Raw genomic sequence first — 230,686 nt, forward strand, 5'->3', positions numbered from 1 at the left:
TAACTACGGAGGGGCCTTGGCAGTGTTAGCTGCCTTTGATATTGCAGTAAACACGAAGTTTAATCCTATCGTATATACGTACGGCAGTCCTCGCATTGGCGACCCTGACTTTGCACTCCGATACAATCAAGTAGTCAACAACAGTATCCGAATTGTCAATATTCACGACTCCTATCCTACTTTCCCCACGCAAAAGTATCCGCCCCCGTTTACAGAGCAAGGTTTATTCTATCAACATGTAAAAACAAAGTTTCCAATCGCGTTTCAACTAAATAATACGCCCCGTAATGATAGCATCGCCTGCTATTTTAAAAGCATTAGCCATATTGATCCTGACTTTGCTCAATTATTATGCGAAGATAATCCCGGTTTTTGTCCCGATGCCGAAATCTGTTTTCCGTTTCAAGGAGCTTGCAAGTCTTTGTAGCCTTACAAATAAGAAAGGAGCCACCTTTATGGTTAGCTCAGGTCAAGATCGTATTTATAGCAGTGAAGATGCGATAGTGCTTTCGGCCATGATTCATCAGGCATACCAGCTTTTTGAAATGGAATCCCTTGTCTTGCCGAAAGGATTTAGCCTTCGCTATACCATTCGCGCACTTTCTGGCGTTGAAGAACCAGAGCCGGAAGTGTTTGGTTTTATTGTGGAATCAAAGGATAAAATTATTGTTGCTTTTCGAGGAACCCGCACATTTAACGACAATGAGTCGGACCAGGACTTGTATCAGGTACCCTATCCTTTTGTCAAAAATACAGGAAAAACCCATCGCGGATTTACCTGTATTTATCAATCAACAAGAAATGAATTGATTAAAAACGTAAAACTGCTTTCCAGATCAAAAAGATTATTCGTCGCGGGTCACAGTTTAGGAGGAGGTTTAGCCGTACTAGCTGCTTTGGATTTTGCGTTGAACACCAAGTTTAATAATCCTTTCGTTTATACTTATGGCAGCCCGCGTGTTGGAGACCCTGCTTTTGCTTCCCGGTTCAACCAATCGGTAAAGAACAGTATTCGGATTGCCAATGTCCATGACATTATTCCTACTTTACCAGATCAAGCGTACCTTCCACCATTCACCAAAAGAGGGATATACTATCGCCATGTGAACAAGAAGTATCCACTTTCTTTCCAACTGAACAGTTTAGCTGCTCGCAATCATGAGATAGTCTGCTATTTTAATTTTCTCAGTGAGCGAAATCCTGAATTCACCAAATCTTTATGTGCGGCAAACCAAGGTTTTTGTCCAGATACGGAATTATGTGTTCCGTTTATAGGAATATGCAGTGAGAAATAGTTCAATAGCTTTCGCTGTAGAAGCAAAACTGTTCCATTATGAAAACCTCGAGTAGAAACGGAATTCTTTACAGTTCCCTCCCAGGTTACAAATCTTGATCAGATTATTTCTTTTCTCGCTTCACACGAGCAGTCCTTGAAGTACCTAAGATTTGACCAGATGAGTTCAACGCATTTAGCTGGAAATAAGGTCCAACTGAATGTACATGGATATCTGTTTCAAATCCTGTGCGAGGGGTGCTAATTACCACCACTGACAAATTTTTTTGAGTTGGACCAGCCAGCACCTGCCAAGAGACAGTTTCTGTCGAACCATTCCATGATGCATAAACAATTGCAGAATCTTCCCTTACTATATTAACAGCAATACTTGGTGGATAAAGAGGTAAACCTACCCATTCATTCTTAAACGCCCTGTAAGAAAGATTTTGATTAGGAAACTGCATATCATATATCAAATTCGTTGAAGGATCTTTTACAGTATTACCCGCTTTTTTAAATTCAGAAAGATATGGTTCCTGTCCCCATCCAATAAATTGATTTCCATTAGACAGTTTTTGAACATTCCCTTGGCTTGGAACAAAAAGCAATGGATCGTGATAATATGTTCGCCCTACATTCGCAATCTTGTTTTGGAAATCGAGCTGAAGAATTAAGCCACGTGCTGAGCCCTGTGGTGGAGAACTTGATGAAGCGCAGCAAGCATCGTCAAACAGACTGAGCCTATTTCCAGATCTATATCGTGCATCATGTTGCCAAGAAAATGCAGCGTTTGGACCAAATGTAAAATCACTTTGTTTTCCACCAAGCTGCCAAGTAATATTTCCCGATTTTTTATCAATATGATAAATTGCCCACATGTTTCTCATGCTAATCAGGAGTGTATCGTTTGGCCCCTCTTCAACTGAATTTACGTGGAAACAGTCCCAAATATTATTGGAGCTTGTTGCAGTAGACGCGGATACCATCGAGTCGACCGGATCTACATGCGCTAGCACATCCCAAAAGAAAAGAAGCTTGCCTGAAACGAGATCAACTTCTTGAATGGAGTAATTATCAATGTATCCATTTGCTGGACCACCGTACGGGGTTAAATCTGCAGGCACTTGTTTCACAGCAGTAAACAAAGCTGTATTTTGCCTTGTAATAGTAAACTCGTGAACATCAGCATTGAACCCCTTTTTGGCGGTGAGTTTCTTAATCACTTGATAATTCTGATTTATGATGAGATAAAAAGCACCAGGCTCAGGATCACCATCTGGAAGATTTGGATTTGCGGACTGAGTTCCAGATATCGTTCCTTCCCACATGGTAAGAACTGGTTGACCTCTGTAGGATTGTACTCTAAAATCTGTATTTTGTGTAAATATACTAGTAAGCGGCCTAAACCATACTGGGTTTCCAGCCTGATCCATTATAAGTGCCCCTGTTTGCCCAATCATGGTTTCCCCAAATATCGTATATGGTGCAACGAATATGAATCCTGAAGCTGTTCCAGGTTTATCTATATTTATGGTAACCTTCATTGGATGCACCGTGGGGGCAGAAAAAAAGTTCCATACTTGTTGGCTTGAATGGTTTGTGGATGTTTGGGATGACATCCCTGATTGAAACGTATTCATTGGTGTATTGACTTTGGATGAATGCGTTTCCCCAGTGTGCTTTCTCCGCTTTTTTCCCATATTTCTTTCCATGGGTTACCACGCTCCTTCCATTATATTCTTATGATAGGAGAAAAAAATGTGCTCATGCCTTTAAAATCCAGAAAATTTCACACAGCCGCATCTTGAATGAGCGAAGCGATTCTGCCAATCGGTAAGGCTTGTCATTGATATGGAGGTTGACTTACATCCATCCTTCTGATAAAATGAATGATAATCAGTCATTTCGGTTGGAGGTTCTGCAAATGGACAAAAAAGCAAAGATCGTTCAAGCGTCAATCGAAGTTTTTAAAGAAAAAGGCATTGAAAAAACAAAAATCGCAGACATTGCCCAAAAAGCGGGGATTGCCCATGGAACGTTCTATCTTTATTTTCCCTCCAAGCTTTCTGTCATGCCTGCCATAGCGGAGCAGATTGTTTTGCAGTTCATGAACAAAATTGAAGCCACTGTTTCTATCGAAGACCCTCTGCAAAAACAGCTGAATCAATTGGTCGATGCCATCTTTCAGGTGACGGAAGAATTTCGCGATGTTTCCGTACTTATTTACGCAGGGCTTTCAACTACAGCGCATATGAGCCAGTGGGAAACGATTTATACTCCGCTATACGATTTGGTCGCTTCTCTGTTAGAAACGAATAAAAACCGCCAGCTTGTTCGCGAAACAATTGACCCCGCTCATACAGCCAAATTAGTGATTGGACTTATCGAATCTGCTGCGGAGCAAGTGTATTTATATGCTGCGTACAACGTTCAAAATGAAGCGAACCAGAAAGCTGAATTGCTGACGTTCCTAGAACATGCTTTACGTCCGTGAAGTATGTTTTTTCTCGAATGAAAATGACTGATTATCATTCATTAAGGAGTGTGTGAGAAGATGAATAAATATTGGAAATATGTAATCTTCACGTGTTTGCTGGAAATGGTGTGGGTTTTTGGGTTTAGTACGGCTGTAGCTTCATGGCAGTGGGCACTTGTGGTCGCTGTGATTTTCGTCGATTTTTATTTTCTGACAAAGTCCTGTGAAGGGTTGCCGACAGGAACCGTCTATGCCGTATTCGCTGGGGTCGGATCGATCGGGACGGTTGTCATGGATGCCTTTTTATTTGGTGGAACGATGAACTTGCTTACCTTGCTCTTTATTGGGTTGCTTGTAACCGGCGTCGTTGGCTTGAAGCTGGCCGATAATAAAGCCGATAACAAAGTGAAAGAAAGGGTGCAATAATAATGGGTTGGGTATTTGTTATTTTTGCTGCAATAAGTGAAATCGTTGGTGTTGTAGGATTGAAGCTGTTTAGCCAAAAGAAAAATATAAGCAATGGCGGTTTATTCGCTGGCGGGTTTGCCCTGTCATTTACTTTCCTTTATCAGGCATTTGGCTACTTGCAACTGAGTATTGCTTATGCCGTATGGATTGGGATTGGTACAGCAGGTGCCGTACTTATCAACATGATTTTCTTCGGAGAGTCGAGAAACGCCGCTCGCATTTTCAGCTTGCTGCTAATCATTATTGGCGTTACAGGTTTAAAGCTTGTTTCCTAATAGACAGCAAGCAGTACCCTACGATGTCAGCAGTATGACTTGACGCATTACAGTGGCTCAGGGTCCATTGAAAAATCGATTCTCATGATAGAAAGAGAAAGGCAACGGAAACATGTCCGTGTATGCCCTTCTCTTTTCATGTTTCTTGAGAAATTCGAGGTGTATAAGATCCCCCCTCCCTGGAAAACCACCTCAAAGATGGTTTTCTGGAACTGCTGTATTCAGCAATTACCCCCAAGGGTGAAAAAGAAAAAACCTTGCAGCGACAAGGTTTTCAAAGGTTAATCTATGGAGCGGGTGATGGGAATCGAACCCACGCCGCTAGCTTGGGAAGCTAGAGTTCTACCATTAAACTACACCCGCAAAACGGGATTCCTAGCTTATTGATTATGTAAGTAGTGGTGCCGGTGAAGGGACTTGAACCCCCACGGTTTCCCTCACGATTTTGAGTCGCGCGCGTCTGCCATTCCGCCACACCGGCATATTGTATTGCTATTCTAGCACACACTTGATAAAAAATCAATGGTGGGGAGAGACGGATTCGAACCGCCGAACCCGGAGGGAGCAGATTTACAGTCTGCCGTGTTTAGCCACTTCACTATCTCCCCAGCTTATGGTGCTAGATTGTTTTGATTTTCACTTCATGTAATTAGAAGCGACATTTATTAATTTATCATGAACACATATTTGAGTCAATAGATTCTCTCTATTCATTTTCTCTCTTTTTCAGGATTTCTTGTGCCCATTCATGAAAAACAGCGAGAGCTTGCGCTATATCTGGAAAAGTGAGTTCTTCTTCACAGGCGAATTCCGGGAACTCAAGAATCCGGTTCTTGCGTATCCGCACACTCTCTTCCTCACACTTGATCTCCAAAAAATAGGGAACTGATTCATCAATCCCATAGCTATTTTCTAAAAACTCGTATGTGCGCACCCATTCTAAAATGCGAACCTCCGATGCTTTTAGCCGCAATACCTGCTCCAAAGACATGATCGTTTCATTTCCGTAGTAATGCATATGGTTCAGCCTTTCTCCAAGAAAACGGACGGAGTCTAGGCTCCGCCCTTTTCTTTCCATGTTATTCTACGTGTTTCGATGAATTAAATAGACGATAGCAGTTCTCGTAGTTCACTCACAATTACGGCTTGATAACCTGGGCCATCGCCGTACTGCTCAAGCATTTCCGCACGCGCCACTTTGATTTTCTCATCGTAGTCTGGGGCATTTCGATCTGGATTTTGCTGTTTAAATGCAATCATGACCTCTTGCACATGCTTAGGACGTGGTCCCCACTTTGCAAGTACATGTCCGCCAGTATCTGCAAAAATGACAACTGGAATAGCACGACCGCCCATCGTCAGAAACTCATCCATGAAATCCAAATGATCTTCCATGACCAAAATCTCGACAGGCATTTCTGTATCTTTCAAGGCATGCAGTACAACTGGGAGATTGCGCACAACATCCCCGCACCATTCTGCGGAGAGAATTAAGCAGCGAAGATCATCGCGGTGCGCTAGAGAGGCAAAAAACTCCCGATCCTCCTCATTGGTCCAGGAGAACGCTTCAGACCATTTCTGATACTCTTCCTGATTTTTTGTCATCCCCTCAACAAAAGCTTGTGGTTTTAATCCAGTACGAAACTTATGGGCCACATTCGTTGACATGTGTAAACCTCCTATGTATCGTTATGTCCTTTGATATGCCGGCTTACTCTTGTTTGTCAGGCGTATTGTTATCACTTGCTTCTTGCTCTTGCTTGGCAAGTTCCATCATTTTTTGCAACAGGATGTGCTGGGGCATATGCATGAGGCGTTCTAACGGAACGTTCAAAGCTTCAGCTAACTTAACCGCTGTATCAGGTGATATTTGCAAAGGTCGCACAGTAGACCTCCTTCCTCATCCAAAAGTCCGTCTCTTCAGTATAATACAAGGGTCATAAACCTGCCAGAGTACCTAACGTATTATCTTAATGTTATCTGTAGTCCCTTGCTCATAAACTGTCGCGATTTTCTCCCGGTGGTCCATCCGACTGAAATATAATTTGCTCAACCCAGTACGAATGAAAACACCGCCCATGCAAAGCAGCATCAGGTAAGGTTTCCCCGAAGTCAGCAGGCAATGTACGTAACAATCGGATTTGTTCACGCAGGAGGCGGCGCACATGTGTTTCGAAAAAAAGAATAATCTCTCTACATAACGAACGAGAGAGATTATCCAATTTATCGGGGCACTTACCTTATTCTTCCCGATTCTAAAACTATGTTTGCCGTTTCGTGAGGATACAAGGAACTCCGAATCCTATTTTTCCGGGCTGGGACATTTTTTCCAGATATGCCAACCCCCGAGCACACTGCTGCTTGCATACTTGACAAGTAGATGATGTGACGATTTTCAAATTCATTTGATTCGGATGCTGCCGTGTATTTTTCTTCTTCGCCTTCTTCGACTTGGCCATCCGTTCCCCTCCCTTGCCCTAGTTCACTCCAGTCTATGAAGGAGAACAATCTTACTCTTTAGGCGAACGTACAAAACCCGTCTCTGACCAGAAAATGGGCCTTGCACGAACAAGGATGACCAAGAAAAAGCCACTGATTCTGTTCGAATCAGCGGCGAATGACCGACAATGTCTATGAAGGTTTTTCAGTTAACAGCTGTCGTAATTCCAATTCCAGCGTAGAGGCATCTATCATCCCGATAATTTTTTTGCGTACTACGCCATTTGTGTCGATCAAATAAGTGGTAGGAAATGCCTGAATCAGATAGCGGTTCGATACAGTTCCGGCCACGTCCATCGGTACAGGAAATGTAAGTTTGTACGATTGTACAAAAGCGCTCGCTGCTTCAGGACTATCGCTGCTGGTGACATTAATGCCATACAGATCAACCTGTCCACCGTACTTTTCATAGATCTTCTGCAAATCAGGGGCCTCCATACGACAAGGTCCACACCACGAAGCCCAGAAGTTCAGAATGACGGGCTTGCTTCGCTTTCCTTCTACCTTGTACGTCTGGTTGTCTAAGCCGGTCAAAGTGAAATGGGGTGCTAGAAATCCTACTTCCGGTTTTTGTACATCTGCTACAACTGCGGCAGATTCCAGTGGATGATCCCAGACAGCATAGCCCACTCCCACCGCAATCAGTACCGCCAGCAACAGCTTTTTCATCTCGTCACCTCTGCACTACATGCTTAGAATCCCGTAAAGCCGCCGAACAACTGGATCAATACACGGGTAATATCAGTTAATTTGTCTGTGTACAAAAGCACACCAAACAAAATCATGATTCCCCCGCCCACTTTCATAAACTGATCCGAATACTTGACAATTGCACTTACCTTACTAATGAAGAATGTCATCACGAAAAACGGAATGGCAAAACCAAGCGTGTACGCGAGCGTATAAGTCAGTGCACGCGAAGGATCTGTCACACCCATGACTATAATCCCGGAAAGAATAGGGCCAACACACGGCGTCCATCCAGCAGCGTAGGTCATTCCAACCAGTATGGACCCAGTATACCCTAATGGACGTGATTTTAAATCGACCTTGAACGACCGCATCATCCAATCCATTTTGAACACCTGCAGCATAACCAGACCGATGATCACCAATAAAATCCCACCAAGCTGGCGAATGAGGTCCTTTTGATTGACGAACAAGCTGCCAATCCACGAAGTAGAAAGTCCTAAAGCGATGAAGATAATGGAAAAGCCGATAATAAAAAACAACGTATGTAAGAGAGCTTGTTTTTGAAACACAGCTCTTCCCTTTTTCACTTCATCCACGGTAACACCCGTTATGTATGACAAGAAAGAGGGGTACAACGGCAAGCAGCACGGGGAGATAAACGAAAGAAAGCCTGCTGCAAAGGCTAGCAAAACGGAAAGGTTTCCAGTCATAATTACCTCCGAACGTTTTTTTCATCCACTATATTCCTTATTGTAACGAATCTTGCCCTGCTTCAAAAGTAGCCCCGACACTTTGTCTTAAATCCGTGACATTTGAGTTTACGTAATATTTATTATGTATCCTCTTTGGAGTGCAATGTAAAACACCTCATACTCATTCTTACGTGGTCAACCTTATTTTTTTCCTACACATATTAGAAAACTCGGCAAAAAAGAGGCGGAAATGCATCCGCCTCTTTCGCTTCTACACGCAACGGTTCTATTTATTTCTGAATGCTAATCTTGCTGCCATCTTGCAAGAGTGTTTGACCTTTTACAACAATCTGATCGCCTGCTGCCAAACCATTAGTGATTTCGACTAAATCGCTTGACGATTTACCTGTCGCCACCTCAGTCAGCTTGGCGGTCTCACCTTCCAGCTTGAAGACGTATTGTTTACCATCCCGATCGAATACAGCTTTACGTGAAATGACCAACGCGTTTGTTCCTCCAGATGTTGCGGAAGGGAACGTGACATTAACCACCATATCGGACTTCAGCTCATTCGATGGATTTGGAATCGTAATTTCAATCGGATACGCCTTTAATTGTGAATCCATTACCGGACTAACAGCCGTTACTTTTGCCTCGATTGTTTTATCCGTAGAATTAACGTTCACTTTCACGACCGTACCGACTTTCACTTTGGTAATATCCGCTTCGGACAAGTTTGCTTTCACCAACAGTGGATTGGTATTGACGATCACAACAACAGGCTGCTGACCAGACATTTGACCAACTGCTCCATTCACACTAGAGACAAATCCGCTGATCGGTGCGGTGACCGTTGCGTTAGCCAATTGTTCACGGGCATTCTCCAAGCTAACTAACGATTGATTGACTGATGCCTCTGAAACTTGCAGTCCTGTTTTTTGCTGAGCCGCTTGCAGGGACTGCTGCGCATTCTCATAGGAGGTCTGAGCAGTGGTTAGCTGGGAGTTTGCTTGCTCCATCTGTTGAGCAGATATCGCTCCTTGGTTAAACAATTGTTGCATCCGTTGCTGGTTTGTCTTGGCATCTGCCAATGCTTGCTCAGCCTGTTTCAAACTGTTTTTGGCTTGAACCAGCCCTTGGTCCGAGCTGCTTCCTGTTTGTTTGAGATTTGCCTGCGCTACGCGATAAGCAGCCTCAGTCTGTTTCAGGGTGTTCTGTAAATCTGTTTCATCGAGCTTAAACAATAGTTGCCCTTTTTCCACATGTTGTCCAAGCTTCACGGGAAGCGATGTAATCTTTCCGCCCATCTTCGGTGAAATTTGGACTTCTTCACTTGGCGCTAGTTTGGCAGTGATTCCTGATTCTGAACTGACAGAACCGGTATTTACCGTCTCTACTTGTACGGGTGTAACGGACTCCACATTTTCCGTAGGCGGGGCTGCCGCTTGCGGGTTGGAGCACCCTGCCACCAGAGTAACGGCGAGTAACGCCAGTATGACGGGTTTTTTGCTTATGTTCATAAATGTCCCTCCTCATCCCACAAACGTCTTATGATTCCAAAGCGGGAACGGTTTTCTTTTCTTTCTTTTTGCGCTTGCTGCGAAACTTCTTGCCCATATCATCGAACCACGAAGCCACAACAGGTACCAGTACCAGCGTGATCAAGGTAGCAAAGCTCAGACCAAAAATAACAGTGATGGCCATTGGCGCTTGGGTTTCTGTACCTGAACCGCCTGCAAAAGCAAGTGGTCCGATCGCTAAAATCGTAGTCAATGTCGTCATCAGAATCGGACGCAGACGAATAGGTCCAGCATGAAGAATCGCATCATGCAGCTCCCAACCTTTTGCACGTAATTGATTCACGTAGTCGATCAATACAATCGCATTATTCACAACCAACCCGATCAATAGAATGTATCCGATGAATACAGATACACTGATAGTGGTTCCCGTCACGAGCAGGCCCAAAAGAACCCCTGTGACGGTAGGTGGAACAGAGAACATGATGATAAATGGACTGTAAAGAGATTCAAACTGCGCAGCCATTACCATGTAAAGAAGCACGACTGAAAGGATAATCGCCAGGCCAAGGCTGCCAAATGATTCAGCCATATCTTCGCTTTGTCCGCCAAATTCGACCTTGTATCCATCAGGCAGGTTCAATTTATCTACCTTGGCTTGAATGTCCGTTGACACTGAATTCAGGTCTCGACCAGCCAAATCACTCGTCACTTTTACTTCACGAGTCAAGTTGGAGCGATTAATCGTCAGTGGCACGTCAACCTTGCTAATGGTCGCTACCGAACTCAGAGCGATCTGCGCTCCACCAGGCGTGGAGATACGCAAGTTGTTCAAGAAGTTAATATCTTCCTGATAATTCTCAGGCAGTTTCAGTTTAATGTCAATCTCATCGTCCCCTGTGCGGTATTTCGTTACCGTTTGGCCTTGGAACGAAGTACGTACACTAGAGAGAATTTGTCCTGTAGACAATCCATACAGGCTCGCTTTTTCAGCGTTTACCTTCACTTCGAATTCCTGTCTGGATTCTTCCAAACTGGTCGTAACGTTGCTTGTTCCTGGTACGTTTTCTACTTCGCCTTTGATGATGCTGCTGATGTCTTTGAGAACATCCAGATCATCACCACGAACAGTCATCTCAATCGGTGATCCGGTAGACATGCCTTGCGCCGCGCTTACTTTGATTTCAGGACCCGGAATTGGTTTCAATTGCTCCTGCAGGTCCATAACGATCTCATCGGAAGAACGTTTGCGTTCAGTCACATCCACGAGTATCAGGGTAATCGTCGCCTGATTGGAGGACAAGGTGCTCGCAATAGGGGAACCGTTGCTGCCAATCGACGTTGCTACAATATCTTTTTCTGGTACTTTATTTACAATCTCTTCAACTTGCTTTGCTACCTTCTCCGTCTCAGCCAAGACGGTACCATTTGGCATTTTGATGGAGACGCTAATTTGTCCCTGGTCCATGCTCGGGATGAATTCAGCCCCAATCAGCGGTGTTAGCGCGAGTGAGCCGATCATCATGATCACTGTCGAGAACATCACTGTCTTTCTATGTCCCAAAGCCCATTTCAATAGTTTTTGGTATCCTTTTTCTACCTTACTGAAACCGATGTTAAACCAGGTAACAGGGTTGATCCCTCTGTAGTTTTCATGATTCGCATGGCTCGGTACTTTTTTCAGAATGCGTGAGCTGAGCATCGGAACCAGCAAGATCGAGAATACGAGTGCTGCGATATGGGAGTAAACAACTGTCAGCGCCAAAGGCCCGAACAGCTCGGATGCAATACCTTCTGTCAGAGCGATCGGCAAGAACACGCAAATTTGCGCAAGTGCGGAAGCCATAACAGCGGTTCCTACTTCTTTGGAACCAACCAACGCTGCTTCCATCATACCTTTGCCTTGTTCCCGTTGTCGGAAAATGTTTTCCAGCATAACGACAGCAAAGTCAATTAATGAACCCAAGCCGAGCGTCAACCCTGAAAGTGAAATCAGGTTGATCGTCTGTCCTGTCATATACATCAACAGGAATGTAGCTATGACCGATACGGGCAGAACGATGATCGCTATCAGCATCGATTGCAAGCTGCCCAAGAAGAAGAACAGCAAAATCATACCAACCAAACCACCCAACAGGGCATGTTCAGCAGTGGTATAAATCGAATCTTTAATGTAGGTAGAGGTATCAAGCGTCGTTGTGATCTGCATGTTTTCGGGCAGATCCTTCTTGATCTTCTCCAGCTCTTTTTTCACTGAGTCGGCTACTTCGATCGTATTGCCGCCGGATGCTTTTGTGATCGAAATACCCAAGCTAGGTTTACCGTTCACATAACTGAGCTGGCTAATATCTTCAAGCGTATCCTGTACATCTGCCACATCGCTTAAACGAATCGAGTTCCCGCCAACGGAAACAGGGGTCATCGCGATTTGGTCTACACTCGCGAACTCACCTTGCACACGGATATTTAGTTTTCCGTCCCCTTCCCGTACAGCACCAGCAGAGCCTGAAAGGTTGCTGCTAGCCAGTGCCTGCTGCAGCTGATCAAGTGACAGCCCATAAGCCGAAAGCTTGGCTGGATCCACCACTACATTGACTACTCGGTCCTGACCGCCGCTAATGGAAGCAGCCGCAACACCGTCAATCCGTTCCAGACGGGATTGAATCAGATCTTCAGCCATTTCTTTTAATTTGTTAACATCCTGGTCGCCCGTTACAGCAAACTGAATGATCGGTTGGCTATTTGGATCAATGCGTAAAACGCGGGGTGCTCTTGCTGAATCAGGTAATGCTCCTCGAACCTGATCCACTTTTTCGCGGATGTTCAGCGTAGCTTGGTCCAAATCAGTTCCCCAGTTAAACATGAGGATAACCTGAGATGCCCCTTCAATCGAAACCGAGGAAATGCTGTCTAGATCCGCTACCGTACCTAACGCATTTTCTATCGGTTTTGTGACCAGTTTTTCTACTTCACTCGGAGATCCGCCGTCAACGGATGTAACTACGACGGCTACCGGAAAATTAAGCTCCGGCATCAAATCAATCGCCAAGCGAGGGAGAGAAACAAAGCCAAAAATAATCATCGCCAAAGTCAGCATGATCATTGTGACTGGCCGCTTAATCGACAGTTCAGAAAAATTCAATTCCACTCACCTCTTCTTTTTGAAAAACTCGGCTTCGCCTTCGTAAAATGTGGCTGAAACCGCAGCTGCCCCAAATGATCAGCTAGTCAGTTCTTTCTTTTGTGATAACAACTCATGTAACGCCTGAAGAGATGAGATTGCGCGAGCATCATCCAACTCCATCCCCTCCTGGTCGGATATACGCTCAGTCAGCGAAACCCACACGATTCTGCGATCTGTTTGATCCCGAAACCTGCGTACCAGATTTTGCTGCTCCAGCCTGCTGATTAACCCAGAAGTCGTACTGTAAGAAAGATCGGCGGCCTTGCTTATCTCTCCCATTGTTTTTGGACTTTCCCCAATGTGTTCGAGAATGAGAACTTGCTGCCACGTTATTTCATCGGTGTCCAATACTTTCTTTGAAAGCGATGAGAACAAGGCACCTGCTCCCTTCAGAAACTTTGCCAGCTGAATCAGTTCTTTCATGAAAGCCTCCCCTTGCATTCACTCATAAACACAGACTCATCCTTACAAATCTCCCCATTTGACTTCTTCATTTTACCTATAGTCGTACGAGGAAAAGTCTATCAGATGGTTGATTTAAACAAGGACGTCGTCTATCTAGAGATAGATGACATCCCATGCTAAAATGAAACTAAGCGAATACCCGCCGGAGAAAGAAGGATATCTCTTTGCAAAAAATGACTGTAAAAGCGATTCAAAAACGTTTACTCATCATCTGGTTTTCTGTATTGATTGTGTTAGCCCTGCTTCCGGATTCGTTTATGCGCGAGACTCCGTTGCAATTTACTATAACGATTGTACTATTCTTTTTTTATATTGTGGTCTTTTGGATGTCAAAAAGGAATTGGAAGCCTATCCAGTTTGAGCTAGTTACTATCTTCCTCGGTGCTGTCGCCCTCTTGAAAGGTCTATGGGCTGGCAACGATGGTTTTGGGCTCATGCTCCCTCTGGCTGTATTTATCGGTTTTCACATTGAAGGCCGCAGAGCGCTTGCCTACGCTACCTTTTTCTGTACAGCGACAACATTGTTTTTGTATTTGGATCAAACCATAAAATTTACGCACATCATTCCCTTTATCCTGACCTACGTGGGTTGCTATATCGGTGCCAGAGGATATCGGATCCAAAATGAAGCCTACAAGATCAATCAATCTCATCTGGTGGAATTGCAAAAGGCACATACAGAGCTGCAAGAAGCACATGACCAATTGCAAGAGGCTACTATCCATACCCTGCAAGTAGCCGTATTGGAAGAGCGCACGAGAATTGCACGTGACATTCACGATGCATTGGGACATAGTCTTACTTCGCTCATCGTACAGCTCCACGCCCTGAAGTACATGATCCAGGATGGTCCTGAGCATGCGCAGGAAGCGGTCCGTAACATGCTGGGAGTAGCCAAACAAAGCCTGGAGGAAATACGTTCTTCCGTGCATACATTGGCGATGGACAAAACTTCTTTGGGATTGACTCCACTGCGTGCGCTTTTGTCACAGGCAGAGAAACATACAGGAATTAAAATGGAGCTGATTTCATCCGATTTGGATATCCCGCTCTCACAAGAATTGACTATCACTTTTTACCGGATTTTACAGGAAGCGGTTACAAATTCCTTGCGACATTCAGATGCAAAAGAGATTCAGGTTGTCATCGAGCAAAAAGAACAATCTTTGCTCCTTTCCATTCGAGATGACGGGAGCATTTCTTCAAAAACAAAAATTAAACCGGGGTTTGGACTAACTGGCATAGCGGAGAGAATCAAGCAGCTAAATGGAACTCTGAACTATTTTGTTCGTGAGCCACACGGCTTTCAACTCGATATAAAAATTCCACTGCAACCAAGTGAAATCGTAGAAAGGAGCATGCGCTCATGACAGATACACAGAAACCAAATGCCATTCGCGTGGTGCTCGTGGATGACCAAACCATGATACGTCAGGGGCTGGGTTATGTCATTCAAATGCAGCCTGACATGGATGTAATAGGAGAGGCATCGGACGGGGACGAGGCGATCAAGCTCGTCGGATCCCTCACACCGGATGTTGTGTTAATGGACGTACAGATGCCAAATAAATCGGGCATTGACGCTACGAGAGAAATCATGCTTCTACATCCTAGTGTAAAAGTTCTGATCCTCACCACGTTTGACAATCATAATTATGTAGTAGATGGCATTCGCGCCGGTGCTGTCGGCTACATGCTAAAAGATGCGGACTCTCAGGAAATGTTGGATCTTATTCGCCGTGCCTATCAGGGTGAAGCTCTTTTTCATACCGTGACGGCGGCAAGGGCACTGGCAGAAGCACTGCAAGTGCAGCGAACCGTTCCCGAGGTGAAGAACAATCCCCCCATTTTGCTGGACGATTTGACAGATCGTGAACTGGATGTTCTACAACAAATCGCCTACGGATACAGAAACGATCAGATTGCCCAAAATCTTTTCATCTCCGAAGGAACCGTTAAGACCCATGTTCACCGCATTCTGCAAAAAATGGGTGTGGAGGATCGGACCCAAGCGGTCGCAAAAGCTTTACGTCATCAATTGGTAAAATAGCCAGACTAGTAGAAGCCCGACTTATGTATAGTGGAATGCTTTGTCCGTTCTCTTGATCGGAATAAAAGCATACGCCTTCAAGGAATGAGGTCTCTCGGAGGGCTTGAACAACAACTGCGACAGCTTTATCCATCTGGATTACGCGACAAGTAAGTGTCAGGCCTTGCCGGCTGTCATCTCCCCCATTGCAATGCCCATTCCCTGTCCGTCCTAGGCAGTCGTCCAGGAGTTGCTCGATCGTATATCGAAACTCCATGTCCGACTCTTTGAGATTCGGAAATTGCACTGTCAAAGGACGCAAATCAGCGTTCGTTACTTCCATATACCCCTTTTCCTTCATCTCGTCGGCCCATTCTTGCAAAACCTGATGGGTCCTCCCCTCTACTTGATCGGCGAGAACTGCATAATGATCACCTTTTTCCCCTACCTGTCCAAAATGTACGGTATAGAGTTGCTCTTTTTCCTCATACCAACCCTCCCAAAATCTCAACTCCTTTTCTCCCTTTTTCAGTAAGCGGATCACTCCTGTTCAACTCCCGTTCACCTTTTTTGTAAATTATTCCACCAGGCGACACCCTTTGACAAGAACTTACAAAAAGATTGATTCAAAAGACTTGCAACTTTTTTTCATACAGGACCATTAACCTATCTAAAACGGAAAAAAAGACGGCCGCTTGTTCCGTCTTAAGACTTATCTATTTGAATATCGCTATCTATTCAATTTCGAGAAAGAGGTAAGCGAATTTCAAATCGCGCACCATGTAGCTTTGGAGAGTTGTCCGCATAGATCTCTCCTCCGTGATCTACAATGATCCTCTGGGTCGTGGACAAACCCAATCCAGTTCCTTCCTGTTTGGTCGTATAGAACGGAACAAACAGGTTTTGCTTGCAGACTTCGGAGAGCCCCGGTCCATTATCTTCTACCGTAATGACTACTTCATTAATTGACGCAAACACAGTGACCAGTACCAGATTGCCTTTGGTCAGCAATGCTTCGAATGAATTTTTCAAGATATTTAAAATGGCTTGCTTGATGCGTGGACGGTGTCCAAACACATGCCATTCTCCTTGCGCTAGCTGAAGCTCCAGATTAATTCCACGACGATTCGCCTCTGGCTCAAGTAATCGAAATACCCCATAAAGCTCGTCCAACAACAGGAATCGTTCAGAGACAATGTTATCATCTCTGTAACGGGCAAGCACGAGCACATCGTTTAAAAGTCCATCGATCCGTTCAATTTCTGTTAAAATGACTGAAAAATAAGAATCATTACGGCTTGACTCGCCTTGCTCTCTTAACAATTGGATAAAGCCCTTGATGGATGTAAGCGGGTTCCGAATTTCGTGCGCCATTCCCGCTGCTAATTGACCAACGGCTGCCAGAGCTTCGCGTTTACTCAGTTCCTCTTCGTACCGTTTACTTTCCGTAATGTTTCGCAGCACACCAATAGCACCCCACAGTTCCCCTTTGTGATAAATGGGACTGGTACTAACGGTAGTCCACTTTCCATTGTACTCCGCAACATAATGGCCAGATTGCCCTTTTTCCACGACCCATTGGAGAAAACGCTCACTGTCGTGTGGTCGAAATGCTGCGTCAATATTTTTACCGATGACCTGATTGCGTTCAGCACCAACCAGCAGACTAAGTGCATGATTCGCCTCGATTACCGTTAAATCACGATTAATCATCAATACTGCGATATCACTAGACTGCAGAACTAGTTGAACGAGCTCCTGTTCGGCTACTTCGGCAATATTCTCGGCGTGTGACGGGATGAAAAGAGTGTCCTCTACAGCTTGCCCTTGATCCGTTTGGTGGAAAACCTTTTCGATCAGAGCCATCATATGATCAGCTGCTTTGAAGATCAGTAGCTGTGCGATTAAAAATTCTTTCTGCTCCCTTTCCGCATACAACAAGGAGGAGGTATCTTTGTTCATTTCATCCACAATGATATCTCTGCATGTCCGAATACTTTTCAGCACATACGACAACCGTACTGCACAATTCGAACAATAAAAGGCAAATTCCTTACTTTCTCGATCCAAAGAGGATATATCTTCCGTCTCCACAATGTCAGCCAATCTTCGAATGAAATTTACAAGGAAAGCCTCAGTTTTTTCTCGTGTCTCAAAAAATGAAACAGAGATGTCAGTATCATCGTAAAGACAAGAAAACGTTTTAGCTGCTAGTGCAGCCGCCAAATTTGTAAGATTCTTACGTATTCGATTTTTCAAATCGCTCTGGCTCCTTTTCCTTCTTGCTTCAGTGAGGCTTTTTCTTCCAAGTATGTAATCATAATGCTTATATTATGGACGTAAATACCGCAAGAAGTAAAGCAGGGTGATAGCTCCGTTTTGGATTATCACGCCCTTCATTTAATAGGATAAAAAAATCGTAGTCCTGCAAATGGGAGGTGTTTAATCGGAAAGCGCTTACGTCGTATCTCTCTTAATCATATCATGATTGCGCGAAAAAATGTTAAAAAATGTTTATTATTCAATGATTGCAGAAAACGGCACCTGCCCCGTCGAGGGACAAATGCCGCTTTTTTAGGAATGTGCCTTCACTGTGTAATTGCGCAAATCAGATTTTACCGGGCTGTTTTGATTCGTTCCGGCATGTGCTCGTTTAAACGCTTCGCTTTCTGTCCACGCTTTGAAAGCTTCTTCGTCTGTCCACTTGGTAAAGACCACATACTCATCTCCCTCGGATGGAGCCAGGAAAAGAAATTCAAGAAAGCCTGGTACGTCCTTCATTCGCTCGCCGCCCCCACCAAACGCCCGTTCCAAGTGTGATTGATAATCTGCTGGTACTGTCAGTCTATTCATAGATACATACATTTCTTGTCACGTCCCTTCCATTGTTTTACTCTTCCATTATACATCTTCTCTAGCAAAAACCCAAAACCGCAGACGCATTAGTCACGTCTGCGGTTCCTTTGCTGTTCTAGCATGATATCCATGAGAAGCATGTCTTGCAAAGGATCTTTGGGCTCAGTTGTGAGCAGGGCTGCGACGGCTGCCATAGCACATCGGACGGATTGGAAAGAATAGAAGGCATCGCGTTCGGCTTCACTAAATAAGGACAAGTCAGACCTTTCCTGAACCGGGTAAGGAAAATCCGTCTCTACTCCTGCACGATCCAACACGATCAAAGCCTGCTTGATCGCGAGCAGAGCGGCACTTACACTGATTCCGTATTCTTTGCGAAGCTCATCCCAGACTTGAAAAGCGGATTTTTCCACCCGCTCTTGGTTAGGACGTGTAATAATTCCCGTCTTACGCCCCTCTTTTAACAACCAGTCAACAAATATATCATGCCTTGGTGGAAACGCATACACTTGCAGCGTCATTTCCAGCTCGGTCGGATAATCTTTGGCAAATCGAGCATGCGCCAGGGCCATCTCGTAGCGGCGCGAGGGATGACCAGGTACGGTTACAAAAACTGTATCTTGCCGAACAGCCGCTATCTGCAACTTGGTTCGGGCGGGAATTCTGCCCTGCGGTGCTTTTTCCCTGCGAATATTTCCCGGAATGAGCTCCGTACCAAATTGATGGTATTCCAACGGTGAGTCAATCCAAGGTATTGGCTCGCGCGAACGGATTTCGTACAGTCCGTTAAAGGTTACCCACTCACCTGGGCGCCGCTGGCTGCGAATCAGTACAGAGTGAATCTCATCTTCAGGAGGGACATCCGTGTCTTGATCATCTGGTGCGGGATGCAACCGCCTGTGCTCGATAAGTACGCAATCATTCATCAACAGACGTTCTAGCAATTCACGTTTGCTGACCCATTCATATCCAATCCGGTAAATCCGATTTTTCATCGGCTCCACCTCCTTTTGGTCGCCAAATCATACACGGTAGTGTTTTATTAAAACTACCATATGTATTTATCGCCCTGTCCGTGCTAAACAGATCGTACAATCCGCTGCAGAGCTTCTGCCGCTTCTTTTGGAGAAACTGCTCGGCTGATCGCACTGATAATCGCTACCCCATCGGCTCCTGCTTCAATGACGGCTTTAGCATTATCCAGCGTGATTCCCCCGATTCCTACAATCGGCAACTCTCTGCCTACTGCCGCGCGAATCGCTGCCAAGCCCTCTGGACCTATCGGTTCACCCGCATCCGCCTTGGAGGACGTTGCAAACATGGCACCTACACCGATACAGTCTACCCTATCTTTTTGTGCCAGCAAAGCCTCGTCTGCAGTACCTGTCGAAACTCCGATGTACATCTTGGGTCCGACCATTTCTCGTACTTCACGCAGTTGCATATCATCCTGTCCGACATGAACACCGTCCGCTTGCAAACGAACAGCCAATTCAACATCATCATTCACAAAGAACAAGGTATCATGCTTACGGCACAGAGCCTGTAACTGACGACCCAATTCGAAGCGTTCCTTTGCGTTCAGTTTGCTCCCTTTGTCTCGAAGCTGAAGAGTACCCACCCCTCCGCTCAATGCTTCGCGAACAATCTCTACAGTCCGGTCAAGTGAAAAGCCGCAATCCTGCGTTCCAATTACCAAATAGACACCCATTTTTTTCCGTAACAAATCTCTGTCTCTCATCTGTCTCTCATCTCCCAACGATTGAGCGCCTCGCGATAAGCCAAAGCCGCTCGCTTGACATCCAAGGCATCTGTAATTCCTGACAAGACGGCAATTCCGGCGCACCCTGCACTTATTACTTCCCCTGCACGATCCGGGGTAATCCCTCCCAATCCGATGACAGGAACGGATACGAGGTCGGTTAATTTTATAAGTTCATTTGTCCCTCTGGGGGGCACACCTGGCTTGGAGCCGCTCGGAAATATGTGTCCATATAGTAAATAGTCTGCCCCGTTCCTAACGGCTTCTTCGGCTTCAGCTATCGAATGAACCGAACGTCCTATCCATTGATGATCCTTCAATACTTGTCTTGCCTCATTTGGAGCAAGACTATGATAGGCGAGATGAGCACCGCGACAATTGCTGGCTGACGCCACATCCGCGCGATCGTTAACGATTATGCGATCCACAGGAAGCACATGGGAAAGGGCTTTTACCCAATCCATACACTCCCTGGCCGTCCGCTGTTTTTCACGAATATGTAAATAGTCCATTCCACCGGCGAGAGCAGCTTCTGCCATCGCCAATACCTGCTCAAGTGATTGGCGTCCGTTTGTTATGACGTGCAGCTCAGGATAGTGGGGCATTCGATTGAACACCGCCTCCGGATAGTGCAGTCAGACATTCTTGCAGCCATACCGCTGACTTGTCCTCTCCACTCTGTGGTGCGTGTGCTAATAAGTCGACGACAAGTCTACGCAGGAAAAAGGTTTGCTGCAAAGTCAGCGGGAATGTAATGCTTTTCGGCTTAATCTCCTGTTTTTCCAGTGTTTCCACCCCTGCCAGGAGCATGTTCGCAATGGACTCCACAACTTCACGGAGCTGTTCATTCTGCTTTAATTCGTCATAGCATCCATCGTACAGACGGCACAATATTAAAAACGCCTGTGACGACATGGTCACCGGCTGTACATCTTGCATCGGTTCCGTCATACCATTCCCCTCCACTCGCTTAAAAAACAAGACCTATTATATCACAACCATCCCGTAATCGAACGCTTTCCTCATGGAATCAAAGTCAAAAGCAAAAAAGAAAACCGCTGAGGAATCAGCGGTTTTTGCTTGTGCCTTCATTGCGATCATTATGATTGGATTGTCGCAGGTTAGTATTCTGGTCATTCTCATCCAGGGTTTTCCCACGATTTTTCCCAAGATCCTTACTATTGTTATTCTTGCCCAATTGGTCCACCTCCCTCACAGGATAGCGTAACCAATTGATAGCACTTTACTCCTACCTCTTACGCCTTACACAGCTGTGCGACTCCCCCGCTTTTTGATTGCAAAAACAATGGCATACGGCACACGCCAGCCCAATAAAAAAGCGAGTGTAATAAAGTAGGCGACACTGGCAAAAACAAGCGTGATCGGCACTCCAGTCCACCAGGAGCGAAGAACGAGTCCGATTGGCGCTGCAACAGTCCAAGTGAGTAGTGTGGAAACCAGCAAACGTCCTGCTGTTTCATATGCGCGAACACTGTAGCTGCGAAACAGAAATATCGCTATGATCCACCCGAGCAAAAACGGTGCCAAAGTCTCCAGTAATCCGACAAAAGTAACAGGAAGATGATGGGCCAATTTTCCATAGTAAGCGAATAACAGGAAGGCGACCAGATCCCCGACTAACAAAATGCAGCCAGCCGGCAAGATACGCAGTCTCATAAATACCCTCTTTTCTCATGCGTTCCGAAATGGGTGCTACTTTATTCACCCTTATTGTACACATGCTGCCTTCCCAGCTACAATCATTTGGCCCGTTTATTCACCAAACAGCAACAATTGCAGCTTCTCATTTACTGACGGCCATTCCCGATCAACAATGCTAAAGTAAACGGAATCCCGTATGTAACCATCCCTTAAAACCATGTGATTTCGCAAGACGCCCTCATAAATACCGCCAATACGTTTAATGGCTCGTTGCGAATTGAGATTGCGCGAGTCAGTTTTGAGCTGTACTCGGATGCACCCTAATGTTTCGAAGCAGTGGCGGAGCAAAAGCCACTTGCACTCCGTATTAATGGACATTTTCCAGACAGAAGGCGTCAGCCAGGTAAATCCGATTTCCAGTCCGCGATCCCTGCGCGATATCGTTAAAAACCGTGTGCTACCGATGATTTCCCCATTCTCCTGATTCACGATTACAAAGGGCAGCTCGGTTCCTTCTCGCTCATTTTTCAAGGCTTGTTCGACAAAGTCGCGGGCATCCTCTGGCTTTGCCATATCTATAGACATGTAGGTCCAGATTTGCTCAAACCTGCCCGCCTCCCATAAACCTTCAATATGGTGGGAACCCATCGGCTCCAGACGAACCAGCTTTCCTTCCAGTGTAACAGGGGCAATTTGCAACATGGTCATCTCTCCTCTACTGTTCTGTCAAAGTGGTAACCCAGAACAGCTCCCAGAAATTTTTTCAATGATAATGGGTGAAGAGACGTCTGTCAATAATCTTTCTACTATTTTTACTGCACTCTGCCCCTGGCATCAACAGCCCATTCCCCTACAACCTCGCCACCTTGTGCGACCACAACCTTAGAAAAGAGATTCATCACTGTACATGCATAATTGGGAATAATTCGAACACGACTGAGCAGGTCCATCTGCCTTTTGGCGATTTCAATTGATTTGTGTGTTTTCATGTGCGGACGCCAATTAATTCCTGTTCCTTGGCCAACAATTAGCGATCAACAGATGCTTTTCCATAGGTTGTCAAAATTAAGGAATTAGGTCTTCTTTCCTCCAATATAATGTTACAACTTGTATTCGAGACAAACTGGGGGCGGTCGTTTCGAATACGAGATATTTCTCGTCGAAAAGGAGGGAGAGTAATGAAAACGCAGGCTGAAACAAACGGCATCGTCACGCTGACGAGAGAAGGCGAAAGCTTGGTCAAAGACAGTCCGCTATATAATGAGGGTTTGCGTCCTACGACCACCGCCGAGCACACGTGGACATCCTACAACTTTGCCAGTCTATGGATTGGAATGTCGATCTGTCTGCCCACCTATGCGATGGCAGCCGGATTGATATCTCTTGGAATGAACTGGTGGCAAGCCATTTTGACAATCATCCTCGGGAACTGTATTGTCCTTATCCCCATTCTTCTCAATTCGCACGCCGGAACAAAATTCGGTATACCTTATCCGGTTTTTGCTCGCCTGTGGTTTGGTTCCAAAGGTGCTCATATTCCAGCGGTAGCCCGGGGACTCATTGGCTCAGGATGGTTCGGCATCAACTGTTGGTTCGGTGGAGCTGCAATCGACACGCTGCTTATGTCGATGACAGGCTGGGCCAATGTACCTGGTCATCTCTGGATCGCCTTCTTTGGATTCTGGTTATTAAACGTCTGGGTCGCGTATCGCGGACCGGAAGGAATCAGAAAGATGGAAGCTTGGGCAGCGCCTATCTTAATCATCATGAGCCTTGCTTTGCTGGTTTGGGCATTGACGAAAGCAGGTGGTTGGGGTCCGATGCTTTCAGCGCCTTCTAAATTCACATCGACTGCTGATTTTCTGAAGGTGTTTTTCCCTGCCCTCACTGGAGCGATCGCCTTCTGGGCAACCATGGCTTTGAACATTCCTGACTTTTGTCGTTATGCCAAAAGCCAAAAAGCGCAAGTCGTTGGTCAATCTGTTTCTTTGCCAACGACGATGGGATTTTTCTCCTTTATCGGAGTAGCCGTCGCCTCTGCTACCGTTGTGATCTTCGGAGAGGCTCTCTGGGATCCGGCAGCAGTCCTTGCGAAGTTCTCGCCTTTTGCCATTTTCCTCGGAACATTGGGTATCATTCTGGCCACCTTGACTACGAACGTAGCGGCTAACATCGTCGCACCTGCAAGAGCAGTAGAAAACCTGGCGCCGCGCAAACTCACTTATGAAGCAGGCGCAATCATTGCCGGGGTAGTATCCTTATTGATGCAGCCTTGGTATATTCTTGAAAATTTTGGTAATTACATTTTCCTCTGGCTGGGAACCTATGGCGCCCTGCTCGGTCCGATTGATGGCATTGCGATCGCTGACTACTGGTTAGTGCGGAAAAGACGGATACATCTGACAGAGCTATATAAAACGAACGGGATCTATTCGTACAAAACTGGTTTTAACACACGGGCCATTTGGGCTATGCTGATCGGCATCGCCATTCCGTTTATCAGTAAATAAATCCCGGGACTGCATATTATTTGGGATAACGCCTGGACGATCGGACTATTGATCTCTCTTGCCCTCTACACATGGATGATGAGAGGCGACTCCACTATCATGAGTGCAAAGGAATATGAGAGGGTAACACAACATACCAATGCTTCTCGGGCTTCGTAATTGCGTCTTATACTGAGTACCTAAAAAAAAAGACTGGCTACCCGAAATATGGGCTTGCCAGTCTTTCTTTATGCTGATAATTACCACTTAAACTGACTGATTGATTCCTGCAGCTCGTGGGAAAGTTCATTTAGATTGTTGCTAGAATGGGCAATTTCCTGCATAGAGGCTAGCTGTTCTTTTACCCCTGCCGAAACGCCTTGTGTATGACCTGCAGCTTCTCCTGTAAGTCGATTCATTTCATCCATAGCAGATGCTACTTGTTGGACACTTGCAGACATTTGTTCCGTCGCCGCTGAAACTTCTCGAATTTGATCAGCTACATCCTGTGAACCAGCCACGATGCGCTGGAAGGTTTGTCCCGCTTCCTGTACGACGATGGCACCTTTTTTCGCTTCCTCGGTCCCATCCATCATGACACCAACTACCTGTGTCGTTTCGGACTGAATTTCTTCAATCAAGCGAGCAATTTCTCTGGCGGACTCTTCAGACTGCTCGGCCAATTTACGGACCTCATCCGCAACAACGGCGAACCCTCTTCCATGCTCTCCCGCGCGTGCTGCCTCAATCGCCGCATTGAGTGCGAGCAGATTCGTTTGCGAAGCAATCCCCGTAATGACATCAACGATTTGGCCAATCGCTTCCGAGCGCACACCCAGTTGTTGCACCAGATCTGCTGCGTGATTGACCGAGGTAGACATGGAATCCATCTGCGATACAGCCCGTTGTATGTGTACATTCCCTAGCTCAGCATCTTGCGCAGCCCTTGCAGATACCTCAGAAACAGCGCTTGAGGTGTCTGCGATGCGCTGAATAGCGACTGACATTTCTTCCATCACGCGAACACTTTCTTGGGTCCTGTGCATCTGAACCTCGGAAGCGGCTGCGATTTGTTGGACACTGCCGAGGGATTGCTCAGTGGCGTGAGCAGATTGCTCTGCACTTGCGGACAGTTCCTCTGAGGAAGCCGCTACTTGCTCTCCGGCGACCTTTACTTGTTCGATCAACGAACGGAAATTATTTACCAGCTCGTTGAATGCAACACCTAACCTGCCCACTTCATCCCGTGTCACGTACTTGACTGGCTCAACTGCCAAATTTCCTTGGGCAAGCTCTTCCATTTTCTTTTGTACCACACGAAGTGGCTCGGAGATCGTACGAGCAATCAAAAAGCCAAGGGACGCTGCCAAAACAACAGAAACTGCCCCAACAATGACGAGGAACATTATCGCTGCCTGTGAATCTGCCTCATTTTCTAGACGTATTTGCTCTGCCAAGGTAGCCTTGTACGTTGCCCACTCTAACTGTTCTTGATTGATCCAATTGAGCGTCTTGTCCGTGGACCGATAATATGCATATGCCTGGCCGGTTTGCTGCTCCTGGATCAGCTTGATCACTTCCGTTTGATCATTCCGATACTGGTCCAACAACTCTTGCAAAATCTTGACGCTCTCTTGCTCCTTCTCATCCAGCTTCGTTTGCTTTAGCTGCTGAAAGATTTGATCGGCCGAAGCCACCCGCTCATCCAATTCAGACTTGTACTCAGCAAAGATGGCAGGTGTCGGATCCAAGATCATTTTGTACACCAGTCCATCAATGGCACGAATTTCTTGACGCCAGTCGTTAATCCATTTGACTGGAAGGAGCTGATCAGCATACATAGACTGCATTCGATCTCCAGAGACTTTCACATGATAAAAACCAGTGAAGGCAACCCCAATCAAGAAGACAGCCATCATAATAATTAAGCAAAACATTTTTGCCCGGGTACTTAAGTTACGAAAGAGACTCATTGTTGTTTGGCAATCCTCCTGTTTGATGGTGAATATGCGATAATGGTTGAAAATGGTCGAATATTGTTTAATCTTACCAAACAAAGGGGACCGAGTCGATAGTCTTAGGTGATTTCACTTACATCTAGCACGGATAAAATGGATATATGATTAATTTGAGAGTTGGGCTCATAGCAAATATAGTACGTTAGTTCCGGACTGATCCGATATCGAATCCCCCGATATCCACAGGAAAGTAAGAACATCCTTACTTCCTCTCCCGTCCATTCCAGCCATTCCTGATAACCCATCAAACGAGAGCGGTATTCAAGCTCCTCTGAGGAGTGTCTGGTGCGCAAAGCATCTGTGCGCAATTCGTTTTCCCCATACCGCTCGTCCAAACAAAATAAACCCGGCAATAGCAATTCCTGGCGAAGTACCGCTGCCTTATCCCACATGGTCTGCGCATGACAAATGGCATATTCCGCTGCGACTTCGGGATTGCTTACCAGATACACACCAGATCCAAAAACCGCCTTGGCACTTGCGCCGTTGATAAAATGGCGGCGTTCTTCCCTTTCGTAACGCTGCTCATACACGACGCGAACTGCTTCTCCATATTCCACTCCGCGATAAACGATTTGCCTCATTCCTGTACGCTCCTTATGTTCCCGTGATAGGCGTCTGGCTTCTCATGCGAAAAGGAGGAAGGCGCTGTGGCTAGCACCTCCCTCTCACTTCTCAGGGCAGTAATTTTACCATGTCGCCGTAGGTTTCTGGCCGGCGATCACGATAAAACTGCCAAGTGTCCCGTACGTCATGAATCCGGTTTCTATCCATCTCGGCAACGATAACCTCATCCTGATCTCGGCTGCCCACCGCTACGAACTGTCCCCGAGGATCGACGAGATAGGATTGACCATAAAACTCACCCATGTTCCACGGCGCCTCGAATCCCACCCGATTGATCGCGGCCACATAGTAGCCATTGGCTACGGCATGAGCAGGCTGCTCCAGCTTCCACAAATATTCTGACAGCCCCGCCACCGTCGCAGAAGGATTGAATACAATTTCTGCTCCGTTCAATCCAAGCAATCGCGCCCCTTCAGGGAAATGACGATCGTAGCAGATGTACACGCCCACTTTGGCAAAAGCCGTATCAAATACGGGATATCCGAGGTTTCCAGGCTTAAAGTAATACTTCTCCCAGAAGCCGCATCCATTTTGTCCGACCCCTACATGCGGAATATGCTGTTTGCGGTATTTCCCCAAATATGTCCCATCTGCATCAATGACTGCGGCCGTATTGTAATAGGTACCAATCCCTACACGCTCATACACAGGCAGGATAAGAACCGTCCCCAGCTCACATGCCAATGAGGAAAAGAGCTGCACAGTAGGTCCATTTGGCACTTCTTCAGCAGATTCATACCATTTTGTATTTTGTTCCGCGCAAAAGTACGGACCATAAAAAATTTCTTGCAGGCAGATGATTTGAGCGCCCTTGGCTGCCGCTTCTCTGACCATTTTGACGTGTTTTTCGATCGCTTTTTCTTTATGAAGATGAACCGGCTCGTCGCCATTTACATCGTTTTTCGCTTGAATCAAAGCGATACTAACCTTGCTCCTCATTTCGCTCCCCCTCTCCTCTTGTTCATATGCAGGGAAGTTCTACGGTCTGGCAAACGTCGACCGTTTGACATATCGTCCCGCACCCGCTTGACCCACAAACTGTTTATTGCGGATAACAAATGCGCCGCGAGACAAGACTGATACGACTTCTCCGTGAACTTCCTTGCCTTCAAACGGGTTGTAGTCTACGTTCATATGATGGGTTTCTACCGAAATCGTGCGCTGGACGGCAGGATCGAACAAAACGATATCCGCGTCTGATCCGACTGCAATCGTACCTTTCTGCGGGAACATCCCGAACAATTTGGCTACCTTTGTGGAGGTAATGTCTACGAACTGGTTCAGACTGATTTTGCCCTTTCTCACACCTTCGGAGAACAGAATCGTCATGCGGTCCTCAATGATTGGCCCACCGTTTGGTATTTTCGTAAAATTGTCACGCCCCAATTCTTTTTGCCCTGAAAAGTTAAAAGGGCAGTGATCGGAGCCGACCGTTTGCAGGATGCCATTTTTCAATGCGCTCCATAATACATCCTGATTCCATTTCTCCCGAAGAGGAGGAGACCATACATACTTGGCACCTTCAAAATCCGGTTTTTCCAGATCAGAAATGTCCATCACCAAGTATTGCGGGCATGTTTCACCGTATATATTCCAGCCCTTCTCACGCGCCTCAGCAATTCGTCTGACTGCATCCGCACACGAAACATGCACGACATACAGTTGGGCGTCAGCCAAGGCCGTTAAAGCGATCGCACGTCCTGTCGCTTCGCCTTCCGCCTCTGGAGGACGTGTAAGAGCGTGATAAATGGGATCCGTATTCCCTTCGCCCAACGCTTTTTTGGTTAAATAATCGATAACATCGCCATTTTCAGCATGGACTTGAACAAGTGCGCCTAGCTCTCTGGCTCGAATCAATGTTTTAAACAAGGTCTCATCATCTGCCATCAGCACATTTTTATACGCCATGAATACCTTCAGGGAGGTGATCCCTTCTGAAGCCACAACCGATTGCAGCTCTTCAAGAATCTGATCGTTCGCATCGGAAATCATCAAGTGAAACCCATAGTCTACGACAGCCTTTCCACGAGCTTTTTCGTGCCACGTCGTGATAGCCGAATGAAGAGACTCTCCCTTATTTGTCAAGCAAAAGTCTATGATGCTCGTCGTACCGCCAAATGCCGCAGCCTTGGTACCAGTAAAGAAGTTATCGGACGTGACGGTTCCACCGAACGGCATATCGAGGTGAGTATGCGGGTCAATCCCCCCTGGCAGCAGATAGCAGCCTGTTGCGTCGATTACCTCTGCATCTGCCGTAACCAGGTTAGAGCCGATGGCGACTACCTTCTCCCCTTCGACAAGAACGTCCGCCTGATACGTATCGGACGCAGTCACTACGGTACCATTGCGAATCCATTTTTTCATGCCTGCTACCTCCCTTTTCCATCCATAGAAGAGGGCACGAGACAGACGTGCCCTTTCCTAATACACGCTATGCAAAATAAGCCTAAAAGATTACCCCTGCGCTCCTATTTTACGTCTCGCAAGTATCCCCCGCAGCCAGAGCAGCCTGCCGCTGGTTCCAACTGAGCGGCGGAAGATCATTCGGGATTTCTACCATATCGATCGTTCCTTCTACTGGACAAACGATCGAGCAAAGATTGCACCCTACGCAATCTTCTTCTCTAACCACCAGTCGTTCTTTGCCGGTAGCAGCATCCCTAACGATATCGATACACTGATGAGAGGTGTCCTCACATGCGATATGGCACTTGTTGCAATTAATACAGGTTTCCTCGTTGATCCTGGCAACCACTTTGTAATTGAGATTGAGGTGTCCCCAATCCGAGTAAGTGGGCACCGCTTTTCCGACAATATCCATGACAGAGGCGATTCCCCGTTGATCCAGGTAGTTGCTGAGGCCATCAATCATGTCCTCTACGATCCGAAACCCATGATGCATTGCTGCCGTGCATACTTGAACCCCTGACGCCCCCATGAGCAAAAACTCTACAGCATCGCGCCAGTTCGATATTCCCCCGATGCCGGAAATGGGGACACCAACCTGTGCGTCCCGGGCACATTCCGCTACCATATTGAGTGCGATTGGTTTCACTGCAGGACCGCAGTAACCGCCGTGCGCTCCTTTCCCATCCACATGCGGAATCGGCAGCCATTTGTCTAAATCTACACCCATCAAACTATTAATCGTATTGATCATGCTAATCGCATCTGCTCCACCCTGTGTTGCAGCTCGGGCTGTAAAGCGAATATCTGTAATATTGGGAGTGAGCTTGACAATGACGGGTGTTTGCGCCACTTCTTTTACCCATTCCACTTGTTGACGGATGAGGTCAGGGTGCTGTCCAACTGCTGAGCCCATTCCTCGTTCCGCCATGCCATGTGGGCAGCCGAAATTGAGCTCTAGCCCATCTACGCCGATCGCCTCGACCTTTTTCACAATTTCGTGCCATGTTTCCTGCTTATGCTCTACCATCAACGAAGCAATCAATGTATGGTTTGGAAAGCGTTTTTTGGTTTCATCCATTTCTTTGAGGTTGACCTCGAGCGGCTTATCCGTGATCAGCTCGATATTGTTAAACCCAAATACGCGCTGACCCCCATAATTTAAGCCGGCAAAACGGGACGTGACGTTGATTATCGGCTCGCCCAATGTTTTCCACACGGCACCTCCCCAGCCTGCTTCGAATGCACGCTGTACCTGATACCCTGAGTTGGTTGGGGGTGCAGAAGCCAACCAAAATGGATTGGGTGATGTAATACCTGCCAGATTGATACGAAGATCAGCCATGATAGGTCTCCTCCATCTTTGTAGCGATTAATAATCGCCGTACTCCCCAGCGCACGCTTTTACGTTGGGGGCATCGCTTATAAGGCTTTCAAACAGGCTGTTTCTCATCACTCAAGGCGCGATGGATCGCATAAGCAGCACGTTTCCCGTGATTCGCTGCATCAACAACCATTGCATCTGTTTTTCCGCCTCCGAAAATGACGTCTCCCGCTGCGAATATCTTTGCATGGCTCGTGCGATACGTATCGTCCTCTACTTTAACGACACCGTTTTTGTTCTCAATGCCAAATGCTTCAATCAAGGAGTGATGCCGCATTTGACCGATTGCTTTGATGACGTAATCCACTTCAGTGACAAATTCGCTGTCTGGGATCGGGACAGGCCGTTTCCGCCCTTTGGCATCTGGCTCGCCAAGCTCCATCCGGACTAGTTCCAGACCTTTTACCCGCCCATTCTCGCCAATAATCCGAGCGGGTGCCACCAACCAGCGGAATTCCACGCCATCCTGTTTGGCAAACTCGTACTCAAACTGATAACAGGACATCTCCTGTTCGGTGCGCCGATACAGAATCTGCACGTTTTCTGCTCCCATCCGCTTGGAACAGGTGGCAGCGTCTATCGCTGTGTTCCCTGCTCCGATGACGACTACTTTTTTTCCCACCATCTCATCCGTCAGCGGTTTTGTCTTGGTATCCTCCACCAATGTGATGGCATCGAGTACCCCGATTAGATCCTCACCCGCAATTTGCAGATTGGGTACGCTCCCCATACCTATCGCAAGCAGGACAGAATCATATCCAGCGAGCAGCTCCTCTGGCTGCACGTCCACTCCGATACACGTATTTGTCCGAATTTCTACACCCAACGCTTCGATCTGCTCGACCTCCCAGAGCGATATTTCTTGAGGCAAACGGAATGACACGATGCCGTACGTATTCAATCCACCTGCCTTTTCTTTTGCCTCAAAAACAGTCACCTGATATCCGAAGCGTGCCAACTCACGCGCTGCTGACAATCCGGCCGGACCTGCTCCTACGATCGCAACGCGTTTACCGTTGTCCTCTCCTTTTGTAAACAGAGTGGCATTGTTTTTTATCGCCCAATCAGTGGCATGGCGCTGTAGAAGTCCAATTATGATCGGCTTGGAGGCGTGATTCAGTACACAGGCTCCCTCGCATAGTTCTTCCGTCGGACATACGCGCGCGCAGCTTGCCCCTACGGGATTGGAATCCATGATCGTACGTGCAGAACCACGCAGATTGCCAGTCGCAATTTTCTGAATAAATGAGGGGATGTCAATGGAAGTCGGGCACGCCTTGATACAGGGCGCATCGTAGCAATACAAACAGCGATTCGCCTCGTCGATGGCTTCCTTCGACTTTAAAGCAGGTACTACTTCCGTAAAATTTTTCTGCAACTCGTTTGAGACGCCCATCTCTCAACAACCTCCTTACCTGATCTAAAAGTTAGCTTGCTATTAATCAATGTGACGTTTCGCGATTTTATGATTGTTTCATTTCCCTTTTTGATACTGGAACGACGAAATCAATACTTCCGTCATGGAATGAATGATTTCAGAAGCGAATATGCTGGAAGAAACAAAGGGGAGGGGAAGGAAGCGAATGAAGGATTACGAACAGGAAATCGCCCGTTTAAAAAGCTTGATCCTGGAAGCAACTGCACAGCTGGCCGAGCTCGAAGCCGAACAGCAGGCGTACCGCTTACAGCGCGAGCGACGAGCAGCGTATCTTTCTTCGCGAGAAGTTCTTGATCTTTTGGAGGCACGACAAGGCAGAGTCGGAAGCATGGCCACGATCAAACGCTGGGCAGATCAAGGCTATCTCGGCGAAGTCATTGACGAACGAGATGCTTTCCCCCTTCTTTTAGGCAAACAGGGAAACAAACGTTTTCTTTATCCGCGCGAGAGGGTGCTTGCTTTATTGTATGAAAAAGGCTTTCTAAGCCCTCTTTTCGAGGTGCTGGATCGCGTGAAGCTTCGAGTCGAAGAAAGCGACGCGTGGGCGATCGTAACGGCCATCGAACGCCACGATCAGCGCTTCACCTACCAAGTCCAACTGGAAGCATCTGGAGACATCGTATCATCTATTGCCGAAGAAGAATTGTCACTCCCGTAAGGAGGCACTATGGAACTCGCAGTGATCACCTTGAAAAATACACCTGCCAATCAGGAAATATCGCGTCAAATCCGCGATTTTCACAAAAAAAAGGGCCAGCCCCTCGCCATTCGTTTTAGCGAAGAACTGACCCATATCATATTGGAAGCATCTTGCCTTTATTTGCATGACCCAAAGCTGCTCGATTCAACCACCGTCATAGACGGCCACCTCCGAAAAAGTGCGGGACATTATGAAATTCACCCGCGCAGCAAAGGAAAAACGATCAATCTGCATCTGGATTCTGAGCTCGTGGCAGAGCTTGCGCAAATCCGTTCTCTTGTCAGCAGCAAAACGCAGCAGGAAGTCATCCGTGAACTGTTTATACGTGGCATGCGCTCATACCTTGCGGAAAAAGAAGAAGATGCGCTCGCTGCGAAATCAAAAGATCCGCATTCGTAGAATTGCTGCTACTGTTTCCCGAGTGGTCCAGCTGGCGCTTTGGGCTGGCGCATTCGCTTTTGTTCCCACCGGTTCCAAAAAAACTCAAACAGAGTTGTCAATAATTCGCCGGACGCCAGCAATACTCTTCCGGTAAGCTGAACGCTTTTTTTGATCACACTTCCGAGAGCTTCCAGGCCATCTATCCAATCCATCTAAAGCGCCTCCTTTGCCGCAGAAGGTTGTCTGCGCACCTGCATATGATAGAGGATTACTTTTTAAATTGAATTTGATTTCCATTAATCTGGTATGTCAGCTTATACGGCGGTTGATTCTCCCCGGTCAAGTCAAACAGAATGGCGTTGTTCTTCACATCTACTCTGACGCCTTCTACATCGTAGAAATCACTCACAAGCTCTGCTCCTTCCGTGGGAGAGAGAAGCACCCGATGCTCATTAGTCTTAGTATGAAACACGCCGATACCCTGCATCGTCGAGTATAAAATCCAGTTGTTGTCCAACCAAATCACATCATCGACAAAGTATCCTGGGTAAAGCTGGCCAAGTGGCGTAAAGTCCAGGCGATAAAAGCGAATATTGGCAGAGCTGTACAATCCATCTGAATCGATTAACGCAATGGTCTTCTTATCAGGAGAAAGGATCCCATTTTTTTGGGCTGCCTGTATCATCACTTGTTCCCACTCTACTCTGTTCTTCTCTTCTAGGAATATCGAATCCTCTTCAGAAAAGATGACGTTTTTCTCATTTTTGATGGCAGATAGTTCATTGCGGAGAGAAAAATTACTATAAATCGTCAAAGTGGCATCTGCCTCTAATCCATCATACGCAATGCCGCGAGATGGGTATTCCCAAGCAAACGTTCCTATTCCGTGAAGATGGTGGGTAAAATCTGGTGCACCCCACGCCCCGAAGATCGAAAAGTCATTGGCAGTGGAGGGAGAAGAGAGTTTTTCCCCATATTTTTCCAGATTCTTCGCCATGTCGATCATTGTTTTCGTATCGTTGGTTCGATCACGGCGATAGATAGAGATGCCCTTGAGCTTTTCTTGTGCGAATGTCGCGAATAAATAGTACGTATCGTATTGATAGCCAATCAGCCCATTAGATTGGTCCACGAAGCGAGGATTACCAAGTATGCGGGTCAAGTCCGTCTTGGTGGTCTTGACAGTGATTCCTTTGACAATCTCTCCAGAATACGTGGAATCTACAAGAATGCCATAAGCTTTGTTGTTTTCATCCCATCGGATACTGATTCCTTCTGCATAAGATTCATAATCATCAAAGCTCTTGAGCGATTGACCAATTAGCTTCACAAGCGATTCTTTTTTCCATTGGTTTGTCTGAAAAGTTTCAACCAGCAGACTTTTCGATAGTACTTGGGCTGTCTGTACAGGCGACGCAGGTTCGATAATCTGTGTTGCAGGTGTTGTGGTAGTCACACTTTCTGCAGAAGCCCCGGTAGCGAAACAAAAGCAGGAAAGCAGAAGGATCAGATGTTTCTTCGACACGTTTTCCCCTCCCAAGCTCATTGCCATATGTATTGGTAATCTTGGCAAATCATGGTTTATCCCTAAATTATACCAGATTCTTATCTATGAATGCAAAAAAGCGCCTCTTTTCAATCCGGCGGGTTACCCAAAAGGGACAACCCATAGAATCGGTTCAAGAGACGCTCATAAATGATAATAACTGGCTAAAGATGATTACTTGTATTCGCCAATCAGATAGTTATAAAATGGTTGATCTACCCAAAACTTGTATGTCTCGACGTCTGCCTTGCTGTCGAGCTTTTTGAAGCCTTCAACGACTTTAGCAGATTGATCATTTAATGAGAACGACTGGACTACAAAACGACTTTGTTTCAGAACGTTGTTTGTGATGACTGGATATTCGGCAAGCTCTGTACGCGAATGATATAGCGGTTGCCACCAGGAGCCTTTCAACAGGCCTGTCATATCTTCGTTATCTTTTTTTGCATATTGCAAGACGAGCGGCTGGAAGCGTTTCTTCTCCTCTACACTTGCAAACTCAAAGCTAAGATCGTATTCTTTCGCATACGCGATGAAATTTCCATTCTCAATTTGGACAACCTGGTAGTCGTCAGTCTGAACGGGTTCGCCCCACTCTTTCAAATAAATAAAGGCAGAGGTTTTAGGTTCAAATTGGACTTTGGCATCGATGCCTTCACTTTTTAAAAGCCCAATCAGTTGGATCGCGTGAACAATATCGCTATGTCCATACGTAATCGTGCGTTCCGGATCAAAATGTGGATCGAAAGCAGCGTCTTTCAGATTGTAGCCGGTGATCAAATTTTGTTTCAACCCTTTGTCAACCAAGTCCTGCAAGGCTCCAGCTTTGATGATTTGCGATTCGCTCCATGCCTTCGCCAATTTCCTGTAAATGCCATCTTCGGAGATCGTGCCCAGGTAATTCTTGTATTCTCCGTGAAACTCTGCAACCTTAGCCACTAGTTGATAAGCTAGGTCAGCCGTTACCTCTCCCTCAGCTGTTAGCGCTGAAAGTGTGTTGGCATTAACGAGTCCAGTATCGAGTGCAACCGCTAATTCCTGTGCCGATGATAATGGTAGGGCGCCCTCTTTTTTAAAGATGATGCCTGCTTGCTTCAAGGAGGCTGCCACCTTTTCTTCTTTATACGTGTAGGCCAACTCTTTGAGCTCTGCGGCTTTTACGGCTGCCCCGATGGCTTCCCAAGCAACCAACTTGGTTGCTCCCGCTTTTGCTGCCGGCAAGAAAGATTTGGCTGCTGCTTCTTTCTCCGCTATACTAGCAGTAGATTCTCCGACCTTGGCCAACGCTTTGACAAACTCATCGCGAGTCACCGTTTTGGCAAAAGTGATACCATACTGCTGTTTCACATAACTGCTCCACTCGGCCTGTGCTGTAGCCGCTAGCTTGGCTGGTGCCAGTACCGCAATAGGTTGTGTCGTTGGCGCTGCTGCTAATGCTGCAGTCGGGAATACGAGTGCTGTCAGCAATGTTGCCGATGTAGCGAGCTGTACCCATTTTGCTGATTTGTTCATTTTCTGCTCCCCCTTATGTATGAAACAACAACACATTAGCATTATTCCTATTTGTTTACTAGGGAATATTGGTCTACATTACCATTCATGAACGAATGTTGTCAAGGACCAACTCGGACGAAATAGCAAAAAACCCGACCGACTACCATCGTGGGAGCGATCGGGTTTTGACCGGATACAGCCGATTATTCTTCTGTAAGCTCGGACCATTTATTGACCTTAACTGGTGGTGTGTAATCACGTAAACGATCCAGCAATACCGCAGGATCACTTTCACAAATAATCAATTCTCCCTGCATGGCGGGGATGAAGCCTGCCTCTGTGGCATGATTCACCATTTCCATCAGCGGAGTATAGTAGCCCGCTACATTTAAAAGACCAATCGGCTTACTGTGAATACCGATTTGTCCCCAGCTTACTACTTCGAATATTTCCTCGAAAGTGCCGTAACCGCCCGGCAGCGCAATAAATCCATCGGATAGATCGTTCATTTTTGCTTTGCGCTCGTGCATAGTGCCAACCTCATGCAAATCAGACAGTCCTGTATGAACAATTTCTCCACGGAATAATCCTGTTGGCATGACACCAATTGCTTTCCCTCCGCCTGCCAGAACAGCGTTGGCTACGCGCCCCATCAATCCCATGTTGGACCCACCATAAACCAAATCAAGGTCACGTGCGACCAGTTCTCGCCCCAGCTCCTGTGCAACCTGCTCAAAGGCCGGATTTACACCTGGATTTGAACCTGCAAATACACAGATACGTTTCATGTTATCCTCCCAAGACTCGATGAAGTAGAATGGCTTTCGTAACTGTTCGTTAAGAAATTACGTACTGTACCATTATACAAAAATCCAGAAGGGGCAGAAACATGAGAATAGTCATTTTCCATTTTCATCCGATAAATCGTTCAAGCCAAATGGCCGCTACCTAATCGAGCTTATCCTCGAAAAGTAGGTAGCGGCGCATTAAAATCATGTAGATGTGGCTTTTTTATCTATTCCAACGTCTCAAAAGCTTCCTTCATTACATGTGCGATAAAGTCAATATCATCGCTTGTCGTAGTGAATGGCGGAGAAAGGGTCAGTACATTGTTGAAGCTCGGAATGGTATCGCCGTTACGGCCGATAATCAGGCCGCGTTTTTTGCACTCGGCAATCACTTGGGTCAATTTTGCTGGAGCAGCAGGTTCTTTCGTTTTGCGATCCTCGACCATTTCAATCCCCATCATAAAGCCAAAGCTGCGAATGTCTCCCACATATGGATGATCAGCCAGGAATGCCAGCTTTGCCCGCAGTTCTTCCCCCAGCTGCTCAGAGCGCTCGACCAGCTCTTCCTCTTCCATCAGCTCCAGGTTTTTCAGAGCGAGAGCACAGGCTGCCGGATTCCCTCCAAATGTGTTTACATGACGAAAGTGCAGGTTGTTGCCTTGCTCGTTGAATTTTTCTGCGATATCCGCGCGAACAGCCGTTGCTGAGAGGGGAAGATACGCACTCGTAATCCCTTTCGCCATCGTGACGATATCTGGCTTGACTCCGAAATTTTGATGACCAAATTTTTTCCCGGAACGTCCAAACCCGCAGATTACTTCATCCACAATCATCAACACGCCGTATTTATCGCAGATCTCCCGCACTTTTGGCATGTACTCCGGAGCTGGAACAATCACTCCGCCCCCAGTAATTGTCGGCTCCATGATGACGGCAGCCACAGTCTTTTCGCCTTCCCAGTTGATGACTTGGTCAAAGAACTGTGCGCACTCCATATTGCAATTTCCGTAAGTTTTTCCTACTGGACAGCGATAGCAATACGGCGGTGGAACATGCAGGAAACCGGGAGCCAACGGTTCGTACTTCTCTTTGCGGATCGACTGTCCGGTTGCAGCCAGTGCCCCCATTGTATTTCCGTGATACGCACGGTGCCTGGAGATGAATTTGTAACGTCCCGGCTCCCCATTCTGGTGATGGTACTGGCGCGCAATTTTAAATGCTACTTCATTCGCTTCGGAGCCGCTGTTGGAAAAGAAGACGCGATACTCTTCCCCTAGCCACTCACTCACTTTTTCCGAGAGCTTAATGGCAGGCACGTGGCTTTGCGTCAGCGGGAAGTAAGCCAATTGCTTCAATTGCTCATATGCTGCATCTGCCAACTCTTGGCGACCATAGCCGATGTTCACACACCAGAGGCCTGACATTCCATCCAAGTAACGGTTGCCATCGATATCCGTGATCCAGGAACCGCTCGCCTCTGTCACAATCATCGGATTGGGGTTGTACGGTGACATATGGTGCCACATGTGAGATCTGTCGGTTTCGAGTAAGCTTTCCTTGTCAAAGAAATCCGTCAGTTGATCTTGTTCCATCCTGAGCTCCCCCTTATTTTACAAAGATTCGTTGCGAGCCGATGCTTGTATCTCCGTCTTCAAACCATCTGGAGGTAACTGTCTTTTTCTTGGTGAAGAACAACACGCCATCTTTACCGTTTGCATGCAGATCGCCATAGAATGACTGTTTCCAGCCTGAGAAGGCGAAGAAGCCCATCGGTGCGGGTACGCCCACATTCACTCCAACCATGCCAGCTTCAACACGCTGTACGAACTCTCTTCCCCATTTTCCATTGTTGGTATAAATGGTGGCACCATTTCCAAAACGAGAACGACTAATTGTATCCAAGCCATCCTCAAAGTTTTTGACACGCATCACACTCAGTACAGGTGCAAAAATCTCGTCTCGAACGATGACCATTTCTGCGTCCGCCTTGTCAAAAATAGTTGGTCCGAGGAAGTATCCATCCGGCTTATCCTTTGCGTCCTCACGTCCATCACGAACGAGTGACGCACCGGCCGCTACCCCTTTTTCGATATAATCATGCACTTTGGACAAGTGCGTATCACGGATGACGGGGCCAAGATCAATGCCTTCCTCCAGACCGTTGCCCATCGCCAGCGCATTGGATTCTTCGATCAAATACTGAACCAGCTCATCAGCAATCTCTTCGACCGCTACCACCGCACTAGCAGCCATACACCGCTCGCCTGCGCAACCAAATGCAGAGCTAGTGATGATCTTGGCAGCTCGGCGAAGATCAGTGTCTGGCATGACCAGGTGATGATTTTTCGCCCCAGCCAACGCCTGAACACGCTTGCCATTCGCTGCTGCTGTCTTGTACACGTATTCGGCAACAGGCTGCGAGCCTACAAACGAGATCGCCTTTACGTCAGGATGCTCTAACAGGCCGTTTACCACATCATGTGCACCATTGACGACATTGAACACGCCATCAGGCAAGCCTGCTTCTTTCAACAGCTCAGCAATTCGAATAGAGGAAAGCGGCGTACGCTCAGAAGGCTTCAGGATAAAGGTGTTGCCTGCGGCAATCGCAATCGGAAACATCCACATTGGCACCATCGCTGGGAAGTTAAAGGGTGTGATCCCAGCAACTACTCCGAGCGGGAAGCGAATCGTCTGACTGTCAATGCTGTTTGCAATATTCGGCAGCGTCTCTCCCATCAACAACGTCGGCATTCCACATGCAAACTCGACCATTTCAATGCTGCGCAGCATCTCCGCTTGCGCTTCGGGGAGATTTTTGCCATTCTCCAATGTAATCATGTGGGCGAGCTCATCTTGATGCTTCAAGAGCAAGCTCTGAAACCGGAACATAATGCGCGCACGATCTACTACAGGCGTAGCGCTCCAATCGACAAATGCCGCTTTTGCTACCTGCACAGCCTTGTCCACATCGTCCTTTGTAGATAAGGGCACTCTTGACAGCAATTCGCCAGTTGCCGGATTCGGAATATCCTCGTATCGGGTCGTCTGCGACTCTACCCACTGTCCGCCGACATAGTTTTTCAATGGATTTCCTATAGTTGTTGTATTCATCCCTTCAACTCCTCACGATCAATTGATTGACAATTTCATTTTATCCAAAAATATTACTTGTCATCACTAGACAAAGCGATAAACATTCGATAGCATTCATCATACAGAGTGTCAATTGCCATACTTGCAACCCAACCCGACTGAGGGGATGGGGGCAAGGAAGGAGGAACCAGATGAGCAGCGACTGGCGTCTAACCATCGCCGAATCGATCAAGCGCCCTTTGTTCCAGCAAGCCGAAGTCGTTGCTGGGCATCGCGGATTATCACGACCCATCCGCTGGGTACACGTGCTCGAATCAGCTGATACGGGACAATTTTTGAATGGTGGCGAGTTGATCCTCTCTACAGGACTAGGGTTTGGTGAGACACGTGAAAAGAGGCTCGCTTATTTATCGGAGCTGATCCGCAGAAAAGCGGCCGGACTATGTATCGAGCTTGGCAACTATTTCCCGAATATTCCGGATGATTTGCTGGATATGGCAAACCATCACGAGTTTCCGGTCATTGTCTTTCAGAAGCCCGTGAGATTCGTAGATATCACACAGGATTTGCATGAACATCTGATCAACCGCCAGATGCAAGCGCTACGCGATTTAGAAGCCTACTCTCGCAGTTTGCAGCAGCTCAGCCTGCAAGCACAAGGCACTCACAAGCTACTGCAGCACTTTCAAACAGCCGTTCAAACACAAGTATTTATGTACACGCCAGGGAGTGCTCCGCAATTTGTTCCTTCTCCACCTAATACCGTGCAGACTGAACTGGCAGAGCTGATGCGGGCACACTTCCCTGAAGAAGCCGCAGCCAACGCCAGCGCTCATTTCTTGGACTTGACGGATACGAAGAAAATCGTCTATCAGCCAGTCATCGCGATGGGCCATCTGCTCGCTTATGTCGGGATGGTATTGTACGAACGCAGTGCAGACGAATATTTGCTGCTCACCATGGACAATACTGTTAGCGCGATGGCTCAGATTCTGATGCGTAAAATGTTTGTAGAAGAGCAAGCAAGGGCCACAGAACAACGCTTGTTTGACGATCTCATTGCCAATCGGCCGATGCCCGAGGAGCAAATGCGCTCTCTCTTGGGACTTTCAGGTACCGCCAAAACGCCTCTATACCACACCATGATGATGTCATTTGAGCAAAAACAAGAGACCCATTCGGATTCATTGCCTCCCCATGACCTGACAGCTGTTTTTCGGTCGCTGCTGACCAGACTCGGCTTTCGCACGTTTATCCGCTGCAACGGCAATCGCTTTTACTTTCTCTTATTGGAAAAAAACTCCTTATCTGATCCCCGTCGCTTACTAGAAAAAGCGATGAAAGAAATCACTCGTATCACCACACAGATTATGGGATTGGATACGCAAATCTCGTTCGGGGCAGGAAGGGTCGGCAAACGATTGTCCGAAGCTGGAAAGCATCTTGCAGAGGCAGAACAAGCACTTGCTTTCCATCATGAATCTCCCAGTCCGTTTTTTTCTGATTTGGGACTATTTCGCTTACTTTTTCACGTGCCGTACGAGCCTGTATTAAAAAGCTTTATTCACGATTACCTCGGTCCGCTGATTGCCCATGATGTGGAACACGGCTCGCAGCTTGTGCATACGCTCCGGATTTATTTGAATACAAACCTATCAAAGCAAGAGGCTGCAGAAAAGCTCTTTATCCATCGGCAAACACTCTATCATCGGCTTGAGAAGATTTCCGAATGTCTTGGCGAGGATTACTCGACACCCAATCGCCGCATTTGCATTGAAATTGCCCTGCGAGCCCTCGATTGGTTGAGTAAGGAAGGGACGCCTGTCGGAAGTACAGAAAAAGAAAAAACAAAACCTTGGCACATGTGAGCTGCTAAGGTTTTGTCTTCCCGTGATTTCGAATCGGTCATTTACCTGGATAACTCATATGCAACCAATACTCGGCCTCAGTACCTTCATCGAGTGCGACTCGGATGTGGTACACACCTGCTTTGGCCAGCTTGACCACTAGCGTCTCTGGATGGTCCGTCCTTTTTGCTGACGCAATCTGTTTATTCCGGTTGTCGTACACATAAAGATCCACATCGGCTCCCCCCTCCCATTCGGCTGACAGCTTCAGCTTTCCTGGCTTAGTCACACGGATCGTATAATCCACATACTTCTGCTTTTTCGTCAGCTTCCCTATAATCGAGTCTCCATTTTGTTCCTTTTGCTCTATCTCGTTCGCTGCGTCCCTCCATTCTCCTGTCGTAGCAATAGCGTACGGCTGTGGACCCTTCGGGATATTATAGCCCTCCACAGTGACGGTATAAGTACCGACTTCCGGCTTTCCAATCCACACTTGCTCGACATTGTTCAGGTTGTCTACCTCATCATCAAATGGAGCTTCGAAAAAATCATTTCCATTCCGTTTTTCTCCTCCCGGTGTCGTCACTTGGAGATTTAAGTCATTGACTAATGCGCGTTTGGCAACCAAAGAGGCAGGGTAATCTGTCCACACCAGCGTAGTGACAAATGGTTTGGTAGCGTTCGAAACCTCCACCAGATAGGTCACCTTTTCCCGCGTTTCAATGCCTTTCTTTTCATCCTTATAATTCGTTTCGATCGCTTGGAGCAGATTAGCTCTCCCGAAACCTTGTAGGCGCATGTCTTCTCCCAGATCATCAGCACTCGTGAGCAGCATGGACTTGATAAGCGCGCTACTCGGCTGCTTCTGTCCCTGCTCTTGTAAAAATTGTCTAATTTGAGCGACACCACCTGCCAAAACAGGCGCAGCCATGCTCGTTCCACTCATATAGGCATAATGATCATCGAAGCTTTTGTCAAAATGGGTGCTCGGGGCTAGCGAGGATCGGGTAGATAATATGGAAGTACCAGGTGCAACCACATCAGGCTTCAATCTTCCATCGGAGGTCAACCCACGGCTGCTGTATCTCCAGATCTGATCGGGGTCATCAGACCATGAACCCAAATCGGGCCGATCATTCTCCGTCGCCCCAACTGCTATCACGTTTTTGGCTGTCGCTGGACTCCCTACCGTCTGAAGTCCTCTAAATCCTGTGTTCCCTGCCGCCACGACAGATATCATATCGGGATGCTCCCACAAAAATCGGTCAAACAGAAAGGAAGTCAGGCTGTATTCCCCATCATCGTCAGCCCCCCATGAATCGGAATGTATGCGAGCACCATCTGTATACGCTTCTGACAAAATGGTTTCAACATCTATCCTTAGTGCTCCCTCTCGATCTTGGATCGAATGAAACACTAATTTGGCATCGGGAGCCAAACCTTTATAGGTACCATCAGATGCTTCACCTGTGCCTACAATGCTGCCGGCGATATGGGTTCCGTGTCCATGGTGATCGCTCGCATCCGCTTTTCTGCCTTTCGCGTACAAGCTCTTGATCTGCCAGTGAAAATCCGGGTGCATCGACGCTTCTTCCCCGGTATCCAACCCTGTATCCGCCACCCCGATCAACTGTCCTTTGCCCGTGTATCCAGCGGACAGGAGCATATCCGATTGTGTCAGTGCCGCAGCTACATCATTATGCAATTTGTTTTCCGGCAAAGGGATCACGGCAATCACATCCTCAGATTGTATGACCTCCTCCAGACTCTGACCGGTCATAGCAGCGATCGAGAGGTGAGAGGGATCGATGTATACCTGACTATCAAAACCAATTACGGCAACATCAGCGCTCTTCTTTTTGGCTAATGTCGCGTGCAACAAAGGGGCCGCCTTTGTCACAGGCTGAAACGGGATCAGCTTTTCAACATATGGTTGTTTTTCTACTCGCTCCCTCCTTTTTTTGTTTTCAAGCTTTGCGATAAATGCGTAATCGGGTATGTAATCTCCAAGCATTACTCCCCAGTCTTCTAATTCTTCCTTCCAGCTTTCTTGAATCGGACCGGAAAATTGAATGATAACCAAATCTGATTTGCCTTTGGTTAAAAAATCCTTATCAATTGCAAGCTCATTCTTCACTTCAATCTGAATTGAACCCGGGCGTTCGCTCACCCGCTTCGCACTGACAGGAAGAGTTCCTGCTAAAATCATAGGTAACATAATACTAATTATGGTTAATCGAATATGTCCTTTTCCACGCAAAACAAAAACACCCTTTCCCATAGTGGCAAGATGCCTTCATTGTAGGGGAAAGGGTGGGACACAATTCAATCAGGTTGAGAGCAATGGCTCAAAATCCTCCCAGATGAGCCCTGTTAGCAAATCATGATCCCAATCCTGTTTGGGGACAGTCATTAGACGCAGGGCTTGATTTTGAATTGCTTCTTGCAGCAAGTTCCGGCTAAAACGACCGTTGCCATTTACTCTTTGTTGGTTGGCTGCCTCTATGAGACGCTCTTTGATTTGCACAAATGCTGACTCGGCGATTTGATAGCCTGCGGTATGTGCTGCCTTCTCTAAAATCAGTACCAGTTCCTCGCCCGAATAATCCGGAAAGTGAACGTATTTTTTAAAACGTGAAAGCAAGCCTGGATTGCTTGCCAGCAGTTGATTCATCTCAAACGGATAACCCGCCAATACGACAACCAGATTTTCTTCGTGTCTCGTCATTTCTTCTACGAGAGTGTGGATCGCCTCTTGTCCAAAATCCTGCTCACCACTGCCAAAAAGCGCATAAGCTTCATCTATGAACAGAACGCCTCCCAGCGCTTCTCTCATTTTTCTGCGGGTAAGAACTGCTGTCTGTCCGACGAATCCAGCGACAAGATCAGCTCGACTAGCCATGACCAGATGCCCGCGTTTCAGGTAGCCGATTTCTTTCAAAATATGAGCGTATAATTGTGCAACGGTTGTTTTTCCTGTTCCAGGATTCCCAGTGAACACCGCATGCAGCTCGATTGGGCTTGCAGGCATCCCTCTGACAGAGCGCTCTCTTGCAACAGCTACGAACGCCGCTACTTTCTTTAATTCCTCTTTGACCTGTGCAAGTCCAATCAAGTCCTGTAATTTATCCAATGCAGGCTGCTTATTCGCAGTCGATTCTTCTTCCCTCACATCCTCTGGGAGCAGAAGCGTGAAGTCCTCCCATTGCAGTTCTTTTCCAGCCAAAGCTCTCCCTTTGGCAAAAATGGAATCAAGGACAAGATTCGTAACCGTTCTCGCATTCCCGAAGGTATCATCTACCTGAGCATTCTCGATTCGCAATCTCAATGCATTTCTCGCCTCTTCAGTCAGGGCAAAATCGTTGCGAATGGCTACCTCGTCAGCTATTCTGATTAATTCCTCTGAAGTGTAATTCGGCAATAGGAAATGGCCGGTCTCCGGAAAGCGGCTGTATAGTCCCGGATTCGCATACAGAAAATGACGCATTTCCTCCGGATCCCCCGCCAAAATCACCACAAAACGTCCTGCATACTCACCACTGGTCATGGCAGCAACCAACGTGTCTATCGCGACTTGGCCATAATCGCTGCCGGAGCTGTCGGGACGTTTTAGACTGTAGGCTTCATCAATAAACAAGACGCCACCTTCAGCCTGTTTGACTGCCTCCATCACACGCTGCTCCGTCTGACCTACGTACGCACCGATGAGCTGGGAACGATCGACCTCAACCAGTTGCCCTTGGGTAAGCAGCCCAAGCTCATGATACAAACTGGCGAGCAAACGAGCCAAGGTGGTTTTCCCAGTCCCCGGATTGCCCATCAGGACTAAGTGAAGAGGGAGTTGATCATGCATATGCCAGCCTTTTTCCTCGCGCAGACGTCGATACTGCAAAAATTGGGCAAGCTGGCGAACCCGATGCTTAATTTCGCCAAGTCCTATCAATTGTTCCAACTGCTCAAGCGCCGTAAGAGCTCGAGGCAGCTCGGTCTCTTGTTGATCATCCATCTGCACAGCCAAAAGCTGTTCTTTTTGCGCCTGCTGCTGTGTCAACGCACGAATCGTCTCTTGCAGCTGGGATAACATTTCTGTCGAGAAAAATACGCCAGACAAGGATGCAGAGTATGCTTCCAACCTCTCGTGCAATTCATGAAGCAGCCGTTCCCTGTCCACATAGAGCTGTTCGAGTGCGGCTGAGCGGGGAAGCCACTTTTCATCAGACAGCTTTTGCGCGAGTTGATGTGCTTTCAAAGCAATCTGCTGCCACTTCGTAACCTCATTCTTTTCAACCGCCGCCTGTGAAAGTAAAACTTCTACCTTCCTTCTGCGCGTGACGACATTATCTGTCTCTCTAATGGTGGGAAAACCATCTGCGGGCAGGGAGTCACGCAGTTGGGAAAAATAGAGCTGAAGCTGTATGTTCAAAGCATCCTGATAGTTGGGGTCAAGCTGCAGCGCTCGTTTAACCCACTCGCTTGCCAGTGTGTACCCGCCTTTTTTTATCAAACGAAGAGCAGCCATTTTGGTCAGAACGACCGCTTCCGCGCTGTCTAGGGCATGCTCCGGATTGATTTTTCTGCGTTTCTCTATTTTCTGGAGCAAGGTCATACCTGCTCCTTCAGTAATTAGTTGATTGCTTGCAGGGCTGCTCTTCCATTCCTCGATCACTTCCAGGACATCCCGTTCATGCTGTTGATACATCTGTTTATGCTCCTCCCGATCCATTCATTCACTCCAGTTGTAGCATATTTAGCCGAACATGAAAAGATGAAGCGATTCTTTTAAGCAGAAGCACCCATTTTCAGCTCGTGAAGCCAATGCATACAAAATCAGGGCAAGCACCATGACCTTTTTGCGTCCCCACCGGGTAAATATAGTGTCCTTGGAAACAATCACTTCAAAAAAATGGGGAATGAATCTCTCATTTTATTCATTCACCCAATCTTTATCTAGCTCTGCTGTCGCAGCGACCATGACCTCTTCCAAAAACCTCAGCTCTTTTTCATTGTATCGCTCTAAAAACTTGTGCATATGCTTTTCCAGCCGAGCATGAAAAAGCTCATGAAAGCTATAAACGGTCTCACCCCCTGGGGTCAGCCGAAAAAATACTTCTTTTTGGTTGTCCTCCAACTGATAGCGCTCAATTAAGCTCTTTTTTATCAGTCTGCCGGTTATTTTGGAAATGGCACTCTTTGTCACTCCGATTCTCTGGGCAATGGAAGTGACATTCATTGCATCATGGTTTCCAATCGCCTGGATGACATGCAATTCTGTAATCGATAGGCTACCTACTTTTTCATAATCTAGCATGCTTTTTTTAATCTGGTTCAACAACAACATCTCACGGTGTTTGCTTCTCTCCTCCTGTTTATGGAGCATCGTCACCCATTGATTCCAAATCTTTTGTTTTACATCCATATTTTACTGCCACTCCTTTTGTTTCTAGGGAAACAATCATGCATGAGCATAGGATTACTGCATACGCAACCAAAAGAAACCGCAGCCCTACAGTTCCAAGGCTGCGTTCCTCACTTTGTCATTCAAACATTGATGTTACCCAATTCCACATCTGCAGAAAAACGGGCTTGTGCAGCATCGAAGACGTCACTCTCTGATTCTGCGGAAATCTTAAACATCGTAACCACTTTGTTGCCGCTACGTACTTGCACGTTGTACTGCGAATCGCCATCATACGTTGTGGCAAAATTATAGTCCCTGCCGTTTACATTTATATTTCGTTCCATAGTGGTCACACCTCCCATTCTAGTGTGACCCAAGCCCTTTCCCCTCATCCATCATTCGGTGGACAAAGCTCGCTCTATTCAACAGAATAAACTTTTCGACTCGGCAGCTCCAGACAGTTCAGACGACCGCCAAAAACAGCCCCGCCATCAATCCCGATGATTTTGTTCTCACCAAAGTAAACATCGTGCTTCCCATGCAGATTTTCTGTAGGTGTATGCCCGAACACCACTGTTTTCTCTCCACAGTAGCCTCTATGAAATTCTTCTCGGATCCACATCAGCATGTAAGGATCTGTCTTGGCAGGCAAGGTCGTCGGATGGACACCTCCATGGACGAATATGTAATCGTCTGTTTCATAATAGCAGTCCAAATCTGCCAAAAATGCTACATGCTCCTCCAAAATAGCTGTTTTCTCCAAAACTTCAGGAGCCTCAGATTCTGTACCAGCTGCCGCATGACCATAACTGGCTAGTGTTTGTTGTGCGCCATTGCGAAACCAGCGCTCGATGAATACAGGGTCCTGCTCGAACGATTTAACCATCATATGATCATGATTGCCCATCAATACAATCGCACCGTCTTCGTGAAGCTGCTTTACTTTATCGACTACGCCTTTGGAAGCCGGGCCACGGTCCACGTAATCCCCGAGAAGAATTAACTGGTCGTTGTTCGGATCGTAGCTTGCCTCGACCAACAACGTTTCCAACTTCTCCAATTCACCGTGAATGTCGCTGATTGCCAAAATTCGTTTCATCCTGCACCCTTCCTTCACCTTCTACAAATGACTTATCTACTGGCTCTTATTGTACGCTTCTGCCATTTGTGATGCCAGTCCCTCATACATTGCCGTATAAGGAAATGACCTCGGTCTGATTAAAATCAGAGCCGAGGCCTATTCCTGTTTCTTTTACTTATCAGACGTAGATTCTGGCATTTCATTCCAGAAAGTAATATCCTCAATGTCCAATCGAGGAGTTGGATGGCCCGGCTGAGCGGCTCGTCCTACTGCGATCAGCATGATGGTTTCATATCGATCAGAAATCTGGAAAGCTTCTTTAAACGTAGCTACGTTGTATCCACCCATTGGAACGGTGTCGTAGCCTCTCGCTTTGGCGACAAGCATAAATTGCATAGCAACAAGGCCTCCATCAACCAAGGCAATATTTTTAATAATCTCACGCTCTCTGTTTTCGTAGCGAGAGTTAATATTTTGAATGAGAGTAGCCTTCACTTCCTCATTCATGTATCCAGCTATTACTGCTTTTTGATAAATTTGCTCGGCTTGCTTGTAGCCTTCGTAATCCCCCAAGACAGCGATCACAGCAGCAGCATTGACGACCTGCTGTTGATTAAAAGCAATCGGCAAGAGCTTCTCTTTCAAATCCTGATTATCAATGATCAAAAATCTCCACGGCTGCAGATTAGAGCTTGACGGTGCCAATGTGGCTTCTGTCAGCATCTCTTTCAACTCATCGCGAGAAATTTTCACGGTAGGATCATAATGACGAACCGAGCGCCGCTCAGTTATGACATCAATAAATGTAGCTTTTTGTTTGGTAACCTGTTCCATGTTCTCATTCTCCTTCAAATCCATCTGTTTTATTTATCAGTAAATAAAAATAGCGTGACCAAAATGTAACACGATTCTCTTTTAAGTGGCAATCTTTCCATGTGCAAAAAAATCGCTCCAGCTGCTTGAGGCAGCCCTAAAAGCTACCTCTCTTGACTGGAGCGATCCTATTAAAGTCGTTTATACCGGTGAAAACAATGAGAGGTCTGCTGGCTGTCTGACGGAATCTCCCCCGGGCATCCCGACGACAAGAACCCCATTTCCTGCTTGTTCTCCATCTTCCCAGCTTAGCGCAAACGACTTACGGCTAAATGCATCCTGCTCATCCAAGCAGCCTAGCATCACCTTCAGCGTATCTGCTGTGATAGGCACAGGCACGCTGGGTCCTTGCTCTTGCGGGAGGGAAAGCAGTTTGGGTGCATCTTCAAAATACTGCACAGTATCGAGTAAGAGAGATACCTGCTGCCAGCAAAGCGGCGATACAAAAGCTTCAAATGCAGTTGCCATCTAGACATCATTCCTTCTCTTCACCAGGATGATCATTAAACAGAGAGTGTTGTGATTCTGGTAGTTTCTGTGACGAGCCTCCTGTAGAAGCTCCTTCTCCCGATCCTTTTCCGGTTGACTCTTCCTTCGACTCTTCCGTAGGCAAGACGGTTTCAAAAGCGATGGTTTTTACGCCACCTTCGACAACCGTGCGGCCAATGCCACCCTGTTCATTGACAATCACCTGATCGGTGTCAATTTGAACCCACTCATTTTGAGCCGACCATGCGTAGATAGTTTCTTCGATTGTAATGGCAGAGAGCTGGTGCGGATTACTCTTTCTCTTGCGGATTAACGTTACGCCTTTACCAGCACGTCCTTGTAGTGGTATATCCGTAACGGCTGTTCGTTTTAAGACACCATCTGTCGTCAACAAGCTAAATGCTCGCTTGTCCTCTTCTTCAATCGGCAGCATCGCGATGACCTCGTCACCGGCGGCCAGCGATATCGCCTTGACACCACTAGAAGCGCGGCCTGTTGGGCTAATTTCACTGCGCAGGAAGCGAATACCCATGCCATCCCTGGTCGCTCCGAGAATGCCTCCTGCTTCGTCTGCGACGAATACCGACACAAACTCGTCATCCTCTGCTTTTAGCTTGGCAGCCACAAGAGCATTCGAACGGTTCGTTTCGTATTCGGCGAGCGCTGTCTTTTTAATCAACCCACTTTTGCTGACGTGATACACAAACAGCGGTTGCTTGAAGCTTTCCACGATCGTAAAGCCGACGATTCGCTGATGCTTTTCCAGTGGAATGACGTTGACCACAGCAGAACCAATATCCTTCCACTTGTCGTCCGGGAACGCATTGACGAGCGTCGCGAAATACTTTCCGTCCTGCGTAAAGAATAGGGCGGTATGGGATGTATTCGTCTCCACAAAGTGACGAACCCGATCACCCTCCTTTACTCCACAGGTCTCCAGTGTCCCTCCCACAGATTTAAAGGAGCGCGGGCTTGTCCGCTTAATGTAGCCTTCATTCGTGAGAGTCACGATGCAATCTTCTGCATTGATCTGCATCGCAATGTCGATCTTGATTTCTTCGATCTCTCCCTGAATTTCAGTCAGGCGCGGCTCGGCATATTTTTTCTTGATCTCGTTTAGCTCGCCAGTAATAACCTGAATCAGTTTTTTCTCACTGCCCAGGATTGCTTTAAGCTCCTCGATTTCTTTTGCCAGCGTAGCCAGCTCCTTTTCCAGCTTGACGATATCCAATCGGGTCAAGGATGCTAACTGAATGCTGAGAATCGCATCTGCCTGCACATCAGTAAAACCGTACTTTTCCATGATGTTGCGCTTGGCGTCTGCACGATCTTCCGAATCCATGATGGTATCTACGATTTCTCGAAGGATCGACTTCGCTCTGATCAAGCCTTGGACGATATGTTCACGATGCTGCTTTTTGTCCAAATCGTACTGAGAACGGTTCGTGACGACTTCTTTCTGGTGGTCGATGTACGCCCCCAGAAGCGCTTTAAGGCCCATCTGACGGATGGTTCCCTCGTGAATCACGTTCATATTGTAGTTGTAATAGATTTGCAGGTCGGTATTTTTGTACAAGTAATTGAGAATCGCTTTTTCATCCGCTTCCTTGCGAATATCGACAACGATCCGTACCTTTTTGAGCTCGGCTTCCTTACGTCCTGTTTCGTCGCGAACAGCAAGTGCTCCTTCGATTTTGCGCTCCATCAGCAGCTCGTCAATTTGAGCAACCAGCTTTGATTTGACAACCTCGTACGGAATTTCCGAAATGACGATTTTCTTTACCTTCGCACCTTTTGGTTCTTCGACATGGGTATTCCCACGGATAATAAACTGCCCGCGCCCTGTTTCAAACGCCTTGCGGATTCCGGTCACACCTTGCACGATCGCACCCGTCGGAAAATCCGGGCCTTTTACGTACTGCATCAGCTCATCCAAAGAGATATTCGGATTTTTCATCTGCGCCACGGCAGCGTCAATAACCTCACCTAAATTGTGCGTAGGAATATCCGTAGCGAATCCTACCGCGATCCCAGCCGCGCCATTTACGAGGAGGTTCGGAAAGCGTGCAGGCAGGACCGCTGGCTGCATGGCAGAGTTATCATAGTTGGGAATAAACGTGACCGTCTCTTTTTCGATATCGCGCAGCAGCTCATTGGATAGAGCGGACAAGCGCGACTCGGTATAGCGCATCGCTGCAGGTGGATCTGCATCCAGACTACCGAAGTTCCCGTGCCCTTGGATGAGGACCTGGCGCATCTTCCACCATTGCGCCATGCGAACCATCGTCTCGTAAATCGCAGAATCCCCATGAGGATGGTACGTCCCCATTACGTACCCAACCGTCTTGGCTGATTTGCGGTACGGTTTGTCGTTCGTGTTGCCTTCCTGGTACATCGCATAAAGAATCCGGCGCTGTACTGGCTTGAGGCCATCACGAGCATCGGGAATCGCGCGAGAGAGGATGACCAGATTGGCATAGTCCCCGAAGCGTTTTCCCATGATTTCCGCAAAGCTTTGTTTAATGATCTGATTGGACAACATGCTTATTCATCCTCCCCCATTTCAAAGGTGACGTGGCTTTCAATCCACTCGCGTCGTGGGGGAACCTTGTCGCCCATCAAGACCGTAACCAGTTTTTCGCAGTGAGCCAAATCTTCCAGCTCCACCTTGATCAGCTTGCGAGTCTCTGGATCCATGGTCGTCTCCCAAAGCTGGTCCGCGTTCATCTCACCCAAACCTTTGTAGCGCTGAACTTCGGCGCCGCGTCCAACTTTTTTCAGAGCTTGCTCCAGCTCGTAATCAGACCAACAATAGATGGCTTCTTTCTGTTTGCCTTTGCTCTCTCTTTTCACCTGATAAAGCGGAGGCTGTGCAATGTATAAGTGACCCGCTGCGATCATGGGTCGCATGTAACGGAAGAAAAAGGTCAATAGCAGGGTCTGGATATGAGAGCCGTCTACGTCCGCATCGGACATGATGATGACTTTGTCAAAGGCACAATTTTCAATGGAAAACTCTTCACCGATGTCAGTCTCCAGCACTTCCAAAATCGTTCTGAATTCTTCGTTGCCCAAGACCTCGGAGAGCTTTGCCTTTTCCGTATTAAGCGGTTTGCCTCGCAAGCTGAACAGAGCCTGAAACTCCGAATTTCGCGCTTGCTTTGCTGATCCACCGGCGGAATCACCCTCGACAAGGAACAGTTCATTTCGCTTGGAATCCTTGTACTGAGGCGGTGTAAACTTTTCGGAAATAGACTTGCGCTTCTTTGCCGTCTTTCCTTTTTTGTCACCGCGCAGAGCTTCCCGCTGTTTGCGCAGCTCCTCGCGAATTTCGGCAGAACGAAGTGCCTTGTCTATTAAAAGCTTGCCTGTTTCCGGGTTTTCCTCAAGAAAAAAGCCCAGCTTTTCTGAGACGATTTGCTCAACAATCGCCCGCGCTTCTTCATTCCCCAGCTTGTCCTTCGTTTGGGACTCGAATTGGACGTCGGCCATCTGCAAAGACAAAACACCGAGAAACCCTTCGCGCAAATCGTTTCCAGTCAGGTTCGGATCTTTATCTTTCAGGTACCCCTTCTTTCGTGCAAACTCGTTGAAAATTCGGGTGGTACCATTACGGAAACCTGTAACATGCGTACCGCCATCGGTGGTTACAATCGAGTTGACATAGGAAACGAGGGTCTCAGCGTAGCCGTCATTGTACTGGAAAGCCAGCTCGACATAGACATTGTCTTTTTCCCCTTCAAAATAGACGATCGGATGGAGGGTGTTTTTCCCTTCGTTCAAATAATCTACATAGGATTTGAGCCCATCCTCAAAGTAAAACTCTTCCCGTTTCTTCTCAGGGCCTCGCTCATCAATCAGGACCATTCTTAGCTTTTTCAAAAGAAAAGCTGTCTCGCGGAAGCGGTCACGGATCGTTTCGTAATCAAAGCGAGCGTTTCCAAAAACCGCCTCATCAGGTAGGAATCGCACAGTCGTCCCTGTCCGTTTGGTATTTCCGGTAATTTCTAAATCGGTAACTGGCTTTCCGACCTGCTCGATGCCTTTTTCATCCACTACATAAGCAAATTTTTGCTTGTGGATTTTGCCCTCGCGGTGGATTTCAACCTCCAGCCATTGGGACAGTGCCACAACGACACTAGAGCCTACCCCATGCAAGCCCCCACTTTTTCTATAACCACCACCGCCAAATTTCCCCCCGGCGTGCAGCGTGGTAAAAATCACTTCTGGAACAGGTCGACCTGTTTTGTGCATACCTGTAGGAATTCCGCGTCCATGGTCCTCTACGCTTACGCTGCCATCTTTGTAGAGTGTCACGATGATGCTATCGTTTACGCCAGCAAGTGCTTCATCCTTTGCATTGTCCACGATCTCCCACAAGAGATGATGAAGCCCTCTGCTGCCAGTGGAGCCTATGTACATCCCAGGCCGTTTACGGACGGCAATCAAGCCCTCCAGGACCTGAATATCTTCTTCTGTATACGTTAATGTATGTAGTGTGTCTGTTTCTTTCAATCGCGCTCTCCCCTCTACTGTAAAAGCAACTTCCTTGGAAATTTGGCATTTCGCCAAGTCAAATAGCGGTAGTCTTCGTTTTTGGATACTTTCATCCACCATCTCGCTTTCAGGCAAGTACATTTCCGAAAGTCTAAAAAAGCGAACACTTAATCGCTATTGTACCGTATGGCTCCTATAGTATTCAACGATCGTAGCAAAATGGGGTAAAAAAGCCACCTCGCCCGAGCGAGATGGCCGATTGCTCCGATTATTTCTCGGTCAACACACGTTGCTTTTCCTCTTCGTCAATCTCAAAAATTGGCGTAAGCATTCTGTACACCACTGTTGTAATCCACTCATCCATCCTCCCTGCGCATCATGCAGCTCGTGTAACAATCATCTGCGCATAAGTTTTTTGGGGGAATCGTTTCATACAACTACCAGTTCATAGTGTAGCATTTCTGACAAAGAAAGGTCAAAGAGAAACCACAAGTTTTTCCAATCATCTGTTCAGATTGAAAGGGCATCCTAGTAAGGCATCGTTTTTTCGAAGGCGAAGAAGGGGGAATAATCTTGATCAGTGCTACGAAACCGTTCGTCAAGTTCCACCGTTACGATCAGGAGTTGGTCTCCGATATCCAGGCACTCAACTCGTCTGGATACCACAAGGATGACATCTGGGTCCTCAAATGGAACCCCGATAAAAACCACTCCAATCAACGGAACAATTTTTATAAATACAGCACTCACTTTGAGAGTGCTGTCGGAGACATCGACAGCAAGGCCCATTTCTTTGACAACGGCGGCGAGGAACTGCGCACGCGCCTGGAAAAGCTGGGTCTGACGAAGGACGAATGTTCTTCTTTGTTCAGAGAGCTGCAGGAGACGGACTATACATGCCTTCTCGTGGTTCGCGACCTAAAAGATAACATCATCAAAATGAACGACTAACGATAACAATAAGAAAACCTCTATCGAGGCCTGCTCAAGGATGAGCGACCGCGCTTGAGCGGAAGGTTATTCTTGCTGAACCAGGAAGCAGGTATGAAGAAAGCCACTGCACGGTCATATCGAACCGGCAGTGGCTTCTTTCAACAATCGATTAATTGTCTTCTTTAATAAGTTCGATGCCTTCCAGAACCTCGTTCAGCTTTGCATAAACGGTCTCTTCCTCGTCTTCCTCGAGCGGAACCATCTCGCCGCCATCGACTTGGAATACGAAGATATCTACTTCTTCGTCCAATTCCTCTTCGCTTTCCTCGTCTTCGATTGCTTCTGTCAAGGCAATATATTCTTTACCGTTCAGGTCAAACAATGCGATTACTTCAAAGTCACCCAACGGTTCACCATTTTCATCGTCCAGCGTAATGATATCGCCCAATTCCAGGTCTTTATTTTCTTCTGTCAATGTGTTCACGTCCTTATGTGGTTATTGGCTCTCGTTTCCATCATACCGTTTTTTTTGGGGAGAAGCAAACAGGCGAATGATCCTATCTTACAGGCATTCTTACCTCGAATGTGGTACCCTCGCCTACTTTACTGTTGACGTTTATCGTGCCACCGTGAGTCGAAATAATCTTATAGCTGACCATGAGGCCCAAGCCTGTGCCATTTTCTTTTGTTGTAAAAAAGGGCTCACCAAGCTTTCCTAAGCGTTCTTCAGGAATGCCACAGCCCTGATCGGTAAAAGCGACAAGCATCACCTCCCCTTCCATTTTGGCGGTTACGACCACCTCACCGCCTCTTGGCATCGCTTCAATCGCGTTTTTCAGTAAATTTAAAAACACTTGTTTGAGCTGATTTTCTTCACAAGGAATCCGGGGCAGATTTTTTTCATAGTGTGTCACGATCTGCACGTTATACATGATGGCATGTGTATCTGCAACCATAACAACATGCTCAAGTAAAGGTCGGATTTCCCGTTCGCGATGGATAATCACTTGCGGTTTAGCCAAAACCAGGAATTCACTAATAATAAATTCAATGCGATTCAGCTCTGCGAGCATGATGCGAAAATAATCTTGGTGGGAACTCGCTTGTGCTTGGAGCAACTGAACAAAACCTTTTAACGAGGTCAACGGGTTGCGTATCTCATGCGCTACACCGGCAGCCATCTGACCAACGATGGAGAGCATCTCTGACTTGCGGATCATCTCATCGGCACGATTGCGCTCTGTCACATCTTGAAGAATGCCGATCACAGCCGGTTTTCCTTTGTAAGTGCTTGTTTTTTGCAAGACTTCGACTTCAATCAGCCTCTGATTTTTGCGTAAGCCCCTGAATTGATAGCGGATACTAGAACGATCTCCATTCTCCCGCCATTCCTGGTTTCTACGGATGATCTCTCGCTCTTCCGGAACCACCAAATCGGAAGCAGTCATCTTCACCAGTTCGTCCTGACTGTACCCAAAAATTTCAGCAAGTCTCGGATTGACGTAAACAAAGCCAGGATGCTCCACGTAGGCAATGTATACGCCAACCAATGTATCCTCGACCAGACAGCGATATAATTCCTCAGCTTCTTGCAATTGCTGCTCCACCTGTTTGCGCTCCGTTATTTCTGTCGAAGAGCCGACGACCTCCCTGACAGTTCCGTCCTCGATGACCGGAGACAAAGTAGTAAAAAAAGTACGCGTTTGTATCCTGGTTTCAAAATGGACAACCTGCCCCTTGAATGCCATTTCATAATGAGGCAATAATGCTTCGTCATCTTTGCAGGCAAAAGAAATGTCTGTTAGCTTTTTGCCCGTCAAATGCTCTGTTGTCAATCCAAACTCTTTTGGGAGTTTACCTTCCGAAAGTGTAATGATGAAATCTCCATGTTGATCCCGAACGATTTTAAAGATATGGTTATGTACATTTTCTCCTGTCCTCGGAATTTCATCCGTATGCGAAACTGTCCAAACGCTGTTATCCGTATGCGTATGCAAAAGTATGCACCTCTTTAGGCAAAAGGGTATGGGTCAAGAATTCACCGAAAGGGACAATTTTCCTCTTTTTTACAGTAAAAAACAACCTACCATGACGGCAGGTTGTTCACTCTCTACTCGCTGTACTCTTGCAGTACACCTTTTTCCATTAAGAAAGCTTCTTCGGCTTGAAGAATCGTAATAATGGCCTCTCTTTTGACGAGCATGCCCGCAGAAGCCAGCCTACTTTCAATAAACCGTAGCATTTCTTCAAAATCAATAATCTGTACTTCTTGTTCACTCACCCAAAAAACCTCCCCTTTTCCTCACACGCTTCTCATTTTACATGAACAGGTCGTTTCTTCCAACTCCACCATTTTCGACGAATCGGCTTTAACAAATAAGCGCTCCAACAAACGAAGAGGAAGGCAAAAGCTAAATAAAAGCATGAAAAGAACAACCATGGAGAGAAGGTAATCTCATCTGAATGAGCAATGGACTCACCGAGAATCCCGAATAGGACAATCACTGGATTAATTCCTGCCAGCATCTGCAGCTCTGGCAATTTCCACACACCTGCATTCGGAAATTGCTCTGGGTATGCTTGCTGCAAGGACTCCCCAATAAAAAAGAAGAGCAGCCCTGTCCCGACGACAAAAAAGAATGCGATCCCGTAGGAAGTTACCGTGCTGACAGAGGTCCGTTTGATCCAAGTGGAGCAAAACAAGCCGAGTGAGCCCAGAAACAGCACATTAACCGCCAAAAACAGGATGAGCTTTGCCATCTGCTCGGGCGACACACTGCCGTATAGCATGACGATACTATACAAAGGCATCGTCGCAACCAAGAGCAGGCATGAAAACGCCAATGAGGTAATCAGCTTGCTCAATATAATCGTGCGTGTGGAAAGCTGTGTCGTCAATAAAATATGGAGGGTTTGGCGCTCCCTCTCTCCACTGATCGCCCCCGCTGTCAATGCAGGGGCAACGAAGCAGACCATCGCGTAGTGAATGCCTGCTGACAGAAGAAACAAATTGCGGTTTTCACCCAGCGCCGCCGCTTTAATCGGATCCATGAGTAAAAAACCAAGTGGAATGCCCCCCATAATCAACAAGTATATGGCGAGAATACACACTGTTTTTTTGGAACGGAATCGCTCTCGCATTTCTTTTATGAGTATCGGGTTAAAAAAGAAGCTGTTCATCAGCCGCCGACCCCTTCCGTAATGGACAGGAAGACATCCTCTAAATTGGCTTTGGCGTCGCCGAAATAAACGACAGCGACCTGCGCGTTGATCAGTTCCTGAAGTAAGTCCGCCTTTTGCAGTTCCGTTCCGCTAAAATAAAAGCGCAATCCCCCCATATACTCCTCCAGATTGGATACGAACGAACTGTTGTCCAAAATGATAGCTGCCGTATTTTGATTTCGCACAGCCCTAAGCTGCATGATGCTTAGGTCCCGATCTTGGTTACTTACATCGTGAACAGAGCCGCAAGCGATCAGCCTGCCTTGCTCAATAACCCCGATATCATCACATAGCTCTGCCAACTCCGGGAGAATGTGCGAGCTGATTAGAATCGTTTTGCCCATTTCCCTCAGTTGTTTGATGATTTCCCGAAGCTCGATTCGTGCGCGCGGGTCCAGACCTGAGGCTGGCTCATCCAAAATCAATACAGCCGGATCATGTACGAGACAGCGTGCCAACCCCAAGCGCTGCTGCATCCCTCGAGAAAGGGAATCTACAAAAGCTTCTGCTTTATGAGAAAGGTTGACTAATTCTAGCAGATCGGCGACAAGCGGCCGTCTTTTGGGAGCGGGAATTTTGAAAGCACCCGCATAAAATTCGAGGTATTCCACGGCAGTCAAATTATCGTACACACCGAAGAAATCAGGCATATACCCAAGTGACTGACGGACACTTGCCGGGTCTTTTCGTACATTATAGCCGCACACATATGCTTCCCCGTCTGATTGCGCAAGCAGCGTAGACAAAATCAGCATAGTAGTTGACTTCCCTGCCCCATTGGGTCCGATGAAACCGAAAACCTTTCCCTCTTCTATCGAAAGATTTAGGTCGGTCAAAGCTTGTACATTTCCATAACGTTTACTCAGATGAACGGTTTCAATTACCATTTCCGCTCACTCCCCTCTACTTGGAAAAACGGGGTAGGCAAAGACAATCGCGTAGCTCCGTCATGAGAAAAGCGAAGCAGCAATGATTTCTCTGGTGTCAGCGCTTCTAACAGATCTTTTTCCAGAACGAGCCTTGTTCCTCGCTCAATAGGCAACCACTTTCCACTCTTTTGGTTATAGTACTCCATTTTAAATGGCCGAAACGAGCTGTGATCCAGCGGAACAATCAATCGCTTCAAATCCACTTGCGCACTGCCTGCGCGAAGTACAAATGTGATACTTCCTTTTCCTAATTGCCACAGATATGCTGAATTGGCATCAAAGTCTCCTGCTGTCTCACGCACATCTACACCTAGAAGCCCATACGGATACGTCACGAGTCCTTTATCGTCCGGCTGCAAACGTACCGATTGCTTAACCACATTCCAGTAATGCGCACGATGGGGCTCACGCATTGATAAGAGTGGCAGCTTTTCTGCACTGGTCCCGACCATCCGCACCTGATTTCCTTGACCGTACGACAAGACGCTTTCTCTCAGGCGCTTGAATCGTTCTTCCACTGTATCCGCCTCGACCTTTTTGTCTTGTCTTGGCATGAACAATGGCTCTAACAGGTTATCAATCTGTTTTTCTTCGCCCTTTTTCATCGCACCGATCGGAATGCGCTGTAACCCAATTTCAATAAAGGTGCTATCGAATGAGAATCTCGTGCTGTTTTTCACACGTCCTTGCAATCGATCCCCCATTACCTTCAGGTCAGCCTCGAACTGACCCATATCCTGAATGATTCCAAAACCTATCGCCTGTTTGGGAGTAAGGTAAGGAAGCTTCCGGTAGGAAAGAAACCGATCTCCTGCCGCCAAGCCTTCTGGTTCATAATCATTTCGCCCTAATGTCAAAGGCAGCGCCACAATAGGGGCCTTTACTTCTACATCAAACTGATCCTGATCAACAGTCAAAAAGGTAGCTGCAGTCCTGGTTTGTGCAGTATGGTCATCCAAAATGCTAATTTCCGTGATCGCATTACTTGCACTCGTTTTCACAACCAGAGGTTTGCCGACAGCAAAAATACCGACCGTAATCAGAACGGCTAACCCTGGGATGACACCCCATGACCATGCCTGGCGATTCATCCGCTTCAGTATAAAATACGTAAGCGGCGCAACCAAAAAAACGTACCCGCCCCACAGAACCACCATCCAGACCGGCGCGGGAGTCTGTACATCTGGGATTTGACGGCTCAGTTCAAGAAATGGCCGTGTCATTTGATCCATATACGTGCTTTGTTCTAATACATCTTGCGCGCCATGTGTTTGCATAACACTCTGCCACAACTGCAAATTGTGCTGCCAAGAAGCAAGAGGCTCTTCTGTTACATCGTAATTGACGAACAGCATCATTCCCTTGCCAACCTCTCTGGAAACAAACAAGGGCATGTTTTCGTTATACACATGGATGGTCCCTGGTGGCGCAGGCTTGTCTCCCGTATAGGGGAATAGACCTTTTGCTATCTCTAGGCTTCCTCCCTTACCAGCTTTCACTGGAAGAATGTCAGCAAATTTTTGTACGATGCCATCCTGTCCAGGTCCCGCAGACAAAATGACAATCCCCCCCATTCGCATCCATTCCTTGATCGCTACGATTTGCTGATCATTTAATAATGCAGCCTGCTTGCCACCCAGTGCGAGCACATCCAAATTGCGAAATATCCACGATTGATCGGGAATCATTTCTGGTGCTAAATTTTGGACGGACATCGGTCTGGTCAAGTTGTATTCGGATTGGTTGATTGCCAAAAAATGAAAAGCATTGCTACCCTCATGCACGACGCCCACGATTCGACCGTCCTTTGGATACGGCAAACGCAGCTTCTCACTTTGGATGAGCTGTCCATTTGTGGTCAATTGAATGTACCAATCGTCTAGTACTACTTGTGCCGGCATGTCAAAGACAAGCTTGGAGCTTTTTCCTTTTTCAATCACTACAGGTTGACGTAAGCCCGACTGATGAGCATTTTTCTTGGACGGTCCCTTGGACAATTCCACGAATCCTTGAAACTTTTCTTCTTTGCTCGTCACCGTAACTTCAAGTCGCATCCACGAATCATACTTGATGACTCCACCTAATGGTACCGTTACTTCTACATCCATGTTGCCCTCGGCCTCTGCCGGCTGGACAAAAACGCTCAGCCATGCGATCAGGAGGACCAACATCCATTTCCATCTCATGCTTGTTCCTCCGCTCGTTATCGTGACGCCAGTGAGATAACCAGCGCTTCCGGTTCTTCGTTATGCGATATGAGCAACAATTGCTTGCCCTTTGCCGACCAATTCGCTCTGATCAGCTTTTCGGAAGATCGGTTAAACAGAGTTACTTCACGAGTCACAGTTGGCTGCTCATCCAGAAGAATCTCGGTCAATTTACCTTCTGGTGTCGTATAGGTCAATTGGGTATCCGTACTCCAGGATGGCCATTGCCCTTTTCCGAGAACGGTAATTTTGCCTGTTCTCATTTCCATAACGTGAATCTCATTGTCATTCATAAAAGACAGAAACCGACCATCAGGTGACCACTTTGGCTGCGAGCCTTCTGCCAATTTCCACTCTTGGAACGACACCGTACTGCTCACCCATATCTCCTGCACACCATTTTTAGTCCGAGAGTAGGCAATCGTGTCATCATTTTGGGACCAGTTTGGCGATTCGTACAAGACCCCTTCCTCTTCCTTCAATAGACGGCTGCTTCCCAGGTTGTACACATCAGGAAGATTGACAATCCAGAGCCTCGATTGTTGCTGTTGTTGTTCCACAACCGCGATACTCTTCCCGTGATTAGCCCAAGACAATGCTATGTATTTGCCCTCTGTTGGAGGCAATTTGACGGTAAGCGGCTTTTGATCCTTGTCCAATGAAAGGGTGCGGAGTACGGACGACTGAGAAATATATGCGATTTGTGTACCCGTCGCATCCAAATCCACTTGTTCGGCGGAAGACTCGGCAGGCAATGTAAGCAAATGATGCTCACGTACGGAAACAGCATCCTTTGTCCACCATCCATAGCTAACAAAGGCAATCGAAACCATCAATGTTGCCAAGCCTACACGAATGAGATTCCTTCTTCCCTGTGAAACGGAGACATCGGAAGTTTTCTTTTGTGCCTCCAGCTCCTTTATCCGCTGAAGCAGTTGTTTTTTCAGATCGGATTTTAATTGGTAATTAACAGGTACAGAGCGGCGCAGTCGTTTTAAATGGGTCAATAGCATGGGAACTGTCTGTTCATCGTCATAACCCTGGGGGTTTTGATCCTCCTCTCTCATTCGGAGTCCCCCCTTTCGTACATCTTCTGGAGTTTTTGCAAACCACGGTAAGAAATCATTTTTATACTCGACTCTGTTTTATCCAATACTACCGCTACCTGACTGATTTTGAGATCGGCAAAATAGCGGAGCATCAATACGTCTTTTTGATCCTGCGACAGCAAGTCGAGCCGGTCACGAAGCAGGCGAATTTCCTCATTCGTCAATGCCTGCCGCTCCGGCTGCCAGGTATCGTCCGGTTCTGCTCCCAGAAAATCCTCCTGATCTACTGGAATCTCCCTGTTTTTCCGCATGAAATCCACATAAGTATTATGTGCAATCCGGAAAATCCAGGAAGCGAACGGACTTTTTCTGCTATATTGTTCAAATTTTTCCAGCGCTTTTAAAAAGACCACAGTTGTCAAATCGTCAGCGTCCCACGTATTTTGAACCCGGCATCGCAAATAACGGTTGACCCGATCAAAATACTCATCATACAGTTCTGTAAATGGACGAGATTCGTAATATTCCTCACTCGATTTGACCGATGGCTGCGCGGAACGTTCCATTGCCATTCCCATGAACGGTTTCCTCGGTTTCTTTCAGTCTGAGTGGCACTTCTCATCCTAAAAAACGATGCTTTCTCAGACATTCTAATTCTTCTCTAACCAAGTAATACGTTTAGATTCGGAAGAAAGTAACAGAATTAGGAGATTTTTTTCTATTATTTTTCCAATGCTTGATTAAGCTCTCCAACGATATCCTCGATGGCTTCAATCCCAACAGACAAACGAACAAGCCCCATCGTGATTCCCGTTGCTTGCCGCTGTTCTTCCGTAAACGCGCGATGCGACGTCGTCACAGGATGAGAAACACTTGTCTCCACGCCAGCAAGCGATGGAGCAAATTTAATCCATTCCAATGAGCGATAAAAATCGTATATCTTGCTTTCATCAGCAAGGGAGAACGAAACCATCGCACCTTGTTTTTTTCTCGCAAAGAACGCAGTAGCCTCACTGCTCGGGTAATAAACGTGCTTGATCGCAGCATGTTTCGCCAAAAAGGAAGCTACTTGACTTGCATTGTCGCATTGGCGTTCCATCCGAACAGCCAATGTCTTTAATCCACGGGAAGTCAGCCAAGCCTCAAAGGGACTAAGAGAGGTGCCGTAGTTGACAACAATTTCGCGGGCACGCTGGATCAGCTCATGACTTCCAACCAGCACGCCTGCTGTCACGTCACTATGTCCTCCGATGTACTTGGTTGCACTATGGACTACGAGATCAGCTCCCAAAGTGGACGGCTGTACCAGATACGGCGTGGCAAACGTATTATCCACCATCACAGTTAGACCGTGTTGTTTGGCCTCGGCGACCCAGGAAGGCATATCTACTACTGTCAACAATGGATTCGTGATTGTTTCGAGAAAAAACAGCTTCGTGGTTGGACGTATATGATTGGCAAGCGTGGTCATTTCGTTCAAGTTGATACTTGTCAGCTCGATCCCAAACCGCGATAGCTCCTTGTATAGCAGGGCATAGGTCCCGCCATATATTTCATGGGAGGCCAACACGTGATCACCGGGCCCAAGTACCGAGAGAAGGCCAGCCATGATCGCACCCATTCCAGAAGACGCGCTGACACCTGCTTCTGCCTGCTCCAGTGCAGCAATCGTATCTGCGAGCTCCGTCTGATTGGGATTGCCGTTTCTCGTATAGAGATACTCGCCTTCACCCGCATAAAATTGCTCTACTTCCTCTAAGCCTTCAAAGGCAAATACAGAAGTCTGGTAAATGGGGGTAGACTTGGCAGTGACATGACGCAAAGGTTGATGACCGATATGTACTGTTTTGGTTTCAAATCGCTCTCCCACGTGTGACCACCCTCGCCTTTTATTCTGTAAAAAATGGTATTGAAGTTTTTCAGAAAGGCAGTAATGACCGTATTTCGATCAAACAAAACAATCATTACCTTCAGGTTCCATCATATCACGAGTATGGGAATAGCAACCAGTCGATTGGCATTTTCCTCATCAATTGTGCTATAATTCGAAACCGAACCACCCAACAGGGAAGATACAAAGGAAGGTGTATAAAATGAAAAAGCTCATGACTACGATTTTTGCTTGTCTGACGGTGATTGCCTTAGTAGCAGGGTGTTCCAGCAGCCCCAACCAGACTGCCCCTACTCAACCGACCGCCCCTGCTGAAAAACCGGTCTCCAAGGAGCCTGCACAGCCAGCGGGACCTACGGGCGAGAAGAAGTATGACAAAGCTCCGGCCATGCAGATCGATAAAACGAAAACGTATCAGGCAAAAATCTCCACGACCGTGGGAGATATTACCATTGATCTGTTCGCAAAAGATGCACCTATTGCCGTTAACAACTTTGTTTTCCTCGCGAAAGACAAGTTCTATGACGGCATTACATTCCACCGCGTGATAAAAGATTTCATGATTCAAACAGGGGATCCATTGGATAATGGCATTGGTGGACCTGGTTACACATTCGAAGACGAGCTGAAAAATGGACACAAATACGAAGTCGGTGTAGTTGCAATGGCAAATGCAGGTGCGAATACTAACGGCAGCCAATTTTTCATCGGATCCGGTAAAGACGTCGAAGGTTTGGAAAACTCCCCTAAATATACCATTTTTGGTAAAGTAGCGGGCGGTATGGATGTCGTGCAAAAAATTGCTGGCACGAAAGTTAAAGCCAACCCACAGACTGGTGAGCTTAGCGTTCCGGAACAAACCATCAAAATCAAAACAGTAACGATCACTGAAAAATAAAACGGTACCATCGTGTAAAAGAACATCACTGTTCGTCGCAGTGGTGTTCTTTTTTCCTCTTTTAAAAAGGATTTACGAACCGTTCCGGCATGAATAAATAGTTCTATGGAACCAATTCCCTCTTGAACCAATCTTACAATACCTATAGACTTGGCCTTAACCCGATTCGCTTACGCAATCAAAAGCAAAAAGCGAAAAGGAGTGGTTCCCATCGTGATGACACGAGAAGCGCGATTGCGCTTTTTCTTCTTTATGAACAGTTTTGGCTTGCTGCTATTATGCCTCTTTGTCACACCAACAAGTGCTTCAGCACCTCATTTCAATCCAGCACTTCCCTCTCCGGCGAGCCCAGCAATGCCTAAGGAGCAAGCAGCGAAGAAGGAAACAAAAACAAGTACTCCCGTCTCTACCAATAGCCGCGATTCCATTCATATCAGTCGAGACGATCGACGCAAGGTGATTCAGCGTGGAAAAGCGAAAATAACAGAGCGGGATATGGAACTGCTCGCCCGGCTGGTTTATGCAGAAGGCCGGGGCGAACCATATGAAGGACAGGTGGCCATTGCGGCTGTTGTATTGAATCGGGTAGCTTCATCACAATTTCCAAATACGGTACGGGAGGTTATTTACGCTCCCAATGCATTTTCGCCTCTCAATGACGGCCATCTCTCGCGCACATCTAACGCAAGCACTCAAAAAGCAGTACAGGATGCTGTAAACGGGAAGGACCCAACAAACGGCTCGCTTTATTTTTTCAATCCTAAAACAGCGACATCCCGTTGGATTTGGTCGAGGGAACAAACTGTCGTCATTGGCAACCACAGATTTGCACGCTAAGACAAAAATTTAACAATACTTTATTTTTATTTTATCTGCAGTTTACTTTTGGTTGTTATTTTTAAGGCGTAAGCACTTTTTCAACGCATTGAGAAAACGGTCGATATCCTTACTAGTTTTTGGCTAGCGTATTGTTTTGGGTGAGAGCAAAACAACAGCGCATGAGCCGATCGGTATTTTTCTCAATCGCCCCCAAATACTTAGGCATCCCTATTAAGGGATGCCCTTTTTTTGTTTCAGAAGCTTTTGTTATTAGAATCCGTATATGGACATGCCACCGTCTACTGCAATCGTTTGGCCCGAGATGTAGGCAGCTGCATCCGAGGCAAGGAAGATTGCCGGACCTACCAAGTCTTCCACATCCCCAATTCGTCCGCTCGGTGTGCGCTGGAGAACTTCCTGGAGGAAAGCCTCGTCAGCGAGCAGCGCTTCGGTCAATGGCGTACGGAAATACCAAGGTGCAATTGCGTTCACATTGACACCAAATTTACTCCACTCCAATGCAAGCACGCGCGTCATTTGGACCACTCCTGCCTTGCTCGAACCATACGCCACACCCGTGCGCAGAGCCACGAGTCCTGCGACTGAAGCAATATTGACGATACGACCGTAACGCTGTTCGCACATGATCTTCCCTGCTGCCTGGGTTAGAAAAAACGTAGCCTTCAAGTTTAGATCAACCACACGGTCCCACTCTGCCTCAGTCACTTCATGCGCTTTTTTACGGATATTCATACCCGCATTATTTACGAGAATATGTAGACCACCCAATGCTTCTACCGTTTGGGAAACGACTTGTTCGCAAGCTCCCGACTCTGTCAAATCAGCCTGAATCGGGTGAGCAACGCCGCCTTTTTCCCGAATTTCTTGGACCACCTCGTGCAGATCAGCCTCTGTACGTGCCACAACAGCTACTTCTGCTCCTGCTTCAGCTAGTCCCATTGCCAGTGATTTTCCAATCCCTCTTCCTGCTCCTGTTACGATAGCTTTCTTTCCTGTTAAATCAAAGCGAGTCATTTTTCTCTCTCCTTTCACCAATCCCTAAGAGATTCTATATACATCGCGTTTTCCCTTGTCTTTTGCTACAATAAACCTGTATGGAAAGGAGGCAATTCAGTGCGTCTATATAGTCAAATGACGTTGGCGGAGCTTCAGGAAGAAATGGAGCGTCTACGTCGCGAAGCAGAAGAAAAAAACAAGCTGGGGGACGATTCACAGCTTGCTATTATTAGGCAAAAATATTTTATGGCCAAGTCGTATTACCTGGGAACGGACGAGTTTCGAATTGGCGGAACGTATAGTGTTCCTGATTATGATCAGCCATTTACGATTGATTATTTCAACGGTGTTTTTGCATGGGGCCGATTTCCGGGTTCAGACGAACAGACCGGGTTTCCTGTAGGGATGCTGGAACTTTGGTATTCATGATCCAACGAGCAAGACCGGTGCTTTTTACAAAGCCCGGTCTTTTTCTTTAGCCCCAGCGCTCTTTCAGTTGCAGACCATATGCCAAAATCTGATGTGGCGTTACTAACCGAAAACCTTGTTGTGGTCGATAATCAACAGTGAGCTTTTCTGCACCAATGTATTCAATCGTCTCTTTATCCAATAAAAAAGTAAGGCTATCTGCTTTAACTTCCCTATCATAGGGTCCTCTTTCATCCCACCAAAGCGCATACTCCACTGTCATTCCACATCCACCAACGAGTTCGCCATTGATCCGGATCAGCTTTTCATGCTCTTTACTCATTACCATCAGGCGCTCTATTGCTTCGGTTGTCACTGTGATTTCCATATTTTTCCACCCTTATATCTCTATATTTTTAAAAAAGGTATGCATCATCTTGCTCATGATAGCATACAATGCTTGAAAGGCATCAGAAAGGACGATCTTCTATGAACATATATGAACGAGATGGTATCTTTATCGCAGAAACAGAATTCCAATCGGAGCATGTTGTTATTTTTGCAGACACTTGGGAAGAAGCAAAAGAAAAATTAATGGTGCGTCTTCTCGTTTTAGAAATGATTGGATGAGTGAAAAGCGGGTCGGCGTTTTGACCTGCTTTTTTCAATCTGAATGGCAAGGAGAACATCCAGTAATGAATACAACTACCCTCAATAAACGTGATATCATCGCAGATATTCGCCACAAGACAGCGCTTGCCAACCGTAATAACGTTACCCGCACACAGGCATACCTGGAATTTTACCGCCAACATGAAGAAATTCACTGGGCACTGCTCGCTCACCTCGTATCACGCAATGGTGGTTGGAACATGACAGACCTGAAAGGAGAATGGCTCCCGCTGCTAATGGACGAGCATGCGATTCAGCCATTTTTTTGGTTTTTGGAACGAAGCAACTGGCTCATTTTTTACGATGCCTATCCTCAGCTGTTGCTCTACCAGGAAATGAAGCGAACAGGAGCTGATCTCACCTCTTTCTTGGGGCCGCTCGGCGTTTCGATTTTTATGCACTCCTACTGGAAAGAATTTTTAGTCCATCAGGATAGTGCTCGCCTGACTCGTGCTCTTATCGTAAATGAACAACAATATATCGATCAACGAGTCGTCCAAAAACCCTTTACACTAAATCGCATCTTCTCCACCTTTGCCTTTTTTACACAATCCTTGCTTTCTCTCAATCAAGTGCTATTTCCTTACAAGGCTCATCCAACAAATAGACGTCTTTGTTTGATCGGCTTGAATGTGCAGCATTTTCCAAAAGTCGAAGAGCGCATCAAGCTGGGAAAATCGCTCTATCAGCTTTTGTTCGAAGATCGGTTCCGCTGGGAGAAAATCTATGCGTTCTCCTCTCGCATCCCGCATACGGGGTCACGAGCGGACTACTGGCCGCACCTGTTTACTCCGCGCCCAAACGATCAAACCACCCCTGACAGCTACCACATACGATTGGGAGGCGAGAAGCTGCGGGATGGCAAGCCAAAGCTCTATAGTCCACCCTTGCTCGCTGCATGGCCAAATATCGAACACGCACCTGCTGATGGCGTCGATTGGTATCGAAACGAAAAGTGGCACGCCATGGTTACTGAACCTGTAGATGACTTATCCCCTATCGACAATGCTTCCTATGCCCAAGCTCTTCAGTGGATGGAATACGGGGTAAAATGGGTCACGGCTTTAACGTAAGAAAGGTAGTGAAGACCTGATGTCAGAAGTACGAAAAGCGCTAGAGGATCACCAAAAAGCCTTTCTCCTATCATGCTGGCTCCCGAGCGGGACTTTTCGCCTGGCTCCCAAGCGCGATCAAATCAATCCCTACTTTACCAATCTGGCATTAGTCACTCTAGTTCGGTTGAAAACATGGGAACCGGTACAAAGTCATCTCGACTGGTACTTACAGCATCTGAATCAACAAGGTTACATCAATGACTATCGCCTAGAGGGTGAAGTCGAAGTCGATACCGGATCTGCGGACAGCGAAGACAGCTATCATTCCACATGTTTCAACCTGGCAGGGAGAGGTTCCGAGCCAAAACAAAACCCCACCGATAACTGGTCTTACCCTTTTTTCCAAAAGCCAACCAAATTATTAAATTCGCATCGTTTAACTCAGAATTATACCTAACTGTATCATCCACATTCGCGACAGCCAATACAGGAGGGCTCAACCTTCTTCGATCCATTAATAGAAATTTTCTATTGAAAAAAACAACCCGCGATCTCCCCTGTCCATTCTGGGCCGCTGGGTTGTTTTTGTATTCAGGTCACATTCACATGGGTCAACTTCTGTTGTTCACTAGCTGATCTATCCAAGTATAGCACCGTTCCAGTTGTTCATCGCTAATCATGTCTGAGCGATGTTCAAACATAATCTTGATGTCCGGATTTTCTTCCATGATTTGTTTCAAATACTGTTCGATCGGTGCCCATCCATCCTCCGCTCTGCATTCGGGCAAAGCTGGATAATGGTTGTATTCGAATTTGTCTGTACACTTCATGTTCCACAGATGGATCGTTTGCGCATACTTAGCAAATTTCTTGATCACCTGAAAAGCAAGAAAATGGGGATCTATTTTTTCCTGGACATGCATGCGTCCTGTATCCAAGCACAGTTTGATGAGTGGATATTTTTCCAGCAGCTTTTCCAGAAAATCCGTTTTGTATATGTAAGCATTCAATGCATCAAATTCCAATACAGGCGTAAATCCGTATTCCTTCCCTTTAGCTGATAACCAATCGAAAAGTGCCTCGCTTTTTTGAGTAAACTCCGCAAAACAATACTCACTCTCGAATACATATTCTTTTGCACTCGTGAATCGCCATGACTCCCAATTGACACGATTATCTAAGATAACCGGCTTGGGATAATGAAATAAAATATACGCCGGCTTCATTTTGATGGACGACATATATTCCAATTCGCGCTGAATATAATCAAAAGCTTGCTGTCTAACATGATTGTCTTGAGCTAAAAAAAGGGCATCTCGAAGCTCTGAACCACCCGCCCGCAAAGGAAAATGAATCCCCACTTGAAAACCGTTGCACAGAGACTCATGCCGCAATTTTAAAACATCTGATTCTTCTTCAAACAAACATGCCTCGATTCCATAAAAGGATTTTCTAAAGTCTCTGGCATACTTTTGTTCATCGAACGTTCCGTATTGTCCAATCATAAAATTGTTCATTATTTCCCCCTAGGCACCTGTCAGGCTGCGGTGACCATTTTACGCACATTTTACCACAAAATGGATTGGTGTCGTTTGGGCTTACAAACACTTCAATTGCTAAAAAAGGCTGCTCACAAAAAAACAGCAGCTTTCTCGCTTCACGATTATTTTGTTGTCGGGGGCTTTCTCTGAATCGCAGTGTCTGCTCCATGAGAAACCACTAAAAACGGAGTCAACTCCCCATCTTCCCAATAAAATGGGAGAACGGAAATCGGCACTTGGCCTTTTGAGGCAAAGTCGTACGTCAACCGAGCAAGCAGGTTGGCGCCTGCATCCCCGACCATATCGGCAATGATGAGCACATCCTGATGAGGAATGGCCACTCCTAAAGAATCTCCCTGCTTTGCGGCGTCAAACTGGCGAATGACAGGATCAAGTAATATACGGCTCGCTGCATATCCATCAGAAGGACTGATGAAATGAATACGATTGCCCGCTACCTCCTGCGTCTTCACTTGGAAAGGCAATTTTTGCAGGTTCTCCATCGCATTTTGGTGAAGTTGTTCCTCTGACCAGGGGGCGTCAGTTAGCAGACTGCGCTCAATCAGGGTATAGCCCTCTCCCAGATCCAGTGCATAGAGTAGAAAGGTGTCTGCCGTATGCGGCTTTGCCACCCATCGCTCCGGATTTTTGTTGATTAGGGAAGCATGACGCAGTACAGGAAAAACTTTTTGTTCCTGTCCTATAAGCTTTAATGCCTGAAGCTCTGGTCTGTAGCTCGGGTTTGATTCGTTACGATTCATGTTGAAAACACCTCCTACCTCTATTCCCAAGGCGGCCGCTCTTCGTCTTCACTCGCGGTTGTCAGCACTGGTTGAATCGTATGACTACGTGCCTCGATCTCCTTAACAATATCGGCCAATTCCTTCGGCTTTACAAACTCGACCGGAGACACTCCACGCTCAAATTGAAGCTGCTCTCCTTCCAAAAGAACAAGATAGCGACCATTCACTTTTGCGATGTGAAGACTCGTCCCATAATCCGCGAGCAGCGTCCGAATCTGCATATGATCCAGTTTGAACTTGAGCTCCACCTCGGGTTGACGATCCGTGATGATGTGCATGGCTTCCATCACCGTTTCATGCTCCCACTTCTCAGCCAGTTCACGCTTGGGACTGGCTGCGATAAGTTCAATTGCCTCTTCTTCCCGCTGTCTTTCCTCTGTCTCTTCGGGATAGGTGTACTCAATATGCTGTCTGGCGAGTGAAATGACTTCTTCTGAAACGATCTGGGTTACGGTTTGCGGGTACTCGATAAAGCGTAGGAACTCCTCAAAATACTTGGCATGTGAAAACTGATGAATTTTTACATGGTAGGGGTCATTCATGCCGGACTCAATCATATACGGGTACATCAGCGACTTCATATTTTTTGCATTGATCGCCATCTGCACATTCGCAATCAAGCTTTTTTCGTCTGTGATGACGGCGGTTTTTTGTTCAAAATCACATTTTAATATAAAAACATAGCGCTCATCCAAAAGCTCCAGTCTCGTACGGACAATAATCAGGACGCCACCTCGTACCTGAGATGTACGCAAATAGGATTGGATCAACTCCTGACAAGGCTCCTTGCTCTCCCCAGAGATTTCCGCTACCAGCAGTCGATTTAGCAAGGCATAATTCGGGTTGGAGTCCAAGGGATGACCAGGTTCCAGTACAAACTGCCCCAGCTTGGTTGGTGTTCCTTCCGATTTTGGATTCATCTCTACCTTGCGCTTGGCGATACGAGTGAATTCACCCTCCAAAAAATCCCGAAGCTCACTTTTTTGGTATTCATCATGACTTAAATGGCGAGTCATGCGTACCTTTTTGGCACCTTCCTCTTCCTCGGGCTGTTCGATCAGATAAAAGGATAGCCAGTCAATGTTAAAATTCATTATCGCTTTCGCTCCTGTCTTCATGTAACGAACTGATTATAGCAAATTAGGATTAAAAGCGGGCAGGCATTTTTGAGTTTCATGGTAAGATGGACACAGGAGGGAAAAAGACATGTGGAATCAAATCAATACGTGGTGGAACGAAACAATCCGCGACAAGCCCTATCGCCCTGGTAAGCAGGTAGGCCGTTATCAAATTGCGAATGTTCTAGGAATAGGAAGTTATGGAATCGCCTATCTCGCCACAGATCTTCCAACGGATGAGCGCGTGGTTCTCAAACAGGTAAAACCAAGTCTGCGCAATACACCAAAAGGCGAATCCATGCAAGCGTATGAGCAAAAAGTGCTCTCAACTCTCTCCCATCCACAAGTCCCACGCTGGCTTGATTCATTTCGCTATCGAAACGACTCATTTCTGGTCATGACTTATATAGAAGGTCCCACTTTGGAAGAACTGCTGTTTGATCATCATCTTGCCGTCGATGAATTGATTTGTGCGCGATTTATGCGACAAATCGGCGAATTGATTGTCCATCTCCATGATCACAAGATAATTCACCGTGACGTGCGTATCCCCAATGTGATTTGGCAAAACGACAAGCCTTTTTTGATTGATTTTGGACTGGCCCGCTTCATGGGAGACAAACCGACGTACACCGCAGAGGATCTGAGTGCCTATCCATCGGAAAAACAGTTAAAACGGGAAGTTGCCCCTTCAAGCGATTTGTATGCAATTGGTCATTTCTTTTTGTTTATGCTTTATTCTGGATATACAGCCAAGGACAACGAGCCCGAACGAAGCTGGGAAGAAGAGCTTTCCCTGTCACCTGAGCTCCATCAGATGATTCGTCGCCTGCTGCAATTGGACGTTGCCTATGATCATGTACAGCAATGGCTTGCTGAGCTGGACGCGTACTTGTGTCGTTATGATAATCAACGAGGCCAGCAAGAAGAAAGAGCAGAGCATGCGCAATGAATGGTCATTACGTTAGCACTGCTCTTTTTCTTTTTACTCGACAATCGGCTCTTGTTTGGCCTCTTCCATCTTTTCCTTTAGCTCGCCTGCTTCCCTGCGAAGCACCTGCCGCTCATGCTTGGTTAATACTTCACCACCGACCGTGCCATTCACCAATAAATCCTCTTCATACAAGCGATCTTTGCGCATGGAAACCTCCTGCAGACAAGATGTGTACCTCTTGTCCTACTTTGTTCCAAAGCCGCCCTTATTATGTACGCGTTTGGCTTGATTACCAGACTTCGGCGCAGAAGGCTTTGTCGAAGCAGATTTTGGGTCTTTGGACTTCACGGTTGGTCCAGAATTTCTCACGGGTTTGGGATCCTCTAACGCTCCATGCGTCATAAATTTCTCTGCAATCAGCAAACCTGTTTGTTTGGAAAATTTTTGAAGGATAAACCGCTCTTGTGTACTGATAATGGAGAAAACAAGCCCTGCCCGTCCCATCCGCCCTGTGCGTCCACTGCGGTGTACATAGGTGTCCGCATCTGATGCCGGATCGTAATGTACGATGCATTCGACTTCTGGGATATCAATACCGCGTGCAGAAACATCCGTCGTAATCAATACCGGGAACACACCCTCTCTAAACTGCTGCAAGGTGCGAGCCCGCTCTTCCTTGGTCGCATCACGATGTAGGAATCGGCAGGGCAAGTGATGATAATTCAGCTTGGATACAATCTCATCCACTTTTTCGATCTGATTGACAAAGACGATGGAGGATCGAACATTCACGAGTCGAAGCAGACGGCGTAGTGTATCCACCTTTTTTCGTGGGTCAGTCACCAAATACATGTGGGCAACGCCTGCGGCCCCTTCCAGGGCAGCGGAGCGAATGACCGCGGCTTCCTTCGTAAATACGCCAGCTGCTTGTACGACCTCCGACGGGATTGTAGCGGAGAACAACAGACGCTGTGTATCACGCAGCGTTTTTTTCATGACCTCTTGAACAGGCTTGCCAAAGCCTGCATCCAGCATTCGATCCGCTTCATCTACCACGACCGTTTTCACTTCATGCACTTTTAATTTTCGTTGATCAATCAATTCCAGCAGTCTTCCGGGAGTGGCAACAACGAGAACCGGCTTCTTTTTTAGTCTCTCTACCTGACGACGTACATCCACCCCACCAATAATCGGGACAACCGCATTCTCATACGCAGGGAGCAGATTTTCCGCTTCCCTAGCAATCTGTACAACCAATTCATGCGTCGGTGCTAGCACGATTGCCTGTACATCTTTTTTTTCCATGTTGATTTTTGTAAGTAACGGCAGCAAATAGGCAAAAGTTTTGCCTGTCCCTGTCGGAGATTCAATCAATGCGTCCCGCCCTTCCAAGATCAAAGGAATAGCATCCATTTGAACAGGGGTCGGTGTTTCCATTTTTCGTTCGCGCAAAATATCGAGAAGTGGCGCGCTAATGTGTAATTCTGCAAACGTGGTGCTCACAAGAACCCTCCTGGCTAGAAAATCATGCATCTGGTAAGCTTACCACACTTTGCACGCAGGGAACAGAGGGATACCAACTATGGCAGTTCAGCCCTTTGTGCAACATCTTTTTTACTGAATCAGCAAGAATAACCTTCCGCTAAAACGCGGTCGCTCATCCATGAGCAGGCCTCGATAGAGGTTTTCTTATGCCTGAAAAAAAGCAGGCGAAATCCACTAGGACTTCGCCCGGCCTCTTTTTACCCGTTATTAGAATCCATACGGGTTTCTTGCTTTTCACCCTGGTCTTGACGGTCCCGGCTGGTGGTTTGATTACGTGTCCCCTTAGGACTTTCCATGTATTCTTCTACTTCCTTTTGAAACGCCTCATCATAGTCACGCATTCCCCTCACCTCCTGCAACTATTTTTACCACGGTAATCCTTTATTATTTTCCCTGAAACTTTTTACCCAGTTATTCGTCCTTTCATATAGCATCATGTAACAAAGAGATATACTATCAGATGGGTGTGAAGATTCATGCAAACCTTGTCACGTACGCGGTCGCACAAACGAGCAGGGAGGAGACGACCTTGGCGCTGGGTCAAGCGTCTCATGCTAGCTTCTGCTTTAACCTGTACTACCTTTGCGCTCGTGGGAATGATCTTTTTATTCGGTACGAAATCAGGAGAAGAATTGCGTGAGTGGGCGGCCGGGACCTTATTAACCACGCAGCACGACTACTGGGCACCCTACACCTTTTTACCCGAAGAAAAATTAAATGCACTGAAGCAGCAGATCCGAAGCCCCGAGGTAATCAACTCAGAGAATCCAACAGAAACGGATTTACCGGAGCAAGAAAGCATACCAGTCACGGTTACCCTGCCCGAAAAACCGAAAGAACTGGTAGAAATTGAAGAAATCAACGTATCCAAGGGCAATTACTATTTTAAAGGCAAAATCATGAACATCAGTGATCCGAAGCGTGTCCAGCTATTGGTCACAAACCGGAAAGACCGTGGTGATCTGCTTGATGAATTTGTGAAAAAAACAAACGCGGTAGGGATTGTAAATGCAAGCGGTTTTTCGGACCCTGATGGGTATGGACAAGGGGCCCAGGCTTACGGTGTCGTCATTCATGACGGAAAGATCTTGCAGGGCTACAACCCGAAAAGCGGCGAGACGTCTCTAGGGATCACCTACGATGGAAAACTGATTACAGGCAGCTACACAGCGGAACAATTAGTAAAAATGGGTGTTCGTGATGCGATGAGCTTCCGTCCCCAATTGATCGTGAACGGTAAAAACTTGTTCGCGGATAAGCCGGCCAAAAGCTGGGGGATTCAGCCGCGGACAGCGATTGGACAAAAAGCGGACGGCACCATCGTCTTTGTCGTTATTGACGGAAGGCAGCCAGGGCATTCAATCGGGGCAAGTATGAACGATTTGGCTGAGCTATTAGCTGAACGAGGTGTCGTTACAGCCATGGCTATGGACGGCGGCTCCAGCTCCATGATGCTCCACAACGGCGAAGCGATTACGAAAACCTCCTGCCCTTACTACCGAGGACGGTATTTGCCGAATGCTTGGGCTGTTATTTAATGCAAAAGGAAAAAGAATGGGGCGTGTGGCGATATGGAAAAGTTGTACCATTTCAGTGAAGATCCTGGCATTTCCCGCTTCGTTCCACGGCTTCACCCTTCGCATCCAGAATTAGCACCTGCCGTATGGGCGATCGATGAAGCGCATGCACCGATGTACTTTTTGCCAAGAGATTGCCCGCGAATTGCCTACCACCAACTACCCGACTCTACGGAAGACGATGTCCGGCGTTTTCTGGGATTGACCGCTGCCCAAAAGGTGATTGCGATTGAAAACAGATGGTATACAACCATCAAGGAAACGACTTTGTATCAATATACTTTTTCTCCAGATTCTTTTTACTGTTTGGACAAGCAGGCAGGCTATTATCTTTCCCATGAAGCAGTCGAAGCTGAAGACATGCAGCCATTAGGAGATTTGATTGGCGAACTCAGCGAGGCTGGGGTTGAATTACGTTTTACTCCGTCACTTCTCCCTCTACAGGAGGCATTGCATTCAAGCAGCTTACATTTTTCCATGATTCGTATGCGAAATGCTATCTTGTAGACAAGCAAAAAAACAGGCAGCTCCCCTTGACGTGGACTGCCTGTTTTTTATTTCTATATTTTAATCGGGGTTTTCGCTTGCTCCAAGCTCCATTTTTCCACGTCCCATGTTTGGGTTACCCAATCTTCGTAGAACTCCGGTTCATGGCATACGAGAAGGACAGTTCCCTTGAATTCCTTCAGGGAGCGTTTCAGCTCTTCCTTGGCTACAACATCCAAGTGGTTTGTCGGCTCGTCAAATATGAGCCAGTTGCTTTCTCTTTGCAGTAATTTACAGAGGCGCACTTTTGCCTGCTCTCCCCCGGAGAGTGCATTCATGTTGCGGTTGATATGCTCATTCTTCAATCCGCAGCGCGCCAAGGCTCCGCGAACCTCGTGGTTATTCATTGCTGGGAACTCATTCCACACTTCATCCAGAGCCGTAATCGGCTTTGCCTTTACTTCCTGTTCAAAGTAGGCAGGATGCAAGAAGTCTCCACGATCTAGCTTTCCTCCGAGCGGTGGGATCACGCCGAGCAATGTTTTGAGGAGAGTGGATTTCCCTACTCCATTCATCCCCACAATCGCTACTTTTTCACCGCGTTCCAGCTTCACGCTGAGTTTCGGCAAGAGAGCGTGGGAATAACCGATTTCCAAATCTTCCGCTTCAATCACAAAACGGCTGCTAGCTCGTGACTCTTTGAAAATAAAGGTCGGCTTTGCTGCTGTTTCCGGTTTGTCGATACGCTCGATTTTTTCCAATTGCTTTTGACGGCTTTTCGCACGACCTGTCGTAGAAGCACGGGCTTTATTTCGGGCGATAAAGTCTTCCATGCGGGCAATCTCTTCCTGTTGCTTTTCAAACGCGTCAAAATGCTGACTACGCTTTGTTTCAGATTGCGCCAGGAACGATTCATAGTTCCCTGTATAACGGTTCAGCTTGGTGAACTCCAGATGGTAAATGACATTGACCACATCGTTCATAAAGGACGTATCATGGGAAATGAGCATAAAAGAGTACGGATAATCCTTTAGATAGTTCTTCAGCCAAACAATATGCTCTTCGTCCAAGTAGTTCGTCGGCTCATCCAGGAGCAGTACGGTAGGCTGCTCCAGAAGCAATTTGGCAAGCAAGACCTTTGTACGCTGGCCTCCAGACAAAGATGCGACATCGCGCTCCAATCCAATAGCGCTAAGGCCCAAAGCGTTAGCAATCTCGTCGACCTTTGCATCGATCAGATAAAAACCGCTGGTCTCCAGTTTATCCTGGATCTCGCCCATTCGCTCCAACAATTCTTCCAGTTCCTCAGGTGTTGCTTCGGCCATTTTTTCACCGATGACCATTAATTCCTGTTCTTGCTCCAGCAGAGGAAGAAACGCATCCTTGAGCACGTCGCGAATCGTCTTGCCTGCTTGCAGCTTCGTATGCTGATCGAGGTAGCCGTATTGAATCTTTGGCATCCACTCGATTCGTCCAGTATCTGGCATATTTTGTCCGGTCAAAATCCCCATCATGGTGGATTTGCCTGTTCCATTTGCTCCGACGAGACCGACACGATCTCCAGGTTGCACTCGGAATGATACATCCCGAAACAAAATGCGGTCCCCGAACCCATGGGACAAATTCTCCACAATTAAAACACTCATGATCTTCCTCCTGGTCTGTTTCCTCTACGAGGGTTACAAAATAATTCTTTCAAAAAATGACGGAGAAAAATGGTCAATATAGCTCTCTCCTGTCATGATTAACTGATCCAATCTTACTCGCATGTCTTGAAGGGTAATCCCCTCCATTGCGGTATTCAGAATGGTGGCACGTGCCATGAGTCTGAGCACATTTACTTCGTCTACCAGTGAGTCTCCAAAGACCTTACCGCTATGCACAATCTCTGAGCGATGATTGTACGATTTTTTGATAAACTGTGCAATCTTTTCACGCTGTTTATAAGAATCACCAAAATAATAGGCCATGCGAACCCGCAATTTATACGTGATTTCTCCTTTTTTCCCGTCAGGAACAAACAATGATTCCAGACCAATCCACAAATCGAGCAATTGATCCTCATAGCTTTTCTTCTCCAGCGAGAGCGAATAACGGCGAAATGCCAGAGACGGGAGCTTTCGTTCGATCAAGGACAGAAAGACATTCTTCACAGAATGATCAAACGTGTATTTTCCTCCATCAAGGGAACGCTTTAAATACGTGATTCCATACATGTTGCCGTTGGCTGTAATGACATATGGAATCGAACAGGTACCCTCTAGTGCTGCAATATTAAGCTTGTTCTCGATTTCCTCAATCCAAATACGATCATCAGTAACTCTCATCTCTGCATGTTCCGCGACCAAAAACAAACTGGAAGGATCAACTCGCTGATCAAATAAACGTTTGTTTTCATCCATTTCATTGCGTAAGAACCGGGATGCAATTTCATATGGCTTTTCAGCACCAGAGACGAGATGGTAGGAGTTGGGAAGCTCGATCCGAATGGGCTCTGTGGTAGTTGTATTGAACACGGGTGCGATCAACAGCGGCATAGTATCGCTCCTTTCAGATAGATCACCCAATAGAGCTTGTATATGGTTTACATAATAATTATTATGTCATATAAACAGTATCGTGCCAATCGTGGACATGCTTCCTTATAGAATACCAGCAATTCCTATGATTCGTCATCATCCGTTTGCGACAAACTACGAAAGAAGGAGCTGATTTGGATGGAAAAAGATCATATTCTGGATGAAAACCCTCATCAAACCTACAATAATGTAGCACAACCACTAGAACAGAACGGTGAAGCTCAGCCAGGCTCCAAAAAAGTCAAACAAAAAAATCACTCTCGAGCGATCAAAACCCGAGAAGGCTAATTCGATTGATTCCCGGCTCTTTTAGGGTCGGGTTTCGAATTTCCTTTTTTTTACATTAAAAAGGATTGAATTGTCCCACAAGGATGAACTATGATAAATTTAGTATCCTTGATGGAGGTTAAGTGAACATGATCACGATTCCACTACCCAGCAGTAGCCCTCTTTCCAATACGATAAGCTACAGTGTTTCTCCGTTGTTCGAGATGGCAGCAAGCCTACATACCCTCGCGCAGCCTACTCCTCCTGAGCGCTTCAACGAATGGGCACAAGAATTACTCGCTCAATTTCAATCCGCTAGGCTCATAAAAGATTGGGAGTATTTCCTTCCGCTTTTTCGGTATGGAATTCCTGATTCTTTTGATCCGGTACATACGAAAGGCGTCATGGCAGTAGACGATCAATATGAATATTTCGTTACACTCCCAACAGAATCGTTTATTCGAAGCCTGGAACCGGTCTTGGAAGAGTGGAACCGACAACACGACATCCCTAATGTGGTTTTTGATATACAGGAGGACGCTGATTATATGAAAGGGCGTTTCAGCCTATTTGTCTCCTCTTATTGGCAATTGTTTTTTGAAGCAAACTGGGAGTTGATTGCCCCCTTATTTGTTCGAGAGGCTGAGCACATTCACGATGCACTGCATGAGTTGCCTAAGTGTCTTTGCTATCTTCAAGAAATCAAGCCAGAAATCACGTATGAATCCGAAACCCAAGTACTCGTCTGTCCATCGCAAGAAACAAATGGTGGAGTACAACAGCTCATTCTCTATCCAAGTCATTTTTATGCTCAGAAGCCCTCTCTGACAAGAAAAGACTTGTGTGCGTACCTTCTCTATTCCTTTTTATAAACAGATGCTCTTGCACCACCTAAAAACGCCCTACGAAGGGCGTTTTTCATGCAGCATATGTGCGACGATTAACTTATCTAATTGTTGACTAATTTTCACAATCTCAGGGTCAAGAAAATTGTAACCAGCATCTTTAGCTGCTCGTTCCAGCTTTTGGCGCAAGTCATCAATCATCTTATTCGTAATTTCCATGCTGCCAGGCCCCCACCCACCTTTTGTCTCCCACTATTTTACATTATATAAGAACAGGTGGAAAGGGTAAGATGTGGAAGAAAAAAGCCTTGCACCCAAAAAGGTACAAGACTTTACATCACGCTTCAATCGCGGTTTTATTTCATCACGTGGATCGGACGACCCAGTGCTAATTCTGCCGCTTCCATCGTAACCTCACCCAAAGTTGGATGCGCATGAATGGTCAACTCGATGTCTTCCAGTGTCGCTCCCATTTCAATTGCCAACCCAATTTCAGCAATGATGTTGGAGGCTTCGGGACCAACGATTTGGGCACCCAATACGAGATTGGATTCTTTTTCAGCAATGAGCTTCACATAGCCTTCACCAGCATTGACGGACAGTGCGCGGCCATTTGCAGCAAATGGGAAGCGTCCTACCACATAGTCAATGCCTTTTTCTTTTGCTTCTTTTTCGTTGATTCCTACGCTGGCGATTTCCGGATCGCAGAATACCACTGCAGGAATCGCTTTGTAATCGACTTCTGCTGGGTGTCCCGCAATCGCTTCCGCAGCCACCTTACCTTCGTAGGAAGCTTTGTGGGCCAAGGCAGGACCCGCTACGATATCACCGATTGCATATACATTCGGGATGTTCGTACGGCCTTGCTTATCGACTACAATCAGACCGCGATCAGTCAGATTCATGCCGATATCGCGAATTCCGAGTTCGTCTGTATTTGGACGGCGACCAACAGTCACAAGCACGTATTCTGCTTCGATCTGTTGCTGCTCTCCTTTTACCTCTGCTTTTACGATAACGCCATTTTCGGTTTCTTCCATTCCTTGCGCCAGTGCTTTCGTATTGATTGTAACGCCAAGCTTTTTCAGCTTGCGCTCGACCAGACGAGGCATGTCAGGCTCAAAGCCTGGCAAGATTTGGTCAGAACCTTCCAAAATGGTTACCTTGGTACCAAACTTGGCGAAAACAGTACCCAGCTCGATTCCAATGTAGCCGCCGCCAATCACCACGAGGCTTTTTGGCAGTTCAGTCAGAGCAAGTGCTTCTGTCGAAGACAGGACACGCTTGCCAAATGGGAACGCTGGCAATTCGATCGGACGAGACCCTGTCGCGATGATGCAGTGCTCAAAACGATAGCGGTTTACATCGTAGCCGTGGAACACACGTACTTCGTTTTCGCTAACAAACAGTGCTTCGCCAGGGATCACTTGAATTTTGTTGCCTTTGAACAGGGAGCCTACACCACCAGTCAATTGTTTGACGATGCCGCCTTTCCACTCCTGAACTTTTGCAAAATCTACCTTTACGTTTTCCATCGTAATACCCATGGATTCCGTATGTTGTGTATGCTCGTAAGTGTGAGCAGCATGGATCATCGCTTTGGATGGGATGCAGCCTACATTCAAGCATACGCCACCCAATTCTCCTTTTTCCACTACCGCAACCGTTTTCCCCATTTGGGCGGCACGAATGGCCGCCACATATCCGCCGGGACCTGCACCGATTACAAGCACATCTACCTCTGTAGTAAATTCACCTACTACCATAGCTCTTTACCCCTCCATGACGAGCAGCGTTGGGTTTTCCAGAAGCTGCTTCACGTAGTTGACGAAACGCTGTGCTGGTTCGCCATCAACCAAGCGGTGGTCAAAGCTCAGAGAGAGATGCAGCATTTGGCCAACCACAATTTCTCCATTTTTCACAACTGGTTTTTCGCTAATACGGCCAACACCCAGGATCGCTACTTCTGGATAGTTAATGATCGGTGTAAAGAACATGCCGCCTGCAGAACCAATATTCGTAATGCTGAAGGTTGAACCTTTCAGCTCGTCCGCGCTAGCTTTGCGGTCACGAGCTTTTTTCGCCAGCTCTCCGATTTCACCTGCGATTTGGAAGATCGACTTGCTGTCAGCCGCTTTTACTACTGGTACAAGCAGGCCCTCATCAGTCGAAGCCGCGATACCGATGTTGTAGTATTTTTTATAGATCACTTCTTGTTTTTCATCGTCGATCGAAGCATTCAGCTCAGGGAACTTTTTCAGACCCGCCACTACCGCTTTCACGATCATTGGCAAGTAAGTCAGCTTCACTCCACGCTCTTCAGCAAGAGGTTTCGCTTCTTTGCGCATAGCTACGAGAGCCGTAACATCCACTTCATCAAAGATCGTTACATGCGGAGCTGTGTACGCAGATTTTACCATCGCTTTGGCAATCGCTTTGCGGATGCCTTTCAGTGGAACGCGCTCTTCGAGTTCGCCAGCTTGTGATGTGTAGTGTACAGTTGGTGCTGCTGCCGCTTGCGCTACACCTGTAGCCGCTTGCACTTCTGCTGCCACCGGAGTAGCTGCTTCTGTTACTGTTTCTGCTACCGTAGTTGCTACCGCAGCTACTGCGCCGCCAGATACAAAACGATCTACGTCATCGCGCGTGATGCGACCCAATTTTCCTGTACCAGGAACAGATGCCAGTTGAACGCCTTTTTCGCGCGCGTATTTACGTACAGAAGGAGTAGCCAATACATGCTTGCGATCAACAGGAGCCGCTACAGCTGTTGCAGCCTGCTGTACCATTGGAGTTTCCAACGATTGGTTGGCATTGGCGCTTACTTGAGAGCCAATATCGCAACCTGGTTCCATTTTGTCTGCAGCCGCTGGAGCAGGAGCCGCCTCAGCTGCGTGTGAATCGCCATGTCCGTGATCTGGGAGGTTTGGAATTTCGCCTTCCACATCAAAGTCGATTAAAGGATCGCCTACTACGGAAACAGTTCCCTCGGTTACTTTCAGTTCAACAACTTTCCCTTTTACAGGCGATGGAACTTCCACAACCGCTTTGTCATTTTGTACTTCCATAATGACTTGGTCTTCTTCTACGGAATCCCCTGGCGCTACGTGCCACTTGACGATTTCGCCTTCATGGATACCCTCACCGAGCTCCGGGAGTCTGAATGTAAAACGACTCACAGTATCTCCTCCTTATAAACACTTCGCCGTATTTTCAACCGATATTTGCCAAAAGAAGGCGGAAAGCTCTCAACTTTTCCGCCATTATGTCCAATTCTGATTAGAAATCAAGCACTCTTGTCAAACCATCCACTACGCGCTTCACGTCAGGCAGCCAAACGTCTTCTGCTTGCGCAAATGGATAAACGGTATCCGGTGCTGTAATGCGCAGCACTGGCGCTTCCAAGTGAAGAATCGCGCGCTCGTTGATTTGTGCGATGATTTCTGCTGCGACACCAGAAGTTTTTTGAGCTTCTTGTACCACGATGGCACGGTTTGTTTTCTTCACAGAAGCAACGATGGTATCAATATCGAGCGGGCTGATGGTGCGCAGGTCGATCACTTCTACCTTTGCTCCACGAGCTTTCTCGATTTCTTCAGCAGCTTTCAGGCTGGTATGCACCATCGCACCATAGGTGATGATGGTAACGTCGCTACCTTCTTTTACAACGTTTGCTTTACCAAGCTCAATTGTGTATTCGCCCTCTGGAACTTCTTGACGGAAAGAGCGGTACAGCTTCATGTGCTCGAGAAAAACAACCGGATCGTTGTCGCGAATAGCTGCGATCAGGAGTCCTTTTGCATCATAAGGGTTGGAAGGGATCACTACTTTCAAACCTGGCGTTTGCATCATCAAGCCTTCCAGGGAGTCAGCATGCAGCTCAGGTGTTTTCACTCCGCCACCAAATGGAGAGCGGAATGTGATTGGGCTCGAGAAGCGACCGCCGGAACGGTAGCGCATACGGGAAGACTGGGATGCAACAGCATCGAATGTTTCAAATACAAAACCAAAGAATTGAATTTCAGCTACAGGACGGAATCCGTTGATGGAAAGTCCGACAGCCAGACCGCCAATTCCGGACTCAGCTAGTGGCGTGTCAAAAACGCGCTGTTCGCCAAACTCAGCTTGCAGACCTTCTGTTGCACGGAATACCCCGCCGTTTTTTCCTACGTCTTCACCGAAGACAAGTACAGATTCATCACGTTTCAATTCAACGCGCATTGCATCCGTAATGGCTTGAACCATTGTCATTTGTGCCATGGCTTATTTCGACTCCTTCGCCAGGAATTCTGCCTTTTGCTCTTCGAGTGCAGGCGGCAGTGTCTCAAACATTACATCAATCAGTTCCGTTACTTTCATTTTCGGAGTTTCGTCCGCTTTTTTGATCGCGTCAGCAACAGCTGCTTTCGCTTCTTCGATTACCGCTTCTTCGTCCTTTTCGTTCCAAAGTCCTTTGGATTCGAGGAACTTGCGGAAGCGGATCAGTGGATCGCGCAGTTCCCACTCGCTTTGCTCTTCACCAGTACGGTAACGGGTTGGATCGTCACCAGCCATAGTATGAGGACCATAACGGTAAGTCAGTGCTTCGATCAGGGTAGCCCCTTCTCCGTTCACACCGCGCTCTTTTGCTTGTTGTACTGCGTAGTAAACAGCCATGATATCCATACCATCGATGCGTTCGCTAGCAATACCGGCAGCAGTTGCTTTAATGGCGATGTTTTCGGAAGCTGTTTGTTTTTCAAACGGCAAGGAAATCGCATATCCGTTATTTTGAGAGAAGAAGATCACAGGTAGCTTGTATACCCCTGCAAAGTTCATACCTTCGTAGAAATCACCTTGGGAAGTTGCGCCGTCACCAAAGTAGTTGATGGCAACCCGCTTTTCGCCACGCAGCTTGTAACCCATCGCAACACCTGTTGCTTGTGTACATTGTGCAGCGATAATGATTTGTGGCATCAGAACGTTAACACCTTCAGGAATTTTTCCGCCCTCGATGTGACCACGGGAGTACAAAAACGCTTGATGCATCGGGTATCCGTGCCATACCATTTGCGGAATATCACGGTAGCTTGGCAGGATGAAATCTTCTTTGGAAAGTGCAGCCTCGGAACCGATCATGCTTGCTTCTTGACCGGCTACTGGCGCGTAGAAGCCCAAACGACCTTGGCGGTTCAAGCTAATCGCACGTTGGTCCCATACACGGGTAAATACCATTTTACGCATCAGTTCACGCAATTCATCATCGGAGAGCTTAGGCATCAAGTCAGGACGAACAACCGTTCCATCCGGTGCAAGAATTTGCAGCGGGGTGTTGTTCTCTGTTTGTTCAACAGCAGTGGTTACGCTCATCACATTCACCTCGTCACTGGAATAAGGGGCTTTCGGTATCCACTCTCGCTAGCCCTTTAACTGAGCAACTGCTCGATGAATAGGGATCGGAAGTGGCGTCGAAAGTAACCCTGAAAGAAGAAGAAAACTTATATCGTGCAAGAAAGGGCTTACAGCGCCGTTTGCACCACCCTGTTATACTGCAGACATGCGTCTGTTTAATGTGTTATAGTATTGATATTACAGGGTTTATTTCCTCTCTGTTATCATTTACTATAGTATCTGTATCAGTTTTTATCAAGGGTTAGTTTTGTTTTTTTACAAACACGGAGGTAGGAACCGATGTCTGATTATGTAAAAAGAACAATTAGGAAAGAAGAAGTGCCTAGCATCCATGTAGACACTCCCCGCTCCGTCAAAGTGTATCTACCACCCGGATATAATGAGCTTCTTTCTTATCCCGTCGTCTATTGTCAGGATGGAAATGACTTCTTTACGATGGGAAGAATAGCGACGATCGCAAACCAGCTTATTTTGGAAGAAGGGATTGATCCCTTCCTCATTGTTGGCGTATCAGTCGACAGGAGCAAACGAACCAGTGAGTATTCCCCGATTGGTTCAAGAAATGCCGCATACAAACGCTTTTTTACAGAAGAATTGATCCCCTTCATTGAAGATCGATACCCTGTCAGGAGCGAACCTCATTCACGTGTGTTGGCCGGAGACTCCTTGGGGGGAACCGTTGCCCTTCATCTCGCGCTAGAGCACCCTGACCTCTTCACACAAGTCCTTGCCTTATCAGGAGCCTTTTTTCAAACCACATTGGATGAAATTGACCGTCAAGTCTCATTAAACTGGTTGCGTATCTGGATGGTTGTCGGGCTTGATGAAACAGCAGTAGAGACACATATGGGCACCTTTGACTTTGTCCAGTGGAATCGCAGCGCAAAAGACGCATTGCTCTCAAAACAGACTGACCTTACCTATCGAGAGAAACTGGGAAATCACGTCTGGGGATTATGGCAAAAGGAATTGCCCGACGCACTCCGCCACTTTTTCCCTGCTCCTCGCTTGTAGGATCAGCAAAAGTCATCCACTAGTACAATCCGTTGATTTCTTTAATGTCTTCATATCCGTAGTAACGGCCATCCGCCATGTAGATTCCTTGGTGGGTGGCTTTGTCAATTTCTCCCGCTACCTGATGGGTGTCATTCAGAACGATATTGACAATTTTGCTCTCATCGCGCTTCATCTGATTTTGAATCCGTTGACGTTCTTTGGCCGATATCATGTTCATCCCTCTTTTCCCCTAGGCTCTGATAGCTATAGTATCTCTTTGGCCGTTTGGATTTACACACTCGGGGGACACAAAAGCCCCTCCCTCACGAAAATGCGAGGAAGGGGCAGTTTTTTTTGCTAACGCTCAATCGTTGTGTATTTAAAGTCTTTTCCGCCAAACGAATTAATCAAAAATCCTTTTACCTTGTCATTTTGAATGTATGGCCACGCTCCGTAGTAAATCGGGGCAATCGGCATTTCTTCCATGAGAATGCTTTCGGCCTCAAGCATGATCGCCTTGCGTTTTGCCGGGTCCATTTCCAGATAGCTTTGGACGATCAGCTCCCGATAACGGGCATTCTCCCAGGCAGCATCATTGGTTCCAACTGTTTTATCCTTGAACATTTCCAGGAAGTTGATCGGGTCATTGAAATCAGCTGACCAGTTTCGATACGCGAACTGGTAATTTTTAGAGCGCTTGTTTTGCAAAAACACCTTTTCTTCCAGTCCGCTGATATTGACGTCTACGCCCAGATTGCGTTTCCATTGATCCTGAAGCGCTACTGCCAGCTTTTTCTGACGATCGTCTCCGGAGCCATAAGTATAGTTCATCTCTGGCAAGTCAGTTAAGCCCAGCTCTATGAGGCCCTCCGCCAGCAATTCCTTTGCTTTCACCGGATCTTCCTTGAAGTAATCGTTTCCGCTGAACTCCATAGACGGCGGTACCCAGGCATAGGCAGCAGGAACCTCTGTCTGCACAATTCCGTCCACCAATGGCTGGCGCTGGATCGCATACGAAAAGGCTTGTCTGATCTTTTTGTTGGTAAACGGGGGTTTCGTGGTATTAAAAGTGACAGCAACTGTGTTCGGATATGGTGAGATCACCAGCTTGCCTTCCTCCTGCAAGCCCGGGATCACGTCTGCCGGAAGCGTGTACGCCGGGTAACCGCCCCAGTCCAAATCGCCTGACTCAAACAAAGCTTGCGCCGTATTCGTATCGGTAATCATGCTCGATACGATCTTGTCCAGCTTGACCGCATCCTTGTCGTGATACTTTTCGTTTTTGACAAGGACGAGCTTGTTTTTATGCTCCCACAGTTCCATTTTGAAAGGGCCGTTTCCTACGTAGTTTTCCGGAGAAGATGCCCAGTTAGGATTTGCCTCCACTGTTTTCTGATGCAGCGGGAACAATGTCGGGAAGGCCGTCAGCTCATAAAAGAATGGTGCTGGTGAATTGAGCCGCACCTCAAGGGTAAGGTCATCCACAGCCTTCACGCCGACCTGGTCGCGGGTTGCTTTTCCTGTGTTGAACTCTTCTGCTCCTTTAATAAAAAACAGCATGTAGGCGTACTCCGCTCCTGTTTCCGGGTCCAGGTTTCGCTTCCATGCATATTCAAAATCGTGCGCAGTAACCGGTTCCCCATTGTTCCAGTGCATGTCTTTCTTCAGCTTGAAGGTATAGGTCAGTAAATCTGGTGAAACCGAGTAGCTTTCGGCTGCGGCGTTGGCAATTTTTCCATCGGGACCATAGCGCGTCAAGCCTTCAAAACAGGCTGTAATGACATCAAAGGATGTGCCGTCAGAGGCGAGTCCCGGGTCAGCTGTAGGTGGTTCTCCCCCGTCTGCATTCCAATTCAATACCATCTCTTGCGACTTTTCTTGAGTGGGCTGTGTCGTATTTCCGTCTGAAACAGCGGAATCACTCGTACTACATCCAGCCAAAACCTGAAAAACCAGAAAACAACTCAAAAATACACTCATTCTTTTATTCAATTCTACAATCCTCCCTACTAAATAGTACGTCCTCAGGTTGACTGATTGATAAGCCCGTTGATTCACTACTACTCTAACGCAAGAAAGTGTGCACCCCTACTGAGGGGATGTAACCGCTCCAAGAAGGTCTTCCACGATTTCAAGTACACGCGTGACGTTCTCTTCGCTAATATGCCGATGTGTTGTAAACCGGATCACATATTCATCAAAATCGACAGCAAGTACCCCTCTGTTTTCAAGCCGCTTCAGGAAATCGACCGCCGTCACCTGGATAGACTCTGTATGCACCAAAACAATATTGGTATCGACTGGTTCTACTTCCAAGGACAGCTTGGCAAGCCCATCAGCCAGCTGCTTGGCTCGATCATGGTCCTCTTCGAGACGATCTGTCATCTGAGTCAGTGCGAGAATACCCGGAGCAGCAACAAACCCTACCTGGCGCAGTCCGCCACCCAGTTTCTTTCTCCACCATCTTGCTTCTTCGATAAAATCACGATCTCCTGCTATAATCGAGCCTACTGGGGCACTCAAGCCTTTTGACAGACAAATCTGAACAGTATCGGCGTAACGGCTCAGCTCAGATACATCCACACCCAGGGCCACGGCCGCATTGAACAGACGAGCGCCATCGAGATGAACAGGAACCTGATACTTTTGGGCGACATAATAGACACTCTTCATCTGATCTACTGTGACGACTGCTCCCCCCGCCCGATTGTGGGTATTCTCGAGACAAATCAGCTTCGTCCGTGGAAAGTGTATATTTTTACCTCGAATGGCTTTCTCCACATCTTCAGCTCGCAAGGCCCCGCGCACGCCTGTTAAGGTACGAGTCTGTACACCAGCTAAAGCCGACATGGCGCCACCCTCATAATAAAAAATGTGAGAGTCTGCCTCTACGACCACCTCATCTCCATTCACACAGTGCGTGAGAACGGCTACTTGATTGCCTTGAGTTCCGCTCGTTACGAAAAGGGCGGCCTCTTTACCGAGACATTCTGCAGCCATTTCTTCCAAGCGATTTACGGTTGGGTCCTCTCGATAAACATCGTCCCCAACTTCTGCTCCCGCCATGGCGCGAATCATCGCTTCCGTTGGTTTCGTTACCGTGTCGCTGCGCAAATCCAGCTTCATGATTGCCTCTCTCCCCTTATCTCTTTCAGATGATTAACACTTTCAACATTGCATCTGTATTTCCCTCTTTGCTAATATGAGAGAGACACTTACATACGTTAGGAGACTTGCCCCATGAAAGTAAAAATTACGCGCAATGCAGCGAAACAATTAACAACGATTATGGAACAAGAAGAAGACAAAGATTTGAAACTGCGCGTATACATTACTCACGCGCACGGTGACCATGCGCACTATGGCCTGGCATTGGACAAGCCGACAGAAGAAGACGAGGTAATCTCCACTGACAAAGATATTGATGTTATCGTAAAGAAGGATGAGCCTCTACTGGATGGCATTATCCTCGATTACTTGTTCCTCCCACAAGAAGGTTTTGTTATCACGAACCCTTCCAAAGGAAATACTGGCGATCACTAAGAAAAAATAATGCATGCACCCCCTGCCATTCTTATCTCGGCCGGGGGTTTTTTGCTGTCATCGCTATTCTTTTGTGTACATCTCCGTCGGTAATTCACGTAAAAGTGGTGTTTCACTTCCATGCAGATGACTCATGACCAGGCGATGTACCGGACGTGTCATTGCCACATAGAGCAGCTTGGCATCCCACTCATTGTCCAAATACGTATCCACATCCAGCAGGATCACCACGTCAAACTGCAAACCTTTGGTCAGGTAAGCCGGCATCACGATGGCACCACCAGGAAACTGGTTGTCTTTGCTGCTAAGCAAGGTCAGATTCGGGATGGTGTCCTGTAAGCCTTTGAATGCCTTCTTGCTTGCTCCGATTGTTTTGGTCACAATCGCAACCGTCTTGAAACCCTCTGCGGTAAATTCATTGACTCTGCTGGAAATATCGCTCCACAGCTCCGTTTTCGTGGCTGGAGTCACCATGATTGGTTTATCTCCATGTCGGAGCACAGGCTTTGCAAGCACGGTTTCCGGCAATTCAATTTGCCGCAATACTTCGTTTGCACACTTCATAATCTCAATGGTAGAACGATAGCTTTGGGACAGCGTGAAGTAGGAAGGACGCAGCACATCGAAGATTCCCTGCGTCAACTCTTCCCATGCATGGATTCCTCGATAGCTATGAATGCCTTGAGCGATATCGCCAACAATGGTTAACGAATGTCGTTTTGTTGCCAATGCAATCACGGCGATCTCCAGTGCACTCAAATCCTGTGCTTCGTCTACTACGGTGTGGTCAAAGTGTTCCGCCTTGTCCATTCCCTCAATCAAATGATGTAAGTATAAGATCGGCGCGATATCCTCCGCTTCCATACGCTCCTCGGATAATATAGCTGTAGAGGACTCGACAACATCGTCAATCACTTCATCTCCCACTTCCGATGGAATCAGAAGGCGAAGCAACTCTTTGCTGCTCATTATTTCACGATACGCCGCGAATGTTTCCAGTCGGGGAAAAGAAGTCAGGTAAGTATCGAGGATTTGTTCGAGCATTTTTTCAAACTTGGCCAATCCTGCTTTATCCAGATCCATTTTCTTTTCACGTAAATGAGAAAATAGCTGCTTGTTCATTTCCTGCTTAAGATGTTTGCGTAAGGAATCTAGACGCCTGTGGTATGGCATATTGGAAAAATGCTCAAAAAAGCTTTGACGAATAAAATCTCCCGGAATAGAAAATACCTGTTTTGTCTTATTGTACAAGAAGCTCAGTTTCTTAAAAGGAATCCTCGTCTCGATCACGTAATCGATATATTTTTGCAAAGCAACCCGGCAGGCAAGTGAGCCTTTGAACCGCAACCGGTGACGTGCGATCTTCTGTTGCCTTTCATCCTGCCCTTCTTCAAAAAATAGTTGCAGAGGTTTATCTGGACTAATAATCCGCCAGCCTTTTGGCATCAACGGTTTAACAAGCCGCGCCGCCCAATCCACAAAAGTGGCTTGCTGTACGTCATCAACCCCTAGCTCAGGCAAAACCTCAGATATGTAAGTAAGGAACATTCTATTGGGCGCGAAGACCATAAACTTTTTAGACATCATAGAGTCCTGGTAGTTGTAGATCAAATAGGACAACCGATGCAATGCAATCGTTGTTTTCCCGCTGCCCGCAACCCCTTGGACTACAATCGGTCTTTCTTTTTCGGCCCGGATAATATCATTTTGCTCAGACTGAATGGTAGCGACAATATCTTTGAGCCTGCTGTCATTTGCCTGATTTAGATTGGCAGCCAGAAACTCGTCAATGAAGCCTTCTTGCAAAAAATCGTCTGGATGCCCCATCTCTCTGTTAATCGTCTCTTTTACCGCGCCATCATATATCCCTGTAATTTTTCCGTCCTCAATCGCAAAATTACGCTTTAGCGTCACTTCTCCGCGAACGATTTCTCTCCCCATACGATAGAAAGCATCCTTACTCTCGCCCGAGTAGTACAAGCTAGCAATCGGAGCTCGCCAATCCACAACGACGGAGTCAAATGTATCACTGCGAACAATTCCCCGTTTGCCGATATAGACGCAATCTAGTTCATAGACCTCATCCTTCATGAAATCGACGCGACCAAAGTAGGGCTTGTCGCGCCCATGGTCCTCTAGATAGCGCAAATCCTTCGCCTTGTTATAGTTTACAACCTGTTTTACATAATCATCGGTCGCTTCCCTGATTTCTTCACGCAATTGCGTAATCTCACTGTCAATTACAGAAATAGTTTCGTCCAGTTTATTTTGTTCCCGTTCATATTCGCGGTGCTGGGTACTCACACCCATCCCCCCTCTCACGTCATCAGTTGACCTTAACACGTCATTGAAATTGTCGGGCAATCCATACTCCTGCCGCGCAAGACAATAATCCAACAATCAGACTAAGCAAGGCATACAAGATCCCCCGCATAAACTGTCCTTCTCCCCAAAAAGAGACGACTTCTAAGGAAAACGTGGAAAAAGTCGTGAATCCTCCCATCACGCCTGCTGCAAATAATAAATAGAGTTCTGGTGAGAGAATGCCCTTCTCTTTTCCTAAAACCGATAGGATGCCGATTAAAAAAGAACCGAGTATATTAGCTAACCACGTACCTAACGGCAATCCGGGTTGATTTGCCAAGAGCGAAAGCCCGTAGCGAAAAAGCGAACCAAATGCCCCTCCGATTGCTACCGCTACCCACGCCATCCCAAACCCTCCCTCGAAATAGCTCACGCGGAACAAAAAGACACCCCAGCGTCAAGCAAGGATGTCTGTTGTATTCTTACAGTAATCTTACTGTTTTGGATTATTTTCTTCAAGGTCTTCCACATAACGGATGGAATCCAAATTCGCTTTCAGCGAAAGCTTTACTGCGTCGATGTACTTTTGACGAAGTGCTTTTTGTTCCGATTTTTCCTCTTCGGACAAACCAACCTCGCGAGATTTTTTGGACAATTCATTAATGCGTTTGATTTCTGCGTCAGATACCAAAGCTGGTTCCTCCTACTCTATAGTAATGCCGTTTCATTATACCATATCGTCGGCATCACGCAAGCTATGGAAGGTTACTCTGACACTGGAATAATGAGCGTCTGTCCAGGATAAATGAGAACGCCGTCCAGGTCATTCGCCTTTTTAATCGCTATGATGAGTTCATTCACATCCATTTTGGCTTCCTCTTTGTGGTGAACAGCAATAGACCACAAACTGTCGCCCGAGCGAACTGTCACTTCTTTTCCATGCAGTTCCATCGAATCACCAGAAGCAAACACCAGTTCGGTTAGTAAGTAAAAAAAGAGAGCAAAAGTAGCTAGAAATAAAAGTGCTTGTCCCCTAGTTATGCCGAATCGCCCGCGGTTAACTGTCTGTTCTTCAAAACGGTTATGAATGGTCATCACAGTCATGATTATTCCCTCCTGCAAACATACGTTCCTTTTGTTGTTTTCATCATAAATGAGAACATACGTTCATGTCAACAAAATAATCGAACTTATGTTTGTCGAACGCAAGCTCCCATGGTATAATATAGGAAAATATGTTCGAGAAAACTGAGGTGTCTTATATGTCGAAACTATCCAGCCGGCAACAAGCCATTATTGATTTCATTCGTAAAGAAGTTCGAGACAAGGGCTACCCACCTTCTGTTCGAGAAATCGGCGAAGCTGTGGGACTCGCATCCAGCTCTACCGTACACGGCCACTTGGCCCGTCTAGAGAAAAAAGGTCTCATCCGAAGAGACCCTACCAAACCTCGCGCTATTGAATTACTCTCGGAAGAAGATCGTTTTCAAGATAATTTTGAAGACTCCGTTGTTCGTGTGCCTGTCATTGGAAAAGTAACAGCAGGGCTGCCGATTACAGCGATTGAGGATGTGGAGGAATATTTTCCTTTGCCTGAAAACATCGTGACATCGGACAAGGTGTACATGCTTCGTATTTCCGGAAACAGTATGATTGATGCTGGTATTCTCGACGGCGACTACGTGATTGTCCGTCAGCAGCATGTTGCCAACAACGGTGACATCGTCGTCGCCATGACAGAGGAAGACGAAGCGACCGTCAAACGTTTCTTTAAAGAAAAGAACCACTTCCGTCTCCAGCCTGAAAATGCAACGATGGAGCCGATCATTTTAGACAACGTTTCCATCCTGGGTAAAGTCATTGGCGTATACAGACTGATTCACTAATAAAAAAAGGGCAGCCGAAGCTGTCCTTTTTTTGTCGCCACTATTTTTCACTTATCCAGCTAAAGGGCAATAAAGAACCAAATGATCATGGTTACTTGCAGCACGACCTTGACCACAGCGCTGCCGAGAAAACCGATCAGTGACCCAAATCCTGCTTTTACCGCTTTTTCTATCGGCTGCTTCTGGGCGAGTAATTCTACCAGCACAACAAGCACGAATGGCAGAATCAGCATGCCGAACGGTGGAAACAAGAAGATCCCCAGAAAAATACCCACGGCAGCTGCAACCGAGGACCATTTCGACCCGCCATATTTTTTCACGAAATACATATTTGTCAGCAGATCCGCCCCATACAACAAAATACTGAGTACAGCCATTCCCCACCAGAACGAAGCTGGTAAACCCGCACCTGGTTCCGCGATAACAAAGTGATAGAGCAGAAATCCGCCCCAAAGCAAGATCGTATCCGGCAATACAGGCATAAAAATACCGGCAATGCTCAACGCGAACAAAGCCACTACGATAATCCACAGAAAAATTTCCATTCTCTGCACTCCCCTCTGTTTCATATACGACTAATTACCGATTTCGTTGCACTCTCTTTTCATTCTCGCTACAATAAGTTTTTGAAGACGTAATACTTTGATTTTTGCCCTATCTCATTTATTTGAAACGGAGGGACTCTTTTGAGCGACTGGCTCGACCTTTCTTATTTGCGTACAGGAACCAATCGACAAAGGCAGGCATGGGAAGCGATCCAGCAGACTGGCATTATGGCACTGCTGCAGCCGTACACTCCTGTATTGGCTGGCACGATCCCGCTTTGCATTGATAGGGATGACAGCGACCTGGATATTATCTGTGAATGTCATCACCTTGAGGACTTTGAATCGAAAGCACGAACCGTTTTCGGCGAGTCGCAGGGGTATGCAGAACAACGACTCACAATTAACCAGGTACTCACCAGTGTGATTCAGTTTTTTGACGCCGGCTTTTGTTTTGAATTGTTCGCACAGCCTGTTCCTGTCACGAAACAGAATGCCTATCGTCATATGGACATAGAAGCCCGGTTACTCTCGTTAGGCGGTCCAGATGCCTATCGTGAAATTCGCCGACTCAAGCAGCAAGGTATCAAAACGGAGCCCGCTTTTGCCATTTATTTTGACATCCCCGGCGAAGATCCTTACCAAGCGTTGTTAGAGTTAGAACCATTCACCGACACAGAATTACGTACTCGACTCCGTAACATAAAAACCTCGTAGCCAGGCTTCGGGTCACGAGGTTTCCACTCCGTAATGCGCTTTATTTTTTAGCAGTTCACGAATATTGCCCAGATAAGGCATTGGTGCTTCGGCTTCTGCAATTGTTTTCCACGTAATCTCCTGAATTTCCGAATCGGTTGTTCCCATCTCTCCGCCGATGATCTCTCCTCGAAACGTAATGAAGGTTACGTGCTCTTCGTTAATAACTTTTTCGCTTACATGCAAAAGATCGCTAACCTCAACATCGAGCCCCGTTTCTTCCTTTACCTCACGTACCGCTGCCTGATTCAGCATTTCCTGATGCTCTCGCTTTCCACCAGGAAGACTCCAGAACTTCTCATTTTTTACGGTTAAGACTTTGTCCATGGCCTCGCTGTAAAGTAGTACATATACGACATCTACATGTATGACGTACACATTCATTCCTCCTGAACGATCTTCATGTTTACTAGTTCTGCCTGCCAAGCAACTGAAAAAAGTCATCTACTATCTGGGAATACATGATGTCGGTGTATTCGGAAATGCTTCTGCCTTCTCCACCAAATTGATAGGTTCCATCAGCTCGTACAGAAGGGGCTTTTGCTGTTTCAACTGTAAACCAGCTTTGTTTTTTAATCGCAGCAATCGGTCCTATATCATAGATCGCTCTTTCTCCTTTATTCATATCCACAAGCAATTGGTGCAGGTATTCCCCGATGGCTCCATTTCCCTTGACGAAAGCTTCTGATTGACTTACCGAAGCGTTCAGTTTACTACAGACACCTGCTGCTATGATCCAGTGAAATTCAATAGGAGACGCAAGCAGAATACGCAAGGCCTCTACATCATTCATCGCATTATATTTTTTCCCGTCAGTAGGCCAAGCTCCCCCGCCTAACCAAAACAATTTGATTTTTGAAAAAGACTCTGGCTTTTTTAGATACGCCGCCGCCACATTTGTCAGAGCAGCAATAGATACGACATGAAGATCATCTATGGATTCAGCCTGCTCTGAATTCTTAAAACACATGCGAGTCTAAATAAGCCATCATCTCGTTTTGAAATTGTTCCTTGTTATCGTCATAGATATTAACATGCTTCACAGTGAAACCGAGGTGACGGAGTATTTCAAGCTCGATTTTTTCCCTTTCTTCTAAAAACTGAACTAAGCCAGGTACACCCTTTAGACCATGCTTTTTGGCGTACCCACGTTCCATACAATATTTGGAGACACCTTCTATCCATTCTTTTGATCTCTCGTGGATTGCTCTCTCAAAAGTGGCTTCGGTGGATTCATGTTGAAGGTAAATAACGATCGGATTCAGTTTCCTTATCGTTTGGGATATGTTTTGTATATGTTGGAAGATTTGATGTTTTTCCGGGCCATAACGGGCCATTAGAGTTACGACGGGATTTTGCAGGAAACAGCACTCTAGAACTATGACTTCATCTTTCTCATGCTGCACTGTGGCAAAATGATCCCAAAGCTCCAGGACCACTTTACAATGCAGATATTGCGAAAGGTCTCCATTATAAATATCGCTTGATTGAAGCCGTGCCCATAATTCTTCTGGAATCACATGTTCATTCTTTCGTTTCATTTTTAAGAAAGGGATTAAAAAATAGCTTCCTATTCTGTAAGTCATTTTCCTTATTTGCTCTGATTCATCTGGATAGGACTCCAATATTTCATCATACCCGGCATGCGAAAAACACGATACATGGTCAGGATCAACTGGATGATCGAGGCATCCTTCCGTATATAAACGTGACTTTATTTTTCTTTGTTCCAAAGTATTTTGAATGAAGGTCGCGGTCGTTGTCTTACCTGCCCCCCATGTTCCTTCAACTAAAATCAATTTAGTTGTCATATGTACCTCACTTTTTGTTGATATCTCAATAATAGAGTCATTAAACAAATTCACTCCGAACAAACAACCGAATAAATGAATAGACCTCTAACGGGAGGTCGTTATTTTTTTCTGATTTATTTTAATGAAAAGCAAAGCCCACCAAAGAAGGATGCACAAGTAACCGATCATCACGAAGAGGGACCACGGTGAGTTATGTTGTAATTCCTGAAAGAAATGACTGAATTCATTGAGCCCCTCTGCCCTGCCTATACTGCTTCCCAGACTGATGATCGGAATTGAAACGGTATATAGGCTCACAATGAAGGAAAACATGATCATTTTTTTCTGAAAGAGACTACGTATGGCAGCGACTAACGTCATGAACATGATCAAATAATAGATGATCCATAACCAAAACGGAAGGGTTTCTGAACTCATTGACTCGCCCCCCTATTTTTTATTTCGGATATAACATATTTTAACAGATACCAGACCTGCAATCCAGAAAACGTGCAGTTAACTATCCTGTAAATGTGTCAAAAACAGTAAAAAAAGAGGAGTCGCAAATGCGCTCCCCGCTTCTATCTCGTTCCAGGGCCTCACCTACACCGCATGATTCGTCTTCCATTTCTCATCTTCCTTTAACTGCTTCCGGTAAACGGCTCTAGACAGCCAAATACTCAGTTCGTACAAAAGCAGCAGTGGAATCGTCACCAAAATCTCCGTAACGAGTTCCGGCGGCGTCAAAATGAACGTCACAACTGTTAATCCGAAATAAGCGAAGCGGCGCATCTTTACTAGCACCATCGGATTCAGAATACGCAGACGGGTCAGAAACATGACAACAATGGGAAGTTCGAACAGCACCCCTATCGGTATGACTAACTGAAACATAAAATCAAAATATGCAGCAATGCCATAATGAGGAGTCACACCCATTTGAGTTGACATCCCAGTCAAAAACTTCATCATCATAGAAAATACAATATAATATCCGAACAAAACACCGCCGACGAATAGGAAAAAAGCTATTGGAATAAAAAAGAGTGTCATTCGCCGCTCATGGTCATTCAATCCAACCGAAACAAATCGCCAGGTATGGTAGAGTGCAACCGGCAATGTCGCAACTGCGCCAACTAACATAGAAAACTGCATGTAGATGCGCAATGCGTCTGACGGATGGAGGGAAATGATCGGTACCCCTTCTTCCATCGGTACAAGCTTCAAATACTCGATGATGGGGCCAGCAAAATACAAGCCAGCGAGAAAAGTCATAACAAATACAGCCAATACCCAGACAATCCGTTTCCGCAGTTCCGACAGGTGTTTGACCACTGTCATCTGATCGTTGTCCCTCATAGAAATCTCCCTTGTAAGCGCTTAGGTCGCTTGAATCCGTAGTCTCTTGCTTTTTTGTATTTATAGTACACTGTTCTTCTTAGGCTGTAGAGAGAGCTGGCAAAAACGACCTATTTCCGTCACAAAAGCAAAGAGTTAAAATATGGCGGCGATGAGCGGTCAAGAACCTGAGTTCCAAGTCAAATGGAGCATACTGAAAAGCATTTCTAATCAATATGGTATTATTTAGTTTTAAAATGTGGTATTGTCCTAATAAATGGAATATACAAACAGATGATGCTTGGAGAGCCATTCGTTCGAGTTAATCCTGCTTATATATTGCTTACCGGATGAAAGAGTTCTTTAAACGTGCACTTACCTTTGTTTAATGGAGGTTATCTTTTGAATAGGAATCGAATGTTCATTGCAATACCATTAACGTTTTTAATAATAGCCGTAATCCTAATCACGTCTAAGGTTTCCTCAACAGGTGATCCAGTAGAAGAAGCTAGGCAGGCAATCACACTTTTCAAGTACGCCCAAGATACCAAGAACGTAGATGAGATGATTAAATATTCAAGAGATATTCGGTATAGGGATGATAGACAAAGGCATAAAGAGTATTACAAACTCTTTACTCAGGAGCCTGCTTCGATAATTAGTGTAGGAAGCGCAAAAGCTGTAGACAGTAATCTTGTAATGGCAGAAATTACTTACCAAGAAGACGGCAAGAACCACGAATTAACACTACCCGTCTATAAAATAGATGGACATTGGAAATTGGTGATCGGTATACCTGTACAACATCAAGCCAATTAAGCGGATCACTTAACAGATGGTCTCTACATTTGTAATAGTCGAGCCTCATAAGCGTGGATCATTTGGAGGTGCTTACCTGATGGAACCACTAATGGGATTTGTCTTGCTTGCTTTTATCGTCGCTCTTGTTTATCTCCTGTTGGATGCCTCCTCGAAGATCCACCTTCATTCATCAAAAAAATTTGATTTAATTTCTTGCATGTAACATGAAGACCTGCATATAATAAAATCATCAAAAAAAATTGATGAATGAGGTAGTACGTAATGACAGATATGAAACAGAAGTTGGAGCAATATGAAAAGAAATTCAAGGCTCTCGCTGATCAGAAACGCTTAGAGATCATGTATGAGCTTTGTCAGCGAGGTAAAACCTGCGTCTGTGATCTTACAGAAGTATTTGAAATGCCACAATCCAAATTATCGTATCATCTCAAAATTTTATTGGACGCAAACCTGATTGTTAAAGAGACAAAAGGTACGTGGAGTTATTATGACTTAAACGATGATGAAGTGAATCACCTCTTATCGGAGGAGCTTTGTTGTATTTTCAGGAAAACCGGTAAAGGAAGCTGCTGCTAATTTTTTTGAACCTTACATCAATTTTTTTTGATTAATAGTATAAAAATAAAGGGAGGATCATGAAATGAAGTATGTGCATGTTGGGATTAATGTAACGAATCTGGAGAAATCGATTGAGTTCTACCAGAAAGTATTCGGAGTAGAGCCTGTGAAAGTAAAGACAGATTATGCGAAATTCCTACTCGAAAGCCCGGGGCTTAACTTTACGTTAAATGTTCGAGATGCTGTTACTGGAAATCAAGTAAACCATTTTGGATTTCAAGTTGTAAGTGCAGATGAAATCGTAGCTCACAAAGAGCGCCTAGAAACGGAAGGCTTTTTCGCACGAGACGAGTTGGATACTACATGTTGTTATGCCGTTCAGGATAAATTTTGGGTTACAGACCCAGACGGCAATGAGTGGGAATTTTTTTATACAAAGTCTGACAGTGACGTTCATAAAATCGAATCAACCTCCTGTTGTGTAGATTCAGATACCGAAGTAAACCAAACTTGCTGTTAAGGCAAAAAGGAGTGTTTCATGAAACAACTTTCTTTTTTAGATCGATTTTTAACCCTGTGGATTTTCCTTGCCATGGCGCTCGGGATATTAATTGGGACTTTCTTTCCGTCTTTTACAGGCGGGTTAAATCATTTGCAAATAGGCACCACATCCATCCCTCTTGCCATTGGCTTGATTTTGATGATGTATCCCCCTTTAGCAAAAGTTCGCTACGAGGAGATGGGACGTGTTTTCAAAGACCGTAAAGTTCTTTTCCTGTCTCTTATTCAAAATTGGGTGATTGGCCCCATTCTAATGTTCTTGTTGGCCATCCTTTTCTTGCCAGATAAACCGGAATATATGGTAGGTCTGATTATGATTGGCTTGGCACGTTGTATTGCCATGGTGATTGTTTGGAATGACTTAGCAAAAGGAGATACAGAATATGCAGCTGGTCTTGTGGCATTCAATTCTGTGTTTCAAATGCTTTTCTTTTCTGTATATGCCTATGTGTTTGTCACCGTAATTCCAGAATGGCTTGGCATTCAAGGTGCAGTCGTTAATATTACCATGACAGAAGTAGCAAAATCGGTGTTCATCTATCTGGGTATCCCCTTTCTTGCGGGGATGCTGACACGCTTAACTTTAGTAAGGGCAAAGGGCAGACAGTGGTATGAGAAAGTGTTCATTCCAAAAATAAGCCCCCTCACGCTGATTGCTTTACTCTTTACCATCGTGGTCATGTTTTCCATCAAAGGAGAAAGCATCATAAGTGTACCAGTAGATGTCGTTCGTATCGCGATTCCACTTCTCATTTATTTCATCTTGATGTTCTTTATTTCTTTCTTCATGGGGAAGAAAATTGGTGCAAACTATCCAGTTACTACGACCCTTGCGTTTACTGCAGGCAGTAATAACTTTGAGCTGGCAATTGCTGTGGCCGTCGGTGTGTTTGGAATTCACTCGGGTGCCGCCTTTGCAGCTGTCATCGGGCCTCTTGTCGAAGTTCCTGTAATGATTGCATTGGTCAATGTAGCATTATGGTTCAAGCGTAAATATTTTGCCAACACGTATCCTAATTGAAGCGGAGATGGTGAGCACATTGGAAAGCAAAAAAACAATCTACTTCTTATGCACAGGAAATTCTTGCCGTAGTCAAATGGCGGAAGCATGGGGAAAGAAATATTTAGGTACCACGTGGAATGTCCTTTCTGCTGGGATTGAAGCCCATGGGGTCAATCCCAATGCCGTTCGAGCTATGCAGGAAGTTGGAATAGACATTTCTGATCAATCATCAGATGTAATCGATCCTGATCTATTAAATAAAGCGGATCTAGTCGTCACGTTATGTAACCATGCAGATGCTATTTGCCCAACAACACCTCCGCATGTAAAACGTGTCCATTGGGGATTTGACGACCCGGCCGGGAAAGAATGGTCTGAGTTCCAACGAGTTCGTGATGAAATTGGGGCCCGCATTCAGAAGTTTTCAGAAACAGGAGAATAATACTATTCCGATAGAAGAGCAGCCCCCGGGATTCCCGAGGGCCGTTTGTTTAACCTTTTGAATATCTCGATGAACTTTCTATACAACGTCACTCTCCAATTTAAAATTGCCTTCCTCTACTTTCCGTTTTGATTTTTCCCTAGCTACCTCGATATCCTTCCAAAGATCTTCTACATGAGCTTCCACCGGCTTAAGATATCCTGCAACAAACATCACAAGGAAGGCAATGATGGTTCCATAAATTCCACTTGACCAGCCATACTCACCAATAAATGCAGGATTTGCCACACTGAGATACATAGACATCGTTGTTCCAATCAAAATGGCAGCGATTGCCCCCTCTTTATTGGCACGCTTCCAATAGAGTCCGAGCAAAACTACCGGAAAGAGCATGATAATCCCCTGATAACTCAATAGCGCAATAAAAATCAGCTTGCCGTTGTCAACGGTAGCCATCGCCAAGGCCAATAATCCAAGGATAACAACAGAAATTCTTGCGATCTGTAACGCTTTTTGATCTGATATTTTCCGGTTAATCACTTTGGCAAGATCACTTGAGATCGAGGTGGACATCGCTTGGATGATTCCCGATACTGTTGATACGCTGGCAGCCATAATGAGAACGCTCATTAAAGCAAGAGGCAGTGGGCCAGCTTCATTCGCAATCCACATATAAGCTTCTTCCGGATGAGTTCTGGGGTACTCCATCGAATGCATGACCTGTCCAAGGAATGTAAATGATGCCCAAAATATGATTCCTAAAATTGGAGCCAAAAGAGTTGACTTTTTAACCGCCCTTAAGCTCTCCGCTGCAAATAACTTGTTATAAACCCAAGGCCACATGAACCCGCCTAATCCACTAGCTACGATAATGGATGTCCAGTAAGGGGTGGGAGGATTCCATCCGGGTCCGGGGTAAGTCAGTACTTCGGGATAATTCTGATTAAGAAGGTCCATACCACCACGAAAGCTTCCGAAGAAATGATAAATCAACCAGAACATAAGACCGGTACCAACTATGAACATAAACGCCCCTTGAAAAAGATTAGCGGTGATGACCGATCTCATTCCACCTGTAGCTACATAAAGCAATACGACAACGACTCCAATCAACATGCCCCAGAAAGGACTTAATTTTCCGCCTGTCGCATAACTAAAGACATAGCCTTGGGTAATCCATTCCATCAGAAGCCACGGGAAAGTAAAAATAACCCCTGAGAAGCCAACGATGAGGCGAAGCGCTTTGCTTCGATAGCGCAAATCCATTAGTTCTGCCTGCGTATTTATTTTGTACTTCTTTCCCCATAGATACGTCTTCTCACTTACAAGATACATGATAAACAGGGTCATGGCGCCATAGGCGATGACATATACACCAATAAAACCGTATCCTACAGAAAATCCGGCCCATGCTGTAAAGGAAGCGCCCACATACCACGTTGAAAAAACGGCTAGGGCGATCGAAATCATTCCAAAACTACCGCCAGAAGTAGCATAATCGTCAAAATTTTTGACACCGAAGTTTTTTCGATTAATGAAAAGGATCACGGCAAAAAAGAGAATGATGGATAGAATAGCCACTACGTATCACTCCCTTTTTTCGAGTATGCAAGTTCTCTTTCAGTGGCCTCTTCTATTTCGATATCCAAATCCCCGTTTATCGAATCTGTAAAGTACCAGACAGCCATTAATAGAGCGATGCAAAGAGCCAGAAATAAATGCCAAAACATCACAAAAGGAACACCTACTACCCAAGGTTCAATACGATTAGACCAATCGAACAATCCTGGAAAGCTTATCAGCATGATTAAAGCGATAAACACACTGCTAAACAAAAGTGTCCGTGTACTTCTTTTCATAACATTCCCCCCTTTAAGCCTCTTTGATGGTTTTCACGCCCGACTTACCGCTTTTCAATTGCACCTTATCCAATCTCTCGGGAAGGAGGGTGTATAACTTGCCATAAATCCTTCGATGACAAGTTATACACTTACTCATTTCAAATTATCTGTATTTACTAACTTCCTACCGCTTGATGAGAGCCTACCGTTTCCCATGACAGCGGTTCATCCAGCATAAATTTATTCAATACATTTCCTAGGATTTGAGAAACGTTATTGTCGTACTTGTTATGAGATAAACTACCGAGGAATGCAATTGAACCTGTTGAGAAAACGGCACCTCCATTCGGTGTCGGAAAATAAGTAATATCAGCTCGAACTTTCGGGTTCTCTGCGCCACTTAAACCGGGACCTGGAGAAAACAATTCTTCTGTAACGGGATTATACGTAACCGTGTGACCTTCTGAAGACGCTAGGAGCAAAGTCTCCGCTGGTGTTCCGAGCGAAAGATCATAAGCATCGAGCTCTAGTCCTGCTGCCCCACCACCAACCAAACCAAAATTGCCGATCAACTCGTCTGTGCCGATTCCCTCGAAGATCCACGAAACTCTTGGATCAAAGCTATCAGGATTTCGACGATAGTAGGAGGAAACATCAAATCCTTGAGCCACAAATCCAACTCCAGTAAGCTTTTGGGGTGCTCTTCCTCTATGTCTCCAAATCCCGCCATATTCTCCGCTAAAACTCAGATGCAATTCTCCCGCTTCCGCTTTCCATGTATTTACAGCGTGTTTCTTGCGGACCTCTATAATCTCCGGATTTTCCGGGTTATATTGAATGATCCAATAAAAACCGTTGCCGCCTAAATACACAAATCTCCCACCAAGATGCTGGTACTCTTCAATACCATCTAACATATCTTTGGAATAATATTCTGGGTGCGAGCCGGTGAGCAGGACATTATACGGCTTCAGAAGGTCAACCCCTTCTTCATGTAGGTCATGATCCGTTATCACATCGAAGTCATACCCCTTTTCTGTCAACCAATCTACCAGATGCAGGTCTGCATTAAATTGCCACAAGGACGGAGATAGGTTAATCTTGACTTTCGGCCTCATATTGAGTATAGGCCGAAGCGGTGATGAATAGCAGGTTCCACTTCCATCAGAATGTGTCTCGTATGTGGAGTGTCCAAATTCTTGATGCTCCATCAGGTAGAGGTCATGTTCTTCTATAATCGGAGCTCTCGCAGTCATCAATTGAGTAAGAGGACCATCATGGAATTTGGTATTTGCATAAGCGAGGTAGCTAGCTGTTGGGATCAGTAGTGCAATTTTAGCCGTTGCTGTTCCTTTTTTAGGTCGTACAAAAAAAGTAACATAGTCTTCCTCTTCACCGGCTTTTACGTGTGCCGCATATACGCCGCTTTTAAAGTGATCGGGGATGTCAAATTCAAAATCCACTTCCCACTGTGCATCAGTAAGGTCGTCATCATGAAAATGTATCGCACCATATTGCTCAGGAGCATGGACAAAATGATGTTCATCACCTGTCCAGTTGTAGCCTGTCATTGCTCGCGCCGGGAGATTTACCGCTGTTCCGTGAAGCTTGTTCTCTGATTGATCAATAATCTTGCTGGGCTCAGCAATCCCTGTCCGGCCAATGTTCGCAGCAAAGTCCCAAGCTGCTACCAGGTCATCAAACGGAGTATTTACACATTGCTCCATTTCTTCTTGTTTGAGTGGACGATCCGCAACACGTGGTCTATCTATTTTTCCATTATAAATTCCCTTTACAATGTTCCTGTTGGAGTCCTTACCATGAAAAAATCCCGCCATAATAAAAGGAGCGTCATTGTCAGCTTTCGGTTTTAGCTTGATAACAGCTGTAGCGTGTGCAGTCATATTCTCCAGCGAATACCGAAGAGAAAATCTGCCGTTAAACGTCTCAACGATAGGTTTTTGAAATACGGTAACTGTACCCGTGGATGCGTCAAAAGAGGCTCCTACCAAAAACCAGCATCTTTCTACTAGTTTTTTTTCAGTCGTTATTTTTTCAACTTTCCCACTTCCATCTCCAATCCATAATGCTAAGCAGCCACTTTCATCTATAAATAAACCATAACCAGCTTTTGTTGAATCATTCCATTTTGTGAGAAGACCTTGGACCCCTTTGTCTGGTGTAGTTGGCCAAATCATCGCTTGTAACGTAAAACTCTGAATGTTTCTGAATAATCCGTCGTCCGGAACATGTATATACGATCCACTGTAAATGTTTTGTCTTCTTCCTGCGTATTCTTTGTTGATATTTGTCTCGATTGTTTTTATCTTAAGTCCAGGTCCCTCGGGATTTACATCTCCATGAATTAACTGAACGATTTCAGCTTGATATTTCTCATGAGTTTCACAATTAATCATGAATTTTATTTTTTGTCCTGGCTCTACCCTTAGTTTGTTCGTATATCCATTAATCGCCATAAACTAACACTCCCTTTGTAGTAGTTACACTTCAACCCCATATTTTCTTAATCGCTTTAAGAAAAGCCCATGTTCAGCTGCTTCTATGGAATCAAAACTTTCATCCCAAAATATGGTTGGACGCTTACCTCGATCATCTGGATATTCACCTAAATGCCACTCCTTTTCGGGCTTCGTACAAACAACGACATACTTTCCTTCCAACTGCTCATGATGTCTTCGAAAATACCTCAAAACAAGACCAAGATTTTCACTATGCTTCCCTATCGGTTTCACTCTGTGTTCTGCTACAAGTTCTTTTGTAATCAGCGGTTTAATCGTCGTTTCGAAAATTCTCTTATCAATATCCATGTAGACAGCCTTATCTTTCGTTTTTTGAACCATTTCCTTCCCTCCATCATTCGTCATTTTGTCACCCCTGACCTTATTGAAAATTCGGATAACTCTGTGGACTTCTTGGCTGTTTGTTTTTTATAATTATGGCAAGGCAAGCGATGAACGCCAATTACCCGAAAGGATAATCTTTCAGACAACACTGTTTTTTATGGAGGGATCTCATCATGGATTTTTCAAAGAAAGAATACGCACAGTTTTTTCATCTCTTTAATGAGATTCGTGTTCCACTCCCTCTATTTCGCAAAAAGGTGCAGGCTTTGTTTGCCGATTTATTTGGGTTTAGGCATACACTGTTTTGGTTAGCCGATGAACAAGGGAACCTTTACAATCCGGAAATTTGGAATCACCCAGATCAATTGGTCTGGGATTACATAGAATGCTTTTTTCAATTTGACTTTTTGCACCCGCAAAAACAACTGTCTACTTTTTCTACCTTTCCAGCACTGCGGATGAATGAAGTGATATCATTTTCTGAATATGAAAAATCGGATTATTATTCCATGTTCATCCGTAAGTATAATTACTACGACGAATTGGTTGTCTATTTTACGGATGAAGGAAGACTTTGTGGTGTAATCGGGCTGCTACGATTAAAGGATGAAAAGCCATTTACCCCAAAAGATTGCAAGCTCTTGCACTTCCTTTCTAATCACATTGGTCACTTATTGGCCAATAGTATACGAATGGAAGATATCAATTACCAAAAAAGGCTGTTTGAAACTCGTACAAATGTTTCAGATGTCGGTACGATTTTAGTTGGCGACAATCACAGAATTTATTTTTTCAATGAGGCTGCCCAAAATATTTGCAAGGAATTTACGATGAGTTCCAATTCCATCGAACTGTTCTTAAATCAATATGTGTATCCCCATTCAAATTGGAAATTTGGATTGAATAAAAAAGTAAGGTCTCTAACCAAGAAACAATGGACGATTCAAGTCATTCCTGAAATAAAGGATAATTCGAGTACTCAAGCATACCAATACGGCATCTATCTATTATCCGGGGAAGAATCGATCGGGCAGGATTCGATCGAACGACGATTATCCGAACGAGAGATGGAGATTTCTGAGCTGGTTATAAAAGGGCGTACGAATGAGCAAATTTCTGAAGAGCTTTGGATCAGTGTCAATACAGTAAAAAAGCATCTGAGGAATATTTACGAAAAGCTTGATGTAAATAATCGGACAAGTCTAGCTTATGCTTATAAGTCAGCATCGACTGTTAAGGTATTCGGACAAAACGGTAGACCAAAAAAGTAGAAGAAAAAACCCCTCGTACCGTACGGTACAAGGGGTTTACGCTTCTTATCTTAGTAAGTGCTCATGTACTGCTCGCGCTCCCAATCGTGGACGCGAGTTCTAAACATATCCCACTCAATTTCTTTTGCTTCTACAAAGTGGATCAGTGCGTGTTCGCCCAGAGCTTCGCAGATGACAGAGTCTGCCTTGAGGCATTCGATGGCTTCCTTCAAAGTAGACGGCAAGCTGGAAATTCCGTTTTCTTCACGTTCTTCTTCGTTCATCACATAGATATTGCGGTCAATCGCAGGAGGAGCTGCCAATTTGTTTTTGATTCCATCCAAACCTGCTTTCAGCATAACAGCCAAAGCCAAGTAAGGGTTTGTAGCCGGGTCTGGGCTGCGCACCTCAATACGCGTACTAACACCACGAGAAGATGGAATGCGGATCAATGGAGAACGGTTTTTCGCAGACCAAGCTACATAGCAAGGTGCTTCGTATCCAGGTACGAGACGCTTGTACGAGTTAACCAACGGGTTGGTGATCGCAGTAAACCCACGTGCGTGCAGCAAAATACCTGCCAGGTAATGTTTCGCTGTTTCGCTCAAGCCTAGCTCGTCAGACTCGTCAACAAATACATTTTCATTGCCTCGGAAGAGCGATTGGTTCGCGTGCATACCAGAACCTGCTACACCGTACAGAGGTTTTGGCATGAATGTCGCGTGCAAACCATGCTTGTGAGCGATCGTTTTTACAACCAGCTTGAAGGTCAAGATTTGGTCAGCGGCTTTCAATGCATTTGCGTATTTAAAATCGATCTCGTGTTGACCTGGAGCTACTTCGTGGTGAGAAGCTTCGATTTCAAAGCCCATTTTCTCCAGAGTCAAAACGATATCGCGACGGCAGTTTTCACCGAGGTCGAGTGGAGCAAAGTCGAAGTATCCGCCTTGGTCGTTCAGATCAAGAGTAGGTTCGCCTTTAGCATCAAGCTTGAACAGGAAGAATTCAGGTTCTGGACCGACATTAAACGCGGTATAGCCCATTTCTTCCGCTTCTTTCAAAGCACGCTTCAGGATATAGCGAGGGTCTCCCTCGAATGGAGTGCCATCTGGATTGTAAATATCGCAAATCAGACGAGCTACCCTGCCGTGCTCGTTGCCCCAAGGGAACACGACCCACGTATCCAAATCCGGTACAAGATACATATCGGATTCTTCAATGCGCACGAAGCCTTCGATCGAAGAACCATCGAACATCATTTTGTTGTCGAGTGCCTTAGGCAGCTGAGAAGATGGAATCTCAACGTTTTTAATAACCCCGAGCAGGTCGGTAAACTGAAGACGAATGTACCTTACGTCCTCTTCTTTGGCCAAACGCATAATGTCTTCTCTGGTAAACTTGCTCAAATTTCTCTCCTCCTGTCTCTATAACGGCTTTATATCAGTGGAAGAAGCGGGATAGCTCTCCACGTGTCAATGCGCCCTCGCCATGACGAGATGCATTGTGATACATGATCTGTTGCCTTAGGAGCTGATGTAGATCCTTGTCAGACATCTCTTTACGTTTCGCCTCAGACGCCGTAGAAATCTCTGTCTGTACCGGGGTGGGATCATTCAGTTGCAGTACTTGCTTGATACCTGCAATGTTTAGTCCCTTTTCAATCAGGGCTTTAATCTCCAGCAAACGATCTACGTCATTGAAGGAAAAGAGCCTCTGCTTCCCTTCGGTGCGGGCTGGCTGAATTAGGTCATTTTGTTCGTAATAGCGAATCTGCCTCGCAGTAAGATCAGTCAATTTCATGACGATCCCAATGGGAAAGAGGGCCATATTGCGGCGAGAATCATCACCCATGACTCGTCCCTCCTCTATCGTGTTCCTTATGCCTTATTCTATTCAAAACCCAAATCTCTGTCAACAGATGTAAGAAAATATTACACCGAAATGTTTTTTGCACGAAAAAAAAGCGACTTTCCACTCCCTAAGGTGGATCATCGCTGTTTTTACGGTCAATTAAGATTCAGCAGGCAGATCGAGCAAGCCTTTTTCAATCATCCCATTCAAAGCGGTCAGAATGCCCACTTTCACATGGGAGTAGGTTAATCCCCCTTGAACAAACCCTAAATAAGGAGGACGGATCGGCCCATCTGCCGAAAATTCGATGCTCGCCCCTTGAATGAACGTACCTGCAGCCATGATGACGGGATCTGCATAACCTGGCATTTCACTTGGATACGGGGTCACATGCGAGTCAACTGGCGCTGATTTTTGTATCCCTTGGCAAAAGGTAATCAGTCGTTCCGCGGTACCGAACTCGACCGATTGAATCAAATCTGTTCGCGGTTCATGCCAGAGTGGATTCGTTCTGAAGCCAAGACGCTCGAGGAGAGCGGAAGAAAAAACCGCCCCTTTCAATGCTTCCCCTACAACGTGCGGCGCAAGGAAAAAGCCCTGGAACATTTCGAGCAGAGAGTAAAGTGATGCCCCTCCCTCTGCCCCGATGCCGGGTGCCGCCATCCGGTACGAGGCGAGTTGAACCAAATCCGCCCGCCCTACAATATATCCACCGGTCTTGACTAAACCGCCACCCGGGTTTTTGATCAATGAACCAGCCATAATATCGGCTCCGACATTTAGCGGTTCATACTCCTCGGTAAACTCCCCGTAGCAATTGTCAACAAACACGATCAGCTCTGGTTTCATTTCTTTGACCATCCGAATCATTTCTTGGATCTTTTGGATGGTAAAGGATGGCCGGTCTGCATAACCACGAGAGCGTTGGATGCCAATCACTTTTGTTTTATCGGTGATGGCTTCGGCTACTGCCAGAAAATCAATCTCACCCTCTGGGGTCAGTGGAACATAGCTGTAACCGATTCCGTAGTCTTTGAGTGAGCCTTGTCCTTCGCCACGTACACCCACGACTTCTTCCAATGTATCGTAGGGCTTTCCGGTAATATAGAGCAAGTCGTCACCAGGACGCAGTATTCCAAACAGAGAAATCGCAATCGCATGGGTCCCGGAAATGATGTGCGGGCGAACCAGAGCTGCCTCTCCGCCGAATACATCCGCATAAATGGACTCCAGTGTGGCGCGCCCTGAATCATCGTAGCCGTATCCGGTTGAGGGAGAAAAATGAAATTCGTTTACTTCGTGCTTCTGAAAGGAACGAAGTACTTTAAGCTGATTCGTGTCCACCATCGCTGAAATCTGTCTATGCCGTTCTGAGATGGTTGCTTCTACCTCCATTACGAGAGGACGAAGCTTTTCACCATGGGAAAAATATTGGAACATCAGTTATCTTACCAACTCTCTTCAACAGTCTCTGGTTTATCCAGGAGGAAAGGAGCAATCCGTCCATAGATCGGATGATCCCGATTTACGCGTACAGTAACGCGGTAGGATTCTTCCTCTTCATCAAATTGCTGATCCATCTCCACGCCTTCCCGATGCAAGAGCGATAAAATGTCTCCCCGCTCGACTGGAACACGCAGTGTCATCTCATTGAAGGAAGCGAGTGCAAAAGACTCGATTTTCTCCAGGAGCTGCTTCAAATCCGCTTCACGCATGGCAGAAATCAAGATAGACTCTTCCGTACGCGGCAAATAGGAACCCTCGGGCAGCACATCTGCTTTGTTGAAGACAACTAACCGTGGAATCTCCTCTGCTTTCAGCTCGTTCAAAATCCGTTCTACAACTTCCATGTGAATCTGGAAGTCGGGATGATGGCTGTCTACGACATGAAGGATTAAATCCGCTTCTTTTACGCCCTCTAGAGTCGAACGAAATGCCGCGACCAGGCTTGTCGGCAAATCTTGAATAAAGCCTACCGTATCTGTCAATAACACTTCAAGGCCACTCGGCAGTGAGAGCTGACGTGTTGTAGGATCGAGGGTAGCGAAAAGCTTGTCTTCTTGCAGGGTACCCGCTCCTGTCAACTGATTCAAAATCGTGGACTTGCCAGCATTCGTATAGCCTACAAGCGCAACCTGGAAAACATTGTTTTTCTTCCGCCGCTCGCGGTGCAACTGTCTGGTTCTCACGGTATCATTCAATTGCTGCTTGAGCTCACTGATTCTTTTTCGGATATGACGGCGGTCGCTTTCCAGTTTGGATTCACCGGGACCACGTGTCCCGATTCCGCCCCCGAGTCTTGAGAGCTGTTTGCCTTGTCCTGCCAAACGCGGGAGTAGATAATTATACTGCGCGAGTTCTACCTGGATTTTCCCTTCACGTGACTGTGCACGTCCAGCGAAGATATCCAGTATGAGCTGCGTCCGATCAATCACTTTGCAATCAAACACCCTATCCAGATTACGTGTCTGGCTTGGCGAAAGCTCGTCATTGAAAATGATTACATCTACTTCTAGCTCTTCTGCTCGCTGGGCGATTTCATCAATTTTGCCTGTTCCCAAATACCAGGCTGAGTCAACTCGGTCCCTATTTTGTGTAATGACATCAAGAACGTCTACACCTGCTGTATCTGCCAGTTCATGTAATTCTTCCATAGACAGACGTGTTCGCTCTTCGTCCCGGTTATCCAAAAAACAACCGACCAATATAGCTGTTTCTGTCGTTTTGATCAGATCGTTCACCGATTCACGCCCTTTCTTCCCCTATCATACCACATTTTCCCCTATTCGATATCGTTCCACGGGCAGCCAAACTAAATCCTCTTCTGGCGTTAAAACCCTCCTCTATTGAGGAGGGTTAGAATTGAAAATCTTCTGCTCTTAATTTGACGAGATCATCACGAGAAAGCTTATCTGCTTTAAACAACCGAATCGCTTGAGCCCGGATCGCTTTTTCAATGCAATTTCGAATGAATCGTGCATTGCTAAAATTTTCATGAAAGGGATTATCTACGATTTGACTAACGGACTGCCTCAATTTTTCCAAGGAATCTCTTCCTAAATCAAAGTCCTTATTTCTCGTCATTAAAGTTGCAATCTCAATCAGTTCATCTACACTATAATCGTTGAATTTTATATGAACTGGAAACCGGGATGGTAAACCTGGGTTAAGCTCCAGGAAGCTGTCCATTTCATCATTGTATCCAGCAATGACGCAAATGAATTCTGTGTTGGAGTCTTCTAGTGCTTTTGTCAAACAATCCACAGCTTCCTTGCCGAAATCCTTTTCTCCGCCACGCGCCAACGAATACGCTTCATCTATGAACAAAATCCCCCCGAGCGCTTTCTTAACCAGATCTCTTGTTTTTTGCGCAGTATGTCCGATGAATTCTCCGACCAAATCTGCCCGTTCTACCTCAATCAAATGCCCTTTGCTCAAAATGCCCATCTCACGAAACATTTTTCCGAATAAACGGGCTACCGTTGTTTTTCCTGTCCCTGGATTTCCTTTGAACACCATGTGAAAAACTTGTTTTTCCAGCTTTAAGCTATGTTTCTCCCGCTCCTTGTTGATCTTTGTCAACGCATAGATCTCGTAAATCGTCCTCTTTGCTTCCTGTAATCCGATGAGATTCTCGAGCTCCTCGAATAAAGCAGCCAGTTCTGAAGGGGCTGATACACGAACCTTTTCAGATAATGTGATCGGTTGTTTTATCGGTAATTCACGATGATTAAAGACCACTTGGATTCGATTGGATGCACTGACAGTACCATTCACATCTATGGAATTTTCGCTCATCGCTTGTCGCATAATCGATCACCCACCTTGAACAGCTTTTACACATGGTTCATCCGGTTATCCTTGTAGAAAATAGGAAGAGGCTGCTTCGCATTTTACTCCCATGTACTAACGAATATGTTTCACCACTGCGTTAGATACATGTTTGAGCAGGATAGCTGCAGGTTGAAAAGCGGTAGGCTCAACATGCGATCACCTGCCTTATGGTCATACATTAAGTATACTCAGGCACCGGGTAATCCTGCCTTATTTTTTCAATCTGGCCTTGTCCAGCCACCATCCAAGTACGATCAGAGTAGCCATGCATCCCGATAGAAAAGGAACGATATGTACAAGCGGTTCCGTGATGGATAATGTCCCTTTGGCATGTAGCGAGTACAGACAAGCAACAAGTAGACCACCCGCGGCTATCCCGCTCCAAAACAGCCATTTTTCTAAAGCCCTGACTTGGGGCGGAGCTGAGACGGTAGACACCCTCGCACGACCCTCATTCCAAATGACAAATGCGATGGCAGCGAAACCTGCACCCGTGCTTCCGTGCTGCAATATTTTGTACACAGGCACATCCATAACGCCAAGTGAAATATGCTGCTGTAGGAGCCAAACGCGATTCACGAAAAAAGCTCCTTTGTGTGTGAAGGCATCCCAGGCAATGTGGGTCAAGCTGCCGAGAAGTCCAGAGTATAGAAATACCAACATAGATTTCCACGACCGTAACTGCCATGTTGACGGATCACCTGCGGATAATCCCCTTCCGATCCACTCAGGCAAGTAAACGATCATTGGTTTCTTAATGACGCCGTGATAAAGCAGTGAAAGGAGTATTACGAGCGGTAGATCAAACCAGAGCACCCCCATGAACGTGTGGCTAAACTTACTTAAGGGCTGCATCCGAAAAAAATATTCAAAATCAGGAGCCATACTGCCAAAAACGAGTGCGGTAAAGGAAAACCATTTGCACTTTCTCAAAGGTAGAACAATGGCAGGATGGGCAAACGTAAAAGGCATGGAATCACTCTCTTTTTCTTCTTTTCTCTGATAAACGTGGTTTACTTCCCAAAAGATACATAGGTTATTGCCCACACAAAAAAACGACATGAAAAAGGGTACTTCACTGCAAGCGCCCTTTACCATGTCAGCTATGGGTGGGGATATTTGATAAACTAGATAGGTAGCATTACGGCCATTACCTGCTTACCACTGACCTGAATTCCCTTATCCTGCTTCCCGCAATGGGCAAGGTCACGGACAAGCTGTTCAACCAGTTGTTTCGCTTCTTTGCTCTCCTTTTTCTCTAACCGGACAATCAGTTGCACGGAATCCCCTGCAGAAAGTATACGCTCAGCTTGCCGTTTTTTGGTATCATAATCATGATCCTCGGTGAAAGCACTCAGACGGATTTCCTTTACTTTTGCTCCTTTTTCGGCTTTTCGATTTTTAGCACTTTCCGCTACGACTTGTTGTTTATAATCGGAGCGACTTACCAACTGGCACAAAGGAGGACTGCTCAGAAGCGAGAGGCATACTAGATCAACACGCAGCTCCTTTGCCATCTGCAAAGCTTCTTTTGTAGCAACAATGCCGAGGTCCTCGCCATTTATACCCGTAAGCTGTACTTCTGCAGCTTTTATCTTTTCATTAAGAATCATCAATTCGTCACCTAAAGCCTTTCTACTATTGTTTCGGGAAGCTCAAGCCTTCTTCTACAAAACGATACGAATATCCTCCCTCCTTTTACGATGGAGAATAAAACGAGTATTGACACTCGATTGAGAATCATTTACATTAACGCTTAGTTAGCCAGCTAACAAACCGGAGGTAGAACTGTGGATTTTGATTATTCTCAAGCTTTGACACATACGATGGGGCATGTGATGAAGCTACACCGTCAAAATGTTGAAATGCTCATCCAAAAATACGATGTATACCCCGGACAACCCATTCTGCTCATGAGACTTGCGAACACGGATGGTTTGATCCAAAAAGAGCTTGCAAGGCGCATCTCGGTAAAGCCCGCAACGTTGACTGTTATGATCAATCGAATGGAAAAGTCCGGACTCGTCGTGCGAAGGCCAGATGAGCGGGATCAACGAATCTCGCGGGTATTCTTGACAGACAAGGGGCGTGTAGCGAGTCAGGCAGTCAAAGAGGCACTCCGAATACTGGAAAAACAATGTTATGCCGGTTTCACCTCCGAAGAAAAAGAAGTACTGCATGGCATGCTCGAGCGGATGCACACCAACATGCAGAATTTTTATGTTGAAAACAGTCCGCAACCAACAGATGCTAAGAAATAATCGCATTCGTTCTATGTGGTAAAGAAAGGATTGAAGAACTCCTTGAATAATCATGCCAGAGAAATGGATTCCTCGTCACTATCGGAAAACAAGTCTCGCCGACTTTGGATGGCAACCATTCTAGGTTCACTATCTGCGTTTGGTCCTTTGTCGCTCGATATGTATTTACCTGCGCTACCAATGCTCGAAAGTGACCTGCAAACAACCACCTCCATGGCCCAATTGAGTCTCACCGCCTGTTTGATTGGTCTTTCCGTGGGTCAATTGTTCGCTGGACCTCTCAGCGATGTTCGTGGGCGACGCATGCCGCTTCTGATTGGACTGATTTTGTACGCTGTTTCTTCGTTTTTGTGTGCGGTGGCTCCCTCAATCTGGACATTCGTTCTGCTTCGTTTTGTACAGGGGATGGCCGGCTCAGCTGGGATCGTTATTGCTCGGGCTACTGTTCGCGATTTGTATTCCGGTACGGAGTTAACGAAATTTTTTGCGCTCCTGATGCTGATCAACGGAATTGCTCCCATTGCCGCTCCCATTGCTGGAGGACAGTTATTGCAAGTCACGACTTGGCATGGTGTGTTCGTTGTACTTGGACTCATTGGCATCATTATGTTTTTGACCGTATTGTTCGCACTTCCGGAAACTTTGCCACCAGGACGCCGTTCCAAGGCTGGTATTGGCAATACGCTAGCTACGTTTAGCAATTTATTTAAAGATCGTGTGTTTATGGGATACGCACTTTCGCAAGGTCTTGTCACGGCGGCAATGTTCGCTTACATCTCCGGTTCTCCTTTTGTGTTTCAACAAATTTTTGGAGTTTCCCCGCAAGGCTTCAGTTTAATCTTTGCAACGAACGGGGTCGGAATTATTATTGCTAGTCAAATTACAGGAAAGCTCGCGGGTAAGGTAAAAGAAACCACTCTGTTTATTTGCGGGATTTCAATTGCAGTCATCGGAGGCATGACCCTTCTTAGCATGATTCTTTTGGACGCGGGACTTGTTGCCGTTCTGATCCCTCTCTTTTTTGTTGTATCGAGTGTCGGAATTGTCGGCGCAACTGGTTTTTCACTGGCTATGCAAAATCAAAGCAAGGCAGCAGGAAGTGCTTCGGCCCTCCAAGGATTGCTTTCCTTTGTGAGCGGCGGAATTGTTGCCCCGCTCGTAGGCATCGCCGGAAACAGCACAGCCATCCCGATGGGCATTGTCATTTCGATCTCTACGATTGGAGCCATTCTCTGCTACACATTTATGATTCGCGGCAAAAGAGTTGTTTCTTGATCCACTTTCGCAGTTATAGCGACGCCGGGATAAGGACTTGTTCCTTATCCCTTTTCCTTTTAAGTGCCTGTAAAGAAAAAAGCCAAGATCGAAGGGATCCTGGCTGGGTGCGGTACATGACTTTACTGTTGGGTGTTTTCCTGCGACATCAGCGACACAGGACGTTGCGGTGTGAATGTGGAGATCGCATGCTTGTATACCAACTGTTGCTTACCTTCGCTATCAATCACGATAGTGAAATTATCGAACGCTTTAATATACCCACGCAATTGAAATCCGTTCACCAGATAAATGGTGACCGCGATGTTTTCTTTACGCAAATGGTTCAAGAACGTATCTTGAATGTTGATCGTCTGCTTCATGTACACTACCCCCTAAAAGGACTTGTATGTTATATATTCGGCAATTGTTGAAACTTTCCTGCCAATATCTGCTTGATAGTTTGCACGGTATTCGGATGGTCTGCCGGATCTGTCATGTCAAACCACTCGATTTCGGGCATTCTTCGGAACCACGAAAGCTGCCGTTTTGCAAAATGTCTCGTTCGCTTCTGAATATCATTAATTGCCTTCTCAAGCGTAATTTCACCGTATAGGTAAGGTACCAGTTCTTTGTACCCCAGTCCTTGCATAGAAACAAGAGACGGATCGTACCCTTGATCCAGCAAGCCTCTTACTTCCTCAATTAGACCAGCTTCAATCATGAGTTCAACGCGATGATTAATCCGCTCATACAGCTTGGCGCGGTCCATGGTCAGCCCGATAATCACCGCATCATAGGGTGAATGCTGTGCCCGCAATTGAAAGTCAGACATTTTATATCCGCTGCACTCGTAAATTTCCAGAGCGCGTATCACGCGTTTTACATCATTCGGATGCAAGCGCCGAGCCGTTATGGGATCGACATCCGCCAACCTCGCATGAAGCGCTTCTGCTCCTTCGGTGTCAGCCAACCGCTGCAATCGCTCACGCAGCTCTGGATCTTGCGAGGTCTGGGAAAATTGAAAGCGGTGAGTAACCGATTCTATGTAGAGACCCGTTCCGCCCACAATGAACGGAAGACACCCACGTTGATTAATATCGGTGATGAGGCTTGTTGCACTTTCCTGAAAGGTGGCAACCGAATATTCCTCATCAGGATCTTTAATATCAATGAGATGATGCGTCACTATGGCCAGCTCGTCTGGACTCGCTTTTGCCGTCCCAATGTCCATTCCACGATAGACCTGCATAGAATCTCCGGAAATGATCTCTCCCTCGAACTGTTTGGCCAGTTCAAGGCTGAGTTGGGTCTTACCTACGGCTGTCGGGCCCAAGATGACCACAAGCTTTTCTCTCTGCTGCAAGGTCACTCCCCTCCACCTATCTCTTTGTAGCTGTACACGACCTGCTGGCCGCCAGAGCGAAATGGGATAAAACCAAAGCGCTCGTACATCCTTCCTGTTTTTCCTTCTTTCAAAACTACACGTTTTCTGGCAACCCGCAAAGCTTCGGAAACAGCTTCCTCGCAAAGCGGCTGCTGATTGGCAAACTCACGGACTCCAGCGATCCCAGATGAGCTCTGAACCGTCATTTCGAACATCGGGTCAAAATACACGACGTCAAAAGAACGATCAGAAAGACCCTTTAGCTCTTCCAAATGGTTATTGCAGCGTACCTCAATACGCCGCATCGCTTCCATCAACACTTCAGAGTCAGATGACCAATGACGAAGACCATCTTTTACCATGATGGCAAGCACTCGCTCAGACTCGATGCCAACCACTTTTCCCTCTACGCCAGTCGCATAGGAAAAAACAATCGAATCAGCACCCAATCCCAAGGTTGCATCCAACACAGTGTCCCCTGGATGAATTTGGCAAACAGCAAGCATAGTATCAGTATCGCCTCGCATAAGCCGCTTTATACGAAAAGCAGATGTGTTCGGGTGAAAAAAGAAAGGCTTCTTCCCCGGCACCTCCAGACGTGCTCCCTGTGCGGAAACCACCAATACCTCCTGGTCATTCTGCCGTTTTCGTATCTCGCTGAGGGATAGATCTTTGCGCTGTACTACCTGTAAACCAAATTGCTTCGCCAACTCAGTTGCATGGCGCAAGGTGGTAAGAGCGGGTTCTAGTCCTGTCGTAACGATCACGTGTCCGTTCCTTCCCTTACGTCTTCGTCCTAGTTGGACGGAAACTCTTTTATTGTAAGCAGGATTAATTTGGTGGTCAAATAGAATCTGTACCAAATTGTTTTCCCTTCCTCATTCCTTATCATACCATGTTTTCCTCCCCAAGCGTCGGGCTGAAGAATGATTTTGACAAAGCGCCATTCGACCTACGCAAAAAGACTCTCGTAGGACCGAGAGCCTTTTTGGCTATGCACGAAAACAAGATAGCCACAGCGAAATGCTTATGGGATATACCTGTAGCTATCCGAAATTAATTCTTCATTCTGGTTGCCAGCTGCGTCCACAAATGCTCCTTCATCCAGCTTGAATTGGATGCTTGTCCCTTTAGGCAGGAGATCTAGGACAATGCGTAGCTTATTTGTGGAAAAGGAAAGGCGATCTTCGTCACGCAAAGACAGATAGCTACCGCCGTCAATGGAGTACGAAAGCATGTCAATTAATTCATCCTGATCGCCCAGCAGCACGACATCCTCTTGGAATGGAATTTCCACGCTCAGCTGTGGCGAATAAATGAGCGTCGATGTCTTTTCGTTTCTTCCATCATAACCGCCAGCGAGTAAGACCCTTCCGTCTGGTAAAAGTCCGCCCATGGCCTCAAAACGGTTTGCTGGCAGCGATGTGGTTTCTTCCCATACATCTTTTTCAGAATCGTACATAAGAGCAGTGTTCACTCGATAACCACCTGCCACCAGTGCTTTTCCATTTTCGAGGGTAACGGCCACTGATTTGTATCGTTCCTCCGGCATGTTACTTACGAGTGTCCACTCATCCGCCTCAGGATTATACAACTCCGCTGAATCCAAAAAGCCAGTACTTCCCCCACCGACTACAAGCACTCGACCATCATTTAGAACGGTCGCGGCTAAACCTTCTCGCGCCACCTGCATGTCAGCTGCCTTGGTCCATTCATTTGTCTCTGGATCGTAGATTTCGGCTGACTTCAGATAACCTCTTTTAGACATCCCCCCGGTAACGAGAACCCTGCCATCTTCAAGTGAAACTGCCACCGGTTTAAAACGCTCGATCGTCATGGATGCACCAGGCTCCCAAGAGTCCGATTCCGGGTCGTAAATCTCAGTCGACTTTAACAGATTGTTCGGATTTCCAGAAGGGTCACCACCAACTACCAGCACTCTGCCATCTGGCAAAAGCGCCGCAGCAGGCCCATACCGAGCCACATTCATTTCCGCAATGGTGGACCACTTTTCCCGCTTCACATCGTATCTCTCGCCTGTTTTTAAGATGTTTCCTCCAACGACCAGAACATCGCCATCAGACAGGACCGCTGAGGCTCCTCCGTAACGGGCCTCATTCATGTCTTCCCCATCTTGCCATCCTGCCTCTTTTATATCGGCCTGATCGAATATCGGTGCTTCCCGATCAACTGTAAATACGCTGGCAGATGGCAGCGATACAAGTCCGTTGTTCCTATCCACAGCATACATCAGATAGGACTCTCGCTCGCGGAGCCTCGTTTCCTCAGGGACAAATAAAATCGTTGCTGCTTCATCTGCTGCAGATACAACTGTACTTCCTACCGCAGCCAATTCGATTTGCCCTTTGTCTTGCGGTGTTCCATTTGGTACTACGTACACCGTACCCGGCTTTGTGCTTTTGACCTTCACTGAAAATCCTGCCTCATACTCCCCCTTATTGATCCAAGTATCTCCGCCAGCCGTTTCTTCGGGAATCCATGAAACGACCGGGAGCTCTGCTGGTTCGCTATTCTCGTCTTCGGCCTTGATCCAGGCTTTCGTCCGAGCCTACACCGTGCGTGCGACTTTCATCGCACACGGCGTTCCATCAACGAACAGAAGGAACTGTTCTTTTACAACGGGCATTAGTAGTTTAACGTTCCAGTACTTGGAGATCTGCTATCCAAAGTTAATGCAGGTTAATCATTTTCCAGCATTTATGGATTAAATGCTCCAACGTCCACGGCGCGCCATCAACTCAGCTTCCATAACAGTTCCCTATCCGTTGTCAAAAGCTCCATTCTCACCCGAAAATCACTACACCTATTTCCCCTATAACCATTGACCAATTTTTGGTAATTCAGTATTTTTTCTAGTAAATGCGGCCGTAACCCCTTGGAAATCCGATGACATTCTAGAGGGTGCATTTTTATGGCAATCAGGGAGCAGAAGTTCAAGTCGTATCCAAGGCGGTTCGCTTACATCGTGAGGAAAAGCGGACCTATCGGCTCGTTGCGGCAATTGTTTGGACAATGCCGCCACGGAAAGCTTCTTCTCGAATCTCAAAACGAAAGCGCTTTATCCCTATGAGATTCGAGGTGTGGTAGAGGCACAAAGAAGAATGGAAGACTACATTTGCTTTTACAACGAGGAACGGACAATAAACAAGCTGACGCGGGTTTAATACCGACGCCAGCATGCAGTTAAATCACAGTTGATCCTTTGATAGAAACATTTGTTCGCCCTTGGTCTAAAAAAAGCCTCCCCGGATTTTCGCGCTTACTTCGCCATTTTGTTGATTTGTAAAATGACATGTTATCTCCCTAATTCACACTGTTGTTTAAACAGATGGAAAATAACCGAATATAAGAAACGTTTTATAAATATGTTCGTAATATACATAAGGAGGAATTTAATGTGAAAAAAAATTTGTTTATGGTCTGTGCTTTATTGGTTGCATTATTGACTGGTTGTTCTTCTCAATCAGATACTGACGATAGCAAAGAGACTCTCAACAGCGACAAAGAATATCAGGTAATAGTTGAAGAAACCAAAAGCGACTTCGTTTATCGGCTCGCAACCCAAGCGAGTGAATATTCAAAAGGCAAACCTGTAAAAATTTATGCGGAGCTTGAATACATAGGTGATGATGATTCAATAACCATTAGTCATGCTGCATCTCCATTTTGGTTCCCAATAATCGAAAAAACCAGGAACTTTAATATCGACTATGTTATGAATCAACCGCTAAAAAAAACAACGTTAATCCGTGGAAAGCCTATTCAAGAAGAGTACAAAGGAAGCGGTGCGTATAGTGACCAAGACCCACCTGAATACGTTGACTTTATAAAAAACATTATGTTGAAAAAAGAATTTCCCATAGGGGATTACGTTGTTAATGGGTTTGTATCTTTCGATGTAGAACCTAAAGCAAATAATGATACCGAGGAAAGTGTTAGCATTAAAGCTCAAGTAGAGTTTATTGTAAGATGATCAAAACCACCTCCACTTTATAAGACAGGACGCTCAAATCGTGTTATTTCGATTTCAGAAACACTTATTCATGAGCTTAAACATCATAAGGCATTACAACAACAGGACCATGAGCTTTTCGCTTTGAAGGATGGAAGTCCGCTTAACCCTAATTATGTGCATACCCATTTTAAAAGACTGGTTGGATCTCTGGATATTCCTAAGATTCGATTTCACAATCTCCGACACACTCATGCAACCATCATGCTTCGACTAGGTGAGCACCCCAAAATCGTCTCCGAACGCCTGGGGCACTCAAGTATTCAGATGACATTAAACACATATAGCCTATTAAGCCTTTTTATCACACCGAGTTTCCAAGCGGTATTCTTTATGATTTACATCACTCGTTTAAACATTTTCTCCAAATCATATCCCGTAAAATGAATCACAATCGGTCTTCCATGAGGACATGTAAATGGACTGCTAGTCTCTCGGAGTTGATTCAGCAGGCTTTCCATCTCTGCATGCGTCAAGTAGCGGTTGGCCTTAATCGATGCCTTGCAGGACATCATAATCGCAGCTTTTTCCCGCATTTGGACTACGTTTGCTTGATTGTTTTCTCCTGCTTCCAAAACAAACTGAAGCAATTCTTCAATGACTTCCAGCTCAGCGCCTTCCGGGAACCAGTGCGGGTGTGCCCTCACGATGAAGGTGCGACCTCCGAAAGCCTCTACCTCCAGCCCAAACGATTGAAGCAAAGGGAGCCGCTTTTCCAGCTTCACTGCTTCTGCCGATGTATACTCCACTGTGTGAGGAAAGAGCATAATCTGGCTGGCAATGTCTTCTCCAGCAAGCTTGTTCATGAAAAATTCGTAAAAGATCCTCTCCTGCGCAGCATGCTGGTCTATCAGGTACATGCCGCCATCATTTTGAGCGACGATATAGGTACCATGCACTTGTCCTACAGGATACATGACAGGGACTGCTGAGGTATCACGTACATCTCCTGGGACGTCTGTTAATGAATGGTCAACCATATCCGATTCTGACATCCAATCAGGTACTCCTGCATTCTTGTTTCGTACTTCTTGTGTCGATCCCTCAAGTAAATCCTGCTTCCCACTTTCTTGGACTGACTCGGTGCCCATGGTAGACGTTGCTCTTTCTAAAACGGCATTCTCGTTCGCGTAGGAAGCGATTGACTCCTTGATGGCAGGTCGAGAGAATATTGGATCCATTTCCAATTGGCTACTTGTTTGTACTGGTTCTTTTTGCGAAATCTCTTGCTTCGCCATCCATTCCTGCAGCCGGGGGCTCGCCTCTACTACAGATGATACCGGTACAGTCGGCTTGGGTACCTGCAGGTCAAACTGAGGCTGCACTACTTGATTGACGACTTTTGCTTTTGGGGTAGTCACCATAGGTCTGACGATTCCTAAGCCTTGCCGTAACGTATCTTTTACAGATTGTTCAACCGCACTGCATAATTCATCTTCCTTACTGAATTTAGCTTCCAGCTTGGCAGGATGGACGTTTACATCTACCAGCGTCGGATCCATTTCGATCTGGAGGGCCACAATTGGAAAGCGTCCAATCGGCAAAAGCGTATGGTAGCCTCGCATGATCGCATTATTCAGCGCAAAGCTGCGTACGTATCTCCCGTTCACCAAAGTGGAGAGATACGATCTGTTCGCACGGGTGACCTCCGTTTTGGACAAAAAACCGTTCCACCGAAAATCAAGTGTTTCTCCAGAAATCGGAAGCAACAGCTTCGCTACTTGAACGCCATAGATCGCAGCCATGACATGTAGCAGTTTGCCGTCGCCGGAAGTCTGGAGAAGTGTTTTGCCGTTGTGTGTCAGCGTAAAAGAAATGGACGGATGCGTCAGAGCTAGCCGATTGACGTAATCGGAAATATGTCCTACCTCGGTAGCAATCGATTTCATGTATTTCAGTCGTGCCGGCGTATTAAAAAACAAGCTGCGAACGCAAATTTCCGTCCCTTTTACTGCGGCGACATCCACTGCTTCCCCAAGCTGTCCACCTTCAATATTCACGCGCGTACCGACCTGACTGCTCGATTGACTGCTCGTTAACTCCATGCGCGAGACTGCCGCAATACTCGGCAGAGCCTCACCACGAAAACCAAGTGTGCGAATCCGAAACAAGTCACGGGCATGGCTGATTTTACTCGTAGCATGTCGCTCAAAAGCAAGAATGCAGTCTTCTCTGTCCATCCCTTGTCCGTTATCTACGATCCGTATCAGCTCCAGACCGCCTTCTTCGACATGTACCTCGATCGTCGTAGCAGAGGCATCAATCGCATTTTCCACCAATTCCTTTACTACCGATGCTGGCCGTTCTACTACTTCACCAGCAGCAATCATATTGGCAAGATGCTCATCCAGCAATTGAATGTTACCCATAGGCTCCCCCCCTTTTGACGAATGCTATTTCTTCTTTAACTGTTGCTTCCATGCAAACAGCTTCATCATGGCATCCATGGGCGTCGTTGAATTCAAATCAAGCTCGCGCAGATCAGCTAAGATCTGTTCTTCCTCAGCAGATAAGAGTGAGACAGGCTCTTCTCGTACTGCAGCGACTGGTGCTGCCCATAGGGCTTCGAGTGACATTTGTGCATCAGCAGCTACTGCACTGCTAGCCTCCAGTCCAGATAGAATACTGCGTGCGCGCTCGATTACCCAGACCGGCATTTCCGCCAATTCTGCCACGTGAATCCCATAGCTTTTATCGGCCCTGCCTTCCTCGATCTTATGCAGAAACAACAGTTTTCCATCCCGTTCTTCGCAACGTGCATTTACATTGACGACTCCGCTTAGCGTATCAGTAAGCCCTGTCAGCTCATGATAATGGGTGGAAAAGAGCGTTTTGGCTCCAATTTTTTGGCAAATGTATTCGATTACGGCTTGTGCAAGTGCCATCCCGTCATAAGTAGAAGTACCCCTGCCGATCTCATCTAGCAAAATCAGGCTTCGGTTGGTTGCCTTTTGTAGGGCGTGTCTTGTTTCGAGCATCTCCACCATAAATGTACTGTGTCCGCCTACCAGATCATCTGCCGCCCCAATCCGGGTGAAAATTTGATCGACCAAAGAGAGCTTGGCCTCTTTTGCAGGAACGAAGCAGCCGATTTGCGCCATCACCGTAATTAAGGCGATTTGCCTCATGTATGTGCTCTTCCCTGCCATGTTTGGCCCGGTAATGAGCAATACCTGGCGTTTTGTCTGATCCATCATCACATCATTCGCGACGTATTTTTCGCGTTCCAGCACGGCTTCTACTACTGGATGACGACCTTCCACGATCACGTATTCTCCGGTATCTGTAAATTGCGGACGTATGAAGCCCCGCTCATCACTGACTGTCGCAAAGGCCTGGAGCACGTCCACTGAGGAAATGCGCTCTGCCAAGCTTTGCAGTCGCGGAATATGCAGTGCGATCTCACTACGCACAGCAGCAAACAGCTGATACTCCAGCTCAATCATTTTTTCTTCTGCTTCTAAAATCAAGGCTTCGCGTTCCTTCAGTTCTGGCGTGATATAACGCTCAGCATTGGCCAGCGTCTGTTTCCGCTCGTACCGTCCGGCTGGCACATTGGCGATATTGGATTTGGAGACCTCGATGTAATAACCAAATACTTTATTAAAACCGACCTTCAGTGAGCGAATGCCTGTAGCTTCCCGCTCGCCCTGCTCCAACTGGGCAATCCATGTCTTCCCATCACGACTCGCTGAATGGAGTTTGTCCAGATATTCATCATATCCGGTACGAATCATCCCCCCTTCGCGTACAGAAATGGGCGGATCGTCCACCAGTGCAGCAAGCAGAAAAGCTATAATGTCTGCACAATCATCCATGCCTTGCGCGATCGAGGCCAATACGGGGGAAGCCGTTTGTGTCAAAAGCCGCTTCAACTCCGGTACTGCTTCTAATGAATAGCGAAGCTGGATCAAATCGCGGGCATTTGCATTTCCATACGAAATGCGTCCAGCCAACCGCTCGAGATCGTAGACGTTGTCCAGGCAAGCCCGCACGTCTGCACGAAGCAGCAAATCTCCTTTGAGCGCCTCCACCGCTTGCAAGCGCGCGTCTAGTTCTTCTTGCCTGAGTAAGGGACGTTCAATCCACCTGCGTAACAGTCTTCCCCCCATCGCTGTCTGCGTACGGTCCAGAAGCCACAAGAGAGATCCCTTTTTGGTCTTGTCACGAATTGTTTCCGTCAATTCGAGATTTCGTTTGGAAAAACCGTCCAGCTGCAAATACTGTTTGGCATCGTATTTCCTCAGCAGTCGCATATGAGCCAGACTCCGCTTTTGGGTGGTACCTATGTAGAACAACAAGCCGTTGACTGCCGCTCGCATAGCCATATCCAAATCCTTTGCCTGGTCTCCATATTGACTTTCTGCCGCAAAAGGATCCAACTGATTGCTTTCCACGACGGTATAGGGCAGAACGGACTTGGGCAATGTGGAAAAACCGCAGAACACCAGTTCTTTCGGACGGTATTGAAGTGCCTCATCCAGGACGCTGTCTGCCTCTCCCAGAAGCGATGTTACGTACAGCTCTCCTGTACTCATATCGCAAGCGGCAATTCCTGTCCGACCATCCTGACTTGCCAATGAGACCATGTAGTTATTTTCCTTGTCCGTAAGCCACTTGCCCTCCATCATTGTTCCTGGAGTAATGACACGGGTCACTTCCCGTCGAACAACGCCCTTAGCTTCCTTTGGGTCTTCTACCTGTTCACAAACTGCTACTTTGTGGCCTTTTTTCAACAGCTCTGCAATATATCCGTCTGCGGCGTGATGAGGAACTCCACACATCGGAATCTTCTCTTCGCCGCCTCCTTCCCGACCTGTTAGTGTAATCTCCAGCTCTCGGGACGCCAAAATCGCATCATCAAAAAACAATTCGTAAAAATCGCCTAAGCGAAAAAATAAGAAAGTATCCGGGTAATCTTTTTTGATCGCCAGATACTGTTGAATCATCGGGGTATATTGAGCCATTGGTTTCTTCTCCTAGCCTAGAAATCTCGCCGTTATTATAACATGTTTGGGACGGATTGTTGAATCTGTATCGATCGTTATGAAAACTCAAGAAAGATTCCAAGTCTTGCGCAAATCATCGGTTGCCGGCCAAGTCTCACCTGCCAGTAAATACGAAAAATATCGGTCCAAATGAATTCGGGACAGCAAATAGCCAGGCAACTGCCTTAGTTCATCCCAAATGTCTTGAACATACGAACCCAATGCTTCTTTGTCACCGCGGTAATACGCTTTGATCAACGGTAACTGCAGATGAGGCATCGCACGTAGCTGTGTATGACTCGTTGCCACGAGTCTCGCGAGGTGCAGCACTCCCCGTGTTACATCAGGATGAACGAGCCAGCTCGGCAATGTCCGATACTCAAATCCGTACGCTTTTTCCCGGCAATCACCGAGGTAACCGTATCGCTCTCTGCGCTCTTTGCACCCTGAATCTTCGATGAGCACCAATGGCAGCGCTAGATAAGCATCCAGCTTGCGACGAAGCGAAAAGGTTGCCGTTATTCCGCTAAAATGAATATGCCCCCCGATTGGATAACCAGGAAATGGCATCCCCCCCGCTACCCATTCTAACTTCTCATCTCCTATCTTTTTGTCTGCCAATTGGAGAGCCTCAAGGACATGGAAAAACAGCTCATCAGGATCTTCAGAAGGATCGGGTCTGAGTTCAGCCACTGGATGCTGGTGCAGCGCCAATTCTTCCCGGTATCGGGTCGTATCACACCCGACCTTGCCGCTGACCTTTAAATAATCAGAGGCAAGCGCCATTTCGCCTGTTGATCTTCTGAGTGCAAATTCAGGATCGGCCCCCATTCTCGCAAGTTCTTGAGGTTGCAACCGTAACCGTGACTCCCACCAGTCTCTTGCTCTCTGCCAATAACCATCTGCCTGCTGCTGCAGCCACTCCGGGTCTACCTGAACGACTTTTAATCGGTGAGGTGAAGCTGCCACGATCGTGACCTGTCCAGCATCGATTCCTGCTGCGTAGAGACTGCGTGCAGCTAAGCTTTTCACCACGTGAATTTCAGGGTCGAATGTAGAAAGTGCAACCGGCTGATAATCGGGCTCTTCCAAACGGTGTAGAAGCCATTGTGGTTCTTCCATACTCCTCATTAGGCCCAACACATGATCCTGATACAGACTGACTCGGTACGTCCGCCACCCCGGCTGAGCCTTCCGCGATGACGTTACAGGAATGCCACTTTGTCTGAGCAACCATCGGCCTATCTCAGGTCGGCGCAAAAATTTCTTTGCCTCTTCCGCATTTTCCGAGATCGCCTCTGCCACTCTTGCCCCTGGCTGCAATAAAAGCCGTTTCCCTTTTGCACGTGCAAACATGGCCTTTACCCTCCTCTATCTTCCTTTCGTTATCCTATGTCTGCGCCCAAAAAAGAGTGAGGCAGGATAGCCGGCTTCACTCGCTTAGACTGGATGCAACCGTAACAAAAAAAAGAAAAAGAGGAGATGTGACTCTCCTCTTTAGTCAAGCTCGTCGAGCATTGTGGCTGAATCAAAGTCATCAAATTCGTCACTATTATCCTCATAGTCGCCTAACATATGAATATCTTTGTCATCACAACTATTGCAGACAACAACGCATACCTTTGTTTCCCCAATGATTTCTACCGCAAATTCGCTTTCAACCTTGACAGTGATTGTGCCGCCTCCACTCAACTCGGCTTTGACGCACTTCGGTTGTTCCACGGCGCGAGCGACAATTTCAAGATCGCCCCTGCAGTTTCTGTCGAAGAACGTTAGCGGAACGAGTACGGAGAACTTGACAGTTTCCCTTTTGACTTCAGTTTGCGTGTTATTTGCAAACGAGAACCACAGGTTGACGTCACACGTACCAGATACTTCAACCGCGTCTCCGACTTTCTCTGCCTGGAAGTTCGTGTTTATAATCCAGCATCCGAGGATCGTCGAAGGAGTTTGCGACGGTATGATGGTGTGGGTGGTAGTGGAGAATTTATGGCCTTTACCGCAGACAGCTTTCGCGATTAGTTCCCGGCACTGTAGATCTTTGTCTGTACCCGACATTTCGTTACCTCCTCCATACAACGTTTCTGTACATTTGTATGCAGGGCATTCGGCTAGGGTGCAAACACCCACTTTATTTTGGGAAACTTGTTTGGAAGCTCATTATGACAGCCTTTCGGTACGGTCTTCTATTTTATAGGCCTTACTTAAGAGCAGCAGCCCCCATGATTTTTCGTCTCCGGTCCGCCACCCGTTTCCCCAGTCAACGGATTCCCGCCTGTATCCAGGATAATTCGCTCTGATACTGTATTGGTGATGACATTCGTCACCATCTGCAACAAATCGTTTACGTCTACCTGGGATTGCTTGAACTCCGTTACGATCGGAATAGAATCCAACTCTTCGTGCAGCTGATTGTATTCGCCTTCCACCTTTTTTACCAGTTCAGGCTTGTTGATGGATTCAAACATAACCATCTGCTTTTGCTTTTGCTTCAAGGTATCAATTAATTCTTGCACGCGTTCATTATGCTTGATTTGCAGTTCGGCGCGTTTGAAGAAATCTACTTCATTCGTGCGAGAAATCATGGAAGCCAATTCACGCGCCTTATCGAGAATTTCTTTTTGTGTGTACAGGTTTGTTTGTTCCATTTCAATTACACCTCAATTTTAGTAACAATATCGCCGTGGAGGGTCCACGTTTTGGCGTCTGTAATTTTCACGTGCACATATTGTCCAATCAAAGACTTATCGCCGGTGAAATGAACCAGCTTGTTTGTGCGGGTACGACCAGCAAGGACATCAGGATTGTTCTTTGATTCGCCTTCCACGAGAACCTCTACCACTTGATCCTGCAGCTTTTTATTTTGTTCTAGACCAATGCGAGCCAGAACTTCATTCAAGCGATACAAACGCTGTTTTTTCACTTCCATTGGCACATTGTCTTCCATGACGGCAGCAGGAGTTCCTTCACGTGGGGAATAAATGAACGTGTAGGCAAAATCGTAGCGTACTTCTTCCACCATGGATATCGTCTCTTCAAACTGTTCATCTGTTTCGCCAGGAAACCCGACAATAATATCTGAAGATAATGATACACCTGGAATCGCCGCTTTAATTTTACGCACCAGTTCCAGATAATGTTCGCGCGTGTATTTGCGAGCCATTCGCTTGAGAACCTCTGTGGAGCCTGATTGCACTGGCAAATGGATCTGTTCCACCAGATTGCCTCCGTTAGCCAGCACTTCAATCAAGTGATCGTCAAAGTCGCGCGGGTGGCTAGTCGTAAAACGCACACGCGGAATGTCAATCTTGCGGATTTCATCCAAGAGATCTCCAAAGCCGTACTGAATATCTTCAAAATCTTTTCCGTACGCATTGACATTCTGGCCTAGCAGCATAATCTCTTTAAACCCTTGACGTGCGAGATCACGAACTTCGGCAATTACATCTTCTGGACGTCGACTGCGCTCTTTCCCACGGGTGTAAGGAACTATGCAGTAGGTACAGAACTTGTCACAGCCGTACATGATATTGACCCAGCCTTTTGTGTTTCCTTCACGCAGCTTGGGCATATTTTCGACGATGTCGCCTTCTTTGGACCAGACCTCAATCACCATCTCTTTGCTGAACATCGCATCACGCAACAACTCAGGCAGACGGTGAATATTATGTGTGCCAAAGATCAGATCGACCTGTGTGTAGCTTTTCAGGATTTTACCCACAACCTTTTCTTCCTGAGACATACAGCCGCAAACGCCGAGGATGAGATTGGGGTTATTGTTTTTGAGCCGCTTCATATGACCAAGCTCGCCAAACACCTTGTCTTCTGCGTTTTCGCGGATCGCACAGGTATTAAACAGGATGATATCTGCATCCTCCACATTGTCCGAAGACGTGTAGCCCATTTGCTGCAAAATGCCAGAGATTGTTTCGGAATCATGCTCATTCATCTGACAGCCATATGTGCGAACATGATAACGCTTCCCTTTTCCAATACCTTGCATATCTTCTGGGATCATGAAATCGTAATGGACCTGAATTTCTTCCTTCCCACGCTTTTTCGCATCTTTTAGGGACGGCGCTTGGAAGTATTTTGCAAAGTCTGCTGTAGACTTCGGAGACTTTGCGGATTTTAAGTCCGGAGTCGCCTCTTTCGTTTCCTTCATCATGTATCACCTCAGTAGAAATTATCTTCATTCGTTATCAATAAAGAATTATAGCATTTTGGGCGATACAAAAGCTAATGTATAATGAGGCAAAATATGTACGATTGTATACGAAAACTTGGCTATGCCACCCCTTTAGGCACGGATGAAATCTCTTGTTATTTTTCCAAAGGGACTGGTATTGTGAATTCCTCTCTCCGTCTTTTCTCCTATTTTTTACAAAATAAAGTTGTCCTCTGCAACTTTCCATTCCCATCCAGCGTCTGAATGATTGCGAGACACAAACCAAACAGCAAATATGAGGAGGTTATCATGAAAAGAGCACTAACCCTTTTCCTGTCGGTGTTAATGTTCCTGACTGTAATCCCGTTTGTGAGTGCCGCTTCACCGTCGTTCTCGGACGTTCCACGTAATCACTGGGCGTATAAAGAGATCACTGAAATGGCTGAAAAAGGGATCATTAAAGGATACGACAACAGAACTTTCCGCCCAAATAATGAAGTAACGCGTGCGGAATTTGCCAAGATCATGATTGCCGCTGCTGGCGTCGATATTGACAAAGGATCTGTTAGCCAAACATTTAAAGATGTACCGAAATCTCACTGGGCGTACTACTATGTCGAATATGCGAAACCGTACCTGACAGGCTACAAGTCTGGTTCTACCTATACTTACAAGCCTGATCAGCCTGCTGTTCGCGAAGACATCGCTGTTGCTTTGGTACGACTACTCGGCTATGACCGCAAGTACAAAGCTGACTTGAATCAATTGAAAAAATTTCGGGATGCAGACGATATTTCACCAGCATTGCGCTCTTATATCGCAATCTCCATCCAAACCGATCTGATGAAAGGATCCAATAATTACTTCCGCCCCCAAGACCCGATTACCCGTGCAGAAGCAGCATCCCTTCTCTATCGTGCTCTGTTGAATCGTGATGGCGACGAAACAAAAGTGGTTTTCCCGAACCCGAATCCAAATCCAGAACAACCTAAACCACAACTAATCAGTATTAGCGATTCCTTTTCAGACAGCAATCTGAAAAATTGGGATACCAAAAACGCTGATGGAGACTGGGGAGTTATCAATAAACAAGTAACCGCCGTTTCCACCGACGATGATCTGGACCACTACTTCTTGCCACTCATTTGGGATGAGTCTGTAAATCCTGAGAACTACGAATTGACTGTCGATGTAAACGCGGTTGGTACCAACGGTTTAGGTGGTCTCTTCTTCAACGGCAAGGATGGTAAGGCAAATGTCGTTTATGTCTCCAAAGAACGGGTATATCTCGGCAAGGTAGCGGATGTTGAAGATGACGATATTGACGTAATTGCTTCCAGCTCTTACAAATTAAAGTCAAGCAACCGCTTGAAGGTGATCGTTAAAGGGAGCACCGTTTCGATTTATATGAATGACCAATACTTGTTTGGCCAACAGCAGGTAAAACAAGTGGGTACAAAGTTAGGTCTGTACTTGCAAGGAGATGCGACAAAAGATGCACCGCGCAAGATGACCTATCTGGATAATTTCTCGTTTAAAGAAGTGAAATAACTCGCATAAAATAGTGCCCGACACCCTTTACCAAAACGTGTCGGGCATTCTTATTGCTTACTCCAGAACCTCGGCATCTTCTTCCATCCAGAAAAAAGGATCGCAAAAACCTAGAAATGAACACAGTTCAGTTGTATAATGGTACCTATTCTTGTCCTGTGAAGGAGCCTCATTATGTCATTTTCTGTCAATCAACCTTTTCGTTGGATGGACTCTGGTACCTATCAGGAAAGCCCGCTCGAACCATTGGTCAGAGACGAAGCGCTGGCTGCCAGCATGCAAAGCGCATCACCTGCTCCTGTCATCCACCTGTGGGTGTATGATCAAGCCCTCTATCTAGGCCGCAGAGACGCCAAGCTTCCCCACCTGGAGAGCGCTTTGCATCAATTTGGTAAGGCTGGATTTGGATGCGTCCTACGATCGTCTGGCGGCGCATGTGTACCTCTAGATGCAGGCGTGCTTAATTTGGCCTGTTTGTTGCCGGATACCGCCATTTCTATTGATGCTTTCTTTTCATTTGTCGCGGACCTGCTTCATGTTGGCTTACGTGACTACGGCACCTTGCAATTTGGTGAAGTTGCCGGCTCCTATTGCGCTGGAGAATATGACTTTTCCATACACGGAAAAAAAATCGGTGGAATGGCTCAACGGCGAACACGATTTGGCTCCATTTTGCAGTTATGCATAAATGTCGACGACCGACCACGTGGAGAATGGATGGAACGATTTTATCAGGTTGCTGGACTTCAAGAAATGGACAACCACAAGCCAATCCCTTCTATTGAGGCGTCCACAATTGGGAGCATTGCCAGCTTGACCGGGGAATCTGTCTCTGTAGATGAGGTAAAAGAACGTTTGCTTGCAACGATTCGTACACAGTGGCCCGTCATACCGACTCCTTTTACCGTACAGGATGAGTTACTCTCTGAGTCGCGTCATCACCTGGCGAAACGCTTACGCTTGTTTGCCTATCAGGCAAAAGAACTGGCATCACCAGACTGGCGTTTGCCAGAATAATAACTTCATGGGATCAAAAGCCAATGGTGCATACAATTTGGCACGGAGATTGGCAAAAATCTTGGAGGACATATGAATAGCGATCGAAAGGGGACGTTTCAGGATCTGAATGCCCTTTTTGTTTTTGGGGCTTTTACCGTTTTGGTGATTCACATTCTCGGCTTTTTTATCGCCAACCAAACAGATTATCCTTGGAACGAAAGCGTCGAAGCCGTACTTCTCATTTTGCTCAGATTTGGTCGCTCTTTGTTTATTTTTGCGACTGGAATGCTGTTGTTTTATTGGCATCAAAACCGACAAATGGACTGGCGCTCCTTTTGGACAAAGCGCTGGCGTGTCATCGTGCTTCCGTATATCATATGGACAGCCATTTTTACTGGTTTCAAATTGCAAAGCATTGACCCAGTTGAACTGGCTTATCCATTTTTTCATAGCCTGTTTACTGGAAGCGCTTTTTATCACTTGTATTACATCCCGCTTTACCTACAGCTCAATCTGTTTTTTTGCATAATCAAGCCGTGGTTTGAACGGTACATGAGCTTTCGTGTGGTAACCCTGATCTTTATAGGCCAAATCAGCCTGTACGTAATCTACCGCTACCTGTTTGTGACTCCGCTTTGGAGCATTGATTGGACGGCAAACCAACTGCTTGCTCTTGTCTCGCATAGCTATGTCGCTGGACAAAATTATGTGTTTATGTACCTCTTTACTTTCTCGCTCGGGGCTTATGCAGGGATGAACCTCGAGAAATGGCGTATGTGGACGTATAAGCTGCGCTACCCCGCCTATGGGGTGACTCTCGCTTCTGCTGGTTGGATTGCGATGAGTTACTTGAATGAATCCAAGAGCTATCTGGAGAGCCTAAACATTTTTGATCCACTTTATCTGGTGTATACACTCAGCTTTCTGGTCAGCTTCTATTCCTTTTCCCGCTATCTCGGGAAGCTGCCAGCACTCGGTCCGTGGTTATCCAGGATGGCAAAGCAAAACATGGCTATTTACTTAGTCCATCCACTCATTCTGTTTTTGTTGGAAAGCTACGTGATCTTTCGCTTGGACTGGTCGACTCCGTTGTTGATGGTCGCCATGTTGGTCATTACACCCCCTCTCTGCATTTTTTTGTATAAACATACGCTCGTTTCATATTGGACAGGCATGGTTCACCAAAAGCCAAAGCGCGTCCTACAACCGGAGACTCACAAAGCGTAATACAAGGCTGCATGTTTCCTCCAAACTCCTAATGTAAAAGTCAAAACGATTTTGCATACTAGAAGTAGGGACAACAATTGTTCCACACCTCGATTCATTGCCTGGCTATATGTGCCGGGCTTTTTTTGTCTAAGCAATGCCATTTCTTGCCGTTTCTTCGTGTATGGTTTTTTTATGAAGCCCTATCGTTTGCTCCAAGCATACGGTATCATAGAAGAGAACCACAGGCAGCCCAAATGGCTACCCTAGACGACAGAAAAGGTGGTTGAACCAATTGAGTCAAGATAATCCTTTGCTACATACGCCCATTAAGGATCTGATTATTGCTTCGACGAAAGTAGCACACGTACAATTAGGAAACTCACTGGAGCATGCTCTGCTCGTTCTCATCAAATCAGGGTATTCAGCCATTCCTGTGTTGGACCATCAGTATCACTTGCATGGACTGATCAGCACCAATATGATCATGAATAAGACGTTGGGACTGGAACGGTTCGAATTGGAACAAATGTCTGAACATACCGTCGATGAAGTAATGGATACGAAAATGCCACGCTTGAAAGATTCGGATGAATTTATGAAGGCGTTGGAGGTTTCCATCAATCATCCATTCGTTTGCATCATAGATGATGAGCAGTATTTCCTGGGCATCCTCACACGTAAATCTATTCTAGCTCTAGCGTATCGCCATTTTCGTAATCTGCCTTATCCAGCGGCAGAAAACCAGCAGACGTATTAAAGCAATCAGACGCAACAGACAAAAGACGGGGGCAATTGAAACGGCCGCCGTCTTTTTCTGTGTAACCTTATCCCCTGACTCTCCCCATTCTGAATTGCGTTTGTCTGCTTTCTGTGTGTAGATCCTGTTTCGTTGATCAGGCAAGTTGACGCCTTTTCCCAGCTTTCTGTTCATAAATCAGCGTCTGCGCATATTCCATTGGGTGTCGATAGGTCTGTTTAAACATCGACTTTTCCCCAGCTTTGTAAAAGGAATAGCGCTGATCTCGCACATTGACTTCAATTAAGTACGGATTTCCCTGATCATCGATCCCCATATCCATACCCAAATCCGCTAAAGAATGAAAGTGTTGCCCATATTGCTCCGCGATTTTTACGGCCGCGTCACTGATTCTCTCTACAATCTGCTGGTGCGATTCAGGAGGAAAGGATTCCGCTATGGCTTCCGTCAAGGGAAGGGCCCTACCTCCGCGAGACAAATTGCTGAGCTTATTCTGCCGATTGGCCACTTTTGCTACCAGGCCGCTCACTGTCCATTCCCGTTCTCCATTCTTTTGCACAGAGACGCGAATATCGAATGTCTTTCCACGATAGCGGGCCAGTGGAACTCCCTGTTGAATTAAATACCGCTTATTCCCCACCCACTTACGCACCGTTGCCAATAGCTGATTACGGTTCATCGTTCTCTGCTTGTTGGAGGAAATAAAACGGTATTCACTTCCATGACGCTCAATTCGAGCAACCCCGATTCCTACTGATCCGATCGAAGGCTTGACGTAAACGATCCAATATTTATCCAGGAACTGTCGGAGCTGCTCTGTAGAATAAGGGACTGTCTGAGGCAAGAATGGGCGTATTTGCTGGTTTTTCCACAACATCTGGTGTACTTTCCGTTTATCCCGCACAACCAATCCATTGAATACGGTCTTCTTTTTACTTAGACGCTGGATGGTACTCCGCGCTCTTCCATCGCCAGTCAGCACTCGATTGTGAATTACGCTTGGGATATGGACCAAACGTGGAATTAATCTACTTCCATTCCAAAAAAACCCCTTCACCCTCTCATCCCCTGCCAAGACATGGCGTGGGTGAAAGAAAACGGGCTCTAGCCCCAACTCTTTGCCAATTTCCACATAATAAGGTAGGTGCTCGTAAGACTTGTCTCCATTCATCCCTCTCTGCATAATGCCCCAATCTAACATAATGCCGATTCTGTCCACAAAGATCCCCCTTGCTCCATTCCTCAACATAGGGTATGTGCCACAATCGACAAGGGCGTGCCTATTTTTCGCATGTACTGTCGTAATTTGCGCTTGCCCGGGAAAGGTCGATCTTATTATTCGATTTACACCGTGCGACGCTCGATAGCAAGCAAGAACGGAGCCTGATTTTGCTGATTGGTATACTGGTATTTCAAAACAAGGAATTCGAGCTGACTCAGTGCTTGACAAAAGGATTCCACGGCGTCTTTTTCCACTTCTCCCGCCGCATGTCCCCAGTAAATCATAACAGTCATAATTCCACCAGGCCGAAGTACGTTCAAGCCAGTTTGGATCGCACGAATGGTACTTGCAGCCTGTGTCGTTATTTCCTTATCTCCACCTGGAAGGTAACCAAGATTAAACATGATCGCTCCTGCCCGAATCTTCAGCTTGTCAATTTCTTCGTGGCTGGCAAGTTTCATTTCTACACGATCTGCAAGACCCTCGCGTTCCAAACGTTCTTTTGTTTTTTCAATCGCAAGTGGTTGAATATCAAACGCGATGACTTTTCCTTCTTCACTGACGAGTTGTGCGAGGAAGAGGGTGTCATTGCCATTACCCATCGTCGCGTCAATAACCGTTTCGCCTTCCTGGACACGCTCTCGAATCAGTTTTCGTGCTACTTCCAATACATTGGGAAACATACCTTTTCTCCTCTCAATCTTTCCTTCGCATTCCGTGTTACAAGTCGATTTGCAGGCCAATGCTAGCGACATAACATGTGCCTGTCTGAAAAGCTTCTGCTTGGGCGAAAACCTCATCTTCTTGATAAGAATGGAACAGATGGGTAAGCAGCAGCGAACGGCATGCCAGCGATTGTGCGAGCTCAGCAGCTTGACGCACAGACAAGTGGCCATTTGGCTTTTGCGGCTTGTTGTGATCCAAATATGTACCTTCGCAAATAAATAGGTCTGCTCCCCGCGCAAACGTCTCCCACCGGGTTCCAGGACCGCTATCTGCCCCGTAAACGAGTACGCGGCCATTTGATTCCAGTCTCATTGCATAGCACGGATCCCCGTCACCATGGTCTGTACGTAAATAGGTAATATGCACATCGCCGATGGTCAATGTTGTTTGCTCGTTTACCGGGTGAAATCTTGTTGCATCCCGGTATGTAAGTGCCTGGGCATTGGCTTCTGGAGCCTCCGGTGCGTAGATAGGAAGCGTCCGTGACGCATCACGCTGCCCAAACAATTGATGAACCATAAGACCATACTGGAATACACCGACGTCGGCAATGTGATCATGATGATAGTGCGATAAGAGCATGGCATCAATCTCATACATTGGCAAATGCTTGCCCAGTTGGGACAACACTCCGCTGCCGCAATCAAGGAGGATTCGCACCTTGTTTGTTTCAAGCAAATATCCCGGAGTCGCTCCCCCTGGACCAGGATAAGGAGATTGATAGCCTAAAACGGTAACGCGCATATTCGATTCACTCCTTCTCATAGGATGGAATAAGGTGGGACAGGAGGTTTGAGATGCAAGGATCATGGAGAGCCGCATGGCAGATCGCTTTCACGTATATTGGGACAGTCGTAGGAGCTGGCTTTGCCTCTGGTAAAGAAATCGTCGAGTTCTTTGTTCAATATGGAACACAAGGCTTTGTTGGAATTCTATTGGCCACAGCTCTATTCGTATGGGCAGGGATTCGGATCATGCTGATTTCCTATCGACTTCAGGCTAGTTCCTATCAAGAAGTGAGTACCTATCTCTTTGGGCATCCATTCGGAACGGTATTCAATACGCTTTTGCTCACTGTGTTATTGGGCACAACTTCGGTTATGCTCGCCGCAACAGGAGCTATTTTCATGGAGTCGTTCCAATTGTCTTCCCAGATCGGAATTTGGATAAGCATGGTCATGATTTTCATCGTTACGAGAAAAGGATTGTTTGCCATTCACCATGTGAACAGTATCTTCGTGCCTGCTCTCATCGGCTTTACCTTTCTCGTTTTTCTCCACACGAAGCCATGGGAAGATTCGGCGATCACAGTAGAGTCGCTTCGTCCATTTGCATGGCTAAGTTCCCCCTTTTATTATGTTGCCTTAAACGTCTCACTTACACAAGCAGTTCTTATTCCGATGGGCAGACACAGTAAGGGTGAGCAGCCTTTGATCGCCGGCGGCATACTCGGTGGTCTTGGAATCGGCCTATTACTGCTGCTCGCTTATTTCTCGTTATCGGTAAAAATGCCGGGTATCCAACAAGCGGAAATGCCTATGATCGCTTTATTGCAAGGAGCAGGGCGAGGAATCCCTCTCCTATTTTCCTTGCTCGTATACGCAGAAATCTTTTCTACACTGGTAGCGAATGTATTCGGTCTCTCCGAACAACTCCGCCAGGTGACTCGATTACGTGGCCCCACCATCCTCCTGGCGATCCTAGCAATCAGCTATTTTATCAGCTTCATCGGTTTTAGTTCCCTGCTGCGTTTTTTGTATCCCCTATTCGGTCAGTTAGTCGTCTTTTTCCTCGTCATGTTAATGTATCGACAATGGCGCGGTCGAACGTATTGAACAAAAAAACCTCTCCACAATGGGAGAGGTTTTTCATCGTACAGATAAGAATTTATAAAATTCTTATCCAGTATGGGCAGCTGCGACTCCGCCAAAAGGCATGGCGTAGCCAGGTTTTCTAAAAACTTTAAGCAAATTCTGCAACCAGTTTCGCGAAGTCTTCATCGGACAGGCGGATGTCTTGATTAGCCAAGCCTTCCGCTTTAAATCCGTTAACAAGTGCTTCGTAAGGTTTTTGCTCAGTGTTTTGATAGATCAGACCTGTGACCAGACCTTTGTGTTGCATCGAAGTGGACATCGCCTTGATACGATCATGAGGATCATATCCTTCGATTGTATCTACAGGAACGATGTTCTCTTTGAACCAGTCGTATGTGTTCACTTTGTTGTACGTTACACAAGGGCTGAACACGTTGATCAGAGAGAAGCCTTCGTGTTGGATACCTTTTTCGATCAGTTCAGTCAAGCCCTTCAGATCGCTGGAGAAAGATTGGGCAACAAAAGTTGCGCCAACAGACAGCGCCAATTCAACTGGTGAAATGGAAGACTCGATGGAACCAGCAGGTGTAGACTTGGTCACGAAACCAGTCGCGGAACGCGGGGAGGTTTGACCTTTTGTCAGACCGTAGATTTGGTTATCCATTACGATGTAGGTTACATTCATGTTACGACGGATTGCGTGTACCGTATGACCCATACCGATCGCAAATCCATCACCGTCACCACCGGCAGCAATTACTGTCAGCTCGCGGTTAGCCATTTTCACGCCTTGTGCGATTGGCAGGGAACGACCATGGATACCGTGGAAACCATAGCAGTTGATGTAGCCGGAGATACGACCGGAACAACCGATACCGGAAATAACTGCCAGATTTTCAGGTTCCAGGCCTACGTTTGCCGCAGCGCGTTGAATCGCCGCTTGGATGGAGAAGTCTCCACAGCCTGGGCACCAGTTTGGCTTAACGTTATTTCGAAACTCTTTCATAGTCGCCATGTTTTACCAGCTCCTTCACTTCAGCATAGATTTCCTTCGGCAGGAATGGGTTACCGTCATATTTCAACACAGATTCGATTTTCTCTGCGTTTCCAATGTGTTGTTTAAGCAAGTTGGTTACTTGCGCTTGGATGTTGTGTTCTACGACAACCACTTTTTTCGCTTTATCCACGAGTGCTTTCATTTGTTCAGCAGGGAATGGATGCAGCAAGCGGATTTGAGCATGGTTAACTTTCATGCCCTCTTTCTCCAAACGGCCTTTTGCTTCTTGGATGGTTCCGATCGTGGAGTTAATACCTACCACCAGAACATCAGCATCATCATGAGGAGCATCTGCTGTTACAGGGTTTTTGAACGTTTTCAGTACGCCTTCCATTTTGCGCATACGCTTATCCATTTGTTGGATACGGTTTGCAGCATTCTCAGATGGACGACCAGTTTGATCATGCTCAACACCTGTTACATGGTGCAGACCGTATTTTTGACCCGGAATTACACGAGGAGAAACGCCGTCTTCGGTTACTTCATAACGTTTGAACAGGTCGTTTTGCTCTTTTTCTGGCAATTCTTGTCCAACAAGCAGTTTACCACGACGGATTTCTACTTGGCTGTAGTCAAAAGGAACAACGGTTTGTTTACCCAAGGAAAGAGTCAAGTCTGTCATCAGGATAACTGGCAGTTGGTATTCTTCCGCAATGTTAAACGCTTCCACTGCATCATAGAAGCACTCTTCAACTGTGCTTGGCGTGATAACAACTTTTGGGATGTCACCATGTGTACCATAAATCATCGCATTCACATCAGACTGCTCGATTTTGGTTGGCATACCTGTAGATGGACCACCACGTTGGGTGTTTACGATTACTACTGGGGTTTCTGTAATACCAGCCAGACCGATTGCTTCCATCATCAAGGACAGACCAGGACCTGCAGATGCAGTCAAGGCACGCGCACCAGCAAAGTTTGCACCGATTGCCATTGTGACCGCAGCGATCTCGTCTTCTGTCTGGATTACCGTTCCGCCCAATTTCGGCAGCTTTTTAATCAGATATTCCATTACTTCTGATGCTGGGGTAATTGGGTACGCTGGCATGAAACGGCAGCCTGCGGCTACAGCGCCAAGAGCGATTGCATCATTACCAATCAGGAACAATTGCTTTTGTGGGTCTGCTTTGTCCAATTGGAACTCAGGCAGTTGACCACCAGTCAATTCGTTAACAAATTCAAATCCGCGACGAATGGCATCCATATTCTTTTCAACCACTTTTTCGCCTTTGCGGAGGAACATATCTTCAACAATGACTCGGTAACTTTCCACTGGAATGCCGAGGATCGCACTGGACGCACCGATCGACACCATGTTTTTCATCAGGGAAGTACCCAGCTCGTCTGCAATCTCAGATAGTGGTACAGTGAAGAAGCGAACTGGCTTCAAACCGTCCGGCAACTTTGGATTAAATTTGGCATCCGCGATGATGATACCACCTTCGCGCAATTCATGCCCATTAAAATCGATCGTCTCCTGATCGAACGCTACGAGAATGTCCAGATCGTCGGAGATCGCGCGCATAGGTTGTGTACTCACGCGAATTTTGTTGTTTGTGTGTCCACCCTTAATACGGGAAGAGAAGTGACGATAGCTATACAGATGGTAGCCCATCCGGTTCATCGCCATCGAGAAAATCTCACCAGTACTCTCGATGCCCTCCCCTTGCTGTCCTCCAACTTTCCAAGAAAGTTGACTAATCATTCAGATTCCACCCTTTCAGTGACTGTGAGAAAAAGCGCTCATCCTACCTGAGAAAGATTGATAAGATGTGACAATTCTGTGCATAGACAGTAACATTGTAGTCCTGTCCATGTGAAATTGCAAGTGCTTTTACTCAACTTACTTTTGACCTGAATTTTAATGTTGAACTTGGTACATTAATATCCTCATGTATTATTGTAGCACGTTTCCGAAAACACGCAACCAATTTCCGTGCATAAATTTCATTACTTCCGCCTCTTTATAACGCACGAGCAAAGCTTCCAGTAACTGGGCGTAACTACCCGCAGTCGTAAGGTCTCCAAAGGTCTTCGTAATCCCGTCGAAATCGGAACCAAATGCCACGTGATCAACGCCTCCCAGTGCGCACACATGGTCCAAATGACGCAAGAGATCATCTATCCATACAGTCCGTTCTTCGTTTACAGTAAAAAAGTCTACGAACGTCAGTCCCATGACTCCATCGCCCGCAATCAAAGCGCAGATCTGTTCATCCGTCAGATTGCGTGGATGGTTGCATACTTCTCTTGCATTTGAATGAGACGCGATGATGGGTGCTTTGGATAACTCAAGTACATCCCAAAAGCCGGGATCAGCTAAATGAGAGACATCAATGATCATGCCCAGTCGATTCATTTCTTCTATTACAGTGCGTCCGAAAGCCGTCAACCCCCCTGGATTGGGTTCTCCACTTCCGTCTGCCACGGCATTCCCGTGATTCCAGGTCAGTGTCATGCCACGAACGCCTAGTTGATACCACGTGCGCAACTGCACGAGACTTTCTTCAAGCGCATGGGCTCCTTCTACAAACAGAATAGCCCCTTTCTGCTCCTTTAATACCCTCTCGTCCAAATCAGCCTTGGTATAGATCGGACGGAATTTTTCGGATGCTACCTTCTCATAAAACACGTCAATCATTTCTAGTACCGCATGAAATCTGCGTCCGTAGGGCACATCAGTCGGAACAAAACAGGCAAGCACCTGTATATCCACATTCCCTTTTAATAGTTCAGGAAAACCTGCCTGGAGCAGCTTGTCCTCTTTATAGAAGTCCAAATTGGGATTTTTCCACAACTTGCACAGTACATCGCAATGCCCATCAAAGATTTTCATGCCCATCTCTTCTCATCTACTCCTTTTCATATGCAAGCATACCTTTAGACAAACGAAAAAACCTGTTCATTCTTCGAACAAACAGGCAGGCGAAGCATTACTGATTTTATTATCTGGGCTCTACGATTAGCTTGATAGCGGTTCGCTCTTCTCCATCAATTACGATGTCGGTAAAGGCTGGAATACAAATGAGGTCAACTCCACTCGGCGCTACGAACCCTCGTGCGATAGCTACGGCCTTCACAGCTTGATTAAGCGCCCCAGCGCCTATAGCTTGAATCTCGGCAGCACCGCGTTCACGAAGAACACCGGCAAGGGCACCAGCAACGGAATTGGGGTTAGACTTTGCTGAAACTTTTAATACTTCCATCCTTTTGAACCTCCCGTCTGATAGGAATCCTGTCATCATTAGAATGATATTCGCATAACCCCTAAAAATTCCTGCTAACTCGCATGAAAGATTCAAAAAATTCTAATCTTATTATTCCATAAATGGATGGTCGACGTCAATTCTGATTCGCTCCAGTTTTTTCGCATTCCCTGTCGTCTTATCCAGCGTGATCGAAACAGCATTCAATTGCGCTGGATCTGGAGCGACTTCAAACCGGACAGGCAACTGCGTCAAAAACTTTTTGATTACTGCCTCCCGCTCCATCCCCAAAATTCCATTACTTGGACCGCACATTCCTACGTCACACAAAAATCCGGTTCCTCCCGGCAAAATGCGCTCATCTGCAGTCTGTACATGCGTATGTGTTCCAACTACAGCACTCACTCTTCCATCCAAATACCAAGCCATCGCCTGTTTCTCGGATGTCGCTTCTGCATGAAAGTCTACAAAAATCAATTTCGTCCGTTTTCGTGCTTGCTCTATGAGTTTGTCAGCCGTTTGAAACGGACAATCCAAAGGCGGTAGAAAGGTTCGTCCCATTAAATTAATCACGGCTAATTCGCCTTCTGATTGCTTAATGTATGTAATTCCTTTTCCAGGTGCCCCCTGTGGGTAATTCGCAGGACGAATCATACGTGGCTCGTCATCGATAAACTCAAAAATCTCTTTTTGATCCCACGTGTGATTGCCGAGTGTAATGGCATGAACGCCACCCTCGAATAGCTCCTTGGTGATTTTCTCCGTAATACCTCGACCATGAGCGGCGTTTTCTCCATTCGCAACGATAAAGGTTGGCCGGTATTTTCTTTTGAGAAGTGGTAAATATGTCTTTACAATCTCCCTGCCTGGTGAACCCATGATATCTCCAATAAACAAAAGTTTCATTTCACTCTCACCTCAATGCTAGTATACACAACTACTTTACACGTTAGATTAGAAAACCTGGCTACGCCATGCCTTTCGGCGGAGCCGCGGTTGCACTTATACTGGATAGGAATTTTATAAATTCCTATCTGTAAAAAAAGTAAAGTGGCCGATAGCCACTTTACTTTGCATACTCAACTGCCCTAGTTTCACGGATTACCGTCACTTTGATGTGACCCGGATAGTCGAGTTCATTTTCAATTCGTTTGGTGATCTCCCGTGCAAGACGGGTAGCTTCCGCATCGTCAATCTTTTCAGGCTGTACCATTACGCGAATTTCGCGTCCCGCTTGAATCGCATAAGACTTTTCTACGCCATCGAACGACTCAGAGATTTCTTCCAGTTTCTCCAAACGTCTGATATAAGTTTCCAATGTCTCACGGCGTGCACCTGGGCGTGCAGCAGACAAGGCGTCCGCAGCTCCCACGAGCATGGCAATGACGGAGGTTGGTTCGGTATCACCGTGGTGAGAAGCAATGCTGTTGACAACCACTTGATGCTCATTGTACTTCTTAGCCAGTTCTACACCGATCTCTACGTGAGAACCTTCCACTTCATGGTCGATCGCTTTTCCGATATCGTGTAGGAGACCTGCACGTTTAGCCAGTTTGACGTCTTCTTTCAATTCTGCCGCCATCAAACCTGCGAGATGCGCTACTTCCATTGAGTGTTTCAGCACGTTTTGACCGTAACTCGTACGATAGCGCAAGCGTCCTAAGATCTTGATCAGATCGGGATGCAAGCCGTGTACGCCCGTTTCAAACGTTGCTTGTTCACCGTATTCACGAATTCGTTCGTCTACTTCGCGACGTGCTTTCTCCACCATTTCCTCAATACGGGCCGGGTGAATTCGTCCGTCTGCGACCAGTTTATCCAAAGCCGTCTTAGCGATTTCTCGACGAACCGGATCGAAGCCAGACAGGATGACTGCTTCAGGGGTATCGTCAATAATCAGATCGATACCAGTCAGCGTCTCCAGTGCACGAATGTTTCGTCCCTCGCGTCCGATAATTCGTCCTTTCATCTCATCGTTTGGCAGCGTTACAACAGAAACGGTCGTTTCCGCTACGTGATCCGCAGCACAACGTTGGATGGAGGTCGTGATAATCTCGCGAGCACGCTTGTCCGCTTCTTCCTTGGCTTGTGTCTCGATCTCTTTGATCATCACAGCCATTTCATGGCGAACCGTGTTTTCCACGTCCGTCAGAATGATGTTTTTCGCTTCATCCTGCGTCAAGCCGGAAATGCGTTCCAACTCTGATACTTGCTCTTTATATAAGTGCTCTACCTTGCTTTGCAATTCTGCGATGGCACGGTCGCGCTCGGACAATTCTTCCTCTTTGCGCTCCAACTGTTCCATCTTGCGGTCCAACGACTCTTCTTTTTGGAGGATTCGTCGTTCCTGACGCTGGATCTCGTTGCGTCTCTCACGCAACTCGGTTTCTGCTTCAGAACGAAGCTTGAACACTTCATCCTTGGCTTCCAGCACCTTTTCCTTTTTAACGGCTTCGGCGTCCCGTTTCGCTTCTTCTACGATCTGATGTGCAGCTTCTTCTGCACTAGAGATCTTCGCTTCCGCAATGGATTTGCGAGTGAAGTAGCCAGCACCCAAACCGATAAGCAAGGCGACGAGCACAATGACAACTGTTAGTATAGGATCCATAGGCTTTTTCGTTTCACCTCCTTATTGTAAGACATCTCCCCGCTTTCCAAGCATTCGTTTTTCATGGAGTGCCGCTGTCGGTTTGCTCTCACTTTAGAACATTCGACTAAAAAACAAGACCGATATTACTCGGTCCGCTGAATCCGCACATAGTACGGGTGTTCAGTTGTTCCACAGGCAACGAGTGAGCAAATCGAAAAAAGTTATGATACACCAAGTAAATACAAACCTATTTTATTATTTGTGAACAAGAATTGTCAAGATCATGCAAATAGAGTCAACCCTATCCATCGCTTCTCTGACGCAATTCTCCACGAATCTGTTGCACAATCGCATGAGAGAATCCTTTTCGCATCAGCATCGACAATAATTTGCGTTCTTCTTCGGGAGTAGGTGGGCCCTGCAGTCGTCTCGCTTTTTTCTCTATCAATGCTCTTGCCGCTTCTAGTTCAGCCTCTCTGGAGACGCCTTTCACCGCATCCTCTACGATCGACTTCTCCACTCCACGCTGCTGCAGCTCCATGCGCAGCATATAGGGACTTCGCGGTTTCAAGCGCAAACGCTCATCTACCCATTGCTTGGCGAAAGCCTCATCATTTATGTACCCTTGCTCCTTGCACCTTCGGCATATCTCCTCAGCTATCTGGGCTTCAAAGCCTTTCTCTAGCAAATAAGACTGCAATTGGCTACTTGTACGAGGCCGAATACCAATGTACCGAAGCGCCGCCAAAAACGCCTTGTGCTTCTCCTCGGCCACTATCACTTCCAGGTAAAACACTTCATCTACTTCTGTACCTTTAAAGAGATTGTACTTTACCAGTATGTCTTCATGAACAGTAAACGCATACTCGCCTTCTAAATCAATGTGATAACGCTGCTTTTGTTTGCTGTCACGGTGAACGGATGTAATCTGCCCACATCTCATCGCTTCTCCCTCCTTCCTCTCCATAACGGAAACCTGATGTACGTATCACCTTTCCTGCACGGTAACAAAACAGCCTGTCTCGACGACAGGCTGTTGATTGGGATTTGCGTTTACTACTCTAGATCAAATGCAGGCTCTTCGTCTTGCTCTGGATCAATCTCCGGTGCTACCTCTGGAACCGATCCTGGATTGAGACTGAAGTATTCCCGAACCTTCGTTTCAATTTGAGACGCGATGTGTGGATTCTCTTTCAAGAAGACTTTTGAATTCTCACGTCCTTGGCCGAGACGCTCCTCGTTGAAGGAGTACCAGGCACCGCTCTTTTGTACCACGTCAATCTCTGAACCGATATCGAGAATGCTTCCTTCTCTGGAAATTCCTTCGCCGTACATGATGTCAACTTCTGCGACCTTGAACGGAGGAGCTACTTTATTTTTGACTACCTTGATCTTGGTCTTACTACCCAAGATATCGTTCCCGACCTTGATGGACTCAGCCTTGCGTACATCGAGACGTACACTCGCGTAGAACTTCAGTGCACGTCCACCCGGTGTAGTTTCAGGGTTACCGAACATGACGCCTACTTTTTCACGAAGCTGGTTAATGAAGATGGCAATCGTTTTCGACTTGTTGATTGCTCCAGAAAGTTTGCGCAGTGCTTGAGACATCAGACGAGCCTGCAAACCTACGTGGGAATCTCCCATCTCGCCCTCGATCTCAGCTTTTGGCACAAGTGCCGCAACGGAGTCAACTACGATGATATCTACCGCTCCAGAGCGTACCAGTGCCTCCGCAATTTCCAGCGCTTGCTCACCTGTGTCCGGCTGAGACAGCAGCAATTCATCAATATTGACACCCAGCTTAGCAGCATAAACCGGATCCAGTGCATGCTCGGCATCGATAAAGGCAGCTTGACCGCCTTGTCTTTGTACTTCTGCAATAGCGTGGAGTGCAACGGTTGTTTTACCCGAAGACTCTGGACCGTAAATTTCAACAACCCGTCCTTTTGGGAATCCACCTACGCCAAGAGCAATATCAAGAGCTAGTGCACCACTAGATATTGTTGAAATTGAAACGTTGGATACTTCCCCCAACTTCATAATGGAACCTTTACCGAACTGCTTTTCTATCTGACGCAATGCACTCTCCAAAGCTGCGCGACGATCTGACAAATGGTACACACCCTTTCAACATTCGCTTCTGTTTTGCTTGTCTTCATCATACATCGAGACAGAAGGGTTTGCCAAGTATTTTTTGCGAACAAATATTCGCATGCAAATAAAACAGCCATTTCCTGGATTTTTACCAGCGAAATGGCTGTTTTACGTCTATGTTATCGGCTTCCCATTAGGAACGCTTTGCGCCACGAGGCTTAGCTGGCTCCAGATTGATCCGCTTTCCATTGATTCGAGTCTGACGCAGGGATTCGTAAACGAACGCTGCAACCTCTTCCGGAACCTCTACAAACGTGAAGTTCTCGAAAATGTCGATACGACCTACAGACTTTCCTGGAATCCCTACTGATTCAGAAATTTCCCGGACCAAATCTTGCGGTTTCATGTTTGCATTGCGACCAACGTTGAGGAAGAAACGAACCATGCCTTTTGCAGCACCAGTTTCTCCGAAGTTGTACGCTTCTGTCTCTTGCGCTTGACCTGCTTCGCTGTGGAACGCAAGGTGAAGAGCTGCGGCCGCTACCTTTTCGGCAGGATATTGGCCCACCAGTGAATCTGCCACTTTTTGATACATATCTGCGATTGCGTCGCTCTCAAGCAAGCTAGTCAATTGCTCACGCAGCTGCTCTTGTTTGCGTTCCGCTACTTCCTCTAGGGAAGGCACGTTACGAGACAGCACCTGCGCCTTGGTTTGCTTTTGGATAAACATCATTTGTCTTACTTCACGCGGTGTAACAAGCGTCATGGCGATACCTTTGCGGCCTGCGCGGCCAGTACGGCCAATCCGGTGCACGTAGCTCTCGGAATCTTGAGGAATATCGTAGTTGATTACGTGAGAAACGTTGCCTACGTCAATTCCACGCGCTGCTACATCTGTCGCGATCAAGAACTCAATAGAGCCTTCACGGAATGCGTTCATGACCTTGTCACGCTGCGCCTGAGAGAGGTCACCGTGCAAGCCGTCTGCGAGATATCCGCGGGACTGCAATACTTCGGACAGCTCATCCACACCACGTTTTGTGCGGCAGAAAATGATACCCAGCTCAACGTCTTCGCTGTCCAAAATACGGCAGAGGCTTTCAACTTTATTGCGATCAAATACTTTGTAGTATACCTGTTCAATCAATGGAGCGGTTACTTCCTCACGGCTCACAGCAACTGTTTGTGGCTGCTTCATGTAACGGATAGCCAGACGCTTGATCTCTGGCGGCATCGTTGCGGAGAACAGCAGGGTTTGACGCTCTTCCGGCATATGCTGGATGATCGTCTCAATGTCCTCGATGAAGCCCATGTCCAGCATTTCATCTGCTTCATCCAGTACCAGTGTATGGACATTCTCCAGCTTCAGCGTTTTACGACGCAGATGGTCCATAATACGTCCAGGTGTACCTACTACTACCTGCACGCCTTGACGCAGCGCACGAATTTGGTGTCCAATGGATTGTCCACCGTAAATCGGCAACGTACGTACTTTATTGTATTTCGAAATACGCAAGAGCTCCCCTGCAACCTGAATCGCCAACTCGCGAGTCGGAGTGAGAACGATCGCCTGCACACGGTTTGCCGGTGTTACCTTTTCAACCAGCGGAATGCCGAACGCTGCGGTTTTACCTGTCCCGGTCTGAGCTTGACCAATCAGGTCTCCGCCATCCAATACCTTTGGAATACATGCTGCCTGGATCGGCGATGGTTCTTCAAAACCCATATCGTGGATCGCTTGAAGAATAGATTTATGTAAAGGAAAATCAGAAAAAATCGTCATAAAATGTCACCTTTCTTTTTGCATTTGCAGCGCATAAAATAGCGCGTATTTAGCGGCACGCCCAGTAATCGCCTGCCTTCTTCCTGCCAGGCGCAGTTCTTTCACGACTGTTGGCGCTCCCTCCGCTGCAATCCCCACGTAGACCAATCCCACAGGCTTGCCCTCGGATGGATCAGGTCCCGCTACTCCCGTTACGGAAACCCCATAAGTCGTTCCTAGTTTTTCTCTCACATTTTCTGCCAAAATCTTCGCAGTCTCTTCGCTAATTGCTCCAACCGTATGTAACACTGCTTCGGGCACACCTAGTACCTGATGCTTTACTTCGTTCGTGTAGCAAACGATTCCACCACCAAAGACGGCAGAGCTTCCCGAAACAGAAGTAATGAGAGAGGCAAGTGTTCCACCTGTGCAGCTTTCTGCACAAGCTATCGTTTCCCCACGCTGGCCCAGTTCCTTCACCAAGACTTCATGCAGCGACGAGTTTTCACCCATCCCGTACACGTACTGTCCCACGCGATCGCGAATCTCTTTTTCCACCGGTAAAATAAGGGCTTCCCCTTCTTCTATGGTCGATGCTCTCGCGGTAATTCGCAGCGTCACTTCAAATTCCTTCGCGTATGGTGCGATCGTTGGATTTTCTTGTTTCTCGATCAAATCAAGCAAGCGTTCCTCCAAAGCTGATTCACCAATCCCGTAAAAGCGAAGCACGTGCGAATGAAACACTTGCTTCTCTGGTAACAGATCAATCAAATACGGCATGACGTGACGCTCAACCATCGGATAAAGTTCACTAGGTGGTCCAGGCAAGAGCACGAACGTACTACTGTCATGACGGATCGCCATGCCAGGCGCCATCCCGAAATCATTGGAGAAGACATGACTTCCAGCAAGCACTAGCGCTTGCTTCCGGTTGTTCTCCGTCATGACAATCCCACGTTGCAAAAAGAAATCTTCAATGCGCTTCATTGCCTCAGGATTGGTTTCCAACCCTACTCCCACATGCTCAGCTACCGATTCCTTCGTCAGGTCGTCCTGAGTGGGTCCCAGACCGCCCGTAAAAATGACGAGATCTGATCGCCCAGCCGCTAGACGAATCACCTGTAGTAATCGCTCCGTGTTATCTCCCACAACGGTATGAAAATAAACTCCCACACCAATATCCGCCAGTTTCTGTGAAAGAAACTGGGCGTTTGTATTGGCGATTTGACCTAGCAACAGCTCGGTCCCTACCGCGATAATCTCCGCTCTCATTTTCCTCATCCATTCTCTTCGAGAGTAGAAAAGCCTCTAAACTAACAGTTTACCACCTACAACCGTTCTAGAGAAGCCTCTTGTGAAAAAAGAGACCAATACCCGCATTACGAGTATTGGATAACGTTGCGGTTCTTCGCAAAATAATCGTATCCGGAGTAAAGCGTGATGAGGACCATTGCCCAAATGGCAACCTCGTCAAATGGGATCCCGAAGAACGCGAATGGAAAGTTGCGAATCATTACAGCCGTGATTGCAACAATCTGCACCCACGTCTTCAGTTTACCCAGTGCGCTGGCGGCAATAACCTGTCCTTCTGCCGCTGCAACCAACCGTAGACCTGTCACCGCAAACTCCCTGCTGATGATCACAATGGCGATCCATGCTTCTAAACGCTGCATTTCAACCAATGAAATCAAAGCCGCAGAAATCAATAACTTATCCGCGAGCGGATCGAGAAACTTGCCCAAATTCGTCACGATTTTCCTTTTGCGCGCGATATAACCGTCGAGTCCGTCCGTACTGGCTGCCAGGATAAACACCAAAGCCGCAATGAGCTCGTTATAGGTCATCGTCAGACTGCCAATGGAAAACGTCCCGATGTTGTATTTCACCAGCAAAAAAAACATGACTACTGGCACCAGGAAAATCCTAGCGAGGGTGATACGGTTGGCGAGATTCACCTAGACTACCTCCCCAGCTAAATCGTACTCATAGGAGTGCGTAATCTTTACTTTCACGATGGAGCCCAGTTCCCCTTTAAAACCGGAGACGAACACTTCGCCATCAATTTCAGGAGCGTCATACTGCGTACGACCTACATAAATATCATTGCGCCCCTCATACCGTTCAACCAGTACGTCGAGAACTTGACCGACAAAGCGACCATTGCGTTCATCCGCAACCTCACGCTGAATTTCCATCAAGATGTTAGCGCGTTTTTCCTTGGTTTCTTCGTCTACGTGGTCTGGCAGACGGGAAGCAGGCGTGTCATCCTCATTGGAGTACGTAAATACACCCAGACGATCAAAACGGATATCCTTTACAAACGCGGATAGACGTTCAAAGTCTTCCTCTGTTTCTCCCGGGAAACCTACAATCAAAGAAGTTCGCAGGGCAACATCAGGTACTTGCGCACGAATTTTTGCCACTAGCTCGCGAATATCTGTTTGTCGACCCGGACGACGCATTCTTTTCAGAATTGGATCCTCCGAGTGCTGCAGAGGCATATCTACGTATTTGCACACCTTCGGATTCGTGGCAAAGGTATGGATCAACTCATCGGTGAAGAATCCCGGATACGCATAATGCAGTCGAATCCACTCGATTCCATCTACCTCGGCCAAGCGATTCAAAAGCTCTGGGAGCATGAGCTTGCCTTCGTACAGGTCTGTACCGTAATTGGTGGAATCCTGTGCAATCAAGCTAATTTCCACAATGCCTTGTGATGCCAAATGCCGTGCCTCTTCAACGATAGACTCGATCGAGCGGCTGCGGAAGCCTCCACGCATCAGAGGGATACTGCAAAAGGTACATGCGTTATCACAGCCCTCAGCAATTTTAATATATGCAGAGTACGTACCTTCCTTTACTTTCCGCTTTACTACGTCTTCATACGTAAAAATTGGATTGCCTACAAAAATCGGTCGCTTGCCTTCTAGCGATTCCTCGATGATCCCTGTAATCGACATAAAATCGCCTGTTCCGACAATACCGTCCACCTCGGGAATCTCATTCAAGATATCCTCTTTGTAACGTTGGGTGAGACAGCCTGCCACCACTAGCGATTTTAGTTTCCCAGATTCCTTCAATTCTGCCATGTCGAGAATTTTGTTAACCGATTCTTCTTTGGCAGCGTCGATGAAACCACAGGTATTGACGATGACCACGGTTGCTTCGTCTGGATTATCAACCAGTTCATAGCCTTTTTCATCTATCAAATGGGCCATCATGTCCGAATCGACCAGATTCTTCTCACAGCCCAACGTCACAATCGCTACTTTTTCTCGCGTGCCTACCTTCTCTGCCATCTTTATTTTCCTCCAATTGGTCACACCAGCCCATATTACACCTACTCAGTATAATATAAGCCTAAAGGAAGTGTCAAAAGAGACAAAAGTATGAAAGGCAAGCATCGCGCTTGCCTACTGTGCTGCTGCTTCTTTGATTTTGATGGTAATATTGGACGGCATGAACTTCATTTTGGATGTATCGACTGCCACGCCATTGACTGTCAATTCTACGACGGTAGGCTTTCCTAAGCGAACATAAGCAGATTTTCCCAGCTCAATTGTTTTTTCTTGATCCTTTTTCAGTTCGCCTTCCTCCACGTATTTCTTCCCTCTTCCTTCTGAAACTCCAAACCAGCTTCTGTCGTCTTTCACTTTCAAATGAACGGTCATTTTTTCGGCGCCTTGCAGGGCGTACGTGTACATAGAGCCTTGCTGAGACTCAAAAGTGATGGTTGACTGTGGCGTTTCTGGAACGGGATCAGGGGTTGGCGTTTCCGGATCAGGAGTTGGTGTACCTGTAGGCGGTGGCGTTTGAACAGATGGAGGAGGTGTTGCTCCCCCACCACCAGGCGTAACGATCTCTGCTCCCGGAGTTACCGTCCCACCAGGCATTGGTTGGGTCATTGAACCTCCGGTGCTGTTCACAAAAGCGACATAGATGACCCCAATAATCAGCGCGATAAAAAGGACAAGCAAGGTCTTGGTTACCCAGCGACCTCCCTGCAGCGGATTATTCGCCGAAGCCACCCGACGGCGACGCAGTCTCTCCACTTGCTCAGTAGGCGGCTGAGATGGCAAATCCGACTGGAAGTGGCTCATGATGTGATTTGGATCGAGCCCTACTGCCTCCGCATAGCTTTTTATAAATGCACGCGCGTAAAAGTGGCCAGGAAGTACATGAAAATGCCCCCTTTCAATGGCTTCCAAATAGCGCCGCTGTATCTTGGTGATTCGTTGGATGTCGTCGAGCGAGATTCCCTTTTCCTCGCGGGCCCTTTGTAGTACTTGACCTAGCTCAGACACAGCTGCCCCTCCTTAATTCATGTCAAAATTATCAAAGCCGCGATTGTTGATTAATTCGTATGTAATTTCTTCATCTGGGTTATGTCGCAGCTCGATAATGTAATGGAAATCAGACAACTCATACTCTGATTCCCTTACAAAAATATCTGGATGCTCAATAATTTTCGCGGCAGGAAAGTTCATAATCTCTCGAAGCAAGGTGTAGTGCTTCTCCGTAGATCGCATAGTTGAAACAATTCCATCAATCAAATATACATGATCAGCAGACAGTTCATCAATGGCTAATGAGCTGCGGACAGTTTGACGTAGCAAAGTAGAAGAGATAAACGTCCAACGCTTATTAGCAGAGACACTAGCAGCGATCATGGATTCTGTTTTTCCAACACGCGGCATCCCGCGAATCCCAATCAGTTGATGTCCTTCTTTTTTGAGGATTTCCGCCATAAAGTCAACGAGTAAGCCAAGCTCATCCCGGACAAAGCGGAACGTCTTTTTGTCTTCACTGTCACGCTCAATATAACGGCCGTGACGGACAGCCAGACGATCCAGCATGGTGGGTGGACGAAGCCTCGTTATGGTTATGTTGTCCATTTTTTGCACAACGTTGCGCAGAACTTCAACTTTTTCATCATCGTCCGTCAATAACAGCATACCTCGGCGCATCGTATCAACGCCGTTGATCGTGACAATGTTAATGTTCAACATACCCAGAATAGAAGCTACGTCCCCTAAAAGACCAGGACGGTTACGAGCAATTTCGTACTCCATGTACCATTCTTTTTTTGCTTCCATATGCAATCCTCTCCGCCACCCAGAATTCTCTTCTTAAGTAGTATATCATGTTCCGATCAATCGACAATCGCGAAAAGAAAAATCCCCAAAAGAAGGGGATTTCAAAGCCTAATTGCCACGGCTCACATTATCGGAGTTCTCAACAAGCTTCAGCATGAGTGATGCGAGAGCCTGTTGCTGCTGTTGATCTCCCGCGTCCCACAACTGCTTCAACAGACGCTCCTGATCATTTTTTGGGTCCACTTGCTCAGACAGATAGCCTCCAATTTGGTAGGCAACGTTTTGTAATGTTTCACTTTCCATTCCTGCCTGTTTCGCTTGTTCTACTCGATCACCGAGAAACTCTTTCCAGTCGCGAAAATTGTCAAGAATCGACATGGGGAAATTCCCTCCTTTTGTACGTTGCGAACAGGTTTGCTGCCCACACAAGAGGTAGATTTCCATCTTTTCACGGAAATTATGCATCCGATAGACTTACGTATACCAACCACCATTCGGACTAATGATTTGTCCTGTCACATAGCTAGCTTCTCGGGTCAAAAGAAAGCGCACGACTGCTGCGACTTCTTCCGGTGTACCCAGCCGATTGGCAGGAATTTCTTCGGCAATCATCGCCAATTCATCGGGCGAGAAGCGCTGCATCATACCGCCTTGGATCGCACCTGGCGCTACAGCGTTCACCGTGATGCCGTTTGGAGCCATTTCTTTTGCTAATGCCTTCGTGAATGTATTGACAGCTCCTTTAGTCAAGGAATAAAGAACTTCACAGGAGCCGCCGGTCATGCCCCAAATCGAGGAAACGTTGACGATGCGCCCATGCCTTTCGCGCAGCATCGCAGGTAATGCCGCCTGACTAACCAAAAAGGAAGAACGAACATTAAGAGCGACCATTTCGTCGAACATATCCACAGAAACGTCGGAAAAAAGCCCGACATGATCGACCGAGGCGTTATTGACCACAAGAAGCGGAGCGATCGGCATGGTCTGGAACATGGCAGCAATTTGCTTGGGATCGCGCAAATCTGCTTGCAGCTTGCACGCGGGCACCCCTAATGTCTGGCACTTATGTACGAGTGAATCAAGATTGGATTCTGAAAGGTGGTAATGAAGATAGAGGGGAACTCCCGCCTCTGCCAGGCAAGAACCGATCGCTTGACCAATCTCCCCGGAAGCTCCCGTAATCAACGCCCATGGCGTTTTTTGATTCATGCTTGCTCACTACTCCTGTGGCGAAGCGGAACGAACGATGGAGATGGCCATCTGTTCAGGCACAAAATGCTCTTTCAAGCGTTGTTCAACATCTTCGCGGGTGATCGACTCTAGCGTCGGCACCACGGAAAACAGATCGTTTCCATTAAATTTGAAGCTGGTAAACTGATTGGCGATATATTCAACTGAATTCAACGAACGCAAGAAATTGCCGATTTTCTTCCGTTTTGCACGTTCAAAGTCATCCTGATTGACGCCTGTCTGCTTCAATTGTTCGATCTCTGCTTTGATGGTCGCAACCAACCGATCAGGATCAGGTGTATCACCGCCGATAATTGTATAGGCATAATCCTGCTCGCTGCTGTAATCAAAATCAAAGCTTTCCGTGATCAACCCACTGTCATACAGACGCTCGTAAACAGCAGAGCTGATGCCAAACGCGAGGTCCAATATCAGTTTAGTGGTCAGCTCACGTTTTAACAAGGCTTCTTTGGTGAGTCCATTTTCCCGTTCTTTGATCCCGATCATGCACTTGGGCAAGCCGACGGTCAGGAACGCTTCGACTTTGGCCTGGGCAGGCTCAGGCGGTTCTTCCGGAAAAAGTCTGGTGATCTGGGGAGCAGGAGGAAATTCCTTGCTCGACTGGTTCTGGCGAATCAACTTCATCATCGCTTCCGGCTCAAAGGATCCAACCACCAAAAGCAGCATGTTGGCAGGGTGATAAAACGTCTCGTAGCACTGGTAAAGATATTCCTTGGTGATATGCGATATAGTCTCAATTGTCCCAGCGATTTCAATATTGATTGGGTAATTTTTGTACATGGCCTTGAGCAGGTTCATGTAAACCTTCCAATCCGGATTATCATCGTACATCGTAATTTCCTGACCGATAATGCCCTTTTCTTTTTCCACGCTGGCATCAGTAAAATACGGATCTTGTACATAATCCAGAAGCAGATTCAGGTTGTCATCCAAATTGTCTGTGCAGGAAAAAAGGTATGCTGTTCGATTAAAGCTCGTAAAGGCATTGCATGACGCGCCATTTTTACTAAATTCGTGCATGACATCTCGATCTTTTTTCTCAAACATCTTGTGCTCGAGAAAATGGGCAATTCCATCTGGGACATTGATTTCTTCACCGTTTCGCATCCGAAAATGGCTGTCAATCGAGCCGTAGCGGGTGGTAAAGACGGCATAGGTCTTGCTAAACCCTTGCTTTGGAACTAGGTATACCTGCAGTCCATTCTCAAGTGTTTCATGATACACAGTTTCGTTTACTTGATCAAAGACGGTCGTCTGCATCATTGTGCCTCTCCCTTCTTGTCCCGCAAGAGATAGATCGTATCTATCTTCACCTTATCGGCTACCTTTTTGATGTCATCAATGGTCACGCCGTTGATCGCTTGCAATAACTCATCCAGTTGCCGCGCTCGCCCGCTAATGACTCCATTGTAGGTAAAATCAATCATGCCACGGGCACTATCCAACAGCTCCCGGAACTGATTGGACAAGGTAGCACGCGTCAAATTCATTTCTTCGTCGGAGATTGTTCCTTTTTGCATGAGGCCGAGCTGCTCCTTGATGATCTCGACAGCCCTCTGATATTTATTGACATCAATTCCGGACATGATCATGAGAATGCCCTTATGACTTTCCAACCTGGAAACAGCGTAATAGGCAAGACTCTCTTTCTCACGGACGTTGACAAAGAGCTTCGAGTGAGGAAAACCACCAAGAACACCATTGTACAGTAGCAGAGCAGGATAATCGTCGTCTTTGTAGGTAATTTGTGTGCGGCACCCGATGTTGAGCTTTGCTTGATTGACATCTAGACGATCAATAACTTCCCGTTCTTCTGAAACTTGTTTTGCCGTATTGTCAATCTGGAGCGTTTTCACAGCGGAACGCTCTAAAGGAATGTACGTTCGAATGAGCTCAGATACATTTTGCGGCTCCACGTCACCTACGACGAACATATTGATCGGGTTTGATGTTGTGATTTCTTGGAAATAGGTGTATAGCTCCTCACCTGTAATAGCAGGCAAATCCTTTACTCTTCCCTGAACAAGCAGCGAGAAGGGTTCTCCTTTGCACATTTCCTCAGTCACACGCTGATTGGCATACTTCATTTTGTCATCAATCAGGCTCTCCACGCGCTTGCGCAGTGTTTCTTTTTCTTGTGAGACGTACTTCTCGAGGAAGGAGCCATTTTCAACATGAGGTCTCGTTAACATATCTCCGACAAACTGTATGGCTGATCCCAAAAGAGTAGTATCCTTGGACAGGTACTTCTCATTTGGAACTTCCATGTAAATTTGCAGGACTTGACGCTCCCCTTTTTTCATAACGTCTACGTCAAAAATAGCACCATACAGAAAATCAAGATGCGCACGCAGCAGTTTTGTCTCAGGGAATCGGGCTGTTGCCCGTTTCATTACCATGGCAAGTAAGGCCGTTTTTGTTACGTGCTCCTCCGACAAGGCCTGTTCAATCATTGTCACAATGGTGGTTGTTTTGAACTTGGCAGTCGGAAGGATATGTACGTTCATCCCATTTACATGGGAGCTTTGAAACGTGATTTCAGTTGTTTGCGCACTCATATCCCATTCTCCCTTCTCCATCAGCTTACTCCTCTATTGTAACCAATTGGCAGGCCATCAAGCATCAGAATCTTCCAATGTCTTTTTCCTGTTATCAACGTATGCACCTGAGCACATCCCTACGACTCTTCAAACAGCTTCGACAGCGTATTGAATTTTTCCTATGAAAAAAGGAACAAACCGTGCATTCGAATCCAGCACAGCTTGCTCCTTAACGGGTTACAAGTCCATATAGTCCCATTCTCTGGGGTCTTCCGGTATGACATTCTCCTCTACAAATCGTCCGCAGTCGGCAGTGAGGCAAAGCATGCCATCCAGCTGTTCATCATGAAACGGTAAGCCATGATTTCCACCACAATAAGGACATGTCCACATACGAAGCCCTCCCTGTTTCAAAAGGATGTTCTTCGTCTAGTCTGTCCCATTATGAAAAAGGACTTACTACTTTATTTTGTTCCCAATAGCGCAGGTAATAATAAGGATCGACTGCTCGACCGTCATCGTTTCGATAGAGCCCAAAATGAAGATGGGGTGCAAACATCCCAACCGTGCCCGTACCACCATAACCTGTATCCCCGACAAATCCGATCAATTGTCCTGCCTTGATTGAATCGCCTATGCGCAATCCTGGAACAAAAGCACTCAAATGCGCATAATACATGCGAAACTGTCCGTTCTTGTCCGTAATGTTGACCCGCCAGCCCCCATATGTATTCCACCCGACACGATTAATGGTTCCCGCAGAAACGGAATAGACTGGTGTGCCTTTTGGCGCCATGATGTCGATCCCCTCATGTCTGCGTACACTTCCACTGTTGCTCTCTGTCCATTCACGATCCGAGCCAAAACTATCACCATACGGTTCGTACCAGCTACGATTGTCAAAAGGAAATAGGTAGCTGCTTTGGAGAAGTGCAATTTCGCTACGTGTATCTCCTGGTTGAACCACATACGGATTGGATGCTGCCTTGACCGAAGCAACCAAATCCTCGGCTGGACGAGATTCTATTTGCGCAACACCTGCGGTTCCATCCCAATGTAAACGGTATCCGAGCGCCTCACTGACAAAGCGGATGGGCACCACTGTACGCTTGTTTACTATCTTCGGTGGTACATCGAGGGTAAAGCGCTTTCCATTGACATAAGCGATTCGGCTGTTCACGATCAACGATACATGCTTGCCCTTTTCTCCAAGTGTGACTTGTCTCGTGGCAGCGTCATACCCGACTGCAGCGCCAGTTGCTTCAGCAACAGTACGGATCGGCACAAGCATACGACCATTTTCCCGCAACGGCTTCACATCAGAAAAGACACCCTTTCCGTTTATGACCAAGGATACCGTTGGCCCCGGCTCTTCTGCCAAAGCTACACCACCCTTATCAAACAACCCAAAGCAAAGGCTCAGACAAACAAAAAAAGCGCCTAGAAGCCTGGGCCAAAGAAGACTGCTGTTCGTATGTAAACAGCGGTTCATCAAATCCCCTCCCCGCGCGAATTCACAATAAAAATTATCGCACAGGGAAAGAGCCAGGTTCTAGACGCTAAATTTTGTCAACTAGCGGGAGCCCGTTTCGTACGGTTTACCCAAAGCTGCTGGAGCACTTGAACGACCAACCAGACCAGCCATGACGAGAATCGTCAATACATACGGAAGCATAAAGATAAATTCCGTAGGTACGTACTTGGTCAAGCCAAAGATTTGGACTAGAGATTTGATCGCCTGAGCGACACCAAAGAACAATGCTGCTCCCATGGCGCCAGCGGGATGCCATTTCCCAAAGATCAAAGCGGCAATGGCAATAAAGCCTTGACCAGAAACGGTATTATGAGAGAAGTTACTGGTTGTGGTAAGTGAAATAGTAGCTCCACCCAATGCAGCCAGAGCACCGCTTATCATGACTGCTGTATAGCGCATTCTCTTCACGTTAATCCCGACCGTATCTGCCGCACGCGGATGCTCGCCAACTGCGCGTAGACGCAAGCCAAACGGAGTCTTAAACACCAGATACCACGTCAGGAAAACGCAGATAAACGCTAAATAGCTCGTCGGATAGGCCTCAAAAATGGCATGACCCAAATACGGAATATCATGCAGCCACGGGATGCTCCACTTGCCAAAAACTTGACTCAGTGTAGTTGTTTGACCCGCACCATTAAAAATGATTTTGGTTAAATAAACAGACAGACCAGCCGCCAAGAAGTTCAAGGCAACACCACTTACCGTTTGATCCGCTTTAAAGGATACAGAGGCAACAGCGTGGGGAAGTGCGAAAATCGCTCCACCGATCCCCGCCGCTAAAAATCCGATCCAAGGTGCGGCGCTCCCTAGAGAATCTTGAAAAGCATAAGTGACAACCGCACCGGTAAACGCTCCGATAATCATCATGCCCTCTAGCGCGATGTTGACTACGCCAGAACGCTCCGAATAGAGTCCACCTAATGACGCAAAAATCAAGGCCGTGGAAAACACGATGGTATCATGAACCAGGTTGCTAAGAATGACTCCCCAATCCATCAGTTTCCACCTTCCTTTTTCTTCTTCAAGATTGGTTTCACAAAAATCTTCACGATGCCGTGTGCTGCCACGAAGAAAATAACGGAAGCGATCACGACACGAATCAATTCAACTGGCACACCAGCGCCGAACTTCATTCCCGCTGCCCCGAACGTCAAAATCCCGAACAAAATCGCTGCGAGTACAACACCCAGTGGAGTATTTCCGCCGATCAAAGCGACAGCGATTCCGTCAAATCCGTAACCCGGCTGCGCAGTCATGATTGCTTGATAGTGGAAGACACCTAAAATTTCGCATGCCCCACCAATCCCTGCAAACATACCACCGATGAACATGGCCTTTACCACATTTCGGTTTACGCTCATTCCTGCGTATTCAGAAGCGTGTGGGTTCAAACCAACCGCACGCAATTCGTAACCAGACTTTGTCTTCCAAAGGATGACGTAAAAGAAAATAGCTGCCAGTATCGCAATGAGTGTTCCCCAGTGCAAACGAGCACTGTCAAACATAGTAGAGAGCCAACCGATTGTAATCACTGCTGAATCACTAATCATTTCAGAGCGCTGCTGCCCTGCCGGGATAAAAAATGCATTCATCACCCAGTTTGCGAAGTAAAGAGCAACCCAGTTCAGCATGATACTGGTAATAACTTCATTTACACCTCGTGCTGCTTTCAAGTAGCCAGCAATAGATCCCCACAGACCACCCGCGACCGCACCGGCAATCACTGCAAGTGGAGCATGAATATAAGCCGGCAGATCAAAGGAAACACCTACTGCTGTGGAAGCAACCATCCCTACAATAAATTGCCCTTCCGCCCCGATATTGAAGAGGCCCGTCCGAAACGCAAACGCTACTGCAAGACCTGTAAAGATGAGCGGTGTAATTTGCCGAATGGTTTCCCCGAAGTTATACGCACTGCCAAATACTTTTTCCAAGAGAGCAACGTAAGCTTTGACAGGATTGAAACCACCAGCAAGCATTGCCACAGCTCCAGTCAAGAGGCCCAGAACGATTGCAACAAGAGGAACGAGGAACGATTCTTTTGTAAAGACTGCGATCACTTTATTCATCGTTTCTCCCCTCCATCCATCCCTTTTCCGCCAGACATCATCAAGCCGAGTTCTTGCTCGGTTGTTGACTTGGCATCGACAATACCAACAATTTGTCCTTCGTAGATAACCGCAATTCGGTCAGATACGTTAATAACCTCATCCAGCTCCAGCGAGAGGAGGAGTACCGCTTTGCCATTATCCCGTTGTTCGATTAAGCGACGATGGATAAACTCAATAGCCCCAACGTCCAATCCACGAGTCGGTTGAGCCGCAATTAAGAGGTCAGGATTCTTGTCCACTTCGCGAGCAATGATCGCCTTTTGTTGGTTACCGCCGGAAAGAGCGCGTGCTGGGGTATAAATGCTTGGTGTACGAACGTCAAACTCTTCGATGAGCTTTGCCGCATGCTTGTCAATGGCGCCATAATCGAGAAAACCGTTTTTATTAAACGTTGGATGGAAATAGGTTTCCATTACCATATTTTCACTCATGGTGAAATCAAGAATCAGTCCCCGTTTATGTCGGTCTTCCGGAATATGGGATAAGCCGGACTCCGAAATAGTACGAGGTGTTTGGTTAGTGATTTCTTTACCATTAAGAAGGACACGACCGCTTGTCGCCTTGCGCAATCCCGTTAGTACTTCGATCAGTTCGCTCTGTCCATTGCCATCTACGCCAGCAATCCCCAGGATTTCACCAGCACGTACTTCCAGGTTAATGCTGTTGAGCGCATTTACTCCGCGGTTCCCCATTGCCGTAACGTTTTCAACAGCCAAGATCGTCTGTTTTGGCTCGGCAGCTTTTTTGTCAACACGGAAGCTCACCTCACGTCCAACCATCTTTGCTGCCAAATCGTCTGGATTCGTATCTTGAACCAATACAGAATCAATTACTTTTCCCCGACGAATGATCGTAACCGCATCACAAACCGCCATAATTTCCTTGAGCTTGTGGGTAATCAGGATAATGGTTTTACCTTCTTTAACCAAGTTATGCATGATTTCAATGAGTTCATGGATTTCTTGCGGGGTCAATACTGCGGTCGGCTCGTCGAAAATCAAAATGTCCGCACCACGGTAAAGCGTTTTCAAAATCTCCACACGCTGTTGCATCCCAACAGAAATATCTTGAATCTTGGCTCGCGGATCAACTTTAAGCCCGTATCTGTCTGAAAGCTTTTCAACTTCTTTCTCTGCGTGCCGGATATCTATCTGTAACCCGTTTTTCGGTTCATTTCCTAAAACAATGTTTTCAGTTACTGTAAATGTTTCAACTAGCATAAAATGCTGATGCACCATACCAATACCTAGCTCGTTTGCTACATTGGGGCTTGTGATTTTAACAGGCTTTTCATTGATGAGGATCTCGCCTTCATCGGGTTGATACAAACCAAATAAAATGTTCATTAAGGTAGACTTGCCCGCGCCATTTTCTCCGAGAAGCGCGTGAATTTCCCCATGCTTCACAGACAACGTAATCCTATCATTTGCAATGATTCCTGGGAAACGCTTGGTAATACCACGCATTTCAACAACTTTCTTTACCGGATTCAACCATGTTCCCCCCGTTTTTGTGGGTCTAGTTTGAAGGTAAAGAACAAGGCTAGTTGCAAGAACTAGCCTTGTCCGTTTGCAGCTTCAATGTATTTTACTTATCAGGTACAGTGATTTCGCCTTTAACGATTTTTTGCTTGTACTCTTCAACCAGTTTCAAAACGTCTTCAGGAACGTTTTTGGTGGAAGTGGAAGCCAAGCCTACACCGTCTTCAGCAAGACCGAGCCATTTAATTTTTCCACCCTCGAATTTACCTTCAGTCAGGTCTTTGGATACGAGGAATACAGCTTCATCAACGCGTTTTACCATGGATGTCAGTGTGATTTCATCACCGAATGTCAGAGACTGGTCTTTATCTACACCAATGACCCATACATCTTGACCTTTTGCTTTGCGGTCTTTTGCTTCGTTGAACACGCCATCACCAGTTCCGCCGGAAGCGTGGAAGATGATGTCAGCACCTTGGCCGTACATTTGGGATGCAGTAGACTTGCCGACGTCCGGTTTGTCAAATGCACCAGTGTATACTTTGATTACTTGAACACTAGGATCTGCTGCTTTTACCCCAGCCTCAAAGCCCAATTCAAAACGTTTGATTACGGGGATTTCTACGCCACCCACGAAACCAACTTTTTTCGTTTTAGACATTTTCGCAGCTACAACACCAGCGAGGAAAGAACCTTCGTGCTCTTTGAAGAGAACAGATTCAACGTTTGGTGCTTCAACTTCCGCGTCGATGATCGCGAGTTTGGACTCTGGGTTATCTTTAGCCACTTTTTTCAGGTGGTCACCCATCAAGAAGCCGATACCCCAAGTCAGATCCCATTTGTCTTTTACAAATTGAGTCAAGTTTGGTACGTAATCAGCATCGCTTGTGGATTGAAGAAAGTTTACATTGTCTTTCGGGAGATTCAGTTCGGTTTGCAGTTTTTGCAGACCTTCCCAAGCGCTCTGGTTAAAGGAGTTGTCGTTTACGCCACCAACGTCAGTAACCATACCGACCTTAATCGTTGGAGCGGAACCGCCAGCTGCTCCTCCGCTTGCACCAGTCTGTCCTTGAGGCTGTGCTTCTGGTTTGCTACCGCAGCCAGCTAAAACGAGAGACAGGCTGAGAGTTGCCACAGAAAGCACGGATAGAACTTTTTTCATCTGAGAATACCCCCTGTTTTTAGTAGAATGAAATTGTTGAGTGAGGTTGCCCCCACGGTTACAACCGTCTTCGAACGACGTGGAAGTGAATTTTATCAGCTCTGAAGTAATTGTGGGAGTAAAGCACTGGCCGTTCACTTTCGTCATAGTGAATCTGCTTCAGCAAGAGCAGTGGTGTGGATTTGTCGCAATGCAGCAGATTGGAAACCTTTTCATTGTAGCCCATCGGTTCAATCTGAGCGACCGCATAGGCAATGCGCACCCCTGTCACGCTTTCCAGCCATTTAAAGATTGACTCTCCCCCTGCTGTATAGCCCTTCGGTACCAGATGAGCAGGAATGCGGTCAACGCAGTAAACTACTGGCTCTCCGTCAGCCGTACGAACGCGTTCTACCATGAGCACGCCTTCGCCCGGATTTAAGGAAAGTCGTTTCCTCTCTTCTTCAGCAGACTCGCCAAAGGATGTCTTCAGGATCATTGTTCCTGCCGTATAGCCTTGACGTTCGATTGCATCCGTCACACTAAAGAGTTCCCCAATTCCACCGGAAAAAACAGGTTTTGAATTGATAAAGGTTCCTACTCCGTGCCTTCGAATGACAATCTTCTCCTCTTCCAGAAGACGGAGTGCTTCGCGAAGTGTTGCCCTGCTTACGCCTAACTGTTTTGACAGCTCGGCTTCAGAAGGGAGGCGTTCTCCTGCACGTAGCTGCCCCGATTCGATATCGCTCTTGATTTTATCCATTACCAAGAGACAAAGTGATCGAACATTCCCTTTGATGCTCATCGTCATTCACTCCTGCTGTCCTTTAGCCATCCCAACAGGTAGGACGTCAGACCTCTGATTCGTATGAGACGTGATACAACAATTTCCTTCAATCTCTAAGAATTTTACCTTAGGGGCGAGTATCATGCAAGCCAAATATTTATGAATAAAAGTGCATATTCATAAAATACTCTAAGTCAACTCGCCCATTATAAAATAATTTTTACTAAGGCTGTTCTCCTGCTACGAAATATTGCTCTCGATTGAAGGTCTTGGCAAGCGTACTTCCCGAGGTTTGCTCCCCTCGTAAGGACCTACCACCCCTCTTGCTTCCATCATGTCGATGAGCCGAGCCGCCCGTGTATATCCGACTCGCAAACGACGTTGCAAGAGTGATGCGGATGCTGTTTGTGCTTCTGAAACGATTTGCACCGCTTGATCGTACAGCTCGTCATCTACAACAGCTGGCTGCTCTTCCTGCATTTCTCCCGGAATCATTTCTTCGTTGTAACGCACTTCCTGCTGTTCTTTTACGAAACGGACAACTTCCTCGACTTCCTTGTCGGAAACAAAAGCCCCCTGGACGCGAATCGGTTTGGACGCTCCCATTGGCAAGGAAAGCATATCACCTCTGCCCAGCAGCTTTTCTGCGCCACCCATATCCAAAATCGTGCGGGAATCCGCCATAGATGATACTCCAAACGCGATGCGGGACGGAATATTTGCCTTGATGACACCTGTAATGACATCAACAGATGGGCGCTGAGTAGCAATGATCAAATGAATACCCGAAGCACGCGCCATTTGCGCCAGTCGGCAAATCGCGTCCTCGACTTCACCGGGTGCAACCATCATCAAGTCTGCCAGCTCATCGACGATCACGACGATATAGGGCAGTGGCGCCCCTTCCACTTGGGCATTGTACATTTCGATATTTCGGCTGCCGGTTTTGGCGAATAAATTGTATCTGCGTTCCATCTCTGACACTACTTTTTTCAGTGCAACAGAAGCACGGCGTGGATCGGTTACTACGGGTGCCAATAAGTGTGGAATTCCGTTGTATACATTCAATTCCACCATTTTCGGATCGACCATCATCAGCTTCACTTCTTCTGGCTTGGCCTTGAACAAGATGCTCATAATGAGACCATTAATGCATACTGACTTTCCGCTTCCTGTCGCTCCGGCAACTAAAAGATGGGGCATTTTCGTCAGGTCTGCTACGATGGGCTCTCCTGAAATATCTCTTCCCAAAGCAACTGTCAGTTTGCCGGGAGCATCTTGGTATTGCGGCGCTTCCAGCACTTCTCGCAAAGAAACGACAGCGACTTCTGAATTCGGCACCTCAATCCCAATAGCTGATTTCCCTGGAATCGGTGCCTCGATACGGATATCCTTTGCAGCCAAAGCAAGTGCCAGGTCGTCCGTCAAGCTAACAATTCGACTTACTTTTACACCTGTGGCCGGCTGTACCTCATAACGGGTAACTGCCGGTCCTCTATGTACTTCAGAGACAGTAGCGTTGACTCCAAAGCTTTTCAGCGTCTGAACCAATTTATTTGCATTGGATGTATGGTCGACATCTTTGCCACCAGCGCTCGCTCGCGGGCGGGAGAGCATTTGCAGACTAGGGAGCTCATAAGGCACCGCGGGTAGCCCACTCTCCGTTTCCAGCGTACCCAAGATCTCCTCATCTCCCTCCAGGGCAAAAACGATTTCTTGGTTCGCTTGCGGAGATGGAGAGGCAGACTTTTGCCGGACGGTACTCGGTTCCTCTTCATCATCTTGCGCGATTCGGTCGGCAAAATCACGGATAACGGGAATGACCGGCTCTGTATCCTGCTCATCCGGGTGGGTACTTGGCAAAGCATTTTCTTTTAGAACAGAAACGGCCACAGCCTGTTTTTCTTCCTCTTGCTTTTGCTTGCGAGCCTCCACGGCTTCTTTGGCTTCCTGTTTTCGCTTCTCACTTTCCTCCTGCAGGAGCTGGACGGAGTCTTTTACCGTGTCCTTTGCCTTGCCGTACATTTGCTCTATTTTGTCTCTTAGGAACATTAGGATGTTCACATAGGACAGATTAAACAAGAACATCAGACCGACCAGGAACAAGAACACAATGATGAGGCCTGTACCAATTGTACCTACCAGCCCGTTACAGACGGCAAATACAAGGGCTCCTACCATTCCGCCGCCAACACCGGTTGTGGAAACCTTTTGGCTGTGATCCAGCCAGAGTCTGTCCCACGTGACTCGTACAATGCTCTGCTCTGCAAACTTCCCATCAGCTGTAATCTGCTTGAACAGCATCATGTGATCCCAGGTAAAGATGCCCACCGCAATCAATAAGATCCCCAGCACCCGATACGTGATGCGCGGTGACTTTCGGGTAAACATCATATGTATCGCCATTCCGATCAATAAAACAGGAATAATGAAGTCCCATGATCCGGCGATGAAGCGGAATATAAAGGCCAGCACGTTTTTACCCAGCCACCCACTTTCCAATAAACCGATCAGGGATAAGACGATGATCAAAAGTCCCAGCAGCTCTATTTTGACAACCGAGGCCAATGCCGCTTGCGACCGCTCTCGTTTTCTCCTACTCACTGGCACGCCTCCTCCTAGTGTTTTCACTGTCTACGTACAAAATGGTAAAAAGGCAGCCGTCTGCTGTTCGGCTGCTGTTCGTACATGACTAGTATAACACAGGAAATTCATAGAAATACAGGACTTCTTAGCCAAGCCATTCCGGCTGAAATCGAATGGTTTGTCCGGGCGCATAGTGGGGCTTTAAATAGTCTTGAGGATCAGGACTGATAAGCCGTACAATACGCCCTTCAAACGGACCGGTCTGCTCTACAAGCATAGTCGCATGACCGTTCACGATTTCTTTCAGCTCTTGCTTTTCTACCTGTTCCATATTGGCAAAAACGGTTTCCATCGGAATGATGGAATAGAAAATCATTGCAAGACACCTTCCTCGCCGTTTCGAACCTTTTCAATGAGTTCATTCAGTTTTTTCAACGCCTTGCCGAGGCCCCCGACTTCATCGATCAAGCCGTATTTCACGGCGTCTACCCCGATTACATTCGTACCTATATCACGTGTCAACTCTCCTGTGCGGGTCATCAGCTCGCGAAACTTTTGCTCCGAAACATCGGAGTGACGGGCGATAAAGCTGACCACACGATCCTGCATCTTGTCGAGATACTCAAACGTCTGCGGAACACCAATGACAAGTCCTGTCAGACGAATCGGATGGATCGTCATGGTTGCTGTTTCCGCAATAAAGGAGTAGTTGCCAGCAACTGCAATCGGAACGCCTATGCTGTGTCCCCCGCCCAACACCAGCGTAACGACCGGTTTGGATAGCGAGGCGACCATTTCCGCAATCGCGAGTCCGGCTTCTACGTCTCCTCCCACTGTGTTGAGGATAACAAGCACACCCTCAATTTTATTATTCTGCTCGGCGGCTACAAGCTGCGGAATGAGATGCTCATATTTGGTTGTTTTGTTTTGAGGAGGTAGTTGAATATGGCCTTCTACTTGTCCGATGATACTCATACAATAAATATTGCTTTCCAGCTGCGGCACATTGGTTTGACCTAGTTGGGTAATTGAGTCAAGCAGCTTCTTCTTTGGATCCTCCGATGCTGGTGTTTCATCAGGAGGTGCGACAGAAGGTTCCTGTTCTTCAGCAGAGGAAAGCTGTTGCGGTAGAACCTCTTTGCTATTGTCTGTATACGTTCCGGCAAATGGTGGGCGATTCAAGAAATCGCTGAATTGTTGCTTCGACATGGCTGATCCTCCCTCACTTTCCTCTGTAGTATGGTTAAGGAAAGGGAAAAAAATGCACCGATGGAAGCATATAAAAAAGCTGGAGCTCCATTTACGAAGAAGGAGTTCCAGCTTTTCAGCACAATCTGATTTACACTTCCATGATAATCGGAAGGATCATCGGACGTCGACGCGTCTGTTCGTACAAATAGCGACCGAGCGCCTCTTTCACATTATTTTTCAGGGATGACCATTCGTTCACATTTTCTTCCATGCATTTGACAAGTGTTTGGGTCACTATGCGATTAGCCTCATCCAAGAGCTCCTCTGATTCGCGTACATAGACGAAACCGCGGGAAATGATGTCTGGACCAGACAAAATCGTGCCATTTTGTTTGCTGAGTGTAACGACAACTACCAGAATTCCATCCTGAGATAGTAATTTGCGATCCCTTAGTACAATATTTCCTACATCCCCAACACCCAGGCCATCAATCAGGACATTGCCTGCATGCACCTTGGGACCATATCTCGCTTTGCCTCCCGAGATTTCCACCGTATCGCCATTATCCAGCAAGAAGATGTTTTCCTCGGGAATTCCTACTTGTTCACCAAGCAGTGAATGACTTTTCAGCATGCGGTATTCGCCATGGATCGGAATAAAGTACTTTGGTTTCATCAAGTTCAGCATGAGACGCAATTCTTCTTGGCTGCCATGACCGGAGACGTGGACGGTTCCGTTTGGTCCATGGCCGCCGTAAATTACGTCGGCACCGATTCGAGATAACTGGTCAATCGTGCGCGCCACATATTTTTCATTCCCTGGAATGGGAGTGGCAGCGATGATAACCGTGTCTCCTGGAAGGATGTCAATTTTCCGATGGGCGGATCGGGCCATACGAGTGAGCGCAGACATGGGCTCTCCTTGGCTTCCAGTTGACAAGATAACGACTTGTTCTGCAGGCAATTTGTTAATTTCATCGATTTCAACAATCAACCCTTCAGGGACCAGGAGATATCCCAGATCCCTGCTGATGTTGATTACGTTTTGCATACTTCTGCCGACCACTGTCAGTTTTCGGTTGAATTGCGCTGCGGCATCAACTACCTGCTGAATCCGATGAACATTGGAAGCAAAGGTAGAAACGACAATGCGACCAGATGCTTTCGAAAACACATCCTTGATCGCAATACCAACGGAACGCTCCGATCCAGTAAAACCAGGTCGCTCAGCATTCGTGCTGTCAGAAAGAAGGCATAGTACCCCTCTGTCACCGATCATGGCCATTTTAGCCAAATCAGCCATCTGATTGTTTACTGGTGTCTGATCGAATTTGAAGTCACCCGTGTGAACGACGTACCCTTCCGCTGTTTCCAGGCATACTCCTACACAATCAGGGATGCTGTGATTCACACGGAAAAAGGTCGCTTTCATATTGCCGAGGACAATCTCCGAATCACCGTTGATCAACACGCGTTTGGTATCACTTAGGATGCCCGCTTCCTTTAATTTTGCATCAATTAATCCAAGGGTAAGTTTTGTCGCATAAACTGGAACGTTCAAGTGCTTCAGCACGTAGCTTAGGCCACCGATGTGGTCTTCGTGTCCATGCGTAATAATAATACCCCGAACCTTGTCCCGATGCTCTTCCAGATAAGATATATCTGGAATAACCATATCAATCCCCAGCATTTCTTCTTCCGGGAATTTCAATCCGGCATCAATAACGACGATATCATCATCGCATTGTACCACGTACATATTCTTCCCAATTTCGCCAACTCCGCCCAGGGCAAAAATGAGAACAGAGTGATTCGATTTTGCCAAAACGTGTAACCTCCTATATTTAGTTGTCATGTCCACTCAAATAAACCGCCCCAAATCACTTGTTATCATTATACCCGAAGTGAAAACCTTAACACAAGGAAAAAGAGCCACCCCCCATGGAATGGCCCTTTTTCTTCTATCCAGTTAAACAAGCAAAGAATGAACAAACGCTTTTTCCTGCTCGTTTAATTCAACGAGTGGCAGGCGAACACCGCCTACTTCGATCCCCAGCTTTTCCAGGGCTACTTTCGTTGGCCCAGGGCTTGGGTAAGCGAATAAGCCCTCGAATACCGGCATCAACTTGCGATGCAAGCTTGCTGCATCTGCATGGTTCCCTGCTAAAAATGCATTTATCATATCTGTCATTTGGCGGCCAACAACATGGCTGGCTACACTGACAATACCCACTCCACCAATTGATAGGGTCGGTAAGGTCAAGCTATCATCACCGCTATACAATTCGAAGCCCTCTGGTGCGTGCTCAATGATTTGTGCCATCTGAGCTAAATTGCCCGATGCTTCTTTGACGCATACAACATTAGGTAACTCTGCCAAACGCAGAGTAGTCTGAGCTGTAATGTTTACCGCTGAGCGGCCAGGCACATTGTACAGCATGACTGGCAAATCTGTAGAGTCAGCCAGTGCTTTAAAATGCGCGTAAAGCCCTTCTTGTGATGGACGGCTGTAATAGGGAGCAACAAGCATAACTGCATCGACACCTACGGATTGTGCTGCTTGCGTAAATTCAATGCTCGCAGCGGTATCATTGCTGCCGGTTCCAGCAATAATATGGCATTTTCCTTTTGCATACATAACCGCATGCTTGAACAGTGCGAGCTTTTCCGCACCTGAAAGCGTGGGAGATTCGCCTGTTGTTCCAGAAATGACAATACCTTCACTGCCTGTCGCTATTAAATGATCAATAAGGTGCTCTGTTTTCTCGTAATCAACCTGCAATTGGTCATTGAATGGCGTTACCATAGCGGTAACCAGTCGGCCAAAACGTGCCACTACCTCTCCAACTCCTCTATTCGTGATCAGTAGGTATTATTTTTTTATATGATTATCGCTCACATGTGGTGTGCATGTAAATGAAACTGTTGGTGAAGTGCTCGCACTGCTTTCACCATATCCATTTCGTGCACAAGTACCCAGATGGTCGTATGGGAGTCGGCAGATTGAAGAATTTGAACGTCATCTTGCGTCAAAGCCTCGACGATTTGTGCCATGACACCCGGCACTCCTGTCATCCCTGCCCCAATCACTGATACTTTTGCGCAGTGAGGCAACAGCTGAGGCTCATACCCCATCTCTGTTAACAGCCCAGCTGCTTTTGGCCCCATTTCGTCATGCACAGTATAGGCGACACCTAATGGATTCACGTTGATGAAATCAACACTGATGTTGTTGGTTGCCATTGTTTTAAAAACTTGCAATTGTGTATCGTAGTACCCTTCCTTGTTGGCGACTTTAATCTGGGTGATATTAGGTACGTGGGCAATCCCCATAACGATGCGATCGTGAACCGTATACCCTAGCTTACCCATTTCGTGCATCGTGGTAACTAGTGTACCGGGGTCGTCCGAAAATGTGGAGCGGACTCGAATTGGCACGTTTCCCTGCATCGCGATTTCCACGGCCCGGGGGTGAATAACCTTCGCCCCCAGATGAGCCATGTTACAAATCTCTGTGTACGTAACCATGGAAAGAGGCTGCGCTTCCTCCACAATTCGCGGGTCTGCAGTCATAATGCCTTCGACATCGGTGAAAATATCGACCATTTCAGCTTGCAAGGCAACTCCAAGAGCAGTAGCAGTCGTATCACTGCCCCCGCGTCCTAATGTCGTAATCTCCCACTCGGCTGTTCGCCCTTGAAAACCTGGTACGATCACGACATGGCCCGCTTTCAGGTCTTGCAAGATACGGCCGGGATCAATCGAGATGATCTGTGCATTTGAAAAATCATCGCTGGTGACGATGTTTGCCTGACCACCCGATAAGATCGTCGCTTTTATCCCGCGTGCATGCAGCATGCTGCACATGACCGTTGCTGAAATGATTTCACCGGTATGCATTAGCATATCCGTTTCTCGACTTGGCAGTTGGTGTCCATTACTGCGAACTAACTGCAAAAGTGTATCGGTTGCATAGGGATCGCCTTTACGACCCATCGCCGACACGACAACGACTAGGGCATAGCCTTCGTCGATCGCTTTTTCCATATGGTAGATTGCCCTCATCCGGCAATCTTCCGTCGTCAAGGAAGAACCACCGAACTTCTGGACGAGAATCTTCACAAACCTCTCCCCTATGCTCTTGCTTTGATGAGTTCTTCTGCGATTTGCACCGTATTCCATGCCGCACCTTTGAGAAGGTTGTCAGAAACGATCCACATATGCAGCCCGCGAGGATGATGGAGATCGCGTCGCACGCGGCCCACGAATACATCGAGTTTGCCGGTTGCATCAGTAGCAAGCGGATAGCGCTGCTCTTCTGGCACGTCTACCAATACGACACCCGGAGCATTTTCCAGCAGCGCTTTCACTTCTGCCAAATCATAATCCTGTTTCAACTCAACATACACGGATTCGCTGTGTCCATAGACGACCGGGATTCGCACGCATGTGGCAGAAACTAATACTGTTTCATCATTGAAGATTTTTTTCGTCTCGTTAATCATTTTCATTTCTTCATAAGTAAATCCATTTTCTGTAAATGCATCAATCTGTGGAATCGCATTAAAAGCGATTGGATGGTGAACAGGCAACTTTCCTACAGGAAGGACATTACATTCTGCTTCCTTGCCGTCCAAAACATCGCGGCTTTGGGTCAATAGCTCATTAATCGCCGATTGACCCGCACCAGATACAGCTTGATAGGTTGAAACGATGATTCGGTCTATGCCAAAACGATCATACAAGGGTTTCAGAGCGGCTACCATCTGAATTGTTGAGCAATTCGGATTCGCAATAATTCCTTTATTCGCGAGCGCAGCATCCATGTTTACTTCCGGAACGACCAAAGGAACCTCAGGATCCATTCGGAATGCACTAGTGTTGTCAATAACGACTGCACCATGGCGCACAGCGTGGTGAGCTAACTCCTTGCTGATAGACCCACCAGCACTAAACAGGGCATAGTCAATTCCGGCAAAGCTCTCAGGCGTTGCTTCCTCCAAAACAATTTTTTGTCCCTTGAACGTTACCGTCTTACCAGCGGAACGTCCAGAAGCAAGCAGCTTGAGTTGTTTGATCGGAAAATTGCGCTCTTCTAGAATTTGAATCATTTGCTGTCCTACAGCACCGGTAGCACCGACTACAGCTACATTGAAAGTCAGTTGGTTAGCCATCTCTTACTCTCCTCCTAATCGCGAAAAAGCAGGTTAATTGGTTTTTTCTGTAGTCTTTTAGTAGTTGAATCTCTCGATGAGCAAGGGTTGCAGTTGTCGACCTTCCATGGCAGCTCCACATGTCTCAAGCAATAGATCCATGCGTGCAACTAGCGAGTTTGGCTTTTTATCAGGAGCGTCTTGCCCGAACGGAACGAAATAAATGTTCTTCGCAGCCAACAGCTTGGCAATATTGGCTGCATTTAATCCCAGACCATCATTGGTGGAGATTGCAAGTACGACTGGTCGCAAGTTACGCATCGTCGCTTTGGCAGCCATCAAAACAGCACTGTCCGTAATGGCATTAGCCAAACGACTCGTTGTACTGCCTGTGCATGGCGCAATCAACATGACATCTAACAGCTTAGAGGGGCCCAGCGGTTCCGCTTGGGGAATCGTAGAAATCAGCTCTTCTCCTGTTAAATCTTTTATCTGTTGCTGCCAGCTTTGAGATGTACCAAAACGGGTATCCGTAGTCATAATCGTATTCGAAACGATCGGAACCACCCGGGCCCCAGCATCTACGAACCGCTTTATTTGCGGCATGGTTTCCTCTAAGGTACAATGCGAGCCTGCCAACCCAAAACCAATGGTCTTTCCCTGAAGTATACTCATGCCCTATCCCCCCTGGTTATCCTTTGCTCCGCAATAAGACGAGACAATGTTTGGGCTAGGATTTGTCCTGCGGTCTTTGGTGCAACGATACCAGGTAGTCCGGGAGCGAGAAGCGCTTTGATGCCTCGTCTTTCGGCATAACGAAAATCAGTGCCCCCCGGCTTGGATGCGAGGTCAAGAATAAACGCCGATTGTGGCATCTGAGCGATAACTTCTGCAGTCAGTAAAACTTCTGGGATGGTATTAAAAATGAAATCAGCATTCGTCACCTGGTGCCTTACGTCGCTTATATGGAAGGGAGTCAATCCCATCTCATAAATGCGTGCCAAGTGTTCCTGACGCCTAGCCCCCACTCTCACTCGCGCTCCCAAAGCATGCAGCGCCCGGGCCATGGACAAACCAGTACGACCTAATCCCAAGACAATTGACTGTGATCCATGAATCGTAATATCCGTATTCTGAATCGCCATCATGAGTGCTCCCTCCACTGTCGGGATGGAGTTATAGATAGCTACGTCGTCACGATCCAGCAATTCCACCAAAGGAATCTGTTTAGGAGCCAACAGCTTTTTTAGGTACGACTTTGCCATTCCCGTATAAACTACGCAATGCTTCGGCAAGCTGGCTACGTGCGCATCTTGCAGTTGCAGTTGTTTGGAACAAAAGATGCTTTCCACAAAGCCTTGGTCATCAGTCCCTACGATGGGAAGGATGAGGGCGTCAACGTCTTTCAACACATCGCATGTTAATGGTTTCTTCGTTGCCCCTGTAAAATTGCTTTCAAGGTTGTCGAAGCCAACTAACGTGACGCTAGCATCCAGTTGTATACAATGCTTGATTACTTCCAACTGGCGAGCGTCTCCGCCGATGAAGGCAACATGTATGCCCGTTAGCATGCTGCGTTCCCCTTTCCACACATTTTACTGCATTAAATGATCGAAACGCAAAGGTTTTCCATTTGAAAAAGTTGACTGAAATCCATGCGGTCTACCCCCATCCTATTCGTTTCCCAATCGTTAGGTGACAGTGGAGCCTACTTTTGAGAAGCTTGTGTCTCCTGTTGATTTAATTGGATGATGACCATGTCGGGCCCAATTTTTACAATCGCGCTCCACGGTATGACAATATCCTCTCGTTTCTTGCCCAATCCGAAAAAGCTGCCTCCCGGTAAAATAATGGATTGTATACTTCCGTTTTCCGCTTGGATAACTAGGTCTGAATTGCTGATCACACCCATCCGTTCTCCTGTATCTAAACCAATGATTTCTTTGCCTCCCAGCTCACTCAAACGCATTTCTTTACCCCCTTTGTCCTTTTGATTTACTGTTGATATACGCAAAAAAATCCGGCCTATGCCGGATTTTTGCAGTTCACGTTTTGCTTCTATAAAAGGATATCGTTTTTTACATTTTCAGGGAAGCCTTCTAGCGGACTCACCATTGCCATGGCCAACTTGGAACGGAAAAGTTGCTGGGCAACAGCATGCACGGACTCGTGAGATACGCGGTCAATCTTTGCAATCATCTCATCCAACGTAAGATGACGTCCGAGCAGCAGTTCATTCTTACCAAGACGGCTCATGCGACTGTTTGTGCTCTCCAAGCTGAGCATCAAACTTCCTTTCAACTGCTCCTTGCCTTTGTTCAACTCTTTATCCGTAATTCCGTGATCCGCTACATCCCGAAGCACATGCGATACAATATCGAATACCTGACTGACATGTTCTGACGCTGTACCCGTGTAAACAGTAAAGGTTCCTGCCTCTTGGTAAGAAGAATGGTAGGAATAAACGGAGTAAGCCAGACCTCTTTCTTCCCGAATTTCTTGGAAGAGTCGCGAGCTCATACTGCCGCCCAGCACGTTATTCAATAAAATGAGGGAATACACCTCGGGATGTCCTACCTGGAAGCCCGGGAGTGAGATGCATAGGTGCGCCTGTTCAGTCGTTTTTTGCTGAGCCATGACATTTGCCGCAAAATCTGGCGTGGAGAGCGTTGCAGCATTCGATGAACGGCTGAAAGCGGAGAAACGTTTTTCGATTTCTTCAATCAAACTATCCTCAAAGTTACCTGCTACCGTGATCACTGTGTTTGTAGGTAAATACCGTTGATCAATGTAGGTGATCAAATCATCCCGCTTGAGACTCTTCAGGACATCCTCTGTGCCTAAGATGGAATACCCCAATGGATGTTTGCTATAAGAAGCTTGGGCGATCAGGTCATGAACGAGATCATCTGGCGTATCTTCGTACATGCTGATTTCTTCAATGACTACATTTTTTTCTTTTTCCAGCTCTTCCGGGTCAAACACAGAGTTGAAGTACATATCTGAAAGAACGTCTAACGCGATCGGCGCATGCTGATCGAGCACACGCGCATAGTAGCAGGTGTACTCTTTGGACGTAAAGGCATTTACATTACCGCCGATCTCGTCAAAGGTTTCCGCAATTTCTTTGGCGGAACGGGTAGTTGTGCCCTTGAAAAACATATGCTCCAGAAAATGGGAAATCCCGTTATTCAGATCGTTTTCATATTTCGAACCGGTCCCGACCCAGATGCCTAGTGCAACAGAGCGAACTGATGGAATCTTCTCCGTTACGATTCTAAGACCGTTTTCACATGTATGACGTAGTATCACGTAAATCCTCCTCAGCTGATCATCTTTCTCTATCCAAACTTCAGGGAAATTGTAGGAAACACGTTTAACTATAGCAAACTTCCCTTGTCTCCACAACAAATGATCACGTTTTCACTCTACGGTAGACGGGCGCTTGAAATCACTTCAGAAACGGTTGTTGGCACAAGTCCCTTTTGCTTGGCGATGGTCAATAGCTGATCCAGACTTGCTTCGGAAGCTGCAGTCGGGTGCATTAGCACAAGCACTCCATTCCCCATTAAACGTGAGATTTTCTTGATGACATAAGCGGGAGATGGTTTTTGCCAATCTACTGTATCTGCAGTCCACATAATCGTTTGCATTTCAAAAGGGGATTTGGCTATTTGGACCACTCTTTGATTAAACGAACCTGAAGGTGGTGCAAAGAGAGTGGGTTTTATTCCTAGTGTATTGTAAATTACTTCTTGTGTCCGATTGATTTCCTGATGAATTCGCTGCACACCCAGTGTTTTCATATCTGGATGGGAATAGGCGTGATTTCCGATTTCGTGTCCGCGTGCTGCGATCTTTTTAGCCTCTTCCGGGTATCTTTTTACCCATGAGCCATCCAGGAAAAACGTGGTCTTAACCTTGTGTTTGTCCAATGTGTCCAGCATAGAGTCGAGATACTCATTGCCCCAAGCCACGTTAATCATGAAAGAAATCGCAGGTTTTTTCGGATTACCGCGATAAATTGGTAACACTCCCAGTTGATCATGCGAGACGGCAGGTGTAATTTCCTTGTATACCATCATGCCGGGATTCGCCGCTCCTGCTGCCAGCATCTTGTTAACAGAGGCTTCTACATCCACTATACGGCCGTTATAGCCAGGAACTGCAGAGTTCCAGTCTTTGTCAAAAACAGCGTCAACAGGCAATTCTTCCCTGCCTTCTTTCCACTTTTCAATCAGACTCACAAGCCGTGCTCGCTCATCAAGGGTGCTATCCGCTGTCACAACCTGTTTATTCTTGACGACGCTTATGTAATGCTGGATAGGCTGATAATTTAGCATGAGAACGAGTAATGCCGCACAACCGATCGTAAACCAAAGTCTGCTCTGTTTACCTATCATTGGAGCGCTCGTCACCTCCCGAACGTACAAGTCTCTCTTTGTCCAATGTATGAACGGGAAGGCTTTCTTAGACGAAAAAAGAAAAAAGCTTCCGTACGCGAATTTCTTCGAGTGACGAAGCCTTTTGCTTGTATCTTATTCTGCTTGTGTAGGAGCGGAAGTCGCTTCTCCGGCAGCAGCAGCCTGCTCTTTCAAAACTGCTTTGCGGGAGAGATTAATCCGACCTTGGTCGTCGATCTCCGTTACTTTTACTTGTACCTTATCTCCGACAGCGACAACATCCTCTGTCTTCGCAACGCGCTCTTCAGCAAGCTGGGAAATATGGCACAGACCTTCTTTTCCTGCGAACAATTCGATGAATGCCCCGTATTTCTCCACGCGTTTGACTGTTCCCAAATAAATTTGGCCTACAGCAACTTCACGTACCAAGTCTTCGATGATTTGTTTCGCACGCAGGTTTGCTTCTTGGTTGACGGATGCAATAAATACGCGCCCGTCTTGTTCGATATCAATTTTGACGCCAGTTTCCTCGATAATTTTGTTGATGACACGACCTTGTGGTCCAATCACGTCACGGATTTTCTCCGGATTGATGGTCATGGTCATGATTTTTGGTGCGTATGGAGAGAGGTCTTTACGCGGCTCGGAAATGGTGCTCATCATGTGCTTCAAGATGTGCAGGCGTCCTTCGCGGGCTTGGTCCAATGCCATTTCCAAAATTTCACGATTGATACCGGAAATCTTGATATCCATCTGAATGGCAGTTACACCCGCTTCCGTACCGGCAACTTTAAAGTCCATGTCGCCCAAATGGTCTTCCATACCTTGGATATCAGTCAAGATCGAGAAGGATTTCTCATCTTTGCTCATAATCAATCCCATAGCGATACCAGCGACCGGTGCTTTAATTGGCACACCAGCATCCATCAAGGCTAGTACACTCGCACAAATCGACGCTTGTGAGGTTGAACCGTTGGATTCAATTACTTCCGAAACCAAACGAATCGTGTATGGGAATTCAATCTCAGATGGAATGATTGGCTCGATTGCACGCTCACCCAAAGCTCCGTGACCAATTTCCCGACGTCCTGGAGGACGCAACGGACGGGCTTCACCAACGCTGTACGGAGGGAAATTGTAATGGTGCATAAAGCGTTTGGATTCTTCCAATCCCAAACCATCCAGAATTTGGACATCACCCAGTGCTCCCAGTGTGCAAATGCTAAGCGCTTGTGTTTGTCCACGTGTAAACATACCCGATCCGTGCGTACGAGAAAGGATATTTACTTCACTGGAAAGCGGACGAATTTCTCCTAAAGCTCGTCCATCTGGGCGAACTTTTTCATCTGTGATGAGTCGACGAACTTCATCTTTTACGATATTTCCAAGAACTTCTCCGATCATTTTTTCATGATCTGGATACAGAGCCGCGAAATGCTCCTTAGTCTCGGCCTTAATGTCATCAATGGCATCGTAACGAGCTTGCTTTTCTTCGATACGAACCGCTTCTTTCAGGCGAGCTTCCGCATATCCGCGTACAGCCTGATCAATCTCAGGGTCGACTTCATGCAGAATGACCTGCATTTTCTCCTTACCAATTTCAGCTACGATTTGGTTTTGGAATTCTACCAATTGCTTGATCACATCATGACCAGTCATGATGGCTTCGAGCATCACTGATTCAGGTACTTGGTTTGCAGCGGCTTCCACCATGTTGATGGCTTTATGCGTTCCTGCAACGACCAAGTGGATATCGCTTTTCTCAGCTTGCTCCACAGTAGGATTGATGATGAACTGGCCGTCGATACGTCCGACAATCACACCAGCAATTGGCCCTTCGAATGGAATTTCCGACACGCAAAGCGCAGCAGAAGTACCAATCATTGCAGCAATTTCTGGCGAGCAGTCTTGATCAACGGAAAGAACGGTATTCACGATTTGTACGTCGTTGCGGAATCCTTCTGCGAAAAGAGGACGGACAGGCCGGTCAATTAAACGGCTAGCCAGGATCGCCTTTTCGCTTGGGCGACCTTCTCTTTTTATGAAGCCGCCGGGAATTTTCCCAACCGCGTAGAGACGTTCCTCATAGTTGACAGTCAGCGGGAAGAAATCAAGAGCTTTTGGTTCCTTCGAGACTGTCACTGCAGACAGGATTGCCGTATCGCCGTACCTAACCAAGACCGAACCGTGCGCCTGTTTAGCCATTTTGCCAAATTCCAGGGTCAGTTTGCGGCCTGCCAGTTCGAAGTCATATGTACGGAATTGTTGCTCCATGATGCTAGCAGTCCTCCTTCACGACAATGTGCATGATCTACACTTTGTTTTCTACCTATATGTATTATTTCCTGCCGTGATAAAAATTAAATGGGTTCCTTTGGCAGTCTTTCTAGATATTAAAAAAAGCTTCCTTTGAAGCCATTTCAATAAACATTCCCTAATCGTTTAAGCGTTTCGGAAAGCTTAGCACACTCTTATGCTAAGCCCTCCTACACGAGAGAAAAAGCGGGGAGAACCCGCTTTTTACAAGACGCTGATTAGCGACGCAGACCCAGACGGTCTACTACCGAACGGTAGCGTTGAACATCTGATTCACGCAGGTATGTCAACAGATTGCGACGTTGACCTACCATTTTCAACAGACCACGACGGCTGTGGTGATCTTTTTTGTGCGTGCGCAAGTGTCCGTTCAGGTTGTTAATGTTTTCGGTCAAGATAGCGATTTGCACTTCCGGCGAACCGGTGTCGTTCTCATGAGTACGGAACTCTTGGATCAGCTCCGTTTTACGTTCTTGAGTCAATGCCATCATGACTCACCTCCTTATTTTGTATACCGTTAGCCGAGTCTGCCGTCGGTGAGTATCGGACAGCCAAGCTACGGTTATCTGTACAACGTTATGAATTATAGCATACCCTTTGTTTAAAAGCAAAGAGATTCCATTACGAGATTCCCTCAGCAAATTTTTGCTTCGCATTCTGAACATCGCGACCTATTTGAGCGATGAGCGCATCGACGCCAGCAAATTTTTGTTCCTCGCGAATATAAAAGAGGAATTCTACTTCTACTTCTTTGTCATAGATTTCACCAGAGAACTCGAAAATGTGCACTTCAAGTGACTTTTCTTTCTTCTCCAGCTCAAATGTCGGCTTGATTCCTACATTCATGACGCCAAAATAGCTTTTTTGATCAACAGTGAACCGAACGCCATATACCCCATTTTTTCCAATCAGGTATGGCTGGCTCACTCGTACGTTGGCCGTTGGAAATCCGATCGTCCGCCCCCGCTTGTCTCCATGCACCACTGTGCCACGTACTTTGTATGGACGGCCTAGCAAGTGACGCACCTGCTCCACATCTCCATGGTGCAAATACTCACGGATAATCGTGCTGCTTACTTTCTCACCCAGACGATTTACTGGACCTACGATGTCCAGTCCATAGCGGCCTTGGCTCATTTCCTGCAGCGTATGAGCCGTTCCCATTCCACGATGACCAAACGTATAATCAAACCCGACGACCACGTGACGGCAATTGAGCGGGATCATACACTCTGAAATGAAGTCCTCTGGGTAAACAGCCGCGAAGCCGATATCAAATTTCATGACGTAAGTGATGTCTACACCCATTTTTTCGAATTGCTCCAGCTTGTCCGCAAGCGGAGTGAGATAACGGGTATAACCGCTTTGTCCCAAAACTTCGCGCGGATGAGGATCAAAGGTTAGCACTATGCTCTGCCAACCGTTTGCCTTCGCTGTATCGATCGCTCTTTGAATCACACGGCGATGTCCAATATGTACGCCATCAAAATACCCCAATGCGATCGCACTGGGCGCTGGCTCTAAATCAGTTGGTAATGGATAGGTCAGCCAGATCGTTTTCACGGTTACACCTCTGCTGGAAAGACTTTTTCTGCTTTGGCGAACAGGCCTTTATCCCCACGGCACACACGATGGATTCCAAGTAAATCGTCACCTGAGAAGAGACAGATCAAGCTCCCTTCTTCTGCAGTGATTCCCGGAAGTGCAGTAGCAAGTCCATTTCGTACTGCTTTGGTTCGCTCCGGAGGTACTTGAAAGGACGGCAAAAACGAGATCGCCTGTGGGATTGAGACCAACCTTTGGAAAATTTCTTCCCCATCTGCAGCCTGCTGTTCCAATTGCTCTAGTGGGATCGAATCCCTTTCAACAAACGGGCCGCTTTTGATTCGCCTAAGCAGCTTCATATGGGCAGGATAACCCAGAGCTCGCCCCAGGTCAACACATAAGGTTCGCATATAGGTGCCTTTGGAGCACGTGCAGGTAAAGGCAATGTCAACCGTGTCACCCTCCACATGAATATCGTACAAAGTCAGCTCATACAGGGTAACTTTTCGTGCCTGACGCTCAATGACAGTACCTTCCCTGGCTAGATCGTAAAGCCGCTTTCCGTTAACCTTGACGGCAGAGTACATCGGCGGAACCTGCTCGATTTCTCCCAAAAATGAGTGCAGTAATTCTTTAACGCGCTCTTTCGTAATGGAAGCTGAATCTACAGCTGCATGCTCGATGACTTCACCTGATGCGTCCTCCGTAGTTGTAGAGGAGCCTAGTCTCATGACCACATCGTAGCGTTTCGGCAGCTCTTGCAAATACTCCACAAGTCTGGTTGCATGTCCCACACAAATCGGAAGTACACCTGTCACGTCTGGATCAAGTGTACCTGTATGCCCCACCTTTTTGGTACCATACAATCGACGTATTCGCGCTACGCAATCGTGGGAAGTCATACCTGCCGGCTTGTCGAGGACCAGCACGCCGTTCACGTTACTCATCAGTTTTCACTCCTACTGCTTCTTCCAGCACAAGACTTACTTTTTGCTTGACTTCCGGAAGTGATCCACGGATGGTACAACCTGCGGCTTTCGCATGACCACCACCGCCCAGCTGTTTGGCAATCACGGATACATCTACACGGTCACGTGCCCGCATACTCACCTTGACCACCCCAGGTTCTGACTCCACGAAAGAAACTCCAACCTCTACACCTTCGATGTTACGGCAATAGTTCACCAGTCCGCCTGCATCTTCACGTTCAGCACCGGTTTCCGCAAAGTCCGCTATGGAAACCGTGATCGTTGCGACCAGATTTTGATGGGAAAGCTGCAAGTTTTGGAGTGCGCGACGAAGAATCTTCACATGGGCAAAAGTGATCTCCTCCAGGCAGCGCTCGGCTACCTCACCAGGCTTAACACCATAGCTCAAGAGTCTTGACGCGATCTCCATTACCCGTGGGGAGGTATTGGAATAACGAAAACCACCTGTATCCGTCAACAGCCCCGTATAAATGCAGAGAGCAAGCTCTTCGTTAAAGGCTACGCCCAATTCTTCCGCGACTTCAAAAAGGATTTCGGCTGTCGCTGCTGCATCGGTACGAATGAGATTGACGGTACCAAATCCATCGTTGGTTGGATGATGGTCAATATTCAACAAGAGAGCTTCTGAACCAAATAAAGACCGTACATCGCCCATCCGCGACTCATCGGCACAGTCTACGGCGATTACGGCCCCGAACTTTTCGTCCAGCGGTTGCTTGCTCAAATTTCGCAGGCGGTCGAAACGCGGCAAGAAATGAAACTTACTTGGCGTTTCTCCCTCATTCACTACGACATAATCTTTACCTAATTGTTCCAAGATCAGCACAACTCCAAGTGCAGAACCTGTCGCATCACCATCTGGATTTACGTGAGAAAGAACCAGGAAGCGGTCATGCTCTCGCATAAAGCGGGCCGCTTCCAAGGTATATTGACGATTATGATTCATCCTGTTTTTCCTCGCCTGTAGAGATATCCCGCAGGATTGATTCAATTTTACTGCCGTAGTCGATCGACTCATCGAGCTTAAATACAAAATCCGGGATATGACGCAGCTTCACCCGTTTGCCAATTTCTGTACGCAAGTAACCTTTTGCTTTCGTCAAGCCCGATAGTGACGCCTTACGCTGCTCTTCACTGCCAAAAATGCTGACATACACCTTTGCCAACTGGAGATCACTGCTAACTTCCACATCAGTTACAGTGACAAAGCCAACTCGCGGGTCTTTTAAACCTCGTTGCAAAACGAGGCTCAGTTCTTTTTTTATTTCTTCACCTACGCGGCTAATCCGTGTCTTGTTCATCTGATTCCACCTCCACTGGCTGCATTAGTCGTAGTATTCCGTATCCACGTGAATCAACTCCACGCCGGGATGGATTTCCACTAGTCGCACCACAGCCTGCAATTCCTGTTGTATAAAGGATATTTCATTAGCAACGGCAGCGATACCTAAAACGGTACGCTGCCACTGCTCCTGATAAGCCACCTCTGCCACGGAGACATTAAACCGGCTCCGCAGCTTCCCAATCAGACTTTTGACGATGGCCCGTTTTTCTTTCAAATTTTGGCAAGAAGGCAGAAGCATTTCGATCTGCACCCCTGCTACCATTATTGCTTCACTTCAACCATGACGAATGCTTCGATTACGTCGCCAATCTTGAGATCATGGAAACGTTCCAGAGTCAAACCGCACTCATAGCCTGCTGCAACGTCTTTTGCATCGTCCTTGAAGCGTTTCAAGGTATCGAGCTTACCTTCGTAAATAACGATGCCTTCACGGATCAGGCGCGCGCCAGCATCACGGCTCAGTTTACCCTCAGTTACATAGCAACCGGCAATGTTACCGATTTTGGATACCTTGAACACTTCACGAATCTCTGCTTGACCGATGATGTTTTCTTTATAGACGGGATCCAGCATACCTTTCAGCGCTTGCTCGATCTCTTCAATTACAGTGTAGATAACACGGTGCAAGCGAATGTCGATCTTCTCTTGCTCAGCCATGCTACGTGCGTTTGGCTCAGGACGTACGTTGAAACCAATGATGATCGCATTCGATGCATTTGCGAGTGTCACATCGGACTCAGTAATTGCACCTGCACCCGTATGGATGATTTTCACGCGTGTACCATTGACCTCAATTTTTTCCAGAGAGCCTCGCAACGCTTCTACCGAACCTTGTACGTCCCCTTTTACAATCAGGTTCAGCTCTTTAATATCGCCTTCCTGAATGTGTTGGAAGAGATCATCAAGCGATACGCGTGTGTTTTCACGACGCTCGGATTCACGCTGTTTCGATGCACGTGCTTCACCAATCGCACGCGCTTTTTTCTCATCTTCAAAGACGCGGAACTGGTCACCCGCTTGTGGTACGTCATTCAGCCCTGTAATCTCCACAGGTGTTGAAGGACCCGCTTCTTTCAGGCGACGACCTTTGTCATTCACCATCGCACGAACGCGACCGTAAGCCGAACCTACTACGATTGGATCTCCTACACGCAGCGTACCTTGTTGAACCAGAATGGTTGCAACTGGACCGCGACCTTTGTCAAGCTCTGCCTCAACTACCGTACCACGGGCACGTTTATCTGGATTTGCTTTTAATTCTTGGACTTCGGAAACAAGCAGGATGTACTCCAGCAGTTCCTCAATCCCGGTACGTTGTTTTGCAGACAATGGTGAGAAGATCGTCTCGCCACCCCATTCTTCTGCAACCAATTCGTACTCAGTCAGTTCCTGTTTAATCCGATCCATGTTCGCTTCCGGTTTATCTATCTTGTTCACCGCTACAATGATCGGAACATTCGCTGCCTTCGCATGGCTGATCGCTTCTACGGTTTGTGGCATTACACCGTCATCCGCTGCAACTACCAGGATGGTAACGTCTGTAATTTGCGCACCACGCGCACGCATCGTTGTAAAGGCCGCGTGACCAGGTGTATCCAGGAACGTAATTTTCTTTCCTTTGATTTCTACCTGATAAGCACCGATATGTTGTGTAATACCGCCTGCTTCCCCTGCAACTACGTTTGTAGAGCGAATCGCATCGAGCAAAGTCGTTTTTCCGTGGTCAACGTGACCCATGATGGTTACAACTGGTGGACGCTCAAGGAGTGTTTCAGGTGCATCTACTTCTTCCAACGTTTCGAAGTTCGTTTCATCGATTACGATTTTTTCTTCTACTTCGATGTTGTATTCAGTACACACCAGCTCGATGGCATCGCGATCCAAATATTGGTTGATCGTAGCCATGATCCCCAAATTAAACAACTTTTTGATGACTTCAGCCGGTTCTTTGCGCAGTTTAAGTGCGAGTTCATTAACCGTCAAAGAATCAGTGAACGTAATCTTCGTTGGTGGCTCCAATACAGGACGCGGCGCTTTTTGTTGTCCACGCGAATTATTTCCACGGCGATTGTTCTGATTACGGTTGTTCCCACCACGGAATGGTTGGCTCTTTTTATTGTCTTCAAACGTTTTTTGGGTTTGCGGTCCTTTTTTGATCTTCTCGCGCTTTTCCATTCCAACGTTTGTAGGAAGTTTTACTTTATCCTCAAAGTCTTCACCTGTACGCCCCTCTGTTTGAGCAGCAGCAGGAGGTTGTTGATTTTGAGGACGCTGCTGATTTTGAGGTCGCTGCTGATTTTGAGGACGTTGTTGGTTTTGTTGATTTTGTTGGTTTTGTGGTCTTTGTTGATTCTGTGGTCTCTGTTGGTTTTGCGTCTGTGGCTTACGGTCAGTCGGTTTTGCGGGTTGACTTCTCATATTGTTTGGTTTTCTCTCCTGATTCTTCCCCTGATTTTTTCCATGTTGAGGACTGTTTTGATCGGAACGGTTGCCACTTGGGCTGTTACTAGCTGGACGATTGTTACCCGGGCTGCTTCCTCCACGATCACGATCTGCCGAACGGTCACTTCTCAGTTGTTCTGATGGTTGACCTTGGCCCGGTTGCTGCTGGGGCCTTATCTGTTGTCCTCTGGAGTCGTTGGGGCGTCGTTGATCGTCCGTTTGCTTTGGTCTTGTATCGACAGGCGTACTGCGTTGTTCCGGCTTGGAGCCCGAGCGCAGTTTGGCCATGTGATCCTCGATCCGCTTGATCGTCCCTTCTTCCAAGATACTCATATGATTCGCTACTTCTATGTTCAAACGCTTTAGCAAATTGAGGATTTCTTTACTGCTCATGTTGTGCTGTTTGGCATATTCATACACACGTGTCTTCAATAGATCTTCACCCTTTCGAAAGTTAGGTGAGCAGACGCTGAATGCTTTCGGCCAATTTCCCATCGGTTACCGCCACAGTAACGCGCCCATCTTTTCCGATTGCGTGTCCCAGTGAATGTCGGTCGCCAGTGGTTACACACGAAACACCGTAATAGGAACATTTATCCTTTACTTTTTTAGCGGTATTCTCAGATGCATCGCCTGCGAGCAATACGAGGTGAGCCTGGCCGTTACGTACTGCTGCAATGACCTGCTCTTCTCCAGTAGTGACCTTTCTTGCGCGCATAGCCAACCCGAGTAATTGAGCTGCTTTTGGGATCATTGTCCCATCATCTCCAGCCATTTTTCACGGAAAGCATCATATTTTTCTTGGGAGATGGACATATTGAGGGCACGTTCCAGCACTTTTTTCCACTTTCCCGATGCGAACGTATCCGGCTTCAGACAGCTTTCCTGCCGACACACATAGGTACCGCGTCCTGCCGCCTTTCCCGTCAGATCAATGATGATCTCTTCGTCTGGCGTCCGGACCACGCGGATTAATTCCTTTTTTGGGAACATTCCTTGGCAAACAATGCATTTACGCAAAGGGATTTTTTTTTGCTTCATGATTATTCGTTGTCCGCCCCTTCATCGCCCTCTACTGCCTTCGGATAGGCGATGCCTTCTTGATCTGCTTGGGACTCACTCTTGATATCAATCTTCCAACCAGTCAGTTTGGCAGCCAGACGAGCGTTTTGACCGCGTTTGCCAATCGCCAAGGACAGTTGGTAATCGGGTACAATCACACGAGTCACTTTTTCGCTCACATTTACTTCCACATGAAGGACCTTTGCAGGGCTAAGTGCATTCGCTACATATTCTGCCGGATCTTCAGACCAGCGTACGATGTCGATCTTCTCACCTTTTAGCTCAGTGACAATTGTCTGCACACGCATGCCTTTTGGCCCGACACATGCACCTACAGGATCAACATCCGCATTGATGGAATGCACCGCAATTTTTGAGCGGTCTCCAGCTTCACGAGCAACTGACTTGATTTCTACCACGCCATCATAAATTTCTGGCACTTCTAATTCAAAGAGGCGCTTCAAAAGTCCTGGATGGGTACGGGATACAACAATTTGCGGTCCCTTTGTGGTTTTTTCTACTTTGATGATATATGCCTTCACACGGTCCTGTGATTTGAAATCTTCCGATGGCATTTTTTCCGTGATCGGCATGACTGCTTCCGCCTTGCCCAGATCAATGTAGTAGTTGCGAGCGTCCATACGTTGAACGACACCTGTTACAATATCATCCTCACGCTCAATGAATTCGCTATAGATCAAACCGCGCTCAGCTTCACGAATGCGCTGGGTTACGACTTGTTTCGCTGTCTGAGCAGCAATACGCCCGAAGTCACGCGGCGTCACTTCGATTTCTACGATATCTTCTAAACGGAAGTTAGGATCAATCTCCTGTGCTGCTTCCTGAGATATCTCGAGACGTGGATCTAGAACTTCCTCTACTACGCTTTTCCGTGCATACACGCGTACCATACCAGAATGACGATTTACATCTACCCGTACATTTTGGGCCGAGTTGAAGTTACGTTTGTATCCTGAGATAAGAGCCGCTTCGATGGCCTCGATCAGTACGTCCTTGGTGATGCCTTTCTCTCTCTCAATGGCTTCTAAAGCCTCGATAAAATCGCCGTTCATGACTTTCGTTGCCTCCTCCTTTACTTACCACCGGCCAGGACTATTAAAAAACGATTGCCATGCGGGCCGTGTCAATTTGCTCTTGGGAAATGACATAGGTTTTCTTTGCTTCTTTTACAGTCAGTTTGCCGTCCTCGAAGGATAACAGTTCGCCTTCGAACACGTTAGCTCCTTCTATCGGCTCTTTGGTTGTGATGTGTACGTGCCTGCCGACAGCTTTCGTAAAATCCTTATCCTTGCGCAGCGGACGCTCTGCGCCCGGGGAAGACACTTCCAAGAAGTATGCGGTGGGAATCGGATCCACTTCGTCTAGTTTTTGGCTCAGCTTCTCGCTGACAAGGCTGCAGTCATCAATGTCGATGTTGCCAGTTTCATTGTCGATAAACACGCGCAGAAACCAGTTGCTGCCTTCCTTTTTGTACTCGATATCAACCAGTTCCAGACCCAATTCGTCAACAATGGGCGTGACCAGTTCGGTGACGATGTCCGTTACCTTGCTCAAGCAAGTACCTCCTTATCGTTTAAACCATGAGGTGTAGCCAGAAAGAAAGAGTGGGTTTCCCCACTCTCGATCTGCCATGCGTATAAAACCAGTATTTCCAAAAAAATTATAGCATAACAGCCCTTCGCTGACAACCTTTGGATAGTTGTACACTGGCAGAACCCGCATTAGAACAAGGATAGCTGATTGGATTCTGGCAAACCTTTCAAGGCCCCTTGCTCTTCTAGGTACTCCAAAATGGTCTTGGAAATACGGGATCGCGACAAAAGATCCTCTTTGGAAAGGAACTCTCCCTGTTCTCTTGCATTTACGATGCTGATCGCAGCGTTGGTTCCGAGGCCAGGCAGTGCATTGAAAGGAGCAATCAGTGAATCCCCATCAATCAAGAAACGGGTGGCATCAGAAGCGTACAAATCCACATTGGTAAAACGGAAACCCCGCTCTACCATCTCAAGTGCCATTTCCAAAACGGTGAGCAATGCTTTTTCTTTCGGCTGCGCGTCGTGCCCTTTCCCCTCAATTTCCTCGATCTTTTGCCTGATCGCTGCCGATCCTTTTACCATCAGCGGAATATCAAAGTCATCTGCGCGGACAGAGAAATAGGTCGCGTAAAACTCAAGCGGACGATGCACCTTGAAATACGCAATCCGCACAGCCATCATCACATAAGCCGTGGCATGCGCTTTTGGGAACATGTACTTGATTCGCTGACAAGACTGGATATACCAATCCGGCACGTTATTTTTGCGCATTTCTTCTTGGTCTTCCTCTGGAACGCCCTTCCCTTTCCGAACGGACTCCATGATCTTAAATGCACGCGACGGTTCCAATCCCTTGTAGATCAAGTAGACCATGATATCGTCACGGCATCCAATTACTTCGGGCAGTTTGCATGTTCCGTTGCGAATCAAATCTTGGGCATTGTTCAACCAAACGTCTGTCCCATGAGACAGTCCTGAGATCTGAACAAGCTCGGCAAATGTCGTCGGCTTCGTATCCTCTAGCATTTGGCGTACGAATTTGGTACCGAACTCCGGTATTCCAAGTGTTCCCATGTTGGTTCCGATTTGTTCAGGGGTCACACCGAGTGCCTCAGTCGTACTGAAGATGGACATTGTCTTTTTGTCATCCAATGGAATCGTTTTTGGATCCATGCCTGTCAGGTCCTGCAACATCCGGATAACGGTGGGATCGTCGTGTCCTAGAATATCTAGCTTCAACAAGTTATCGTGAATGGAATGAAAGTCGAAGTGTGTCGTACGCCATTCTGATTCATTGTCGTCTGCTGGAAATTGGATCGGACAAAAATCTTCAATTTCCATGTAGGAAGGGACAACGATGATCCCCCCTGGATGCTGTCCAGTCGTTCTTTTTACGCCGGTACAGCCATTTACAATCCGCGAGATCTCTGCGTTGCGAAGTGTCATGCCACGCTCATCCGCATACTTGCGTACATACCCGTAAGCCGTTTTTTCCGCTACGGTACCAATTGTACCTGCGCGGTATACGTAATCGGTTCCGAATAATTCTTGTGTATATTTATGTGCACGTGGCTGATAGTCACCGGAGAAGTTTAAGTCAATATCGGGTACTTTGTCACCTTTAAAGCCAAGGAACGTTTCGAACGGGATATCCTGGCCATCCTTTGCATAACTGGTGCCGCATGAAGGACACTCCTTGTCAGGCAAATCAAAGCCCGAAGCGATCGAACCATCTGTAATGAATTCGCTATGTTTGCAATTCGGGCATCGGTAGTGCGGTGGCAACGGGTTAACCTCGGTGATTTCTGACATCGTTGCTACAAACGATGAGCCTACGGAACCCCTGGAGCCTACCAGATAGCCATCCATAAGCGATTTCGTAACGAGGCGCTGTGAAATGAGATAAATCACACCGAATCCGTGCTTGATAATACTCGTCAGTTCTTTTTCCAGACGACTTTCTACAAGCTCAGGCATTGGTTCACCATAAAGATGCTTTGCCTTGTCATAACACATTTGACGCAGCTCATCATCAGCACCTTCAATGATAGGGGTATACAGCTTGTCCGGGATTGGACTCACATCTTCAATCAGGTCAGCGATGGCATTGGTATTGGTAACGACGATTTCATGCGCCAACTCTTCACCGAGGAATGAAAATGCCTCAAGCATTTCGTCTGTTGTATGCAAATAGAGAGGCGGCTGATTCCCCGCTACCGGGTCACCTTTTGAAAGTAGGAAGACATCGCGAAATATATCGTCCTGCGGATTGAGGAAGTGAACATCACCTGTAGCCACCACAAGCTTGCCGAGCTCTTTCCCCATGTCCACGATCATTTTATGATAGCCTTTCATGGTTTCGAGAGTCGGAATCTCTTCATTGCGGAGGAGTGGTGAGTAATGAGCGATCGGCTGCAATTCCAGGTAATCGTAGAAGGCAGCGACTTCCTTCAGTTCATCTATTGACTTCCCGCGCAGGATCGACTGCATCAGTTCGCCGTCTTTACACGCTGTTCCGATTAACAGCCCTTCTCGATTTTTGATCAACTGGCTTCGCTGGATGCGCGGCCATCTATAAAAGGTTTCTACGTGGGAGCGACTCACAAGCTTATACAAGTTTTTCAAGCCTTCCTTGTTTTGCACCAAAATGGTGGCATGGAAAGGTCGCCCACTTTTGTAGTCTGCTTCTGCGTTACTCTTTTCGTTCAGTTCTGCCAATGTTTTGATTTGTGCTTCCTTGATGTCTTTAAGCATTTGTTGAAAGATGTGAGCCAGCGCGACAGTATCATCCAAGGCACGGTGAGCATTGATCAGCTCCACGTTAAACTTTTTCGCCAATGACCCTAACCGATAGTTGCGCATCCCTTTATACATCATTCGCGCGAGTGGCAGCGTGTCCAAAAAGGCATTGTTCCACGGTTCCATTCCAATTCTTTTGGCACACGCATTAATGAAAGCTTTATCAAACTCAGCATTATGTGCAACGAGTACTGCATCGCCTGTGAAATCTTTAAATTTGCGCAGGACGACATCCAGTGTATCTTTGCCCCGCAGCATTTCATTCGTAATCCCCGTAATTTCCGTTGTTTTCGGTCCGATCTCCAATTGCGGATCAATCAGATCCGTCCACTGATCGATGATTTCGGCGCCTTTCATCTTAACTGCTGCGACCTCAATGATGGTATGCTCTGCCGCGTTAAGACCTGTCGTCTCCGTATCAAACACCACATATTCAGTGTTCTCATCAATCGTAAAATTGTTGTCTGCATTCAAATTGTAGACAACGTCAATACCATCCTCGATTACATATGCTTCCATGCCGAGAATGCACTTCATATTATTTTTCTTTGCGACAGAGTATGCTTCCGGGAAAGCTTGCACAACACCATGGTCCGTGACGGCAATCGCCTTGTGTCCCCATTTAGCTGCAGTCGAAACGAGTGATTTAACGGAAGCAACGGCGTCAAGTGCACTCATCGGAGTATGGCAGTGAAGCTCCACCCGTTTTTCTTCCGCAGTATCCTTACGCACGATTTGCTGTTCAATCTGATTCAAATCATTCGCGTTCATAACCAGTTCACGGATAAAGGTATCATGTTGGACGCTGCCTCGTGCTTTTACCCACATGCCATCTTTCAGTGCTTCCAGCATTTTGACGTCTTCTTTGTCACGGGAAAACATTTTCACCGTAAGTGAATCCGTATAATCTGTTATGTTAAAGGTGAGCAAGTGGCGACCACTGCGCAGCTCCTTGACTTCTACATTAAATACCGTACCTTGAATGACGATACGGCGTTCCTCTTCTTGAATCTCAATAATCGGAATGGGTGCATCCTTTATTTCATATCCCATCATCAAGGTCGTAATGGCGTCAGCTTTATCAGAAGCTTTGCTCTCCTGTTGCGCCGTCGTCATGACTACCTCAACGAGCGCACGTTCTTCTTCCGCTCGCTGTTCGACAAATGCCTTGTACGCTTCGTCGCTCTCTTCTCCATGGAAGGTAAAACGCATCGTACAATCTGTCGCTTTTTGGAAGGCAGCTATCAATTCATTGTCAGCCCTTTTTCGCTTGGCTACCTCCACCGTCATCTCTGTTGGCAAGTAGACCTTCACTTCCTGCTGCTCCACTTGTTTTCTAGCGGTGCGAAGGGTGCCCGCCAAGGAGTTCAGACTTGTTTCCAGCCCTGCAACCAGTACGTCCCAGTATTCCTCTACCACGAGTTCGAGCTGGGTTTTTTGCACGTACCGAAACGTTGCATCTACTTTAGCCAGGTGTGAAAATGTCTGTGTCAGTCTCTTAGTGAATGCTGCAAAAACTTCGGCTGGTACCAACTTTTGCAGGGTGAAGTGAAAAATCCACTCCTTGTTTTGCTTGTAAAGCTCCAGCTTGTCAATTTGCCCCTCAAGAAAAAAACGCTCCACCCATTCAGCAGGCAAATCCATTTGCTTAACTAACAGGGAGAAACGATGTTTTTGCTCTTGTAAACGGTCCACGGTTTTCCCACCCTCCCAAAGATAAAAAAACCTGGCTTCGCCATGCCTTTTGGCGAAGCTGCGGTTGCACTTATACTGGATAGGAATTTTATAAATTCATATCTGTTCAAGAAAAAGAGATACTCCCTTTAGATCAGGGGAGTACCCCGTAAATTTCGACAAAATCCTTCTACATTCCTGCTAGTTATTCGTTGCCGAAAAGTGCTGCTCCCGTACGATCTACGCGTGCAAGCATCGCTTTTACTTCTGCAACCAGGTCTTCCAGCTTCACATCTTGGGTTTCCCCATTTTTACGCACACGCACTTCTACAGTGCCCTCTTGTGCCGCTTTGTCAGAAACAGTAATTCGCAGCGGCAAACCGATCAGGTCAGCATCTTTGAATTTAACGCCAGCACGTTCCGGACGATCATCAAACAGGACTTCAACACCAGCACGAGAAAGGGCCTCTGTGATGTGCTCACTTGTTTGACGCTGCTCTTCTACTTTAACATTGACCGGAATTACGTGCACATGGAAAGGAGCTACAGCTACAGGCCAAATAATCCCATTCTCGTCGTTATTTTGTTCAATCACGGCTGCAATCGTTCGGGAAACACCAATACCGTAGCATCCCATGATCATTGGCTGGCTACGTCCATTCTCATCCAGGAATGTAGCTCCCATGGCTGTTGAGTACTTGGTACCCAGTTTAAATACGTGACCCACTTCTACCCCACGAGCAAACTTGATTGCACTTCCAGTACGCGGGCATTCGTCGCCTTCTGTAATGTTGCGCAGGTCAGCAAAACGGGAAACGGCAAAGTCACGACCAGCTACCACATGTAAAAGATGATAGTCTGCCTCATTGGCACCAGCAACACCATAAACGTCTTGTACATTGTTATCGGCGATGATTTCAACCTTTTTGGGGTCGATGCCAACAGGCCCAACGAATCCAGCAGGAGCTCCGGTAACAGCGAGAATATCAGCTTCGGAAGCCAATCCAACTTGGGTTGCATCGAACATATTTTTCAGCTTCACATCATTGAGCTCATGATCGCCGCGAACGAGCACCATGACCAGCTTGTCGTCTACGCGATAAAGGAGGCTTTTGAAGATTTGCTTTGCTTCGATTTGCAAGGCTTGTACTAATTGTTCAATGGTTCGAACACCAGGTGTATGTAGCTTTTCAACCGCTGGTGCTTCCGTAGCCGGTTTTTCGGACGGCTTGTAGACAACCTCTGCTTTTTCCAAATTCGCAGCGTAATCGCCATCTTCGGAGTAGGCAATGGTATCCTCACCGATCTCACACAATGCCATGAACTCGTACGTTCCTTTTCCGCCAATCGCCCCAGCATCCGCTTCAACAGCACGGAAGTTTAGCCCTACGCGAGTAAAGATGTTTGTGTACGCATCGTACATCGCCTGGAAATTGCGATCGAGGCCTTCTTGTGTCGTATCGAAAGAATAGGCATCTTTCATAATGAACTCACGGCAGCGGATCAAACCGAAACGCGGACGAACCTCATCACGAAACTTCGTTTGAATTTGGTACAGATTGATCGGAAGTTTTTTATAAGAATTGATTTCATCACGAACAAGGCTGGTAATAACCTCTTCATGGGTAGGTCCCAGTGCAAAAGGACGATCATGTCGGTCACGCAGACGAACCAGCTCCGGACCATATACATCCCATCGACCGGTTTGGTGCCATAACTCAGCTGGCTGCATCGCTGGCATCAAAAGCTCCTGCCCGCCAGCATTGTTCATTTCTTCACGCACAATTGCTTGAATTTTATGGAGCGAGCGGATAGCCAATGGCAAATAGGTATAAATCCCGGAAGCCAGTTGGCGAGCCATACCAGCGCGGAGAAGCAGCTTATGGCTGGCAATCTCCGCATCAGCAGGCACTTCTCGCAAGGTAGGAATCAACATTTGACTTTGCTTCAACACGTGCGTGTCCTCCTTATGCCTTATCAGCTGGCAGCGTTCATTAGCCTACTGTAGTAGGTTTTTGTTCGCCGACCATTTCGTTAATTTCTTTCATCAATTCTTCAAACAGTTCGGTTTCCTTTACCTTCCGAACAATCTCACCATTGCGGAAAATCAATCCTTCTCCGTTCCCGCCTGCTACACCCACGTCTGCTTCACGCGCTTCCCCTGGTCCGTTTACGGCACAACCCATGACGGCTACCTTCAACGGCACTTTCAGCGTGGAGATAGCATCTTCTACTTTCGTGGCAAGGCCGATCAAATCGATCGCGCAGCGTCCGCAAGACGGGCAAGCGATTACCACAGGATCGTTATTGACGATGTCCAGGCTGCGGAGAATTTGCTTCGCCACCTTGATCTCTTCCACCGGATCGGCTGTCAGCGAGACGCGAATGGTGTCACCAATTCCCATGGACAATACAGTACCAATCCCAACTGCAGACTTGATGCTGCCGGAAAATTGCGTACCAGCTTCCGTTACCCCGACATGCAGTGGATAATTACGCTTCTGGGCCATCAAGGAATAGGTCTGGATCATGGTTGGAACATCAGATGACTTCAACGAGATGACAATGTTGTCGTAGTTGAGGTCTTCCAAAATTTGCACATGATCAATAGCACTTTCAACGATCGCTTCCGGTGATGGATATCCGTATTTCTCCAGCAATCGTTTTTCAACGGAACCGGAGTTGACGCCAATGCGGATTGGAACATTGCGTTCACGGCACGCTTCTACCACTCTTTGTGTCTTTTCTTTGGAGCCAATGTTCCCTGGGTTAATCCGAATCTTATCAATTCCGCTCTCCAGGGCGATCAGAGCCAGCTTGTGGTCGAAATGGATGTCGGCAACAAGCGGCAACGGGGAACGCTCCTTGATCTTCTTGATGGCGCGTGCAGCGTCTTCATTGATGACAGCCAGGCGGACAATTTGGCATCCGACATCGTGCAGTCTTTGAATCTCGGCCAGTGTCTTTTCCACATCACGCGTGTCGGCTGTGGTCATGGACTGAATCACTACGCTTTTTTGGCCACCGATTTGCACGCCTCCTACAAAAACCGGTTTCGTCTCCTCGCGCTTGTACATTTTGCACCATCCTTTAAACTTTGTCTGTTTTCTCTCACTATGATAGTACGTTATTGGAAGAACAACCGTTGCAAATCATTCCACGTTACTACTAAAATTAACAGCATTAAAAACGCAAAACCAAGGAAATGAACCATTCCTTCTTTATGCGGGTCGATCGGGCGGCCGCGCAATGCTTCTACAGCAAGGAAAGCTAAACGCCCACCATCCAAAGCAGGCAGCGGCAACAGATTGAACAATCCTAAGTTAATGCTGAGAACGGCAGCCCACTTCATTAATATCGCCATACCCTGCTGTGCAAACTCTCCGGTCATCTTGAAAATGCCTACTGGACCACTAAGGTCATTGATACCGACAGAACCGGTAAACAACATGCCCAAGCTTTTCAAGATCATCGTCGTGAATTCATAAGTGGACGCCACGCCGTATTTTAGCACTTCTCCAGGAGCATATGTGAGTGAATTCGTCACCATGATCTTGCCGACGTTATTCTCATCTTTTCCTACTTTTACGGGAATCGTGCTGCGCTGCCCATTTCGCTCAAACTCAAAGGTCAATTCTTTGTCGGGCGATTGGCTGATTATCGTCACGATCTCTTTCCACGACGATACCGGTTGTCCTTGAATGGAAATGACTTTATCGCCTTCGACAAGTCCGGCTTGAGCAGCAGGGCCACCCGCCTTCACTTCACCGAGATAGGTCCCATTTGGTACCCCATACAAAAGACCAATCGTTACAAACAATAGAAATGCCAACAGGAAATTAGCGAATGGACCTGCAAAAATGGCCCAAAAACGTTGTGAAACCGTCTTTCCCTTAAACTGCCTGTTCAGTGGAGCAATTTGGACTTCTTGTCCATCCTTGACTAGTTGTGCCTGTGGATGAACGGAGAAGCTGCGCTGTTCTCCATCTATTTCCAAGGTCAGGTTTAAAGCCTGTTCGAGGTCAAATCCGATGACGGTACCCGTGATGGCTCGCCCTGAACCGACGTTTGGTCCATCTAGCAGGATATGCGTCACTTTTCCCACCGCATCACGCTCCACACTGACTTCCATGTGCGGTTTCAACATATCCATTTCCGGATCTTCGCCCGCCATGCGGACTAATCCTCCAATGGGCAAGAGGCGAAGGGTGTATTCCGTTTCTCCACGCTTCACGCGAAAAATTTTGGGACCCATTCCTAGCGCAAATTCCCGACAAAGTATTCCAGCCCTTTTAGCTAGAAGGAAGTGACCCAGTTCATGCACAAAAACGAGTGCCCCAAATACAACTACAATCGCGAGAATTGATTCAACGGAATCCAGATTGGGAAAAGGCAAGTGAACAGCCACCTTTCTTTGAAGTATCTAAGGCCCGTACCCTCTATTGGAATACGAGCGCTTGCGAGCGTGCCCACTGATCTGCGGCAAAAATCTCCTCCAGTGTGGGATTTTGAATACCCTGATGGGCTTCACAAGTTTTGCGGACCATCGTTTCAATGTCAAGAAACCCAATTGAGCCTTTCAAAAATCTATCCACTGCTATTTCATTGGCTGCATTCAGAACAGCCGTGTAAGTCCCACCTGCTTTTCCACACTCATAGGCCAATTGTAGCAGAGGATACCGGTCAAAATCCATGGCAGCGAAGTGAAGTGAGCCCATCTTGACCAGATCGAGCGGTTCTGTTGTGAGCGACATTCTCCCTGGATAACTCATTGCATACTGGATAGGAACCTTCATGTCAGGTGTCCCGAGCTGTGCCACGACCGCTCTATCTTTATATTCTACCATAGAGTGGATGATGCTTTCATAATGAAGCAAGCAGTCAATTCTCTCGTACGGCAGTTCAAACAACCAGTGTGCCTCGATTACTTCAAAGCCTTTGTTCATCATGGTTGCTGAATCAATCGTGATTTTCGCACCCATAGTCCAATTGGGGTGAGCCAATGCCTCTGCGACAGTCACTTGCTTTAGATCTTCTCGGCTCAAGTGGCGAAATGACCCTCCCGAAGCAGTCAAAATAATCCGCGCGACATCTTGTCGCCGTTCCCCTTGAAGACATTGAAAAACGGCAGAATGCTCGCTGTCCACAGGTATAATTTGTACCCCTTTTTCCCTCGCCTTTTTCATGACAACTGGCCCTGCACTAACCAACGTTTCTTTGTTAGCCAGTCCAATTGTTTTGCCTGCTTCGATGGCTGCCAGTGTAGGGGCGACCCCAACACTGCCAACGACCGCGGTCATTACAAAATTAGCCGCTTCATGTCGGGCGACCTGCTCGAGCCCTTCTGAGCCATAGACAATCTCTGGCTTTACCTGACTCCCCAGACGTTCTCTCAGTGCAAATGCTGCCTCCTCATTCCCTACTGAGACAAGCTCGGGCCCAAACTTCACAACTTGTTTGGCGAGCAAGTCCACATTCGTTCCAGCAGCCATCGCCACTACGGAAAACTCTTGCGGATGTTGTTCGACCACTTCAAGTGTGCTTGCTCCGACCGAACCTGTAGAACCCAAGAGTGCTATTCGTTTCACTGACTTCACCCTCTATATCTCTTCTATATGCAACAGGTTTCAGACGATACCTAGCAGATGTAAAACCGGAAAGACAAGTAAAAAACTGTCAAAACGATCCAGCACTCCCCCATGTCCAGGAATGAGCTGTCCAGAATCTTTAACGTGAAAGTGACGTTTGAGCGCTGACTCCACCAAATCTCCCAACTGGCCTACAGTCCCTACAACCAGACCAATCGTTAGCGCCTCTGTCATCGTCAGATTGCCAAGCCAGGCATTCACTCCAAGAACGACGATAACAGCAGCCAGCAAACCGCCAAGTGAACCCTCAATCGTCTTATTCGGACTAATTTCAGGCCAAAGCTTTCGTTTGCCAATCGCTTTGCCGACAAAATAGGCACCAGAATCTGTAGACCAGATCGCCAGGATGACTAGAACTGTGAGCATGAATCCGTCCGGAAGGTTGCGGGCAGCGGCCATATACGTAAAACCGTAGCCTATGTATAACGCCCCCAGCAATGTAAGGGCGATGTGTTCAATGTGAAACTGATTTTTCCGTAAAACGGAGTAAATCAACAAGAGTAGGATCACTGGCAACATCAGATCCGGCATACCGATGTTCAGCCAACTGGAAAACGTCAGGGAAGGCCATAAAATGCTCACCATCAAAACGTATCCAAGAATCCCCGCCGCATTAAATGGCTGAAGACCAGCCATCCTCATAAATTCAAAATGGCCAATGACGGCCAGTAAAAAAACCAATAGTGAGTACCAGGCTCCTCCCGCATAAATAAAGAAAAGAAAACCCGCCCCACCAATCAGGCCAGTTATTATCCGTTGCTTCAACTGATTCCACCTCTCGGCTATACCGCCCCGTAGCGACGAGCTCGGCCTTGGTACTCCACAATCGCTTGATAAAAGTGTTCACGGGTAAAATCAGGCCATAGTACATCCGTAAACCACAATTCCGTGTAGGCCAATTGCCATAGCATAAAGTTGCTTAAGCGAATTTCTCCACTAGTGCGTATCAAGAGGTCAGGGTCGGGAATATCGCTTGTATACAGGTAGCGGGAAATTACTTCCTCATTTACGTTCGTAGGGTCGAGTTCGCCCGCTTTCACTTGAGACGCAATCATAGAAAATGCTTTCACGATTTCGTCTCGCCCTCCGTAATTCAAGGCAAAATTCAATTGCAGACCAGTATTATCTCGGGTACGCTCTTCAGCTTCCAATAAGGCTTTCAACGTATGGGACGGCAATTCGTCTTTGCTACCCAGCATGCGAATACGAACGTTGCGTTCAATTAATTCTTTTAATTCTGTCGACAGAAATTCCTGCGGAAGCTTCATGAGAAAATCCACTTCGTCCCGTGGTCGCTTCCAATTTTCGGTAGAGAAAGCGTACATGGTTACATAGCGTACACCTAGTTCGTCAGCCACCTTGACGACGTCCTTCACCGTTTTCATTCCTGCTCGATGCCCGGCGACCCGGGGTAAATTGCGCATACTGGCCCAACGACCGTTACCATCCATAATCACCGCTACGTGTTGCGGTATTTTTCCGGAACGATCCAATTCGTCTGGTATTGGTTGCTTTTCTTTGCGGGCCCATTTGCGCGCCAGATGTTCTAACATAAAGTGTTCCCCCGTAATGAGAGATATAGACGTACATCCCCCTCCTTTGAGGGGGATAACCTTGTGTTACACTTCCAAGATGTCTTTTTCTTTATCCTTAACGATCTTATCCACATCGGCAATAAACTTATCCGTTGTTTTTTGGATGCTTTCTTGATGACGACGAGACTCATCTTCAGAAATGGTTGCGGCCTTTTCCAATTTTTTAATATCGTCATTTGCATCGCGACGTATATTGCGAATCGCAACTTTGCTATCCTCACCGCTTTTGCCGGCAAGTTTCACCAAATCTTTGCGGCGCTCTTCTGTCAGTGGCGGAATCACCAAACGAATGACGACACCATCATTGGAAGGTGAAATACCCAGATCAGATTGCTGCAGCGCACGGTCAATCTCTTTCAGTGCTGTTTTGTCCCATGGTTGAATGATCAGCATACGTGGTTCAGGAACGCTGATGTTAGCTAGCTGGCTAATTGGCGTTGGTGTACCGTAGTAATCAACCATTACACGATCCAGCATGGCTGGATTGGCACGACCAGCACGCAAGCTGGATAGGTCTTTTTTCAAAGTAGCGATCGCTTTATTCATACGATCTTCCATGTCTTTTAGCACGGATTGTGGCATTTTTATTCCCCCTTTACCAGAGTACCGATTTTGTCGCCCATTACTGCCCGGCGAATATTGCCTTCTTCGGAAATGTTAAAGACGATCAAAGGAATACTGTTGTCCATGCACAAGCTTGATGCCGTTGAATCCATGACACCCAGACCTTTGTTCAGTACTTCCAGGAAAGTCAGCTGGTCATACTTCTCTGCATTCGGATCGAGGCTTGGATCTGCGGAATAAACTCCATCCACTTTATTTTTCGCCATCAGGATGACTTCTGCTTCGATCTCAGCCGCACGCAGTGCTGCTGTTGTATCTGTAGAGAAGTAAGGGTTCCCTGTACCTGCAGCGAAAATAACGACACGCATTTTTTCCAAATGACGAATCGCCCTACGGCGTATGTATGGTTCCGCCACCTGTCTCATCTCAATCGAAGTTTGAACACGAGTCGGGACGTTCACTTTTTCCAACCCATCCTGCAAGGCGAGTGAGTTCATAATCGTTGCCAGCATACCCATGTAATCGGCTGTTGCCCGATCCATTCCTTTGGAGCTGCCGGAAAGTCCGCGCCAGATATTACCTCCTCCGACGACTACTGCGACTTGTACTCCCAACTCTACGATTTCCTTGATCTGGTTCGCGACGGAAAAAATCACTTTCGGGTCAATACCGTACCCGAGGTCCCCCGCCAGTGCTTCCCCACTCAACTTTAACACAACCCGTTTATAGGCAGGAAGTGGCATGTGAAACGGCCTCCATTCATGAATCATTCTCTGTGCCTTGTCTTTCTTCCTTCTGACCTTCAAATGGCACACTTGCTTTTTACATGCAGAGAGTTTCACATGGTGTGAAACTCTCACTTTGAAAATAGGGAACACTTAAGGTGTTCCCTATTGCCCCTTATTATTGCTTATTTACTTGCGCCATTACTTCAGCAGCGAAGTCTTCTTGTTTCTTCTCGATCCCTTCGCCAACTTGGAAGCGAGCGAATTCTTTCAAGCTTGCACCTGCCTCTTTCAACAGAGCAGATACTTTCTTGTCTGGGTCTTTTACGAATGGTTGCTCAACCAGTACGTATTCTTCGAAGAATTTGGAGAGACGGCCTTCCACCATTTTTTCAACGATGTTTGCAGGCTTGCCTTCTGCCAACGCTTGGTTTTTCAGAACTTCGCGCTCACGCTCGATCTCATCAGCAGAAACTTCTTCACGGTTAGCAAAGCGTGGGTTGGACGCTGCTGCGTGCATACCCAGATCTTTTGCCAATGCCTCGTCTTGAGTGCCTTCCAAAGTTACGAGAACACCGATTCTTCCACCCATGTGCAGGTAAGCACCGAACACACCAGCATCTGTTTTCTCGGAAAGAGCGAAACGACGGAAGGAGATGTTTTCTCCGATTGTGGAGATTTTCTCGTTGATGACATGAGCAAGATTTTCACCAGCACCTTTGAATGGCTGCTCCAAAGCTTCCTCTACAGTTGCAGGACGCTGGGAAACAACGTGCTCAGCGATATCTTTTACGAGTGTTTGGAACTCAGGGTTTTTCGCAACGAAATCTGTCTCGCAGTTTACTTCTACAACTGCTGCTACGTTACCAGCGATTGCAGTTGCTGTCAGACCTTCAGCCGCAATACGGCCAGATTTTTTCGCTGCCTTTGCAATACCGCGTTCACGGAGCAAGTCAATTGCTTTTTCCATGTCTCCGCCAGTTTCTTCCAGCGCGCGTTTGCAATCCATCATTCCTGCGCCTGTACGCTCACGCAGTTCTTTAACCGCTTGTGCACTAATTGCCATTGAGTTAAACCTCCTCGGAAAGTTACGATCTCATTATAATGTAAATCGAAGCCACCTGTTAAGAAAACCTTTATTCATCCGCCATGCAGCGGGAAGGTTATTCTCAGTAAAAAAGGGTGGACGGGGGTTCTGACACCCTCAGTCCACCCTCTTACACTTGCTTACGCAGTTGTTGTGGTTTGTTGCTCTGTACCTTGGTTGCCTTCTTGCAGTGCATCTGCCATTTTTGCAGTCAGCAGCTTAACTGCACGAATTGCATCGTCGTTACCTGGGATTACATAATCGATCTCGTCTGGATCGCAGTTAGTATCTACAATAGCAACGATTGGGATACCCAGTTTGCGAGCTTCTGCAACAGCGATGCGCTCTTTACGAGGGTCGATGACGAACAGTGCGTCCGGCAGCTTATCCATGTGAGCGATACCGCCGAGGAATTTCTCCAGGCGATCCATTTCTTTGCGAAGAACGATTACTTCTTTCTTCGGCAATACTTCGAAAGTACCATCTTGTTCCATACGCTTCAGCTCAGCCAAGCGGGATGTACGTTTTTTGATGGTAGTGAAGTTAGTCAAGGTACCACCCAACCAACGTTGGTTGATGAAGTAGTGACCTGTACGTTCAGCTTCTTCTTTAACGGATTCTTGTGCTTGTTTCTTCGTACCTACGAAAAGCACTTTACCGCCATCCTGAGCGAGTTCACGTACGAAGTTGTACGCTTCCTCTACTTTTTTAACGGTTTTTTGCAGGTCGATAATATAGATTCCGTTACGTTCGGTGAAGATATAGCGAGCCATTTTCGGGTTCCAGCGACGAGTTTGGTGACCGAAGTGTACACCAGCTTCGAGCAGCTGTTTCATCGAAATTACTGCCATATTTCACACCTCCTTCAAGAATGGTTTTTTTGATGCCTACCTCCGCCTCACCGCATGTTCCAAGCAATTCTACCATTGGTAGCACCATTGCTGGAATTGGTGGGCGTGTGATTTCAACACCGTAAATGAATATATCATACGGTACTTTCAATTGCAACAAACGAATTCCATTATTTTTGCAAAAAAATCCGCCTTACTTCTTCGGCGGGGTTGTAATTAATTTCGCAATCTCTGCCTCTGAAGCGGAGTCACTGACCTGGTAAGTACCTACCCGGATGCGATTCAGCTTGTTTTGAGAGCGTAATTGATCGACAAACTTATTGTCAGCAGGAAGGATCCCTTCCTCCACGAGAATACGGGCCACCTCTTCTGCGGTTGCCTTATACGGTACTGTAAATGAAACAGTTTTTTGGGCCACAGGTACCTCTACTACAGGCGCTGTTGGCGTCAGCGCCTGTGTTGGTGACTCTGTTCCATTGACCGATTGGGGTGCTGGCTGTTTTGATGCCGCCAGATGATCATCTGCAAAGAGTGCTTCAGGTTGTGCTGTTTTCTCCACTTGGGGCGCTTGCGGAGTTTTTGCCTGCGGCGCAGAGGTTTGCCCTACAGAAGGCGTTTGCGGCGCTTTCGGGACGGACGGCGGAGGCTTTAGATTTACTTTCTTTTCTTGTTGCCACTGCTCGTACTCCTTTGGTGTGAGGACAACCATCTGCATTTCTTCAGCCGACTTCTTGATTTGTTCCTTGGTGGTCATTGGTCGAGATTCGGTTTGCCGTAAATCAAGTCCACCTAATAGTGAAGTCGCGACAAGCAGACCGGCACCAAAACCGAACAAAAGTTCTTTTTTACGCATCTCTCTGCCCTCTTTCATTCTTCGCCGCGAGCGAGAAGATCAGTTCAATCTCCCCGCGACCTGCCCCCAGCCTTTTTGCGATTTCGTCATGGGAAAGCCCCTCTTTTGAAAGCTCAAAGGCCCGACGGTAGCGTTCTCTGAGGGCAAGCATATCTACCTCGGCGACAGATTCACTGGGCAAAGTAGCCACCGTTTTGTTCGGATTGTCGACCACTTGTTCTTTATCTTTCGTTTGTTTCTCGAGTTGTTCAACACGTGTACGCAAAAGCTTCACTTCCTGCAGCAGTGCAGATCGTGTCTCGTGAAACTCAGCAGACAGCTGGTCGTTCTCCTCTTTTAGCTGTCTGCTTATCTTTTGGATGCTTTTTTCCATCTCTGCCTTGTCTGTTTTGCGATATGTCAAATTTGCAGAATCGGAATCTGCAGGTGCCTTCCTCTGGATAAAAAAGGCAAGTATCATGCTAATGATTCCTGCTCCGATCAGGATGGGGTACACTACGTCCATGTTGTTCACCTTTATTTCTGGCTTATCTTTTCCTATCCTTTTTACAGGGATATATCAATAAAACGTCCGCGCATGGGATCTCTCATCGCGACGGTTGGCGATGCATTCTCACCCGAAGAGTTTTCTTTCTCTTCATTAGATAAGGCCGATTGCTCGAAACCGTCCTTGCTATTTTTTTGCTCCCGCTCGCGAATCTGATTTTTCTGCGTCTGATCCACATCGTGTGGGCGCTTTCGCATATGCTTATCCAAATCTCTGCGCTGATCAATCATCGACTGTTGCTCATGCATCGTGCGCTGTTGTTGTTGCTCTTGTACCCGCGTGACTTCTAGCGTTCGCGGCAAGGCAACCTGCAGTTCAACCGTTTTCAAGCTCATCAGCCCACACCTCTCTTCCCCACAATTCTATTACTAGAATGCTACACATCAAAGGAGGGTTGTGCTAGTGATCTCTCCGTCAATCACCATGAAGCGAGTCCGCGCGTACTCATGCTTGATAAAATGCACGAGCTTGCCAAACGTCATTTTGATGCCGGGATACATGACGTGATAGGCGTCTACAGCAGCAGGACCTTCGCCTACCAATTCGGCTTCAACCTCTTTTTTACGGGACTCGAGTGCCCGGCTTTCTTTCTCCAGCACCAATCTGGTGTTGGTCAGTTTGATTTGCATCACTCGCTTATCAGCCGGCAGTTCACCCGTTACTTGAAGGATTTGATTAAGAACGCCTAACCCTTGATCGGTTTTGCGCAAATTTTCGTACACGTCTTGTAGCTCTTTTTGCAGAGATGCCAGTTCTTGTCTCAATTCTGGTTTGACCCCGACTTCAAGTAGGGTCGGAGTTGCACTCGTGTTTCCAATAATACGTGCAGCGATTTTCTCGCCCGCTTGTAACACACCACCGATAATAATTCCTTTTGCGCCTTTGCAAATAATCTGCTTCCCTGCACGAACGGTTGAAAACATAATACTTTGTGAGACAATCACTTGATTTCCTGCCGTCACATTGGCATTTTGAATAAAGGAAGTACGGATGTTTTGCCCTGCAATAATGGAGCCTTTATCCTGAGCGACTATCCCGCTTTTAATCTCGATTGATCCCCCGGCGTCCAGTTCTGCTCCTTCAACACTCCCGAGCACTCGGATATCCCCAGACGCTTTTACGCGAAATCCATTCAAAACGTTCCCGCGAATGACCACCGTTCCCACAAAATCAATATTGCCAACACCAAAATCGACGTCCCCGTTCACTTCAAAAACGGGGAAAACATTCATCTTGTCCTTTTCAGTAAAGGAAACCTGCCCATCAATAGCTGCATAAATCATGGTTCTCTCTTGATTTTGCACTACATTTTTTCCAGGCTTAAAAATGGCTTCCTTGCTGGCTTTGGGAGCGATGGGCTCTCCGGTAACTGTTTTCCCTGGTTGACCTTGGCCCGCCGGAACCTTTTTAGCCAGCAACTGTCCTTTCGCAACGTTCGGGATATTGGTCACGTTATAAAAATCCACTCGCCCGTCTTCCAGTTCCCTTGGACCACTGTCTTCCCCTACAGTCTCCAAATATGGATACTCCATATACCCATCCGTCCCTACAGTGGGGGGAGTACCGGTGGCAATCGTTACAAACGCATTGGCAAATTTCGCAGGCGCCGTACATAGCTCTCGAACAACTTCATCGATAATTCCATGGTTTACCTTATGCATCTCGAGCGCTTGATACACGTCACTTTCGAGAACTACAATCTTACCCAGATCCTTTTCATCGACTCGCAAAAGAATCCCTGCTTCTAGTTTGTCCGCAGATAGTTTTACCTCAAAGCGATAAATACCGATCTCTTCCATCATTCCACCCCTCTCAAGATTGGGTATTGTCGTACTTACATCAGTTGCGTCTTCCATCTGGACAACGCAGAACGTAGTCGGAAAAGAGCCTTGGAATGCAGTTGAGAAATACGTGATGGCGACAGGCTCATGATTTCAGCGATTTCCGATAAAGTCATCTCTTCGAAATAGAACAGCGATACGACTAGTCTTTCTTTTTCTGGGAGCTTATCAATAACAGTAACCAATACTTCCTTTAAACTCGTTACCTCTGCAACTGTTTCAGGACGTGGTGTTACATCATCAACAATATAAGAATGCCGCGCTGTCTTTTGCTCATCTTCCTCACCTACTGCTTCATCAATGGAAACCATGGATGCAAGGGAAGTTTCCAAAAACACTTGTTGCAGATCTTTTTCACTTATCCCGAGATACTCCGATACTTCCCGATCAGTTGGCATGCGAAGCATTTGCTGTTCCAATGTGGTATACGCTTCCTCGATTTTTTTGGCCTTGTCCCGTACAGTACGCGGAATCCAGTCATTTTCACGCAGACCGTCAATCATCGCTCCACGAATGCGCCACATGGCATACGTTTCAAATTGCAGACCCCGGGTATGGTCAAACTTGGCTAATGCATCTAAGAGTCCAAAACGGCCGTAGCTAATCAAGTCATCCTTGTCCACGTTTGCAGGCAGGTTAATTGCTAAACGATTCGCTACCTTGTCAACCAGCGGTAAAAAGCGTGTGATCAAATCGACTTCCGCTTCGCGACTGCCCTCTTGTTTCCACATGACCCATTTATCGAATTCTTTTGTTTTCTCTTGACTTGTTAGCCGTGCCACGATTCGTCACCAACCTTTACTCATCTGATAAGCGTCTAACGACCTTTTGCAACGGTGGTGGGATCCTCAATCGGATGAATCCTCTTCATATTGGACAAGGAAAGTGGAGCAAATGATTCATCCTGCTCTTCCGTCCCCGACTCCGCTTGAGGATCCTCCAAAGGAGTCCCTACCTCCTCTGGCACGGTTTCCCCCGCTTCACTCACGGGTCTTGCGGCTGTATGTGCGATTTTGGCAATCACCCAACGAATGGGAAAAGCCGCGAGGAAAAACAATACAAAAGCAATGCCAGCCCTCTCTAACGAAACGAGCCAAACATTCCCCGCCCATGCCGCAGCAAGCGTTACGACAAAGGCGAGCAGTCCCAAGCCTGAATTAATCCAAATAGTTCCCAGCATACCTATACTTCCTTCACACCTTGATTTACTGTCCGGATTTGAAGCACTCCATTAGTGGCGTCCAGTTCTATGGTCCGACCGCAGTTACCCCCTGTATCTTCGGCCACAATCTTGATATGAGCATCCTTCAAAGCCATTTTGCATGCTTCCACGTTTCTTGGTCCAATCCGCATCGTGTCGTTATTTCCGAGAAAAGCAAACATTTGGGCCCCTCCGGCCAGCTTTGCTACGATATGACGTGTCGATGCGCCAGCCCGCTCCATCAATTGGATGAGATGTGGAATCGCGGTATCCGCATATTTTCCTACCGTCAATTCCCCACTCTTTGCCAGAGAGGATTCCGGTAGCATCACATGAGCCATGCCTGCAATTTTATGGATTTGATCGTAGAGTACGACCCCTACGCATGAGCCTAAACCGGTGGTACGCAGCCGACCCGGAGGCTTTGCCACACCGAGATCGGCCATACCAATCTTAATAATCTCCATCGAACGGAACTCCTAGTGATCGAAATAGAATGGGCAGCGATTCTGGATCTGGTATTAGGAAGAAATTCCCCTTCACTTGCTCGTTACCTTCGAAAAAGGCTGTGTCAATCGTGAGGGCAAAGTCACCCGCTTGACCCAACTCAATTAATCCATAACTAAGAATGGCACCAGCCATATCCACAGCCAGTGCAGGTACCGAGGGCTGTAGGTTAAGCTTCGTTAGATCCGCTAAAGATGAGAGATATGATCCGGTCAAAATGTTTCCAATCTCATGCAGAGCCGAGACCTCTAAATCTCCCCACTCGTACACATCCTTGTCAATACCCGTTATTTGCAGCAGCAGGTGTTTGGCGGAGTCCAGGTCCAGAATAAAGAACATACTTCCTGGGCTATCCCCTTCTACCCGGAGAAATACGGTAACCACGACGGTTTCCGCTCCACCTACGCAATCAGCTACTTCATCGAACGGGATGATACTGACCTGTGGCACTTTCATATCAATTTCTTTTTGCATGAGCTTGGAGAGAGCTGTAGCGGCATGACCCGCACCGATATTCCCGATTTCGCGCAATACGTCAAATTGGAAATCCCCAAACTTCGTGAAATAGGCCATCTTCTTACCCCTCAAGTGCGTCCAACTGCTTGATTTCCTCTGTGCTCAAAACTTTATCGAGGTTCAACAGGATCAACAAACGCTTATCCAGTTTTGCCACCCCACGTAAATAAGCCGCTTCTACGCCACCAACTACCTCTGGAGGAGGTTCAATCGCATTCACAGGAATGTCAATAACATCGTTGGCTGCATCCACAATCAAGCCAACCTCCAATTCGCCGACCGCAACAATAATGATACGGGTTGCCTCGGAGTAATCACTATCTTCCAAACCAAACCGATTGCGCAGGTCGATAATCGGAGTGACCACGCCGCGCAGATTGATAACCCCTTTTACAAACTTGGGTGTGCGCGGAACTCTGGTGATATGTTCTAGCTTTTCGATGGACTTTACTTGATGTACTTCTACCCCGTACTCTTCATCCTTCAATCGGAAGACTATCACTTTGACTTCGCTGACGATTTCTTTTTGATCGAGCATTTGACTGCCCCTCCTCTACTTAATCAATGCATTGCAGTCAATGATGAGTGCAACTTGTCCATCGCCAAGAATCGTAGCCCCAGAGATCGCAAATACATTGACTAGATACTTGCCGAAAGATTTCAGGACGATTTCCTGTTGGCCAATAAAAGAATCTACTACAAGGCCGGCCATTTTTTCTCCTTTTCGAACGATAACCACCGCTACCTCGTCATCTTTTTGGTTCCCATTACTCGGAACCTGGAAAATATCCTGAAGAGATACCAGTGGTACCACACGACCTCTGAAGTCAATCACTTTCTGGCGGTGAGCCATCATGATCTGATCCTTCTTAAACACGGCTGTTTCGATAATGGAGCTGAGTGGCACTGCGTACTTCTCGTCCTGTACTTGAACCAGCATTGCAGAGATGATAGAGAGTGTAAGCGGAAGCTGAATCAGGAAGGTTGTGCCTTGTCCACGAACAGAATCTACAGCTACGCTACCGCCGAGCGATTCGATTTTGGATTTGACAACATCCAATCCGACACCCCGACCAGAAATGTCGGAAATCACATCAGCTGTACTGAAGCCTGCTGCAAACAATAGCTCATGAATTTGCTTGTCACTCATGGTATCTGCAGTTGCTTGATTGACAATGCCTCGTTCAAGCGCCTTCTTTAGCACTTTATCCTTGTTAATTCCAGCACCATCATCTTTTATTTCAATAAAGACATGGTTCCCACTATGGAACGCCCGCAGCTCAATCGTGCCTTCTTCCGGCTTTCCAGCTTTTTTCCGATCTGCAGGTGACTCAATGCCGTGATCAAGGGAATTGCGCAACAAGTGGTTGAGCGGATCGCCAATTTCGTCAATGACAGTACGATCCAGCTCTGTTTCCGCTCCGTAAATCTCCAAGTTCACCTTTTTGTTCAAGTCTTTTTGCAAGTCTCGAATCATCCGTGGAAAGCGATTGAATACTTGCTCGACCGGAACCATTCGCATGGTCAAAATGATACTTTGTAAATCACCGCTGATCCGGCTCATGTGTTCTACTGTTTCTTGCAGTTCACTTTTGCCGATCTCACGAGCGAGCTGCTCCAGACGTCCACGGTCAATAACCAGCTCACTAAACAGGTTCATGAGGATATCTAGGCGATCAATATCAACGCGAATCGTTTTTCCACCAGCTCCCGGACGACGAACAGCGGCTTGCTGTGTCTCCTGCGCTACTTGAGGGGGAGCAGCTGCAGCAGACTCTTGTACGTCTGGCACTTGCTGAACATTTTCCTTTATTTGAATCGGGTCAATGGTAACTTCCTGAATCTCTGAAATGTTAAGAATTGTATTGCGCACCTTGTCAATTGATTGCATCGTAACGTAGGCGATTTCGAACGATTGTTCAAAGCGTTCATTTTCGATATCTTCCACGGAAGGCTTGGTTTTGATCACTTCCCCCATTGACTCAAGCTGATCAAAAACCATATACGATCTCGCTGCCTTTAACAAGCAGTTTTCGCTCAGTGTTACTTTGATCCACACTAGATTATGGCCGAGCTCCTTGGACTGTTTCATGACCATGAGCGCATAATCATCCAAATCAAATTGCTCAGCGTGTTGTCCCGCTTCTTCTGACGCTGGGGCCTCTTCCACAGCTGCTACCGCTACAGCGATTTCTTGCTCGGCGGAGAAGTCCCCTGCCACAATCGCTCGCAGCTTTTTTACTGGCATGGAAACGTCTGCAGATCCATCTCCACCTTCTGTGATGTCAATCACCATACCCTCAATCAAGTCAATGCTTTGGAAAATGACATCCATAATATCACTGTTGATGTTCAATTTTTGATTGCGAATGAGGTCCAGTACATTTTCCGCTTCATGTGTCAGACTCGCCATGTCTTCATACCCCATTGTTGCCGACATTCCTTTTAATGTATGAGCGGAGCGAAAGATCTCTTTCACATGCACGATGTTACCTGGATCATTTTCAAGCAAGAGCAAATTGGCATTAATCGCCTGCAAATGTTCTTTTGATTCTTCAATAAACATGTCCAAATACTGATTCATATCCATAGGTGATCCACCTCCCAAAATCAGTGCAAGATCTTGCACAATACCTCTGGAATCTTTTCTAATGGAGCTATATGATCTGCCAGGCCCGCTTGAATGGCAGCGCGGGGCATGCCGAACACAACACAACTCGATTCATCTTCGATAAGACTCGCAACAGGTCCAACTTCTTTCATCATTTTCAGACCTTTTGTCCCATCATTTCCCATGCCTGTCATGATGATTGCCCATTTGTCTACATTTGTCAATCGACTGACAGATTCAAATAGAACGTCTACCGATGGTCTGTGGCCACCTCGAGGCTCCTGCTGATGTAATTGAGCCTGTAATCTACCATTCACCTGGTGCACCTCAAAGTGATGACCGCCAGGCGCTATGTAAGCCGTCCCCGGTTCTAGAATCTCCCCGTGCGTCACTTCAGTAACTCTGATCTGCGACAAGGAGTCCAACCGTTGCGCGAGCGATTTGGTAAATCCAGCCGGCATGTGTTGTACGATTGCGATCGGAGCCGGGAAATCGGCTGGCAGCTGCGTCAAAACGGTCTGCAATGCTTTTGGTCCCCCTGTAGAAGTCCCCAATACGACGAGCCTTGATTTTGTACCACCTATTGAACGTGCAAAGGTCGGTACGATCGGCACGACAGGTCGCGGTGCTTGCGGGATAGCTGCAGGATTTGAAATTACAGGCTTGACTGCACTTGTAATACCTTTTCTGCGGAATCTTCCTCTTGCTGATGCGGCAGCTTTTACCCGTTCAATCAGACGATCTCCAACCTTATGGATGTCGAGTGATATGGGACCAGAGGGCTTGGTCACGAAATCAAAAGCCCCGAGCTCCAGCGCTTGAATGGTTGCGTCCGCACCCTCTCTGGTTAAACTGCTTAGCATGACGACAGGTAGAGGAGCGTCTTGCATCAGCTTTTCCAAAGCGTCCAGGCCGTTCATGACCGGCATTTCAATATCTAGCGTAAGGACATCCGGGCTAAGCTCTTTGCATTTTTCAATGCATTCGAGACCGTTCTTTGCTCGATCAATAACCTCGATCTCGGAATCACTTGTTAAAATATCTGAAATAACTTTACGCATGAATGCAGAGTCGTCCGTGACCAGAACTCGAATTTTACTCAATCGAATGTCGCTCCCTTCTTACACTTGTTGCCTTATTGAATGAAGTTTTTCAGCTTCGCAAGAAATCCTTTTAGGCCATTCGCCTGCATAATTGTAGTGGTTGGATTCTCCAAATATCGGCCAACCAGATTACGAATGCTCCGAGAGGCTTGCGCTTGCGGATATGTAAGGAGAAAAGGACGCTGCTGTTTCACTGCCTTGGATACATGTGGATCATCTGAAACATACCCGAGCGAGTGTATGTCCATATTCAAAAAACGTTTGGCTACCATTGCCAGTTTATCCGCAGTCATTTTTCCCTCGCGCTCAGAGGTAACCCGGTTTATCACCAATCGGATCGTGATGGCTGGGTTTCGGGAATGCAGCATTTTGATCACCGCGTACGCATCCGTAATAGCTGGCGGCTCGGGCGTCGTGACCAGAATCACTTCATCGGAGGAGAGCATAAACCGAATCGACTCTTTGGAAAGACCTGCTCCTGTATCAAAAATGATCGTATCCGCATAGCCTTGCAGCGGATTCAGCTTGGTAAACAAACGGTCCAGCTTTTCATCATCCAACTGCATGATCTGCGTAAATCCTGATCCTCCAGCAATAAACTCCAACCCGCCTGGTCCTTTTTCGATAATATCCCAAACCGTCGTATTCGGTTCCAACAAATGGAATAAATGCTTTTGGGGTGTGATCCCCATCAAAACGTCCAAATTGGCTAGGCCGAGGTCCACATCAAACAGGACTGCTTTATGTCCCATTTCGTTCAGACCAAGACCAAAATTGAGACTGATATTTGATTTTCCTACTCCGCCTTTTCCGCTGGTAACCGTGACTAGCCTCGTTGGACGTTCCGCTGTCTTTTGCTGCATTCGTTCTCGTAGTCTTTCTGCTTGGTCTCGCATGCCCTTACTCTCCCATAATCATCGCTGTCACCAGTTCTGAGGTAGCGACAACGATATCATCTGGCACATTTTGTCCGGTCGTGATATAGGAGAGGTCGAGATTTGTCAATTGGCACACATTTAGCATCGCCCCGAAGCTGTTGGTTTCATCTGCTTTGGTAAAAATGACTTGCTTCACGGGGACCTCTGAGAAATTTTCGATAATCGCCTTCATATCGTTATACTTGGAGCTGAGACTAAGTACCAGGTAATTCACGCTGCTTGTCCCATGTCCGACAAGCTCTCGAATGCCTTGAACATATTCATCATTGCGGAAATTACGTCCGGCTGTATCCACAAAAATCAGATCGCAGTCACTTAATCGTTCCATCGCCAGCATCATTTCCTTTGGAGAAAAGACTACTTCCATTGGAACGTTTAAAATGTTCGCATATGTCTTCAGTTGCTCAACCGCAGCCATACGATACGTATCCGCCGTGATGAACCCAATTTTCCGCTTTTCTTTCAGCATGCTGTTCGCTGCCAACTTGGCGATCGTTGTGGTTTTTCCCACCCCTGTTGGACCAAAAAAGAACGCATACTGTACATTTCGGTCCAACTTTCCGGATGCTTCTAAATGAGGTTTCACCATTGCTGAAATGATCTGACGGCATGCGAGAAAAGCTTCTTCTTCCTTCCATTCGATGCCCCCATTGGTTTTGTCCATGAGTTTGCGTAGGATTTCCGCAGTAAGCTCTTCTGTTACTTCCTGATCCAAAAGTCGCTTCCGAACCGCTTGAATCGCCTTTGGTAGCTGCTCGCTCAAATCATTAACCAACAATTTTTGAAACATTTTCCTCATATCCCGTACCTCACTTGCAAGCACGTCGCTTCGGCCCGGATGTTGCTCCTCCCCTTCGTTCGAAACGACCGTTGCAATCCGCATGGGACTGTTCGACTGTTCACTCGCCGCTGCTGTCTCTTCAATCGGCGCTTGATTCACGTAAGAAGGAGAGGCTGCATGTGGGATGGGCTCTTTCTCTTTTAAAGCCAGCATGGACTTTTCTGCTGCAGGTCGTGGAGCTGCTATTTTGCGATAAGCTTGCTGGGCCGTATACGTACCCGTCTGCTGTCTCGTGGAAACGTCCTTTTGTCGATCCGCTGCCACTAAGCTTCGGTCCTCGCCTTGGGATGACTTTTCATCTACTGCAGCAATCACTTCGATTTGTTGTTTGCTAAACATCCCGAAGAATCCACCAGATTTGATCGGTTTGGAGTTCAAAATGACAGCATCCATTCCCAAGTCACCCCTGATTTTTTCCATCGCTTCTGGCATCGTATCGACTATGTAACGTTTTACTCTCACGAAATGTTCACCATCCCTACGCTTTGCACTTCAACATGTGGTTCCAACTCGCTGTACGACAAAACGGGAACGTCTGGCATCATCCGGTCAAGCAATTGCCGTAAATACATGCGAATAGCCGGTGATGAAAGAATGATAGGCTGCTGCCCCGAATTAATCATTTTCCCGACTTCTGTCGACATGATTTGGAAGATTCGCTGGGACGTTTCTGGGTCCATGGCCAGATAGCTTCCCTGTTCAGATTGCTCGACGCGCTCGGAAATCGCTTTTTCCAAACCTGCTCCTGCTGTAAGCACGCGTAGTGGCTGGCCAGGCTCTGTGAATTGCAGCGTAATTTGGCGCGACATTGCTTGTCTCACATACTCTGTCAGCACGTCCGTATCTTTTGTATAGAGCGCATGATCCGCCAATGCTTCGAGAATGACTTGGAGATTGCGGACAGATACTTTTTCGCGCAGCAATTTTTGCAATACCTTTTGTACATCGCCAATCGAGAGCGAGGAAGGAATCAGTTCGTCTACCAAAACTGGTGCGGTTTCTCTTACGTTGTCGATGAGTGCTCGTGTTTCCTGACGGCCCAAGAGCTCATGCGCATGTCGCTTGATAATCTCTGTCAGGTGAGTAGCAACGACAGACGGTGGATCGACCACAGTGTAACCGGAGAGCTCTGCAATCTCCTTATTCTCTTCTGTTACCCATAAAGCAGGCAATCCAAACGCAGGTTCAACGGTTTCAATCCCAATGATTGAATCGTCTTCAATTCCCGGGCTCATCGCCAGATAATGATCCAGCATAATTTCGCCTTTTGCCACCTGATTGCCCTTGATTTTGATCATGTATTCATTCGGTCTGAGCTGAATATTGTCGCGAATCCGAATGACCGGAACCACTATCCCCATCTCCAAAGCGATTTGTCGTCGAATCATGATGACACGGTCAAGCAGGTCTCCACCTTGTTTGACATCCGCGAGTGGGATTAAGCCATATCCGAATTCAAATTCAATCGGATCAACCTGCAGGAGATTTACGACACTTTCTGGACTGCGTACTTCCTCAATTTGCTGCTCTTCCACTTTGTCTGCTGATTCTTGAATTTCGATTTTTTGTTTTTTATCGAGTTTCCATGCTGCAAAGGCCATGATCCCAGATACGGGTGCAACCGGAAGTATTCCGATTGGTGTAAACAGACCTAACAACAGCATGCAACCAGAAACAATGTACAGAAGACGTGGGAAGCTGAACATTTGTCTAGCGATATCTTCTCCGAGGCCTTCCCCGGACGTCGAGCGAGTAACGATGATACCTGCAGCTGTCGAGATCAACAGGGCAGGAATCTGGCTAACCAGCGCATCCCCTACAGACATCGTGGTAAATCGGGAAGCTGACTCTGCAAAGCTGAAACCATGGACGAGCATCCCAATGATAAAACCGCCCAAGATATTAATGATAAAAATGATGATTCCTGCGATAGCGTCCCCTTTTACGAATTTACTGGCACCATCCATTGCTCCGTAAAAGTCTGCTTCGTTTTCGATCTTCTTGCGTCGTGCCCTTGCGTCTGCCTCTGTGATCATTCCCGCATTGAGGTCTGCATCAATACTCATCTGTTTCCCCGGCATGGCATCGAGCGTAAAGCGTGCTGCTACCTCCGCCACGCGTTCGGAACCTTTCGTAATAACAATGAACTGAATGATGATCAAAATCAGAAACACAACGAAACCAACGACTTGATTGCCTCCTACCACAAAGCTTCCGAAGGTTTCAATTACTTTTCCACCTTCCCCATGCGATAAAATGTTACGCGTCGTAGAAACGTTCAGTGCAAGGCGAAAGAGTGTCGTAATGAGCAAGACTGTTGGGAAAATGGAAAACTCCAACGTTTCCTTTGTATACATGGATACGAGCAAAATGGTCAATGCAAGGGAGATGTTAAGAATCAACAATAAGTCGAGCAGCTCCGAAGGGAGTGGGATTACCATCATGACCACAATGCTTATGACGAATAGGATCGTGCCTAATTCCTTGAATTTGAATCCCACTGATTATCCTCCTTTCTCTTATTTCACTTTCCCTTGCAACTTGTAGACGTACGCGAGAACTTCCGCGACCGCTTTAAACAACTCTTCGGGAATTTGTTGTCCGATATCAACTTGACTATAGAGAGCCCGGGCCAAGGGCTTGTTTTCCATGGTAACGATACGGTGCTTTTTGGCCACCTCTCTTATTTTTAAAGCAAGATAGTCTTGTCCTTTGGCCACCACCGTGGGAGCACTCATTGCACTGGCATCATACCGGATGGCTACGGCAAAGTGAGTCGGGTTCGTAATGATCACATCGGCTTTGGGCAGTTCTTGCATCATGCGCCTAATGGCCATGCTTCTCTGCCGTTCACGAATCTTCCCTTTAATCAACGGATCCCCTTCCGCCTGCTTGTGCTCATCCTTTAGATCTTGCTTTGACATCCGCAAGTTCTTTTCATGTTCATAACGCTGGTATGCGTAGTCCAGGACTGCCAAGATAAACAAGAGCAACCCGAGGTATATTCCTAGCTTGGCTACCTCCCCCGCCGTAAACGAGAGGACGTTTCCGAGGGATTTCAATGAAAGCTGTACAACCTGTTCTTTTGTATTCCATAAGATGGTATAAGCTACATAAATTCCGGCACTGATTTTTAATAAAGACTTGAACAGCTCCACCAGTGAGCGCAAGGAAAAAATTCGCTTGGCTCCTTTTATCGGATCCAGCTTTTCCAACTTCATTTGCAGCGGTTCCGCACTTACATGCCAGCCAACCTGCATGTAGTTGACTGCAAAAGCGACCAGAAATGACAAGCCCAAGATGGGACCTACGATTTTGACCGCTTCAAAAGCAATCTGTATGACCATTAGTCTCAGATTCTCTTCGTTTACTTGCCAGCTCGTATAGGTGATCAGTGATTCCCGCATCAGGTTTTGAAATGTTCCGAGCATGGAAGAACCGAGCATCATGAGCAAAAAAAAGAAAGCGGTCAACGCAATACTAGCGGACAAATCCTGGCTCTTTGCAACTTGTCCTTTTTTTCGTGCATCCTGCTTCTTCTTCGGTGTCGCTTTTTCTGTCTTCTCTCCACTGAAGTACTGGAGATCAACAGGATATGTAAACATCATACGCTTCATGGTAAGCCTCCGAGCGATTTCATCATTTCTGCGAGTGCCCGGAACATATTTTCAAACAATCCATTCAAGGTCAATAGGAATGCGGGCATCACCACAATGAGTAACAAGAAGCTCGCTAACAATTTCAGTGGCAAACCGACAACAAAAATATTAAACTGCGGGACGGATTTGGCGATAATACCAAGAGATATATCTACGAGAAACAACGCCACCACGATCGGGGCTGCCATCATAAAAGCGCTTAAAAACATATTTTGAAACACTTTTACAGCAGTCATCATTGCATTCTCACTGCCAAAAGCCGCCCACATCCGATCGACAGGGATCGCCTGGTAGCTGCTCATAATCCCGCGAATCAGCATATGGTGTCCATTGATGCTAAAAAAATATAACACGGCCAAAATATTTTTAAAGTTACCCGTTACCGGAATATAGGCGCCCGTTCGTGGGTCGATCACGTTTGCCATTGCAAGTCCCATTTGCATATCCATCAGCCCGCCAGCTACCTGTACCGCGATAAACATCATTTCACATATGTACCCAAGGATGACTCCCACGAGTGCTTCTTTGATGACGTACAGCACAAAGGTCAAATCCATTGGAATCTGAGCTTGAACAGGCAAGTATTGAAAGCTGATCAAGGCCATGATAAAAGCAAGGGCAATTTTAAACTGATTCGGCACACCTTTAATGGAGAAAAAAGGGGCGGAAATGATAAAAGCACTCATTCTGACAAAAACCAAGAGAAAAATGGGAAGATACATGAAAAAGAGATCCATACGCTACCCAACGAACCGATGGAGGTTTCCGAAGATTCCCATCGTGAAATCAAGCAATACACGGAGCATCCAAGGTCCCACCGCAAGAATCGTGACAAAAACCGCCACAATCTTTGGAATAAAAGCGAGTGTTTGCTCCTGAATTTGAGTCGTTGCCTGAAAAACGCTAACGAGCAATCCAACCAGCAGGGCGATCCCGAGGGCAGGTGCCGCAACTAGAAGGATGGTGTAAACAGCATTTTGCGCAATCTGCATTAATAGTTCTTGTGTCATGCTCTACCTCCTTGGCCCCTTCGAAAGTATCGCTAAAAACTGGTTAACAGTGATTTCACTACGAGATACCAACCATCTACCATAATGAACAACAGGATTTTGAATGGCAGTGATATCATTACCGGTGGCAACATCATCATCCCCATCCCCATCAATATGCTGGAAACGATCATATCAATGACGAGAAACGGAATGAAGACCATGAATCCGATTTGAAATGCCGTTTTTAATTCACTGATGGCGTAAGCAGGAACGAGAACGTTTAAAGGAATATCTTGAATCGTTTTGGGTCTCTCTGCTTTGGTAAACTCCAAAAATAATGCCAAATCCTTTTCCCGTGTCTGCTTTGCCATAAATTCCTTGAACGGCACTACAGCCGCATCAAAAGCTTGTTGTTGTGACATTTGCCCCTGCATGAACGGCTGCACTGCCGTTTCATTTACCTTGCCGAGTGTCGGAGCCATGATAAAAAAAGTCATAAACAGTGCGAGTGCGACGATCACCTGGTTAGGAGGCATTTGCTGTGTTGCCAACGCATTTCGGACGAAAGACAACACAATGACGATTCGCGTAAAGCTGGTCATGAGTAGCAAAATGGCCGGTGCAACAGATAATACGGTCAAAATCAGCAGGATTTGAATCGCTGAGGATGTCTCCTGAGGTGTTCCATTCCCGCCACCTATTTGCAAATCAATGCTCGGAACGAGTGGTGTTCCCACGGGAGCTGCCAACGCCATCTCGGGTACTACTAGCAGCACTGCGGCAAGCACGAGCACCTGCAAAAAATATTTCATTTTAGGTCCCCTCTGTCCTGAGCTTCCTCTTTGGTCCAAGCGTCCACCCGAACGGGCCGCTCCTTCACTTCATTCCACTGTCCTTTTAACAGCTCCTGGAATGTTTGTCCATCAACATCAGACGAGAAAAGAATCTCCTCTTCGGCTTGCTTCTTCTTTCCGAAAGGCAGCCAACTGAGAGAAAACGGATTTTTTATCGGCTTTATTTCTGCGTCAGCCAAGATCAGATCGACTTCATCACCTGGTTCGATTTGTCTTAGTAACTGAACGTTGTCACCGACACCCACGATGTACAAGGATTCCCCAATCATGACCACTTGCAGTGTTTTTCCGCTGCCGAGTGCAGCGGCACTTATTATCTTGATCGGTCCATGACTTTGGGCAACCTGTCGTCTACCGAGAAATCTCAGCAACAAAAATATAAGAACCGCGATAAATCCGAGTGAAAAGACAACTTGTACGAAATAACCTAGCATACTTCCCATTCCGCTGCCCGGAATGGCCGCCGGCTGTTCGCCGCCGGCGGGTGCATTGCTTTTTGGTGCCTGCCCTTGATTGTACGCATCTGCCACAGAGCCTTCAGCAAATGTCGTACTCGGCAAGGAGGTGATTAGCAGCAACAGGAGTAGACTTAAGACCCAAATGAGTCCTGTCCCTGCATTCCGGATTTTCATCATTAGCTCAAGGTCTTTTTGATCGCTTCCAGCACGCGATCCGCCTGGAATGGCTTCACGATGAAATCTTTTGCGCCCGCCTGAATCGCATCAATAACCATTGCCTGCTGTCCCATTGCAGAGCACATAATGACACGCGCGTTAGGGTCCAATTTCTTGATCTCTTTCAAAGCAGAAATTCCGTCCATTTCTGGCATCGTAATATCCATTGTTACCAGATCAGGTCCCAATTCTTTGTACTTTTCTACTGCTTGCGCTCCATCGCTTGCTTCCCCTACGACACTGTAACCATTTTTCGAAAGAATTTCCTTGATCATCATACGCATGAATGCCGCATCATCGACGATTAATACTTTGTTAGACATGAATAGCTCCTCCCCAATGCTTAACTCTTCATTGTTTTATTGTAATTTTTGAACACGATCGATCTGACTGATGATATCTGTAACGCGGACACCGAAGTTCTCGTCGATGACAACCACTTCGCCCTTGGCAATCAACTTGTTGTTCACCAAAATGTCTACATGTTCACCCGCCAGCTTGTCCAACTGTATGATGGACCCAGCGGACAAGTCAAGGATTTCTCTGATCAGCTTCTTGGTGCGTCCTAGTTCGACTGTCACTTGGAGTGGGATGTCGAGAAGTAGGTTGAGATTTTGCTCGTCTCCTGCGTACATAGGAGCACCACCAAGCGGTGCAAATTGTGCAGGTTTTACATTCGCCTGATTCGCTGCCGGACTACCAAAATGCTGTGGTGCAGGCGGCGCCATTGGCGGCTGCTGATACGCTGGCGGATACGGAGCATAACCCGGCGGCATGGCATGTTGAGCATAATAGTCTGGATACATAGGCTGCTGTGCGGGATACCCCATCGGTGGTGGTGCATATCCCATCGGCGGCTGCTGATACATCGGTTGCTGCGCTGCAGGTGCTTCTGGCATTGATGGCGCTGCAGGAGGCATCTGCATCGGCTCCGACTGTACCTGTTGAGTCGATGGAGCAGGATGGCTCATCGCCGGGATAGAAGGCATCTCAACCGCTTCTACGGCTGCAGCGGCTGCTTCATCGTCTGATCCTCCGATAAGTCGCTCAATCATGCTTTTTGCAAAAGAAAGCGGGAGAAGCTGCATAATGTTCGAGTCGATCAGTTCGCCATGCTCCCCTACCTTTAACCGGAAAGAGACCTTGACGAGGGTGCTTTCTTCTTCTGAGAAGCTGTCTCCACCCTTTCCTTGCGCCAGATCCATGACATCAATCCCGGGAGGAGTAATGTTGATGAACTGGTTGAAAATCGTGGACATCGAGGTCGCTGCAGAACCCATCATCTGGTTCATTGCTTCTTGTACAGCACTGATATGTAGTTCGGACATCTCTGTGTTCTCTGGTCGGCCGTCGCCTCCCATCATCAAATCAGCAATCACCGCAGCGTCTTCCATCCGAATGACAAGCAGGTTGATGCCTTTAAACCCATCGGTATATTCCACATGAACGGCCACGTGAGGAACCGGAAACTCGCTTTCCAGCTCGTTTACTTCTACGACAGTAACTGTAGGGGTTGTAATATCTACTTTCTGGCTCAGCAGGGTGGATAACGCAGTCGCTGCGCTGCCAAAGGAAATATTCCCGATTTCTCCGAGGGCATCTTGTTCAAACGGGGAAAGAAATTCGGAAACATCTTGACTTATTCCCGAATCAGCTTCCTCTTCATCCTCAACCAAGTTGTTCGCGCGAAGAAGCGCGTCAATTTCGTCTTGAGAAAGCATGTCTCTACTCATTTTGTTCCTCCCCCTCCTCTATGACTTCATCAATTTGAACAGCAACCTTTCCTTTGAGTGTCCCTGGTTGCCCCAAGTATTTCAAATGGTTGCCCACTTTGATTTTCAACTTGTTATCAATGGATTGATCAAGTTGAATCACATCGCCTTTTTGCAGCTGTAGGAAATCTCCTACTGAAATCGTAGCAGTGCCCATTTCTGCAACGATCGGCAGTTTTGCTGTCTTCACGCGTTCTTCCACACGGAGACGCTCATCTTCATCCCGCGTTTTTTTCTGCTTGGAGAACCAATACTGACCAGAAAGCTTTGTCATGATCGGCTCCAGTACCACGTGAGGCAGACATAAATTGATCATTCCGGTTGTATCGCCGATTTTCGTGCTAAATGAAATGACGACCACAATTTCGTTTGGGGAGACAATCTGCATAAACTGCGGATTCATCTCCAGACCTTCCTGATACGGATCAAGCTCAATAATTTGCTTCCATGCCTCATGGAAAGTATCCAGCGCTTTGCCGAATACACGCTCCATCACCGTTGTTTCAATTTCCGTAAGTGCTCCCATTTTATCCGGGATCGCACCCTGACCACCAAGAAGCCGATCAAGCATGGTGTAGGCGATGTTTGGATTCACTTCCAAGACCATACGACCTTCCAATGGAGGTGCTTCAAAGATGTTCAGGATCGTCATCTTGGGAATGGAGCGAATAAACTCGTCATACGGTAATTGATCGACGGAGGCAACCGTAATCTGCACGAAGGTACGAAGCTGAGCGGAAAAATACGTTGTCAATAGCCGCGCGTAGTTTTCATGAATACGCGTGAGACCACGAATCTGATCTTTTGAGAACCGCAGAGCACGCTTAAAGTCGTACACTTTGATTTTTCGCTCAGTCTCTTCCTTTTTCAGCTCGTTGGCATCCATCTCTCCCGAGGACAGGGCAGCCAACAACGCATCAATCTCACTTTGTGAGAGAACCTCGGCCATTTGTCGTCACCTCCTTGCTATGTATCCACTCATCGCTTCCTTATGACAAGACTCGCTTGGTTGTTACCACCTGCACAATCTTTCCTTCTTGCATGAGGGAGCTGATTTCATTCATGATTTTCGCTTCCAGCTTGTTTACGCCTTCTGTCCCTTTGATGTCCTCTGGTGTCAAGCCTGCCAGCGTTTTGATAATCACCTGATTGACCTGAGGCAAACGCTGCTCCAGCTCTTCTTTCGCAGAAGAATTCTCAGCCGTAATGTTAAAGCGAACAATCATGTAGTTATTCGTTAGCAAGTTGGTTGTAATCTCGCCGGTATCGACGGAGTACTCTTTCATTTGCTTTGCAGTCAGAGGCTTCATTTGCTTCTCCTCTGTGCTCGCAGTCTGTGCCCCTGGAGAGAGGTAGGTTTGCCACAGTACGAACGAAATAACTCCTAGTAGCGATATTGCAATAATGATGATTAGAGCCATGTTAAACAAACGATTTTGAAACATCGCACTGCCTCCCGCTATTCATTTGAATCGTCCGGCATCTTCGGTGTTACGGTTGCCGGATGAGCGTTTTGGTAAAACGCCTGTACGCGCCGAGCGATGGATTCTGCCGAATCTTTGACGATGTACTTTCTGTCATTGAACAAAGTAATTACGCTATCGGGAGTAGCCTCTACCGTCTCAATATGAGTGATATTCAGATAAAACGTGGCTCCGTTAAATCGGGTCAATTTGATCAAAAGGCTGCTCCTTTCGGGATGCATCGGGGGAAGGATATTATTCGCCTCCCCCGTCATCCGCTACCTAATTATCGCTTCAGGTTTACCAGTTCCTCGAGGACAGAGTCAGATGTTGTGATAATACGTGAGTTTGCTTGGAAGCCACGCTGCGCCACAATCATTTCGGTAAATTCTTCGGACAGATCCACGTTGGACATTTCCAGCTGACCAGCGATGATGCTTACTTTTGCCTCACCCGCAGTGACAGCTGCCGTTGGATCTTCCCCTCTGGCACCAGCATTGACTGTATTCTCATACAAAGAGTTCCCAACCTTTTTCAGACCACCTGGGTTGTTAAACGTCATCACACCGATCGCATTGTCTGATGCGAGCTCCCCAGCTTCGTCAACGGTTGTGATAACTCCATCTTTGCCAATAGAGTAAGAGACGGCGGTCTCCTGGTTAATCTCGATTGGGGTTCCGTCTGTACTCAGCAGCTTCAAGCCTTGCGAGTTAACAAGAAAGCCTGCCGCATCACGAGTAAAGTTACCAGCACGTGTGTAATAAATGGTTTCCCCTTCATCCGGGGAGACCATGAAGAAGGCATCTCCCTCGATTGACAAATCTGTCGGGAGGTTCGTCGTCATTGGGCTTCCTGCTGAGAATACGGTGTCGATAGAGCCGATAGATGCACCAAGTCCGATTTGTGTCGGGTTGGTACCACCTTTGCCGCCATCTTCTGATGGAGCACCTGCGCCTTGGACGTTTTGACTTAAAATATCTTGAAACATGACGCGACCTTTTTTGAAGCCAACGGTATTTACGTTCGCGATGTTATTTCCAATGACATCCAATTTCGTCTGGAAACCGCGCATACCTGAAATACCCGAATACATGGAACGAAGCATAATTTGTTTCCTCCTCTTCTTAAGTCACACGCATTGGTTACCTCTGTCGGTCGGTAACCGTGGGCTTCCTCTAAGAGGTCCAGCCCTTACTTCTGGGCGTTAAACAAAAATAGCACTATCTATGTTGGTAAATACGTTGTCCTTCATGCTACCATCGTCCACAGCGGTAATAATTTTCCGATTTACGATGCTCACGACGTAAGCCACGTTATCCATCAGAATGAGGGACTCTTGGGCACCTTTAGATGCAGCTTTTTGGACTGCAGATTCTAGTCGTTCGAGCTGTGGGCCATCTAGTGAAATGCCTCTCTCTTGCAGGCGGTTGACTGCGTGCTGGCTAAAGCTGAGCGGCGCTGTTTTTGTATGTGGGCTAAGCGATTCAGACAAGTAATGTTGAAACGATTTGCCGCTTCCTGCAGCAGTCTGCGCAGTAGCTTTGGTTACGTGATTCGTTTTCGGAGGAAAATAGGGCTGCGCCACACGAAAATGGTTCATGGTGCTTCCTCCTTTATTCCATTCCTAGACGATATCGTTGATACCGCGGGTTGTTTCTCTTAGACGATTCCATAAATCTTCGGTTGATTCAAGATTGTCCACCAGTGCATCCAGAGCAAATTCCTGCTCTTCCTGCTGCTGTTGATTACGACTATCTCCTTGCTGCTGCTGCCTAGCCTGTTCACGCTGTTGCTGGAAGCTAAATGCTGCTTCCTGCTGCTGATTCACTTCGAGGCGATCTACCTGCAGACCTTGCTGCGTCAATGCTGCACGAAGCTGGGGCAACTGGTTATCCAGCATGTCTTTACCCGCTTGCGTTTCTGCTTGGAAATGAGCTGTAATCACACCGTTATGGGACGTAATCGTGACATCAACTTGTCCAAGTGACTGTGGATTCAACACCAGCTTGGCCTCATGCACACCGTTCACTTGTGTAAGATTCATCTTGGTCACAAAAATCTGTGTGATTTGCTGCGTCAACTGGTTTGCATGAACCTGATGTGTTTGTACGCCCGGTTGCTGGGATGTCTGATTCGATTGCACCTGATTTGTTGCAGCAACAGGGGTTTGACCGCTGGCGAGTGAGAATCCTTCATCCGCATTGCTCTCTGGATTCATGAAACCACTCTGCAGAGTCGGCTGCACGGTTTGTGCCTGAATGCCTGCCTCTTGTTTATAAGCAGTGAGTCCCTGACTAATACGCAGTGGTTGAATCGCTTTGAAGGCTTCGTGCTGCTGATTACTCGAGTTGGTGATCATTTCGGAGCGGGAAAGAATTGCAGTCCGCTTCCCAGTCTCCGTATTTGTTTTCTGGTTTTTCAGTGCTTCGAGAAGTGCCGCCAGTTTTTCCAGTTGAGCTGTAGCTGGATCATCTTGAGGGAACTTGGCGATAACTTGCTTCCACTCTTCACCAAGTTGTCCAACATTCCCTTGCGTTTTGCCCAAGAACTGCTCGATTGCCGCCGTCTTTTCTTCTACTTGTGGCATAAGCTCTTCAGGGACGTTTTGACCGGATGCAAGCAGTTGGGAGAGTAACGCCATCATATCTTCCAGCGCCGCTAAATCTTCATCACTCAGCCCTTCAGGTGCCAGTGCTAGTTCTTCTGAGGACGGAATGTTTTGGAAGGCCTGAAGCATTTGCAAGGAGAACAGCTCGCCCAATCCTGCATTTCCTCCTCCTGTGGCTGCTCCGGCGGTCATCGCTGTGCTACCAGATGCACCCACAGGCGTTACTGGATTGGCTACATTCATCTCGTTCACCTCCTTTGATAATTTATTGTTGCTTATCAAAACGATAAAAGATCAGGTTTTCCTGTCCGTTATCGAAGCAACTCCTCAGTAATGCGTGCTGCCATGTTGTCATTATTCTT

The 230,686-nt window shown here is 46.8% G+C and carries 232 protein-coding genes, 3 tRNA genes and 2 pseudogenes (2 of these 237 cut by a window edge); 43 read left to right on the forward strand and 194 right to left on the reverse strand.

Going from position 1 to position 230,686, the window contains the following annotated elements; translation table 11 throughout:
- Positions 1–427, forward strand: partial view of a lipase family protein gene (locus ACIFQN_RS17760; RefSeq protein ID WP_429834358.1) — the 3' portion only. It extends 410 nt beyond the left edge of the window; 427 of the gene's 837 nt are visible here — the last part of the coding sequence; its start codon lies off the left edge, out of view; it ends in the stop codon at positions 425–427.
- Between the two features lie 28 nt (positions 428–455).
- Positions 456–1,295: a lipase family protein gene (locus ACIFQN_RS17765; protein WP_429834359.1), complete on the forward strand. Its 840-nt coding sequence runs from the start codon at positions 456–458 to the stop codon at positions 1,293–1,295.
- Between the two features lie 103 nt (positions 1,296–1,398).
- Here the strand turns inward: ACIFQN_RS17765 and ACIFQN_RS17770 are convergent, their stop codons facing one another.
- A complete protein-coding gene (locus tag ACIFQN_RS17770) occupies positions 1,399–2,988 on the reverse strand; it encodes an arylsulfotransferase family protein (protein ID WP_429834360.1) in 1,590 nt (529 codons plus the stop codon).
- Positions 2,989–3,200: 212 nt separating this feature from the next.
- On the opposite strand from ACIFQN_RS17770, the gene ACIFQN_RS17775 reads away from it, so the two are divergent.
- From ACIFQN_RS17775 to ACIFQN_RS17785, 3 genes are read left to right on the forward strand one after another with little or no spacing between them, the layout of a single operon-like run.
- Positions 3,201–3,770 (forward strand): TetR family transcriptional regulator, encoded by a 570-nt coding sequence (locus ACIFQN_RS17775; protein ID WP_429834361.1) that lies wholly within the window; start codon positions 3,201–3,203, stop codon positions 3,768–3,770.
- Positions 3,771–3,830: 60 nt separating this feature from the next.
- Positions 3,831–4,178: a DMT family transporter gene (locus ACIFQN_RS17780; RefSeq protein WP_429834362.1), complete on the forward strand. Its 348-nt coding sequence runs from the start codon at positions 3,831–3,833 to the stop codon at positions 4,176–4,178.
- Between the two features lie 2 nt (positions 4,179–4,180).
- Positions 4,181–4,495 carry a DMT family transporter gene (locus tag ACIFQN_RS17785; protein ID WP_429834363.1) on the forward strand — a complete coding sequence of 105 codons (315 nt, stop codon included), beginning with the start codon at positions 4,181–4,183 and terminating at the stop codon, positions 4,493–4,495.
- A 289-nt stretch (positions 4,496–4,784) separates the two neighbouring features.
- Here the strand turns inward: ACIFQN_RS17785 and ACIFQN_RS17790 are convergent.
- From ACIFQN_RS17790 to ACIFQN_RS17845, 12 genes are all read right to left on the reverse strand, one after another.
- Positions 4,785–4,858: transfer RNA gene (locus tag ACIFQN_RS17790), tRNA-Gly, on the reverse strand.
- A 36-nt stretch (positions 4,859–4,894) separates the two neighbouring features.
- Positions 4,895–4,976 (reverse strand) — tRNA-Leu (locus ACIFQN_RS17795).
- 42 nt (positions 4,977–5,018) lie between these two features.
- Positions 5,019–5,103: transfer RNA gene (locus ACIFQN_RS17800), tRNA-Tyr, on the reverse strand.
- 98 nt (positions 5,104–5,201) lie between these two features.
- A complete protein-coding gene (locus tag ACIFQN_RS17805) occupies positions 5,202–5,513 on the reverse strand; it encodes a hypothetical protein (protein ID WP_429834364.1) in 312 nt (103 codons plus the stop codon).
- Between the two features lie 83 nt (positions 5,514–5,596).
- Positions 5,597–6,163, reverse strand: a complete 567-nt coding sequence (locus ACIFQN_RS17810) for a thioredoxin family protein (protein ID WP_429834365.1) — start codon at positions 6,161–6,163, stop codon at positions 5,597–5,599.
- Between the two features lie 43 nt (positions 6,164–6,206).
- Complete coding sequence (locus ACIFQN_RS17815) at positions 6,207–6,380, reverse strand: YycC family protein (RefSeq protein ID WP_429834366.1); 174 nt, start codon at positions 6,378–6,380, stop codon at positions 6,207–6,209.
- A 376-nt stretch (positions 6,381–6,756) separates the two neighbouring features.
- Positions 6,757–6,954 carry a hypothetical protein gene (locus ACIFQN_RS17820; RefSeq protein ID WP_429834367.1) on the reverse strand — a complete coding sequence of 66 codons (198 nt, stop codon included), beginning with the start codon at positions 6,952–6,954 and terminating at the stop codon, positions 6,757–6,759.
- A gap of 172 nt (positions 6,955–7,126) precedes the next feature.
- Entirely contained in the window at positions 7,127–7,663 is a 537-nt protein-coding gene (locus ACIFQN_RS17825; RefSeq protein WP_429834368.1) for a TlpA family protein disulfide reductase, read from the reverse strand.
- 23 nt (positions 7,664–7,686) lie between these two features.
- Positions 7,687–8,397: a cytochrome c biogenesis CcdA family protein gene (locus ACIFQN_RS17830; RefSeq protein WP_429834369.1), complete on the reverse strand. Its 711-nt coding sequence runs from the start codon at positions 8,395–8,397 to the stop codon at positions 7,687–7,689.
- Positions 8,398–8,669: 272 nt separating this feature from the next.
- On the reverse strand, positions 8,670–9,899 hold the full coding sequence (locus ACIFQN_RS17835; protein ID WP_429834370.1) for an efflux RND transporter periplasmic adaptor subunit: 1,230 nt from the start codon (positions 9,897–9,899) through the stop codon (positions 8,670–8,672).
- A gap of 28 nt (positions 9,900–9,927) precedes the next feature.
- Positions 9,928–13,041: an efflux RND transporter permease subunit gene (locus ACIFQN_RS17840; RefSeq protein ID WP_429834371.1), complete on the reverse strand. Its 3,114-nt coding sequence runs from the start codon at positions 13,039–13,041 to the stop codon at positions 9,928–9,930.
- Positions 13,042–13,119: 78 nt separating this feature from the next.
- On the reverse strand, positions 13,120–13,506 hold the full coding sequence (locus ACIFQN_RS17845; RefSeq protein ID WP_429834372.1) for a MarR family winged helix-turn-helix transcriptional regulator: 387 nt from the start codon (positions 13,504–13,506) through the stop codon (positions 13,120–13,122).
- Between the two features lie 215 nt (positions 13,507–13,721).
- Between ACIFQN_RS17845 and ACIFQN_RS17850 the strand changes: the two genes are divergently transcribed.
- On the forward strand, positions 13,722–14,918 hold the full coding sequence (locus ACIFQN_RS17850; protein ID WP_429834909.1) for a sensor histidine kinase: 1,197 nt from the start codon (positions 13,722–13,724) through the stop codon (positions 14,916–14,918).
- A complete protein-coding gene (locus ACIFQN_RS17855) occupies positions 14,915–15,598 on the forward strand; it encodes a response regulator (protein ID WP_429834373.1) in 684 nt (227 codons plus the stop codon). The genes ACIFQN_RS17850 and ACIFQN_RS17855 overlap by 4 nt, the downstream gene beginning before the upstream one ends.
- Here the strand turns inward: ACIFQN_RS17855 and ACIFQN_RS17860 are convergent.
- The 11 genes from ACIFQN_RS17860 to ACIFQN_RS17910 all read right to left on the reverse strand — a co-directional run bounded on the left by ACIFQN_RS17860 (position 15,504) and on the right by ACIFQN_RS17910 (position 22,846).
- On the reverse strand, positions 15,504–16,088 hold the full coding sequence (locus tag ACIFQN_RS17860; RefSeq protein ID WP_429834374.1) for a hypothetical protein: 585 nt from the start codon (positions 16,086–16,088) through the stop codon (positions 15,504–15,506). The genes ACIFQN_RS17855 and ACIFQN_RS17860 overlap by 95 nt on opposite strands.
- Before the next feature lie 227 nt (positions 16,089–16,315).
- Positions 16,316–17,836, reverse strand: coding sequence for a two-component system sensor histidine kinase NtrB (locus ACIFQN_RS17865; protein ID WP_429834375.1), 1,521 nt, complete (start codon positions 17,834–17,836; stop codon positions 16,316–16,318).
- Between the two features lie 315 nt (positions 17,837–18,151).
- Positions 18,152–18,442, reverse strand: coding sequence for an antibiotic biosynthesis monooxygenase family protein (locus ACIFQN_RS17870; RefSeq protein ID WP_429834376.1), 291 nt, complete (start codon positions 18,440–18,442; stop codon positions 18,152–18,154).
- A 77-nt stretch (positions 18,443–18,519) separates the two neighbouring features.
- Entirely contained in the window at positions 18,520–19,428 is a 909-nt protein-coding gene (locus tag ACIFQN_RS17875) for a hypothetical protein (protein WP_429834377.1), read from the reverse strand.
- Between the two features lie 83 nt (positions 19,429–19,511).
- Positions 19,512–20,174: a thiamine phosphate synthase gene (gene thiE, locus ACIFQN_RS17880; protein WP_429834378.1), complete on the reverse strand. Its 663-nt coding sequence runs from the start codon at positions 20,172–20,174 to the stop codon at positions 19,512–19,514.
- Positions 20,171–20,800: a thiamine phosphate synthase gene (locus tag ACIFQN_RS17885; protein ID WP_429834379.1), complete on the reverse strand. Its 630-nt coding sequence runs from the start codon at positions 20,798–20,800 to the stop codon at positions 20,171–20,173. The genes thiE and ACIFQN_RS17885 overlap by 4 nt, the downstream gene beginning before the upstream one ends.
- Positions 20,784–21,146, reverse strand: coding sequence for a hypothetical protein (locus ACIFQN_RS17890; protein ID WP_429834380.1), 363 nt, complete (start codon positions 21,144–21,146; stop codon positions 20,784–20,786). Before ACIFQN_RS17890 ends, ACIFQN_RS17885 begins: the two co-directional genes overlap by 17 nt.
- Before the next feature lie 115 nt (positions 21,147–21,261).
- Positions 21,262–21,393 carry a hypothetical protein gene (locus ACIFQN_RS17895; protein ID WP_429834381.1) on the reverse strand — a complete coding sequence of 44 codons (132 nt, stop codon included), beginning with the start codon at positions 21,391–21,393 and terminating at the stop codon, positions 21,262–21,264.
- Positions 21,394–21,458: 65 nt separating this feature from the next.
- The gene (locus ACIFQN_RS17900; RefSeq protein WP_429834382.1) at positions 21,459–21,872 is read right to left on the reverse strand and encodes a DUF3054 domain-containing protein; all 414 of its coding nucleotides are present in this window, start codon (positions 21,870–21,872) and stop codon (positions 21,459–21,461) included.
- Positions 21,873–21,968: 96 nt separating this feature from the next.
- Entirely contained in the window at positions 21,969–22,559 is a 591-nt protein-coding gene (locus ACIFQN_RS17905) for a GNAT family N-acetyltransferase (RefSeq protein ID WP_429834383.1), read from the reverse strand.
- A gap of 110 nt (positions 22,560–22,669) precedes the next feature.
- Positions 22,670–22,846, reverse strand: coding sequence for a hypothetical protein (locus ACIFQN_RS17910; protein ID WP_429834384.1), 177 nt, complete (start codon positions 22,844–22,846; stop codon positions 22,670–22,672).
- 189 nt (positions 22,847–23,035) lie between these two features.
- On the opposite strand from ACIFQN_RS17910, the pseudogene ACIFQN_RS17915 reads away from it, so the two are divergent.
- Positions 23,036–24,526 (forward strand): annotated as a pseudogene (locus ACIFQN_RS17915) (NCS1 family nucleobase:cation symporter-1).
- Positions 24,527–24,606: 80 nt separating this feature from the next.
- Here the strand turns inward: ACIFQN_RS17915 and ACIFQN_RS17920 are convergent.
- The 6 genes from ACIFQN_RS17920 to ACIFQN_RS17945 all read right to left on the reverse strand — a co-directional run bounded on the left by ACIFQN_RS17920 (position 24,607) and on the right by ACIFQN_RS17945 (position 32,177).
- Complete coding sequence (locus ACIFQN_RS17920) at positions 24,607–26,319, reverse strand: methyl-accepting chemotaxis protein (RefSeq protein WP_429834385.1); 1,713 nt, start codon at positions 26,317–26,319, stop codon at positions 24,607–24,609.
- 104 nt (positions 26,320–26,423) lie between these two features.
- Positions 26,424–26,948 carry a hypothetical protein gene (locus ACIFQN_RS17925; RefSeq protein ID WP_429834386.1) on the reverse strand — a complete coding sequence of 175 codons (525 nt, stop codon included), beginning with the start codon at positions 26,946–26,948 and terminating at the stop codon, positions 26,424–26,426.
- Between the two features lie 91 nt (positions 26,949–27,039).
- Complete coding sequence (locus ACIFQN_RS17930; protein ID WP_429834387.1) at positions 27,040–27,930, reverse strand: nitrilase-related carbon-nitrogen hydrolase; 891 nt, start codon at positions 27,928–27,930, stop codon at positions 27,040–27,042.
- A 39-nt stretch (positions 27,931–27,969) separates the two neighbouring features.
- Positions 27,970–29,355, reverse strand: a complete 1,386-nt coding sequence (hydA, locus tag ACIFQN_RS17935) for a dihydropyrimidinase (protein ID WP_429834388.1) — start codon at positions 29,353–29,355, stop codon at positions 27,970–27,972.
- A 109-nt stretch (positions 29,356–29,464) separates the two neighbouring features.
- Positions 29,465–30,742, reverse strand: a complete 1,278-nt coding sequence (gene preA, locus ACIFQN_RS17940; protein WP_429834389.1) for an NAD-dependent dihydropyrimidine dehydrogenase subunit PreA — start codon at positions 30,740–30,742, stop codon at positions 29,465–29,467.
- Positions 30,743–30,830: 88 nt separating this feature from the next.
- Positions 30,831–32,177 (reverse strand): NAD(P)-dependent oxidoreductase, encoded by a 1,347-nt coding sequence (locus ACIFQN_RS17945; RefSeq protein ID WP_429834390.1) that lies wholly within the window; start codon positions 32,175–32,177, stop codon positions 30,831–30,833.
- Between the two features lie 187 nt (positions 32,178–32,364).
- On the opposite strand from ACIFQN_RS17945, the gene ACIFQN_RS17950 reads away from it, so the two are divergent.
- Both ACIFQN_RS17950 and ACIFQN_RS17955 read left to right on the forward strand, forming a co-directional pair.
- Positions 32,365–32,877 carry a hypothetical protein gene (locus tag ACIFQN_RS17950; RefSeq protein WP_429834391.1) on the forward strand — a complete coding sequence of 171 codons (513 nt, stop codon included), beginning with the start codon at positions 32,365–32,367 and terminating at the stop codon, positions 32,875–32,877.
- A gap of 9 nt (positions 32,878–32,886) precedes the next feature.
- Positions 32,887–33,318: a hypothetical protein gene (locus tag ACIFQN_RS17955; RefSeq protein ID WP_429834392.1), complete on the forward strand. Its 432-nt coding sequence runs from the start codon at positions 32,887–32,889 to the stop codon at positions 33,316–33,318.
- A gap of 8 nt (positions 33,319–33,326) precedes the next feature.
- On the opposite strand, the gene ACIFQN_RS17960 is transcribed toward ACIFQN_RS17955, so the two are convergent.
- The 6 genes from ACIFQN_RS17960 to ACIFQN_RS17985 form a co-directional block, all read right to left on the reverse strand.
- Positions 33,327–33,512, reverse strand: a complete 186-nt coding sequence (locus ACIFQN_RS17960; RefSeq protein ID WP_429834393.1) for a hypothetical protein — start codon at positions 33,510–33,512, stop codon at positions 33,327–33,329.
- 56 nt (positions 33,513–33,568) lie between these two features.
- Entirely contained in the window at positions 33,569–34,825 is a 1,257-nt protein-coding gene (locus tag ACIFQN_RS17965; RefSeq protein ID WP_429834394.1) for a hypothetical protein, read from the reverse strand.
- Between the two features lie 195 nt (positions 34,826–35,020).
- Positions 35,021–36,358 (reverse strand): hypothetical protein, encoded by a 1,338-nt coding sequence (locus ACIFQN_RS17970; protein WP_429834395.1) that lies wholly within the window; start codon positions 36,356–36,358, stop codon positions 35,021–35,023.
- A 185-nt stretch (positions 36,359–36,543) separates the two neighbouring features.
- Entirely contained in the window at positions 36,544–37,128 is a 585-nt protein-coding gene (locus tag ACIFQN_RS17975; RefSeq protein ID WP_429834396.1) for a TIGR00730 family Rossman fold protein, read from the reverse strand.
- A 227-nt stretch (positions 37,129–37,355) separates the two neighbouring features.
- Positions 37,356–38,720: an aspartate aminotransferase family protein gene (locus tag ACIFQN_RS17980; protein ID WP_429834397.1), complete on the reverse strand. Its 1,365-nt coding sequence runs from the start codon at positions 38,718–38,720 to the stop codon at positions 37,356–37,358.
- Between the two features lie 13 nt (positions 38,721–38,733).
- Positions 38,734–40,242 (reverse strand): CoA-acylating methylmalonate-semialdehyde dehydrogenase, encoded by a 1,509-nt coding sequence (locus ACIFQN_RS17985; protein ID WP_429834398.1) that lies wholly within the window; start codon positions 40,240–40,242, stop codon positions 38,734–38,736.
- 173 nt (positions 40,243–40,415) lie between these two features.
- Between ACIFQN_RS17985 and ACIFQN_RS17990 the strand changes: the two genes are divergently transcribed.
- Positions 40,416–42,092 (forward strand): PucR family transcriptional regulator, encoded by a 1,677-nt coding sequence (locus ACIFQN_RS17990; protein WP_429834399.1) that lies wholly within the window; start codon positions 40,416–40,418, stop codon positions 42,090–42,092.
- Between the two features lie 37 nt (positions 42,093–42,129).
- Here ACIFQN_RS17990 and ACIFQN_RS17995 read toward each other — a convergent pair whose 3' ends face one another.
- From ACIFQN_RS17995 to ACIFQN_RS18035, 9 genes are all read right to left on the reverse strand, one after another.
- Positions 42,130–44,331, reverse strand: a complete 2,202-nt coding sequence (locus ACIFQN_RS17995) for a S8 family serine peptidase (protein WP_429834400.1) — start codon at positions 44,329–44,331, stop codon at positions 42,130–42,132.
- A 69-nt stretch (positions 44,332–44,400) separates the two neighbouring features.
- A complete protein-coding gene (locus ACIFQN_RS18000; protein WP_429834401.1) occupies positions 44,401–46,770 on the reverse strand; it encodes an AAA family ATPase in 2,370 nt (789 codons plus the stop codon).
- A 225-nt stretch (positions 46,771–46,995) separates the two neighbouring features.
- Positions 46,996–47,487, reverse strand: coding sequence for a MarR family transcriptional regulator (locus ACIFQN_RS18005; protein WP_429834402.1), 492 nt, complete (start codon positions 47,485–47,487; stop codon positions 46,996–46,998).
- Positions 47,488–47,609: 122 nt separating this feature from the next.
- Positions 47,610–47,813 (reverse strand): hypothetical protein, encoded by a 204-nt coding sequence (locus ACIFQN_RS18010; RefSeq protein WP_429834403.1) that lies wholly within the window; start codon positions 47,811–47,813, stop codon positions 47,610–47,612.
- A 74-nt stretch (positions 47,814–47,887) separates the two neighbouring features.
- Positions 47,888–48,568, reverse strand: coding sequence for a metallophosphoesterase family protein (locus tag ACIFQN_RS18015; protein ID WP_429834404.1), 681 nt, complete (start codon positions 48,566–48,568; stop codon positions 47,888–47,890).
- 153 nt (positions 48,569–48,721) lie between these two features.
- Positions 48,722–49,384, reverse strand: coding sequence for a nitroreductase family protein (locus ACIFQN_RS18020; RefSeq protein WP_429834405.1), 663 nt, complete (start codon positions 49,382–49,384; stop codon positions 48,722–48,724).
- A 180-nt stretch (positions 49,385–49,564) separates the two neighbouring features.
- The gene (locus ACIFQN_RS18025; RefSeq protein ID WP_429834406.1) at positions 49,565–49,891 is read right to left on the reverse strand and encodes a hypothetical protein; all 327 of its coding nucleotides are present in this window, start codon (positions 49,889–49,891) and stop codon (positions 49,565–49,567) included.
- A 7-nt stretch (positions 49,892–49,898) separates the two neighbouring features.
- Entirely contained in the window at positions 49,899–52,454 is a 2,556-nt protein-coding gene (gene parC / locus ACIFQN_RS18030; RefSeq protein WP_429834407.1) for a DNA topoisomerase IV subunit A, read from the reverse strand.
- A gap of 2 nt (positions 52,455–52,456) precedes the next feature.
- Positions 52,457–54,427 carry a DNA gyrase/topoisomerase IV subunit B gene (locus ACIFQN_RS18035; RefSeq protein ID WP_429834408.1) on the reverse strand — a complete coding sequence of 657 codons (1,971 nt, stop codon included), beginning with the start codon at positions 54,425–54,427 and terminating at the stop codon, positions 52,457–52,459.
- Between the two features lie 555 nt (positions 54,428–54,982).
- Here ACIFQN_RS18035 and ACIFQN_RS18040 point away from each other — a divergent pair.
- Positions 54,983–55,360 (forward strand): general stress protein, encoded by a 378-nt coding sequence (locus ACIFQN_RS18040; RefSeq protein ID WP_429834409.1) that lies wholly within the window; start codon positions 54,983–54,985, stop codon positions 55,358–55,360.
- Between the two features lie 151 nt (positions 55,361–55,511).
- Here the strand turns inward: ACIFQN_RS18040 and ACIFQN_RS18045 are convergent, their stop codons facing one another.
- From ACIFQN_RS18045 to ACIFQN_RS18085, 9 genes are all read right to left on the reverse strand, one after another.
- Positions 55,512–55,817, reverse strand: a complete 306-nt coding sequence (locus tag ACIFQN_RS18045; RefSeq protein ID WP_429834410.1) for a DUF1292 domain-containing protein — start codon at positions 55,815–55,817, stop codon at positions 55,512–55,514.
- Positions 55,818–55,899: 82 nt separating this feature from the next.
- On the reverse strand, positions 55,900–57,339 hold the full coding sequence (locus tag ACIFQN_RS18050) for a PAS domain S-box protein (RefSeq protein ID WP_429834411.1): 1,440 nt from the start codon (positions 57,337–57,339) through the stop codon (positions 55,900–55,902).
- Positions 57,340–57,452: 113 nt separating this feature from the next.
- A complete protein-coding gene (locus tag ACIFQN_RS18055; protein WP_164684734.1) occupies positions 57,453–57,623 on the reverse strand; it encodes a hypothetical protein in 171 nt (56 codons plus the stop codon).
- 32 nt (positions 57,624–57,655) lie between these two features.
- Positions 57,656–58,522, reverse strand: coding sequence for an ABC transporter permease (locus ACIFQN_RS18060; protein WP_429834412.1), 867 nt, complete (start codon positions 58,520–58,522; stop codon positions 57,656–57,658).
- The gene (locus ACIFQN_RS18065; RefSeq protein ID WP_429834413.1) at positions 58,522–59,451 is read right to left on the reverse strand and encodes an ABC transporter ATP-binding protein; all 930 of its coding nucleotides are present in this window, start codon (positions 59,449–59,451) and stop codon (positions 58,522–58,524) included. The genes ACIFQN_RS18060 and ACIFQN_RS18065 overlap by 1 nt, the downstream gene beginning before the upstream one ends.
- A complete protein-coding gene (locus ACIFQN_RS18070) occupies positions 59,445–61,679 on the reverse strand; it encodes a hypothetical protein (RefSeq protein WP_429834414.1) in 2,235 nt (744 codons plus the stop codon). The genes ACIFQN_RS18065 and ACIFQN_RS18070 overlap by 7 nt, the downstream gene beginning before the upstream one ends.
- A gap of 17 nt (positions 61,680–61,696) precedes the next feature.
- Positions 61,697–62,767: a TolB family protein gene (locus tag ACIFQN_RS18075; RefSeq protein ID WP_429834415.1), complete on the reverse strand. Its 1,071-nt coding sequence runs from the start codon at positions 62,765–62,767 to the stop codon at positions 61,697–61,699.
- Positions 62,764–63,327 (reverse strand): RNA polymerase sigma factor, encoded by a 564-nt coding sequence (locus tag ACIFQN_RS18080; RefSeq protein ID WP_429834416.1) that lies wholly within the window; start codon positions 63,325–63,327, stop codon positions 62,764–62,766. Before ACIFQN_RS18080 ends, ACIFQN_RS18075 begins: the two co-directional genes overlap by 4 nt.
- A 143-nt stretch (positions 63,328–63,470) precedes the next feature.
- Positions 63,471–64,619 (reverse strand): trans-sulfuration enzyme family protein, encoded by a 1,149-nt coding sequence (locus ACIFQN_RS18085; protein ID WP_429834417.1) that lies wholly within the window; start codon positions 64,617–64,619, stop codon positions 63,471–63,473.
- Positions 64,620–64,842: 223 nt separating this feature from the next.
- Between ACIFQN_RS18085 and ACIFQN_RS18090 the strand changes: the two genes are divergently transcribed.
- Both ACIFQN_RS18090 and ACIFQN_RS18095 read left to right on the forward strand, forming a co-directional pair.
- The gene (locus tag ACIFQN_RS18090; RefSeq protein WP_429834418.1) at positions 64,843–65,538 is read left to right on the forward strand and encodes a peptidylprolyl isomerase; all 696 of its coding nucleotides are present in this window, start codon (positions 64,843–64,845) and stop codon (positions 65,536–65,538) included.
- Between the two features lie 213 nt (positions 65,539–65,751).
- The gene (locus ACIFQN_RS18095; protein ID WP_429834419.1) at positions 65,752–66,375 is read left to right on the forward strand and encodes a cell wall hydrolase; all 624 of its coding nucleotides are present in this window, start codon (positions 65,752–65,754) and stop codon (positions 66,373–66,375) included.
- A 252-nt stretch (positions 66,376–66,627) separates the two neighbouring features.
- Here the strand turns inward: ACIFQN_RS18095 and ACIFQN_RS18100 are convergent, their stop codons facing one another.
- Complete coding sequence (locus tag ACIFQN_RS18100) at positions 66,628–67,392, reverse strand: SDR family NAD(P)-dependent oxidoreductase (RefSeq protein ID WP_429834420.1); 765 nt, start codon at positions 67,390–67,392, stop codon at positions 66,628–66,630.
- A gap of 99 nt (positions 67,393–67,491) precedes the next feature.
- Between ACIFQN_RS18100 and ACIFQN_RS18105 the strand changes: the two genes are divergently transcribed.
- Positions 67,492–67,803, forward strand: coding sequence for a YfhH family protein (locus ACIFQN_RS18105; protein WP_429834421.1), 312 nt, complete (start codon positions 67,492–67,494; stop codon positions 67,801–67,803).
- Between the two features lie 46 nt (positions 67,804–67,849).
- Here ACIFQN_RS18105 and ACIFQN_RS18110 read toward each other — a convergent pair whose 3' ends face one another.
- Positions 67,850–68,170 carry an iron-sulfur cluster biosynthesis family protein gene (locus ACIFQN_RS18110; protein WP_429834422.1) on the reverse strand — a complete coding sequence of 107 codons (321 nt, stop codon included), beginning with the start codon at positions 68,168–68,170 and terminating at the stop codon, positions 67,850–67,852.
- A 101-nt stretch (positions 68,171–68,271) separates the two neighbouring features.
- On the opposite strand from ACIFQN_RS18110, the gene ACIFQN_RS18115 reads away from it, so the two are divergent.
- The 3 genes from ACIFQN_RS18115 (at position 68,272) to ACIFQN_RS18125 (ending at position 69,966) form a co-directional block, all read left to right on the forward strand.
- Positions 68,272–68,412, forward strand: a complete 141-nt coding sequence (locus ACIFQN_RS18115; protein ID WP_429834423.1) for a hypothetical protein — start codon at positions 68,272–68,274, stop codon at positions 68,410–68,412.
- 65 nt (positions 68,413–68,477) lie between these two features.
- Complete coding sequence (locus ACIFQN_RS18120; protein ID WP_429834424.1) at positions 68,478–69,527, forward strand: DUF2515 family protein; 1,050 nt, start codon at positions 68,478–68,480, stop codon at positions 69,525–69,527.
- 19 nt (positions 69,528–69,546) lie between these two features.
- On the forward strand, positions 69,547–69,966 hold the full coding sequence (locus ACIFQN_RS18125) for a hypothetical protein (protein ID WP_429834425.1): 420 nt from the start codon (positions 69,547–69,549) through the stop codon (positions 69,964–69,966).
- Between the two features lie 154 nt (positions 69,967–70,120).
- Here ACIFQN_RS18125 and ACIFQN_RS18130 read toward each other — a convergent pair whose 3' ends face one another.
- From ACIFQN_RS18130 to ACIFQN_RS18140, 3 genes are all read right to left on the reverse strand, one after another.
- Positions 70,121–71,026, reverse strand: a complete 906-nt coding sequence (locus ACIFQN_RS18130; RefSeq protein ID WP_429834426.1) for a sugar phosphate isomerase/epimerase — start codon at positions 71,024–71,026, stop codon at positions 70,121–70,123.
- 146 nt (positions 71,027–71,172) lie between these two features.
- On the reverse strand, positions 71,173–71,811 hold the full coding sequence (locus tag ACIFQN_RS18135; protein ID WP_429834427.1) for a DUF1444 family protein: 639 nt from the start codon (positions 71,809–71,811) through the stop codon (positions 71,173–71,175).
- Positions 71,812–71,831: 20 nt separating this feature from the next.
- Positions 71,832–72,947, reverse strand: coding sequence for a DUF3900 domain-containing protein (locus ACIFQN_RS18140; protein ID WP_429834428.1), 1,116 nt, complete (start codon positions 72,945–72,947; stop codon positions 71,832–71,834).
- Between the two features lie 112 nt (positions 72,948–73,059).
- Between ACIFQN_RS18140 and ACIFQN_RS18145 the strand changes: the two genes are divergently transcribed.
- Complete coding sequence (locus tag ACIFQN_RS18145; protein WP_429834429.1) at positions 73,060–73,923, forward strand: serine/threonine protein kinase; 864 nt, start codon at positions 73,060–73,062, stop codon at positions 73,921–73,923.
- Between the two features lie 33 nt (positions 73,924–73,956).
- Here ACIFQN_RS18145 and ACIFQN_RS18150 read toward each other — a convergent pair whose 3' ends face one another.
- The 3 genes from ACIFQN_RS18150 to ACIFQN_RS18160 all read right to left on the reverse strand — a co-directional run bounded on the left by ACIFQN_RS18150 (position 73,957) and on the right by ACIFQN_RS18160 (position 75,791).
- Positions 73,957–74,112, reverse strand: coding sequence for a hypothetical protein (locus ACIFQN_RS18150; RefSeq protein ID WP_429834430.1), 156 nt, complete (start codon positions 74,110–74,112; stop codon positions 73,957–73,959).
- A 36-nt stretch (positions 74,113–74,148) separates the two neighbouring features.
- Positions 74,149–75,408 carry a DEAD/DEAH box helicase gene (locus tag ACIFQN_RS18155; RefSeq protein WP_429834431.1) on the reverse strand — a complete coding sequence of 420 codons (1,260 nt, stop codon included), beginning with the start codon at positions 75,406–75,408 and terminating at the stop codon, positions 74,149–74,151.
- Positions 75,409–75,647: 239 nt separating this feature from the next.
- Positions 75,648–75,791 carry a hypothetical protein gene (locus tag ACIFQN_RS18160; RefSeq protein WP_429834432.1) on the reverse strand — a complete coding sequence of 48 codons (144 nt, stop codon included), beginning with the start codon at positions 75,789–75,791 and terminating at the stop codon, positions 75,648–75,650.
- Between the two features lie 135 nt (positions 75,792–75,926).
- Here ACIFQN_RS18160 and ACIFQN_RS18165 point away from each other — a divergent pair, with 135 nt between their 5' ends.
- Both ACIFQN_RS18165 and ACIFQN_RS18170 read left to right on the forward strand, forming a co-directional pair.
- Positions 75,927–76,988, forward strand: coding sequence for a phosphodiester glycosidase family protein (locus ACIFQN_RS18165; RefSeq protein ID WP_429834433.1), 1,062 nt, complete (start codon positions 75,927–75,929; stop codon positions 76,986–76,988).
- 33 nt (positions 76,989–77,021) lie between these two features.
- Positions 77,022–77,534, forward strand: a complete 513-nt coding sequence (locus ACIFQN_RS18170) for a DUF6886 family protein (protein WP_429834434.1) — start codon at positions 77,022–77,024, stop codon at positions 77,532–77,534.
- A 53-nt stretch (positions 77,535–77,587) separates the two neighbouring features.
- Here ACIFQN_RS18170 and ACIFQN_RS18175 read toward each other — a convergent pair whose 3' ends face one another.
- Positions 77,588–79,159, reverse strand: coding sequence for an ABC-F family ATP-binding cassette domain-containing protein (locus ACIFQN_RS18175; protein ID WP_429834435.1), 1,572 nt, complete (start codon positions 79,157–79,159; stop codon positions 77,588–77,590).
- A 33-nt stretch (positions 79,160–79,192) separates the two neighbouring features.
- Positions 79,193–80,050 (reverse strand): hypothetical protein, encoded by an 858-nt coding sequence (locus ACIFQN_RS18180; RefSeq protein WP_429834436.1) that lies wholly within the window; start codon positions 80,048–80,050, stop codon positions 79,193–79,195.
- Between the two features lie 180 nt (positions 80,051–80,230).
- Between ACIFQN_RS18180 and ACIFQN_RS18185 the strand changes: the two genes are divergently transcribed.
- On the forward strand, positions 80,231–80,380 hold the full coding sequence (locus ACIFQN_RS18185) for a small acid-soluble spore protein P (protein WP_429834437.1): 150 nt from the start codon (positions 80,231–80,233) through the stop codon (positions 80,378–80,380).
- 128 nt (positions 80,381–80,508) lie between these two features.
- Entirely contained in the window at positions 80,509–81,231 is a 723-nt protein-coding gene (locus ACIFQN_RS18190; RefSeq protein WP_429834438.1) for a hypothetical protein, read from the forward strand.
- Between the two features lie 30 nt (positions 81,232–81,261).
- Here the strand turns inward: ACIFQN_RS18190 and ACIFQN_RS18195 are convergent, their stop codons facing one another.
- The 5 genes from ACIFQN_RS18195 to pdhA form a co-directional block, all read right to left on the reverse strand.
- A complete protein-coding gene (locus ACIFQN_RS18195; RefSeq protein ID WP_429834439.1) occupies positions 81,262–81,423 on the reverse strand; it encodes a Spo0E family sporulation regulatory protein-aspartic acid phosphatase in 162 nt (53 codons plus the stop codon).
- A gap of 137 nt (positions 81,424–81,560) precedes the next feature.
- Positions 81,561–82,970: a dihydrolipoyl dehydrogenase gene (gene lpdA, locus ACIFQN_RS18200; protein ID WP_429834440.1), complete on the reverse strand. Its 1,410-nt coding sequence runs from the start codon at positions 82,968–82,970 to the stop codon at positions 81,561–81,563.
- A 6-nt stretch (positions 82,971–82,976) separates the two neighbouring features.
- A complete protein-coding gene (locus ACIFQN_RS18205) occupies positions 82,977–84,383 on the reverse strand; it encodes a dihydrolipoamide acetyltransferase family protein (protein ID WP_429834441.1) in 1,407 nt (468 codons plus the stop codon).
- Positions 84,384–84,483: 100 nt separating this feature from the next.
- Entirely contained in the window at positions 84,484–85,464 is a 981-nt protein-coding gene (locus ACIFQN_RS18210; RefSeq protein ID WP_429834442.1) for an alpha-ketoacid dehydrogenase subunit beta, read from the reverse strand.
- Between the two features lie 3 nt (positions 85,465–85,467).
- Complete coding sequence (gene pdhA / locus ACIFQN_RS18215; RefSeq protein WP_429834443.1) at positions 85,468–86,553, reverse strand: pyruvate dehydrogenase (acetyl-transferring) E1 component subunit alpha; 1,086 nt, start codon at positions 86,551–86,553, stop codon at positions 85,468–85,470.
- 321 nt (positions 86,554–86,874) lie between these two features.
- Here pdhA and ACIFQN_RS18220 point away from each other — a divergent pair, with 321 nt between their 5' ends.
- Entirely contained in the window at positions 86,875–87,609 is a 735-nt protein-coding gene (locus ACIFQN_RS18220) for an alpha/beta hydrolase (RefSeq protein ID WP_429834444.1), read from the forward strand.
- A 19-nt stretch (positions 87,610–87,628) separates the two neighbouring features.
- Here the strand turns inward: ACIFQN_RS18220 and ACIFQN_RS18225 are convergent, their stop codons facing one another.
- The 3 genes from ACIFQN_RS18225 to ltaE form a co-directional block, all read right to left on the reverse strand.
- A complete protein-coding gene (locus ACIFQN_RS18225) occupies positions 87,629–87,829 on the reverse strand; it encodes a hypothetical protein (RefSeq protein WP_429834445.1) in 201 nt (66 codons plus the stop codon).
- 119 nt (positions 87,830–87,948) lie between these two features.
- Entirely contained in the window at positions 87,949–89,583 is a 1,635-nt protein-coding gene (locus ACIFQN_RS18230) for a peptide ABC transporter substrate-binding protein (protein WP_429834446.1), read from the reverse strand.
- A gap of 96 nt (positions 89,584–89,679) precedes the next feature.
- The gene (ltaE, locus tag ACIFQN_RS18235; RefSeq protein ID WP_429834447.1) at positions 89,680–90,717 is read right to left on the reverse strand and encodes a low-specificity L-threonine aldolase; all 1,038 of its coding nucleotides are present in this window, start codon (positions 90,715–90,717) and stop codon (positions 89,680–89,682) included.
- A gap of 114 nt (positions 90,718–90,831) precedes the next feature.
- On the opposite strand from ltaE, the gene ACIFQN_RS18240 reads away from it, so the two are divergent.
- On the forward strand, positions 90,832–91,134 hold the full coding sequence (locus ACIFQN_RS18240) for a HesB/IscA family protein (protein WP_213022321.1): 303 nt from the start codon (positions 90,832–90,834) through the stop codon (positions 91,132–91,134).
- 63 nt (positions 91,135–91,197) lie between these two features.
- Here ACIFQN_RS18240 and ACIFQN_RS18245 read toward each other — a convergent pair whose 3' ends face one another.
- The 4 genes from ACIFQN_RS18245 to yneA all read right to left on the reverse strand — a co-directional run bounded on the left by ACIFQN_RS18245 (position 91,198) and on the right by yneA (position 94,542).
- Positions 91,198–93,438, reverse strand: a complete 2,241-nt coding sequence (locus ACIFQN_RS18245; protein ID WP_429834448.1) for a HelD family protein — start codon at positions 93,436–93,438, stop codon at positions 91,198–91,200.
- 40 nt (positions 93,439–93,478) lie between these two features.
- The gene (gene crcB, locus ACIFQN_RS18250; RefSeq protein ID WP_429834449.1) at positions 93,479–93,844 is read right to left on the reverse strand and encodes a fluoride efflux transporter CrcB; all 366 of its coding nucleotides are present in this window, start codon (positions 93,842–93,844) and stop codon (positions 93,479–93,481) included.
- Between the two features lie 87 nt (positions 93,845–93,931).
- Positions 93,932–94,129: a DUF896 domain-containing protein gene (locus tag ACIFQN_RS18255; protein ID WP_429834450.1), complete on the reverse strand. Its 198-nt coding sequence runs from the start codon at positions 94,127–94,129 to the stop codon at positions 93,932–93,934.
- Between the two features lie 74 nt (positions 94,130–94,203).
- Positions 94,204–94,542 (reverse strand): cell division suppressor protein YneA, encoded by a 339-nt coding sequence (gene yneA / locus ACIFQN_RS18260; RefSeq protein ID WP_429834452.1) that lies wholly within the window; start codon positions 94,540–94,542, stop codon positions 94,204–94,206.
- Between the two features lie 158 nt (positions 94,543–94,700).
- Here yneA and lexA point away from each other — a divergent pair, with 158 nt between their 5' ends.
- The gene (gene lexA / locus ACIFQN_RS18265; RefSeq protein ID WP_049738924.1) at positions 94,701–95,324 is read left to right on the forward strand and encodes a transcriptional repressor LexA; all 624 of its coding nucleotides are present in this window, start codon (positions 94,701–94,703) and stop codon (positions 95,322–95,324) included.
- Between the two features lie 59 nt (positions 95,325–95,383).
- On the opposite strand, the gene ACIFQN_RS18270 is transcribed toward lexA, so the two are convergent.
- Positions 95,384–95,869, reverse strand: a complete 486-nt coding sequence (locus tag ACIFQN_RS18270) for a DUF456 domain-containing protein (protein ID WP_429834453.1) — start codon at positions 95,867–95,869, stop codon at positions 95,384–95,386.
- 141 nt (positions 95,870–96,010) lie between these two features.
- Between ACIFQN_RS18270 and ACIFQN_RS18275 the strand changes: the two genes are divergently transcribed.
- Positions 96,011–96,586, forward strand: a complete 576-nt coding sequence (locus tag ACIFQN_RS18275) for a DUF4269 domain-containing protein (RefSeq protein ID WP_429834454.1) — start codon at positions 96,011–96,013, stop codon at positions 96,584–96,586.
- Between the two features lie 12 nt (positions 96,587–96,598).
- Here the strand turns inward: ACIFQN_RS18275 and ACIFQN_RS18280 are convergent, their stop codons facing one another.
- The 5 genes from ACIFQN_RS18280 to tatC form a co-directional block, all read right to left on the reverse strand.
- Positions 96,599–97,003 carry an NUDIX hydrolase gene (locus tag ACIFQN_RS18280; RefSeq protein WP_429834455.1) on the reverse strand — a complete coding sequence of 135 codons (405 nt, stop codon included), beginning with the start codon at positions 97,001–97,003 and terminating at the stop codon, positions 96,599–96,601.
- Positions 97,004–97,034: 31 nt separating this feature from the next.
- Positions 97,035–97,595 carry a nucleoside hydrolase gene (locus ACIFQN_RS18285; RefSeq protein ID WP_429834456.1) on the reverse strand — a complete coding sequence of 187 codons (561 nt, stop codon included), beginning with the start codon at positions 97,593–97,595 and terminating at the stop codon, positions 97,035–97,037.
- Positions 97,585–98,436 carry a hypothetical protein gene (locus tag ACIFQN_RS18290; protein ID WP_429834457.1) on the reverse strand — a complete coding sequence of 284 codons (852 nt, stop codon included), beginning with the start codon at positions 98,434–98,436 and terminating at the stop codon, positions 97,585–97,587. Before ACIFQN_RS18290 ends, ACIFQN_RS18285 begins: the two co-directional genes overlap by 11 nt.
- 87 nt (positions 98,437–98,523) lie before the next feature.
- On the reverse strand, positions 98,524–98,856 hold the full coding sequence (locus ACIFQN_RS18295; protein ID WP_429834458.1) for a hypothetical protein: 333 nt from the start codon (positions 98,854–98,856) through the stop codon (positions 98,524–98,526).
- A gap of 165 nt (positions 98,857–99,021) precedes the next feature.
- Complete coding sequence (gene tatC / locus ACIFQN_RS18300; protein WP_429834459.1) at positions 99,022–99,777, reverse strand: twin-arginine translocase subunit TatC; 756 nt, start codon at positions 99,775–99,777, stop codon at positions 99,022–99,024.
- A gap of 381 nt (positions 99,778–100,158) precedes the next feature.
- On the opposite strand from tatC, the gene ACIFQN_RS18305 reads away from it, so the two are divergent.
- The 5 genes from ACIFQN_RS18305 to arsC all read left to right on the forward strand — a co-directional run bounded on the left by ACIFQN_RS18305 (position 100,159) and on the right by arsC (position 103,142).
- Positions 100,159–100,575, forward strand: coding sequence for a hypothetical protein (locus ACIFQN_RS18305; RefSeq protein WP_429834460.1), 417 nt, complete (start codon positions 100,159–100,161; stop codon positions 100,573–100,575).
- Positions 100,576–100,848: 273 nt separating this feature from the next.
- Positions 100,849–101,154 carry an arsenical resistance operon transcriptional regulator ArsR gene (gene arsR / locus ACIFQN_RS18310; protein WP_429834910.1) on the forward strand — a complete coding sequence of 102 codons (306 nt, stop codon included), beginning with the start codon at positions 100,849–100,851 and terminating at the stop codon, positions 101,152–101,154.
- A gap of 64 nt (positions 101,155–101,218) precedes the next feature.
- Entirely contained in the window at positions 101,219–101,656 is a 438-nt protein-coding gene (locus ACIFQN_RS18315) for an ArsI/CadI family heavy metal resistance metalloenzyme (RefSeq protein ID WP_429834461.1), read from the forward strand.
- An 18-nt stretch (positions 101,657–101,674) separates the two neighbouring features.
- Complete coding sequence (gene arsB, locus ACIFQN_RS18320; RefSeq protein ID WP_429834462.1) at positions 101,675–102,718, forward strand: ACR3 family arsenite efflux transporter; 1,044 nt, start codon at positions 101,675–101,677, stop codon at positions 102,716–102,718.
- Positions 102,719–102,737: 19 nt separating this feature from the next.
- Positions 102,738–103,142 (forward strand): arsenate reductase (thioredoxin), encoded by a 405-nt coding sequence (gene arsC / locus ACIFQN_RS18325; protein ID WP_429834463.1) that lies wholly within the window; start codon positions 102,738–102,740, stop codon positions 103,140–103,142.
- A 78-nt stretch (positions 103,143–103,220) separates the two neighbouring features.
- Here arsC and ACIFQN_RS18330 read toward each other — a convergent pair whose 3' ends face one another.
- From ACIFQN_RS18330 to ACIFQN_RS18345, 4 genes are all read right to left on the reverse strand, one after another.
- Positions 103,221–104,723 carry a sodium:solute symporter family protein gene (locus ACIFQN_RS18330; RefSeq protein WP_429834464.1) on the reverse strand — a complete coding sequence of 501 codons (1,503 nt, stop codon included), beginning with the start codon at positions 104,721–104,723 and terminating at the stop codon, positions 103,221–103,223.
- Entirely contained in the window at positions 104,723–105,001 is a 279-nt protein-coding gene (locus ACIFQN_RS18335) for a hypothetical protein (protein ID WP_429834465.1), read from the reverse strand. The genes ACIFQN_RS18330 and ACIFQN_RS18335 overlap by 1 nt, the downstream gene beginning before the upstream one ends.
- A 158-nt stretch (positions 105,002–105,159) precedes the next feature.
- Positions 105,160–107,460 (reverse strand): N,N-dimethylformamidase beta subunit family domain-containing protein, encoded by a 2,301-nt coding sequence (locus ACIFQN_RS18340; RefSeq protein WP_429834466.1) that lies wholly within the window; start codon positions 107,458–107,460, stop codon positions 105,160–105,162.
- Positions 107,461–107,484: 24 nt separating this feature from the next.
- Complete coding sequence (locus ACIFQN_RS18345) at positions 107,485–107,868, reverse strand: hypothetical protein (protein WP_429834467.1); 384 nt, start codon at positions 107,866–107,868, stop codon at positions 107,485–107,487.
- A gap of 152 nt (positions 107,869–108,020) precedes the next feature.
- Here ACIFQN_RS18345 and ACIFQN_RS18350 point away from each other — a divergent pair, with 152 nt between their 5' ends.
- The gene (locus ACIFQN_RS18350) at positions 108,021–109,118 is read left to right on the forward strand and encodes a response regulator transcription factor (protein ID WP_429834468.1); all 1,098 of its coding nucleotides are present in this window, start codon (positions 108,021–108,023) and stop codon (positions 109,116–109,118) included.
- A 50-nt stretch (positions 109,119–109,168) separates the two neighbouring features.
- On the opposite strand, the gene glnA is transcribed toward ACIFQN_RS18350, so the two are convergent.
- From glnA to infC, 7 genes are all read right to left on the reverse strand, one after another.
- Complete coding sequence (glnA, locus tag ACIFQN_RS18355) at positions 109,169–110,503, reverse strand: type I glutamate--ammonia ligase (protein WP_429834469.1); 1,335 nt, start codon at positions 110,501–110,503, stop codon at positions 109,169–109,171.
- Positions 110,504–110,537: 34 nt separating this feature from the next.
- Positions 110,538–110,948 carry a MerR family transcriptional regulator gene (locus ACIFQN_RS18360; protein WP_429834470.1) on the reverse strand — a complete coding sequence of 137 codons (411 nt, stop codon included), beginning with the start codon at positions 110,946–110,948 and terminating at the stop codon, positions 110,538–110,540.
- A gap of 159 nt (positions 110,949–111,107) precedes the next feature.
- Entirely contained in the window at positions 111,108–112,388 is a 1,281-nt protein-coding gene (locus ACIFQN_RS18365; protein ID WP_429834471.1) for an aminotransferase class I/II-fold pyridoxal phosphate-dependent enzyme, read from the reverse strand.
- Between the two features lie 8 nt (positions 112,389–112,396).
- A complete protein-coding gene (gene hflX / locus ACIFQN_RS18370) occupies positions 112,397–113,689 on the reverse strand; it encodes a GTPase HflX (RefSeq protein ID WP_429834472.1) in 1,293 nt (430 codons plus the stop codon).
- Positions 113,690–113,804: 115 nt separating this feature from the next.
- Complete coding sequence (locus tag ACIFQN_RS18375) at positions 113,805–114,758, reverse strand: AAA family ATPase (protein ID WP_429834473.1); 954 nt, start codon at positions 114,756–114,758, stop codon at positions 113,805–113,807.
- Between the two features lie 234 nt (positions 114,759–114,992).
- Positions 114,993–115,754: a DUF4184 family protein gene (locus ACIFQN_RS18380; protein WP_429834474.1), complete on the reverse strand. Its 762-nt coding sequence runs from the start codon at positions 115,752–115,754 to the stop codon at positions 114,993–114,995.
- A gap of 155 nt (positions 115,755–115,909) precedes the next feature.
- Positions 115,910–116,395, reverse strand: coding sequence for a translation initiation factor IF-3 (infC, locus tag ACIFQN_RS18385; RefSeq protein WP_429834475.1), 486 nt, complete (start codon positions 116,393–116,395; stop codon positions 115,910–115,912).
- 177 nt (positions 116,396–116,572) lie between these two features.
- Here infC and ACIFQN_RS18390 point away from each other — a divergent pair, with 177 nt between their 5' ends.
- Both ACIFQN_RS18390 and ACIFQN_RS18395 read left to right on the forward strand, forming a co-directional pair.
- Positions 116,573–117,043: a MarR family winged helix-turn-helix transcriptional regulator gene (locus ACIFQN_RS18390; RefSeq protein ID WP_429834476.1), complete on the forward strand. Its 471-nt coding sequence runs from the start codon at positions 116,573–116,575 to the stop codon at positions 117,041–117,043.
- Between the two features lie 42 nt (positions 117,044–117,085).
- The gene (locus tag ACIFQN_RS18395) at positions 117,086–118,318 is read left to right on the forward strand and encodes a multidrug effflux MFS transporter (RefSeq protein ID WP_429834477.1); all 1,233 of its coding nucleotides are present in this window, start codon (positions 117,086–117,088) and stop codon (positions 118,316–118,318) included.
- Positions 118,319–118,440: 122 nt separating this feature from the next.
- On the opposite strand, the gene hfq is transcribed toward ACIFQN_RS18395, so the two are convergent.
- The 4 genes from hfq to ACIFQN_RS18415 all read right to left on the reverse strand — a co-directional run bounded on the left by hfq (position 118,441) and on the right by ACIFQN_RS18415 (position 122,115).
- Entirely contained in the window at positions 118,441–118,680 is a 240-nt protein-coding gene (gene hfq / locus ACIFQN_RS18400) for an RNA chaperone Hfq (protein WP_429834478.1), read from the reverse strand.
- A 29-nt stretch (positions 118,681–118,709) separates the two neighbouring features.
- Complete coding sequence (gene miaA / locus ACIFQN_RS18405) at positions 118,710–119,669, reverse strand: tRNA (adenosine(37)-N6)-dimethylallyltransferase MiaA (protein ID WP_429834479.1); 960 nt, start codon at positions 119,667–119,669, stop codon at positions 118,710–118,712.
- Positions 119,666–120,451, reverse strand: coding sequence for a class I SAM-dependent methyltransferase (locus ACIFQN_RS18410; protein WP_429834480.1), 786 nt, complete (start codon positions 120,449–120,451; stop codon positions 119,666–119,668). The genes miaA and ACIFQN_RS18410 overlap by 4 nt, the downstream gene beginning before the upstream one ends.
- A gap of 260 nt (positions 120,452–120,711) precedes the next feature.
- Entirely contained in the window at positions 120,712–122,115 is a 1,404-nt protein-coding gene (locus tag ACIFQN_RS18415) for a Kelch repeat-containing protein (protein ID WP_429834481.1), read from the reverse strand.
- A 595-nt stretch (positions 122,116–122,710) separates the two neighbouring features.
- Here ACIFQN_RS18415 and ACIFQN_RS18420 point away from each other — a divergent pair.
- The 3 genes and pseudogenes from ACIFQN_RS18420 to ACIFQN_RS18430 form a co-directional block, all read left to right on the forward strand.
- The gene (locus tag ACIFQN_RS18420; RefSeq protein WP_429834482.1) at positions 122,711–122,869 is read left to right on the forward strand and encodes an IS3 family transposase; all 159 of its coding nucleotides are present in this window, start codon (positions 122,711–122,713) and stop codon (positions 122,867–122,869) included.
- A gap of 233 nt (positions 122,870–123,102) precedes the next feature.
- On the forward strand, positions 123,103–123,678 hold the full coding sequence (locus ACIFQN_RS18425; protein WP_429834483.1) for a hypothetical protein: 576 nt from the start codon (positions 123,103–123,105) through the stop codon (positions 123,676–123,678).
- Between the two features lie 42 nt (positions 123,679–123,720).
- Positions 123,721–124,104 (forward strand): annotated as a pseudogene (locus ACIFQN_RS18430) (tyrosine-type recombinase/integrase); the annotation flags it as partial.
- Here the strand turns inward: ACIFQN_RS18430 and mutL are convergent.
- The 6 genes from mutL to miaB form a co-directional block, all read right to left on the reverse strand.
- Positions 124,056–126,086: a DNA mismatch repair endonuclease MutL gene (mutL, locus tag ACIFQN_RS18435; RefSeq protein ID WP_429834484.1), complete on the reverse strand. Its 2,031-nt coding sequence runs from the start codon at positions 126,084–126,086 to the stop codon at positions 124,056–124,058. The pseudogene ACIFQN_RS18430 and the gene mutL overlap by 49 nt on opposite strands.
- A gap of 24 nt (positions 126,087–126,110) precedes the next feature.
- On the reverse strand, positions 126,111–128,684 hold the full coding sequence (gene mutS, locus ACIFQN_RS18440) for a DNA mismatch repair protein MutS (protein ID WP_429834485.1): 2,574 nt from the start codon (positions 128,682–128,684) through the stop codon (positions 126,111–126,113).
- Between the two features lie 87 nt (positions 128,685–128,771).
- Complete coding sequence (locus ACIFQN_RS18445) at positions 128,772–130,061, reverse strand: putative amidoligase domain-containing protein (protein WP_429834486.1); 1,290 nt, start codon at positions 130,059–130,061, stop codon at positions 128,772–128,774.
- A gap of 141 nt (positions 130,062–130,202) precedes the next feature.
- Positions 130,203–130,763, reverse strand: coding sequence for an outer spore coat protein CotE (gene cotE / locus ACIFQN_RS18450; protein WP_429834487.1), 561 nt, complete (start codon positions 130,761–130,763; stop codon positions 130,203–130,205).
- Between the two features lie 146 nt (positions 130,764–130,909).
- Positions 130,910–131,353: a RicAFT regulatory complex protein RicA family protein gene (locus ACIFQN_RS18455; RefSeq protein ID WP_429834488.1), complete on the reverse strand. Its 444-nt coding sequence runs from the start codon at positions 131,351–131,353 to the stop codon at positions 130,910–130,912.
- Between the two features lie 5 nt (positions 131,354–131,358).
- Positions 131,359–132,870 (reverse strand): tRNA (N6-isopentenyl adenosine(37)-C2)-methylthiotransferase MiaB, encoded by a 1,512-nt coding sequence (miaB, locus tag ACIFQN_RS18460; protein WP_429834911.1) that lies wholly within the window; start codon positions 132,868–132,870, stop codon positions 131,359–131,361.
- Between the two features lie 312 nt (positions 132,871–133,182).
- Between miaB and ACIFQN_RS18465 the strand changes: the two genes are divergently transcribed.
- The 4 genes from ACIFQN_RS18465 to cbpB all read left to right on the forward strand — a co-directional run bounded on the left by ACIFQN_RS18465 (position 133,183) and on the right by cbpB (position 137,389).
- Positions 133,183–134,424 carry an S-layer homology domain-containing protein gene (locus tag ACIFQN_RS18465; protein ID WP_429834489.1) on the forward strand — a complete coding sequence of 414 codons (1,242 nt, stop codon included), beginning with the start codon at positions 133,183–133,185 and terminating at the stop codon, positions 134,422–134,424.
- Between the two features lie 174 nt (positions 134,425–134,598).
- A complete protein-coding gene (locus ACIFQN_RS18470; RefSeq protein WP_429834490.1) occupies positions 134,599–135,441 on the forward strand; it encodes a lipoate--protein ligase family protein in 843 nt (280 codons plus the stop codon).
- 72 nt (positions 135,442–135,513) lie between these two features.
- A complete protein-coding gene (locus tag ACIFQN_RS18475) occupies positions 135,514–136,650 on the forward strand; it encodes an acyltransferase (RefSeq protein WP_429834491.1) in 1,137 nt (378 codons plus the stop codon).
- Positions 136,651–136,924: 274 nt separating this feature from the next.
- Positions 136,925–137,389 carry a cyclic-di-AMP-binding protein CbpB gene (gene cbpB / locus ACIFQN_RS18480; protein WP_429834492.1) on the forward strand — a complete coding sequence of 155 codons (465 nt, stop codon included), beginning with the start codon at positions 136,925–136,927 and terminating at the stop codon, positions 137,387–137,389.
- 136 nt (positions 137,390–137,525) lie between these two features.
- Here the strand turns inward: cbpB and ACIFQN_RS18485 are convergent, their stop codons facing one another.
- From ACIFQN_RS18485 to ACIFQN_RS18495, 3 genes are all read right to left on the reverse strand, one after another.
- Complete coding sequence (locus ACIFQN_RS18485; protein ID WP_429834493.1) at positions 137,526–138,608, reverse strand: YheC/YheD family protein; 1,083 nt, start codon at positions 138,606–138,608, stop codon at positions 137,526–137,528.
- Positions 138,609–138,733: 125 nt separating this feature from the next.
- Complete coding sequence (locus ACIFQN_RS18490; protein WP_429834494.1) at positions 138,734–139,411, reverse strand: class I SAM-dependent methyltransferase; 678 nt, start codon at positions 139,409–139,411, stop codon at positions 138,734–138,736.
- Entirely contained in the window at positions 139,332–140,081 is a 750-nt protein-coding gene (locus tag ACIFQN_RS18495) for an MBL fold metallo-hydrolase (RefSeq protein WP_429834495.1), read from the reverse strand. Before ACIFQN_RS18495 ends, ACIFQN_RS18490 begins: the two co-directional genes overlap by 80 nt.
- A 53-nt stretch (positions 140,082–140,134) precedes the next feature.
- On the opposite strand from ACIFQN_RS18495, the gene ACIFQN_RS18500 reads away from it, so the two are divergent.
- Positions 140,135–141,172 (forward strand): YkvI family membrane protein, encoded by a 1,038-nt coding sequence (locus ACIFQN_RS18500; RefSeq protein ID WP_429834496.1) that lies wholly within the window; start codon positions 140,135–140,137, stop codon positions 141,170–141,172.
- Between the two features lie 127 nt (positions 141,173–141,299).
- Here ACIFQN_RS18500 and ACIFQN_RS18505 read toward each other — a convergent pair whose 3' ends face one another.
- The 88 genes from ACIFQN_RS18505 to ACIFQN_RS18940 form a co-directional block, all read right to left on the reverse strand.
- The gene (locus tag ACIFQN_RS18505) at positions 141,300–142,166 is read right to left on the reverse strand and encodes a 2-oxoacid:ferredoxin oxidoreductase subunit beta (protein WP_429834497.1); all 867 of its coding nucleotides are present in this window, start codon (positions 142,164–142,166) and stop codon (positions 141,300–141,302) included.
- Complete coding sequence (locus ACIFQN_RS18510; protein ID WP_429834498.1) at positions 142,138–143,916, reverse strand: 2-oxoacid:acceptor oxidoreductase subunit alpha; 1,779 nt, start codon at positions 143,914–143,916, stop codon at positions 142,138–142,140. Before ACIFQN_RS18510 ends, ACIFQN_RS18505 begins: the two co-directional genes overlap by 29 nt.
- 192 nt (positions 143,917–144,108) lie before the next feature.
- Positions 144,109–145,047 (reverse strand): dipeptidase, encoded by a 939-nt coding sequence (locus ACIFQN_RS18515; RefSeq protein WP_429834499.1) that lies wholly within the window; start codon positions 145,045–145,047, stop codon positions 144,109–144,111.
- Between the two features lie 109 nt (positions 145,048–145,156).
- The gene (gene spoVS / locus ACIFQN_RS18520) at positions 145,157–145,417 is read right to left on the reverse strand and encodes a stage V sporulation protein SpoVS (RefSeq protein WP_003385776.1); all 261 of its coding nucleotides are present in this window, start codon (positions 145,415–145,417) and stop codon (positions 145,157–145,159) included.
- 111 nt (positions 145,418–145,528) lie between these two features.
- Entirely contained in the window at positions 145,529–146,323 is a 795-nt protein-coding gene (locus ACIFQN_RS18525; protein ID WP_429834500.1) for a TIGR00282 family metallophosphoesterase, read from the reverse strand.
- A 160-nt stretch (positions 146,324–146,483) separates the two neighbouring features.
- Positions 146,484–148,025, reverse strand: coding sequence for a ribonuclease Y (rny, locus tag ACIFQN_RS18530; protein WP_429834501.1), 1,542 nt, complete (start codon positions 148,023–148,025; stop codon positions 146,484–146,486).
- A gap of 283 nt (positions 148,026–148,308) precedes the next feature.
- Positions 148,309–148,950, reverse strand: coding sequence for a RecX family transcriptional regulator (locus ACIFQN_RS18535; protein WP_429834502.1), 642 nt, complete (start codon positions 148,948–148,950; stop codon positions 148,309–148,311).
- Between the two features lie 113 nt (positions 148,951–149,063).
- A complete protein-coding gene (recA, locus tag ACIFQN_RS18540) occupies positions 149,064–150,122 on the reverse strand; it encodes a recombinase RecA (RefSeq protein WP_429834503.1) in 1,059 nt (352 codons plus the stop codon).
- A gap of 175 nt (positions 150,123–150,297) precedes the next feature.
- Positions 150,298–151,887, reverse strand: coding sequence for a DEAD/DEAH box helicase (locus ACIFQN_RS18545; RefSeq protein WP_429834504.1), 1,590 nt, complete (start codon positions 151,885–151,887; stop codon positions 150,298–150,300).
- A 6-nt stretch (positions 151,888–151,893) separates the two neighbouring features.
- The gene (locus tag ACIFQN_RS18550) at positions 151,894–153,138 is read right to left on the reverse strand and encodes a competence/damage-inducible protein A (RefSeq protein ID WP_429834505.1); all 1,245 of its coding nucleotides are present in this window, start codon (positions 153,136–153,138) and stop codon (positions 151,894–151,896) included.
- 107 nt (positions 153,139–153,245) lie between these two features.
- The gene (gene pgsA / locus ACIFQN_RS18555) at positions 153,246–153,821 is read right to left on the reverse strand and encodes a CDP-diacylglycerol--glycerol-3-phosphate 3-phosphatidyltransferase (RefSeq protein ID WP_429834506.1); all 576 of its coding nucleotides are present in this window, start codon (positions 153,819–153,821) and stop codon (positions 153,246–153,248) included.
- Entirely contained in the window at positions 153,822–155,168 is a 1,347-nt protein-coding gene (rimO, locus tag ACIFQN_RS18560; RefSeq protein ID WP_429834507.1) for a 30S ribosomal protein S12 methylthiotransferase RimO, read from the reverse strand.
- Between the two features lie 114 nt (positions 155,169–155,282).
- The gene (locus tag ACIFQN_RS18565; protein ID WP_429834508.1) at positions 155,283–156,173 is read right to left on the reverse strand and encodes a helix-turn-helix domain-containing protein; all 891 of its coding nucleotides are present in this window, start codon (positions 156,171–156,173) and stop codon (positions 155,283–155,285) included.
- 12 nt (positions 156,174–156,185) lie between these two features.
- On the reverse strand, positions 156,186–156,965 hold the full coding sequence (locus ACIFQN_RS18570; RefSeq protein WP_429834509.1) for a DUF3388 domain-containing protein: 780 nt from the start codon (positions 156,963–156,965) through the stop codon (positions 156,186–156,188).
- 108 nt (positions 156,966–157,073) lie between these two features.
- Positions 157,074–157,343 carry a DUF3243 domain-containing protein gene (locus ACIFQN_RS18575; protein ID WP_429834510.1) on the reverse strand — a complete coding sequence of 90 codons (270 nt, stop codon included), beginning with the start codon at positions 157,341–157,343 and terminating at the stop codon, positions 157,074–157,076.
- Between the two features lie 96 nt (positions 157,344–157,439).
- Positions 157,440–158,174 (reverse strand): elongation factor P 5-aminopentanone reductase, encoded by a 735-nt coding sequence (ymfI, locus tag ACIFQN_RS18580; protein WP_429834511.1) that lies wholly within the window; start codon positions 158,172–158,174, stop codon positions 157,440–157,442.
- A gap of 9 nt (positions 158,175–158,183) precedes the next feature.
- A complete protein-coding gene (gene yfmH / locus ACIFQN_RS18585) occupies positions 158,184–159,476 on the reverse strand; it encodes an EF-P 5-aminopentanol modification-associated protein YfmH (protein ID WP_429834912.1) in 1,293 nt (430 codons plus the stop codon).
- Entirely contained in the window at positions 159,476–160,774 is a 1,299-nt protein-coding gene (gene yfmF / locus ACIFQN_RS18590; protein WP_429834913.1) for an EF-P 5-aminopentanol modification-associated protein YfmF, read from the reverse strand. The genes yfmH and yfmF overlap by 1 nt, the downstream gene beginning before the upstream one ends.
- Positions 160,775–160,993: 219 nt before the next feature.
- On the reverse strand, positions 160,994–161,149 hold the full coding sequence (locus ACIFQN_RS18595) for a hypothetical protein (protein ID WP_429834512.1): 156 nt from the start codon (positions 161,147–161,149) through the stop codon (positions 160,994–160,996).
- A gap of 49 nt (positions 161,150–161,198) precedes the next feature.
- A complete protein-coding gene (locus ACIFQN_RS18600; RefSeq protein ID WP_429834513.1) occupies positions 161,199–162,248 on the reverse strand; it encodes a stalk domain-containing protein in 1,050 nt (349 codons plus the stop codon).
- A gap of 81 nt (positions 162,249–162,329) precedes the next feature.
- Complete coding sequence (locus ACIFQN_RS18605) at positions 162,330–163,289, reverse strand: ABC transporter permease (protein WP_429834514.1); 960 nt, start codon at positions 163,287–163,289, stop codon at positions 162,330–162,332.
- On the reverse strand, positions 163,289–164,362 hold the full coding sequence (locus ACIFQN_RS18610; RefSeq protein WP_429834515.1) for an ABC transporter permease: 1,074 nt from the start codon (positions 164,360–164,362) through the stop codon (positions 163,289–163,291). The genes ACIFQN_RS18605 and ACIFQN_RS18610 overlap by 1 nt, the downstream gene beginning before the upstream one ends.
- Positions 164,359–165,870 (reverse strand): ABC transporter ATP-binding protein, encoded by a 1,512-nt coding sequence (locus ACIFQN_RS18615; protein ID WP_429834914.1) that lies wholly within the window; start codon positions 165,868–165,870, stop codon positions 164,359–164,361. Before ACIFQN_RS18615 ends, ACIFQN_RS18610 begins: the two co-directional genes overlap by 4 nt.
- 121 nt (positions 165,871–165,991) lie before the next feature.
- Positions 165,992–167,047, reverse strand: coding sequence for a BMP family lipoprotein (locus ACIFQN_RS18620; protein ID WP_429834516.1), 1,056 nt, complete (start codon positions 167,045–167,047; stop codon positions 165,992–165,994).
- A 58-nt stretch (positions 167,048–167,105) separates the two neighbouring features.
- On the reverse strand, positions 167,106–167,831 hold the full coding sequence (locus ACIFQN_RS18625) for a GntR family transcriptional regulator (RefSeq protein ID WP_429834517.1): 726 nt from the start codon (positions 167,829–167,831) through the stop codon (positions 167,106–167,108).
- A gap of 222 nt (positions 167,832–168,053) precedes the next feature.
- Positions 168,054–170,423 carry a DNA translocase FtsK gene (locus ACIFQN_RS18630; protein WP_429834518.1) on the reverse strand — a complete coding sequence of 790 codons (2,370 nt, stop codon included), beginning with the start codon at positions 170,421–170,423 and terminating at the stop codon, positions 168,054–168,056.
- 121 nt (positions 170,424–170,544) lie between these two features.
- Complete coding sequence (locus tag ACIFQN_RS18635; RefSeq protein ID WP_429834519.1) at positions 170,545–170,775, reverse strand: YlzJ-like family protein; 231 nt, start codon at positions 170,773–170,775, stop codon at positions 170,545–170,547.
- Positions 170,772–171,608, reverse strand: a complete 837-nt coding sequence (locus tag ACIFQN_RS18640; protein WP_429834520.1) for a ClpP family protease — start codon at positions 171,606–171,608, stop codon at positions 170,772–170,774. Before ACIFQN_RS18640 ends, ACIFQN_RS18635 begins: the two co-directional genes overlap by 4 nt.
- A 130-nt stretch (positions 171,609–171,738) precedes the next feature.
- Positions 171,739–173,415, reverse strand: a complete 1,677-nt coding sequence (locus ACIFQN_RS18645; protein ID WP_429834521.1) for a ribonuclease J — start codon at positions 173,413–173,415, stop codon at positions 171,739–171,741.
- A 144-nt stretch (positions 173,416–173,559) separates the two neighbouring features.
- Positions 173,560–174,426 carry a 4-hydroxy-tetrahydrodipicolinate synthase gene (gene dapA / locus ACIFQN_RS18650; protein ID WP_429834522.1) on the reverse strand — a complete coding sequence of 289 codons (867 nt, stop codon included), beginning with the start codon at positions 174,424–174,426 and terminating at the stop codon, positions 173,560–173,562.
- Between the two features lie 59 nt (positions 174,427–174,485).
- Positions 174,486–175,712, reverse strand: coding sequence for an aspartate kinase (gene dapG, locus ACIFQN_RS18655; protein ID WP_429834523.1), 1,227 nt, complete (start codon positions 175,710–175,712; stop codon positions 174,486–174,488).
- 11 nt (positions 175,713–175,723) lie between these two features.
- Positions 175,724–176,764 (reverse strand): aspartate-semialdehyde dehydrogenase, encoded by a 1,041-nt coding sequence (locus tag ACIFQN_RS18660; RefSeq protein WP_429834524.1) that lies wholly within the window; start codon positions 176,762–176,764, stop codon positions 175,724–175,726.
- A 57-nt stretch (positions 176,765–176,821) separates the two neighbouring features.
- Positions 176,822–177,418, reverse strand: coding sequence for a dipicolinate synthase subunit B (locus ACIFQN_RS18665; RefSeq protein ID WP_429834525.1), 597 nt, complete (start codon positions 177,416–177,418; stop codon positions 176,822–176,824).
- Positions 177,415–178,314: a dipicolinate synthase subunit DpsA gene (dpsA, locus tag ACIFQN_RS18670; RefSeq protein WP_429834526.1), complete on the reverse strand. Its 900-nt coding sequence runs from the start codon at positions 178,312–178,314 to the stop codon at positions 177,415–177,417. Before dpsA ends, ACIFQN_RS18665 begins: the two co-directional genes overlap by 4 nt.
- A gap of 137 nt (positions 178,315–178,451) precedes the next feature.
- Positions 178,452–178,712, reverse strand: coding sequence for a YlmC/YmxH family sporulation protein (locus ACIFQN_RS18675; RefSeq protein ID WP_429834527.1), 261 nt, complete (start codon positions 178,710–178,712; stop codon positions 178,452–178,454).
- Between the two features lie 89 nt (positions 178,713–178,801).
- On the reverse strand, positions 178,802–180,055 hold the full coding sequence (locus ACIFQN_RS18680; protein ID WP_429834528.1) for a M16 family metallopeptidase: 1,254 nt from the start codon (positions 180,053–180,055) through the stop codon (positions 178,802–178,804).
- A 116-nt stretch (positions 180,056–180,171) separates the two neighbouring features.
- Positions 180,172–181,146 carry a polysaccharide deacetylase family protein gene (locus tag ACIFQN_RS18685; RefSeq protein ID WP_429834529.1) on the reverse strand — a complete coding sequence of 325 codons (975 nt, stop codon included), beginning with the start codon at positions 181,144–181,146 and terminating at the stop codon, positions 180,172–180,174.
- Between the two features lie 135 nt (positions 181,147–181,281).
- Entirely contained in the window at positions 181,282–183,420 is a 2,139-nt protein-coding gene (locus tag ACIFQN_RS18690) for a polyribonucleotide nucleotidyltransferase (protein WP_429834530.1), read from the reverse strand.
- A gap of 260 nt (positions 183,421–183,680) precedes the next feature.
- Positions 183,681–183,950 carry a 30S ribosomal protein S15 gene (gene rpsO / locus ACIFQN_RS18695; protein ID WP_213022800.1) on the reverse strand — a complete coding sequence of 90 codons (270 nt, stop codon included), beginning with the start codon at positions 183,948–183,950 and terminating at the stop codon, positions 183,681–183,683.
- A gap of 133 nt (positions 183,951–184,083) precedes the next feature.
- Positions 184,084–185,025 (reverse strand): bifunctional riboflavin kinase/FAD synthetase, encoded by a 942-nt coding sequence (locus ACIFQN_RS18700; RefSeq protein ID WP_429834531.1) that lies wholly within the window; start codon positions 185,023–185,025, stop codon positions 184,084–184,086.
- Between the two features lie 2 nt (positions 185,026–185,027).
- The gene (truB, locus tag ACIFQN_RS18705) at positions 185,028–185,954 is read right to left on the reverse strand and encodes a tRNA pseudouridine(55) synthase TruB (protein ID WP_429834532.1); all 927 of its coding nucleotides are present in this window, start codon (positions 185,952–185,954) and stop codon (positions 185,028–185,030) included.
- Positions 185,947–186,942: a DHH family phosphoesterase gene (locus ACIFQN_RS18710; RefSeq protein WP_429834533.1), complete on the reverse strand. Its 996-nt coding sequence runs from the start codon at positions 186,940–186,942 to the stop codon at positions 185,947–185,949. Before ACIFQN_RS18710 ends, truB begins: the two co-directional genes overlap by 8 nt.
- Positions 186,932–187,297 carry a 30S ribosome-binding factor RbfA gene (rbfA, locus tag ACIFQN_RS18715; protein WP_429834534.1) on the reverse strand — a complete coding sequence of 122 codons (366 nt, stop codon included), beginning with the start codon at positions 187,295–187,297 and terminating at the stop codon, positions 186,932–186,934. Before rbfA ends, ACIFQN_RS18710 begins: the two co-directional genes overlap by 11 nt.
- A 24-nt stretch (positions 187,298–187,321) precedes the next feature.
- On the reverse strand, positions 187,322–187,603 hold the full coding sequence (locus ACIFQN_RS18720; RefSeq protein WP_429834535.1) for a DUF503 domain-containing protein: 282 nt from the start codon (positions 187,601–187,603) through the stop codon (positions 187,322–187,324).
- Complete coding sequence (gene infB / locus ACIFQN_RS18725) at positions 187,603–190,215, reverse strand: translation initiation factor IF-2 (RefSeq protein ID WP_429834536.1); 2,613 nt, start codon at positions 190,213–190,215, stop codon at positions 187,603–187,605. Before infB ends, ACIFQN_RS18720 begins: the two co-directional genes overlap by 1 nt.
- Positions 190,216–190,237: 22 nt before the next feature.
- Positions 190,238–190,537, reverse strand: a complete 300-nt coding sequence (locus tag ACIFQN_RS18730) for a YlxQ family RNA-binding protein (RefSeq protein ID WP_429834538.1) — start codon at positions 190,535–190,537, stop codon at positions 190,238–190,240.
- Positions 190,534–190,824 carry an RNase P modulator RnpM gene (gene rnpM / locus ACIFQN_RS18735; RefSeq protein ID WP_429834539.1) on the reverse strand — a complete coding sequence of 97 codons (291 nt, stop codon included), beginning with the start codon at positions 190,822–190,824 and terminating at the stop codon, positions 190,534–190,536. The genes ACIFQN_RS18730 and rnpM overlap by 4 nt, the downstream gene beginning before the upstream one ends.
- Positions 190,825–190,826: 2 nt before the next feature.
- Entirely contained in the window at positions 190,827–191,918 is a 1,092-nt protein-coding gene (gene nusA / locus ACIFQN_RS18740) for a transcription termination factor NusA (protein ID WP_429834540.1), read from the reverse strand.
- Between the two features lie 43 nt (positions 191,919–191,961).
- Positions 191,962–192,420 (reverse strand): ribosome maturation factor RimP, encoded by a 459-nt coding sequence (rimP, locus tag ACIFQN_RS18745; protein WP_429834541.1) that lies wholly within the window; start codon positions 192,418–192,420, stop codon positions 191,962–191,964.
- Positions 192,421–192,587: 167 nt separating this feature from the next.
- Entirely contained in the window at positions 192,588–196,895 is a 4,308-nt protein-coding gene (locus ACIFQN_RS18750) for a PolC-type DNA polymerase III (protein WP_429834542.1), read from the reverse strand.
- Positions 196,896–197,079: 184 nt separating this feature from the next.
- Entirely contained in the window at positions 197,080–198,825 is a 1,746-nt protein-coding gene (locus ACIFQN_RS18755) for a proline--tRNA ligase (protein ID WP_429834915.1), read from the reverse strand.
- A gap of 43 nt (positions 198,826–198,868) precedes the next feature.
- A complete protein-coding gene (gene ispG / locus ACIFQN_RS18760; protein WP_429834543.1) occupies positions 198,869–199,951 on the reverse strand; it encodes a flavodoxin-dependent (E)-4-hydroxy-3-methylbut-2-enyl-diphosphate synthase in 1,083 nt (360 codons plus the stop codon).
- Between the two features lie 50 nt (positions 199,952–200,001).
- Positions 200,002–201,270 (reverse strand): RIP metalloprotease RseP, encoded by a 1,269-nt coding sequence (gene rseP / locus ACIFQN_RS18765; RefSeq protein ID WP_429834544.1) that lies wholly within the window; start codon positions 201,268–201,270, stop codon positions 200,002–200,004.
- Between the two features lie 43 nt (positions 201,271–201,313).
- On the reverse strand, positions 201,314–202,462 hold the full coding sequence (locus ACIFQN_RS18770) for a 1-deoxy-D-xylulose-5-phosphate reductoisomerase (RefSeq protein WP_429834545.1): 1,149 nt from the start codon (positions 202,460–202,462) through the stop codon (positions 201,314–201,316).
- A gap of 39 nt (positions 202,463–202,501) precedes the next feature.
- Entirely contained in the window at positions 202,502–203,287 is a 786-nt protein-coding gene (locus ACIFQN_RS18775; RefSeq protein ID WP_429834546.1) for a phosphatidate cytidylyltransferase, read from the reverse strand.
- 17 nt (positions 203,288–203,304) lie between these two features.
- A complete protein-coding gene (locus tag ACIFQN_RS18780) occupies positions 203,305–204,075 on the reverse strand; it encodes an isoprenyl transferase (protein ID WP_429834547.1) in 771 nt (256 codons plus the stop codon).
- 66 nt (positions 204,076–204,141) lie between these two features.
- A complete protein-coding gene (gene frr / locus ACIFQN_RS18785) occupies positions 204,142–204,699 on the reverse strand; it encodes a ribosome recycling factor (protein ID WP_429834548.1) in 558 nt (185 codons plus the stop codon).
- A gap of 2 nt (positions 204,700–204,701) precedes the next feature.
- The gene (gene pyrH / locus ACIFQN_RS18790; RefSeq protein ID WP_429834549.1) at positions 204,702–205,424 is read right to left on the reverse strand and encodes a UMP kinase; all 723 of its coding nucleotides are present in this window, start codon (positions 205,422–205,424) and stop codon (positions 204,702–204,704) included.
- Positions 205,425–205,584: 160 nt separating this feature from the next.
- Complete coding sequence (gene tsf / locus ACIFQN_RS18795; protein ID WP_429834550.1) at positions 205,585–206,472, reverse strand: translation elongation factor Ts; 888 nt, start codon at positions 206,470–206,472, stop codon at positions 205,585–205,587.
- A gap of 161 nt (positions 206,473–206,633) precedes the next feature.
- Positions 206,634–207,344, reverse strand: coding sequence for a 30S ribosomal protein S2 (rpsB, locus tag ACIFQN_RS18800; protein WP_429834551.1), 711 nt, complete (start codon positions 207,342–207,344; stop codon positions 206,634–206,636).
- 193 nt (positions 207,345–207,537) lie between these two features.
- Entirely contained in the window at positions 207,538–208,197 is a 660-nt protein-coding gene (locus tag ACIFQN_RS18805; RefSeq protein WP_429834552.1) for a DNA polymerase III subunit gamma/tau, read from the reverse strand.
- Positions 208,190–208,702 (reverse strand): DUF6115 domain-containing protein, encoded by a 513-nt coding sequence (locus ACIFQN_RS18810; RefSeq protein ID WP_429834553.1) that lies wholly within the window; start codon positions 208,700–208,702, stop codon positions 208,190–208,192. Before ACIFQN_RS18810 ends, ACIFQN_RS18805 begins: the two co-directional genes overlap by 8 nt.
- A 41-nt stretch (positions 208,703–208,743) precedes the next feature.
- A complete protein-coding gene (locus ACIFQN_RS18815) occupies positions 208,744–209,079 on the reverse strand; it encodes a hypothetical protein (RefSeq protein WP_429834554.1) in 336 nt (111 codons plus the stop codon).
- Positions 209,080–209,127: 48 nt separating this feature from the next.
- Positions 209,128–210,546: a DUF342 domain-containing protein gene (locus tag ACIFQN_RS18820; protein ID WP_429834555.1), complete on the reverse strand. Its 1,419-nt coding sequence runs from the start codon at positions 210,544–210,546 to the stop codon at positions 209,128–209,130.
- Between the two features lie 32 nt (positions 210,547–210,578).
- The gene (locus tag ACIFQN_RS18825; protein ID WP_429834556.1) at positions 210,579–211,367 is read right to left on the reverse strand and encodes a FliA/WhiG family RNA polymerase sigma factor; all 789 of its coding nucleotides are present in this window, start codon (positions 211,365–211,367) and stop codon (positions 210,579–210,581) included.
- Positions 211,368–211,402: 35 nt separating this feature from the next.
- A complete protein-coding gene (locus ACIFQN_RS18830; RefSeq protein WP_429834557.1) occupies positions 211,403–211,765 on the reverse strand; it encodes a hypothetical protein in 363 nt (120 codons plus the stop codon).
- A 2-nt stretch (positions 211,766–211,767) separates the two neighbouring features.
- Positions 211,768–212,253, reverse strand: a complete 486-nt coding sequence (locus ACIFQN_RS18835) for a chemotaxis protein CheD (protein ID WP_429834558.1) — start codon at positions 212,251–212,253, stop codon at positions 211,768–211,770.
- Positions 212,240–212,866 (reverse strand): chemotaxis protein CheC, encoded by a 627-nt coding sequence (locus ACIFQN_RS18840; RefSeq protein WP_429834559.1) that lies wholly within the window; start codon positions 212,864–212,866, stop codon positions 212,240–212,242. Before ACIFQN_RS18840 ends, ACIFQN_RS18835 begins: the two co-directional genes overlap by 14 nt.
- 4 nt (positions 212,867–212,870) lie before the next feature.
- Complete coding sequence (locus ACIFQN_RS18845; protein ID WP_429834560.1) at positions 212,871–213,347, reverse strand: chemotaxis protein CheW; 477 nt, start codon at positions 213,345–213,347, stop codon at positions 212,871–212,873.
- Between the two features lie 15 nt (positions 213,348–213,362).
- Positions 213,363–215,399, reverse strand: coding sequence for a chemotaxis protein CheW (locus ACIFQN_RS18850; protein ID WP_429834561.1), 2,037 nt, complete (start codon positions 215,397–215,399; stop codon positions 213,363–213,365).
- A gap of 20 nt (positions 215,400–215,419) precedes the next feature.
- Positions 215,420–216,523, reverse strand: coding sequence for a protein-glutamate methylesterase/protein-glutamine glutaminase (locus tag ACIFQN_RS18855; RefSeq protein WP_429834562.1), 1,104 nt, complete (start codon positions 216,521–216,523; stop codon positions 215,420–215,422).
- A gap of 32 nt (positions 216,524–216,555) precedes the next feature.
- Positions 216,556–217,419, reverse strand: coding sequence for a MinD/ParA family protein (locus tag ACIFQN_RS18860; protein ID WP_429834563.1), 864 nt, complete (start codon positions 217,417–217,419; stop codon positions 216,556–216,558).
- 4 nt (positions 217,420–217,423) lie between these two features.
- Positions 217,424–218,764 (reverse strand): flagellar biosynthesis protein FlhF, encoded by a 1,341-nt coding sequence (flhF, locus tag ACIFQN_RS18865; protein WP_429834564.1) that lies wholly within the window; start codon positions 218,762–218,764, stop codon positions 217,424–217,426.
- Complete coding sequence (gene flhA / locus ACIFQN_RS18870) at positions 218,761–220,803, reverse strand: flagellar biosynthesis protein FlhA (RefSeq protein ID WP_429834565.1); 2,043 nt, start codon at positions 220,801–220,803, stop codon at positions 218,761–218,763. Before flhA ends, flhF begins: the two co-directional genes overlap by 4 nt.
- Before the next feature lie 18 nt (positions 220,804–220,821).
- Positions 220,822–221,919, reverse strand: coding sequence for a flagellar biosynthesis protein FlhB (gene flhB, locus ACIFQN_RS18875; protein WP_429834566.1), 1,098 nt, complete (start codon positions 221,917–221,919; stop codon positions 220,822–220,824).
- Positions 221,916–222,698 carry a flagellar biosynthetic protein FliR gene (fliR, locus tag ACIFQN_RS18880; protein WP_429834567.1) on the reverse strand — a complete coding sequence of 261 codons (783 nt, stop codon included), beginning with the start codon at positions 222,696–222,698 and terminating at the stop codon, positions 221,916–221,918. The genes flhB and fliR overlap by 4 nt, the downstream gene beginning before the upstream one ends.
- A 3-nt stretch (positions 222,699–222,701) precedes the next feature.
- Complete coding sequence (gene fliQ / locus ACIFQN_RS18885) at positions 222,702–222,971, reverse strand: flagellar biosynthesis protein FliQ (protein WP_429834568.1); 270 nt, start codon at positions 222,969–222,971, stop codon at positions 222,702–222,704.
- Between the two features lie 32 nt (positions 222,972–223,003).
- On the reverse strand, positions 223,004–223,765 hold the full coding sequence (gene fliP / locus ACIFQN_RS18890; protein ID WP_429834569.1) for a flagellar type III secretion system pore protein FliP: 762 nt from the start codon (positions 223,763–223,765) through the stop codon (positions 223,004–223,006).
- A complete protein-coding gene (locus ACIFQN_RS18895; protein WP_429834570.1) occupies positions 223,762–224,442 on the reverse strand; it encodes a flagellar biosynthetic protein FliO in 681 nt (226 codons plus the stop codon). Before ACIFQN_RS18895 ends, fliP begins: the two co-directional genes overlap by 4 nt.
- The gene (locus tag ACIFQN_RS18900) at positions 224,442–224,804 is read right to left on the reverse strand and encodes a response regulator (protein WP_005834238.1); all 363 of its coding nucleotides are present in this window, start codon (positions 224,802–224,804) and stop codon (positions 224,442–224,444) included. Before ACIFQN_RS18900 ends, ACIFQN_RS18895 begins: the two co-directional genes overlap by 1 nt.
- 36 nt (positions 224,805–224,840) lie before the next feature.
- Positions 224,841–226,214 (reverse strand): flagellar motor switch phosphatase FliY, encoded by a 1,374-nt coding sequence (gene fliY, locus ACIFQN_RS18905; protein ID WP_429834571.1) that lies wholly within the window; start codon positions 226,212–226,214, stop codon positions 224,841–224,843.
- Positions 226,207–227,202 (reverse strand): flagellar motor switch protein FliM, encoded by a 996-nt coding sequence (gene fliM / locus ACIFQN_RS18910; RefSeq protein ID WP_429834572.1) that lies wholly within the window; start codon positions 227,200–227,202, stop codon positions 226,207–226,209. Before fliM ends, fliY begins: the two co-directional genes overlap by 8 nt.
- A 40-nt stretch (positions 227,203–227,242) precedes the next feature.
- Positions 227,243–227,698 (reverse strand): flagellar basal body-associated FliL family protein, encoded by a 456-nt coding sequence (locus tag ACIFQN_RS18915; protein ID WP_429834573.1) that lies wholly within the window; start codon positions 227,696–227,698, stop codon positions 227,243–227,245.
- 14 nt (positions 227,699–227,712) lie between these two features.
- On the reverse strand, positions 227,713–227,934 hold the full coding sequence (locus ACIFQN_RS18920; RefSeq protein WP_429834574.1) for a flagellar FlbD family protein: 222 nt from the start codon (positions 227,932–227,934) through the stop codon (positions 227,713–227,715).
- A 68-nt stretch (positions 227,935–228,002) separates the two neighbouring features.
- A complete protein-coding gene (gene flgG / locus ACIFQN_RS18925) occupies positions 228,003–228,821 on the reverse strand; it encodes a flagellar basal body rod protein FlgG (RefSeq protein ID WP_429834575.1) in 819 nt (272 codons plus the stop codon).
- A gap of 99 nt (positions 228,822–228,920) precedes the next feature.
- Positions 228,921–229,316 carry a TIGR02530 family flagellar biosynthesis protein gene (locus ACIFQN_RS18930; RefSeq protein WP_429834576.1) on the reverse strand — a complete coding sequence of 132 codons (396 nt, stop codon included), beginning with the start codon at positions 229,314–229,316 and terminating at the stop codon, positions 228,921–228,923.
- Positions 229,317–229,340: 24 nt separating this feature from the next.
- Entirely contained in the window at positions 229,341–230,567 is a 1,227-nt protein-coding gene (locus tag ACIFQN_RS18935) for a flagellar hook-length control protein FliK (RefSeq protein WP_429834577.1), read from the reverse strand.
- Between the two features lie 68 nt (positions 230,568–230,635).
- Positions 230,636–230,686, reverse strand: the end of a protein-coding gene (locus ACIFQN_RS18940) for a MotE family protein (protein WP_429834578.1). The gene runs 858 nt beyond the window's last position; only the last 51 of its 909 coding nucleotides appear in the window; its start codon lies beyond the right edge, outside the window — the gene reads right to left on this strand; its stop codon occupies positions 230,636–230,638.

This window comes from Brevibacillus sp. NRS-1366 (assembly GCF_050467985.1).

What these genes read in the sequence shown, in the direction of transcription:
- ACIFQN_RS18845 (WP_429834560.1), bottom strand. Translation starts at nt 213,347, where the DNA reads ATGCTCGATCAAAAAGAAATCGTCAGCGAAGTCAAAGTGATAGTCTTC.
- infC (WP_429834475.1), bottom strand. Translation starts at nt 116,395, where the DNA reads ATGATTCTTAATGAAAAGATAAAAGCTGCAGAAGTACAGCTTACGGGT.
- ACIFQN_RS18535 (WP_429834502.1), bottom strand. Translation starts at nt 148,950, where the DNA reads ATGAGATGTGGGCAGATTACATCCGTTCACCGTGACAGCAAACAAAAG.
- ACIFQN_RS18100 (WP_429834420.1), bottom strand. Translation starts at nt 67,392, where the DNA reads ATGACTCGCTTTGATTTAACAGGAAAGAAAGCTATCGTAACAGGAGCA.
- ACIFQN_RS18240 (WP_213022321.1), top strand. Translation starts at nt 90,832, where the DNA reads ATGAAAGTAAAAATTACGCGCAATGCAGCGAAACAATTAACAACGATT.
- ACIFQN_RS18000 (WP_429834401.1), bottom strand. Translation starts at nt 46,770, where the DNA reads ATGTATCAACAGCATGAACGGGATGTCCTGGAAGTGATCGAGGAATGG.
- ACIFQN_RS18505 (WP_429834497.1), bottom strand. Translation starts at nt 142,166, where the DNA reads ATGGCGACTATGAAAGAGTTTCGAAATAACGTTAAGCCAAACTGGTGC.
- ACIFQN_RS17970 (WP_429834395.1), bottom strand. Translation starts at nt 36,358, where the DNA reads ATGAACAAATCAGCAAAATGGGTACAGCTCGCTACATCGGCAACATTG.
- ACIFQN_RS17765 (WP_429834359.1), top strand. Translation starts at nt 456, where the DNA reads ATGGTTAGCTCAGGTCAAGATCGTATTTATAGCAGTGAAGATGCGATA.
- ACIFQN_RS18070 (WP_429834414.1), bottom strand. Translation starts at nt 61,679, where the DNA reads ATGAGATGGAAATGGATGTTGGTCCTCCTGATCGCATGGCTGAGCGTT.
- cotE (WP_429834487.1), bottom strand. Translation starts at nt 130,763, where the DNA reads ATGTCGGGTACAGACAAAGATCTACAGTGCCGGGAACTAATCGCGAAA.
- ACIFQN_RS17975 (WP_429834396.1), bottom strand. Translation starts at nt 37,128, where the DNA reads ATGAAACGTATCTGTGTATTTGCAGGTTCAAATCCAGGTGTAAATCCG.
- ACIFQN_RS18465 (WP_429834489.1), top strand. Translation starts at nt 133,183, where the DNA reads ATGAAAAGAGCACTAACCCTTTTCCTGTCGGTGTTAATGTTCCTGACT.
- truB (WP_429834532.1), bottom strand. Translation starts at nt 185,954, where the DNA reads ATGAGTAACGTGAACGGCGTGCTGGTCCTCGACAAGCCGGCAGGTATG.
- pdhA (WP_429834443.1), bottom strand. Translation starts at nt 86,553, where the DNA reads ATGAGCGTAACCACTGCTGTTGAACAAACAGAGAACAACACCCCGCTG.
- spoVS (WP_003385776.1), bottom strand. Translation starts at nt 145,417, where the DNA reads ATGGAAGTATTAAAAGTTTCAGCAAAGTCTAACCCCAATTCCGTTGCT.
- ACIFQN_RS17905 (WP_429834383.1), bottom strand. Translation starts at nt 22,559, where the DNA reads ATGTTGCAAATTGCCCCTGTTACACTGGAAGGAAAGCTGGTTCGTCTG.
- ACIFQN_RS18225 (WP_429834445.1), bottom strand. Translation starts at nt 87,829, where the DNA reads ATGAACATGATATCGGCCAAAGAACGTCAACGGATTCAAAATCAGATG.
- ACIFQN_RS18550 (WP_429834505.1), bottom strand. Translation starts at nt 153,138, where the DNA reads ATGAGAGCGGAGATTATCGCGGTAGGGACCGAGCTGTTGCTAGGTCAA.
- ACIFQN_RS18150 (WP_429834430.1), bottom strand. Translation starts at nt 74,112, where the DNA reads ATGCGCAAAGATCGCTTGTATGAAGAGGATTTATTGGTGAATGGCACG.
- ACIFQN_RS17870 (WP_429834376.1), bottom strand. Translation starts at nt 18,442, where the DNA reads ATGTATGTATCTATGAATAGACTGACAGTACCAGCAGATTATCAATCA.
- ACIFQN_RS18525 (WP_429834500.1), bottom strand. Translation starts at nt 146,323, where the DNA reads ATGAAACTTTTGTTTATTGGAGATATCATGGGTTCACCAGGCAGGGAG.
- ACIFQN_RS18090 (WP_429834418.1), top strand. Translation starts at nt 64,843, where the DNA reads ATGAAAAAGCTCATGACTACGATTTTTGCTTGTCTGACGGTGATTGCC.
- ACIFQN_RS18075 (WP_429834415.1), bottom strand. Translation starts at nt 62,767, where the DNA reads ATGAGAGAGGAGGATCAAAACCCCCAGGGTTATGACGATGAACAGACA.
- ACIFQN_RS18495 (WP_429834495.1), bottom strand. Translation starts at nt 140,081, where the DNA reads ATGCGCGTTACCGTTTTAGGCTATCAATCTCCTTATCCTGGTCCAGGG.
- ACIFQN_RS17805 (WP_429834364.1), bottom strand. Translation starts at nt 5,513, where the DNA reads ATGCATTACTACGGAAATGAAACGATCATGTCTTTGGAGCAGGTATTG.
- ACIFQN_RS18685 (WP_429834529.1), bottom strand. Translation starts at nt 181,146, where the DNA reads ATGATAGGTAAACAGAGCAGACTTTGGTTTACGATCGGTTGTGCGGCA.
- ACIFQN_RS18180 (WP_429834436.1), bottom strand. Translation starts at nt 80,050, where the DNA reads ATGCCGCTGTTGATCGCACCCGTGTTCAATACAACTACCACAGAGCCC.
- ACIFQN_RS18810 (WP_429834553.1), bottom strand. Translation starts at nt 208,702, where the DNA reads ATGGACGTAGTGTACCCCATCCTGATCGGAGCAGGAATCATTAGCATG.
- ACIFQN_RS18840 (WP_429834559.1), bottom strand. Translation starts at nt 212,866, where the DNA reads ATGGCCTATTTCACGAAGTTTGGGGATTTCCAATTTGACGTATTGCGC.
- ACIFQN_RS18115 (WP_429834423.1), top strand. Translation starts at nt 68,272, where the DNA reads ATGAACATATATGAACGAGATGGTATCTTTATCGCAGAAACAGAATTC.
- ACIFQN_RS18815 (WP_429834554.1), bottom strand. Translation starts at nt 209,079, where the DNA reads ATGAGCTTGAAAACGGTTGAACTGCAGGTTGCCTTGCCGCGAACGCTA.
- ACIFQN_RS18290 (WP_429834457.1), bottom strand. Translation starts at nt 98,436, where the DNA reads ATGACAACTAAATTGATTTTAGTTGAAGGAACATGGGGGGCAGGTAAG.
- rbfA (WP_429834534.1), bottom strand. Translation starts at nt 187,297, where the DNA reads ATGAACAAGACACGGATTAGCCGCGTAGGTGAAGAAATAAAAAAAGAA.
- ACIFQN_RS18820 (WP_429834555.1), bottom strand. Translation starts at nt 210,546, where the DNA reads ATGATGGAAGAGATCGGTATTTATCGCTTTGAGGTAAAACTATCTGCG.
- ACIFQN_RS17985 (WP_429834398.1), bottom strand. Translation starts at nt 40,242, where the DNA reads ATGAATACAACAACTATAGGAAATCCATTGAAAAACTATGTCGGCGGA.
- ymfI (WP_429834511.1), bottom strand. Translation starts at nt 158,174, where the DNA reads ATGAATCAAAAAACGCCATGGGCGTTGATTACGGGAGCTTCCGGGGAG.
- rpsO (WP_213022800.1), bottom strand. Translation starts at nt 183,950, where the DNA reads ATGGCATTGACTCAAGAACGTAAAACGGAGCTGATCCAAGAGTTCCGT.
- ACIFQN_RS17810 (WP_429834365.1), bottom strand. Translation starts at nt 6,163, where the DNA reads ATGTCAACGAATGTGGCCCATAAGTTTCGTACTGGATTAAAACCACAA.
- ACIFQN_RS18835 (WP_429834558.1), bottom strand. Translation starts at nt 212,253, where the DNA reads ATGGAGATTATTAAGATTGGTATGGCCGATCTCGGTGTGGCAAAGCCT.
- ACIFQN_RS17850 (WP_429834909.1), top strand. Translation starts at nt 13,722, where the DNA reads ATGACTGTAAAAGCGATTCAAAAACGTTTACTCATCATCTGGTTTTCT.
- ACIFQN_RS18135 (WP_429834427.1), bottom strand. Translation starts at nt 71,811, where the DNA reads ATGAATCGTAACGAATCAAACCCGAGCTACAGACCAGAGCTTCAGGCA.
- flhB (WP_429834566.1), bottom strand. Translation starts at nt 221,919, where the DNA reads ATGAAGCGTATGATGTTTACATATCCTGTTGATCTCCAGTACTTCAGT.
- fliR (WP_429834567.1), bottom strand. Translation starts at nt 222,698, where the DNA reads ATGGATCTCTTTTTCATGTATCTTCCCATTTTTCTCTTGGTTTTTGTC.
- ACIFQN_RS18210 (WP_429834442.1), bottom strand. Translation starts at nt 85,464, where the DNA reads ATGGCACAAATGACAATGGTTCAAGCCATTACGGATGCAATGCGCGTT.
- mutL (WP_429834484.1), bottom strand. Translation starts at nt 126,086, where the DNA reads ATGGGTAACATTCAATTGCTGGATGAGCATCTTGCCAATATGATTGCT.
- yneA (WP_429834452.1), bottom strand. Translation starts at nt 94,542, where the DNA reads ATGACTGTGATGACCATTCATAACCGTTTTGAAGAACAGACAGTTAAC.
- ACIFQN_RS18640 (WP_429834520.1), bottom strand. Translation starts at nt 171,608, where the DNA reads ATGTCGAAGCAACAATTCAGCGATTTCTTGAATCGCCCACCATTTGCC.
- ACIFQN_RS18340 (WP_429834466.1), bottom strand. Translation starts at nt 107,460, where the DNA reads ATGGCGATTAATGGATATACGAACAAACTAAGGGTAGAGCCAGGACAA.
- flgG (WP_429834575.1), bottom strand. Translation starts at nt 228,821, where the DNA reads ATGCTTCGTTCCATGTATTCGGGTATTTCAGGTATGCGCGGTTTCCAG.
- ACIFQN_RS18020 (WP_429834405.1), bottom strand. Translation starts at nt 49,384, where the DNA reads ATGGAACAGGTTACCAAACAAAAAGCTACATTTATTGATGTCATAACT.
- ACIFQN_RS17825 (WP_429834368.1), bottom strand. Translation starts at nt 7,663, where the DNA reads ATGAAAAAGCTGTTGCTGGCGGTACTGATTGCGGTGGGAGTGGGCTAT.
- ACIFQN_RS18930 (WP_429834576.1), bottom strand. Translation starts at nt 229,316, where the DNA reads ATGAACCATTTTCGTGTGGCGCAGCCCTATTTTCCTCCGAAAACGAAT.
- ACIFQN_RS17900 (WP_429834382.1), bottom strand. Translation starts at nt 21,872, where the DNA reads ATGAGACTGCGTATCTTGCCGGCTGGCTGCATTTTGTTAGTCGGGGAT.
- fliY (WP_429834571.1), bottom strand. Translation starts at nt 226,214, where the DNA reads ATGAGTAGAGACATGCTTTCTCAAGACGAAATTGACGCGCTTCTTCGC.
- ACIFQN_RS18165 (WP_429834433.1), top strand. Translation starts at nt 75,927, where the DNA reads ATGCAAACCTTGTCACGTACGCGGTCGCACAAACGAGCAGGGAGGAGA.
- ACIFQN_RS18010 (WP_429834403.1), bottom strand. Translation starts at nt 47,813, where the DNA reads ATGGAACGAAATATAAATGTAAACGGCAGGGACTATAATTTTGCCACA.
- ACIFQN_RS18710 (WP_429834533.1), bottom strand. Translation starts at nt 186,942, where the DNA reads ATGAATCATAATCGTCAATATACCTTGGAAGCGGCCCGCTTTATGCGA.
- lpdA (WP_429834440.1), bottom strand. Translation starts at nt 82,970, where the DNA reads ATGGTAGTAGGTGAATTTACTACAGAGGTAGATGTGCTTGTAATCGGT.
- arsR (WP_429834910.1), top strand. Translation starts at nt 100,849, where the DNA reads ATGAAACAGAAGTTGGAGCAATATGAAAAGAAATTCAAGGCTCTCGCT.
- rimO (WP_429834507.1), bottom strand. Translation starts at nt 155,168, where the DNA reads ATGGCAGAGAAGGTAGGCACGCGAGAAAAAGTAGCGATTGTGACGTTG.
- ACIFQN_RS18375 (WP_429834473.1), bottom strand. Translation starts at nt 114,758, where the DNA reads ATGCGACAAGCGATGAGCGAAAATTCCATAGATGTGAATGGTACTGTC.
- ACIFQN_RS18490 (WP_429834494.1), bottom strand. Translation starts at nt 139,411, where the DNA reads ATGAGGTTTTCGCCCAAGCAGAAGCTTTTCAGACAGGCACATGTTATG.
- ACIFQN_RS18185 (WP_429834437.1), top strand. Translation starts at nt 80,231, where the DNA reads ATGGAAAAAGATCATATTCTGGATGAAAACCCTCATCAAACCTACAAT.
- ACIFQN_RS18515 (WP_429834499.1), bottom strand. Translation starts at nt 145,047, where the DNA reads ATGAAAATCTTTGATGGGCATTGCGATGTACTGTGCAAGTTGTGGAAA.
- nusA (WP_429834540.1), bottom strand. Translation starts at nt 191,918, where the DNA reads ATGAACGGCGATTTTATCGAGGCTTTAGAAGCCATTGAGAGAGAGAAA.
- fliQ (WP_429834568.1), bottom strand. Translation starts at nt 222,971, where the DNA reads ATGACACAAGAACTATTAATGCAGATTGCGCAAAATGCTGTTTACACC.
- ACIFQN_RS17990 (WP_429834399.1), top strand. Translation starts at nt 40,416, where the DNA reads ATGAGCAGCGACTGGCGTCTAACCATCGCCGAATCGATCAAGCGCCCT.
- ACIFQN_RS18285 (WP_429834456.1), bottom strand. Translation starts at nt 97,595, where the DNA reads ATGTGTTTTAAGAATTCAGAGCAGGCTGAATCCATAGATGATCTTCAT.
- ACIFQN_RS17830 (WP_429834369.1), bottom strand. Translation starts at nt 8,397, where the DNA reads ATGACTGGAAACCTTTCCGTTTTGCTAGCCTTTGCAGCAGGCTTTCTT.
- ACIFQN_RS18130 (WP_429834426.1), bottom strand. Translation starts at nt 71,026, where the DNA reads ATGAACAATTTTATGATTGGACAATACGGAACGTTCGATGAACAAAAG.
- ACIFQN_RS17845 (WP_429834372.1), bottom strand. Translation starts at nt 13,506, where the DNA reads ATGAAAGAACTGATTCAGCTGGCAAAGTTTCTGAAGGGAGCAGGTGCC.
- ACIFQN_RS18220 (WP_429834444.1), top strand. Translation starts at nt 86,875, where the DNA reads ATGTCTGATTATGTAAAAAGAACAATTAGGAAAGAAGAAGTGCCTAGC.
- ACIFQN_RS17920 (WP_429834385.1), bottom strand. Translation starts at nt 26,319, where the DNA reads ATGAGTCTCTTTCGTAACTTAAGTACCCGGGCAAAAATGTTTTGCTTA.
- ACIFQN_RS18500 (WP_429834496.1), top strand. Translation starts at nt 140,135, where the DNA reads ATGCAAGGATCATGGAGAGCCGCATGGCAGATCGCTTTCACGTATATT.
- ACIFQN_RS18345 (WP_429834467.1), bottom strand. Translation starts at nt 107,868, where the DNA reads ATGACGAATGATGGAGGGAAGGAAATGGTTCAAAAAACGAAAGATAAG.
- ACIFQN_RS17775 (WP_429834361.1), top strand. Translation starts at nt 3,201, where the DNA reads ATGGACAAAAAAGCAAAGATCGTTCAAGCGTCAATCGAAGTTTTTAAA.
- ACIFQN_RS18675 (WP_429834527.1), bottom strand. Translation starts at nt 178,712, where the DNA reads ATGCGTTTGAGTGAGCTGGGAGGCAAAGAAATCATTGGTTTAGATACA.
- miaB (WP_429834911.1), bottom strand. Translation starts at nt 132,870, where the DNA reads ATGAAGGAAACGAAAGAGGCGACTCCGGACTTAAAATCCGCAAAGTCT.
- ACIFQN_RS18065 (WP_429834413.1), bottom strand. Translation starts at nt 59,451, where the DNA reads ATGGTAATTGAAACCGTTCATCTGAGTAAACGTTATGGAAATGTACAA.
- lexA (WP_049738924.1), top strand. Translation starts at nt 94,701, where the DNA reads ATGTCGAAACTATCCAGCCGGCAACAAGCCATTATTGATTTCATTCGT.
- ACIFQN_RS17875 (WP_429834377.1), bottom strand. Translation starts at nt 19,428, where the DNA reads ATGAAAAATCGGATTTACCGGATTGGATATGAATGGGTCAGCAAACGT.
- crcB (WP_429834449.1), bottom strand. Translation starts at nt 93,844, where the DNA reads ATGGCGTGGGTAGCGGTAGCAATCGGAGGGGCATTTGGTTCGCTTTTT.
- ACIFQN_RS17945 (WP_429834390.1), bottom strand. Translation starts at nt 32,177, where the DNA reads ATGGGCGTCTCAAACGAGTTGCAGAAAAATTTTACGGAAGTAGTACCT.
- ACIFQN_RS18315 (WP_429834461.1), top strand. Translation starts at nt 101,219, where the DNA reads ATGAAGTATGTGCATGTTGGGATTAATGTAACGAATCTGGAGAAATCG.
- ACIFQN_RS17955 (WP_429834392.1), top strand. Translation starts at nt 32,887, where the DNA reads ATGGAACTCGCAGTGATCACCTTGAAAAATACACCTGCCAATCAGGAA.
- ACIFQN_RS17980 (WP_429834397.1), bottom strand. Translation starts at nt 38,720, where the DNA reads ATGGAACAAGATCAACTGACGGATTTCTTTGACAAGGAAAGCTTACTC.
- ACIFQN_RS18015 (WP_429834404.1), bottom strand. Translation starts at nt 48,568, where the DNA reads ATGAAACGAATTTTGGCAATCAGCGACATTCACGGTGAATTGGAGAAG.
- parC (WP_429834407.1), bottom strand. Translation starts at nt 52,454, where the DNA reads ATGTTGTCCAATCAGATCATTAAACAAAGCTTTGCGGAAATCATGGGA.
- hydA (WP_429834388.1), bottom strand. Translation starts at nt 29,355, where the DNA reads ATGAAAAAATGGATTCGCAATGGTACCGTAGTGACTGCGTCCGATACG.
- tatC (WP_429834459.1), bottom strand. Translation starts at nt 99,777, where the DNA reads ATGAGGGACAACGATCAGATGACAGTGGTCAAACACCTGTCGGAACTG.
- ACIFQN_RS18380 (WP_429834474.1), bottom strand. Translation starts at nt 115,754, where the DNA reads ATGCCTTTTACGTTTGCCCATCCTGCCATTGTTCTACCTTTGAGAAAG.
- ACIFQN_RS18830 (WP_429834557.1), bottom strand. Translation starts at nt 211,765, where the DNA reads ATGCTGGGAACTATTTGGATTAATTCAGGCTTGGGACTGCTCGCCTTT.
- ispG (WP_429834543.1), bottom strand. Translation starts at nt 199,951, where the DNA reads ATGTACAAGCGCGAGGAGACGAAACCGGTTTTTGTAGGAGGCGTGCAA.
- ACIFQN_RS18170 (WP_429834434.1), top strand. Translation starts at nt 77,022, where the DNA reads ATGGAAAAGTTGTACCATTTCAGTGAAGATCCTGGCATTTCCCGCTTC.
- ACIFQN_RS18600 (WP_429834513.1), bottom strand. Translation starts at nt 162,248, where the DNA reads ATGAACCGCTGTTTACATACGAACAGCAGTCTTCTTTGGCCCAGGCTT.
- ltaE (WP_429834447.1), bottom strand. Translation starts at nt 90,717, where the DNA reads ATGAAGCTGGATTTGCGCAGCGACACGGTAACGAAACCAACGGAAGCG.
- ACIFQN_RS18620 (WP_429834516.1), bottom strand. Translation starts at nt 167,047, where the DNA reads ATGAAAAAAGTTCTATCCGTGCTTTCTGTGGCAACTCTCAGCCTGTCT.
- ACIFQN_RS18615 (WP_429834914.1), bottom strand. Translation starts at nt 165,870, where the DNA reads ATGCGTGGTATTACCAAGCGTTTCCCAGGAATCATTGCAAATGATAGG.
- ACIFQN_RS17950 (WP_429834391.1), top strand. Translation starts at nt 32,365, where the DNA reads ATGAAGGATTACGAACAGGAAATCGCCCGTTTAAAAAGCTTGATCCTG.
- ACIFQN_RS18350 (WP_429834468.1), top strand. Translation starts at nt 108,021, where the DNA reads ATGGATTTTTCAAAGAAAGAATACGCACAGTTTTTTCATCTCTTTAAT.
- ACIFQN_RS18080 (WP_429834416.1), bottom strand. Translation starts at nt 63,327, where the DNA reads ATGGGAATGGCAATGGAACGTTCCGCGCAGCCATCGGTCAAATCGAGT.
- ACIFQN_RS17770 (WP_429834360.1), bottom strand. Translation starts at nt 2,988, where the DNA reads ATGGAAAGAAATATGGGAAAAAAGCGGAGAAAGCACACTGGGGAAACG.
- ACIFQN_RS17835 (WP_429834370.1), bottom strand. Translation starts at nt 9,899, where the DNA reads ATGAACATAAGCAAAAAACCCGTCATACTGGCGTTACTCGCCGTTACT.
- ACIFQN_RS18850 (WP_429834561.1), bottom strand. Translation starts at nt 215,399, where the DNA reads ATGGATATGAATCAGTATTTGGACATGTTTATTGAAGAATCAAAAGAA.
- rpsB (WP_429834551.1), bottom strand. Translation starts at nt 207,344, where the DNA reads ATGGCAGTAATTTCGATGAAACAGCTGCTCGAAGCTGGTGTACACTTC.
- ACIFQN_RS17960 (WP_429834393.1), bottom strand. Translation starts at nt 33,512, where the DNA reads ATGGATTGGATAGATGGCCTGGAAGCTCTCGGAAGTGTGATCAAAAAA.
- ACIFQN_RS17785 (WP_429834363.1), top strand. Translation starts at nt 4,181, where the DNA reads ATGGGTTGGGTATTTGTTATTTTTGCTGCAATAAGTGAAATCGTTGGT.
- ACIFQN_RS18445 (WP_429834486.1), bottom strand. Translation starts at nt 130,061, where the DNA reads ATGTTTGCACGTGCAAAAGGGAAACGGCTTTTATTGCAGCCAGGGGCA.
- ACIFQN_RS17890 (WP_429834380.1), bottom strand. Translation starts at nt 21,146, where the DNA reads ATGACGGAACCGATGCAAGATGTACAGCCGGTGACCATGTCGTCACAG.
- fliM (WP_429834572.1), bottom strand. Translation starts at nt 227,202, where the DNA reads ATGGCCGAGGTTCTCTCACAAAGTGAGATTGATGCGTTGTTGGCTGCC.
- ACIFQN_RS17910 (WP_429834384.1), bottom strand. Translation starts at nt 22,846, where the DNA reads ATGAAAACACACAAATCAATTGAAATCGCCAAAAGGCAGATGGACCTG.
- yfmH (WP_429834912.1), bottom strand. Translation starts at nt 159,476, where the DNA reads ATGCAGACGACCGTCTTTGATCAAGTAAACGAAACTGTGTATCATGAA.
- yfmF (WP_429834913.1), bottom strand. Translation starts at nt 160,774, where the DNA reads ATGAGTGCGCAAACAACTGAAATCACGTTTCAAAGCTCCCATGTAAAT.
- ACIFQN_RS17925 (WP_429834386.1), bottom strand. Translation starts at nt 26,948, where the DNA reads ATGAGGCAAATCGTTTATCGCGGAGTGGAATATGGAGAAGCAGTTCGC.
- ACIFQN_RS18110 (WP_429834422.1), bottom strand. Translation starts at nt 68,170, where the DNA reads ATGGAAATCACAGTGACAACCGAAGCAATAGAGCGCCTGATGGTAATG.
- ACIFQN_RS18635 (WP_429834519.1), bottom strand. Translation starts at nt 170,775, where the DNA reads ATGATTTTCTATTCCATCATTCCGATGGAAACCGTTTTTGCCAATATG.
- ACIFQN_RS18195 (WP_429834439.1), bottom strand. Translation starts at nt 81,423, where the DNA reads ATGGAAATTACGAATAAGATGATTGATGACTTGCGCCAAAAGCTGGAA.
- pyrH (WP_429834549.1), bottom strand. Translation starts at nt 205,424, where the DNA reads ATGCCACTTCCTGCCTATAAACGGGTTGTGTTAAAGTTGAGTGGGGAA.
- ACIFQN_RS18570 (WP_429834509.1), bottom strand. Translation starts at nt 156,965, where the DNA reads ATGGAAGCAAAAAAAGAATGGTACATGGAGTACGAAATTGCTCGTAAC.
- ACIFQN_RS18295 (WP_429834458.1), bottom strand. Translation starts at nt 98,856, where the DNA reads ATGAGTTCAGAAACCCTTCCGTTTTGGTTATGGATCATCTATTATTTG.
- rny (WP_429834501.1), bottom strand. Translation starts at nt 148,025, where the DNA reads ATGGATCCTATACTAACAGTTGTCATTGTGCTCGTCGCCTTGCTTATC.
- ACIFQN_RS18780 (WP_429834547.1), bottom strand. Translation starts at nt 204,075, where the DNA reads ATGTTAGAACATCTGGCGCGCAAATGGGCCCGCAAAGAAAAGCAACCA.
- preA (WP_429834389.1), bottom strand. Translation starts at nt 30,742, where the DNA reads ATGGCTGATCTTCGTATCAATCTGGCAGGTATTACATCACCCAATCCA.
- ACIFQN_RS18455 (WP_429834488.1), bottom strand. Translation starts at nt 131,353, where the DNA reads ATGGAACAAACAAACCTGTACACACAAAAAGAAATTCTCGATAAGGCG.
- ACIFQN_RS18510 (WP_429834498.1), bottom strand. Translation starts at nt 143,916, where the DNA reads ATGATTAGTCAACTTTCTTGGAAAGTTGGAGGACAGCAAGGGGAGGGC.
- ACIFQN_RS18190 (WP_429834438.1), top strand. Translation starts at nt 80,509, where the DNA reads ATGATCACGATTCCACTACCCAGCAGTAGCCCTCTTTCCAATACGATA.
- ACIFQN_RS17885 (WP_429834379.1), bottom strand. Translation starts at nt 20,800, where the DNA reads ATGCCCCACTATCCTGAGCTGCACGTCATAACAAACGGACGCCAATCA.
- ACIFQN_RS18335 (WP_429834465.1), bottom strand. Translation starts at nt 105,001, where the DNA reads ATGAAAAGAAGTACACGGACACTTTTGTTTAGCAGTGTGTTTATCGCT.
- ACIFQN_RS18895 (WP_429834570.1), bottom strand. Translation starts at nt 224,442, where the DNA reads ATGATGAAAATCCGGAATGCAGGGACAGGACTCATTTGGGTCTTAAGT.
- ACIFQN_RS17780 (WP_429834362.1), top strand. Translation starts at nt 3,831, where the DNA reads ATGAATAAATATTGGAAATATGTAATCTTCACGTGTTTGCTGGAAATG.
- ACIFQN_RS18860 (WP_429834563.1), bottom strand. Translation starts at nt 217,419, where the DNA reads ATGCGAGACCAAGCAGAAAGACTACGAGAACGAATGCAGCAAAAGACA.
- ACIFQN_RS17930 (WP_429834387.1), bottom strand. Translation starts at nt 27,930, where the DNA reads ATGAGGAGCAAGGTTAGTATCGCTTTGATTCAAGCGAAAAACGATGTA.
- ACIFQN_RS18900 (WP_005834238.1), bottom strand. Translation starts at nt 224,804, where the DNA reads ATGTCTAACAAAGTATTAATCGTCGATGATGCGGCATTCATGCGTATG.
- ACIFQN_RS17820 (WP_429834367.1), bottom strand. Translation starts at nt 6,954, where the DNA reads ATGGCCAAGTCGAAGAAGGCGAAGAAGAAAAATACACGGCAGCATCCG.
- ACIFQN_RS18625 (WP_429834517.1), bottom strand. Translation starts at nt 167,831, where the DNA reads ATGAGCATCAAAGGGAATGTTCGATCACTTTGTCTCTTGGTAATGGAT.
- ACIFQN_RS18160 (WP_429834432.1), bottom strand. Translation starts at nt 75,791, where the DNA reads ATGCGTGACTATGATGAGGCGTTTCAAAAGGAAGTAGAAGAATACATG.
- ACIFQN_RS18575 (WP_429834510.1), bottom strand. Translation starts at nt 157,343, where the DNA reads ATGTCGATTCTTGACAATTTTCGCGACTGGAAAGAGTTTCTCGGTGAT.
- ACIFQN_RS18470 (WP_429834490.1), top strand. Translation starts at nt 134,599, where the DNA reads ATGTCATTTTCTGTCAATCAACCTTTTCGTTGGATGGACTCTGGTACC.
- ACIFQN_RS18005 (WP_429834402.1), bottom strand. Translation starts at nt 47,487, where the DNA reads ATGGATGTAAAACAAAAGATTTGGAATCAATGGGTGACGATGCTCCAT.
- ACIFQN_RS18060 (WP_429834412.1), bottom strand. Translation starts at nt 58,522, where the DNA reads ATGAACAGCTTCTTTTTTAACCCGATACTCATAAAAGAAATGCGAGAG.
- ACIFQN_RS18365 (WP_429834471.1), bottom strand. Translation starts at nt 112,388, where the DNA reads ATGTTCCAATATTTTTCCCATGGTGAAAAGCTTCGTCCTCTCGTAATG.
- ACIFQN_RS18605 (WP_429834514.1), bottom strand. Translation starts at nt 163,289, where the DNA reads ATGGATTGGGGAGTCATTCTTAGCAACCTGGTTCATGATACCATCGTG.
- ACIFQN_RS18175 (WP_429834435.1), bottom strand. Translation starts at nt 79,159, where the DNA reads ATGAGTGTTTTAATTGTGGAGAATTTGTCCCATGGGTTCGGGGACCGC.
- ACIFQN_RS18025 (WP_429834406.1), bottom strand. Translation starts at nt 49,891, where the DNA reads ATGGCAACTGCATTTGAAGCTTTTGTATCGCCGCTTTGCTGGCAGCAG.
- ACIFQN_RS18805 (WP_429834552.1), bottom strand. Translation starts at nt 208,197, where the DNA reads ATGCGTAAAAAAGAACTTTTGTTCGGTTTTGGTGCCGGTCTGCTTGTC.
- mutS (WP_429834485.1), bottom strand. Translation starts at nt 128,684, where the DNA reads ATGGCTCAATATACCCCGATGATTCAACAGTATCTGGCGATCAAAAAA.
- ACIFQN_RS18595 (WP_429834512.1), bottom strand. Translation starts at nt 161,149, where the DNA reads ATGTGGACATGTCCTTATTGTGGTGGAAATCATGGCTTACCGTTTCAT.
- ACIFQN_RS18270 (WP_429834453.1), bottom strand. Translation starts at nt 95,869, where the DNA reads ATGGAAATTTTTCTGTGGATTATCGTAGTGGCTTTGTTCGCGTTGAGC.
- ACIFQN_RS18360 (WP_429834470.1), bottom strand. Translation starts at nt 110,948, where the DNA reads ATGGGTGATGATTCTCGCCGCAATATGGCCCTCTTTCCCATTGGGATC.
- ACIFQN_RS18545 (WP_429834504.1), bottom strand. Translation starts at nt 151,887, where the DNA reads ATGACGATTTTTTCTGATTTTCCTTTACATAAATCTATTCTTCAAGCG.
- ACIFQN_RS18660 (WP_429834524.1), bottom strand. Translation starts at nt 176,764, where the DNA reads ATGGCTAACCAACTGACTTTCAATGTAGCTGTAGTCGGTGCTACCGGT.
- ACIFQN_RS18665 (WP_429834525.1), bottom strand. Translation starts at nt 177,418, where the DNA reads ATGAGTATACTTCAGGGAAAGACCATTGGTTTTGGGTTGGCAGGCTCG.
- ACIFQN_RS18145 (WP_429834429.1), top strand. Translation starts at nt 73,060, where the DNA reads ATGTGGAATCAAATCAATACGTGGTGGAACGAAACAATCCGCGACAAG.
- arsB (WP_429834462.1), top strand. Translation starts at nt 101,675, where the DNA reads ATGAAACAACTTTCTTTTTTAGATCGATTTTTAACCCTGTGGATTTTC.
- ACIFQN_RS18140 (WP_429834428.1), bottom strand. Translation starts at nt 72,947, where the DNA reads ATGAATTTTAACATTGACTGGCTATCCTTTTATCTGATCGAACAGCCC.
- ACIFQN_RS18125 (WP_429834425.1), top strand. Translation starts at nt 69,547, where the DNA reads ATGTCAGAAGTACGAAAAGCGCTAGAGGATCACCAAAAAGCCTTTCTC.
- ACIFQN_RS18690 (WP_429834530.1), bottom strand. Translation starts at nt 183,420, where the DNA reads ATGGAGCAACAATTCCGTACATATGACTTCGAACTGGCAGGCCGCAAA.
- ACIFQN_RS18915 (WP_429834573.1), bottom strand. Translation starts at nt 227,698, where the DNA reads ATGTTTCAAAATCGTTTGTTTAACATGGCTCTAATCATCATTATTGCA.
- rnpM (WP_429834539.1), bottom strand. Translation starts at nt 190,824, where the DNA reads ATGAAGCAAAAAAAAATCCCTTTGCGTAAATGCATTGTTTGCCAAGGA.
- tsf (WP_429834550.1), bottom strand. Translation starts at nt 206,472, where the DNA reads ATGGCAATTAGTGCACAAGCGGTTAAAGAACTGCGTGAGCGTACAGGC.
- fliP (WP_429834569.1), bottom strand. Translation starts at nt 223,765, where the DNA reads ATGAAATATTTTTTGCAGGTGCTCGTGCTTGCCGCAGTGCTGCTAGTA.
- ACIFQN_RS18475 (WP_429834491.1), top strand. Translation starts at nt 135,514, where the DNA reads ATGAATAGCGATCGAAAGGGGACGTTTCAGGATCTGAATGCCCTTTTT.
- ACIFQN_RS17855 (WP_429834373.1), top strand. Translation starts at nt 14,915, where the DNA reads ATGACAGATACACAGAAACCAAATGCCATTCGCGTGGTGCTCGTGGAT.
- ACIFQN_RS18935 (WP_429834577.1), bottom strand. Translation starts at nt 230,567, where the DNA reads ATGAATGTAGCCAATCCAGTAACGCCTGTGGGTGCATCTGGTAGCACA.
- ACIFQN_RS18610 (WP_429834515.1), bottom strand. Translation starts at nt 164,362, where the DNA reads ATGAATAAAGTGATCGCAGTCTTTACAAAAGAATCGTTCCTCGTTCCT.
- ACIFQN_RS18720 (WP_429834535.1), bottom strand. Translation starts at nt 187,603, where the DNA reads ATGGTAGCAGGGGTGCAGATCGAAATGCTTCTGCCTTCTTGCCAAAAT.
- ACIFQN_RS18120 (WP_429834424.1), top strand. Translation starts at nt 68,478, where the DNA reads ATGAATACAACTACCCTCAATAAACGTGATATCATCGCAGATATTCGC.
- dpsA (WP_429834526.1), bottom strand. Translation starts at nt 178,314, where the DNA reads ATGCTAACGGGCATACATGTTGCCTTCATCGGCGGAGACGCTCGCCAG.
- hfq (WP_429834478.1), bottom strand. Translation starts at nt 118,680, where the DNA reads ATGAAGCAGACGATCAACATTCAAGATACGTTCTTGAACCATTTGCGT.
- thiE (WP_429834378.1), bottom strand. Translation starts at nt 20,174, where the DNA reads ATGAGAGACAGAGATTTGTTACGGAAAAAAATGGGTGTCTATTTGGTA.
- ACIFQN_RS18730 (WP_429834538.1), bottom strand. Translation starts at nt 190,537, where the DNA reads ATGATCCCAAAAGCAGCTCAATTACTCGGGTTGGCTATGCGCGCAAGA.
- frr (WP_429834548.1), bottom strand. Translation starts at nt 204,699, where the DNA reads ATGCCACAATCCGTGCTAAAAGACATGGAAGATCGTATGAATAAAGCG.